Source organism: Streptococcus devriesei DSM 19639 (assembly GCF_000423725.1).
GTDB classification, from domain to species: Bacteria; Bacillota; Bacilli; order Lactobacillales; family Streptococcaceae; genus Streptococcus; species Streptococcus devriesei.
The window spans coordinates 503,600-734,285 of record NZ_KE384084.1; the positions used below are offsets into that span (position 1 = coordinate 503,600).

At 42.0% G+C, this 230,686-nt stretch carries 227 protein-coding genes, 1 tRNA gene, 6 pseudogenes and 1 riboswitch (1 of these 235 only partly in view); of the genes and pseudogenes, 48 read left to right on the forward strand and 186 right to left on the reverse strand.

What is annotated here, in order from left to right; translation table 11 throughout:
* The 4 genes from G573_RS0108555 to G573_RS0108570 all read right to left on the reverse strand — a co-directional run.
* Positions 1–1,567, reverse strand: partial view of a GBS Bsp-like repeat-containing protein gene (locus tag G573_RS0108555; protein WP_027976340.1) — the 5' portion only. Its footprint begins 1,328 nt before the window's first position; 1,567 of the gene's 2,895 nt are visible here — the first part of the coding sequence; it begins with the start codon at positions 1,565–1,567; the stop codon falls past the left edge of the window.
* Between the two features lie 182 nt (positions 1,568–1,749).
* Positions 1,750–3,048: a surface-displayed alpha-enolase gene (gene eno / locus G573_RS0108560; protein WP_027976341.1), complete on the reverse strand. Its 1,299-nt coding sequence runs from the start codon at positions 3,046–3,048 to the stop codon at positions 1,750–1,752.
* A gap of 229 nt (positions 3,049–3,277) precedes the next feature.
* On the reverse strand, positions 3,278–3,928 hold the full coding sequence (locus G573_RS0108565; protein ID WP_027976342.1) for a DUF4352 domain-containing protein: 651 nt from the start codon (positions 3,926–3,928) through the stop codon (positions 3,278–3,280).
* 23 nt (positions 3,929–3,951) lie between these two features.
* On the reverse strand, positions 3,952–4,227 hold the full coding sequence (locus G573_RS0108570) for a hypothetical protein (protein WP_027976343.1): 276 nt from the start codon (positions 4,225–4,227) through the stop codon (positions 3,952–3,954).
* 137 nt (positions 4,228–4,364) lie between these two features.
* Here G573_RS0108570 and G573_RS0108575 point away from each other — a divergent pair, with 137 nt between their 5' ends.
* Both G573_RS0108575 and G573_RS0108580 read left to right on the forward strand, forming a co-directional pair.
* Positions 4,365–4,820 carry a YueI family protein gene (locus G573_RS0108575; RefSeq protein ID WP_027976344.1) on the forward strand — a complete coding sequence of 152 codons (456 nt, stop codon included), beginning with the start codon at positions 4,365–4,367 and terminating at the stop codon, positions 4,818–4,820.
* A gap of 9 nt (positions 4,821–4,829) precedes the next feature.
* On the forward strand, positions 4,830–5,492 hold the full coding sequence (locus G573_RS0108580; RefSeq protein ID WP_027976345.1) for an HAD family hydrolase: 663 nt from the start codon (positions 4,830–4,832) through the stop codon (positions 5,490–5,492).
* A gap of 166 nt (positions 5,493–5,658) precedes the next feature.
* Here G573_RS0108580 and G573_RS0108585 read toward each other — a convergent pair whose 3' ends face one another.
* Positions 5,659–6,333, reverse strand: a complete 675-nt coding sequence (locus G573_RS0108585) for a response regulator (RefSeq protein WP_027976346.1) — start codon at positions 6,331–6,333, stop codon at positions 5,659–5,661.
* Positions 6,330–7,868 (reverse strand): Spo0B domain-containing protein, encoded by a 1,539-nt coding sequence (locus tag G573_RS0108590; protein WP_027976347.1) that lies wholly within the window; start codon positions 7,866–7,868, stop codon positions 6,330–6,332. The genes G573_RS0108585 and G573_RS0108590 overlap by 4 nt, the downstream gene beginning before the upstream one ends.
* 185 nt (positions 7,869–8,053) lie before the next feature.
* Between G573_RS0108590 and G573_RS0108595 the strand changes: the two genes are divergently transcribed.
* Together G573_RS0108595 and G573_RS0108600 are read left to right on the forward strand one after the other, a co-directional pair.
* Positions 8,054–9,373, forward strand: coding sequence for a 2-hydroxycarboxylate transporter family protein (locus G573_RS0108595; protein WP_027976348.1), 1,320 nt, complete (start codon positions 8,054–8,056; stop codon positions 9,371–9,373).
* Between the two features lie 35 nt (positions 9,374–9,408).
* Positions 9,409–10,572, forward strand: coding sequence for an NAD(P)-dependent malic enzyme (locus tag G573_RS0108600; protein WP_027976349.1), 1,164 nt, complete (start codon positions 9,409–9,411; stop codon positions 10,570–10,572).
* Positions 10,573–10,701: 129 nt separating this feature from the next.
* On the opposite strand, the gene G573_RS11445 is transcribed toward G573_RS0108600, so the two are convergent.
* Positions 10,702–11,685, reverse strand: coding sequence for a hypothetical protein (locus tag G573_RS11445; protein ID WP_156888803.1), 984 nt, complete (start codon positions 11,683–11,685; stop codon positions 10,702–10,704).
* A 245-nt stretch (positions 11,686–11,930) separates the two neighbouring features.
* Between G573_RS11445 and mazE the strand changes: the two genes are divergently transcribed.
* On the forward strand, positions 11,931–12,146 hold the full coding sequence (gene mazE / locus G573_RS0108610; protein WP_027976350.1) for a type II toxin-antitoxin system PemI/MazE family antitoxin: 216 nt from the start codon (positions 11,931–11,933) through the stop codon (positions 12,144–12,146).
* Positions 12,136–12,492 carry a type II toxin-antitoxin system PemK/MazF family toxin gene (locus G573_RS0108615; protein ID WP_027976351.1) on the forward strand — a complete coding sequence of 119 codons (357 nt, stop codon included), beginning with the start codon at positions 12,136–12,138 and terminating at the stop codon, positions 12,490–12,492. The genes mazE and G573_RS0108615 overlap by 11 nt, the downstream gene beginning before the upstream one ends.
* 277 nt (positions 12,493–12,769) lie before the next feature.
* Here G573_RS0108615 and G573_RS0108620 read toward each other — a convergent pair whose 3' ends face one another.
* The 17 genes from G573_RS0108620 to G573_RS11540 all read right to left on the reverse strand — a co-directional run bounded on the left by G573_RS0108620 (position 12,770) and on the right by G573_RS11540 (position 29,987).
* Entirely contained in the window at positions 12,770–12,952 is a 183-nt protein-coding gene (locus tag G573_RS0108620) for a DivIVA domain-containing protein (RefSeq protein ID WP_027976352.1), read from the reverse strand.
* A gap of 11 nt (positions 12,953–12,963) precedes the next feature.
* A complete protein-coding gene (gene hisE, locus G573_RS0108625) occupies positions 12,964–13,278 on the reverse strand; it encodes a phosphoribosyl-ATP diphosphatase (protein WP_027976353.1) in 315 nt (104 codons plus the stop codon).
* 144 nt (positions 13,279–13,422) lie between these two features.
* Positions 13,423–13,764: a phosphoribosyl-AMP cyclohydrolase gene (gene hisI / locus G573_RS0108630; protein ID WP_027976354.1), complete on the reverse strand. Its 342-nt coding sequence runs from the start codon at positions 13,762–13,764 to the stop codon at positions 13,423–13,425.
* Positions 13,761–14,519, reverse strand: coding sequence for an imidazole glycerol phosphate synthase subunit HisF (gene hisF / locus G573_RS0108635; RefSeq protein ID WP_027976355.1), 759 nt, complete (start codon positions 14,517–14,519; stop codon positions 13,761–13,763). Before hisF ends, hisI begins: the two co-directional genes overlap by 4 nt.
* Position 14,520: 1 nt before the next feature.
* Positions 14,521–15,240, reverse strand: a complete 720-nt coding sequence (gene hisA / locus G573_RS0108640; protein ID WP_027976356.1) for a 1-(5-phosphoribosyl)-5-[(5-phosphoribosylamino)methylideneamino]imidazole-4-carboxamide isomerase — start codon at positions 15,238–15,240, stop codon at positions 14,521–14,523.
* Positions 15,241–15,624: 384 nt separating this feature from the next.
* Positions 15,625–16,233 (reverse strand): imidazole glycerol phosphate synthase subunit HisH, encoded by a 609-nt coding sequence (gene hisH, locus G573_RS0108645; RefSeq protein ID WP_027976357.1) that lies wholly within the window; start codon positions 16,231–16,233, stop codon positions 15,625–15,627.
* A gap of 1 nt (position 16,234) precedes the next feature.
* Positions 16,235–16,819 carry an imidazoleglycerol-phosphate dehydratase HisB gene (gene hisB / locus G573_RS0108650; RefSeq protein ID WP_027976358.1) on the reverse strand — a complete coding sequence of 195 codons (585 nt, stop codon included), beginning with the start codon at positions 16,817–16,819 and terminating at the stop codon, positions 16,235–16,237.
* The gene (gene serB / locus G573_RS0108655; protein ID WP_027976359.1) at positions 16,816–17,463 is read right to left on the reverse strand and encodes a phosphoserine phosphatase SerB; all 648 of its coding nucleotides are present in this window, start codon (positions 17,461–17,463) and stop codon (positions 16,816–16,818) included. The genes hisB and serB overlap by 4 nt, the downstream gene beginning before the upstream one ends.
* Positions 17,450–18,733, reverse strand: coding sequence for a histidinol dehydrogenase (gene hisD / locus G573_RS0108660; protein ID WP_027976360.1), 1,284 nt, complete (start codon positions 18,731–18,733; stop codon positions 17,450–17,452). The genes serB and hisD overlap by 14 nt, the downstream gene beginning before the upstream one ends.
* Positions 18,730–19,377: an ATP phosphoribosyltransferase gene (gene hisG, locus G573_RS0108665; RefSeq protein WP_027976361.1), complete on the reverse strand. Its 648-nt coding sequence runs from the start codon at positions 19,375–19,377 to the stop codon at positions 18,730–18,732. The genes hisD and hisG overlap by 4 nt, the downstream gene beginning before the upstream one ends.
* A gap of 8 nt (positions 19,378–19,385) precedes the next feature.
* Complete coding sequence (locus tag G573_RS0108670; RefSeq protein ID WP_027976362.1) at positions 19,386–20,348, reverse strand: ATP phosphoribosyltransferase regulatory subunit; 963 nt, start codon at positions 20,346–20,348, stop codon at positions 19,386–19,388.
* The gene (gene hisC, locus G573_RS0108675) at positions 20,345–21,394 is read right to left on the reverse strand and encodes a histidinol-phosphate transaminase (RefSeq protein ID WP_027976363.1); all 1,050 of its coding nucleotides are present in this window, start codon (positions 21,392–21,394) and stop codon (positions 20,345–20,347) included. Before hisC ends, G573_RS0108670 begins: the two co-directional genes overlap by 4 nt.
* A gap of 1,543 nt (positions 21,395–22,937) precedes the next feature.
* Positions 22,938–24,662: a septation ring formation regulator EzrA gene (gene ezrA / locus G573_RS0108690; RefSeq protein WP_027976365.1), complete on the reverse strand. Its 1,725-nt coding sequence runs from the start codon at positions 24,660–24,662 to the stop codon at positions 22,938–22,940.
* Positions 24,663–24,755: 93 nt separating this feature from the next.
* Complete coding sequence (gene gyrB / locus G573_RS0108695; protein WP_027976366.1) at positions 24,756–26,708, reverse strand: DNA topoisomerase (ATP-hydrolyzing) subunit B; 1,953 nt, start codon at positions 26,706–26,708, stop codon at positions 24,756–24,758.
* An 11-nt stretch (positions 26,709–26,719) separates the two neighbouring features.
* A complete protein-coding gene (locus G573_RS0108700) occupies positions 26,720–27,280 on the reverse strand; it encodes an HAD-IA family hydrolase (RefSeq protein ID WP_281168707.1) in 561 nt (186 codons plus the stop codon).
* 145 nt (positions 27,281–27,425) lie between these two features.
* On the reverse strand, positions 27,426–28,673 hold the full coding sequence (locus G573_RS0108705) for an FtsW/RodA/SpoVE family cell cycle protein (RefSeq protein ID WP_027976368.1): 1,248 nt from the start codon (positions 28,671–28,673) through the stop codon (positions 27,426–27,428).
* 189 nt (positions 28,674–28,862) lie between these two features.
* Positions 28,863–29,987, reverse strand: coding sequence for an alpha/beta fold hydrolase (locus G573_RS11540; RefSeq protein ID WP_027976369.1), 1,125 nt, complete (start codon positions 29,985–29,987; stop codon positions 28,863–28,865).
* 139 nt (positions 29,988–30,126) lie between these two features.
* Between G573_RS11540 and G573_RS0108715 the strand changes: the two genes are divergently transcribed.
* Positions 30,127–30,693, forward strand: a complete 567-nt coding sequence (locus G573_RS0108715; protein WP_027976370.1) for a TetR/AcrR family transcriptional regulator — start codon at positions 30,127–30,129, stop codon at positions 30,691–30,693.
* Positions 30,694–30,897: 204 nt separating this feature from the next.
* On the opposite strand, the gene G573_RS0108720 is transcribed toward G573_RS0108715, so the two are convergent.
* The 10 genes from G573_RS0108720 to add form a co-directional block, all read right to left on the reverse strand.
* Positions 30,898–30,969: transfer RNA gene (locus G573_RS0108720), tRNA-Arg, on the reverse strand.
* Between the two features lie 207 nt (positions 30,970–31,176).
* Positions 31,177–31,521: a 50S ribosomal protein L19 gene (gene rplS, locus G573_RS0108725; RefSeq protein WP_027976371.1), complete on the reverse strand. Its 345-nt coding sequence runs from the start codon at positions 31,519–31,521 to the stop codon at positions 31,177–31,179.
* 203 nt (positions 31,522–31,724) lie between these two features.
* Complete coding sequence (locus G573_RS0108730; RefSeq protein WP_027976372.1) at positions 31,725–32,966, reverse strand: voltage-gated chloride channel family protein; 1,242 nt, start codon at positions 32,964–32,966, stop codon at positions 31,725–31,727.
* A gap of 49 nt (positions 32,967–33,015) precedes the next feature.
* Complete coding sequence (locus tag G573_RS0108735; protein ID WP_027976373.1) at positions 33,016–34,227, reverse strand: chloride channel protein; 1,212 nt, start codon at positions 34,225–34,227, stop codon at positions 33,016–33,018.
* Positions 34,211–34,501 (reverse strand): chorismate mutase, encoded by a 291-nt coding sequence (locus tag G573_RS0108740; RefSeq protein ID WP_027976374.1) that lies wholly within the window; start codon positions 34,499–34,501, stop codon positions 34,211–34,213. The genes G573_RS0108735 and G573_RS0108740 overlap by 17 nt, the downstream gene beginning before the upstream one ends.
* A gap of 44 nt (positions 34,502–34,545) precedes the next feature.
* Positions 34,546–35,223 (reverse strand): TVP38/TMEM64 family protein, encoded by a 678-nt coding sequence (locus G573_RS0108745; protein ID WP_027976375.1) that lies wholly within the window; start codon positions 35,221–35,223, stop codon positions 34,546–34,548.
* A gap of 162 nt (positions 35,224–35,385) precedes the next feature.
* The gene (gene sufB, locus G573_RS0108750) at positions 35,386–36,768 is read right to left on the reverse strand and encodes a Fe-S cluster assembly protein SufB (RefSeq protein WP_027976376.1); all 1,383 of its coding nucleotides are present in this window, start codon (positions 36,766–36,768) and stop codon (positions 35,386–35,388) included.
* Between the two features lie 39 nt (positions 36,769–36,807).
* A complete protein-coding gene (locus G573_RS11720; RefSeq protein WP_281168701.1) occupies positions 36,808–36,933 on the reverse strand; it encodes a hypothetical protein in 126 nt (41 codons plus the stop codon).
* A gap of 37 nt (positions 36,934–36,970) precedes the next feature.
* The gene (locus G573_RS0108760) at positions 36,971–37,414 is read right to left on the reverse strand and encodes a flavodoxin (protein ID WP_027976377.1); all 444 of its coding nucleotides are present in this window, start codon (positions 37,412–37,414) and stop codon (positions 36,971–36,973) included.
* A gap of 34 nt (positions 37,415–37,448) precedes the next feature.
* Positions 37,449–38,495 (reverse strand): adenosine deaminase, encoded by a 1,047-nt coding sequence (gene add / locus G573_RS0108765; protein ID WP_027976378.1) that lies wholly within the window; start codon positions 38,493–38,495, stop codon positions 37,449–37,451.
* A gap of 101 nt (positions 38,496–38,596) precedes the next feature.
* Here add and yghU point away from each other — a divergent pair, with 101 nt between their 5' ends.
* The 3 genes from yghU to G573_RS0108780 all read left to right on the forward strand — a co-directional run bounded on the left by yghU (position 38,597) and on the right by G573_RS0108780 (position 40,838).
* A complete protein-coding gene (gene yghU / locus G573_RS0108770; protein ID WP_027976379.1) occupies positions 38,597–39,388 on the forward strand; it encodes a glutathione-dependent disulfide-bond oxidoreductase in 792 nt (263 codons plus the stop codon).
* 71 nt (positions 39,389–39,459) lie between these two features.
* Positions 39,460–40,401 (forward strand): DHH family phosphoesterase, encoded by a 942-nt coding sequence (locus G573_RS0108775; protein WP_027976380.1) that lies wholly within the window; start codon positions 39,460–39,462, stop codon positions 40,399–40,401.
* Between the two features lie 194 nt (positions 40,402–40,595).
* The gene (locus G573_RS0108780; protein WP_003087628.1) at positions 40,596–40,838 is read left to right on the forward strand and encodes a type B 50S ribosomal protein L31; all 243 of its coding nucleotides are present in this window, start codon (positions 40,596–40,598) and stop codon (positions 40,836–40,838) included.
* Between the two features lie 125 nt (positions 40,839–40,963).
* Here the strand turns inward: G573_RS0108780 and G573_RS0108785 are convergent, their stop codons facing one another.
* The 10 genes from G573_RS0108785 to G573_RS0108830 form a co-directional block, all read right to left on the reverse strand.
* Positions 40,964–41,266, reverse strand: a complete 303-nt coding sequence (locus G573_RS0108785; protein ID WP_027976381.1) for a cupin domain-containing protein — start codon at positions 41,264–41,266, stop codon at positions 40,964–40,966.
* Complete coding sequence (locus tag G573_RS0108790; protein ID WP_027976382.1) at positions 41,259–41,606, reverse strand: cupin domain-containing protein; 348 nt, start codon at positions 41,604–41,606, stop codon at positions 41,259–41,261. The genes G573_RS0108785 and G573_RS0108790 overlap by 8 nt, the downstream gene beginning before the upstream one ends.
* Positions 41,607–41,685: 79 nt before the next feature.
* The gene (locus G573_RS0108795) at positions 41,686–42,636 is read right to left on the reverse strand and encodes a zinc-binding dehydrogenase (protein ID WP_027976383.1); all 951 of its coding nucleotides are present in this window, start codon (positions 42,634–42,636) and stop codon (positions 41,686–41,688) included.
* A 179-nt stretch (positions 42,637–42,815) separates the two neighbouring features.
* Positions 42,816–44,339: a zinc ABC transporter substrate-binding protein AdcA gene (locus G573_RS0108800; protein WP_027976384.1), complete on the reverse strand. Its 1,524-nt coding sequence runs from the start codon at positions 44,337–44,339 to the stop codon at positions 42,816–42,818.
* A 184-nt stretch (positions 44,340–44,523) separates the two neighbouring features.
* Positions 44,524–45,921, reverse strand: coding sequence for a C69 family dipeptidase (locus tag G573_RS0108805; protein WP_027976385.1), 1,398 nt, complete (start codon positions 45,919–45,921; stop codon positions 44,524–44,526).
* Between the two features lie 14 nt (positions 45,922–45,935).
* Positions 45,936–46,847 (reverse strand): DNA-binding protein WhiA, encoded by a 912-nt coding sequence (whiA, locus tag G573_RS0108810; protein ID WP_027976386.1) that lies wholly within the window; start codon positions 46,845–46,847, stop codon positions 45,936–45,938.
* The gene (locus G573_RS0108815) at positions 46,844–47,821 is read right to left on the reverse strand and encodes a YvcK family protein (RefSeq protein WP_027976387.1); all 978 of its coding nucleotides are present in this window, start codon (positions 47,819–47,821) and stop codon (positions 46,844–46,846) included. Before G573_RS0108815 ends, whiA begins: the two co-directional genes overlap by 4 nt.
* Positions 47,818–48,708, reverse strand: a complete 891-nt coding sequence (gene rapZ / locus G573_RS0108820) for an RNase adapter RapZ (RefSeq protein ID WP_027976388.1) — start codon at positions 48,706–48,708, stop codon at positions 47,818–47,820. The genes G573_RS0108815 and rapZ overlap by 4 nt, the downstream gene beginning before the upstream one ends.
* On the reverse strand, positions 48,701–49,474 hold the full coding sequence (locus G573_RS0108825; RefSeq protein WP_027976389.1) for a DUF1003 domain-containing protein: 774 nt from the start codon (positions 49,472–49,474) through the stop codon (positions 48,701–48,703). The genes rapZ and G573_RS0108825 overlap by 8 nt, the downstream gene beginning before the upstream one ends.
* Before the next feature lie 104 nt (positions 49,475–49,578).
* Complete coding sequence (locus G573_RS0108830) at positions 49,579–50,187, reverse strand: TetR/AcrR family transcriptional regulator (RefSeq protein ID WP_027976390.1); 609 nt, start codon at positions 50,185–50,187, stop codon at positions 49,579–49,581.
* A gap of 372 nt (positions 50,188–50,559) precedes the next feature.
* Here G573_RS0108830 and G573_RS11545 point away from each other — a divergent pair, with 372 nt between their 5' ends.
* Both G573_RS11545 and G573_RS11550 read left to right on the forward strand, forming a co-directional pair.
* Positions 50,560–52,362, forward strand: coding sequence for an acyl-CoA dehydratase activase (locus G573_RS11545; RefSeq protein WP_169364449.1), 1,803 nt, complete (start codon positions 50,560–50,562; stop codon positions 52,360–52,362).
* Between the two features lie 11 nt (positions 52,363–52,373).
* The gene (locus tag G573_RS11550) at positions 52,374–54,959 is read left to right on the forward strand and encodes an acyl-CoA dehydratase activase-related protein (RefSeq protein WP_169364451.1); all 2,586 of its coding nucleotides are present in this window, start codon (positions 52,374–52,376) and stop codon (positions 54,957–54,959) included.
* Between the two features lie 69 nt (positions 54,960–55,028).
* Here G573_RS11550 and G573_RS0108840 read toward each other — a convergent pair whose 3' ends face one another.
* From G573_RS0108840 to G573_RS0108865, 6 genes are all read right to left on the reverse strand, one after another.
* On the reverse strand, positions 55,029–55,406 hold the full coding sequence (locus G573_RS0108840) for a RidA family protein (RefSeq protein ID WP_027976391.1): 378 nt from the start codon (positions 55,404–55,406) through the stop codon (positions 55,029–55,031).
* A 27-nt stretch (positions 55,407–55,433) separates the two neighbouring features.
* A complete protein-coding gene (locus G573_RS0108845) occupies positions 55,434–56,525 on the reverse strand; it encodes an iron-containing alcohol dehydrogenase family protein (RefSeq protein ID WP_027976392.1) in 1,092 nt (363 codons plus the stop codon).
* A gap of 262 nt (positions 56,526–56,787) precedes the next feature.
* A complete protein-coding gene (asnS, locus tag G573_RS0108850) occupies positions 56,788–58,134 on the reverse strand; it encodes an asparagine--tRNA ligase (protein ID WP_027976393.1) in 1,347 nt (448 codons plus the stop codon).
* A 26-nt stretch (positions 58,135–58,160) separates the two neighbouring features.
* The gene (locus G573_RS11155; RefSeq protein ID WP_051175739.1) at positions 58,161–58,676 is read right to left on the reverse strand and encodes a protease inhibitor I42 family protein; all 516 of its coding nucleotides are present in this window, start codon (positions 58,674–58,676) and stop codon (positions 58,161–58,163) included.
* A 3-nt stretch (positions 58,677–58,679) separates the two neighbouring features.
* Positions 58,680–59,861 (reverse strand): pyridoxal phosphate-dependent aminotransferase, encoded by a 1,182-nt coding sequence (locus G573_RS0108860; protein WP_027976394.1) that lies wholly within the window; start codon positions 59,859–59,861, stop codon positions 58,680–58,682.
* A 360-nt stretch (positions 59,862–60,221) separates the two neighbouring features.
* Complete coding sequence (locus tag G573_RS0108865) at positions 60,222–62,687, reverse strand: bifunctional DnaQ family exonuclease/ATP-dependent helicase (protein ID WP_027976395.1); 2,466 nt, start codon at positions 62,685–62,687, stop codon at positions 60,222–60,224.
* 161 nt (positions 62,688–62,848) lie between these two features.
* Here G573_RS0108865 and G573_RS0108870 point away from each other — a divergent pair, with 161 nt between their 5' ends.
* Positions 62,849–63,682, forward strand: a complete 834-nt coding sequence (locus G573_RS0108870) for an alpha/beta hydrolase (RefSeq protein ID WP_027976396.1) — start codon at positions 62,849–62,851, stop codon at positions 63,680–63,682.
* Positions 63,683–63,760: 78 nt separating this feature from the next.
* On the opposite strand, the gene G573_RS0108875 is transcribed toward G573_RS0108870, so the two are convergent.
* Positions 63,761–64,513, reverse strand: a complete 753-nt coding sequence (locus G573_RS0108875) for an esterase family protein (protein ID WP_027976397.1) — start codon at positions 64,511–64,513, stop codon at positions 63,761–63,763.
* Between the two features lie 232 nt (positions 64,514–64,745).
* Positions 64,746–65,924, reverse strand: a complete 1,179-nt coding sequence (locus G573_RS0108880) for an ATP-grasp domain-containing protein (protein WP_027976398.1) — start codon at positions 65,922–65,924, stop codon at positions 64,746–64,748.
* 297 nt (positions 65,925–66,221) lie between these two features.
* On the opposite strand from G573_RS0108880, the gene G573_RS0108890 reads away from it, so the two are divergent.
* Positions 66,222–66,857, forward strand: coding sequence for an MBL fold metallo-hydrolase (locus G573_RS0108890; protein WP_027976399.1), 636 nt, complete (start codon positions 66,222–66,224; stop codon positions 66,855–66,857).
* Between the two features lie 35 nt (positions 66,858–66,892).
* Positions 66,893–67,591 carry an alpha/beta hydrolase gene (locus G573_RS0108895; RefSeq protein WP_245543146.1) on the forward strand — a complete coding sequence of 233 codons (699 nt, stop codon included), beginning with the start codon at positions 66,893–66,895 and terminating at the stop codon, positions 67,589–67,591.
* Positions 67,592–68,069: 478 nt separating this feature from the next.
* On the opposite strand, the gene ftsX is transcribed toward G573_RS0108895, so the two are convergent.
* The 12 genes from ftsX to G573_RS0108955 all read right to left on the reverse strand — a co-directional run bounded on the left by ftsX (position 68,070) and on the right by G573_RS0108955 (position 82,348).
* Positions 68,070–69,005: a permease-like cell division protein FtsX gene (gene ftsX, locus G573_RS0108900; protein ID WP_027976401.1), complete on the reverse strand. Its 936-nt coding sequence runs from the start codon at positions 69,003–69,005 to the stop codon at positions 68,070–68,072.
* Positions 68,998–69,690: a cell division ATP-binding protein FtsE gene (gene ftsE, locus G573_RS0108905; protein WP_027976402.1), complete on the reverse strand. Its 693-nt coding sequence runs from the start codon at positions 69,688–69,690 to the stop codon at positions 68,998–69,000. Before ftsE ends, ftsX begins: the two co-directional genes overlap by 8 nt.
* A gap of 66 nt (positions 69,691–69,756) precedes the next feature.
* Positions 69,757–70,852 (reverse strand): peptide chain release factor 2 gene (gene prfB / locus G573_RS0108910; protein ID WP_156888804.1). Its coding sequence is split into 2 segments (ribosomal slippage): positions 69,757–70,779 and positions 70,781–70,852, totalling 1,095 coding nucleotides; the frame shifts between segments, so codons are not numbered across the junction.
* Positions 70,853–70,900: 48 nt separating this feature from the next.
* Entirely contained in the window at positions 70,901–72,019 is a 1,119-nt protein-coding gene (queG, locus tag G573_RS0108915) for a tRNA epoxyqueuosine(34) reductase QueG (RefSeq protein WP_027976404.1), read from the reverse strand.
* Between the two features lie 738 nt (positions 72,020–72,757).
* Positions 72,758–74,680 carry a fructose-bisphosphatase class III gene (locus G573_RS0108920; RefSeq protein WP_027976405.1) on the reverse strand — a complete coding sequence of 641 codons (1,923 nt, stop codon included), beginning with the start codon at positions 74,678–74,680 and terminating at the stop codon, positions 72,758–72,760.
* Between the two features lie 175 nt (positions 74,681–74,855).
* Positions 74,856–75,791, reverse strand: coding sequence for a 1-phosphofructokinase (gene pfkB / locus G573_RS0108925; RefSeq protein WP_027976406.1), 936 nt, complete (start codon positions 75,789–75,791; stop codon positions 74,856–74,858).
* 60 nt (positions 75,792–75,851) lie between these two features.
* Positions 75,852–76,781: a tagatose-bisphosphate aldolase gene (gene lacD / locus G573_RS0108930; RefSeq protein WP_027976407.1), complete on the reverse strand. Its 930-nt coding sequence runs from the start codon at positions 76,779–76,781 to the stop codon at positions 75,852–75,854.
* On the reverse strand, positions 76,781–77,818 hold the full coding sequence (locus G573_RS0108935) for a galactitol-1-phosphate 5-dehydrogenase (protein WP_027976408.1): 1,038 nt from the start codon (positions 77,816–77,818) through the stop codon (positions 76,781–76,783). Before G573_RS0108935 ends, lacD begins: the two co-directional genes overlap by 1 nt.
* 34 nt (positions 77,819–77,852) lie before the next feature.
* Positions 77,853–79,196, reverse strand: a complete 1,344-nt coding sequence (locus G573_RS0108940; RefSeq protein WP_027976409.1) for a PTS galactitol transporter subunit IIC — start codon at positions 79,194–79,196, stop codon at positions 77,853–77,855.
* Between the two features lie 34 nt (positions 79,197–79,230).
* The gene (gene gatB / locus G573_RS0108945; protein WP_245543147.1) at positions 79,231–79,509 is read right to left on the reverse strand and encodes a PTS galactitol transporter subunit IIB; all 279 of its coding nucleotides are present in this window, start codon (positions 79,507–79,509) and stop codon (positions 79,231–79,233) included.
* Positions 79,510–79,816: 307 nt separating this feature from the next.
* Entirely contained in the window at positions 79,817–80,275 is a 459-nt protein-coding gene (locus G573_RS0108950) for a PTS sugar transporter subunit IIA (protein WP_027976411.1), read from the reverse strand.
* A gap of 6 nt (positions 80,276–80,281) precedes the next feature.
* On the reverse strand, positions 80,282–82,348 hold the full coding sequence (locus tag G573_RS0108955) for a BglG family transcription antiterminator (protein WP_027976412.1): 2,067 nt from the start codon (positions 82,346–82,348) through the stop codon (positions 80,282–80,284).
* A 235-nt stretch (positions 82,349–82,583) separates the two neighbouring features.
* On the opposite strand from G573_RS0108955, the gene G573_RS0108965 reads away from it, so the two are divergent.
* The gene (locus G573_RS0108965; protein WP_027976414.1) at positions 82,584–83,441 is read left to right on the forward strand and encodes a metallophosphoesterase; all 858 of its coding nucleotides are present in this window, start codon (positions 82,584–82,586) and stop codon (positions 83,439–83,441) included.
* 112 nt (positions 83,442–83,553) lie between these two features.
* Here the strand turns inward: G573_RS0108965 and G573_RS0108970 are convergent, their stop codons facing one another.
* The 4 genes from G573_RS0108970 to G573_RS0108985 form a co-directional block, all read right to left on the reverse strand.
* Positions 83,554–84,285 (reverse strand): glycerophosphodiester phosphodiesterase, encoded by a 732-nt coding sequence (locus G573_RS0108970; RefSeq protein WP_027976415.1) that lies wholly within the window; start codon positions 84,283–84,285, stop codon positions 83,554–83,556.
* Positions 84,286–84,452: 167 nt separating this feature from the next.
* Positions 84,453–87,134: a cation-translocating P-type ATPase gene (locus G573_RS0108975; RefSeq protein WP_027976416.1), complete on the reverse strand. Its 2,682-nt coding sequence runs from the start codon at positions 87,132–87,134 to the stop codon at positions 84,453–84,455.
* 319 nt (positions 87,135–87,453) lie between these two features.
* Complete coding sequence (locus tag G573_RS0108980; RefSeq protein WP_027976417.1) at positions 87,454–87,846, reverse strand: YwiB family protein; 393 nt, start codon at positions 87,844–87,846, stop codon at positions 87,454–87,456.
* A 45-nt stretch (positions 87,847–87,891) separates the two neighbouring features.
* A complete protein-coding gene (locus tag G573_RS0108985; protein ID WP_027976418.1) occupies positions 87,892–88,770 on the reverse strand; it encodes a TSUP family transporter in 879 nt (292 codons plus the stop codon).
* 109 nt (positions 88,771–88,879) lie between these two features.
* Here G573_RS0108985 and G573_RS0108990 point away from each other — a divergent pair, with 109 nt between their 5' ends.
* The 4 genes from G573_RS0108990 (at position 88,880) to G573_RS0109005 (ending at position 93,617) form a co-directional block, all read left to right on the forward strand.
* Positions 88,880–90,190, forward strand: a complete 1,311-nt coding sequence (locus G573_RS0108990; protein WP_027976419.1) for an HD domain-containing protein — start codon at positions 88,880–88,882, stop codon at positions 90,188–90,190.
* Between the two features lie 171 nt (positions 90,191–90,361).
* Positions 90,362–91,171, forward strand: a complete 810-nt coding sequence (gene yidA, locus G573_RS0108995) for a sugar-phosphatase (RefSeq protein WP_027976420.1) — start codon at positions 90,362–90,364, stop codon at positions 91,169–91,171.
* The gene (locus G573_RS0109000; protein WP_027976421.1) at positions 91,171–92,385 is read left to right on the forward strand and encodes an aminoacyltransferase; all 1,215 of its coding nucleotides are present in this window, start codon (positions 91,171–91,173) and stop codon (positions 92,383–92,385) included. Before yidA ends, G573_RS0109000 begins: the two co-directional genes overlap by 1 nt.
* Positions 92,385–93,617, forward strand: a complete 1,233-nt coding sequence (locus tag G573_RS0109005; protein ID WP_027976422.1) for an aminoacyltransferase — start codon at positions 92,385–92,387, stop codon at positions 93,615–93,617. Before G573_RS0109000 ends, G573_RS0109005 begins: the two co-directional genes overlap by 1 nt.
* Positions 93,618–93,766: 149 nt before the next feature.
* On the opposite strand, the gene tpiA is transcribed toward G573_RS0109005, so the two are convergent.
* From tpiA to G573_RS0109045, 7 genes are all read right to left on the reverse strand, one after another.
* Positions 93,767–94,525, reverse strand: a complete 759-nt coding sequence (tpiA, locus tag G573_RS0109010) for a triose-phosphate isomerase (protein ID WP_027976423.1) — start codon at positions 94,523–94,525, stop codon at positions 93,767–93,769.
* Between the two features lie 203 nt (positions 94,526–94,728).
* Positions 94,729–95,925: an elongation factor Tu gene (tuf, locus tag G573_RS0109015; protein ID WP_027976424.1), complete on the reverse strand. Its 1,197-nt coding sequence runs from the start codon at positions 95,923–95,925 to the stop codon at positions 94,729–94,731.
* 298 nt (positions 95,926–96,223) lie between these two features.
* Positions 96,224–97,507, reverse strand: coding sequence for a cell division peptidoglycan polymerase FtsW (gene ftsW / locus G573_RS0109025; protein ID WP_027976425.1), 1,284 nt, complete (start codon positions 97,505–97,507; stop codon positions 96,224–96,226).
* A gap of 228 nt (positions 97,508–97,735) precedes the next feature.
* Positions 97,736–100,471 (reverse strand): phosphoenolpyruvate carboxylase, encoded by a 2,736-nt coding sequence (gene ppc, locus G573_RS0109030; RefSeq protein WP_027976426.1) that lies wholly within the window; start codon positions 100,469–100,471, stop codon positions 97,736–97,738.
* Positions 100,472–100,582: 111 nt separating this feature from the next.
* Positions 100,583–100,969: a DUF4430 domain-containing protein gene (locus G573_RS0109035; protein ID WP_027976427.1), complete on the reverse strand. Its 387-nt coding sequence runs from the start codon at positions 100,967–100,969 to the stop codon at positions 100,583–100,585.
* A complete protein-coding gene (locus G573_RS0109040) occupies positions 100,953–101,468 on the reverse strand; it encodes an ECF transporter S component (RefSeq protein WP_027976428.1) in 516 nt (171 codons plus the stop codon). Before G573_RS0109040 ends, G573_RS0109035 begins: the two co-directional genes overlap by 17 nt.
* 1 nt (position 101,469) lies before the next feature.
* Positions 101,470–102,600 carry a 5-methyltetrahydropteroyltriglutamate--homocysteine S-methyltransferase gene (locus G573_RS0109045; RefSeq protein ID WP_027976429.1) on the reverse strand — a complete coding sequence of 377 codons (1,131 nt, stop codon included), beginning with the start codon at positions 102,598–102,600 and terminating at the stop codon, positions 101,470–101,472.
* Positions 102,601–102,769: 169 nt separating this feature from the next.
* Here G573_RS0109045 and G573_RS0109050 point away from each other — a divergent pair, with 169 nt between their 5' ends.
* The 7 genes from G573_RS0109050 to G573_RS0109080 all read left to right on the forward strand — a co-directional run bounded on the left by G573_RS0109050 (position 102,770) and on the right by G573_RS0109080 (position 107,947).
* On the forward strand, positions 102,770–103,615 hold the full coding sequence (locus G573_RS0109050; RefSeq protein ID WP_027976430.1) for a glycoside hydrolase family 25 protein: 846 nt from the start codon (positions 102,770–102,772) through the stop codon (positions 103,613–103,615).
* A 41-nt stretch (positions 103,616–103,656) separates the two neighbouring features.
* Positions 103,657–103,756, forward strand: a riboswitch (TPP riboswitch).
* A gap of 40 nt (positions 103,757–103,796) precedes the next feature.
* Positions 103,797–104,366 carry an energy-coupled thiamine transporter ThiT gene (thiT, locus tag G573_RS0109055; protein WP_027976431.1) on the forward strand — a complete coding sequence of 190 codons (570 nt, stop codon included), beginning with the start codon at positions 103,797–103,799 and terminating at the stop codon, positions 104,364–104,366.
* Positions 104,367–104,581: 215 nt separating this feature from the next.
* On the forward strand, positions 104,582–105,565 hold the full coding sequence (locus G573_RS0109060; protein WP_027976432.1) for a peptidoglycan recognition protein family protein: 984 nt from the start codon (positions 104,582–104,584) through the stop codon (positions 105,563–105,565).
* Between the two features lie 43 nt (positions 105,566–105,608).
* Entirely contained in the window at positions 105,609–106,451 is an 843-nt protein-coding gene (locus tag G573_RS0109065; protein WP_027976433.1) for a DUF368 domain-containing protein, read from the forward strand.
* Positions 106,448–106,921: a YbaK/EbsC family protein gene (locus tag G573_RS0109070; protein ID WP_027976434.1), complete on the forward strand. Its 474-nt coding sequence runs from the start codon at positions 106,448–106,450 to the stop codon at positions 106,919–106,921. Before G573_RS0109065 ends, G573_RS0109070 begins: the two co-directional genes overlap by 4 nt.
* 2 nt (positions 106,922–106,923) lie before the next feature.
* Complete coding sequence (locus G573_RS0109075; protein WP_027976435.1) at positions 106,924–107,286, forward strand: YccF domain-containing protein; 363 nt, start codon at positions 106,924–106,926, stop codon at positions 107,284–107,286.
* Between the two features lie 19 nt (positions 107,287–107,305).
* Entirely contained in the window at positions 107,306–107,947 is a 642-nt protein-coding gene (locus G573_RS0109080; RefSeq protein ID WP_027976436.1) for a histidine phosphatase family protein, read from the forward strand.
* Between the two features lie 235 nt (positions 107,948–108,182).
* Here the strand turns inward: G573_RS0109080 and G573_RS0109085 are convergent, their stop codons facing one another.
* The 3 genes from G573_RS0109085 to G573_RS11070 form a co-directional block, all read right to left on the reverse strand.
* Positions 108,183–109,085 carry an HAD family hydrolase gene (locus G573_RS0109085; RefSeq protein WP_027976437.1) on the reverse strand — a complete coding sequence of 301 codons (903 nt, stop codon included), beginning with the start codon at positions 109,083–109,085 and terminating at the stop codon, positions 108,183–108,185.
* A 270-nt stretch (positions 109,086–109,355) separates the two neighbouring features.
* The gene (locus G573_RS0109090) at positions 109,356–109,838 is read right to left on the reverse strand and encodes a flagellar basal body-associated FliL family protein (RefSeq protein WP_027976438.1); all 483 of its coding nucleotides are present in this window, start codon (positions 109,836–109,838) and stop codon (positions 109,356–109,358) included.
* 11 nt (positions 109,839–109,849) lie between these two features.
* Positions 109,850–111,085, reverse strand: coding sequence for a LysM peptidoglycan-binding domain-containing protein (locus G573_RS11070; protein ID WP_084522386.1), 1,236 nt, complete (start codon positions 111,083–111,085; stop codon positions 109,850–109,852).
* A 262-nt stretch (positions 111,086–111,347) separates the two neighbouring features.
* On the opposite strand from G573_RS11070, the gene lysS reads away from it, so the two are divergent.
* On the forward strand, positions 111,348–112,838 hold the full coding sequence (lysS, locus tag G573_RS0109100; protein WP_027976439.1) for a lysine--tRNA ligase: 1,491 nt from the start codon (positions 111,348–111,350) through the stop codon (positions 112,836–112,838).
* Between the two features lie 404 nt (positions 112,839–113,242).
* Here the strand turns inward: lysS and G573_RS0109105 are convergent, their stop codons facing one another.
* The 6 genes and pseudogenes from G573_RS0109105 to G573_RS11555 all read right to left on the reverse strand — a co-directional run.
* On the reverse strand, positions 113,243–114,151 hold the full coding sequence (locus G573_RS0109105) for a hypothetical protein (protein WP_027976440.1): 909 nt from the start codon (positions 114,149–114,151) through the stop codon (positions 113,243–113,245).
* A 278-nt stretch (positions 114,152–114,429) separates the two neighbouring features.
* Positions 114,430–116,058 carry an ATP-binding protein gene (locus G573_RS0109115; protein WP_037586877.1) on the reverse strand — a complete coding sequence of 543 codons (1,629 nt, stop codon included), beginning with the start codon at positions 116,056–116,058 and terminating at the stop codon, positions 114,430–114,432.
* Positions 116,045–117,412, reverse strand: coding sequence for an SIR2 family protein (locus G573_RS0109120; RefSeq protein ID WP_027976442.1), 1,368 nt, complete (start codon positions 117,410–117,412; stop codon positions 116,045–116,047). Before G573_RS0109120 ends, G573_RS0109115 begins: the two co-directional genes overlap by 14 nt.
* A gap of 11 nt (positions 117,413–117,423) precedes the next feature.
* Positions 117,424–122,100: a DEAD/DEAH box helicase gene (locus tag G573_RS0109125; RefSeq protein WP_027976443.1), complete on the reverse strand. Its 4,677-nt coding sequence runs from the start codon at positions 122,098–122,100 to the stop codon at positions 117,424–117,426.
* A 105-nt stretch (positions 122,101–122,205) separates the two neighbouring features.
* A complete protein-coding gene (locus G573_RS11665; protein WP_084522387.1) occupies positions 122,206–122,472 on the reverse strand; it encodes a DUF5960 family protein in 267 nt (88 codons plus the stop codon).
* Positions 122,473–122,670: pseudogene (locus tag G573_RS11555) on the reverse strand (Y-family DNA polymerase); the annotation flags it as partial. It lies immediately after the preceding gene.
* Positions 122,671–122,768: 98 nt separating this feature from the next.
* Between G573_RS11555 and G573_RS0109135 the strand changes: the two are divergent.
* The 5 genes from G573_RS0109135 to G573_RS11680 all read left to right on the forward strand — a co-directional run bounded on the left by G573_RS0109135 (position 122,769) and on the right by G573_RS11680 (position 125,206).
* Positions 122,769–123,239, forward strand: coding sequence for a helix-turn-helix domain-containing protein (locus G573_RS0109135; RefSeq protein ID WP_027976444.1), 471 nt, complete (start codon positions 122,769–122,771; stop codon positions 123,237–123,239).
* A gap of 1 nt (position 123,240) precedes the next feature.
* Positions 123,241–124,071: a zeta toxin family protein gene (locus G573_RS11080; RefSeq protein ID WP_084522388.1), complete on the forward strand. Its 831-nt coding sequence runs from the start codon at positions 123,241–123,243 to the stop codon at positions 124,069–124,071.
* A gap of 432 nt (positions 124,072–124,503) precedes the next feature.
* Positions 124,504–124,560, forward strand: a complete 57-nt coding sequence (locus G573_RS11785; RefSeq protein WP_425423402.1) for a hypothetical protein — start codon at positions 124,504–124,506, stop codon at positions 124,558–124,560.
* Between the two features lie 304 nt (positions 124,561–124,864).
* The gene (locus G573_RS11675; protein ID WP_245543148.1) at positions 124,865–125,083 is read left to right on the forward strand and encodes a hypothetical protein; all 219 of its coding nucleotides are present in this window, start codon (positions 124,865–124,867) and stop codon (positions 125,081–125,083) included.
* Positions 125,084–125,101: 18 nt separating this feature from the next.
* The gene (locus G573_RS11680; protein WP_245543149.1) at positions 125,102–125,206 is read left to right on the forward strand and encodes a site-specific integrase; all 105 of its coding nucleotides are present in this window, start codon (positions 125,102–125,104) and stop codon (positions 125,204–125,206) included.
* 611 nt (positions 125,207–125,817) lie between these two features.
* Here the strand turns inward: G573_RS11680 and msrA (G573_RS0109155) are convergent.
* From msrA (G573_RS0109155) to G573_RS0109180, 6 genes and pseudogenes are all read right to left on the reverse strand, one after another.
* A pseudogene (gene msrA, locus G573_RS0109155) lies at positions 125,818–126,312 on the reverse strand (peptide-methionine (S)-S-oxide reductase MsrA); the annotation flags it as partial.
* Between the two features lie 30 nt (positions 126,313–126,342).
* Complete coding sequence (gene msrB / locus G573_RS0109160) at positions 126,343–126,780, reverse strand: peptide-methionine (R)-S-oxide reductase MsrB (protein WP_027976447.1); 438 nt, start codon at positions 126,778–126,780, stop codon at positions 126,343–126,345.
* 42 nt (positions 126,781–126,822) lie between these two features.
* On the reverse strand, positions 126,823–128,193 hold the full coding sequence (locus G573_RS0109165) for a dihydrolipoyl dehydrogenase family protein (RefSeq protein ID WP_027976448.1): 1,371 nt from the start codon (positions 128,191–128,193) through the stop codon (positions 126,823–126,825).
* Between the two features lie 27 nt (positions 128,194–128,220).
* On the reverse strand, positions 128,221–128,529 hold the full coding sequence (locus G573_RS0109170) for an antibiotic biosynthesis monooxygenase family protein (RefSeq protein WP_027976449.1): 309 nt from the start codon (positions 128,527–128,529) through the stop codon (positions 128,221–128,223).
* A 38-nt stretch (positions 128,530–128,567) separates the two neighbouring features.
* Positions 128,568–128,927: a class Ib ribonucleoside-diphosphate reductase assembly flavoprotein NrdI gene (locus G573_RS0109175; protein WP_027976450.1), complete on the reverse strand. Its 360-nt coding sequence runs from the start codon at positions 128,925–128,927 to the stop codon at positions 128,568–128,570.
* Between the two features lie 6 nt (positions 128,928–128,933).
* Positions 128,934–129,413 carry a MarR family winged helix-turn-helix transcriptional regulator gene (locus tag G573_RS0109180; RefSeq protein ID WP_037586932.1) on the reverse strand — a complete coding sequence of 160 codons (480 nt, stop codon included), beginning with the start codon at positions 129,411–129,413 and terminating at the stop codon, positions 128,934–128,936.
* A 555-nt stretch (positions 129,414–129,968) separates the two neighbouring features.
* Between G573_RS0109180 and G573_RS11560 the strand changes: the two genes are divergently transcribed.
* Together G573_RS11560 and G573_RS0109200 are read left to right on the forward strand one after the other, a co-directional pair.
* Entirely contained in the window at positions 129,969–130,112 is a 144-nt protein-coding gene (locus tag G573_RS11560) for a hypothetical protein (protein ID WP_027976453.1), read from the forward strand.
* A 209-nt stretch (positions 130,113–130,321) separates the two neighbouring features.
* Positions 130,322–131,680, forward strand: coding sequence for an Nramp family divalent metal transporter (locus tag G573_RS0109200; RefSeq protein WP_027976454.1), 1,359 nt, complete (start codon positions 130,322–130,324; stop codon positions 131,678–131,680).
* A 61-nt stretch (positions 131,681–131,741) separates the two neighbouring features.
* On the opposite strand, the gene G573_RS0109205 is transcribed toward G573_RS0109200, so the two are convergent.
* Positions 131,742–131,954: a YdbC family protein gene (locus tag G573_RS0109205; RefSeq protein ID WP_027976455.1), complete on the reverse strand. Its 213-nt coding sequence runs from the start codon at positions 131,952–131,954 to the stop codon at positions 131,742–131,744.
* A gap of 149 nt (positions 131,955–132,103) precedes the next feature.
* On the opposite strand from G573_RS0109205, the gene G573_RS0109210 reads away from it, so the two are divergent.
* A complete protein-coding gene (locus tag G573_RS0109210; protein WP_027976456.1) occupies positions 132,104–132,418 on the forward strand; it encodes a hypothetical protein in 315 nt (104 codons plus the stop codon).
* Positions 132,419–132,520: 102 nt separating this feature from the next.
* On the opposite strand, the gene G573_RS0109215 is transcribed toward G573_RS0109210, so the two are convergent.
* Together G573_RS0109215 and G573_RS0109220 are read right to left on the reverse strand one after the other, a co-directional pair.
* Entirely contained in the window at positions 132,521–133,810 is a 1,290-nt protein-coding gene (locus tag G573_RS0109215; protein ID WP_027976457.1) for a peptidase U32 family protein, read from the reverse strand.
* Positions 133,811–133,826: 16 nt separating this feature from the next.
* Positions 133,827–134,753 (reverse strand): peptidase U32 family protein, encoded by a 927-nt coding sequence (locus G573_RS0109220; RefSeq protein ID WP_027976458.1) that lies wholly within the window; start codon positions 134,751–134,753, stop codon positions 133,827–133,829.
* Positions 134,754–134,915: 162 nt separating this feature from the next.
* Between G573_RS0109220 and G573_RS0109225 the strand changes: the two genes are divergently transcribed.
* Entirely contained in the window at positions 134,916–135,203 is a 288-nt protein-coding gene (locus G573_RS0109225) for a DUF3270 domain-containing protein (protein WP_027976459.1), read from the forward strand.
* A gap of 90 nt (positions 135,204–135,293) precedes the next feature.
* Here G573_RS0109225 and G573_RS0109230 read toward each other — a convergent pair whose 3' ends face one another.
* The 8 genes from G573_RS0109230 to G573_RS0109265 form a co-directional block, all read right to left on the reverse strand.
* Positions 135,294–135,731, reverse strand: coding sequence for a YtxH domain-containing protein (locus G573_RS0109230; protein ID WP_027976460.1), 438 nt, complete (start codon positions 135,729–135,731; stop codon positions 135,294–135,296).
* 2 nt (positions 135,732–135,733) lie between these two features.
* Positions 135,734–136,126, reverse strand: a complete 393-nt coding sequence (locus G573_RS0109235) for a DUF948 domain-containing protein (RefSeq protein WP_027976461.1) — start codon at positions 136,124–136,126, stop codon at positions 135,734–135,736.
* A 27-nt stretch (positions 136,127–136,153) separates the two neighbouring features.
* Positions 136,154–136,939: a prolipoprotein diacylglyceryl transferase gene (lgt, locus tag G573_RS0109240; RefSeq protein WP_027976462.1), complete on the reverse strand. Its 786-nt coding sequence runs from the start codon at positions 136,937–136,939 to the stop codon at positions 136,154–136,156.
* The gene (gene hprK / locus G573_RS0109245; RefSeq protein ID WP_027976463.1) at positions 136,936–137,868 is read right to left on the reverse strand and encodes an HPr(Ser) kinase/phosphatase; all 933 of its coding nucleotides are present in this window, start codon (positions 137,866–137,868) and stop codon (positions 136,936–136,938) included. Before hprK ends, lgt begins: the two co-directional genes overlap by 4 nt.
* Positions 137,869–138,129: 261 nt before the next feature.
* Entirely contained in the window at positions 138,130–138,423 is a 294-nt protein-coding gene (locus tag G573_RS0109250; RefSeq protein ID WP_027976464.1) for a PspC domain-containing protein, read from the reverse strand.
* A gap of 99 nt (positions 138,424–138,522) precedes the next feature.
* The gene (locus G573_RS0109255) at positions 138,523–138,960 is read right to left on the reverse strand and encodes a SprT family protein (RefSeq protein WP_027976465.1); all 438 of its coding nucleotides are present in this window, start codon (positions 138,958–138,960) and stop codon (positions 138,523–138,525) included.
* Positions 138,947–141,073: a Tex family protein gene (locus G573_RS0109260; RefSeq protein WP_027976466.1), complete on the reverse strand. Its 2,127-nt coding sequence runs from the start codon at positions 141,071–141,073 to the stop codon at positions 138,947–138,949. Before G573_RS0109260 ends, G573_RS0109255 begins: the two co-directional genes overlap by 14 nt.
* A gap of 339 nt (positions 141,074–141,412) precedes the next feature.
* A complete protein-coding gene (locus G573_RS0109265; RefSeq protein ID WP_027976467.1) occupies positions 141,413–142,081 on the reverse strand; it encodes a fructose-6-phosphate aldolase in 669 nt (222 codons plus the stop codon).
* 344 nt (positions 142,082–142,425) lie between these two features.
* Between G573_RS0109265 and G573_RS11565 the strand changes: the two genes are divergently transcribed.
* The 4 genes from G573_RS11565 (at position 142,426) to G573_RS0109285 (ending at position 145,815) form a co-directional block, all read left to right on the forward strand.
* The gene (locus G573_RS11565; RefSeq protein ID WP_169364453.1) at positions 142,426–142,563 is read left to right on the forward strand and encodes an SPJ_0845 family protein; all 138 of its coding nucleotides are present in this window, start codon (positions 142,426–142,428) and stop codon (positions 142,561–142,563) included.
* 5 nt (positions 142,564–142,568) lie between these two features.
* The gene (locus G573_RS0109275) at positions 142,569–143,471 is read left to right on the forward strand and encodes a permease (protein WP_027976468.1); all 903 of its coding nucleotides are present in this window, start codon (positions 142,569–142,571) and stop codon (positions 143,469–143,471) included.
* A complete protein-coding gene (locus tag G573_RS0109280) occupies positions 143,471–144,286 on the forward strand; it encodes a TIGR03943 family putative permease subunit (protein WP_027976469.1) in 816 nt (271 codons plus the stop codon). Before G573_RS0109275 ends, G573_RS0109280 begins: the two co-directional genes overlap by 1 nt.
* A gap of 164 nt (positions 144,287–144,450) precedes the next feature.
* Positions 144,451–145,815, forward strand: a complete 1,365-nt coding sequence (locus G573_RS0109285) for a DHA2 family efflux MFS transporter permease subunit (protein ID WP_027976470.1) — start codon at positions 144,451–144,453, stop codon at positions 145,813–145,815.
* 95 nt (positions 145,816–145,910) lie between these two features.
* Here G573_RS0109285 and ftsY read toward each other — a convergent pair whose 3' ends face one another.
* From ftsY to ccpA, 13 genes are all read right to left on the reverse strand, one after another.
* On the reverse strand, positions 145,911–147,449 hold the full coding sequence (gene ftsY / locus G573_RS0109290; RefSeq protein ID WP_027976471.1) for a signal recognition particle-docking protein FtsY: 1,539 nt from the start codon (positions 147,447–147,449) through the stop codon (positions 145,911–145,913).
* A gap of 1 nt (position 147,450) precedes the next feature.
* Complete coding sequence (locus tag G573_RS0109295) at positions 147,451–148,269, reverse strand: Cof-type HAD-IIB family hydrolase (protein ID WP_027976472.1); 819 nt, start codon at positions 148,267–148,269, stop codon at positions 147,451–147,453.
* On the reverse strand, positions 148,262–149,071 hold the full coding sequence (locus tag G573_RS0109300; RefSeq protein ID WP_037586881.1) for a Cof-type HAD-IIB family hydrolase: 810 nt from the start codon (positions 149,069–149,071) through the stop codon (positions 148,262–148,264). The genes G573_RS0109295 and G573_RS0109300 overlap by 8 nt, the downstream gene beginning before the upstream one ends.
* A gap of 85 nt (positions 149,072–149,156) precedes the next feature.
* Positions 149,157–150,215 (reverse strand): DUF3114 domain-containing protein, encoded by a 1,059-nt coding sequence (locus tag G573_RS0109305; RefSeq protein ID WP_027976474.1) that lies wholly within the window; start codon positions 150,213–150,215, stop codon positions 149,157–149,159.
* A gap of 325 nt (positions 150,216–150,540) precedes the next feature.
* A complete protein-coding gene (locus G573_RS0109310; protein WP_027976475.1) occupies positions 150,541–151,290 on the reverse strand; it encodes an ABC transporter permease in 750 nt (249 codons plus the stop codon).
* The gene (locus tag G573_RS0109315) at positions 151,287–152,012 is read right to left on the reverse strand and encodes an ABC transporter ATP-binding protein (protein ID WP_027976476.1); all 726 of its coding nucleotides are present in this window, start codon (positions 152,010–152,012) and stop codon (positions 151,287–151,289) included. The genes G573_RS0109310 and G573_RS0109315 overlap by 4 nt, the downstream gene beginning before the upstream one ends.
* 170 nt (positions 152,013–152,182) lie before the next feature.
* A complete protein-coding gene (locus G573_RS0109320) occupies positions 152,183–152,605 on the reverse strand; it encodes a helix-turn-helix domain-containing protein (RefSeq protein ID WP_027976477.1) in 423 nt (140 codons plus the stop codon).
* A 233-nt stretch (positions 152,606–152,838) separates the two neighbouring features.
* Positions 152,839–154,791: a threonine--tRNA ligase gene (gene thrS / locus G573_RS0109325; RefSeq protein ID WP_027976478.1), complete on the reverse strand. Its 1,953-nt coding sequence runs from the start codon at positions 154,789–154,791 to the stop codon at positions 152,839–152,841.
* A 251-nt stretch (positions 154,792–155,042) separates the two neighbouring features.
* On the reverse strand, positions 155,043–155,171 hold the full coding sequence (locus G573_RS11725; RefSeq protein WP_281168702.1) for a hypothetical protein: 129 nt from the start codon (positions 155,169–155,171) through the stop codon (positions 155,043–155,045).
* A 290-nt stretch (positions 155,172–155,461) separates the two neighbouring features.
* On the reverse strand, positions 155,462–156,796 hold the full coding sequence (locus G573_RS0109335; protein WP_027976479.1) for a glycosyltransferase family 4 protein: 1,335 nt from the start codon (positions 156,794–156,796) through the stop codon (positions 155,462–155,464).
* 1 nt (position 156,797) lies between these two features.
* Entirely contained in the window at positions 156,798–157,796 is a 999-nt protein-coding gene (locus G573_RS0109340) for an LTA glycolipid anchor biosynthesis glycosyltransferase, IagA/BgsA family (protein WP_027976480.1), read from the reverse strand.
* 244 nt (positions 157,797–158,040) lie between these two features.
* Positions 158,041–159,504 carry an alpha-amylase gene (locus tag G573_RS0109345; RefSeq protein ID WP_027976481.1) on the reverse strand — a complete coding sequence of 488 codons (1,464 nt, stop codon included), beginning with the start codon at positions 159,502–159,504 and terminating at the stop codon, positions 158,041–158,043.
* A 225-nt stretch (positions 159,505–159,729) separates the two neighbouring features.
* Positions 159,730–160,731 (reverse strand): catabolite control protein A, encoded by a 1,002-nt coding sequence (gene ccpA, locus G573_RS0109350; protein WP_027976482.1) that lies wholly within the window; start codon positions 160,729–160,731, stop codon positions 159,730–159,732.
* A gap of 164 nt (positions 160,732–160,895) precedes the next feature.
* On the opposite strand from ccpA, the gene G573_RS0109355 reads away from it, so the two are divergent.
* Entirely contained in the window at positions 160,896–161,975 is a 1,080-nt protein-coding gene (locus tag G573_RS0109355; RefSeq protein ID WP_027976483.1) for a M24 family metallopeptidase, read from the forward strand.
* 45 nt (positions 161,976–162,020) lie between these two features.
* Here the strand turns inward: G573_RS0109355 and G573_RS0109360 are convergent, their stop codons facing one another.
* The 16 genes and pseudogenes from G573_RS0109360 to G573_RS0109435 form a co-directional block, all read right to left on the reverse strand.
* Positions 162,021–162,740, reverse strand: coding sequence for a transaldolase (locus G573_RS0109360; RefSeq protein WP_027976484.1), 720 nt, complete (start codon positions 162,738–162,740; stop codon positions 162,021–162,023).
* Between the two features lie 12 nt (positions 162,741–162,752).
* Positions 162,753–164,141, reverse strand: coding sequence for a PTS ascorbate transporter subunit IIC (locus G573_RS0109365; protein ID WP_027976485.1), 1,389 nt, complete (start codon positions 164,139–164,141; stop codon positions 162,753–162,755).
* A 20-nt stretch (positions 164,142–164,161) separates the two neighbouring features.
* Positions 164,162–164,443 (reverse strand): PTS sugar transporter subunit IIB, encoded by a 282-nt coding sequence (locus tag G573_RS0109370; RefSeq protein ID WP_027976486.1) that lies wholly within the window; start codon positions 164,441–164,443, stop codon positions 164,162–164,164.
* Positions 164,436–166,493: a BglG family transcription antiterminator gene (locus G573_RS0109375; protein WP_027976487.1), complete on the reverse strand. Its 2,058-nt coding sequence runs from the start codon at positions 166,491–166,493 to the stop codon at positions 164,436–164,438. The genes G573_RS0109370 and G573_RS0109375 overlap by 8 nt, the downstream gene beginning before the upstream one ends.
* 346 nt (positions 166,494–166,839) lie before the next feature.
* A pseudogene (locus G573_RS11460) lies at positions 166,840–166,974 on the reverse strand (transposase); the annotation flags it as partial.
* A 1,151-nt stretch (positions 166,975–168,125) separates the two neighbouring features.
* Complete coding sequence (locus G573_RS0109385) at positions 168,126–168,716, reverse strand: CDP-archaeol synthase (protein WP_027976489.1); 591 nt, start codon at positions 168,714–168,716, stop codon at positions 168,126–168,128.
* A gap of 177 nt (positions 168,717–168,893) precedes the next feature.
* A pseudogene (locus G573_RS11090) lies at positions 168,894–169,349 on the reverse strand (carbonic anhydrase); the annotation flags it as partial.
* A 148-nt stretch (positions 169,350–169,497) separates the two neighbouring features.
* Positions 169,498–170,760 (reverse strand): glycosyltransferase, encoded by a 1,263-nt coding sequence (locus tag G573_RS0109395; protein ID WP_027976490.1) that lies wholly within the window; start codon positions 170,758–170,760, stop codon positions 169,498–169,500.
* Positions 170,761–170,863: 103 nt separating this feature from the next.
* Positions 170,864–171,007, reverse strand: a complete 144-nt coding sequence (locus G573_RS11465; protein WP_156888808.1) for a hypothetical protein — start codon at positions 171,005–171,007, stop codon at positions 170,864–170,866.
* Between the two features lie 22 nt (positions 171,008–171,029).
* Positions 171,030–171,176 carry a hypothetical protein gene (locus G573_RS11470; protein ID WP_156888809.1) on the reverse strand — a complete coding sequence of 49 codons (147 nt, stop codon included), beginning with the start codon at positions 171,174–171,176 and terminating at the stop codon, positions 171,030–171,032.
* 295 nt (positions 171,177–171,471) lie between these two features.
* On the reverse strand, positions 171,472–172,824 hold the full coding sequence (celB, locus tag G573_RS0109410; RefSeq protein ID WP_027976491.1) for a PTS cellobiose transporter subunit IIC: 1,353 nt from the start codon (positions 172,822–172,824) through the stop codon (positions 171,472–171,474).
* 14 nt (positions 172,825–172,838) lie between these two features.
* The gene (locus tag G573_RS0109415) at positions 172,839–173,357 is read right to left on the reverse strand and encodes a hypothetical protein (RefSeq protein ID WP_027976492.1); all 519 of its coding nucleotides are present in this window, start codon (positions 173,355–173,357) and stop codon (positions 172,839–172,841) included.
* A gap of 12 nt (positions 173,358–173,369) precedes the next feature.
* Complete coding sequence (locus G573_RS0109420) at positions 173,370–173,684, reverse strand: PTS cellobiose transporter subunit IIA (protein WP_027976493.1); 315 nt, start codon at positions 173,682–173,684, stop codon at positions 173,370–173,372.
* Positions 173,685–173,691: 7 nt separating this feature from the next.
* Positions 173,692–175,671 carry a BglG family transcription antiterminator gene (locus G573_RS0109425; RefSeq protein WP_027976494.1) on the reverse strand — a complete coding sequence of 660 codons (1,980 nt, stop codon included), beginning with the start codon at positions 175,669–175,671 and terminating at the stop codon, positions 173,692–173,694.
* Positions 175,672–175,718: 47 nt separating this feature from the next.
* On the reverse strand, positions 175,719–176,036 hold the full coding sequence (locus G573_RS0109430; RefSeq protein WP_027976495.1) for a PTS cellobiose transporter subunit IIB: 318 nt from the start codon (positions 176,034–176,036) through the stop codon (positions 175,719–175,721).
* Positions 176,037–176,616: 580 nt separating this feature from the next.
* Positions 176,617–178,050, reverse strand: coding sequence for a 6-phospho-beta-glucosidase (locus tag G573_RS0109435; protein ID WP_027976496.1), 1,434 nt, complete (start codon positions 178,048–178,050; stop codon positions 176,617–176,619).
* Positions 178,051–178,380: 330 nt separating this feature from the next.
* Here G573_RS0109435 and G573_RS0109445 point away from each other — a divergent pair, with 330 nt between their 5' ends.
* Positions 178,381–179,046 (forward strand): NAD(P)H-dependent oxidoreductase, encoded by a 666-nt coding sequence (locus tag G573_RS0109445; RefSeq protein ID WP_027976498.1) that lies wholly within the window; start codon positions 178,381–178,383, stop codon positions 179,044–179,046.
* A gap of 70 nt (positions 179,047–179,116) precedes the next feature.
* The gene (gene gloA, locus G573_RS0109450) at positions 179,117–179,506 is read left to right on the forward strand and encodes a lactoylglutathione lyase (RefSeq protein WP_027976499.1); all 390 of its coding nucleotides are present in this window, start codon (positions 179,117–179,119) and stop codon (positions 179,504–179,506) included.
* Between the two features lie 91 nt (positions 179,507–179,597).
* Here the strand turns inward: gloA and smpB are convergent, their stop codons facing one another.
* From smpB to rplK, 26 genes and pseudogenes are all read right to left on the reverse strand, one after another.
* Entirely contained in the window at positions 179,598–180,068 is a 471-nt protein-coding gene (gene smpB, locus G573_RS0109455; protein ID WP_027976500.1) for an SsrA-binding protein SmpB, read from the reverse strand.
* Positions 180,031–182,370 carry a ribonuclease R gene (rnr, locus tag G573_RS0109460; protein ID WP_027976501.1) on the reverse strand — a complete coding sequence of 780 codons (2,340 nt, stop codon included), beginning with the start codon at positions 182,368–182,370 and terminating at the stop codon, positions 180,031–180,033. The genes smpB and rnr overlap by 38 nt, the downstream gene beginning before the upstream one ends.
* A gap of 55 nt (positions 182,371–182,425) precedes the next feature.
* On the reverse strand, positions 182,426–182,662 hold the full coding sequence (gene secG, locus G573_RS0109465; protein WP_027976502.1) for a preprotein translocase subunit SecG: 237 nt from the start codon (positions 182,660–182,662) through the stop codon (positions 182,426–182,428).
* A 48-nt stretch (positions 182,663–182,710) separates the two neighbouring features.
* Positions 182,711–182,857 (reverse strand): 50S ribosomal protein L33, encoded by a 147-nt coding sequence (gene rpmG, locus G573_RS0109470; protein ID WP_003087331.1) that lies wholly within the window; start codon positions 182,855–182,857, stop codon positions 182,711–182,713.
* Positions 182,857–184,047: a multidrug efflux MFS transporter gene (locus G573_RS0109475; protein ID WP_027976503.1), complete on the reverse strand. Its 1,191-nt coding sequence runs from the start codon at positions 184,045–184,047 to the stop codon at positions 182,857–182,859. The genes rpmG and G573_RS0109475 overlap by 1 nt, the downstream gene beginning before the upstream one ends.
* Positions 184,048–184,185: 138 nt before the next feature.
* A pseudogene (locus tag G573_RS11790) lies at positions 184,186–184,278 on the reverse strand (methyltransferase); the annotation flags it as partial.
* A gap of 10 nt (positions 184,279–184,288) precedes the next feature.
* Positions 184,289–184,894 (reverse strand): dephospho-CoA kinase, encoded by a 606-nt coding sequence (gene coaE, locus G573_RS0109485; protein WP_037586885.1) that lies wholly within the window; start codon positions 184,892–184,894, stop codon positions 184,289–184,291.
* Complete coding sequence (gene mutM / locus G573_RS0109490; protein ID WP_027976505.1) at positions 184,891–185,712, reverse strand: DNA-formamidopyrimidine glycosylase; 822 nt, start codon at positions 185,710–185,712, stop codon at positions 184,891–184,893. Before mutM ends, coaE begins: the two co-directional genes overlap by 4 nt.
* Positions 185,713–185,746: 34 nt before the next feature.
* On the reverse strand, positions 185,747–186,271 hold the full coding sequence (locus G573_RS0109495) for a mycothiol transferase (protein ID WP_027976506.1): 525 nt from the start codon (positions 186,269–186,271) through the stop codon (positions 185,747–185,749).
* A gap of 49 nt (positions 186,272–186,320) precedes the next feature.
* Positions 186,321–186,797, reverse strand: a complete 477-nt coding sequence (locus G573_RS0109500) for an NUDIX hydrolase (protein WP_027976507.1) — start codon at positions 186,795–186,797, stop codon at positions 186,321–186,323.
* Positions 186,798–186,901: 104 nt separating this feature from the next.
* Positions 186,902–187,288: a bleomycin resistance protein gene (locus G573_RS0109505; protein ID WP_027976508.1), complete on the reverse strand. Its 387-nt coding sequence runs from the start codon at positions 187,286–187,288 to the stop codon at positions 186,902–186,904.
* A gap of 15 nt (positions 187,289–187,303) precedes the next feature.
* Positions 187,304–188,092, reverse strand: coding sequence for an alpha/beta fold hydrolase (locus G573_RS0109510; protein WP_027976509.1), 789 nt, complete (start codon positions 188,090–188,092; stop codon positions 187,304–187,306).
* 386 nt (positions 188,093–188,478) lie between these two features.
* Positions 188,479–189,375, reverse strand: coding sequence for a GTPase Era (era, locus tag G573_RS0109515; protein ID WP_027976510.1), 897 nt, complete (start codon positions 189,373–189,375; stop codon positions 188,479–188,481).
* A gap of 230 nt (positions 189,376–189,605) precedes the next feature.
* Positions 189,606–190,013 (reverse strand): diacylglycerol kinase, encoded by a 408-nt coding sequence (gene dagK, locus G573_RS0109520; RefSeq protein ID WP_027976511.1) that lies wholly within the window; start codon positions 190,011–190,013, stop codon positions 189,606–189,608.
* Positions 189,997–190,491 carry an rRNA maturation RNase YbeY gene (gene ybeY, locus G573_RS0109525; RefSeq protein WP_027976512.1) on the reverse strand — a complete coding sequence of 165 codons (495 nt, stop codon included), beginning with the start codon at positions 190,489–190,491 and terminating at the stop codon, positions 189,997–189,999. The genes dagK and ybeY overlap by 17 nt, the downstream gene beginning before the upstream one ends.
* Positions 190,492–190,798: 307 nt before the next feature.
* Complete coding sequence (locus tag G573_RS0109530) at positions 190,799–191,500, reverse strand: HAD family hydrolase (RefSeq protein ID WP_027976513.1); 702 nt, start codon at positions 191,498–191,500, stop codon at positions 190,799–190,801.
* A gap of 56 nt (positions 191,501–191,556) precedes the next feature.
* Entirely contained in the window at positions 191,557–192,054 is a 498-nt protein-coding gene (locus G573_RS0109535) for a GNAT family N-acetyltransferase (RefSeq protein ID WP_027976514.1), read from the reverse strand.
* Positions 192,047–193,099, reverse strand: a complete 1,053-nt coding sequence (locus G573_RS0109540; protein ID WP_027976515.1) for a PhoH family protein — start codon at positions 193,097–193,099, stop codon at positions 192,047–192,049. The genes G573_RS0109535 and G573_RS0109540 overlap by 8 nt, the downstream gene beginning before the upstream one ends.
* 154 nt (positions 193,100–193,253) lie before the next feature.
* Positions 193,254–193,469 carry a YozE family protein gene (locus G573_RS0109545; RefSeq protein ID WP_027976516.1) on the reverse strand — a complete coding sequence of 72 codons (216 nt, stop codon included), beginning with the start codon at positions 193,467–193,469 and terminating at the stop codon, positions 193,254–193,256.
* The gene (gene msrA, locus G573_RS0109550) at positions 193,466–193,975 is read right to left on the reverse strand and encodes a peptide-methionine (S)-S-oxide reductase MsrA (protein ID WP_027976517.1); all 510 of its coding nucleotides are present in this window, start codon (positions 193,973–193,975) and stop codon (positions 193,466–193,468) included. The genes G573_RS0109545 and msrA (G573_RS0109550) overlap by 4 nt, the downstream gene beginning before the upstream one ends.
* An 89-nt stretch (positions 193,976–194,064) precedes the next feature.
* Positions 194,065–194,559 carry a hypothetical protein gene (locus tag G573_RS0109555; protein WP_027976518.1) on the reverse strand — a complete coding sequence of 165 codons (495 nt, stop codon included), beginning with the start codon at positions 194,557–194,559 and terminating at the stop codon, positions 194,065–194,067.
* A gap of 22 nt (positions 194,560–194,581) precedes the next feature.
* A complete protein-coding gene (locus G573_RS0109560) occupies positions 194,582–195,439 on the reverse strand; it encodes a CvfB family protein (RefSeq protein WP_027976519.1) in 858 nt (285 codons plus the stop codon).
* A 141-nt stretch (positions 195,440–195,580) separates the two neighbouring features.
* Positions 195,581–196,138, reverse strand: coding sequence for a ribosome recycling factor (gene frr, locus G573_RS0109565; protein WP_027976520.1), 558 nt, complete (start codon positions 196,136–196,138; stop codon positions 195,581–195,583).
* Between the two features lie 485 nt (positions 196,139–196,623).
* Positions 196,624–197,361 (reverse strand): UMP kinase, encoded by a 738-nt coding sequence (gene pyrH / locus G573_RS0109570; RefSeq protein ID WP_027976521.1) that lies wholly within the window; start codon positions 197,359–197,361, stop codon positions 196,624–196,626.
* A 226-nt stretch (positions 197,362–197,587) separates the two neighbouring features.
* The gene (gene rplA, locus G573_RS0109575) at positions 197,588–198,277 is read right to left on the reverse strand and encodes a 50S ribosomal protein L1 (RefSeq protein WP_027976522.1); all 690 of its coding nucleotides are present in this window, start codon (positions 198,275–198,277) and stop codon (positions 197,588–197,590) included.
* A gap of 96 nt (positions 198,278–198,373) precedes the next feature.
* Positions 198,374–198,799 (reverse strand): 50S ribosomal protein L11, encoded by a 426-nt coding sequence (rplK, locus tag G573_RS0109580; RefSeq protein ID WP_027976523.1) that lies wholly within the window; start codon positions 198,797–198,799, stop codon positions 198,374–198,376.
* A 202-nt stretch (positions 198,800–199,001) separates the two neighbouring features.
* Here rplK and G573_RS0109585 point away from each other — a divergent pair, with 202 nt between their 5' ends.
* On the forward strand, positions 199,002–199,355 hold the full coding sequence (locus tag G573_RS0109585; protein WP_027976524.1) for a DUF3397 family protein: 354 nt from the start codon (positions 199,002–199,004) through the stop codon (positions 199,353–199,355).
* Between the two features lie 62 nt (positions 199,356–199,417).
* Here G573_RS0109585 and G573_RS0109590 read toward each other — a convergent pair whose 3' ends face one another.
* Positions 199,418–201,787 carry a DNA translocase FtsK gene (locus tag G573_RS0109590; protein ID WP_027976525.1) on the reverse strand — a complete coding sequence of 790 codons (2,370 nt, stop codon included), beginning with the start codon at positions 201,785–201,787 and terminating at the stop codon, positions 199,418–199,420.
* Between the two features lie 217 nt (positions 201,788–202,004).
* On the opposite strand from G573_RS0109590, the gene G573_RS0109595 reads away from it, so the two are divergent.
* Complete coding sequence (locus G573_RS0109595) at positions 202,005–202,775, forward strand: peptidylprolyl isomerase (RefSeq protein WP_027976526.1); 771 nt, start codon at positions 202,005–202,007, stop codon at positions 202,773–202,775.
* A gap of 983 nt (positions 202,776–203,758) precedes the next feature.
* Here the strand turns inward: G573_RS0109595 and G573_RS0109605 are convergent.
* The 8 genes and pseudogenes from G573_RS0109605 to G573_RS0109640 all read right to left on the reverse strand — a co-directional run bounded on the left by G573_RS0109605 (position 203,759) and on the right by G573_RS0109640 (position 211,793).
* Positions 203,759–204,448 carry a 5'-methylthioadenosine/adenosylhomocysteine nucleosidase gene (locus tag G573_RS0109605; protein ID WP_027976527.1) on the reverse strand — a complete coding sequence of 230 codons (690 nt, stop codon included), beginning with the start codon at positions 204,446–204,448 and terminating at the stop codon, positions 203,759–203,761.
* Positions 204,449–204,459: 11 nt separating this feature from the next.
* A complete protein-coding gene (gene macP, locus G573_RS0109610; RefSeq protein WP_027976528.1) occupies positions 204,460–204,780 on the reverse strand; it encodes a cell wall synthase accessory phosphoprotein MacP in 321 nt (106 codons plus the stop codon).
* A gap of 10 nt (positions 204,781–204,790) precedes the next feature.
* The gene (locus tag G573_RS0109615) at positions 204,791–205,342 is read right to left on the reverse strand and encodes an NUDIX hydrolase (protein WP_027976529.1); all 552 of its coding nucleotides are present in this window, start codon (positions 205,340–205,342) and stop codon (positions 204,791–204,793) included.
* A 9-nt stretch (positions 205,343–205,351) separates the two neighbouring features.
* A complete protein-coding gene (gene glmU / locus G573_RS0109620; RefSeq protein ID WP_027976530.1) occupies positions 205,352–206,731 on the reverse strand; it encodes a bifunctional UDP-N-acetylglucosamine diphosphorylase/glucosamine-1-phosphate N-acetyltransferase GlmU in 1,380 nt (459 codons plus the stop codon).
* Positions 206,732–206,768: 37 nt separating this feature from the next.
* Positions 206,769–207,246, reverse strand: a pseudogene (locus G573_RS0109625) (ASCH domain-containing protein).
* A gap of 274 nt (positions 207,247–207,520) precedes the next feature.
* A complete protein-coding gene (locus G573_RS0109630; protein WP_027976532.1) occupies positions 207,521–208,012 on the reverse strand; it encodes a VIT1/CCC1 transporter family protein in 492 nt (163 codons plus the stop codon).
* Positions 208,013–208,657: 645 nt separating this feature from the next.
* Positions 208,658–210,664: a methionine--tRNA ligase gene (metG, locus tag G573_RS0109635; protein ID WP_027976533.1), complete on the reverse strand. Its 2,007-nt coding sequence runs from the start codon at positions 210,662–210,664 to the stop codon at positions 208,658–208,660.
* 292 nt (positions 210,665–210,956) lie between these two features.
* A complete protein-coding gene (locus G573_RS0109640) occupies positions 210,957–211,793 on the reverse strand; it encodes a hypothetical protein (RefSeq protein ID WP_027976534.1) in 837 nt (278 codons plus the stop codon).
* A 306-nt stretch (positions 211,794–212,099) separates the two neighbouring features.
* On the opposite strand from G573_RS0109640, the gene G573_RS0109645 reads away from it, so the two are divergent.
* Entirely contained in the window at positions 212,100–212,753 is a 654-nt protein-coding gene (locus G573_RS0109645; RefSeq protein ID WP_027976535.1) for a deoxynucleoside kinase, read from the forward strand.
* 228 nt (positions 212,754–212,981) lie between these two features.
* Positions 212,982–213,809: an exodeoxyribonuclease III gene (locus tag G573_RS0109650; RefSeq protein WP_027976536.1), complete on the forward strand. Its 828-nt coding sequence runs from the start codon at positions 212,982–212,984 to the stop codon at positions 213,807–213,809.
* Between the two features lie 104 nt (positions 213,810–213,913).
* Here the strand turns inward: G573_RS0109650 and nth are convergent, their stop codons facing one another.
* From nth to upp, 21 genes are all read right to left on the reverse strand, one after another.
* Positions 213,914–214,543 carry an endonuclease III gene (gene nth / locus G573_RS0109655; protein WP_027976537.1) on the reverse strand — a complete coding sequence of 210 codons (630 nt, stop codon included), beginning with the start codon at positions 214,541–214,543 and terminating at the stop codon, positions 213,914–213,916.
* 65 nt (positions 214,544–214,608) lie between these two features.
* Positions 214,609–214,962 (reverse strand): arsenate reductase family protein, encoded by a 354-nt coding sequence (locus G573_RS0109660; RefSeq protein WP_027976538.1) that lies wholly within the window; start codon positions 214,960–214,962, stop codon positions 214,609–214,611.
* Positions 214,963–214,984: 22 nt separating this feature from the next.
* The gene (locus tag G573_RS0109665) at positions 214,985–215,497 is read right to left on the reverse strand and encodes a methylated-DNA--[protein]-cysteine S-methyltransferase (RefSeq protein WP_027976539.1); all 513 of its coding nucleotides are present in this window, start codon (positions 215,495–215,497) and stop codon (positions 214,985–214,987) included.
* 151 nt (positions 215,498–215,648) lie between these two features.
* Positions 215,649–216,842 carry a 3-phosphoglycerate dehydrogenase family protein gene (locus tag G573_RS0109670; protein ID WP_027976540.1) on the reverse strand — a complete coding sequence of 398 codons (1,194 nt, stop codon included), beginning with the start codon at positions 216,840–216,842 and terminating at the stop codon, positions 215,649–215,651.
* A gap of 94 nt (positions 216,843–216,936) precedes the next feature.
* Entirely contained in the window at positions 216,937–217,467 is a 531-nt protein-coding gene (locus tag G573_RS0109675) for a GNAT family N-acetyltransferase (protein WP_027976541.1), read from the reverse strand.
* 127 nt (positions 217,468–217,594) lie between these two features.
* Entirely contained in the window at positions 217,595–218,686 is a 1,092-nt protein-coding gene (gene serC / locus G573_RS0109680) for a 3-phosphoserine/phosphohydroxythreonine transaminase (RefSeq protein WP_027976542.1), read from the reverse strand.
* A 264-nt stretch (positions 218,687–218,950) separates the two neighbouring features.
* Entirely contained in the window at positions 218,951–219,820 is an 870-nt protein-coding gene (gene rsmI / locus G573_RS0109690) for a 16S rRNA (cytidine(1402)-2'-O)-methyltransferase (protein WP_027976544.1), read from the reverse strand.
* Positions 219,821–219,825: 5 nt separating this feature from the next.
* The gene (gene yabA, locus G573_RS0109695; protein WP_027976545.1) at positions 219,826–220,158 is read right to left on the reverse strand and encodes a DNA replication initiation control protein YabA; all 333 of its coding nucleotides are present in this window, start codon (positions 220,156–220,158) and stop codon (positions 219,826–219,828) included.
* Positions 220,151–220,957: a regulatory iron-sulfur-containing complex subunit RicT gene (gene ricT / locus G573_RS0109700; RefSeq protein WP_027976546.1), complete on the reverse strand. Its 807-nt coding sequence runs from the start codon at positions 220,955–220,957 to the stop codon at positions 220,151–220,153. Before ricT ends, yabA begins: the two co-directional genes overlap by 8 nt.
* Positions 220,954–221,829, reverse strand: coding sequence for a DNA polymerase III subunit delta' (locus G573_RS0109705; RefSeq protein ID WP_027976547.1), 876 nt, complete (start codon positions 221,827–221,829; stop codon positions 220,954–220,956). Before G573_RS0109705 ends, ricT begins: the two co-directional genes overlap by 4 nt.
* 13 nt (positions 221,830–221,842) lie before the next feature.
* A complete protein-coding gene (tmk, locus tag G573_RS0109710) occupies positions 221,843–222,481 on the reverse strand; it encodes a dTMP kinase (RefSeq protein ID WP_027976548.1) in 639 nt (212 codons plus the stop codon).
* An 82-nt stretch (positions 222,482–222,563) separates the two neighbouring features.
* Positions 222,564–223,223, reverse strand: coding sequence for a CBS domain-containing protein (locus G573_RS0109715; RefSeq protein WP_027976549.1), 660 nt, complete (start codon positions 223,221–223,223; stop codon positions 222,564–222,566).
* Between the two features lie 116 nt (positions 223,224–223,339).
* Positions 223,340–224,050 (reverse strand): ABC transporter ATP-binding protein, encoded by a 711-nt coding sequence (locus G573_RS0109720; RefSeq protein ID WP_027976550.1) that lies wholly within the window; start codon positions 224,048–224,050, stop codon positions 223,340–223,342.
* On the reverse strand, positions 224,050–224,814 hold the full coding sequence (locus G573_RS0109725; RefSeq protein WP_027976551.1) for an ABC transporter ATP-binding protein: 765 nt from the start codon (positions 224,812–224,814) through the stop codon (positions 224,050–224,052). Before G573_RS0109725 ends, G573_RS0109720 begins: the two co-directional genes overlap by 1 nt.
* Positions 224,814–225,770 (reverse strand): branched-chain amino acid ABC transporter permease, encoded by a 957-nt coding sequence (locus tag G573_RS0109730; RefSeq protein WP_027976552.1) that lies wholly within the window; start codon positions 225,768–225,770, stop codon positions 224,814–224,816. The genes G573_RS0109725 and G573_RS0109730 overlap by 1 nt, the downstream gene beginning before the upstream one ends.
* 3 nt (positions 225,771–225,773) lie before the next feature.
* On the reverse strand, positions 225,774–226,643 hold the full coding sequence (locus G573_RS0109735) for a branched-chain amino acid ABC transporter permease (RefSeq protein ID WP_027976553.1): 870 nt from the start codon (positions 226,641–226,643) through the stop codon (positions 225,774–225,776).
* An 83-nt stretch (positions 226,644–226,726) separates the two neighbouring features.
* A complete protein-coding gene (locus tag G573_RS0109740; protein WP_027976554.1) occupies positions 226,727–227,899 on the reverse strand; it encodes an ABC transporter substrate-binding protein in 1,173 nt (390 codons plus the stop codon).
* A 101-nt stretch (positions 227,900–228,000) separates the two neighbouring features.
* Positions 228,001–228,249, reverse strand: a complete 249-nt coding sequence (locus G573_RS0109745) for a YlbG family protein (RefSeq protein ID WP_027976555.1) — start codon at positions 228,247–228,249, stop codon at positions 228,001–228,003.
* Between the two features lie 5 nt (positions 228,250–228,254).
* Positions 228,255–228,695, reverse strand: coding sequence for a YlbF/YmcA family competence regulator (locus G573_RS0109750; RefSeq protein ID WP_027976556.1), 441 nt, complete (start codon positions 228,693–228,695; stop codon positions 228,255–228,257).
* A gap of 140 nt (positions 228,696–228,835) precedes the next feature.
* Positions 228,836–229,426 (reverse strand): ATP-dependent Clp protease proteolytic subunit ClpP, encoded by a 591-nt coding sequence (gene clpP / locus G573_RS0109760; RefSeq protein ID WP_027976557.1) that lies wholly within the window; start codon positions 229,424–229,426, stop codon positions 228,836–228,838.
* Positions 229,427–229,613: 187 nt separating this feature from the next.
* Positions 229,614–230,243 (reverse strand): uracil phosphoribosyltransferase, encoded by a 630-nt coding sequence (gene upp, locus G573_RS0109765; RefSeq protein ID WP_027976558.1) that lies wholly within the window; start codon positions 230,241–230,243, stop codon positions 229,614–229,616.
* Between the last annotated feature and the right edge of the window lie 443 nt (positions 230,244–230,686).

The following is a 230,686-nucleotide window of genomic DNA, read 5'->3' on the forward strand; positions in this document are numbered from 1 at the left end:
TATAAAGGCCGTAACCCTTGTGATTATCATAGCTGGCAACTGCTTCGCCTTGTTTATCTGCCTGATACCATTTCAGGTCATCCTGACCTTTTTCATTTGACCAAACAGCAAAGGAAACTTTGCTCTTATCCTTAATGTTAGCGGCGATGAGTTTTAATGAAATACCTTTGGAAGTTAACTTAGCTTCAGCGGCTGGTTTGGTAATCTTGTAAGCTCCCAAAATTTTTCCTGACTTCGTTCCGTCAGTATAGTCTGTGTAAACATGAACATGATACATCCCAGAGACATTTGCGTGGTTTGCGATATTTATTTTAGCCGTCGCTTGATTATTGGTAACTGCTGGTGTATACCATTTGAGGTCATCCTGGCCTTTCTCTTCGGACCAGACAGCAACGCTGACAGATTTTATCACTTTTGTCTTTGGGCCGCCCTTGACAACAACATCAAAAGTACCAGAGGTTTCCTTGTAACCGACAACTGAGGCAACCGCATCGGAACGGCTGTCAGCATTATCAAAACCTGAGCTTGTGCCTAAGCCAATTTGAGACTGAGTAACGGTACTGTAACCGTAGATGTGAGCTTGGTAGTGACCCAGAGTCTTTTTATGATTTTGCAGATTGACTGACGCTTTATAGCTGCCATTAGCTGTTTTTGCGGCCTTATACCACTTCAGGTCATCCTGGCCATTTTTATCTGACCAAACAGGAATTTGAATCTGCGTGATGGTATTTGGAACATTGGAAACAGTAATCTCAAAATTGTTAGCTGAGGTTTTTTGAATCCTTGTTTTAATCTGCGGCTTAGCAATCGTAACAGTCATTGCATTGAGCCCTGTCATCTTACCCTTTTGATTAGCATAGGTATGGACATGATAGACTCCATATTCGCGATGATTTTTGAACTCGGCATAGGCAGCTCCCATATTATTAGCAGTGTACCACCTAAGATCATCCTGTCCTTTTTGTGCTGTCCAAACTGCAAACTGAATCTTACTGCCCTTGGCAATAGGCTGTTTGTATTGCAATTTTATCCCTTTTGCCTCAACTGTGGCAGCTGTTACTTTTTTAGGTGCCTTTTGCACAGCTGCAGCACTTGACCGAGAAGTATTTGTGACAGCTATTTTTTTCAACGGTGCTACAGCCTTCTTAAAAGACTGATAAGACGAGATTTGTTGGCTTTGAGTGCCAGCTGCGGCTCTTGTCGTTGGCTGACTTTGAGCTTGAACATCTGCCTGACTGGATACAGGCTGGCTCGTGGTTACAGCAGCAGCCTTATTATCGTCTTGAGAGGACTTTGCTGCTTGTGACTCAGTAACAGTTGTCTGAGCAGGCGCCTGCCCCGATGTCTCTTGACTGACAGGCTGGCTGACGCTGCTTGTGCTTGGAGCCGTACTTGCCGTTGATGCCGATGTTTCGGCGCTGCTTACTGCTGCTACTTCAGAAGACGATACCTTCTCTGAAACAGGGGCCGTTTGAGCTGTTTCATCTGCGGATACCTTACCGGCAGTTATAAAAAGAGTTAAGGCCAGAGGAATCATCAGATAGGTTTTAACATTATTTTTTGCCATATTACTTTCCTTCAAAATATAGTTGTTTTCATTATAACATATTCGCAATTGCCTCTCAAAATCAAGAATTTTTTCTGCAGTATTTTATGTCGTATTTTTTACAATTATTAATTAATAAATCCGAGCAGCCAAAAAGACCCCAGCATCTGGCTAGGGTCTTTAAAAGGTTATTCAATCACCGATTATTTTTTCAAATTGTAGAATGATTTCAAACCGCGGTATTCAGCAACTTCACCAAGTTGATCTTCGATACGAAGCAATTGGTTGTATTTAGCAATACGGTCAGTACGTGAAAGTGAACCAGTCTTGATTTGGCCGGCATTAGTTGCAACTGAGATGTCAGCGATTGTTGAATCTTCAGTTTCACCTGAACGGTGTGATACAACAGCAGTGTAGCCTGCTTCTTTAGCCATTTCAATAGCTTCAAATGTTTCAGTCAAAGTACCGATTTGGTTAACTTTGATAAGGATTGAGTTAGCTGCACCTTCTTTGATACCGCGAGCAAGATAGTCAGTGTTTGTAACGAAGAAATCGTCACCAACTAATTGAACACGTCCGCCAAGGCGTTCTGTGAGAGCTTTCCAGCCTTCCCAGTCATTTTCGTCCATACCATCTTCGATAGTGATGATTGGGTATTTGTTAACCAATTCTTCAAGGTAATCGATTTGTTCTGCAGCAGTACGTTTTGCACCTGTTTCACCTTCGAATTTAGTGTAATCGTAAACGCCGTCTGCATAGAATTCTGATGATGCACAGTCAAATCCGATGAATACTTCTTCGCCTGGTTTGTAGCCAGCTGTTTCAATAGCCTTGATAATTGTTTCTACAGCATCTTCAGTTCCGTCAAATTTAGGAGCGAATCCGCCTTCGTCACCAACAGCTGTTTCAAGTCCGCGTTCTTTAAGGATTTTCTTAAGAGCATGGAAAATTTCAGCACCCCAGCGAAGAGCTTCTTTAAATGTAGGTGCACCGGCAGGTACAATCATAAATTCTTGGAAAGCAATAGGAGCATCTGAGTGAGAACCACCGTTGATGATGTTCATCATTGGCGTTGGAAGAACTTTAGTATTGAAACCGCCAAGGTAGCTGTAAAGCGGAATTTCAAGGAAGTCTGCAGCAGCACGAGCTACGGCAATAGAAACACCAAGAATAGCATTAGCACCAAGTTTACCTTTGTTTGGAGTACCATCAAGAGCGATCATAGCACGGTCAATAGATTGTTGGTCACGAACATCGTAGCCGATAAGTGCTTCTGCAATAACATTATTTACGTTATCAACAGCTTTTTGAGTACCAAGACCACCATAGCGTGATTTGTCTCCATCGCGAAGTTCAACTGCTTCGTGTTCACCGGTAGAAGCTCCTGAAGGAACCATACCACGTCCGAAAGCACCTGATTCAGTATAAACTTCTACTTCAAGTGTTGGGTTACCGCGTGAGTCAAGGACTTCGCGAGCGTAAACATCAGTAATAATTGACATTATGTTACTCTCCTTATGAGTTTTAATTTTTACATGTTAATAATACCACAAAGTTGGAACTTAGGCAAACTAAAAAAGGTGTGTTTGCCGCACTTCCCTAAAATAAAAAAGGAAAGGCGTTCTTTTCTGCCATGTTTTTATCGGAGAAACAGTTCCCTAATAGAATAAAACCTGAGAACAGAGCAGCTGTTCCCAGGCTTGCTGTATTTTTTGTGCAGGTGTTCAGCTGTCAAACTGAACGCGATTTTTTTTGATAGGCAGACTGAGGTACCCAGTAAGCATTTCCGAAATTGACGATATAAGGGGATGTTTTAGAGATGGTAAAATAAATTTTGACATCAATGGTCTTCCCCGGTTCAATGGTCTCCGGAATTTTTTCATTGGCGGCATAGTCGCTTAAGTCTGCAATATCAAATGTTCTGTCGTAGATATAGAAATCTTGGGGACTGAACTGAATCATGTTCCTCGTCGTATTTTTCACGCTGACAGTCAGAGCAATTTTTTGATCGCCATCAGAAGTTTCTTTCATCTTAGTGTTTGATACTGTTTTGACACCTGTTACAGTGACTTCTTCACCGCTAGCCAGCTCAGCGCTCTCGCCAAAAATATACTGCTTAATTTTATTATTTGGATCACTGTACCAATCATCATAGCTGCCGCTGCCGTTTCTTATCCTATCATAGAGCTTTAGCCGTTTAATTTCTTTTTTCTTGTTGGCAATGGTTCTGTCCTGCATAGCGTTTGTCGCCGTCCATTGATTAAAATTTTGTCTGGATACTATATAAAGAGCACTCATAACAAGAGTAATGAGAAAGAAAAAAACTGCTAAGCTCATAAAGACAATACTGATAATTTTCCAGACATTCGTTCTTTTTTCCATTTTCGTCTCCTTGCTGTCCGCTTCTAATCATCATAGCTTCCATCTAAACCGCGGTTCCAGCTGTAGCGATAATAAGTATTTCTAATATCTTTAGCTTCTTTTTCCTTATACTTTCTCGCTGTTTTTCGATAGTCAGAAATTTTATCTTCCTTATCTTCTGAGCTTTCAGTTAACTGATGAACGTCCTGCTGGGATAAAATGTAAACGGTTGTCATAGTCACCGTTGAAATGACAAAAACACTGGTTAAAACAATGAAGACTATGCCGAGAACCTTCCAGACATCTGTTTTTTCTTCCATTTTTCCTGCCCTCCCTCAACTTTTCTTGGGTTGATTATATCACTAAATTTCCCTAAAAAGCAAATTCTGCCTTATCCGCACAGCTTTTCTCTCTAAAATAGTGTATAATTTTTATAAATGACAAAACGAGGTGAACAATGACTGATCTAGAGAAAAAAGTTTTGGAAAGTGCTCAGGGGGAACGCCGGTTAAACCCTGATGAACAGCGCAAGTATTTGGGGACTTTTGCTGAACGCTTGGTGCTGAGCATCCTTTTGGCAGACGCTGAAAAGCGCGCTGTTTTTGAGGATTTCGATGCTATTTTAGCAGACCTCAAAGCAAACTATGATGAGTGTTTCCTAAAGATTTCACCCAAGCTCTCATTAAACAGCCAGATGCTTTACATGAAAAAAGCGCAGGAAGCTGACCTTCCTGCTACAATCGTTGATGAAGACAGCTGTCAGTCTCCTTTTGGCTTGCTGGCTCATACAAATAAGGCTGAACACCTTGAAAATACGGATATCAAATATCTGTATCCACAGCTGTTTGCAAAAGAAAAACAAGAAAATCCCCAAAAGAGAAGTCTGTGGCAAAAATGGTTTTCAAAAGATTGAGGAGAAAGCATGTATCAGACGATTTTATTTGATTTAGACGGCACTCTGACCGACTCCGGACAGGGAATTCTTAATTCTATCCGCTATGCCCTGACCAAACTGGGCCACCCTATTCCAAATGATGAGCTGCTGAAAACCTTTATCGGTCCTCCTTTGAAAATCAGTTTTGAACAAACTTTAGGTATGTCTTTGGCTGAAAGTCAGGCAGGCATCAATTTTTACCGGGAGTATTTCAGAGAAAAAGGAATCTTTGAAAATCAGATTTACCCAGGCGTTCCGGAACTTCTGAGATCCTTGAAAGAGCAGAACAAACAGCTCTTGGTAGCTACATCAAAACCTGAAATGTTTGCACGGCAAATTTTAGAACACTTTAAACTCAGTGATTTTTTTGACTACATCGCCGGCGCCAGCATGGACAGTTCCCGCAGTAAAAAAAGTGATATTATCGCCTATGCCTTAGACAATATCAGCAGCACAAGCCTTTCTGCAGCCATGATGGTTGGCGATCGGAAATATGATATTTTAGGAGCTAAGGAAAATCACATTGCTTCAGCCGGCGTGCTTTATGGCTATGGCAGCTTTGAAGAGTTACAGGCTGCAGGAGCTGACTACCTTGCCAAAAACACGCAGGATTTAAAACGGATTGTGCTGGAAACCAGCAAAAACAATTAGCATTTAAGGTATAAAAAAGTGAGGAAAATCATGATTTTCCTCACTTTTTAGGAGATTTATGAAAAAGAAAGTTTTAGGATGCTTATAATATAACAAGGAAGGCTTAAACGAAACTTAAGATTGTTTGCTGTTTATAATTTTTATTTAACCTTGCAGAATAGCCTTTTTACTTTTTTCTTTCAAATATTTTATAAGGACGCCCGACTTTGGTATAGATGACACGGCTGTTGAGATATGTATGCTCTTCTAAATAAGCAACATATTTGCGGATGGTAACGTGTGAAATCTGACAGCTGTCGGCCAATTCCTGAATAGTAAAGGGAGCAGCCATACCCCTAATAGTCCTCTTGATTTTTTGCAAGGTTTCTACAGACAAGCCTTTATCCAATTCTGCGGCAGCTTGAGACTGCTCTGCTTTGCTGCTGTTCATGAGCCGGTCAATTTGAGCCTGCTCTACAGTTTCTTTGTTTAGATTGGTTATTTGTCGGATAAAGAGATTAATGCTCTGCTGAAAACGCTGATTGGTAAAAGGCTTGATCAAATAATCAATAACACCTAAACGAAGCCCCTCTTTAACGGTCTGAGCTTCATTGGCAGCTGTTATCAGGATAACATCACTATTGCTGTGACATTTGCGAAGTTCACTAAGCAAATCAAGGCCGCTGCCATCTTTCAGCTGGACATCCAGCAATATTAAAGCCACCTCACACTTTTCCAGAAGCTCCTTAGCGTCTTTTAAAGAATTGGCTGAATAAATATTGTCAAACTGCCCGCCTTTTTCCAAGTAATTGCGGTGAATAAATTCAACCATGGGGTCATCTTCTATAATAAGTACATTCATGAGCTTCCCTCCCTGTATGGTGAAATCAAGATGAGCTGAATAAGATTACGCTCTGCTTTCATTTCAAATACTGCCTGATTTCCTTTAAGCATCTGTCTGAAAAAATGATTGTCAAAATGGTTTTGCAGCTGCTCTTGCTGCTCCTGTGACAAGGTCAGAAAATACCTGCTGGTCAGCTGATTATTTTCATAGTGAATTCCTAATGAAAGTTCTCCCGGCAAGACGAGCTGCAGCAACACATGGTGAATATAACGGTAAAAGTTGATTAAGGCCTTGGTGTCTTCTTCATGCCGGTTGGCCGGTATTTCAGGTGAAATATCAATCAACAGCGGCACTTTGCGTTCACTAAATTTCTGCCGTTCACCGTTCAAAAAGCCGGCAATCTGAGGATTTTGTACTAAAAATGACAGCTGGTAAGCAAATTCCTTATCAGGCGTCAGGATATCTTCTAAATAGATTTTCAATTCTTCATAGGCATTGAGATCAGCCAAGCCATAAATGACATGGAGCCGGTTGACAAATTCATGAGTCTGTGCCTGCAGCGACGACGCATAGGCAGTTGTATTGGCCAGCTGATCCATTATTAAGAAAGATTCGGTAGCATTTCTTAGAAAGATAATCCAGCCGATCAGCTTACCGTTGACCTCAATCGGGGCAGAAGAAAAAATGTAATCCTGTCCCTTTTGACGATAGACCTGCTCTTTTTTGTCCTTGAGCATCTCTTTCGAAAAAGCTGTTATCAGCTGTTCAATCGGCTGATGCACTAAGCTGTCTTTTGCTCCGCTTTGTTTGCGATAAAGTTCCTCAGCCGCAATATTAGCCAGATTTATCCTGTACTTAAGGTCAATCACGACCATGGCATCCTTTGTCTGATCCAGCATGGCATTGCGTTCTTCAAACAGACGAGAAAGCTCCCGCGGCTCCAAATTCAGGAGCTGCTTTTTTAGGTAAAAAGCGAGGCCGGTTGCAGCTGCAAAACCTATTGTCATGCTAAGAAGCAGCGCTAAAGAGTAGCCCTGCCGAGAATTCTTAATAAGCGTACTTAAAGACTGCACCTTAATGCCCAGTACCGCAACGCCGATTTGCTTTTTCTTAGCCTTATCAGCATAGATGGGAACAAAGCCTCTCAACGATTTGCCGAGGCTCCCCTGACTGACCGAGATTTTGGTCTTTCCTTTGAGGGCAGGCAGCTCATCGCCCCCTTCAAAGTGCTTGCCAATCTTGCTTCTATCGGGATGGGTCAAACGAATGCCCTGCATATCCATAACCACTACAAAATCCAAATGATGGATTTTAGCAATTTTTTTAGTATATGCTTCAAGCTTATCATTTCTCTTTTTAGTTAAAAGTGCATGTCTAATCTGCGGATCGAGAGCCAGCTGGCGGCCGACAGAAATTAAAAGCTTCTCTTGCTGACTGCGCATGAGCTGTGAATGCTGGTAAAGAGTCAGTCCATAAAACAAAGAAGCCATGACTAACAGCGTCAGAACAAAAACCATTGTCAATAGATTTCTCAGATGCAGCCCTTTCTTCATAGCACTCCCCCGTTTTCAGTCTAACAACGAATCTGCAAGCGTTTTTATTTGTCAATTATAACATATTCATGAGCCTGCATTTAGCCTTAAAAAAGTTGACTTACTTAAATTACTTAAATAATCTTAATTTAAAAAATCTTTTTTCCTATAATGAGGTTACTCAATTTTAACAGGAGGAAAATTTTATGGCCAAAGAGAAACTAACAGCTGAAAACTCAGCAGGCTGGGAAAAATGGATGAATTGCTATGTCGGATCTGTCCCTTTGCCTGTTTATGTCACCTTATCAGTCATCATACTGATTACGGCCTTATTGCAGCAGCTACCTGTCAACATGCTGGGCGGCTTTGCAGTCATTTTGACTTTGGGCTGGCTCTTAGGAACGATTGGTGCCAACATTCCAATTTTAAAAAACTTTGGCGGACCGGCAATCTTTTCATTACTAATGCCTTCCATTTTAGTCTTTTTTAATCTCATTAATAAGAATGTTTTGGATTCTGCCGATATCCTGATGAAACAAGCTAATTTCTTATACTTCTACATTGCCTGTTTAGTCTGCGGCAGTATCCTGGGAATGAACCGTAAAATTTTGGTACAGGGACTGATGCGAATGATTATCCCTATGATGCTGGGCATGGTTTGCGCTATGGCTGTCGGAACCCTCGTCGGAGTGCTTTTGGGACAGGATTGGAAACATACACTCTTTTTCATCGTAACCCCAGTTCTTGCAGGAGGCATCGGTGAAGGTATTCTTCCGCTGTCGCTCGGCTACAGCGCCATTACTGGCATGGGAAGTGAACAGCTGGTGGCTCAGCTTATTCCTGCCACGATTGTCGGTAATTTCTTTGCCATTATGTGCACGGCTATCCTATCACGCTGGGGCGAACGGCGGACGGATCTTTCCGGACAGGGGCAGCTGGTAAAAATGAAATCAGAAGACGATATGGCCGATGCCCTTAAAGATAACTCAGGACCGCTTGACATCAAAAAGATGGGAGCCGGGGTGCTTACGGCTTGTACTCTTTTCATCGTCGGCCAGCTGCTGCAGCATTTGACTGGTTTTCCGGGACCTGTGCTGATGATTGTTGCTGCTGCTGCTCTCAAATATCTCAACGTTATTCCAGCAGAAACACAGCATGGTGCTAAACAGCTCTACAAATTTATCTCAGGCAACTTTACTTACCCATTAATGGCGGGGCTGGGGCTCCTCTACATTCCTTTAAAAGATGTTGTCGGTGTTTTAACGCTGCCTTACTTTATTATTGTTGTCAGTGTTGTCTTTACGGTTATTTCAGTGGGATTCTTCGTTGCCCGTTTCATGAATATGTACCCGATTGAAGCTGCTATTATTTCTGCCTGCCAAAGCGGTATGGGCGGCACAGGCGATGTTGCTATTCTAAGTACGGCAGACCGCATGAATCTCATGCCCTTTGCACAAGTTGCGACACGTCTCGGCGGGGCGATTACCGTGATTACAATGACAGCTATCCTGCGGATTATCTTTTAATATTTAAGTAAAAAATAGAAATAGGAGAAACTATTATGGCAAATGAAGATGTTAGAGAATTGGCCTTGCAGCAGGCAAGGGAAAACGGCGGCAAATTAGAAGTTGTTTCCAAAGTTACTGTCGAAAACAAAAGGGATTTAAGCATTGCTTATACGCCCGGTGTAGCTGCGGTTTCATCAGCTATCGCAGAAAATAAAGACCTGGCCTACGAACTGACAACCAAGAAAAACACTGTCGCTGTCGTCAGTGACGGCTCTGCCGTTCTTGGTCTGGGAAATATTGGAGCTGAGGCAGCTATGCCTGTTATGGAAGGCAAGGCAGCACTCTTTAAACGCTTTGCAAATGTTGATGCTGTTCCGATTGTTCTTGCTACACAGGATACTGAGGAAATTATCGCAACGGTTAAGGCCATTGCCCCAACCTTTGGCGGTATTAACTTAGAAGACATCAGTGCCCCGCGCTGTTTTGAGATTGAGCAGCGGCTCATTGAAGAATGCCCTATCCCAGTCTTTCACGATGACCAGCACGGAACAGCTATTATCGTTCTGGCGGCTGCCTTTAACAGTCTGAAATTAATTGGCAAGACCCTTGATGAGGTCAAAATCGTTGTTAACGGCGGAGGCTCCGCCGGCTTATCCATCACGCGTAAGTTCTTAGCCGCCGGCGCCAAACATATTACTGTTGTAGATCGTACAGGCATTATCAACGAAGAAGACAGCAGCCTTCCTGCTCACCATGCCGATATTGCTAAGGTTACCAACCGTGAACACCTCTCCGGCGATTTAAAAACAGCCCTCAAAGACGCCGATATTTTCATTGGGGTCTCTGCACCAGGTGTCCTCAAAAAAGAATGGATTAAAGAAATGGCAGACAAGCCTGTTATCTTTGCCATGGCCAATCCGACACCTGAAATTTTCCCGGATGAGGCTATTGACGGCGGAGCTTACATCGTCGGCACAGGCCGCAGCGATTTCCCTAATCAAATCAACAACGTGTTAGCTTTCCCTGGCATCTTCCGCGGAGCCTTGGACGCTCGTGCCAGAAAGATTACCATTGACATGCAGATTGCTGCAGCACACGGCATCGCTGATCTTATCCCGGATGCCGAACTCAGCCCGACCAATATTATTCCGGATGCCTTCCAAGAAGGCGTGGCCAAAACAGTGGCGGCGGCTGTCAGAGAAAGTGCCGCACACTAGAGTCACAATTCAAAGGCCTATAAACGACTCCGCATAAAGCAAAAAAGACTGAATCTGTACTGTTTTTCCCAATCGGACATCAAAATCCAATTTAGGGACAGCCAGATTCAGTCTTTTTGTGCAGCCATTTTAAGGATCAGTCTGCTTTTTTGCTTTGGTGTACTTGATCTGCAAATGCTTAGACAATTTGCGGTAAGTAAATTTAGAAAAGTTAAAGTCTTCAAGCGATTTCGTGATTTCTGGATTTTCCATAGTCCAAAAATAATCAATTCGCTTGCCAGACCTGACAGGAATAATCTCATCCGGGCGCTTGCCTAAAATTGTTAAGCTTTTGACTTCTTTTTTATTGTGCCACATGCCAAAGTATAAATCCTGCTCTGCCATGGCTGAGACACCTGCTCCCGGCGTATATTTAAAGATGTACTCTTCGGAAATACTGTCACAGGCAGCATCATCACAGTCATATAAGTAATAATCATCTAAGTAATCTTTCATAAAATATTCTTCCACAGCAGGTTTAAAATATTTGCCGTCTTTCACCTCCAGCGTATATACTGTAAAGGTCTTTGATTTGCTGGAAGTGTAAAAATAATGGATAGTGTCCCCTAAGCCTTTAATGTAAAAGAAATCTTCATTCGTTTTTCCCTTTATTTTTTTAAAATGATTCAAGGCTTCGCTTTCAGTTGAGTACAAGCGACCATTTTCTGATGGTTTTTTCTGTTCTTTATGCTTATTTACTGACTGATTGAATGAATGAGTCGATCGGACACCAAAGGACTGAACACCATCAGAAACATCTGATTTTATAGTAAAAACAGTAACAAGAAACATAATGATCACTGTCATAACAGAAGCCAGGCAGGTCAGCAGAATCTTTTTTAAAATCTTTTGATACTTGAGCATAAAGGCAGCGCTAATCAGCATATTGAAAGGCAGAAAAGCCATTATAGCAATGACCAACACTTTCATCTGCACAGGCGAAGCATCTTTAGGCAAAAAATCCGTAACAGCATAAATCATCAAACTGACTAACAAGAAACTGCTCACAATAATCATACTTGCAGCCAGCCATTTTCTTAGCTTAGACCGTTTTCCCTTTTGCTTAACAGACATAGTTTTTCCTCTTTTCTGTCAATAAATTTTTATTCAATATTGTTGACATTTGTCTTTTTTGCCATTATTTTCCTCTTTTTAACAATTTTATTACACCTATTATTATAGCACTATAAAATGCTATTTATATCAAGACTTAACTATTTTTGTTTAGTTTTCCCGAATAATCTCTATGAAAACCATTTGACTTTGTAAGTTCTTTTGTATATACTTGATGTATACAAAAGAGTTTAGAGGTGATTTTCATGGTAACAGTAAAAGCGAGAAAGGTTGGGAATTCTATGACGGTGACGATTCCAAAGGATTTAAAGGTAAAAGAAGGCACTGAGTTCTCTGTTTACAGAGGGGTAGATGGTGTGATTGTTCTGGCACCAAAGCTGGCTAATCCTTTTGATGGCAAGACTGATTTAGCCATGTCCGACGATTTTAAAGGAGTGACTCTGCTAGATAATGAAGCCTAATTACATTCCTCAAAAACAGGATTTGGTCTGGATAGATTTTGATCCTTCTCTTGGCAGAGAAATTCAAAAACGCCGACCAGCCTTAGTTATCTCCAGTCAAAACTACGCCAAACAGACTGGGTTTGTGGCTGTTTGTCCCATCACCCATGGACAAAGGAAACTGAAAGCACAAAATCTTCTTGTTAAGGTCCATCATCCAGAGATAGATGGCGCTGTTAATCCTTTTCAACTTCACACCTTTGACTATCGTGCCCGCAACATTCAAAAAGTCGGACAGCTGGACACTTGGGCTTTTCAAAAGGTGGCACAGCTTTATCCCTACATTTTTGAAGATTTAAAGGGCTAATTCTGCATCAAAAAAGAGAGTGGGACAAAAATCGGTAAATCGTCATGAAATGGCGATTTCGATTTTGTTGTCCCACCTCCGCACAGTTTATTAGGGATTGACATGAACTAACGTTCATATAATTGGATATCCTCCAACAGTTCCCCAAACTGTTGGAGCTATCACTTGCGTAGCAAGGGATAAGGACTTCCAATAAACCACTGCGTTAATATGTGATACTTCATAAATTGAAAGAGTTTGAGACTTTTGTCCCAAACTCTTTTGTTTTGCTGTATTCTTATAACAAATAGTCATCTCCCGACTTAAGCCGTTTGATCTGTCTTTTGAGTGATTGATTTTCCTGCTCTAAGGCGTCCAAGGTTGCTATCATCTCATCAAGAAAATCATCGACTTCCTCCTGATTATATCCTCGAAATTTGACAGAGAACAGTTTGTTGCGGATGTCCTGCCGGCTTAGCATTTTGATGCTCCTTAATAATTTGTGATTTCTTTTCGGTCGTGGACATTGCTTTTTTTCCCCTGACGGGCTGCCAGCACTCTATTGACATCGTCCGGTGTCACGCCGGTTTCAACCAGCATGACGGCCAAATGATAGAGGACGTCTGCTGTTTCGTTGGCAATTTCGTCCTTATCTGCATTTTTGGCAGCAATAACGACTTCTGTGGCTTCCTCGCCGACTTTCTTTAAAATCTTATCCAAGCCCTTGTCAAAAAGGTAGTTGGTGTAAGACCCTTCTTTGGGGTTCTGTTTGCGGTCAAGGGCTTCTTTATATAGTGTTTCTAACATAATTAAGATGTGAGAGCGTCTAAAAAACGACTGAATTTTAGGAAATTATCGGAAAATCCTGATTTTCCAAATAATTTATCTAAATTCCGATCTTTTAGCTCAAACTCAATTCCTTTCTTTCGATTTTTTGAAAAATAGCAGAGCTTATTGCTGTGAGTTTTCTTCGCTGTATATCTCATTAAAAAAACAGCTGTAAGCACCCGTATGGCAGGCTGCGCCGACTTGCTCTACAGCAATGAGCAGGGTGTCGCAGTCGCAATCGGCTGTGATCGATTTGACATATTGGTAGTGGCCGCTGGTTGCGCCCTTGTGCCAGAGTTCCTGCCGCGAGCGGCTCCAGTAGTGCATTTGCTTGGTTTCAAGGGTCAGTTGGTAGGATTCTTCATTCATATAAGCCAGCATGAGGACTTGCCCTGTCTGATAATCTGTGACAATGACAGGGATCAGCCCATCTTGCTTAGCAAAATCAAGTTGAATATCTGTCATAGTCTCACCTCAATTCCCGCGTCAGCCATGGCTTTTTTGGTGTCAGCGATAGCAACTTCTCCATAATGAAAAATCGAAGCCGCCAGGGCACCAGTCGCCGGGGTCTTCTCAAAAACCTCTACTATGTGATCGCTGTTACCCGCACCGCCTGAAGCGATAATGGGCACGTCCGCCACTGCTGCTACAGCATTGAGCATGTCCACATCAAAACCAGATTTTGTGCCATCCTTATCCATAGAGGTGAGGAGAATTTCACCCGCACCCAAACTAACGGCTTCTTTGACCCAGTCAATCAGATCTCTGCCGGTATCCTTGCGGCCGCCGGCCACATAAACATGCCAGCTTCCATCAGCTTCTTTGCGGGCGTCAACAGCTGCCACGACACACTGACTGCCAAATTTTTCAGCGCATTCCCTGATGAGCTGGGGATTAGCAAGTGCAGAAGAGTTGACAGCGACCTTATCGGCACCGGCCTTGAGCATCTTATTCATGTCATCGCTGGTGCGGATACCGCCGCCAACTGTAAAAGGAATAAAGACCTGATCGGCGACGCGGCGCACCATGTCTACCGTAGTATCGCGCTTTTCATGGGTTGCGGTGATGTCCAAGAAGACCAGTTCATCACAGCCGGCCTCATAGTATGCACGCGCCGAGTCAACAGGGTCACCGACATCCGTCAGATTAACAAAATTAATTCCCTTGACAACACGCCCGTCCTTGACATCCAGACAGGGAATGATCCGTTTTTTCAGCATTTCACTCCTCCAGTTCTTTGAGCTCCTCTAAGCTGATATTGCCGCTATAATAGGCCTTGCCAACGATAGTGCCTGCTACTCCCAACTCTTTTAGTCTAGTCAGATCAGACAGCTCAGCAATGCCGCCGGAAGCAATAACCTGAGCGGTTGTCAGCTCAGCCACCAAACGCTCATAATGGTCAAAATTAGGACCCGTCAGCGTGCCATCGCGGTCAACGTCTGTATAGACAAAGAGCGTCACACCCATTTTCTCCATTTCCTTAGCCAAGCTGATGTAGTCCACGGTGCTGGTCGTAAGCCACCCTTCGGTCGCCACATAGCCATTTTTGGCATCAATGCCAACCACAATCCTATCCGCCCCAAACTGCTCCAGCGCAGCCTTGACGAAATCAGGATTTTTGACCGCCATAGAGCCAATGATAACACGGTCGATACCGACATTGAGGTAGTCTTCAATCTGCTCCAGCGTGCGAATGCCGCCGCCGACTTCAACGCCAAGACCAGTCGCTGCTTTCAGTGCTGCAATCAAATCGCGGTTGGTCGCGCGGCCATCCAGAGCGCCGTCCAAATCTACAACATGGATAAACCGAATGCCCGCATCCGCAAAAATCCGTGCCTGACCCAACACATCAGGGTTGACCACTGTTTTCTGGTCAAAGTCCCCCTTAAATAGGCGGACCGCCTGTCCATCTTTAATATCAATCGCAGGAAGAATTTGCATAATTAAGATACCAAGAGCGTTAAGAAAGCGAGATGAAAATAGGAAACTGACGACGTGTGCCCGCACACAAGGAATTTATCTTTTTCACGACGCTTTTAGCTCGGGTTCAGTTCAAAAAACTTACTTGATCTTATCCCTGAACCTTCCTTTCTTTTTTTATTATCTAGTTCAAAATAACGCGGAGAGTACATTGGTTTGGAACCTCTGACAAAAAGTGTCTTAGGTTCTTATTTTCTTAGAGGAATACCCTCTGATACAGTGGCGCCGTCAGAGCGAACAAGCTATTTTTTAACTAACTTTCGAGCCAAACTCTCTCGAACGATTGCGTCCTATTCCACTAGGGCGAGGTAGCTGTTTCTACTCACTTCGTTCGCAATAGCTGAGCTACTTGCACAAATCAACAAATTTTTTGAGAATTCCCAAACCAACCTGCCCTGACTTTTCCGGATGAAATTGGGCGCCGTAGACATTGTCCTTATGAATCATAGCCGGCACTTCGATACCATAATCAGCAGTGACATCGATGTATGCTTTAGGGACATCTGTAAAATAGCTGTGCACGAAATAGACATCCTGCTGATCCAACTCCACTGTCAGTGCAGTTGCTTGCTTGACCTGCAAATCATTCCAGCCCATGTGGGGTACTGGAAAACCATCCTTGGCTGGGATTTCACGTGTCGCACCCGGAATAAAGCCCAGACCAGCCGTTTCCTGGTGTTCCAGCCCTGTTTCGGTCAGTAATTGCATACCCAGACAAATGCCCAGCAAAGGCGTTCCGGCAGCTACAGCTTCTTTGACAGCAGTGACCAAACCTCGCTTTTCCAGCTCTGCCATGGCCGTCGGATAGGCACCGACACCCGGTAAAATCAAGCCGTCTGCTGCTAAAATTGCGGTCGGATCGGCCGATAACTCAGCTTCAACACCAATTTTATCCAAGGCTCGCAGGACATTGGCCGTATTGCCGGCATCGTAATCAATGACAATCATTTTCATATCACAGCATCCCTTTTGTAGAGTTGACACCCTTAATTTCAGGATTGAGCGTAATGGCCTCACGCAACGCCCGACCTGTTGCCTTAAAAAGACTTTCAGCCTTGTGATGGCTGTTTTTGCCATGCAGTATTTTCAAATGCAGATTCATCTGCACATTAAAGGCCAGAGCTTGGAAGAACTCTTCTACCAGTTCGGTATCAAAATTACCCAGTTTTGGATTATCAAACGTGCAGTCAAAGACTAGATAGCTGCGCCCCGACAGGTCCAGACTGGCCATTCCAAGTGTCTCATCCATAGGCACAAAACTCGTGCCGTAGCGGTTGATGCCGGCTTTGTCACCGAGAGCTTGGCGCAGCGCTTGACCCAGAACGATCCCTACATCTTCGACCGTGTGGTGGCTGTCTACATGAAGATCGCCATCTGCCTTAACCACCAGCGATAAGCGGCTGTGGCGGGCAAAGAGCGTCAGCATGTGGTCAAAGAATCCTACACCCGTATCAATGTCAACGGGCTCCTGCGCATCCAAATTCAAACTGAGTTTGATTTTTGTTTCAAAGGTATTGCGTTCGATACTTGCTTGTCTCATTTTTTCACCTCGTCTAATATCTCAATCACCTTGTACAAATCAGCTTCATTGATTTGGTAAGGTGCCTGCTGGCGCACAATGGGTTTGGCACAAAAGGCAATGCCGATGCCAGCTTCGTGAATCATGGGCAGATCATTTGCTCCATCACCCATGGCAACAGTCTCTGCCAGCATCAGCCCATTTTCCGCTGCCCAATCGCGGAGTTTTTGCACCTTAATCTCTTTAGTAACTACCTCACCGTAAGTTTGACCTGTCAGAACACCGTCTGCTACCTCCAAATGGTTCGCCATGACATAGTCAACGCCTGCTTCCTCGGCTAAGCGGTCAACCGTTTCATGAAAACCTCCTGATACCAAACCAACCTTATAACCGCGCGCATGAAGTTCAGCTACCAGCTCCTTGGCACCTTTATTAAAGTGAATGCGCTGATAGACCTGATCAAAAATGGATTCCGGCAGTCCTTTGAGGGTTCCCACCCGCTCTTTCAGCGCCTGTTTGAAATCCAATTCTCCCCGCATGGCACGCTCGGTGATCTCCGCAACTTGGGCACCGACACCGGCCTCATCCCCCAGTAAATCAATGACTTCTTCCTGAACAAGGGTGGAATCCACGTCCATGACCAAGAGTCCTCTAACTTTTCTCATTTCTCACCTCAATCGCTTTCGCATGTGCTTGCAGACCCTCGGCATAGGCCAAAGTTGTAATATCTTTTTCTGCGCTGTTGACCGCTGCCTTACTGTACTGGGTATACTGGATGCGTTTGACAAAGTCATGCACCCCCAGAGCAGATGAAAAGCGGCTGGTTGCTGTGGTCGGTAGGATATGATTGGCACCGGCATAATAATCACCAATCGGTTCGCTCGTATAGTGTCCTAAAAAGACAGAGCCGGCATTTTGGACCTTGTCTAAATAGTCATAAGCATTTTCCATAGCAATTTCTAGGTGTTCTGGCGCAACCTTATTCATAAGGTCAAACATATCATCCGCATTTTCTGCAATAATGATGCGGCCGTTATTTTCAATAGACGGACGGGCAATGGCCTCACGCGGCAGCTGCTTTAACTGCTTTTCAATTTCTGCTTCAACCGCATCAGCCAGTTCTTTAGAGTCTGTCACCAAAATCGCCCGCGCCCGAACATCGTGTTCGGCCTGTGACAGCAAGTCTGCTGCTACATAGACGGGATTGGCTGTGCTATCCGCAATCACACCGATTTCTGAAGGACCGGCAATCATATCAATACCAACAATACCATAGACCTGCTTCTTAGCCGTTGCCACAAAGATATTACCAGGGCCTGTGATTTTATCTACTTTTGGAATGGTTTGAGTGCCATAAGCCAGAGCAGCGACTCCTTGAGCCCCGCCGACTTGGAAAATCTTATCAACTCCCGCCAATTTAGCAGCCACCAAAATAGCCGGCACAAAGTGCTCCTGCGGCGGTGTGATCATAATGATTTCCTTGACACCAGCGATTTTAGCCGGAATAACATTCATGAGAACTGAGGACGGGTAGGCTGCTGTTCCTCCCGGCACATAAACGCCCACGCGTTCAATCGGACGGATAAGCTGGCCGCGAAGCACACCTTCCGACGGCTGATCCTCAAAGCCCGTCTCCAGCTGCTGGCGGTGGTAAGATTCAATATTAGCTTTAGCATTTTCCAGCGCCGTCAGAACATCCTTGTCGACCTCAGCAAAAGCCTGATCAATCAAGTCCTGTCCAACTTCAAAGTCTGTGAGCTCGACCTTGTCAAATTTTGCGGAATACTCACGCAGCGCTTCATCGCCGCGTTTTTTCACCTGATCAATAATGGTGCGGACGGTTTCCTCTACATTTGTATTCTCCCGGCTCAGCTCCAGCTGTTCCTGATAGAGAATCTTCGATATTTCTTCATTAGTTCCTGTTAGACGTTTCATTTAAAAGCTACCTCCCGATCTCCGACCAGTCCTTCAATTTTTTTAATAAAAGGCAGCAGCTCAGGCTTGTTTTTTAAGCTGGCCTTGTTGACAATCATCCGTGCCGAAATGCGGCAAATATCTTCAAATACCTCTAAGCCGTTGGCTCTTAGGGTGTTGCCGGTCTCCACAATATCGACAATGGCATCTGCCAGACCGATAACAGGGGCAATTTCGACACTGCCTTGGATGGAAATAATTTCCACATCTTCTCCCTTTTGGTTGAAGAAGTTTTTAGCGAGAGTTGGGTATTTTGTGGCAATGCGCTTGCGCTTATGGTCAGTCGGATTATAATCTTTGGTCGATGCCACGGAAAATTTACAGAGGCCGAAATTCAAATCCAGCATTTCCAAATAGCCTGTCGGGTGCTCAATCAGAACGTCCTTGCCAACCACACCGATATCAGCCACCCCGTGGCGGACATAGGTCGTCACATCCGGTGCCTTGACTAACAAAAAGCGAAACCGTCTGTCAGGACTTTCAAAAATCAAATTGCGGCCCTTATCGGCCATAAAAGACATATCAAATCCTGCTTTTTCCAGCAGTTCCACTGTGCCTTTTTCGATCCGCCCTTTGGTCAGGGCAATGGTTAGTTGCTTAGTCATAATGCCTCCTAAAAACGAATCTGATCATGAATGGCCTGATAAACACTGTCAATATCGAGCGCCCAGCCAAAAGCCGTCAGTTCCTTGGCACCAAAGCGCTCAAACAGCTTGTCATAGCGGCCGCCGGAAACAAAGGCATCCGGAATTTTATCGCCAAACACCTTAAACATAATCCCCGTATAATAGGGCATGGCAGCAATTTGTGCCAAATCCAAGGTAATATCTGAAAGCATATCATCCAGACCTTTAAGCATGTTTTCCAGATCAGCCAGAGCCTGTAAAATACCGGGATTTTGACTTAAACGCCGAGCCTTCTCCAACACCTGGGTACTCTCACCAAACAAGAAAGGCAGTTCTCTGATAAGGCTATCGAACTCACTGGGATAACGAAAAGTAAATTCATTGAGCCCTGTAATATTTTTATCCTGAATGAGCACAGCCAGCTCCTCTTTTGCATGAGCCGGAATCTGCAGAGACGCAAAGATAGTCTGCAAAATATGCGCATGGGAAAACTCAAATTTGTAATCTTTCAGACCGCTGACTCTCAGGGCACTGTTTGCGGACAGCAGGGCATCTTTGAGGGCAGCCTCAGCCTCGTAGCCGACGATTTCAATTCCTGCCTGAGTATGTTCGTTCAGCAACCCGCGCAGCTCTTCATTGTCCTTAAAAACCTTGCCGGAATAAGAAAATTTAATAGGCGTTTCAACACGGGTTGAAGCAATAACCCGTCCGATCTGGCTGGTGATGTCAGGCCGCAGACTTAAAAGATTGCCTTTCTTATCGAACAGATGGTAGTGTTCCGGCAGCACCTCATCTGCAAAGACTTCAAAATGCTCCAAAGTCGGTGTTTCAATCCGATTAAATCCTTCTTTTATCAAAAGATCGCTGATATCGCGTTCAATCTCATACATGGCACGCGCCCTTTTAAAGAGCTTATCATGCATGCCGACCGGTAAACTTGTTTTTTTCATCCCTTTAATTCCTTAATTGTTTCAATAACTTTTTCCATCTCTTCTGCTTTTCCGATGGAAATCCGCAGATAATCTTTGATTCTCTTAACTTTCGGAAAATAGCGCACGTAAATTTTTCTGGACTGCAGCACCTCAAATAAATCCTTAGCAGAAATACCTGCCGGTTTTGTCAGCACAAAATTCGTCTTGCTGGGCAGAACTTCAAAATCTAAGGCTCGCAGCTGCTGGGAAAACCAATTCCGTGTCTGCTGGATCCTTTGCGCATTGTTCTGATAATAGTCCCAATCCTCAACAGCTGCCGTTGCCAAGGCTTCTGCCAGCAAGTCCACCGAATAGGGATTGATAGAATGTTTGACCGCAGTCATCACCGCAATCAGCTCAGGATTTGCAATCGCATAGCCCACACGCAGGCCGGCCAAGGCTGCATCTTTGGAAAAAGTCCTGATAATAACGAGATTATCATAATCCTTCAGCAAGGAAAGTGCAGACTGACCGCCAAAATTGATATAAGCTTCATCCACCACAACAACCGTCTCCGGATTAGCTTTGAGAATAGTCTCGATTTCTGCCAAGGGCTTGTAAATGCCTGTCGGTGCATTGGGATTGGTAAGGATGATCCCCCCGTTATCCCTTAAATAGTCTTCTGTCTTGATGGTGAAATCATCAGCCAGAGGAATTTCCTCGTAAGGAACCTGATACAAGTCTGCCCAGACCTTGTAAAAACCATAGGTTAGATCGGGGAAAAGAACAGGCTCCGGATTATTAAAAAAGGCCAAAAAAGCTATAGACAAAACATCATCAGACCCATTAGCTATGATTAATTGTTCAGGCCTAACACCTAAATTTTCAGCCAAAGCCGTCCTCAGTTTAGCCTGATCCAGCGTTGAATATCGGCGCAAGTCATCAGCCTTAAACGCTGACAGAGCCTTGCGAACTCTGGGACTGGCACCATAGGCATTTTCATTGGTATTTAACTTAATGATATCTTTTTCAGCAGGCTGAGTGCCCGCCACATAAGGTTCAATTTGCCGCAATCCTCTAATCATCTCATCACCTTCCGCTAACGATTCAAAAAGCGCCCCCGCAAAATTGCAAGGACGCTTGAAACGTGGTTCCACCTTTACTTCAGCAGCCTGTCGCCAGACTGCCCTCAGGGAGTTAAAACTCCAATTCGTAACGTGAATAACCCGTCAGGCACTACTTTCATACGATTTGGCACCTGCACTCAAGAATGTGTCGTCTAAATGCCCTGTATGTTCTCAGCTACCATACTCTCTGTTTGTGTCAGACGGATATATCAGCTTGTCTGTGCCTATAACCCACCCGGTGACTTAGACTTTTTCTCTCATCGCTTTTCTATTTTTCTCTATTCTACAAGAAAATTCTGAATATTGCAAGCCCTAAATTGTTATCGGACTTCTAAATAAAGCCTTGGTATGCTTCCTACTAAAAACTTTATTCTTTCTGAAATTTGAGCAATACTGTCTCGAATATTTAAAAAGCAACGGTATCAAAACCGTTACTTTTTTGTTTGAGCTGGGTCACTAGTGTTCCAGTTCTTGGTCATTAATTTATCTATCTACTGTTTTTCAGATGAAAATTGAGCACCCAGAAATCTCCAACCAACTGAATTTGAAGCCCCCGCGATTGCTGCAAGCTGACAAACTTGGCACAATCGCTAGTTTTCTATCTATTTTTCATAAAATCGACAATGCCTTTGAAAATTTTTGTAAAATCTTTCCAGCAAAATACAGTGACTAAGATAGATTCAGCTATAAAAAGTCCAAAAATAATAATCTTTACCGTTGTATTTTCTGAAAAAACTGAGACTAATAAGATAATTGGCAGGCTAAATAAATATCCATAACTCAGATAAAGTGATCTTTTTGAAGGTATCATAATGACTTGCCTTTCCATAGATGATAGATAAACGACTTATTAAAATGGTAAGTTATATCCGGCAATGCCTCCAGTAATAGCACCGCCGATACCGCTGATTGCGGCTGAGGCTCTTTCAGCCACAGATAAATAGTAATTGCTGGTGCAGAGAAATTCAAATCATTAGCGATTAAAATAATTATTTTTCAAATAACTATAAATAATTGCCAGTGCATTAACCATGAGTAGGGCATAGATGAACAGGCTCATTTTATTATTTGGAAATATAACCAATAAAAGTAACAGTATTGGTATAGCTCCCATGATAATGCTAATAAATTTAGGAAAATGCATTTTCATACCTTCTTTAAATCCATGATTCTCATGTATCAACAGCCAAACCAGTAATACCAAGCATCAAACCGCCCCTTCTGATTCTCAGAAAGGGCCACTCTGTCCGCTTGCCTTAAAGCTGTCAAACGTTCTTGACTAAACGATAGTTAGCTTACCAATTTCCCTTTCATTTGGCAATATCATTAAGCTTGTTTTAATCAAATCTCAAAGTTAGTGTTGCAAGAAACATAATTTTCTGTATTTTTTAATTTCCATCTATTTATCTGTTGATAGAAGAGAGAATCACTCGTCAGCTGCTATAGCTTAAAATGAGCCAAAAACACTGATTAGCCTTGCTAATCAGTGTTGTCAGTATTATTAAAAGCGAATGGTTTCACGTGTCTTTTCATATGAAGAAACAAAGCGGTCTGTAACACCGGGTTCTACGGTTTCCAAAGCATAAGAAATTTCATCAAATGAGCCTTGGTAGTCGTATTCTTCTTCAAAGAGCTTAAGAGCAATATCAAAGCTTTCCTGAACACTTGGCTCAAAACTGCGGTAACGGTTTGAGTACTGCAGGAGCTGCTCAGTCAGGGTTGCATTTTGAACCACACGATAAGCTGTTTCTTCCACATTATCAACAGCAGCCGTTGCAGCTTCTGTCAGACGGTTCACTGTTTCAATATGGATACGGGCACGGTTGAGCTCATCCATCAAAGCCTCCAGCTGAGCGCTGGTTGTGAAGAAAACACTCAGAAATTCTTGAGGGATTCCCGGAAGATTGCGTTTCTCCATGAAACGTTTGATGGCGTGCAGCTGATTGATGTAGCCGTCCAATTTTTGACGCGAGGTCTTTTCAATATTTTCAATATCTTTCAGACTGTTGAAAACGTCCAGCTGACCTTCTTCAACGAGATCCAGTTTCTTGATGGCACGGTCAAATTTATCCTCTAAAAGGGAGAATGGTTTTTCCTGTACATCAAAATTCTCAATAATCGGCAGAACATCTTTTTCAATGGCTGTCAAATCTTCATTGAAATCACGGACATTGATTTCTTCTTTTTCATTCAAGACATAGCGATGCGTCAGGCGCTCAATTTCTGCTTCCAGCTGTTCGTTGTTTTTCTTAGCATGTTCCAAATAAGCCGGAATAATCTTCTTGCTCTTAACAATTTTCTTATGAGCTCTGATTTCCCGTTCAAAAATATCATAGAGGGCATCAATTTTTTCTTGGATGGAGTCATTTTCCGACTCAGCCTTATCAAGATCCAAAGAAACCAGCTCGCTGGAATTACTGCTGATTGCTTCACGGATTTCTTGGAAACGTTCTTCGATATTTTTCTCAGGGAAGTGATAATTTTCTTCTAAGAGACGGCGGTAGCCAGACTCCAAATCGTCCAGCTGATCAGGGAAATCATCCTCTAATTTAGCAACAATGGCCGGAATCTTTTCAGTCATTTGGCCCAATGCAATAGTGTGCTCTTCGGCACGGTCGAGAATCTCAGAAGCTTCTACAGGATCGCCTGATGAATTCAGGGTGACAAACTGTGAAAACTCAGCTTCAATATTTTTCAGCTGCTTTTCAATTTCAGGCATGGTCGTCCCAAAATTGCTGTCTCCTTCTTCTACTGAAGCCTGCAGTTTTTCATACATTTCAAGCGCATGCAGAACACGGGCGCTGTTCTTTTCTTCCTGCTCTTTTAAGACAGCAAGGGCTTCTCTGATTGATTTGATATCTTCTTCCGCAAGGTTCAGCTGGCTTTCAATACTGTTGATTTGGTTGTGAGCACGGATAAAATTGAAAGTATCGTTGAGATTTTCTGCTTCAAAGATATGATTTTCAATATCGCTGAATGAGTTGAGGGATAAATCAACCCACTTTTGATTCCACTCACGGAAGGCCGTCTGACTCTGACCGATTAAATGCAGTTTCTTAACTTCTTCAATCTCATCATTGACAGGCAAATCAAAAAGATTTTGTTTGCGTTCTTCTAATTTTGTGATTAACGAATCATTTCGTTTTCTGATGATAATAGCAATCAGGTAGGCTGTAATAACTACCAGCACTATTGCCACTATCAGCAATACAATTCCGCTAGACATCTTAATCTCCTTAAATTGTCTTATTATTGTCAAAATAGGCTATAACGTTACGATTATAACATACTTCCGGCTGCTTTTCAAAAAAATCTCCGATTAAATGTCAAGCGTACTATAAACCGCATTTTCTTCAATAAATTCACGACGAGGTTCTACACGATCCCCCATAAGCATGTCAAATATCTTATCAGCCTCAGCAGCATCATCTACAGAGACACGGGCCATCAGGCGATTGTCAGGATTCATGGTCGTTTCCCACAGCTGGTGGTCATCCATTTCTCCCAGACCTTTATAGCGCTGAACGGTCGGCTTAGAGCGGCCCTGACTGTATTTTTCCAAAGCTTCCTGCAGTTTTTCTTCCTGATCATTGCCCGGCTGAATATATTCTTTGATGTCACTGCCGACCTTGACACCGTAAATCGGCGGCTGAGCAATATAAACGTAGCCGGCCTCAAGAACAGGACGCATAAAGCGGTAAATGAGCGTCAGGAGGAGGGTTCTGATATGGGCACCGTCAACATCGGCATCGGTCATGATAACCAATTTTTGATAGCGTGCCTTGGAAACATCAAATTCTGCTCCAAAGCCTGTTCCCATAGCTGTAAAGAGACTTCTAATCTCATCGTTGGCTAAAATCTTGTCCATGGTAGCTTTTTCAACATTCAAGATTTTACCACGAATGGGCAAAATTGCCTGAAATTCTCGGTTGCGTCCGGACTTAGCAGAACCACCGGCGGAGTCTCCTTCCACGATAAAGAGCTCATTTTGCATAGGATCGTTTGAGGAGCAGTCTGCCAGTTTACCCGGCAGATTAGAAATTTCCAAGCCCGACTTCTTGCGGGTCACTTCACGCGCCCGTTTAGCCGCAATCCGCGCCTTAGAAGCCAGTATGCCTTTTTCAACAATCTTTTTGGCAATCTGTGGATTTTCCAATAAGAAACGGCTGAGAGCATCGCTGAACAAACGGTTGGTAATCTTAACCACTTCTGAATTACCAAGCTTAGTTTTAGTCTGTCCTTCAAATTGAGGATTGGGGTGTTTGACTGAGATGATGGCTGTCAGACCTTCGCGAACATCTTCACCGGTCAGATTGTCCTCATTTTCTTTAAGAATCTTATTTTTCTTAGCGTAGTCATTGATAACCCGGGTAAGAGCTGTCCGAAAACCTTGCTCGTGCGTTCCGCCTTCATGGGTATGAATGTTATTGGCAAAACTCATGATGTTTTCATGAAAGCCGGTCGTGTACTGCATGGCTACTTCAACAGCAATGCCATCCAGTTCACCGTCCGTATAGATAGGCTTATCAAAGATGACTTCCTTATTTTCATTGATAAATTCCACATAGCTGACAATACCGCCTTCATAGTGAAATTCTTCGTTTTTTTCCTGACCGGGACGCTTATCCGTAATGGAAATTCTCAATCCTTTATTCAAAAAAGCAAGTTCTTGGATACGTTTGGCCAGTTTGTCAAAATCGAATTCTGTCGTTTCGGTAAAAATTTCAGGATCAGGTGTAAAATGAACGACAGTTCCTGTAATATCAGTATCTCCGATAACCTTTAAATCATCAGCAACAGCACCGCGATGGTATTCTTGGAAATGAATCTTGCCGTTTTTGTGAACACGGACATCTAATTGTGTTGACAGGGCATTAACAACCGATGAACCAACGCCGTGGAGGCCGCCCGATACCTTGTAACCGCCGCCGCCAAATTTACCGCCGGCATGAAGAACCGTAAAAACAGTTTCAACTGCCGGACGTCCGGTTTTTTCCTGAATATCAACCGGAATCCCGCGGCCGTCATCAATAACCGTAATTGAATTGTCCTCTTCGATGAAAACCTGAATATGGCTGGCAAAGCCTGCCAAAGCTTCATCAATAGAGTTATCAACAATTTCCCAGACAAGATGGTGGAGGCCTTCTTTAGAAGTCGAGCCGATATACATACCCGGACGCATACGTACCGCTTCCAGACCTTCCAGAACCTGAATCTGACTGGCATCATATTCTTGAGCTAATTGATCTAAACTTTTATTTTCTTCTGTCATTATCCTAACCTTTATTTTATGATTTCTATCAGAGATTTAGAGCCATCTGCCAATACCGTGTCAAAACCTGCTGCCTGACCAGCTTCCATATCAATCTTGCGGTCACCGATAACCAGTGCCTTTTTGATAGCATATTTTTTCTTGAGATAAAGCATACTGGCAGGGTCCGGCTTTCTGGCAAAGCCATTGCTGCTGGTGACAACCTCCGTAAAAAGAGGCGCAATTTTCGTTTTTTCCAAAATGTCCAAAACCTGATTATCTCGGTGGGACACTAAAAAATTGCGTCCTCCGCTTGCTATAACCTTCTCAAGAACGTCTTTAGCCCCCTCAAAAAGAATGGGATGCTCTAAAAATTGAGCCTCCTTTTTCTTGTAGGCCCTTAAAAAATCCGGCTGATTAGGCACGAAATAAGCAAGCGCAGCATCTGTTGACTCTCGCAGCTTCTCATAGACTTCCCGATGAGAAGCCGCAATGCCAAAATCTGCCAGCGTAGCAACAAAGGCTCTGGTTGACATGCCGTAATTATCAAGCAGCGTTCCGCCTAAATCCCAGATATAATCCTGATAATTCATATCTTTCATTGTAACATATTTTTAAGTTTTTTGACAGTTAGAGCCACAAGAAAAAGACCCACTGTCTAAAGAATGAGTCTTTGTTATCTTGATTAGTCAGAGAAGCTGCAAACACTCTCTAAAGCTTTAACACCAGCTTTCCGCTTCAAGCCTTAGAAGCTGTTTTAGCTCCTGATTTTTTCTTAGGGTACTTAAAGTGTTTTTCCATTGCTTTTTCTTGACTGAGACTGTTTTGATAAGACATGGAAAGAACCAGACCGACACCGATCAAATTTGAAATCAGGGAACTTCCCCCCTGAGAAATAAAGGGAAGCGGAATCCCGGTCAGCGGTAAAATGCCAACGGCTGCCCCAATATTTTCAAAAATATGAAAGAGAATCATCATAATGAAACCTGTTGAGATATAAGTATAAAACAGATTATTGGACGCAAAGGTCACGCGCAGCATGCGGTAAATTAAAATCAAATACAAGGCCAAGACAATACTGCCGCCGATAAAACCAAAATTCTCAGCAATGACTGTAAAAATCATGTCGCTTTCCCGCACAGGTACGGGCAAATCAATGACATTAACTCCCTTACCTAAGAGCCCGCCGCTGCCAATCGAAATCATCCCTTGGGTCTGCTGATAAGCAATGCTGCCGGCATAGTCAAAGGGATTTAACCAGGCCGAAAGACGGTTGATCTGATAAGTGTCCATGCCCATGTGATGATAAAGAAATTCCTTGCCGCCCGGCACCAAAAAGACAACCATGAAAAGTGCAGCTATAAGAACTGCTGCTCCTACAACCGGCAAAATAATCTGCCAGGAAATACCGGCAATCAAAACCAGACCGGCTAAAATGGCCATAAAGACCATGGCCGTTCCTAAGTCTTTCTGCAAAGCCAGCAAAATCATAATGGGCATGGTCAGCAGGGCAAACCACAGCAAAAGTTTGCCGTCCTCCTGTAAATCCTTCTCCCCATCCTTATATTTCTGCTTAAAGCTGACGGTTAAGCGCGCCAGAATTAAAATATACGAAATTTTCATGAATTCAGAGGGCTGAAATAACGTAACCGATCCGATAGAAACCCAGTTTTTAGCACCGGTTGAAGCCACCAGCTCCGGACTGTAGAAAATCAAGGGCAAAACCATCAAGACCAGACCAAAACCATATAAATACGGTGTGATTTTCCAGAGAAATTCTGTACTAAAAAGCATGACAACAAAGCTAATGATGCCTCCCATAATCAGCCAGATCATCTGCTGTCCCATGACAAGGAGAATCTTATTTGGATAGTCATGAATAGTTGCCGTATAGACCGAGTAAAGCCCAATCAGCACTAAAAAGAAGACCGGTAAAATAAGAGAATAATCCACTCGACTGTCAATAGGTTTTTTTTTCGCTGCCATGTTTGCTCCTAAGAATTTTATAGAAAATATTATATCATTTTTATGACCTCATAGTATCTTAAAAGCTAAAATACTGTAACAAAAAACAAGACCGAGCTCCAGAAAAAAGCGGTGAGATGTCAGCAGCAAAACCAATCTACAGACTAAAAATCTTTAACAAATCAAAAGCAGACTAAATTCGAACATCTTTCAAATTTTACCATCCAAAAAGTCTTTCACAGCTTCGAGAGCTAAGGAAGTTCCTGCTTGGCAGTGCTGCTCTCCGCCGGTTTTTTCTGTGAAAAGGCAGGAGCTTACTCTCCCTGCGTTTACTAGCTCTTTCTTTAGCTGCCTCAAACGCCTGACAGGAACATATTGATCCTTTTCCCCTGCCAATAACAGCACTTCTTGATTAATAAGCGGCCCTAAATTTTTCATACTGTGGCGCTCCAAATCTTTCAATAATTTATAGGGTGTCCTAATTCCTGTCAATTCATAGCCACGGTTAATTTTCCAGCTCAAATCCAAACTTTTCTTCATTTCGCGGCTGATAAGAGTGTCAATCAATTTTTCCTGCCTGCAGACGATTAAGGTCTTTAAAAGTGTTGCCGAAATAGGATTTAGGCCAGTCATCAAAGCGTCCAAACTTTGATAAAAAATATCTAAGGCAATCACCTTTTCAATCCGCTTTTCAAAGGCTGCCGCCCGCATCACAAAATAACCGCCCCAAGAAAGTCCCAAAGCAGTTACTTTGTCTAAAGCGAAGTAATCTAAAACCGCAGCTGTCGGTCTTTCAAAATTCATAATAAAATGGCTCTTTTTATCTTTAAACAGCATGTTACCCTGCCCCGGTCCTTCAAAAATAACCAGATTGTAACCGCTGTTTTTCAAAGGTGCAAACCACAAGATAAGCTCCTCCAGATTGCTGTCATAACCTCCAAAAATCAAGAGATTTTTGTCAGCTTTCGGATGACTGAATTTGGCTGCTGATAATTTGGTGTTTTCGTAAGGAATTTCATATTTTTCAAACCCTAAATCTGCATAAGCCTGATAAAAATTCTTTAGACGATGCCGCTGAATAAACTCCCTGTCCTTATCTCCTTCCAGCAAGTAAAAGCCTGCCCCAAAGAAATAGGTAGCTGCAATATCATAATCTCCCTTTGCCTCCCGCATAAGGGCATACTCTTTCCAAACCTTATTCCAAGAGGGAATATCTTTTAATTTAGGAACGATCTCCTTTAAATCGGCCTCCACCTTTTTGTTACCTTCAAAAGAAAAACAGAGGCGGTTAATTTGTAAATCAAATTGCCTGTTGCCTGTATAGTGATGAAACATTTTCTCCTCCTTCAATATGAGTAACCTCAGTATAAACGGAAAAGCCCTTGACAAACAAGCAATAACTTCTTATAATTTGTAAGAAATCAAACAAAATGTTCGGGAATTATCCGTTAAACAACAAAAAGGAAGTCATTGTATGCCAGAAGATGTTCGGGTTTTTAAAAGCAAGCGCGATATTGAAACAGCTCTTATCCAATTAACTTTGGAAAAAGATTTTCACCGCATTACGATCCAGCAGATTTGCCAAAAGGCTCTGGTCAGCCGCTCCACTTTTTACAGTCATTATTTAGATAAATACGATGTCATTGAACAGTTGGCTGCAAAAACTAGAGCTCAGCTGGAAGAAAAATTTTCCCAAAAATATCAGGCACAGATCTCCGCAGATAATTTGCAGGATTTTCTGGCAGACATTTATAATTTTTACCAAGAAAATCGATTGACTTTAAAGGCTCTCCTGAAAACACCTCTGACAGGAAAAGGAAACTTTGAAGAAAGTTTTCGTCAGCTTTGCCAAAAATACACTAACCAGCTCTTTCAACAAGAAAATGCTAGAACTGATTTACCGCCTCAGCTGCTGACTGAGCTTTTTACCGTTAATATCCTGACCCTTATGAAATGGATGCTGGATCATCAGCCCTCAGCAGAAATTACGGCTTTTGCCAATCAGATGCATCGCTTTTTCCTGCGGTTAATCCAGAACTAGGAATACCAGCAAAAAAGTGTTAATTAGGCAGCATGTTTCATTTCTAATGATTACTATTGCAATGATCTGCCGCTGCTTTTACGCAAAGCCAATTAAAAAGCATTTTGGAGCAGTCACATTTTTTGCTGACTGCTCCAAAACGCTTTTTTATGTTTAAACGAAACGAGAAAATCTTTTCTTTGTTCGATTTGTCAGTAACACAAATATCCCCTGCCGGAATCGAACCAGCAACTGCTTCTTAGGAGGAAGATGTTATATCCATTTAACTAAGGGGACCGATTAACTCTTTCTATTGTACCTTAGACTAAAACGGAATGCAACTTTTATTTACCTGATTAAATGCCTCAATCACCATTAACCAGCGGCTAAAAGCTCAGCAATAAGGCAGGCAGTTCCAATAACAGATAACTTCAGCTATTCTAAAACAGTTCCATGAGATTTATGGAAATTTAAAAGGGCCTTCCTATGGAAGCCCTTTTAGGTTTATTGACGTTCTTTGATACGTGCAGCTTTACCTTGCAATGCGCGCAGGTAGTAAAGTTTAGCACGACGCACTTTACCATAACGAACAACTTCGATTTTTTCAACACGCGGTGTGTGAATAGGGAAAGTACGTTCAACTCCGACACCGCTTGAAATCTTACGAACAGTGTACATTTCTGAAATTCCTTGACCTTTGCGGGAAATAACTACGCCTTCAAAGATCTGAATACGTTCGCGGTTTCCTTCAACAACCTTGGCATGAACACGGACAGTGTCACCAGGACGGAAACTTGGAATATCAGTACGAAGCTGACCTTCAGTCAAACTTTGGATTAATGGATTCATTTTTTCTTCTCCTTATCTTACTAATCATAAGAGCTCGGTCCCAGCGGATTAGCCGTTTTTATGCGTCCATTACACACAAAGAATATTGTAACAAAATCTGCAGCAGCTGTAAAGTAAAATATCACAAAAGTATGTGTCTTATTTTTTGAGAAAATCTAAAATCACTGTCAAGGAAAAGAGCTGCTCATAAATGAAACAAAAGACTATTGCTCATTGTCTGCTGTATTTTCTCTGATTTTCTGAAGGGTATAGATGGAGTGTCTGCGGTTGACAACATAGGCAAAAGTGGCTGCAATAAAGTAGGCCGGCAAATTTTGGTAGCCAAAAACCTCTGCCCCAATAAAAATAGGTGCTAAATAAGTATTAGTAGCACTGCCAAAAACACTGATATACCCCAAGGCTGCAGCCAGCTCAGCCGGCAAGTGAAAGAAGCCGGCTAAGAGAACTCCCAAGGAAGAACCAATTGCAAATAAGGGCGTTACCTCGCCGCCTTGAAAGCCGGCAGACAGGGTCAGGACTGTCAGAATTAATTTTAAGAACCAATCGTAGGCATAAATCTGCTGCCCGGAAAAACTGGCTGCAATCAAATTGGTTCCCAGCCCTGAATAGCGTCCTTGATGAAGGCTGAGAAAAAGGATGCTTAAGACGAATCCGGTCACTAAAATTCTCAAGTAGGAATTAGGAAACAGCCCTGCCTGTACTTGTTTGATCCTTGCTAAGAGATAGGCAAAAAGATTCCCGGCTAATCCAAAGAAAAGGCCAAGAATAAGCAATTCTATAAAGAGTTTAGGACTTAGCGGCAGAGCCTCAGAAATCACATGAGAAAATTTTTCCAGTCCAAGACTGTGTGATGTCAGACTGGCAGTAAAAGAAGCAACCGTCATCGGAACCAAAGCACCAAGACCGAGACTGCCGACAATTAACACTTCTAAGGCAAATAGTATCGCAGCCATGGGCGTTTGAAATAAACCCGCAAAACCAGCTGCCATACCAGTAAGTAGAAAAATACGCGATTTATTGGGAAAGTAAAAAAAGCGGCTGAACCAATGAGAAACGGCTCCCCCAAGCTGCACCGCAACACCTTCACGGCCGGCACTGCCGCCAAAAAGATGCGTCAGCCAGGTTGTTACAATAACCATCGGCACCAAACGTTTGGGAATCGTTTTTTCTACGTCAAAACCAACCTCAAACAACAAGCCCATACCTTTGCTGCTCTTGCCGCCGATGCTGCGGTAAGCATAGACAATCAACAGACCAATAAATCCTAAAAAGGGCAGCAAATACCAAGGATGCGCCGTCCTGACAGCAGTCAGGTACAAAAGCACACGACCGAAAACAGCATCAATCACTCCTGCAATACCGCCTATAAGGATTCCCATTAGTGCCAGCAAAAGCAAGGTAGCATACGGAAGCTCCTTTGCTTCCTGAATTTTCTTTTCAGTCATGCAATCTCCTTTTATAAAGCTGCTAAGTCCTTTGTACGTTTTTTAAAGCTTAAGGACTTGCCTTTTGGGCGCCGTAAACGCTGATGCGTTTTTTAACAATGCTGGCAAAACAAACAACAATAAAAAAATAAGGAATGTTGTCAAATCCAAAAATTTCACCGCCGATAAAAATAGGCGCCAAAAAAGTTCCCGTTCCGCTGCCAAAGACACTGGCATAGCCAAGCGCTGCAACAAAGGCTGCCGGCAAGTGAAACAAGGGAGCAAGCACCGCCCCAAGCGTGGCTCCGATTGTAAACATGGGCATTACCTCACCGCCCTGATAGCCGGCAGACAAGGTTAAAACCGTTAAAATCATCTTGAAAAACCAATCAAAAGGATAAACCCCGCCCTTCTGTGAAAAGCTGGCTGCAATCAGATCTGTACTCAAACCAGAATAGCGTCCCATCCCCAGCACCAGCAACAGTACGCTGAGCAGCAGACCCACAATCACAATGCGTTGGTAAGGTCTTCTAAAGCGCAGTACCAAAGCCAGTTTCGTTCTTCTCAATAAGTAGGCAAACAGCGTTCCTGCCAGACCAAAGATTATGCCCAAAAGAGCAAACTGTATAAACAGCAGAGGATTAAGTTCTAAGTTTATCTTTACCAAGTGGGTAAATTTTTTCAACCCCAACAAATGTGACGTGTAGCTGGCGGTGTAAGCGGCCAGACAGGTTGGTAAAAGTGTCGCCAGCTCCAGCCGACCGATAACAAGCACCTCAAGGGCAAACAGTATCGCTGCTATGGGCGTTTGAAACAGGCCTGCAAAACCGGCTGCAATTCCGATAATCAAAAAACTTCTCGAGGATTCTTTAAATGAAAAAATGGGAGAGAAGGCATGAGACAAGGCTGCCCCTATCTGGACAGCCACTCCTTCACGGCCGGCACTGCCGCCAAAAAGATGGGTCAGCCAGGTTGAAAAAATCGCTAAGGGCACTAATCTTTTAGGAATAGCCGCCTCCCTTTCATCAGCGACATCAAAAACCAAGCCCATGCCCTTGATACTTTTACCGCCGAAATGATCATAAAGAAAGACGATTAAAAGGCCTGATAAGGGCAAAAAAGGAATGAGGACTAAAAAATGGCTGGCTCGAAATGCGGTTAAAGCATTCAAAACAACACCAAACACCATGTCCACAACACCGACCAGCAAACCGACAAGAACAGCTGCTGCTGACACCAGCAGCAGACGGCTGTTTTTTTCCCAATCAAGAAAGGCTTTCATTTAAATCCTCTCCCAATGTTTTAAGCTGATAGTTTCTTGAATGTTTGAGAATATCAGTAAAAGTCGCTAAAACAGCCGGACGGTAAGCATCATCGGTCACCAATTCGGCTATTCTTTGCAGCAAGAGCTGCTCACGCTCAGGATCCAGCACTGCCTTGCCGGTTGCTTTTTTATAGGCAGCAACTTGACTGACTAAAGCCATACGCTTTTCTAAACAAGAGACTAATTCCCTATCAACAGCATCAATCTGCTCTCTAATATCTTGTAAATCCATCATCTACTCCTTTGCTTCATTATAGCAAAAAAAAGGCCCTGCTTCTAGCCCTTCTTTTGTTCAAAACCTTTATAAATAATCAAGCAGACAAGAATAACAGCAACAATGAAAAGGAGCTGTTTCACATCTCCCAGCATCAGGGCGTGGCCGCCGAAAGCATAGAGAACACTGGTCGGAGTTACCCCCAATATCAGGCAAAGCAGCCAGCGCTGCCATGGTACCTTTGTATCAAGAACTGTATAATCCACCAAAAAAGACGGTATAAAAGGAATCATATAGCCCAATGTTAAAGCCAGATAAGGATTTTTAATCTGTGCAAGTTTATCCAGCCGCTCATTTAATCTGCTGTCTTTTTCTGTCAAATCTATGCGAGCCATGACTTGAATCAGGAAAAAATGCCCCAGCACATTGCCACTGATATTCATCAAAATACCCAGCCAAGGTCCAAAAACCAGTCCGTTAAAAACAGACAGGACAGAGCTGGACAAAAACGGGATGGCAGACGTCAGGCCGGTTAAAAGGGTTAAAATGACAAAATTCAGTATATTTTCTGAACGCAGCTGCTGTTCAAAATCTTTAATAGTTCTTTGAGGATTAAAAAGTAACAGCCACCGATCCCAATATTGATAAAGAATAAAAGCAAGATAGGCAGCCATTATGACCAATCCCAGCCAAAGAAAGAAGCGGCTGACTTGCCTGTATTTGACAGATCTTTTTTTCATAGTTCATTTTTTCTAACAGGACACTTAAAAGAAAGAGAGTGGGAGAAAAATCGGCTAAACCAACAAGTCTTATTCCCAACCACTGCGTTAAATATGTGATACTTCATAAATTGAAAGAGTTTGGGACTTTTGGCCCAAACTCTTCCAGGCTGCTGCACGCTGTCAGCCGACTGAGCCTTCCATGCTCATGTTGATTAAAGCGTTTAACTCTACCGCATATTCCATGGGCAGCTCTTTTGTGATCGGATCCATGAATCCATTGATAATCATGGCCGTAGCCTCTTCTTCACTGATTCCCCGGCTCATAATATAATAGAGCTGTTCTTCAGATACCTTGGAAACCTTAGCTTCATGCTCCAGAGACACATCTGAATTATGAATCTCATTAAAAGGAATGGTATCTGAACTGGACTCACCGTCCATCAAAATGGTATCACATTCAATATGCGACTTAGAGCCTGCACTGTTCTTGCCAAACTTAACGGTCCCGCGATAGTCGGTTTTGCCGCCGTCTTTGGCAACTGATTTTGAAATCAGCGTGCTGGAAGTCTTGGGAGCATTATGATAAACCTTGCAGCCGGCATCCAAATGCTGACCGTAATTGGCAAAGGACATGGACAAAACAGAGGTTCTGGCATGCGGACCATTTAAAATCGAACAAGGATACTTCATATTGACCTTGCTTCCCAGATTGCCGTCAATCCATTCTAGAGTGCCGTTTTCTTCAACCGTACCTCTTTCCGTGACCAGATTGTAAACATTGTCAGACCAATTCTGAATGGTCGTGTAGCGGAATGACGCATCGCGCTTGACAATAATTTCCACTGTCGCTGCATGCAGACTATTGGTCGAATAAGTCGGCGCCGTACAGCCTTCAATATACTGAATGGATGCACCTTCTTCAACGATTATGAGAGAACGCTCAAACTGCCCGGCATTCTCACCGTTAATCCGAAAATAAGTTTGAACAGGAATCTGGCATTCAACCCCTTTGGGCACATAAATGAACGTCCCGCCTGACCAGACAGCTCCATTTAAAGCCGCAAATTTATGCTCAGCCGGCGATACCACTGTCGCAAAATATTTTTTAACAAGGTCAGGATATTTCTGCAGGGCAGTATCCGTATCCGTGAAAATAATTCCTTGCTTTTCAAATTCTTCTTTCATATTGTGGTAAACCACTTCAGACTCATACTGAGCCACTGCCCCAGATAGGAACTGGCGTTCAGCATCAGGAATTCCCAAGCGCTCAAAGGTCTTTTTAATGTCATCAGGAACATCTTCCCAGCTTCTGGACGGCTGGCCGCTTAACTTTTGATAATAGATAATATCTTCAAAATTAATGCCTGATAGATCCGGTCCCCAGCTAGGCATAGGCAGCTGATGAAAGAGCTTTAAGCAGCGTAGGCGATAGTTCAGCATCCACTCAGGCTCATTTTTTATCTCAGAAATATCTCTGACAATTTCCTCAGTTAAGCCTTTGCCAGTTGAATAAAGAGGCTTTATATCATCGTGAAAACCAAAGGCATAATCTCTATTTTTCAATTTCCTTCACCTCACAGTAAGATTTAAAAATTAGTAATATTAGTGAAAGCGCTCGCTTTCGTTTTCATTATACTCCTTTTCCTGTGAAAATTCAGGCATGCAGCTCTCAAATGCTGTATGCGCAATAATTAAAAAAGGCTGCAAGCCGGCTGCTAACAAGTACATGTTAATTCTCCCGGCTCACTGCCTCAGTCTATCTTATTTAGCTGACTTTACTGGAAATTTCTTCTGCAAAGCGCTCCAGATTGTCAATGTCTTCATCCTCTGCTGCCAAATCAACTTTGACAGAGTCAGCTCCTTTTGTAGCACCCGTTCCTTCAAAGGCCAGTTCAAAATCATCAACTGATTTGCAAAAATCATCGTAAAACGTATCGCCGGAACCAACAACACCGTAAATTTTGCCTGAAAGATCAAGGTCTTGCAGATCTTCATAGAAATCTACAATCTCATCAGGAAGATCGCCGTCACCATACGTATAGCTGGCTACAATGGCAATATCCGCATCCTGAAACTCATCAGCGTCTACTGTCGTACACTCATCCACATCAACTGTGTGTCCTAATTCTTCTAACTTTTGAGCGACAATGTCAGCAATCTCCTCTGTATTTCCCGTCATACTAGCAAAAACAATTTTAGCGAAAGCCATAATTCCCTCCAAAATAATACTGCTGTTTATTATATCACAGTTTCGGGACTTTTAAAATACTTTCGCTGAGATAGGGTGCATAGGCAGCTCTTAACCTTTCAAAAAGTTCCTCTTTTTCAGAATCAGAAGCAAAGGAAGCTTTAAGGGCGTTTTGATTGAAGCGGTAAAAATCTGCCAAGCTGGTGCCAAAATAATCTGCAAATAATTGGTATTCCCTTGTTAGATTTGTCTGTGAGACCGTCCGGTTATCCGTGTTAATCGTTATCTGAGCACCGGCATGATAGAGTTCATAGTAAGGAAATTCTGCCAGCGACCGGGCAGCCTTGGTTTGCAAATTGCTGGTCAGACAGAGTTCTGCTGTTGCTCCTTGTTTAACAAATTCTGCTAAGATGTGGGGATGGTTGTGAATAGCTGTTACATGTCCCAAACGCTTAAGACCAAAGGCAAGAGCTTGGGCGATATGACTGGGACAGCCGCATTCACCGGCATGAAAGGTCATAGGACGCTCCAAATTCTGTGTATAGCGAATGAGTTCTTCCATATCTTCCGGCGGAAAATCGTGTTCGTTGCCGGCAAAATCAAAACCGCCATAATCCAGACCCTCTGCGCTGTTAATCTGCTTAAAAATAGCCTTTGTCAGCTGCTGAGAAGACTGCCGCATACCGCAGATTAAGGCCTTGGCAACAATACCAAAGTCAGCCTGAGCCTGTCTCAATCCCTCTTCCACTGCTTCTACTGTCTGGACAGCAGTTAAGCCCTTATCCATAGACAGCTCTGGCGCAAACCGAATTTCAATGTAAACAACATGTTCATCAGCTGCCTGCCTAGCCACGTCATAGGCGGCTAAGGCCAGAGCCTCCTTGGTCTGCAGCAGCGGGCGGATGATATCAAAGGCTTTTAGATAATCAACAAGGCTCTCCGATTTTGCAGGAGCCGTCACTAATTTTGAAAGTTCACTATCAGATTCGGGCAAAGTAACATCTGCCAGTGCAGCTAATTTTCTTATTGTTTCAAAAGACAAAGAGCCATCTAAATGACAGTGCAGCTCTGCCTTTGCTAAATGATATAAGCTATTTCCCATTGTATCACTCCACTTTCGTATTGCTATCTATGATAACATATTTTAGTTGATTTTATCTTTTTTCTATGATATATTTTGAAAACATCTGGAAAGGAGAAATTATGTCTCATTATATACCACCAAAAGTCTGGTCAGCTAAGGACAGTGACCAAGGAAAATTTTCCGGTATCAACCGTCCCACTGCCGGAAGCCGTTTTGAACAAGAGCTTCCTCAAGGTAAGAAGCCACTGCAAATCTATTCTCTAGGCACACCTAACGGTATCAAGGTAACTATCATGCTGGAGGAGCTGCGTGAGCTTGGTATTGAAGCAGCTGATTATGACCTTTTCAAAATTTCTATCATGGATGGGGATCAGTTCGGTTCTGATTTTGTCGCTATTAACCCCAATTCAAAAATTCCCGCTCTGCTGGATCGTTCGCAAGAGCCAAACATCCGTGTTTTCGAGTCAGCCAGCATCCTGCTCTATCTGGCAGAAAAATTCGACAAACTCATGCCCAGCGATCCTGCGGGCCGCACAGAAGTCCTCAATTGGCTCTTTTGGCAGACAGGAGCAGCGCCTTTTGTCGGCGGCGGTTTTGGCCACTTTTTCAACTATGCTCCTGAAAAATTGGAATATCCTATCAATCGTTTCACCATGGAAACCAAGCGGCAGCTGGATTTACTGGATAAAGAATTCGCTCGGAAACCTTATATTGCCGGTGATGATTACACCATTGCCGATATTGCTATCTGGTCTTGGTACGGCCGTCTGGCTCAGGATGCCCTTTATGATGGTGCTTATGAATTTCTTGACCTTGACAGCTACAGCCACTTAAAAGAATGGACTGACCATATTGCTCAGCGTCCAGCTGTGCAGCGAGGTTTAGCAGCTGATTATAAAGACATTAAATAAAAAGAAAAGTCAATCATTTTTTAGATTGGCTTTTACTGTGTTATAATAGGAAAAAAAGAATAGGAACCTTTATGACTACTTTTAAAGATATTTTAGACAGTATTAAAGCTTACGATACTATTATCATTCACCGGCACATGAAACCAGATCCGGATGCACTGGGCAGTCAGGTTGGGTTAAAAGAAATTATTCAGGCGAATTTTCCTCAAAAAACCGTTAAAGTGACCGGCTATGATGAACCAACCTTAGATTGGCTGGCTCAAATGGATGTGGTCGCTGATGACGATTATAAAGGTGCACTTGTTATTGTTGTTGACACTGCTAACCGACCGCGAATTGATGACAGCCGCTATTCAACAGGTGATTTTTTAATCAAAATTGACCATCATCCGGATGAAGACTTTTACGGCGATTTGTCTTATGTTGATACAACAGCCTCCAGCGCCAGTGAGATTATCACTGATTTCGCCCTGCAAAATCAGCTGGAGCTGACGTCTCAGGCAGCACGGCTGCTTTATGCCGGTATTATCGGCGACACAGGCCGTTTTCTCTATCCTGCAACCACATCAAAAACTTTAATAATTGCCAGCAAACTGCTTAAATATGACTTTGATTTTGCAGCTTTAGCACGTCAGATGGATTCTTTTCCTTACAAGATTGCTAAGCTGTTGGCCTATGTTTTTGAACATCTCGACATTGATGATCAAGGAGCAGCCCGCGTTGTCCTAAGTCAGGAAGTACTGAAAACTTTTGAGCTGACAGATGCGGAAACATCAGCTATTGTCTCTGCTCCGGGAAAAATCGAAACTGTCCGAGTCTGGGCCATTTTTGTTGAGCAGCCGGATGGCCATTACCGCGTCAGACTTCGCAGCAAAACCGCTGTTATCAATGAAGTAGCCAAGAGACATGCCGGAGGCGGACATCCCTTAGCAAGCGGTGCTAATTCTTACAGCTTGGCAGAAAACGATCAAATCTATCAGGAACTGCAGGATCTGCTTAAGGCTTCAAAGTAAGAGCTTTGATTTTGGGCACGCCATCAGTCCAATATGAACTTGCACTATAGGGGATAAACGCTCCGCTATTACACCTTATTTTAATAGAAAAAAATGTATAAAAGTCTTGTCAAATAACACTTTATCTGATAAACTAGAGAAGTTAGATTAACTATGGCTCAAAGTGGGCTATGGCAGAAAGGAAATTTTTTAAAATGAGAAAAGATATTCATCCAGAATACCGTCCAGTTGTCTTTATGGATACTTCAACTGGTTATCAGTTCCTTAGTGGTTCAACTAAGACTTCAAACGAAACTGTTGAGTTTGAAGGTGAAACCTATCCGCTTATTCGTGTGGAAATTTCATCTGACTCACACCCCTTCTACACTGGCCGTCAAAAATTCACTCAAGCAGACGGACGTGTCGATCGTTTCAACAAAAAATACGGTCTCAAATAAGCAAAGCTATTTGCATTATTACATCGGTAATCAAAAATCCTTTTCGAGCAATCGAAAGGGATTTTTTGTTAGCATCTTTGCTGTTAGAAGCGGCTGTTTAGCAGCAATCTTTTATAAGGCTTCTGTTATAACTCAATCTGCAGAATTTTACTGTCTTCAAGAGCATAGAGATTATGAACCTGATCAGCAGCAATACTCAGCATGCCTTGAGCCTCAAGCAGGTATCTTTCATCTGCTGTCTCAACTTGAAGACTGCCCTCTAAAACCTGAATCAGCTTTGTCAGTTTGCCGGATTCATTGCTGATGGACTCACCCTTTGCCATGGCATAGAGTGTTACGGGGGTATCAACAGTTAATTTTCTGCTTAAGGAACGGCTGGCAATTTGACCGTCATGGTATTTGATAAGATCACAAATATTATCAATCATGATTCACCTCAGGTTTGACAACTGCCAAAAGCATTTGAAAGGCTTCTTTGGCGTAAAGACTGTGAGGAATGCCTGCCGGCATGATGATGGTCTGTCCGGCAGCTACTTCAAAGACATCACTGCCAATCGTAATCTCTGCCATGCCGCTTAAAACGTTAACCATGGCATCGCCTGGTGATGAATGGCGGCTGATTTCCTGATCCTTATCCAGCGAGAACAGTGTCATCCCCAGATCATCCCGCTGTACCAGTGTTTTACTAAGCATCTGCTCTTCTTCAATCGGAACTTCTCTCTTTAAATCTAATACCTTACCAAGCGGAAGTTTTTCAATATAAGCCATCTTTTCCCCCTTCTTTTAAAACCAGACTTTATCGCCTGCCGCAGGGCAGACTGAACCGTCGTTATTTTACCTGAAAATCTTAATTTAAAACAATAACCTTACCAAATCCTGCCGTGCTTTCGATATAAGCGTGGGCTTTACTGATTTCCTCCAGTTTAAAAATCCTTTCAACACGTATGGGAACATGAAATCTAGCCACGTAATCCAGCATCTCCTGCAGCCTTTCTTGGTCAACATTACCAGAATAAAACGTTGTCAGGTAACTATTGTGCTTTAATTCCATAATGGGATCAAAGTCTTCCAAATACCAGCGGCCGCCCAGCTGGCCATTAGAGCAGACGATTCCCTGCTCTTTAATATGATCAAAGGAATCTTTGATAGAAGCCGGACCGATTAATTCTAAAATCTTATCAAAGCTCAAATCAGTCTGCAGCACGTTGTCTTTATCCAGAATAATCCCATCATAGCCTAAGCTTAGCAAAGTCTTTTCTTTTTCTAAATGACGGCTGCTGCCAAAGACCTTATTTTGAGGGAACTGTGCCTTAATCAGGCCAAGCATGGCCAGACCAACACCAGACGCTGCTCCCCGTATCAGGGTCACATCTCCTGCTTTAATCTGCAGGTTTTTAAAGGCACCGTAGGCAGTGTAGTAGGTTTCCGGCAGAGCAGCTAATTTTTCTATGGGCAAATCTGTCTTAATAGGATAAATCTGCTCATCAGGCAAAAGGGTATACTCTGCATAGGAACCGTCAAAATCACGGCCCATCTCTCCCATGATAGAGATAATCTGCTGACCGACCTTTAGATGAGGCGACTGTGTTTTGACAACCTCTCCGATACATTCAATTCCCAAAACTCTGGGAAAGACAACACTGGGAGACAGCCCCTGTCTTGTAAAAATTTCCGAATGGTTGATGCCAAAACCTAAAACCTTGATAAGACTCCATCCTGCTTTGGGTTTAGGGAGCGGTCTCTCCTCAATGACAAAAGCGTCCGGACCGCCAGCTTTATAAACAACTGCTGCTTTCATAAGGACTCCTTTCTAATTACTGTTATTATAAGAAATAGCAGGATTAATTGCAAACGTTTACTCATCTACTACCAATGAGCAGACTTCCTTATTTCTTCGATGATACAAAAAAAGCAGGGCAGCGCTTGATCTTAAGAAGAGCTGCTGCCTTGCTTTTTTATGATTGTGAGAAGCTGTCTTTAGTGAGCTACAATTTCCTGAGCAATTTCCCGGCCGCTTAGCTTACTTGGATAGTAGGTTGGCCAGTTTTCCAGTTCTTCCAGAAGTTTTTCCTGACTGTCACTTCCCCAGAAAAGATGGAAATGCTCCGCCTTTTGAGGCTTGATACCGTGGTCGCTGAATTGAATATATTTAAAAGATCCGGCATTCTTTGCTGTCGTTTCAAAAAGATAGCGAACACCCCGATTGCCTTTTGCATAGTTAAGAATCTTGTAACCAGCGTATTTATAGGTATATTTGTATTTCTTGCCTTTTTCTGTAAAGGTAACCGTATTTGTCTTGCCGTCAATGACAATCTTTTCAACATCTGTCTTATAACCCTTATTATAGTAATCTTTGTACTCCTGAGCTGTCATATCTTTCTTAGATTTGGCCTTGTACTCCCAGACACTGTCTAAACTTCCGTCTTTTAAATAAGGATAAACAGACTGCCACTTGCCTGCCCAGTCAGAGAGTTTGCGATCTTTCACATCCTTATCCTTAAAGTAACCGTTAGCGACAGTCTTGCTGTCATCTGTTTCAGGCTTAATCGCTTTGCCGGCTGCATCTGTCGTCTTTTGGAGTGCTTTTAAATTGCGGCGCATGACAGAAAAATAATCTTCGCCAGTATCCATCTGCTTTTGTGTCAGACTTTCAAGAGGGCTAAGGACGGCTGTCTTAACTCCGGCTTCATCGGCTAAGGTTTTGGAAACGGCTGAAGAAGCATTTTCTTCGAAATAAATATAGTCAATCCCATATTCCTTTACATATTTGGACAGATCAGCCAAGCGTTTGGCTGACGGCTCAGACTCTGCTGTCAGGCCGGTAATAGGGATTTGTGTCAAGCCATAATCAAGGGCTAAGTAGCCGAATGCAGCGTGCTGTGTCACAAAGGATTTTTGCTGCGCCTTGATAAGCGTATCGCTGTAGTCTTTATCCAGAGCCTGCAATTTTTTGATGTAGGCAGCTGCATTTGTCTTAAAAGTCTTAGCCTTGTCAGGGAATTTCCGTGACAGTCCGTCACGAATGTTCTCCACCAGTATAACAGCTCGTTTTGGTGACAGCCAGACGTGAGGATCATAGGCATGATGATGGCCTTCATGCCCGTGCTCATGACCGCCCTCTTCTGTCCCCGGCGCTAAAATCATATTGGCAGTTGCTTCGACAAAGGGGACTTTTTCAGTATCAACAGATTTTTTAACAGACTTAACCCAGGATTCCATGCTGTCAGAATCGTAGACAAAGGCATCGGCATCTTGAATTTTGGTAATGTCTCTGGTTGAAGGTTCAAAGTCATGGACCTCTGTTCCTGCTTTGATCAAGAGAGAGACCTGCCCTTGATTGCCGACGATATTTTTTGTAAATTCGTACATCGGATAAAAGGTCGTGACAACATCTATCTTGCCATCAGTTTTCTTGGTCCTTTCCTGTCCCATTAAAAACGCGATGGCTCCTACTAATATGGCAATGAGAAGTGAAATGATGATAACAGGTTTTTTCTTCATGTGAATCTCCTTTTGTTAACCAGTTAATTATTTACTGGTTAAGTATACCATATTTTTATTTTTTTGCAAGCCCTAAAATTATTATTTTTTACCAACGCTAAAAATCTTAAAAAGAAAACTGTTGACAGGTATTGAAAAGAAAAAAGCAGGGCACTTGTTTGGAGTTTTCCCTGCTCATTTATCATCAGTCGCTGATACCGTAATGGTTGGTCATCAGGTTGCTGGCATCAAAAAGAATTTTGTGAAGGAGGGCCTGCGTCTCAGCCTCAATAAAATCGCTCATCACTTGGTTTTCTTCTTCAAAGTCCACTGTTTCTCCTTTTGCCAAAGCTCTGTCAACACGCTTAATCATCGCATGACCCTTTGCCATGGTCTTCTCAGCATAGGCCTCCAGATCAGACTCGTGCTTGCCATAATGAGGATCAGCGATCGCGGCAATCAAGCGGTTGGTCCAATAAAAATTATCGGTAGAAACGTTATCGCTGGTATTGGCAAAATAATCCGGTGTCTTTGAAACCTGTGTAAAGAAAGGAACCATGGTATTAAAAGGCATGGAGCCGTAAGAAAGCCATTGGATTCCTTGAGTCGGCTGAGGCTTATCGGGCCTTATCTGCAGCAAAGCAGTCTGGCTGGTACGATTAATGCCAATGGTTCGAAAAGCTGTCCGGCTGACGCGGTCGCCTTCAGGTCCATAAGGGTCAAAGGCTGTATCTTGATAGTGATTGCTCAGGACATATTTAATATCTTCAACTGTAATCTTGCGATAGGGCTTTTGCGACCAGGGAATAAAGAAACTGCGCGGATCCTGCTTAATTTCAGGATTCAAAAATCGCTGCATGGCCCAGGCACGGGGCGTATTGTAATGCCTGTCCTTATCTTTTTGGCTGCCAAAGGCATAGCGGGGATTAAAATGCTCATTGGAATAGGTCAAATCAAGATGATTGTCGTCGATAAAGTCTCTCAGATCACTAGAAAAAAGATAGTCCTCCGGATTATTAAATTCAAAATGGTCAATTCCCAGCTGATTAGGATTGGTCACATAGGAATCATCCGGAACACGGCGCGCAATCCAGTGGTGGCCGCCAATGGTTTCCAGCCACCAAATTTCATCTGCATCTGAAAAAGCAATGCCGTTTGATTCATAGGTACCGTATTCTTCTAACAATTTTCCCAACCGCTCCACACCTTCACGGGCTGAGCGAATATAGGGCAGTACCAAGGTCAGCATGTCTTCTTCCCCAATACCTGCTGCAACTAAGGGATCTGCTCCCAAGACACGGCTGTTTGTCGTGATGGTTTCAGTTGCACTCATGGCGACATTCACCTCATTGATGCCTGCTTCTCCCCAGATACCCTCCTTAGCCAGAGCATCGGGAACAGAGGTATAAGACAAGGGATTATCCGGCAGATCTAGGGTAAAAGAGGATAAAACGGACTGGTAATGTCTGGGCTGCTTTTGCGGACTAATCACTTCAAACTTTTTAGGGCAAAAATCACCGCTTTGTGAATCTTCGGTTCTGGCAATCATGGTAGAGCCGTCATAACTGGCTTTTTTCCCGACGAGGATCGTTGTACAAGTCATTGCTTTCTCCTTTACTATAATTCTTCTGCTAATTTATTAATCTTTCTGAGCCTGTGATTGACGCCGCTCTTGGTCAGCGGTACATCCAAACTGTCAGCAATCTGCTGGATGGAAAAATCAGGATTGGCAACTCGTATTTGAGCAATCTGCTGCAGTTCTAGCGGCAGACTTTCCAAACCAACACTGTCTCTGATTTTAATGATATTATTGATGGTTTTCATGCTGGCACTGATGGTTCTGGCAATATTCGCAGTTTCGGCATTGCTGGCCCGATTGACATCATTTCTGGTTTCCCGCATGATTTTAATTTTTTCAAAGGCCAGCATGGCATCCATACTGCCGATAATAATCAAAAAATCCATGATATCTTCAGCTTTTTGCAGGTAAGTAACCGCACCGTGCTTGTGCTCAATCACTTTGGCATCCAGCATGAATTTTTGCATCAGCCTGGCCAAATCCTCCGCATGGTCCAGATAAACGGAGAAAATTTCCAGCTGGTATTTGCCGGATTCCGGATCCCGAATGGAACCGCTGGACAAAAAAGCCCCCCGTAGATAAGAGCGTCCGGCATCATCTTCCGACAGAATTTTCTGCTGGATCCCTGTTTCAATGCCAAAAAAAGCATCCGACAGCCGCAGATCAGACAAGATACTGTCTACATGATGATCAAGAAAAACGGTGTAAACCCGATTTTTTCTCAGATTGGTCTTTTGATGGTACTTGGTCTCGGGGACAATTTGGTAAAACTGCTCCAGCAAGGCATAGATATGACGGGCAATTTTGGCATTTTCGGTAATAATGGACAGGGTCAGGCCCTGATGAGTCAGGCCCAGATTGCCAGACATTTTAATAATAGCTGACAATTCATTTTTGTCAGCTGAATCCAAATTTAAAATTTCTTCTTTGACGGATGTCGTAAAACTCATAATTCCTTCATTCTAATCAGGCTTAGCAATTCGGCGACAACGCTGTCACCATTGTGAAAGGCACCGCCATTTTCCAGACAGAGGAAATTCGATGAAACCACTCTTGGCACCTGCTCTTTAAGGCCGGCAAAATCGTGTTCGACCTGAACCAGATACTCATCGAATTTATTGGAATTCATATATTCCTTAGGTACCTTTTCAACATTGACCAAGACGGTATCAATAAATTTTTGTCCTAAATGACGGTTGAGCACGCGCACATGGTCGGCATCAGTAAAGTGCTCGGTTTCTCCATACTGTGTCATGATGTTACAGACATAAGCCACCTCGGCCTTTGTCTCACAAAGCGCCCGGCCAATTTCATCAATAACTAAGTTTGGCAAAATAGAAGTAAAGAGTGAGCCGGGACCCAAAACAATCATGTCACTGTCCATGATGGCATCGACAACCTTGCGGCTGGCAGCCGGTTTAGCATCATCATAGCTGTTGGTGACATAAACATAGTCTATCATGCCCTTATGTTTAGCAATCTGACTTTCACCGACAACTTCCTGTCCGTCTTGAAAGACGGCGTGAAGTGTCAGGGCTTTTTCACTGGAAGGATAGATTTTACCGGTAACATGAAAAAATTTTGACAGAATCTGCATGGCATTGTAGGTAGACCCTTGCATTTCTGAAATACCGGCAATGATTAAATTGCCAAGCGGGTGCCCGGCAAGTGCGCCGTCTTCAGCATTAAAGCGGTATTGAAAAATTTTCTCATAAAATCTGGGCATATCGCTCATCGCTACTAAAACATTGCGAAGATCGCCGGGAGGTGTCAGCTGCATGACATGGCGAATGGCCCCGGAGCTGCCGCCATCATCTGCTACCGTGACAATCGCCGTGATATCCACATCTTCATGACGCAGACTGCTTAGAAGAACAGGCAGGCCTGTCCCGCCGCCGATAAGAGTTATTCTTGGTTTTCTCATGAGCGATTCACTGTCTCCTTACGTCGATTTTTATCACGATGGCTTTCATGAACAGTCCAATTTTGCTTCAGATCTTCAGCCAAGCGATGGGCAAAGGCCACGCTGCGATGCTGACCGCCTGTGCAGCCGATGGCGATCGTTAAAACGGATTTCCCTTCCTTTTGATAACCAGGCAGGATAGGCTTTAACAGAGCTAAGAGATTCTGGTAAAATGCCTCTGATTCCTTATGATTCATGACATAGTCTGAGACATCTTTATCAAGCCCGGTCTTATTGCGCAGTTCAGGCTTGTAATAAGGGTTGGGCAGAAAACGCACATCAAATACCAAGTCAGCGTCCAAAGGCAGGCCATATTTAAAACCAAAGCTGACAACTTCCAGATGAAAACTGTCCTGATCTTTTTCTCCAGAGAACTGATCTGAGATCGTTTTGCGCAGCTGCCGCGGTGTTAATTCTGTCGTATCAACAACATTCTGACTGAGATTTTTTAAAGGAGCCAGAAGTTTTCGCTCAAGGGCAATACCGTCCAAAACACGCCCGGTTGTTGCCAAAGGATGGCTGCGGCGGGTCTCTTTGTAGCGTGACACCAGCTCACTGTCAGTAGCATCTAAAAAGAGAATGCGAAAATTAATAGAATCATTCAGTTCTATCTTGTCCAAAATTGAGCTGACTTCCTTGAAAAAAAGCCGGCTGCGCATATCAACGACCAGGGCAACCTTATCATTTTCACCGCTGCTCTCAACCAATTCTAAGAACTTAGGCACCAAAGCCGGCGGCATATTATCAATCGTAAAGTAACCTAAGTCTTCAAAAGACTGGATGGCAACGGTTTTTCCGGCACCGCTCATGCCTGTGACAATGACAAGATCAATTTTTTTGTCAGACATTTTCACTGCTCCTTTTTTCTAACTCTCCCACTTTTTCAATCAAGGCCTGATTTTGCTCCTGCATATCTGCTAACTGTTTGGTGATAGAAACCAGCATTTCTGCCTGCAATTTCTGAATTTCCAAAAGATCTGACTGGTCCTGATGCACCAAATGGTCAATCTTAGCATGCAAAAGCCTGATGCCTTCTTCAGATTTTTTGTTAACGTTATAATCATTTTTAGCCTGCAGACGGTCATAGTCCGAGGCACGGTTTTGGCTCATCATAATCAAAGGAGCCTGAATAGCCGCCAAGGTAGACAGAGCCAAATTCAAAAGAATGAAAGGATAGGCATCAAAGACCAAGCCAAAAGGTTTAATAACATTGAAAGCCATCCACAGAACCATCAAGGCTACAAAGCAGATGATGAAGGTCCATGAACCGCCAAAGCGTGCGACATCATCAGCTATTCGCTGACCAAATGTAATTTTGCTGTCCCACTCTTCCTGCAGATCTAAGGGCATATAGTCCTGATTTTTGCTTACTTCATAGACCGTTTCACGGACGTAATCGTTCTTTTTATTAGCCTTTTTAACAATCTCCTGTAAAAACATCAAGCGATACTGCGCCAGGTTCTTATGGCTGATAAAACTTTGCTCAGTCAGCTGAGGATGATGCTGCAAGAGGAGCTTTTGCAGACGCTTATCCAAATCAGATAAAAAAATCCCTTCCTCTAACAGATAGCTTTTATGGTCAATAGCATCCACTAACCGTTCATCCTTGGTCATATCCTGCCTTCTTTCTATTGCTTCTATTATAGCAAAAAAACCGCTTTAGCGGACTTTTTTAAGGAGCGGATCGCTAAAAAACGGACTTGAAACAGCGCCCGCTTTTAATCACGATTAATCGTCACTCCCAGAACAGTTAAATGCCCATTGCTGACCAGAGTAATAACCAGGCGTGCCAGTTCTTTAGCGGGCATGTCAAAATCAGATTTGATCCACCACATGAGCGTCCCTGTAAAAATACTGGTCAGATAAGCAACGATAAAATCCGTAGGCACTGACTCGCCAGATTCTGTAACGTTTAATTTTTCCAGCAAATCAGCATACTTTTCTCTTAAGAGCTTGCCGAAATTTTCCTGCATGATTTCCTGCGAAATACTCTTTAAGGCGATTTTGGCAATGGAGCGATTTTTTTCCAGACTGTGATAGAAATTGGCCAACAGATTTTCGGCTTTTCTAACCTGCACAATATCGCCGTTTGTCACCTGAGCCGCATCAATCATATCAGATAACTGCTGCAGCAGCTGCCTGTGAATTCCCTGCTGCAGCTCATCCTTGTCCGCATAATGAGCATAAAATGTCGCACGGTTAATCATGGCTTCATCGGCAATATCCTGCACTGTAATTTTTTCATAAGGCTTTTCACTCAGAAGCTTGGTGAAGGCATCAAAAATAAGTTTTTCCGTCCGCAGGTAGCGAATATCTGTAAATTTCATGAGCATTCTTTCTATTAAGACTAAACATATTCCCTAATCAATTCACTGAAACAGTCACCCGAATCAGCCATCATAAGCAACACTTTGTTTCAGGGTGTTGTTTAAGCAACAGTTTTCAAAAAATCAACGATTGAATTTGTCTTGCTGAGTTCTATAATAATATTATAACAGACAGACTGTTGACTAAGCAACAGATTGTTGCAGGACCGACAGCCTGTCGCCTAAAATAAAAGAAAGGACCAAGACGGGCGACATTTCAGCAGCTCATGCGATCTTGTTCAGATTTTCAGAGCTATCAAACTTGTCATAAGCTCAGTATGCGGAGAGATTTCTCCACTTTCTGCCGCTTTTGCCCGTATGTACTGTCTTACTATGTATAGAGCAGGAATTGATGTTGGGTCAACAACCGTTAAGCTGGTTGTCTTTGATGAAGACTATCATTTAATTTTTTCACGCTACGAACGTCATTTTTCAGACGTCAAAACAGCGACTGTTAAAGTATTAAGAGAAGCTATTGCTGACATCGGCGATCAAAAGGTCAGTATTGCTATCACCGGTTCAGGGGGAATCGGCCTGTCTGATGCTGCTGATATTCCCTTTGTCCAAGAGGTTATTGCGGCTACTACAACAGTTGAAAAACTGATTCCTGAAACCGATGTGGTGATTGAGCTGGGCGGTGAAGATGCCAAGATGACCTTCTTTGGCGATACTCTGGAACAGCGGATGAACGGGACCTGTGCGGGCGGTACCGGAGCTTTTATTGACCAAATGGCAGAGCTTTTAAAGACTGATGCCAACGGGGTTAATGAACTTGCCAAAGATTATGAAACCATCTATCCCATTGCCAGCCGCTGCGGGGTCTTTGCTAAAACCGATGTGCAGCCTCTCATCAACGAAGGCGCCCGCAAAGAAGACATTGCCGCTTCTATTTTTCAAGCTGTGGTTAATCAAACGATTGCAGGTCTTGCTTCAGGCCGTAAGATTACAGGGAACATAGCTTTTTTAGGCGGTCCGCTTTTCTTTATGAGTGAGCTGCGTCAGCGTTTCATCGAGACTTTAAATATTGCCCCTGAACATGTGATTTTCCCAGAAAATCCACAGCTCTTTGTTGCCATGGGAGCAGCTCTTGAAGAAGAGCAGGCCCAGCTGAGCCTGACACAAATTATTGACAACCTTGAAAAAAATACCTCGCAATCCTTGGTTCCTCAAAATACCTTGGACTGTCTTTTTAAAAATCAAGCAGAGCTGGAAGACTGGCGTGAGCGCCATGATGAAGCCAGCGCTAAGTACAGGGAGATCGGCAGCGTTTCTGGTCCCGTTTTCTTAGGGATAGATGCCGGCTCGACAACTTCAAAAGTCATCTTGACAGACCCGGACGGCAATATCCTCTTCCAGCACTATAGCAACAACCAAGGCCAGCCCTTGGAAAATGTTATTGCTGTTTTGAAAAAATTGTATCACCAATTGCCTGATGGGGCCTTCATTGCTCGTTCCTGCGTGACCGGCTACGGTGAAAACCTAATCAAGGCTGCGCTGCGGGTGGATTACGGCGAGGTTGAAACCGTTGCTCACTTCAAGGCCGCCAATTATTTCAACCCCGGCGTTGACTTTATTTTGGATATCGGCGGACAGGACATGAAAGCCATGTCTGTCCAAGACGGAGCGCTGTCAAGCATTCAGCTTAATGAAGCCTGTTCGTCCGGCTGCGGTTCATTCATTGAAACCTTTGCCAAATCACTCAAATATGATGTCAGAGATTTCGCTCAGGTTGCCCTCTTGGCTGAGCACCCTGTTGATCTGGGGTCAAAATGTACCGTTTTTATGAATTCCAAAGTTAAACAAGTCCAAAAAGAAGGAGCCACTGTGGCTGATATTTCTGCGGGACTGTCTTACTCAGTCATCAAAAATGCCCTCTACAAGGTCATCAAGCTCAAACGCCCCGAAGATCTAGGCCAAAAAATTGTCTGCCAAGGCGGCACTTTCTACAATGAGGCAGTGCTTCGTGCCTTTGAACTGGTCTCGGGCCGTCAGGTGGTTCGGCCCAATATTGCCGGCCTCATGGGCGCTTATGGCTGCGCTCTTATTGCCCAAGAAAAATACGAAGACGAACTGGCCTTGGACCCTCATGAACAAACTGACCAAACTGCTGCCCGGCCAGAAATGACTCTGGCCTAAAGGAGAATGCTATGTCTGAACAACTGATACATCCCAACCGTTCAAGCATCATGAATCTGGATGAATTAGATAGCTTTACCGCTGAAAAAGAATTTACACGCTGCGGCCTGTGCGAAAACAACTGTGCCCTGACTGTCACCATTTTCAGCGACGGTTCAAAATTTGTTACCGGCAATCGCTGCGAACGCGGAGCCGAAAAGGTCACCAAGATTAAATTTGACCGCAGCCAGCAAAAAGAAAATCTGGTTGATTATAAATACAAAAAACTCTTTAAATTTAAAGCATTGTCAAAACGCGATGCCGTTCACGGTGTGATAGGAATTCCGCGCGTCCTCAACATGTATGAAAACTATCCTCTCTGGCATACGGTGCTGACCGATCTTGGTTTTCGCGTGCAGATTTCACCCAAATCTGACAAGAAACTCTTTGAGAAGGGAATCGAAACCATCCCAAGTGATACGGTCTGCTACCCAGCTAAGATGGTGCATGGTCATATTCAAGCCTTGATTGACAAGAAGGTTGATGCTATTTTTTACCCGAGCGTTATTTATGAACGCATGGAAAACAGCAAGGCACCCAACCATTACAACTGTCCTATCGTCCAAGGCTATCCGGAAGTAATTGAAAAAAATATGGACCCCATTCGCGACGGCGAGGTCCGATTTTTCCATCCCTTCGTCAATCTAGCTGATCCTGAAACCCTCGTTCATTCTCTGTCACAGGCCTTTGCTGACTACGATGATATAACAGCCGAAAAAATTCGTAAGGCTGTTGAACATGGCTATCAAGCTTTGGCTGATTTCAAGGCTGATTTGCAGGCCAAGGCAGATGAGCTGCTGACCGCCATCAGCATGAAGGGAGAAAAAGCAATCGTTCTCTCTGGACGCCCTTATCATCTTGACCCGGAAATTAATCACGGCATTGCCAATATCATCGTTCAGGAAGGTTTTCATGTTTTGACAGAAGATATGGTGTCAGGCTTAGAAGAAGTCTCCGGTTTGCGTGTTGTCAATCAATGGGTCTACCATTCCCGCCTCTATGCGGCAGCTAAAGTCGTCGCTAAAAATCCCAATCTGGAACTGGTTCAATTAAACAGTTTCGGCTGCGGGCTTGACGCTGTAACAACCGATCAAGTGGAAGAAATCATGCGCGGCCACAACAAACTCTATACCGTCCTTAAAATTGATGAAGGCAGCAATATGGGAGCTATCCGCATCCGGCTGCGTTCGCTCAAGGCCGCTGTCAAAGAGCGCGATAATAAACTTAAAAAAGCAAATCTGGACCACATTTTCAATCAAGCTCCGCAATTTACCAGTGACAGTCAAGGCAGTGAAGAGGAAGATATGCCGGCCGATAAACCTGTCTTCACTAAAGCAATGAAAAAAACGCATACGCTGCTTATGCCTATGCTGTCTCCCATTCACCAAAACGGGCTGATCGAAGAAGCCTTCAAGCAAGCCGGTTACAATGTTGTTATTCTGCCTGCCATGGACCGAAAAGCTGTTGATGTCGGTCTCAAATTTGTCCACAATGATGCCTGCTATCCTGCTATCATCACTATCGGCCAGCTGGTTGAAGCCTTAGAAAGCGGCAAATACGACCTCAACAATACCAGTGTCATGATGACTCAAACAGGCGGCGGCTGCCGGGCAACTAACTATATCCCGCTCCTGCGCAAGGCTTTAAAAGATGCGGGCTTCCCGCAAATTCCGGTTGTTTCGATTTCCATGGGCAATCAAGGAACCGAAGAAACCCCGGGCTGGAACATCACCCTGCCCTTTGTCAAGCGGCTGCTCATTGCCGTGCTCTACGGCGACCTTTTTGAACGTGTCCTCTACCGCGTCCGCCCTTATGAGAAAGTTCCCGGCTCTGCCAATGCCCTTTATGATAAATGGCTGAGTACCGCCAAGAAAAATATCAAATCGGGTTCTTACTTTGAATTCAACCGCAATATGAAACGGATCATCAAAGACTTTGATAACCTTGAAACGGTTGATTTTGATAAGAAACCCCGTGTCGGTGTGGTTGGTGAAATTCTGGTCAAATATGCACCCACTGCTAATAATGATATTGTCGGTATTATCGAAAGGGAGGGCGGTGAGGCTGTCGTTCCTGATCTGATTGGCTTTATGAACTACTCCCTTTTCAACCAAATCTGGAAGGCCGATGAACTCAACATGAGCCAAAAGAGCAAACGTCTGGCTAAATTGGGTATTGATGCCATCAATCTCCTTGAAAAACCAATGAACAAGGCTCTTGAAAAATCACAGCGCTTTGAAGGTATCGAATCCATTTATGACATTGCTGACGGTGCGTCTAAGATTATTTCCATCGGTAACCATACCGGTGAAGGCTGGTTTTTGACAGGTGAGATGATCGAACTCCTCAACAACGATGTCAAAAACATTGTCTGCCTGCAGCCGTTCGGCTGTCTGCCAAATCACATTGTTGGTAAAGGCATGATCAAGGAGCTGCGCCGCCAATATAAGGGAGCAAACATTGCTCCGATTGACTATGATCCGGGCTCATCAGAAGTCAATCAGCTCAACCGTATCCGTCTTATGATGACGACCGCCAAAAAAATGCAAAAAGCCTAGAAACTCGCTGATGATCATGGCAAAAAGCCCGAGCGTTACTGTCGCTCGGGCTTTTTTCTGCTTTTTGACTTAGTCAATATAAGCAATCACTTCAATTTCAATCTTAGCGTCTTTGGGCAGATGGGCAACCTCAACAGCGGAACGCGCCGGGAATTCCTGACCGAAAGCTGTCGCATAGACTTCGTTGAAAGGTACGAAATCCTTGATGTCGGCTAAAAAGCAAGTCGTTTTGACAACATGGTCAAAGTCCGTGCCCGCTTCTGATAAGATAGCTGAGATATTCTTTAATACTTGCTGGGTTTGTTCCTGAATGGTCTCGCCAACAATTTCGCCTGTTTGAGGCGATAGGGCGATCTGGCCGGAGGCAAACAAAAGGTTACCGGCAATTTTTCCCTGAACATAAGGCCCGATAGCTGCAGGCGCTTTATCTGTCTGAATTTTTTTCATAGCTCTTCCTTCTTTCTTTTATCTGGTTTACAATTGCTGACCAAGTTGATCGACTGTACGGATGGCCTGCGCAAATTTTTCAGGATCAAAAGGCGTGTTGCGGTATTCATTGGTTGTCAGAGCAACCTCAACAATCTTAGGAATATCTTCCTGAGTCAAGCCCAGTTCCTGCAGGCTTACCGGCAGCCCTAATTCCTTGTTGAACTTGGCTACACGTTCCAGCTCTTCCTGCTCATCAAAATAAGCATGCAAGACCAGCACACCGTAGGAAACAACCATACCGTGGAGATATTCCCCTTCACGCTTAATGGCAGTTGTTCCATTGTAAAAAGCATGCGCATGACAAGAATTATAGTAAAAATCAGGCTGATTGACTAAATTAGAAGCATAGCCGGTTGATACCACAATATCAAGGGCGATTTCTTCAACTGCCTGAGATGCCTTGTTATTGCGAACATCTTCCAGCCCTTGCGGACCATAGCGGTAAAAGGCATCCTTTGAAGACAGAGCCACAGCCTCACCCAATGTTGCGGTATGAGGAAAGGCTGCTGCTCCTTTTTTCTTTGCTTCCGAGATAGCATGCTCTACCTCAGGAGCTTTCGAAATACCATCACCAATACCGGCCCAGAAGTATTTTTCAGGTGCTTTGGCAATGACTCGTGTATTGATGAAAATATGGAGCGGTGAGTCAGGATAACCATATTTTAAAAGGGAATGGTCATCATTATAAACGACCGCTATTGCTGTTCCGGCTGAACAATTAGAACAAATTGTCGGGAAAGTAAAGGTCGGTTTATCCAGTTCTTTAGCAACCATTTTAGCGGTATCCAGTGCTTTTCCGCCGCCAAAACCAAAAATAGCATCCGCCCGCTGCACATCAGGATTAGCTGCCAGTTTATCAATGTTTGTTTGTGTCGAATCAACGCCGTAAACAAAGCTGCCCGTCACGTCAATACCTGCCTGTACCAAGATAGCACGAACCTCATCTTCGCTGCTGGCCAAGGCTCTTTTCCCTCCAATTAAGACCACACTTTTAATATGGTAGGGTTTTAGGACCTCAGGAATTTCTTGGTAACAGTCTTCGCCATAGCTATAGTTTGCCATTACAGTAGTTGTCATTACAGTTCCTCCTATGAAACAAGCGGCCATCGTCTTTTTCTAGGCGGTGACAATCTATTAATGAGACAGAGACAAAAGATTACTTTCAAGCTGCTTGAAAATCACCTCCTGTAAGTGCCTGATGCCTCCTATTATAGCAAAATATTCAGAAAATTAAAATAAGGACTTTATCAATAAAAAAGAGCGGGACAAAAATCAGCAGACTAAGTCTTGATTTCTGTCTCACGCTCTTTTTCAGATTCTCTGCTGCAGCTAAGAAATATTATGGTTCAATGCGATGCAGCATCCGTGGGAAAGGAATGGCTTCACGGATGTGTTTCGTTCCTGCCACAAAGGTCACCATGCGCTCTAAACCAAGACCAAATCCGCAGTGGGGAACAGAACCGTATTTGCGCAGGTCAAGATAAAAGGCGTAGTCATCCGGATTAAGGCCGTTCTCTTTAATTTTCTCAAGCAAGGTGTTATAATCCGTTTCACGCTCAGAACCGCCGATGATTTCACCATAGCCTTCCGGAGCAAGCAAGTCGGCACAAAGCACACGATCCGGATTGCCCGGCACCGGTTTCATGTAAAAGGCTTTTAAGCTGGCCGGATAATTGACGACAAAAGTCGGCAGGCCAAAGTAGTTGGAAATCCATGTTTCGTGGGGTGAGCCAAAATCATCGCCATGCTCAACATGTTCATAATCAGCATCTTCATCTGCTTCATGCTCCTGAAGAAGTGTGATGGCATCATCATAAGAGACACGCTTAAACGGTTCAGCAATGTATTTCCTGAGTAAATCAGCATCACGCTCTAAAATGTCAAGAGCCTGCGGTGCCCGATCAAGAACACCCTGAATAAGAGCCTTGACATAGGCTTCCTGCAAATCAAGGGACTGTTCATGTGACATGAACGGGTATTCCGCATCCATCATCCAAAATTCTGTCAGATGGCGGCGCGTTTTTGATTTTTCAGCACGGAATACCGGTCCGAAGTCAAAGACCCGTCCAAGCGCCATGGCACCTGCTTCCAGATAGAGCTGACCGGACTGACTGAGAAAGGCGGGTTCGCCAAAATAATCTGTCTCAAAAAGATCAGTCGTGTTTTCAGCCGCATTGCCTGATAAGATTGGACTGTCAAATTTGATGAAGCCGTTTTGATCAAAAAATTCATAAGAAGCATAGATAACTGCGTTACGAATCTGCATGATGGCCATCTGCTTGCGCGAACGCAGCCAGAGATGGCGGTGATCCATCAAAAAGTCTGTTCCGTGTTCTTTAGGCGTGATAGGATAATTTTCTGATTCTCCAACGACTTCAACACCTGTTACATCAAGTTCATAGCCAAATTTTGACCGTTCATCTTCCTTGACAACACCTGTTACCAAAACAGCTGTTTCTTGGTTGAGGTGCTTGATGGTATTGAATTTTTCGGTTCCTTCTTCTTCACCGAATTTTTCGATAAAGTTTGGTTTAAAGGCCACCCCTTGGAAAAAGGCGGAGCCGTCACGCAGCTGAAGAAAGGCAATTTTACCCTTGCCCGACTTATTGGCAACCCAGGCACCTATGGTTACCTCTTCACCAACGTGTTTTGGAACATCAATAATAGATACTAAATCTTTAGACATGTTTAGTGGTTCTCTTTTCTACTTTCTTATTTCGTTATGATTTCTTTGATGGAGATGAAGCTGATGGCAGGTTCTGAAGACGTTTTACCATAGTGTTTTGTCTGACTTTCGACAGTCACAAGATAGTCTTTATCCAGACTTGTTTTCTCCCAGGGACGTTTATAAGACAGTTTAAACTGGTACCGGCCATCTGCCAGCACTTTCCCTTTAAGATAGGCAAGGTCTGAGCGTCCTGCCCGCAATTGATAATCAGCTCCGGAAAACGGTGACAGATCTTCAGTGGTTATGTCATCTAAATCCAGCTTTTCTGAAACATCACTGACTTTCCAGCCATAGCCAGTCGAGCCATTGGACACAAAAGTCAGCTTAAAGGTATCACCAGACTTTTGAATTTGAATGTCTCCTCGGTCAAAGGCAAGATGCATAGCCTTTTCTTTAACAGTTTTGAGCTCTCTTTTGGTTTGAAAAAGAGCCCAGCTGAGACCTATGATGATTATAAGCAGAATGGCCGGGATGGCATAACGACGAAGTATTTTAGCCATGGCTTAGTTCTCCATAAAGACCTTGAGACGGCGGACTGCTTCTTTTAAGGTATCCAGGTCAGTCGCATAACTCATGCGGACATTTTCAGGAGCTCCAAAGCCTGCTCCCGTCACCAAAGCAACGCCGGCTTCTTCCAAAATTGCAGTTGTAAAGGCGGTCACATCTGTATAACCCTTCATTTCCATTGCTTTTTTAACATTTGGGAAGAAGTAAAATGCTCCCTGCGGCTTCACAACGTCAAAGCCGGGAACTTCTGCTAACAGCGGATAAACCGTATTGAGGCGCTCCTCAAAGGCCTGACGCATTTCTTCAACGCTGTCTTGAGCGCCGGTCAATGCTTCAATAGCCGCATACTGAGCCGCCGTTGTCAAATTAGATGTTGTCTGACTGACGATTTTAGAAATTGCTGCAACAATTTCAGGATCTGCAACCACATAGCCGACACGCCAGCCGGTCATTGAGTAGGTCTTGGAAACGCCATTAACAACAATCGTCTGCTTACGAATCGTTTCTGACAGGCTTGAAATAGGAACAAATTCAGCACCGTTGTAGACCAAACGGCCGTAAATATCATCAGCCAAAATTAAAATATCATGTTCTACAGCCCAGTTGCCGATAGCTTCTAACTCTTCTTTGCTGTAGATCATCCCTGTCGGATTTGAAGGGCTGTTGAGCAAAAGCATTTTGCTTTTATCCGTCCTTGCTGCCTCCAGCTGATCCAGGCTGACTTTAAAATGATTGTCTTCACTGGTTGTGACAAAAACCGGAACACCCTCATTCATCTTAATCTGGTCAGCATAGGACACCCAAAAAGGCGTCGGAATAATGACCTCATCTCCTGAGTCAATAAGGGCTGCAAAGAGCGCATAAAGCATAAACTTAGCACCGGTTCCGGCAACGACCTGATTGCGTTCTACAGAATAGCCATAGAAGTTTTCAAAGTACTGGCTGACGGCGTCTTTTAGCTCTGGCAGGCCTGAGGCAACTGTATAAAAGGAAGCACTGCCGTCTTGGATAGACTTAATAGCTGCATCTTGAATGTGCTTAGGGGTTATAAAGTCCGGCTGCCCCACAGAGAGCTCCAAAATATCCCGCCCTTGCGATTTTAATTCTTTGGCACGCGCACTGGCAGCCAAAGTAACTGATTCTTCCATCTCTAAAACACGCCTTGATAATTTAACCATCCTATCTCCTTTGTCCTCTTCTCAAACACTGATTTATAGCATTACACACTAATACTTTTTATTATATCAAACATAGCCTAAATTTCCAATTGCCATTTTGAATATTCTTAAGGGTCCGCACAGAGCCTCAGAGCAATATCTTAGAAAAGTTTGTTTCCCTATTTGCTGCTGTGCTCTTTTAAACTGAATAAAAACAAAAACTAACAGATAGCAGTTTGATTTTGCCGCTTCATCTTTTCACAGTTTATCAAGATAAGCGCTATCGCTTATAAGAACGTTCAGATAACTGCTGTAGCAAGCTTTTATGATTATATCAAAAGAAAGCTGATTGTTTTTCTTCAGCTTCCTTTTGGCTGCTATTTAAGAGCTTAAAAAATGAGCAATGTCATCAAGAATCTTTTGAAAATTGTGATTGACCAGAGGGAATTGTGCAGATAAGGCATCATGAATGGCCTTACCATACCGCTTACGCATAATGCGGCTGTCTAAAATAACAATAGCTGAAAGCTGGCGGCTGTTGCGCTTGGTTCGGCCGATAGCCTGTCTCAAACGCAGAATCGCACTGGGCAGAGCATAATCATAAAAAGGATTTTTGCTTTCCTGCCTGAGCCTGCGGTTTAACTTTTTAATAAAGACATTTTCAGGATTATCAAAGGGCAGACGCGTGATGACCTCAATCAGCCGGTCCTGCTCAACAAAGTCAACCCCTTCCCAAAAACTGCCGGTGCCTAAAAGAAGACCAGTCTCTCCTCGGTCAAAACGCCGCTTGACATTAAAAGCTGTGCCGTTTTTATCCTGAGTTAAATGAGTCAGCTGAGCTTCATCAAGCCGTTCAGATACAGCAAACATGGTTTTTTTAGAATTAAAGAGCGCAAGTATGGGTTCTTGGAGCTGCGCCAATTGCAAGAGACGGTCTGCCAGCAGGCTCTCATAATCTGCATCTGGCAGCTCACTGATATCGGGCATACTGTCATCAATCCAGATGGCCTGCTGCTTAGATTGCTCGCCCGGCACACTGTCAAAACTAAAGGTGTCAAAACCAAGCAGATTGGCCAAACTGACCTGAGGACTAATGCGAAGGGTGGCTGAAACCAAATACGTCTTTTTAGTCGGCGGCAAAAAACTGGTGAAATCTGTAAAATCCAGACGGGCAGACTTGAGCAGCACAATCCGGTGCTCCGGAGAGAATTCTTCTTCAAACCAAAAATCTGAAAAAGAATCCGCAAACAGCTGCTGCAAATCTGCCAGCTCCGGAAGAGCGAGCTCTGCCAGATTCTGCCGCAAACGGCTGATGTCTTCTTCCTTAAGCTGCTTTCTTCTTTGCTTATAAAAAAGAGTCAGCAGGTGGTTCAGTTCAAATTGGATGCTCTCCAGCAGCCGTTTTCCTAAAATATCCTGAGAATTTTCCAAAAGCTGATTCAGTGTCTGCAGCGTCTTAGTCATGTTAAGCTGCTTTTGCGAGAATTGTTCCAAGGCTAAAAATAATCTCTGAGCTTCATCAATGACTAAAATCTGATTTTCTACAAAGGCTCGATCATCTTCGATTCGCGTCAGCAGATAGGCATGATTGGTAATAAGTAACCGGCTGTTCTGAGCCCTCTGATAACTTCTTTGCCAGAAGTCACAGCCGTAAAAAAGCGAATGCCTGCTGAGACGGCCGTCATGCCTGATTTCGTCAAAATAGGCTGCATACCGCTGTTTCTGTCTGATTTCATCCAGATCCCCGGTTCTTGTTTCCAGCAGCCAGACCAAAAGCTGCATTTTATAGCGGTTTAACAGACGATTGTCATCATTTCTTGCCAAAGTTTCATAAAAGCTGTCCAGCTTAAGGTAGTTGTTAGGACTTTTCAAACTATGACAGTTGAGATGAAAGACGTCTCTCAGCGTTTGGGCTTCATTGGCCATAATCTGATCCTGCAGCACCTTAGTCGGCACACTGACAATAATTTGCTCTGTCTGGGCAGCATTAAGCAAGGGCAGCAGATAACCGTAGGTTTTGCCAATGCCTGACTGAGCTTCGATGAAACTTGCTCTGGGATCGTCAAATCTTTTTGCAATCAGATCTGCAAATTCGAGCTGTTTGGGTCTGTTTTCAAGATTCAAAAGAGCAATATTGGTTGCAAAATCCTGAGATAAACGGCGCTCCTGCAGCACAGGCTCCTCTTTTCTTAAGACAAGTCCTGCTACTTCCTGATAGTCTTTTGTCAGGTGAACAGGAGCCAGCTCCAAGGCTTCTTCAATCGGAATCCTCGACTCATAAAGCAGACTGTCAGAAAAAGATAAAATTTTCTCCAGCGTTATCCTGGGCAAAGCAGCCATTTTCTTTTTCAGCTTTAAAAACAGCTCAGCGGTTGCTCTAGCGTCAGCGATTGCTGTATGGGCATCCGACAGTTCAATTTCCAAAAGTTCCGTCAGATTGCTTAGTGAATATTTTTCAAAAGTCGGGTAAAAAACCTGCGCCAGCTCAACTGTATCCACACGAGGGTTCAAAAGTTCATAGCCTTCTAAAAAAAGATGTTCAGCCAAAAGATTGGCATCAAATTTAACATTGTGAGCAACAAAAATACAATCAGCAATCAGCTCGTAAATATCAGCAGCCACCTCGGAAAAATCAGGAGCTTTTTTTAAGCGGGCATCGGTAATCCCCGTCAAGCTGACGATGGCTGGAGAAAGCTTCTCGTGAGGATTGACATCCGTTGCATAGGTCTCTGCAATGCGATCATTTTCTATAATGACAATGCCCACCTGAATAATAGAAGCCGAGCTGCTGGCACTTGTTGCTTCCAAATCTACCACAGCATACTTTCTTGAATTACGTTCCGTCATAACACTAAAATTATATCATATTTAAGGGGAAAATGATGGCTTATCCTCATTCCCAAATACCCAGACACAGGCTTCTCCCGCATGTGAAAATAGTTCTAGCTATTTTTTCAAAATGTTCTATGTTATAATAGGCTTAATTCTATTTTACAAGGGAGACTGCTGTGAAAAAGAAAACCAAGCTGAACAACTACTATCTTGAGATGAAAGAGCATTATTTAGAAGTCCCATACTATAAGGAAAAAAGACGGATTCGGGTGCTTCTGCCTAAGGACTACGACAAGGAAGACTGGGCTTCTTACCCCGTTCTCTACATGCATGACGGTCAAAATATCTTTTACAGCAAGGAATCTTATTCTGGTTATTCTTGGAAAATTATCCCTACCATTAAGCAGCACAAAGAGCTTCCCAAACTGATTATCGTGGGGATTGACAATGCCGGTACAAATCGGCTTAATGAGTATGCTCCTTGGATGACAGATGTGGGAACAACACCCGAAACCGCCAGCAGCGGCGGCGATGGCATGGCCTATGGTGACTGGGTAGTCCATACGGTTAAGCCCTTTATTGACGAACATTACAGAACCAAATCTGACCGCCAAAACACTTTACTGGCCGGCTCATCTATGGGCGGTATCATTACTGCTTACATGGGGGCAGCTTATCCTGATATCTTTGGCAATCTGGGCGTCTTTTCCTTAGCTTCCTGGTTTAGCGAACGTGATTTCCTGCGCTTTTGCGACCACCATCCTTTGAATAAAACCAGCAAGGTCTTCATTCAGGTCGGCACCAAGGAAGGCGACGAAGTGGACGAAGCCTTTGCTCCCAATATGAATCAGGCCTACATTGACTGCACTCTCCACTACTACCAATCTCTCCTGCGCACAAAGCATCCCATGGAAAACATTGATTTGCATATCATGGCCAACGAAATCCACCATGAAAAATACTGGGCCGATCATTTTATTGACTTTTTAAAATTCACCTTAAACGAATAAAGCAAAAAACATGACAGGCTGCTGTGATAAGCAGCAGTCTGTCATGTTTTTATATGATTTAAAAATGATTCAGAAAAACTAAATCCGTCCTTCTTCTTCCAGTTTTCCTAAGAAATAGGGCATCTGCACGCGCCACCATTCCCAATCATGGGCAACATCATGCCCCCAAAAATCAAACCAGGCCGGAATTGATTTAGCTTCAAATCCTTCCCGAAGACGGATGGTATCAATCACATGCGGCTCTTCCCAAGCTCCCTGACCAACTGCCACAATAAAACGGTTGCGGCGGTATTGGTCTAAAAACCACGGATCATTCTGATTCCACAAATAATCAATAGGCGAATTGTAATAAACCGCTAAATCGCCGGCAAAATCACCAGTAAAAAAACGCGCATCGTAGACACCGGATAAGGCAACAGAAACATCAAATAGGTCTGGATGGCGCAGGGCAAAATTCACCGTATGGAAAGCTCCCATGGAACAGCCGGTAGCAATCATACCGCCATCCCAGTTAGATTCATAGCGAATAAGCGGCACCAGCTCGTTGATGATATAACGGTCATAAGCTTCATGCGCCAAGGCCATGTCATGGCCATTTTTCCAAGTGCTGAGCCAGGATTCGTTATCGTAAGAATCAGGCGTGTAAAACTTAACCAAACCGCGATTGATAAAATCCTGACAGGCTTCAATCATGCCAAAATCGCCGTATTCATTCTGGCTGCCGCCTGAAGACGGAAATACAATGATGGGTTTGCCGGCATGACCGTAAACATTAAAATACATTTCCCGGCCGAGCTCCCCCGACCAGTGACTTCTTCTTTCAAAGTGCATATAAGATGTTAAGAGCAGGCAAAAGCATTTAAAATAGAGACCTGCCAACCTCACGATTTTAAGCAGGACGCCTATTTAAAGCTTTCAGCGCGCACTTCTTTCCTTTCTAAAATACCAAAATTATAAAACAGCACAATTCAGCAGAAAGCAGCTACCTCTGCAAACGCGAAACACTGTCACGTTTTTCTGTTTTACAGGACAGAGCAGCCTCCTTATCATTGCAGCAGCAGACTTACTGTTTGGCCTGAGCGAAGCTGACAATCTCACGCAGTTCATCCATGGTAGCTGTACGGGCTAGAATACCGACTTCTCCCATGATCTTCGCAAAAATGCCCGGCACAGATTCAATATCAATGATATGGTGCCCGTATTTGGCTTTAATTTCTTCCAGCGTATGAGCGTAATGTTTATTAGCTTTGCGCGAAATGTAAACGACATTATAGCGGTGCTGCACATCTGCTGTAAATTGGTTATTTTTAACCACCTTGGCGTATTGGTCAAAAATATCAAAATCATCCGCATAATTCCACATATCAATCGTCAAGCCTCCCGGCGGACGGCAGTTAACTTCCAGCGCCATCAGCTCTTTGGTCTCTTTAATGCGGAAAAATTCAAAATGGAAGAAACGCTCTTTAACCTTAAAGGCTTCAACACATTTTTCACCCAGCTTGATGAGTTCAGGTGCGATGTCTCGCGGCACATAATAAAACATATCGCCATCTTTTTCTACCGTATCAAGAACCGCTTCGGAATACTCTAAGCTGGAATAAAAGACAATATTTCCTTCATGGTCAGTCAGACCGTCAAAGGTTACAATATCCCCATCGATAAACTCTTCCATGATGTACTCTACTGCAGCATTGCGATAGCCGAAAAAGTCTTCCAATTCTTGCTCAGATTTAATCTTATAGGTATCAGAAGCTCCTACACCCGAATTCGGCTTGATAATAACCGGAAAACCAAGTTCCTTGGTCAGAGCTCTGGCATCATCATCACTGGTAAAGACACGGCCGCGGGCAACCTTCAAACCGGTCTGACGGAAGATTTCCTTCATCTGTGCCTTGGTCTTGATGGACAGCATGTCCTCATTTTTATAACCAAAAACGTTGAAATCCGTCCGCAGATGAGCATCCAGCTCCAGCCAGTATTCATTATGGGACTCAATCCGGTCAATTCTTCCATACTTGTGGGCAAAATAAGCCACAGCCCGGTAAACCTGATCATAATCCTCCATATTGTCAACGCGGTAATATTCTGTCAGATGGTCGCGCAGTCCTTGGCTTAATTCTTCATAGGGACTGTCTGCAATCCCCAAAGTATTGATTCCATTTTCATACAAGCGATGAGCAAAGGTCTCAAAATTAGCCGGAAAATGGGGGGAAATCATTATAAAATTCATATTTCTGTCCATAACTAATCCTCTTTTTATTTTTACTCTTCTAGTTTAGCATAATTTTAGGGATAATTCTATGGAAATGACAAAATTTTCTGATTATTCATGAATCTTTCTAATGCCCGTCAGACAGCCAAAAACTCTTACTATTGCCTTCAAAAGTTTGCCTATAATCTATCGACAAAAAAGTTTGAAATGCTTGCTTATCAAGACAAATCGCCCACTTGACAGGCTTGAGTGTGGGGGTGATAAAACTTATTAAAAATTCTCTTCTTTTTAATTTCAAAAGCAGGCTAATTTTGCTACACTAAAAGTATGGAAATTTTAAAAACACTAAATGATGCTGCGTTTGAAAATACTTATTACCTCGTCAATGATCAGGCTGTTCTCTTGATCGATCCGGGAAGCAACAGTGATGACATTATGGCGCAGTTAAAAAAGATCAATAAACCGATTGCTGCTATTTTGCTGACACATGCACATTATGATCACATTATGAGCCTTGATGCAGTGCGTCAGAACTTTGATCACCCGCCCGTTTATATTTCTGAAAAAGAGGCTTCTTGGCTGGGAAGCCCGGTGGATAACCTGTCCGGACTGCCCCGTCACGATGATATGGCAGATGTCATCGCCGCTCCTGCTGATTTCTGCTTTGAAAATGAGAAAGTTTATCAGCTATCTGGTTTTACCTTTAAAGTAGTTCCGACACCCGGCCATTCTTGGGGAAGTGTTTCCTTTATCTTTGATGATGAAGAAGCTGTTTTTTCCGGTGATGCCCTCTTTAGAGAAACAATCGGCCGTACTGATTTGCCGACCGGTGATTTTGATGAACTCATTAACAGCATTAAAGAAAAGCTCTTTACCCTGCCCAATCACTTTCATGTCTTTCCCGGACATGGATCTGAAACTCATATCGGCCATGAAAAGAATTTTAATCCCTTCTTTCACTGATGAAACCAGTTAAAAAGATTTTTCTCAGATGCTTGATGTTTTGCTGTTTTCTGGCAGCCTTGGCCTTTTTTTCTATCCGCCATCTGACCTACCAGCCCAGCAGACAGGCCCAAAAGATTCTTCAAAGCAGCCGTCATCATGAGACAGCTGACTATGAGTTTTTTGCCTCACAGGGAAAGAAAAAGGCCACACTTCTCTTCTACAATGGTGCCTTAGTTGATGAAAAGAGCTACGCCTTATTAGCTGAAGGGCTATCAGACAGAGGTTATGACGTTTATCTTATAAAAGCACCGCTCAATCTTCCGATTTTAGCTCAGAAAAAAGCGGCAGCTATCATCAAAAGCCAAAAACTGAAGGCTTATTACCTTGCAGGGCATTCTCTCGGCGGTGTTACTGCAGCTATGAATGCTCAGACACGGCTCTCTGATAGTCATTTCAAGGGGCTTATTTTTCTGGCCAGCTACCCCGGACAAAAGACTAATTTCAGGCAGACAGAATTAGCCGTTTTATCGATTACTGCCAGCAAAGACCGTATCCTCAACTGGAAAAATTACCAAAAAGCAAAAAAGCAGCTTCCGCAAAAGACACACTATGTAACCATTAAAGGCGGCAACCACAGCGGTTTTGGCCTATATGGTCAGCAAAGAAAAGACGGCACCGCAACGATAAGTGCCAAAAAACAGCAGCTGCGCATCATTCAGCTGATTGATCAATTTATAAGCAAAACGAATTAAAGCTGCTATTATTTTCTTTATCAGCTGTTTTTTAATACGTATTGCCATAACAAAAAAGCCTTGCAGGCTTTTTTTGTTCAGGTTGTAGACAAACTCCCAAAACTAAATTCTCTCTCAAATTTTATCATAGAATAATATTACTTTTCATTTTTATAAAATGATATAGAAACGATCAAAGCCTAACCTGATACTTTCCAATGTAGCAAAAGAGGCAGAAACTCACTGTTTCTGCCTCTCGGAGATTTTGAGACCTAGGCTCAAAATCTAGATATGGAATTCCGAAGGAAGTCGCTGCGACGATTGCCATTAGAAATCGATACTATTTCTAATGGCAATCTAATGCAAAACCTAGTCAAAAGCTATAGCGTTGGCGTTTGGTTTTGCCGTCCGCGCTACCTAAGGAAAGTATCATAACAAAATATTACTTTTTGAGAAAATAGACTTTTTCTTCAGTCTGAAGCCTTGCAGGCTTTTTTTGTTATATCTTTAAGAAACGTCTCATTGACAGAACCGAACCGATAGATCCAATGATAATACCGATGACAAACATTGCGCCAATCAGGTAAAAGGCAAATGGATTAGGCTCATAAAGAGACAGGTTTTGGGTGGCTAAGTTAGGGTTAAACTGGTCAAAAGCAAATTGATACAGGTAATAGACAATCAACGACGGAACAATAGCTCCGAGCAGTCCGACCCAAGCTCCTTCAAAGAAGAAAGGCATTCTGATATAACCGTTTTTAGCACCAACCAGACGCATGATTTGAATTTCATTGCGGCGGGAAAGGATAGTGATTCGAATGGTATTAGAAATCAGGAAGATAGCAACTAGGACCAAAAGAGCTGTTCCGACAAGCCCCCAAGTCCGAATGAAGCTGGCAAGCCCAAAGATACGGTCTGTATCAGTACCGCCGTAAGCTACTGAATCAACACCTGAAATTTTATTGATGGCCTTGGCTACTGTTTTAACCTTGCGAGGTGAGGTTGTCTGCACAATGTAAACATCGTACAAGGGATTGGAATCCCCGTCAAACAAGGTCCAGTCATCACCCATTGTTTTCTTTAATTTTTCTAATTGCTCATCCTTGCTCGAAAAGGTAATCGTTTTAACATTTTTGAGCTTTTTGATCTGATCATAAACCTTGTGGTAATCAGGGTTATTAATTTTTTTGTTTGAATTGTTCGGGTCAACATAAGACTGCACATTATCTTTAGAATCGACCTGCAAATAAGTGTTAATCTGAACATTTTTTTCAATACCGGATGCTAATTTTTCGGTATTCAAGAGAAAAGCTGCAAAGATGCCGACCAAAGTCAGGGTAATCGCTACAGAAGTGATGGCTGCAATAGACATCCAGCCATTGCGCTTGATATTTTTAATGGACTGCCATAAGTGACGGAAAAATCTTCTAATCATTATATCCGTAATCTCCTTCCTCTTCGTCGCGGACAATGCGGCCGTCTTCAATGGCAACCACACGGTGGCGAAGTGTATCTACAATCTGGCGGTTATGGGTTGCCATCAAAACAGTCGTTCCTTGAAGATTGATGCGTTCCAGCAACTGCATGATTTCCCATGAAATTTCAGGGTCCAGATTTCCTGTCGGTTCGTCAGCAATCAGAACCTGAGGATTATTGACAATAGCTCTGGCAATTGCAACCCGCTGCTGTTCCCCGCCTGAGAGCTGATCAGGAAAAGAACGCATTTTATGCTTGAGTCCTACCAAATCAAGGACTTCCGTTACACGTTTTTTAATCACACGCGGCTTTTCACCGATAACTTCCATCGCAAAAGCAATGTTTTCAAACACTGTTTTATTGGGCAAAAGTTTATAGTCCTGAAAGACGACGCCGATGCTGCGGCGCAAAATAGGAACTTCCCGCTTTTTCATTTTGGCCAGATTAAATTTACCGACCTTAAGAGAGCCCTTGGTTGTTCTTTCTTCCCGGTAGAGCAGTCTGATGAGAGTTGATTTCCCCGCGCCTGACGGGCCTACCAGATAGACAAATTCACCTCGATTGACAGAAAGTGAAATATTCCTCAAGGCAGTTGTACTGCGGTGATACTTTTTTGTAACACCCTTCATTTGAATTAATGCCATGTCTTGCGTTTCCTTTTCTTTAATAATATCTTTGGAGAATAGCTCTCCTTTGTAAAAACCAGTTTTCTACTCCATACGCCATTTCAAAAAGGCATCAATAAAGCCATCCAAGTCACCGTCCATAACCTTGTCAACCTGCGCAACTTCATAGCCTGTGCGGTGGTCTTTCACCATGGTATAGGGGGTGAAAACATAAGAGCGGATCTGACTGCCCCAAGTAATTTCTTTTTTATCACCTTTAAGGGCATCTACTTCCTGAGCCTTCTTTTCCTGCTCCAGCTGATAAAGTTTAGCCTGCAGCATTTTCATGGCCCGGTCACGGTTGCCGTATTGCGTACGGTCAACTGTCGAAGCCACCACGATACCAGTCGGTATATGAGTCAGACGGACACCTGTTGACACCTTATTGACATTTTGCCCGCCGGCGCCGCCGGAACGAAAGGTATCCATTTTGATATCTTCATCCCGAATATCTACTTCAATCGTATCATCCAGTTCAGGCATGACTTCAACAGAGGCAAAGGAGGTGTGACGGCGTTTAGCCGAGTCAAACGGTGAGATTCTTACCAAACGGTGAACCCCCATTTCTGACTTCAAAAGACCATAAGCATTAGGCCCTTCAAAGGACAGGGTTACAGATTTAATGCCGGCTTCATCGCCCGCTTGATAATCTAAGACTTCGACTTTGAAATTTTTGCTGTTGCCAAAACGGGTATACATCCGCAGCAGCATGTCTCCCCAGTCCTGAGCTTCTGTGCCGCCGGAACCCGGGTGAATTTCCAAGATAGCATTATTTGCATCATAGGGTTCTGATAAAAGAAGCGTCATTTCATAGCTGGTCATCATCTTGTCCAGCTTTTCCAAACTTTCTTCCAAGTCAGCCTGCATTGAGGGCTCTTCTTCTGCTAATTCATATAAAATCTCAGCTTCGTCGGATAAATTCTCCATGTTATGAAAAGTGTCATACTTGAGTTTTAAGTCGCTTAGCTCTTGTGAAGTCTTTTGAGCAGCATTATTGTCATCCCAAAAGTCAGGTTCGGTCATCCGATTTTCTAAGAGAGCAATCTCTTCTTCCAAGCGATCTAAGTCAAAGAGACCTCCGAAAGCCAGTCAGCTTCTCTTTATTTTCTGCTAATTTTTGGCGCATTTCTGCCATATCCATATTTCATACCTCATTTTCCAGTATCTGTTTTATTCTAACATAGTTCATTTAAAATTGCCATCTATTAATCAGGGCATTTCTTTCTTTTATGATATCGTCATTTTCTGAATCAATGCTTAAAATAAAGTCCCGCAATTCTTCTGTCGGTTTTTTGACAATCTCTCCCAAAGCCCAGATGGCTGTTGCCCGATGAATAGGATTTTGGCTGCTGTCAATGATTTCCAGAAGCTTCACGACGGCACTTTTATCATAGGCATTAGCCAGAGCAATGATGGCGTTGCGCTGCAAAATATTCTTTCCCCGCCAGGAACCGGCAATCCTGCCGAATTTTTTCGTAAACTGACTGTTAGATAAATTTAAAAAAGGAATTAATTCTGGTTCTGCCAAATCAGGATCGATAGGACTGGCCAAGGAGTTATTGAGCCCTTTATTATAGGGGCAGCAAATCTGGCAAATATCACAGCCATAAATGACTGTCTTAATTTTCTTTCTGAATTCCAGATCCATCATGCCCTTATCCTGTGTCTGAAAGGAAAGACAGCGCTTAGCGTTCATGCTGCCATCCCCCAGCAAACAGGACGTCGGACAGGCATCCAGACAGCGGCGGCAGTCACCGCAGGCATAATCTACAGGACTGTCCGGCTCGATCTCCAGATTGGTGATCAATTCTCCCAGATACATGTAGGAACCGAATTCTTTAGAAATGACCAAGCCGTTTTTGCCGATAAAACCAATGCCGGCCCGCTGAGCCACGGCCGTATCAACAAGCGCTCCGGTGTCCACCATTCCTTTATACTCAAAATTTTCAGTCAGCTTTTCGATGCCTTCTGCCAAACGTTTGAGCTTATCCTGCAAAACATAGTGATAGTCCAGACCCCAGCTGTTAGGAGTAATCTTGCCGCGCCGGTACTGTGTTTTAGGCGGTTTCACAGGCAGCCTGTGCGGATAGGCCACAGCAATGGAAATGATTGTTTTGGCACTTGCCAAAGAGAGTTTAGGTTTAATCCGCTCCTCAATATTTTTATGTTCAAAACCTGAAGAACGCCCTTCCTCAACAGAAGCGCGCAGCGATTTTTCCAAGTAAGCAAAATCATCGGCAGTTGTAAAACCGATTTTTGAAATTCCGATTTCCTGGGCCAGCTTTTGGATTTCTTCTTTAATGTTCATAAGTCTATCTTAATGGATTTTTAAACAGAGAGCAAGTCACAAATAAAAAATGACTGTAGCTAAACCAGCAGACTGCAATACGATCAGCAGCTAAAAAACCTGCAATGAGAAAACACTGCTCAATCAAAAACGGCCCGATACCAGAACACATGAAATAAGAGAGCAGACAGGCACTCATGAGTCCCTGTCTGCTCAGACTGAAGAAAAAGTCTATTTTCTCAAAAAGTAATATTTTATTATGATACTTTCCTTAGGTAGCACGGACGGCAAAACCAAACGCCAAGGCTATAGCTCTTGACTAGGTTTTGCATTAGATTGCCGTTAGAAATAATATCGATTTCTAACGGCAATCGTCGCAGCGACTTCCTTCGGAATTCCATACCTAAGTTCAAGATACAAAGGGCGTCTGCGGATAAAGGCAAAATAGGGAGTTCGACGCGGAATCGTTAAGATTCTAGGCGGACTTATCTTTTTGCCACAATCCGCAGCCCGTGTTCAATTAAGATTTTGAGCCTAGGTCTCAAAATCTCCGAGAGGCAGAAACTCAATGTTTCTGCCTCTTTTGCTACATCGGAAAGTATCGGGTTAGGTTTTGATCGTTTCTATATCATTTTACAAAAATGGGAAGTGATACTATTCTATGATGAAATTTTAGAGAGAATTTAGTTTTGGGAGTTTGTCTGCTCTCTCTGCCTGCGCTGATTACGGCAGTCTTTAAGATTTCTTAGAATCAGCATTTTAATACTTATCAAAATGCTGATAAAGGTACTCTAAATGCTTGATTTCATCGCAAATACGATGGCCGATATTGGTATCTTTGACTAAAATACGGCGGCTGGACTCTTCAACTAAACGTCTGGTCGAAAGGATATCGTACTTGCCCATTAAAACGTCCTGACTGTTGGTAAAAGGCTGATGAGCCACCAGCAGCATGCCGTAGCTGTTAAAAACTAGGGTATAGCCTGCAAGGCCTGTTTTCTTTTGGTAGGCTTTGGCAAAACCGCCGTCAATGACAAGCATTTTACCGCCTGCCTTAACAGGGTTTTCACCGTCTTTTTCCTTCACAGGCGTGTGACCGTTGATAATATGCCCCTCCTCATTCAGGCCGAATTCTTTCAAGATATCCCGGCAGACACTCTCTTTATTTCGCAGGCGATAATAAGGATTTTTGATTTCTTCATGTGTGGCCTTATCCTCGATAAAATACCGCTCAAACGTTGTCATGGCTTTTTTGCCGAAAAGAGAGGAGTTTTCACCTATCCAGAGATACCAAAACAGATCCGTCGAAAAATCCTCATGTTTATTGGGATGCCGATAAGACTGGCGAATTTCTTTCTCATAAAAATCCAAAAGTGCCTTGCCGGAATAGCTGCTGTCCTTGATTTTCAGTGATTTAAAATCACCGTTTTCATGCAGAGGAATGCAGCCGTGAAAAAGCAGATTGCCATTGTACTGCAAATACATGGAACCTTTTTCAAATAAAAAATCAACATGGCGCTTCAAGCCTTCTGATGTCTGAAAAGCATGCATCAGCTGCTGCAGAAGTTTCTCTTCTTCTGCATCTAGTGCATAGGGCTTGTCAGGCACAATCCGGCTGCTGTTAAAATCCGACAGGGCATAGGTTTTGCCATTTAGGCAAATTGTCTTATTCGCATAGTCTATCATGTCCAAAACCTGACGGTGTTCCAGCTGAAAATCCGGCCGGCGGTGAATTAAGCGGCTTTCCAATTTAAATTGCAGGATAGCCGCAGCCTGCCGAACAAGATTTAGTAAGTCACTATCTTCCTGAGACAGCCGTCCTTCATCTAAAATAGGATCAAAGGCTGCTACAGGCTGGTAATACTTGCGGCTGTAGTCAACCAGTTTTCTCAGATTGATGCCGTAGCGGTCTTCAATCAAAGTTAAATTATTATACCTGGCAGCAATGCGAATGACATTGATCATACAGACATAAGAGCCCGAAACAGCGCCCATCCAGGTAATGTCATGGTTGCCCCATTGAATATCAACATTGGGCAGTTTTTCAAGACGGTCCAAAATAATATCAGGGTATTTGCCGCGGTCATAAATATCACCGACAACATGCAAGACATCCACAGCCAAACGCTGAATGACATAGGACAGAGCAATGACGAGCTCCTCCAACTGGTTAAGTTCGGTAATCTTGTCAATGATTGCATCAAAGTAGCTTTCCTTATCAGGGTTTCTTTCAATTTCTGCCAAGAGTTCTTCAATAATATAAGCAAAATTAGCCGGCAGGCTTTTGCGAACCTTGGAGCGCGTGTACTTGTTGCCAAGGTATTTAAGCACCTGGATCTGAATAGGCAGCAAGGCAATCAGTTTTTCCTGCAGAGCATCGTGGGAAAGATCCTCTTTATCAAACGCTATTTTTTGTTCGGGATAGTAAACAAAGAGGCAGAACTCTTGAGCGTTTATGGCAGACAGCTGATAGAGGTCAAAACATTCCTGAATTTTAGATTTAATAGAACCCGAGCAGGTTCTTAAAATATAGTCAAAAGCAGGATATTCCCCGTGTAAGTCGCTGACAAAATGTTCAGTTCCTTTAGGCAGATGGCAGATCGCTTCCAGATTGATAATTTCAGTCAGAATATCTGCTCTGGTGGGAAATTTTTCCTTAAGTAATTGATAAAAGGCCTTCATGTAATCTCCTTTAACGCTACAGCAGGAATGGATGACAATACTAAAAAGCTTCTGCAGTAAACAGCAGCTGCATAAAGATTATAAAGCTTTTTGGCAGCGCTGTCAATTAGTGACAAATGGTTCTGGCATTCCTCATAAACCTTGTCAAAAATTCAAAAAATCCCTGTCGAATCTGCTAAACATCCAAAATTTCTACTTGAACTTCCTGATAAATCCAGTCCAAATCTTCCTGCTTGAAATCACCTGTACTTGGCGACAAAGCATTGGCTGTTCCTGCTGCCACAGCATAACGCAGACAGTCTTTAGGAGTCTTATTTTTTTCAAGGCCGACAGCAAAAGCACCAACCATCGCATCACCGCAGCCGACTGTATTTACAGGATCAATCTGAGGCGCAGCCGCCCGATAAACAATGCCTTGATGAATAAGAAGAGCACCATCACTTCCTAAGGATACAGCCACATAATCAATGCCGATTGCCGCTAATTTTTTAGCATATTTGACTATCTCTTCAAAACTGCTAAGTTTGACATTGAAAAAGGCTTCAAGCTCATCTTTATTTGGTTTTACCAAAGTTGGTTTAGCCATTAGCCCTTTTTTAAAGGAAGAACCGCTGCTATCCAAAATCACTTTCTTATGTGACTTTTTAGCAAGTTCAATTAATACTGCATAAATCGCATCATCAGCCCCTTTGGGAATACTTCCCGAAATGACAACAACATCTGATTTACTTAGAAGTCTTCGATAAGTCATCATAAAATCAACCATTTCAGACTCTAATACCTCACAGCCTTCTTCCAAAAATTCTGTTGAACCGTAAGCTGATTCAAGAATATTGATACAGCTCCTCGTTTCGCCGGCAATTTCAGTAAATTCAAAAGGAATATGAGCCTTTTGCAATAGATCTTCCAGATAATGACCGTTGAAACCTCCTATCAGGCCTGTTGCCGTCACGGAGTTCCCGCATAGTTTAATAATCTTAGCAACATTCAGACCCTTACCGCCAGCAGTATTGATGGTCTTTTTAACCCGCATGACACTGCCGGGAATCAGCGGCTTATCCAGATAATAAGCTTTATCAATTGAAGCGTTCAAGGTAACCGTTGTAATCATATCATATCTCCTTCTTTATTAATAAAGAGAGCCCAGCTCATAAAAAGCCAGGCTGCTTGTCTATTTTATGGGTGTCGCTAGATTCTCAACTAAATGTGCCAACTCAGTAATATTTGACTTGCCTCTTGTTTGAAGCCAATCGGCAGCCTTATCACTTCCGGCTTCTTTATAGACTGCTGCTGCACCTGCCCAGGTTGCACGCCCGCAGAGAACACCATTAAAAGTTGAACCGCTCTCTTTAGCAAAACGAAGAGTGTCACGAAACATCTGAGCACTAACGCCGGCGCTTAGGAAGATAAAAGGAAGATCAGTCGCCTCAGCCTGTTCTTTATAAAATGCTGCCGCTTCTTTTTTAGTATAGACCGCATCAGCTCCAAAGCCTTCAACAAAATTCATATCTACCGGAACTTCAACCTTTAGAACAGATATATTATAGCGCGGATCTGCATAGACTTTCATGGCTTCAATCACCTTATGAGGCTTGATTTTAGCGTATTCTTTTTTATCAGAAATGTCGTCATCATAGGTGACAATTTCAAGAAAAAGCGGCAGATCTTCTGCGGCACACTCAGATCCTACACGTTCGACAAAGGCCTTTTTCTGATCATTAATAACTTCATTTTCATCAACATCCACATAAACTAAAAGCTTCACGGCATCAGCTCCTTGTTCTTTGAGGCGTTTAACACTTTCATTGTCAATCAGATCCGGCAGGCGGCCCGGTGCTGCTGCATCATAGCCTGTTTTTTCATAGGCCATAAGAAGACCGCACATCTTATCTTTTTTGGCAGCAGCAGGCAGACCAAACTCCGGATCAAGTAAAATGGAACTGGCATAAGGCGTCAGATTTTCTGATACCAAAATTTTAAAAGTCTCTAATGCTTCTTGAGAAGCATCTTCACCGAGCATCCGGCGAAGAGCACCTCGCTGATCAATAGCCAGAGCCGAAATGACACCGCTTGAAGTTGTTAGCTTTTTCAAGTCGCTCATTAATTTCCCCCCTTTACTGTAATAAAAATTTTTCCATCAATTTTGTGTTCACGGTAATCTGCAAAGATCTCAGGGAAAGTTTCAAGACTGACTTCTGCTGCAATCAAAGGATTAATCTTGATAGCCTCCTTTTGAAAGAGCTCTACGGCTTCAGTCCATTCCTCACCGGGCCATGGAGCTGAATAGTTCATCCACGAACCACGCGCAGTCAATTCTTTACGGTTAATCAATTCAAAAGTCTGAAAATCAATCGTCAGATCCTTGTGCGGTGTTCCAATATATAAAATATTGCCTTTCTTGGCAGCTAACTTATTGACAATATAATAGCTTTGATTAGCCCCAGACGTTTCAATAACAAAGTCAAATTGATTATAGGCAGCTTCTAATTCTTCCTTATTGCGGGTATTGACAATAGCCTTAGCACCTAGCTGCCGCGATAAAGCAAGTTTATCATCACTAATGTCAAAGGCTGTTACATCATAGCCGTAACTCACCAAGACCTGAAGAGCTAAAAGTCCGATACTGCCCATACCAATGAGAGCTGCTTTTTTGACCATTAAATCTTTAAGGCCGGCAACTTTAAAGCCATGGAGACTGACAGTCAATGGTTCAATAAAAGCCGCTGTGCGAAGGTCAATATTTTCTGGAATAGGCACGAGGTTTTCTTCCGGAATAACAGTATACTCCTGTAAGCCGCCGTTTTCGCGAGAACCAATAAAACCATAGTTTTCACTCAGAGAATAATTGCCTTTTTTGCTTTGTTCATCTTCAAAATCCGGTTTCAAAGGAATAATTGCTACTTTGTCGCCTGCACGGTAATTAGCAGAATTGCTCGCTTCCACAATACCTGAAAATTCATGAGTCAAAATAATCGGATAAAATTTAGCTTGATTTTCAAAGAAACGAACATAGTCTGATCCGCAAATACCCGTATAGGCAACTCTTACTAAGACGTCTCCTTTGTTTTTAAGGATTGGTTTATCAATGTCTTGTATCTCAATCTTATTGTTCTCCACCAAAACTGCTGCCTTCATCATCAATCATCTTCTTTCCATTAATCTTTTGTACGTTTTACTTACTTTCTCTAGCTTTTTGTAATTTTTTAAAGCGAGCCCAGGTCATATACAGTCCGATTGCATAAATCACAGCAATGATGGCAAATCCCAAAGCATTTGTCATGTGGAACAGCTGCGTAAAGATGTAAGTAATCGGTGAGCCTCCTTGGTCAAGCGCTGCAACTTTACCGCCTGAATCAGATAGGGTCCCTGTCGTTTGTGCCAGCTTAGTTGTCAGACCAACAGACTGATTCGCAATCCAAACGGTAATATACATAATAACCGAGCCAGAAATTAAGGTTCTAAACAAATTCCCATGATGCACCGCAACCCCCATGGCAATAAAGAAACCAATGGTTGCCAAGTCCCCAAATGGCAAAACTTGGTTGCCCGGTACAAGAAGCGCGATAACGATGCTGAGCGGAATAAAAATCAAACCTGCAGAAACCACGGTAGGATCACCAAGCAAAATCGCCGGATCCAAGCCGATAAGAAATTCACTGCCCTTAAACCGTTTGGAAAGTCTTTCCTTGACAACTTCTGAAATGGGCATCAAGCCTTCCATAATTGGTTTGATAACCTTAGGCATCAATGAAATGACAGCAGCAACTTTGATCGCCAACTGAAGGATGGCCTTAACATCATAGCCGGCTAAAATCCCAATAATGATACCTAGGAAAAAGGCTACAATAACGGGCTGTCCAAAGATTCCCAAACGTTTTTCAATTTTGTCACTGTCAATAGTAATCTTATTAAGTCCCGGAATTTTACTGATTAAGGCATCCACCATCACTGCAAATGGTGCCATATAAGCCGATGTTCCGTGCGGTACCGCAATACCTTCCAGTCCAAAATACTCTTCAGTATCATAGCGGAACCAGTCACCAAATTTATAAGCAAGGGCAGCGTGAACAATAACACCAAGAATCCCAATCCAATAGTTACCCGTCGCTACATAGGCAATAGCTCCGGTAAAAGTCATGTGCCATACATTCCAGATATCAACATTGACCACACGAGTCATCTTTAAAAGCAGCATGACAATATTGACTAAAATGGCAATTGGAATAGCAATTAAAGCAATCTTACTTGCCCAGGTAATTGGTGACATACCCGGCCAGCCGACGTCTACAACCTTGAGACTTAATCCGAAATTTTCAGCCATTGCTTTAGCTGCAGGACCAATGCTGGCTTGCATAAAGTCAACGATAATACCTATACCGACAAAACCTATCCCAATTGAAATGGCAGAATAAAAAGCTTTGCCGACTTTAATTCCAAAACAAACGGCGATGATAAAAATAACCAGCGGCAGCATGACAGATGCCCCTAAGTCAATAATGTATTGTAAAAATGCCATGAGTTAACCCTCTTTCTTTTAAAACGCTTACATTTTACTGTAAATAGTTCAAGATATCCTCTTCCAGCTTTTCCTCGTTGATACCCGAAATAAAGCCCATAACGGTTAAAACCGGAATGTCTCCATAGGTCTTCTTAACACGCATGGTGGTGCAAATCAGGTCTGTTCCCGACAAATGCGATTCAATTTCACTGATGCGGCACTGCACCAAGTCAAGATCAATGCCGTTCTTATCGCAAAGTTCTTTAATTCTGTTTGCTGCCACTGTTGAGGTTGCGACAGCTCCGCCGCAGGCTACAATAACTTTTTTCATGATGCTTCTCCTTTATTTAAGATATTAAGGGCGTTAAGAAAGCGAGAAGAAAATAGGAGCCTAACGCTGTGCGCTGGCGCACAAGGCAGGCTGTCTTTTTCTCGACGCTTTTAGCCCGTGTTCAGTTACATAAGATACAAAGAGCTTAGGCGAGCAAAGGCAAAATAGCAGGTTCGACGAAGTGTCACAGGACTCTAGGAGAAGCTGTCTTTTTGGCACAGCTCGCAGCTCGTGTTCAGTTACATAAGATACTAAGGGCGTTTCAAGTCCCTATAAAAATAGGAAACTGACGCCGTATCATCCATTATTATTGTTTGTTGATAAATTGCTGTAGTGTTTTTACGATATCCGTTTTATCTGTCGCAGTCAGCAGATAATTAAGCAGCTCCTCACTCTGGAACAATTTCATCAGCTTAGTCAAAAAAATGACCTGATTTTTAGGATTTTTAACAACAATATTGAAAATCAGCCGTGTTTTGACCTCTTCATCAGGGTCAACCATGTGCCGAAAGGTTACCTCGTTTTTTAAGCGTATAAAGACCACCCCTTCTTTTTCAGCATATTTTGTTTCTGTATGCGGCATGGCAATATGAATACCCGCATGCGTCATCAATCCTGTCGCAAATTCTTTTTCTCTTTTCAAAATGGACGCAAGATAGCCTTCCTGTACATAGCCCAGGCGTCTTAATTGATTGAAACTAAAGGTCAGCACTTCTGTACTTGTTGCCAATGACTCATCAAGAAAGATAAGATCTTCTGTAAACATATACTATTACCTCCTTAACTCCAGCAGTCTTTCCCTTTCATAAATGAGATTATGGATTTCTTGTGCTGTATGGCAAGAATCCATTTTTTCTCTAAAGTCTTTATCCTTTAAAAGATTAAAAAGGTTGAAAATTGCCCTGAGATGCTTACGTCTGTCAGTAATAGACAGCATACAGACATATTTGACCGGCATAGTAGCAATATCTCTGGGATTATCATGCTCCTCGTCATCAAAATAAATAGTATTTTTAAGCCTTATCAAACTCATTGAAGTCTTCTTGTTATAATCTCCAAACGGTGCATGGGGAAAGGCAAAGCCCGGTGAAATAACCACATAAGGGCCGTTCTCCTTGATATTGCTGATAACTACTTTTAAATAGTCCTCAGTAATATCCCCTCTGGCGATCAACTGCTCACCTACCTTGTAGATAGAATCCTGCCAGTCAACCACTTCGACATCCAGCTCAATGCGATCAGGTGTTAAAAATTCATAAAGTGCTGTGTCAGACTTCATTGCTGTATGGCTGATATGTGTGAAAATCTTAGCTTTAATCCGTCTTTTCAACTCTTGTTTATCTTTAAAGGGACTGTCAACCTCTTCTGCCACCATTTGATAGATCTGTGAAGCAGTTTCTTTGTCAAAAGTCAGCTGACTGAATTCCTTGTCTTTCACAATACGGTTAATATGATTGGCAATCAAAAGATAATCTTCATCAGAAATATAAGGGGAAATTTGAATATAGGCCTTGTTGGGAACTGGCGTTGTCGTTAAGATCAGGTCATATTTGCCTTGAATCGTATCATCAATAGAATAAATGTCTAAGCTAAATGAAAACTGATTTAACAGCTTGCTTTCAATAAAGAAGGCTTCTGTTGCCTTTTGCTCAGTAAGAACAGCGACCCTTAAATTGCTGCCAAGCCGTTTTTTACGCTCAATAGCTGCATAAACATAGATGATAATATAATCAATTTCAACCGGGGACGCCTTACGCCCAACATTTTTTTCAATGATATAAAGATTATCTAAAATAACCTGTTTGATTCTTGGGTTGCTTTTAATAACATCACTGATATCTAAAGGATCACCCTCTATTATTTCCTTGCGCATCATTCTCAGCAAATGTGCTGAGAAATTTTCATAAAAAATATAATCGTCCTTAAAATCAATCTGCAAATCCTTAGATATTTTTTCAATAAAAGCCATGGCAATCACTTGAATGCTGAGGGTTTCCTTATTGATCTCTGCATCGAGTATCTGATGAGGTGTCCCTTCTAAAATCTGATTGAAAATAAAGGCAATATCTTTTGCATCCAAATAAGGATAGCGGTACTCCGATAAAAGCTTTTGAAATACCTCAAGCAGACGGGCCGGACAAGAAAAGTCCGCTGTCAGAGTAAATCCCTTATAATGCCGGTAGCTGCAAATAATAGAATAGGTTAAGAGACTGTTGAGATTTTTCTCGGACAGCTTCAGCTGCTCACGGCTGACCGTTACAATTTTTTGCAAAAGAGGAAGATTGATCTCCTGATAATAGCCTTCTTCAAAAATGACAGGTTCTAAAGTTGTAAAATTATCCTGACTGATAACACTGTAAATAAACGAGCGGCTGTCTTCCTCCTTGGCGTCAACTTTATATCCCTTGTTGGCCTTGGAAATAATTTCTAAATGATGTTTAGAGGCTAACTTTCGCATAGACTTGACATCATTGACTATGGTTGATCGGCTGGCAAGCAGCTTTTCAGATAATTGGCTTAGCGTCACATAACCATGACTTCCTAACAAAATAAGTAAGCAAATCAAACTTCTTTCATTGCTGCTGAATTTATACTCATAAACATCAAACTTATTGATATCATCGCAAATACGTTTTTTACTAACATCCAGATGCAACGTTATTTGCTTATTTTTAACGGTGACATTTCCAAATGATAAATTTCGCAGATAGTCATTCAAACTGGCAATATCATTTCTGATTGTCCGCTCTGAAACATCATGCATTTCAGATAATTCTTGCAGTGAACTATGATTCTTATCAATGAGAAAATGTAAAATTTCCTTGCTTCTTTGATTCATCCTGTAAGCGCCTCCTTTCTCTATAGTCTATTGTAGAACGCCTCTTGCAAAAACAAAATAACAAAGTCTTTCATCTCTTGGGAAATTTTTTGTATCAAACAATTTCTTGCAAGAATTTCTGCAATCGTGACTATTTTTGTTGGAATCATAGTATCTTCGTTATCATTCTTGCAAAAAGCTGCCATCTCAATCTTTCTGTCCCTCTCTTTCTGGAAAATCATGGTACAATACTCTTATGACAAAACTTGCTATTATGAGCGATCTCCATATTGATCTCAATCATTTTGGAGCTTTTGAGATAGAAACTCTGAAACAATTGCTGCAGGCACAGCATATTGACCATCTTCATCTGGCAGGAGATATTTCCAATCATTTTTACAGCCACACCCTTCCTTTTATTGACGAATTGCAGAAGGATCTGACAGTCACCTACAATCTGGGCAATCATGACATGCTGGATTTAGATGAGCGCCGCATTCAAGCCTTTGATTTCCAGACGCATCAGGTAGGTGAGGCGTCTTTGCTGGCTCTTCACGCTTGGTATGATTATTCCTTTTCTGCCCAAGATCCTGCTAAAATCGAACGTCTGAAAAAAATCTTTTGGTTCGACCGGCGCTTGCAGCGTTTAAAAAACGACCCCGCTATTGCTCAGGAATCATTGACAAAGCTGAATCAAACCTTGACTTCTTTACAAGATCAAAAGCTGATTGTTGCCATGCATTTTGTTCCTCATCAGCATTTTATTATGACGCATCCGCGCTTTGCACCGTTTAATGCTTTTTTGGGCAGCCAGAAATTCCATGACCTTTTTGTTCAGCACCAGATCAAGGACGTTACTTTTGGTCATGCTCACAGGAGCTTCGGCGATGTCTCTCTCGATGGTGTCACTTACCATTCAAGGCCTCTCGGCTATATCCGGGAATGGGATTTGACCATTGATTTTGTCAATCAGCACCCTGAATACAATCCCAGCGGCAGCTGGAATCTCAGCAAACGCTACAACGCAGTCAAGCATCTGCCAGCTTTTCAAGAGTATAAAAACAAACACTTGGCTGAAGAATTTCTTCATTCCATGACTATATTTGAACTTTAAAACCGATAGCAGCCAAATTGTCTGATTAAGGCACCTGCAGTTACCAAAAAGAAGCTGAGGCATTAAGATGTCTCAGCTTCTTTTTTTAATTTGTCTTAGCTGTTATCTTTTTTCACATTGACAGGGATTTTCTGACTTTAACTGCTTCTTCCGGCTTATCAGTGATGATGCCCCTGACATTAGCCAAATAAGCCTTTTTCATATCACTGCTTTTATTGACAGTCCAGAGCCTGAGCGGTTTTTGTGTTCCCTTTTGGGGCTTACTGCCCAAAAAGAAGGATCGGTGGCAGTGCACAGTCTCAATAAACTTTAAATGCCTGCCCAGCCAGTAATAAAAAGGTTTCAGTTTTACCAAAAAAGCTCGTTCAGCCTTGGGATCGTGCTTTTTCATTAAAAACAGGCTAAAAAAGTTGAAACTGGAATACATGTGGGAAAAAGAACGTTTTTTAGCAAGCATCAACTCCGCAATCTGCTTTTCAATTTTAGGATAAGGATACCTGTTAGTTTTCAGCTCGATATTTAAAACACCTGTAAAATGCTGCTCCTCTAAAAATTGTAAAACCTCTTCCAGAGTTGCTATCTTCTCACGAAAATAAGACGGATGAAACCAAGATCCGGCATCAAACATTTTAATTTGCTGCAACGTTAAATGCCGCACAAGGCCAAAGCCGTTTGTGGTACGGTTAACCGTTTCATCATGAATAACAACCAGCTGATTATCTTTGGTTCGGTGAACATCGAGTTCAATACCGTCGCTGCCGACATGCACCGCCTCAGCAAAAGCAGCCAGAGTGTTTTCCGGACGGTTGGATTTACTTCCTCTATGAGCAAAAATTTGAGTCATTGCTTTCTTTCTAAATTACATAAAAGTATCCCTATTTTACCATAAATTTTTGCCGAGAACACTTATTCAGCCTAAAAGTGATAGTCTGATTAGAATTCTTTAAACTACGGCCAGATAAAAAGGAAAGCACTGCAGCTTTCCTTAAATGGACTTTAGACGCCCAACGTTTAAATAGCTTTTTGATCTTGTCCCAATGCCCGCTGAACAGCTTTGACTATTTCAACAATAACCAGCATGAGCAGGCTTCCGGTAATAACAGCCAGCCACTGAGTAACACTTAAATGTGCTACGTGGAAGAACTTATTGAAGCCCGGAACAACGATGGTAACCATGAGGATAATGAAGGCCAAAGGAATGGACCAGTTGAAGAGCTTATTGCGGAAAAGTCCGACCTTAAAGACAGACTGGTAAACAGACTTGACATTATAAGCATGAACAAGCTGGATTAAGCCCAAAGTAGCAAAGGCCATCGTTAAGGCATCTTCATGGATATCCCGCATGGCTGAATGTTCCGGATAAAGCAGAGACCATCCGTAGACACCAAGTACCAGCAAGGTTTGCAGGAGACCTTGATAAATAATGGCTCCCATAACGCCGCCTGAGAAGAAACTTGATTTGCGCCCGCGCGGCTTATGTTTCATGACACCGGGCTCAGCAGGTTCAACCCCAAGCGCAATAGCTGGCAGTGTATCAGTTACCAGATTAATCCACAGCAAGTGAACAGGTTCAAGTACATCCCAGCCAAACAGCGTAGCAAAGAAGATGGTGAAGACTTCGGCCATATTAGCTGACAGCAAGTATTGGATAGATTTTTGGATGTTGGAGAAGACCTTGCGACCTTCTTCCACAGCAACGATAATCGTTGCGAAGTTATCATCGGCAAGAACCATGTCAGAAGCACCTTTAGACACTTCCGTACCGGTAATTCCCATACCAATACCAATATCAGCTGTCTTCAGAGACGGCGCATCATTAACCCCGTCACCCGTCATGGCAACAACCTTGCCTTCATTTTGCCAAGCCTTGACAATACGAACCTTGTGTTCCGGCGAAACACGCGCATAAACAGAGTATTGCTTGAAGACCTTTTGGAAGTCCTCGTCAGAAATCTCATTGAGTTCTGCACCTGTAAATACATGGTCAACGCCGTCATCATCAATGATACCCAGACGTTTAGCAATTGCTTCTGCTGTATCTTGGTGATCTCCGGTAATCATAATCGGGCGAATGCCGGCTTCCTTGGCTACACGAACAGCGTCTGCAGCTTCCGGACGTTCCGGGTCAATCATTCCCACCAAACCTGCAAAAATCAGATTGTTTTCAACAATTTCTGTTTCCAAAGTCGGAATCTGATCATCGTACTTATAGGCCATCATGAGAACGCGGAGAGCTTGTTTAGCAAGCGATTTGTTGGTTGCAAGAATGGTCTTTTTGTCGTCTTCAGTAATTGGACGAACTGTTCCGTTTTCCTCAATCTGTGTGATGCGTTTAAGAAGCTGATCAGGCGCTCCTTTTACCGCAATGAGGTACTTGCTTTGATCTATTTTATGAATAGTTGACATCAGTTTGCGGTCAGAATCAAAGGGCAGTTCTGCCACACGCGGCTCAGCTTTGAGAACATCGCGAATATCAAAATTATGATCCAAACCGTACTGCACAAGAGCGGTTTCGGTAGGGTCGCCCAGTAATTTCCCATTGACATCGAGTTTGCTGTCATTGGCAAAATTCATGACCCGCAGTGCCATATTGTCAGTATCAATATCATCATTGGCATCGACCAGCTGACCGCTGTAGTAAAGCTTTTCAACAGTCATTTGGTTCATGGTCAGCGTACCGGTCTTATCTGAAGCAATGATTTCAGTTGATCCGAGAGTCTCAACGGCTGGGAGTTTACGCACAATAGACTTGCGTTTAGCCAGCGTCTGAGTGCCCAGAGAAAGCACAACAGTAACAATCGCCGGAAGGCCTTCAGGAATAGCCGCCACGGCCAAAGCAACCGCAGTCATCAAGCCCTTAAGAGGCGGTTCATGACGGACAAAGACACCGACAACAAAGGTAATAACTGCAATCGCCACAACCAAATAAGTCAAAACTTTGGAAAGCTGATTGAGGTTTTGTTTCAGCGGTGTGTCTGTTTCATCTGCATTTGCCAGCATACCTGCAATGTGACCAACTTCGGTATACATCCCAGTATTGGTAACTACACCCATACCACGGCCATAAGTCACATTGGAATTTTGATAGGCCATGTTTAAACGGTCACCAATTCCAGCATCTTCAGCAATTTCAACTGCCAAATCTTTTTCAACAGGAACAGATTCACCCGTTAGAGCTGCTTCTTCGATCTTCAGCGAAGCTGCTTCCAGCAGCCGCATATCAGCCGGTACAACATCTCCTGCTTCCAGCAGGACGACATCTCCGGGAACCAATTCTTTAGAATCAACCTCAGTCACATGCCCGTCACGGCGGACACGTGCCAAAGGACTGGACATTGATTTGAGAGCTTCAATAGCTGCCTCTGCCTGCCCTTCTTGATACACCCCAAAGGCTGCATTGAGGACAACAACGACAAGAATAATAACAGCATCTGTCAGACCCTCCATCCCTTCAGTGATTACTGAAAGCACAGCAGCCACAAGCAAAATGATAATCATTAAGTCTTTGAATTGGTCAAGGAACTTAGCGAATATTGAACGCTTTTCATCCTCATCCAATTCATTGTGGCCGTAGTCAGCCAGACGCTGTTTAGCCTCGGCAGTTGTCAGACCTTTTTTAGAGGTCTCCAAACTGGATAAGACAGCTTTTTCGTCTTGGACATAGAAAGCTTCTTTTCTTTGTTCTTTCGGCAAAATATTTCTCCTTCTCGGTCTTTAAAAGAAAAAGACCTGTTTATTTGATAAACAAGTCTCGCTATTTAATATGTTGCCGGAAAACAGTTTCGGATTGACGACAACATCACGGCAAAACCGCTAGCTACTCCCTTGATAACTTTCATTATACCATAAATAAAAGCCTTTTCAATATTTAAAAAAATAAAAACGTTTTATTTCAGCAGATTTAAGAAAGTCAAATCTTTTCATTTTTTAACACCTTCACCTGAAGTTGGGTTGTAAACAGCGTCTGCTTCTCTTTTTTCTCTCTAATAAATGAACTCAGAGCAGCGTTTTTCTAATACCATTTCAATTCCAGCTGATACTCAGCAAAAACGGCTTGCGACTCTGGGTCTTGATCTTTCAATACATAATCAATCCGGATAGACTGCTGGGTTTGATCCATTCTAAATAGACTGGTTTCTGTGACAAAGTGCTGAACTCCCATAGGAGTAGGCAGGCTGACCAGTGCCCTCTTGTCTTTATGAAAACGCATGACGGACTTAGGACTTGAAAAACGGGTCATGACAAGTTCTTCGTCACTGCACTTGATGATGACTTTTTCATCTTCTTCATTAACAAATACCAAGTAATGAAAGCCATTTTTTTCTGTCACATCAACAGGATAAGACTCTTCAATGACTTCAATGTCACCGTCCAAATCAATTTCATTTCGTAAATGAAGCTGCATACTGTCTCCTATCTTTTGACTTTCTTTCATTGCTTTTTTGCCAGCTTATCTTTTGATAATGGAAGAGCGCAGCAGGGTTCCCCCGGTAAACAGAGCAATGAAAATAACCAGAACCTTAAGATTATTAATATCTAAGCTGCTGAGGAAAAAGGCTGCGGTCAAAACGCCGAGAATTCCGCCTATAATAATTCCCAGTGTTCCCGGCCAATGCACGCGGTCAGACTTGATGAACTCTAAGGAACTGGCAGTCAGAATCATCGCCGCATCCAGCATCATCACCGGCAGAGCAATGGAAGGGTTGATTCCCATTAACGAAAAGAAAATCAGCTCGGGCGCATAGTTGCCAAGACCCATAGTCATCAGCATACCGATGACAAAGTCAAAGATAATCCCCACCAGAAGCCAGATACCTGTTAAACCGCGGACATCAGATGAGATGCCGGCTCCCGGATTAGTCAGCATCCGGTAGACCATCACCAAAGCCGCAATAATCAGCAGAATCCCCAGCACACGCTGTACCTGCCGGGTATTCCAGTTTTTGGTAATACGGCTGCCAACAAAGGCGCCGGTAAAGGAAGCTGCAGCCATACAGACCAACGTTGTAATATCGACCTTGACAATCGTTACAAAACAAAGTGCCTCTACCAAAACAGGGATCACATGAGCCGTTGACATGGTGGCTGGTATTTGTCGGTCGTCTTCGACTAATTTTGTTGCTTTAAACAGAGTTGTTGTCGTAGCAAAGGTACCGATTCCCAAAGTATCAAGAAGATCAGTCAGATAGCCAATCCAAAAGCCTGTTAAAAATTTCTCTTTTAAATTAATTCGATGTTTTTTGGCATGTAATAAAATAGTTCCCATAATTCCGATAATCAGGGTAAACAGGAGCAGCTGAATGACATGCAGTATTAAATTGTTTGTCATTCATTCATTATAATGCAAATTGAGAAATCCGTAAATACAAAAAGAAATTTTTTCTATTGCTGATACCCAGAAAACAGGCATTCTAAACAATTTTTGTTATAATGGAAGTATGAATGAAAAAGTATTTCGCGATCCTGTTCATAATTATATTCCTGTCGAAGACGAGGTCATTTATGATCTCATCAACAGCAAAGAATTTCAACGGCTGCGCCGCATCAAACAGCTCGGTTCTTCCAGCTTTACTTTCCACGGTGCCGAACACAGCCGTTTTTCGCATTGTCTGGGAGTTTATTATCTGGCCAGACGCGTCACGAATATTTTTGACAAGAAATATCCTGAGACCTGGGATAAGGGTGAATCGCTCTTGACCATGACGGCGGCCCTTCTTCATGATATTGGCCACGGGGCTTATTCGCATACCTTTGAAAGACTTTTTGACACCGATCACGAAGCCATTACCCAGCAGATTATATTGAGTCCGGAAACAGAAATCAACCATATTTTACGTGGTGTTTCCCTTGATTTTCCTGATAAGGTGGCCAGTGTTATCAACCACACCTACCCGAATAAACAGGTAGAGCAGCTGATTTCCAGTCAAATTGATGTTGACCGTATGGATTATTTACTGCGGGATTCCTACTTTACCGGTGCCAGTTACGGTGCCTTTGATTTGACCCGAATCCTGCGGGTTATCCGGCCGATGGAAAATGGTATTGCCTTTTCAAGAGACGGCATGCACGCTGTTGAAGATTACATCATCAGCCGTTACCAGATGTATATGCAGGTTTACTTTCATCCGGCCAGCCGAGCTATGGAAGTGCTGCTGCAAAATCTCCTCAAGCGCGCTAAATATCTCTATCCGAGAGAAAAAGAATTCTTTACTATCACATCGCCCCATCTCGTTCCTTTTTTTGAAAATACCGTTACTCTGGAGGACTACCTCAGCTTGGATGACGGCGTTATGAACACTTATTTTCAGACCTGGATGAACAGCGGTGATAAGATCTTGGCCGATCTGGCCGGCCGCTTTGTTAATCGCAAGGTCTTCAAATCCATTACTTTTGATGAGGACAAGCTGTCTGAACTGGATAAACTGAGAAACATTGTCCGCTCACTTGGTTTTGATCCCGATTACTACACTGCCGTCCACCTTAATTTTGATCTGCCTTATGATGTTTACAAGCCGGATGTCAAAAATCCACGGACCCAAATTGAAATGCTGCAGGAAGACGGATCCATTGCCGAGCTGTCAACGCTGTCTCCGCTTGTTCGTACCCTGTCGGGGACAATACACGGTGATCGGCGCTTCTATTTCCCAAAAGAGATGCTGATCAAAGATGATTTGTTTGCCGAAGCCAAAGAAACCTTTGCCAGCTACATCAAAAACAAGCACCTGACCATACCTGACAGACCAAACTAGCCGAAAGCTTTCGCTTCCCTTACACTTTGCTGCCAGTTTAAACAGATAAAGCCAGCGGTGTCTGTTTTTTCTTGTCCATCCTGAAGATTAATTCTTCTCATCAGCATGACAAAAAGCGTGATTTTTAGTAAGATAGTCTGTAGAAATTGTATTTAGAAATTAGGAAAACTTATGTCAATTAAATTAGTTGCTGTTGATATTGACGGCACCCTGCTTAATAACAAACAAGAAGTGACACCGGAGGTCTTTTCAGCCATTCAGGACGCTAAGAAAAAAGGGGTCAAAATTGTTATCGCTACCGGCCGTCCTATCGCCGGTGTCACAGGACTTTTAGAAGAACTCAATCTCAGAAACCAAGGCGATTACGTTATTACCTTTAACGGCGGTTTGGTACAGGATACGACTACAGGTGAGGTTTTGGTCAAAGAACCTCTGGCTTATGAGGACTATCTTGATATTGAGCTGCTCAGCCGTAAATTAGGCGTACACATGCATGCTATCACCAAAGAAGGCATCTATACAGCCAACCGCAATATCGGCAAATATACTGTCCGTGAGGCCAGCTTGGTCAATATGCCGGTCTATTACCGTACGCCTGAAGAGATGACTGACAAAGAAATTGTCAAAATCATGATGATTGATGAGCCTGATGTTTTAGCCGCAGCCATTGCCAAGATTCCGGCCAGCTTTTACCAGCATTATACCATCGTTAAATCACGTCCTTTTTACTTAGAATTTATGAATAAAAAGGTCAGCAAGGGAACTGCTGTCAATCAATTAGCACAAAAACTGGGGCTCAGCAAAGATGAAACCATGGCAATCGGTGATGAAGAAAATGACCGCCCCATGCTTGAAGCTGTTGGTAACCCTGTTGTTATGGAAAATGGTATCCCTGAACTTAAAAAAATAGCTAAGTATATCACTAAATCAAATAACGAAAGCGGCGTTGCCTACGCCCTTAGAGAGTGGGTTTTAAACTAATGTACACTTATAAAATCGGTATCCCGGCTGAAGAACATGACCGTTTTGTTCAGGAGAGCCCGCAGACTAACTTGCTGCAAAGTGCCAGCTGGGCCCATGTTAAAGATAACTGGAAAAGCGAGCGCATCGGTTTTTACGAAGACGGTAAACTTCTATCTGCTGCTGCTATCCTCATCAAGCCTTTGCCCATGGGCATGTCCATGCTTTACATCCCCCGCGGACCGATTATGGACTATGAGGACACGGCATTGCTGAGCTTTGTATTAAGCTCCCTGAAAAAATACGCTAAAACTAAGCGGGCTCTTTTTATCAAGTTTGATCCTTTTATTTTGCTGAATCATCATCCTGTTGATGAAGAGCCTGTCAGCAATCCTCAGGCTCAGGGTATTATCAAAAATCTTGAAAAACTGGGCTGTGAGTGGCTGGGACAGACAGCTGATATGGGAGAGACCATTCAGCCGCGCTTTCAGGCCAATATCTATGCCAAAGATTTTGCTGAGAGCAATCTGTCCAAAAAAATCCGCCAGTCTATTCGCACGGCCAAAAATAAAGGGGTTGCCATCCAGTTCGGCGATTATGACCTTTTGGAAGACTTTGCCTTTCTTATGAAAAAAACGGAAGACCGCAAAAGTATCCACCTCAGAGGAATTGACTACTATAAAAAGCTTCTGGACACCTACCCCAACCAGTCTTACATTACCTTAGCAACACTGGATCTAAAAGAGCGTCTAAACGAGCTGGAAGACCAAAAGAACAAGGCTGAGCAGACCCTAGCCAATTATGGTGACAAGGTTAAGCCCGGCAAGGTTGAAAATACCAAAAAAGAAATCGAGCGTTTAGCAGATGAGACAGCTTTCTTGAAAGAGCAATTAAAGGATGGTAAGGACAGGGTTCCGCTGTCCGGCACCCTGTCTCTTGAATTCGGCGGTACTTCTGAAAATGTCTATGCCGGCATGGATGAAACCTTCCGCCGCTATCAGGCAGCTATCTACACTTGGTTTTCAACTGCCCAGCATGCCTTTGAAAGAGGCAATGACTGGCAGAACATGGGCGGTATCGAAAACGACCTCTCCGGCGGACTGTACAGTTTCAAGTCAAAATTCAAACCTGAAATTGAGGAGTTTATCGGTGAGTTTAATTTACCGGTCAGTCCTCTCTATAAATTAGCTAATGCTGCCTATACACTGCGCAAAAAACGAAGGAGCAAGCACTGATGTCCTTACAAAGCATTTCAAAAGATGAATTTGCAGACCATATTCAACAAGCCCAGCAAAAATCGTTCATGCAGACCTTGGAAATGGCTGAGCTTCTTGCTAAAAGAGGCTATGATATTGACTATATCGCCTGGAAAGAGCAGGAAAACATTGAAATCTCTGCTATTTTATACAGCATGCCCATGACCGGCGGCCGTTATTTTGAAATTAACTGCGGTCCTGTCATCACTGCTCATGACCATCTGAGTGATTTTTACCGAGATTTAAAAGATTATGTCAAAAAAAGAGGTGCTTTAGAGTTCCTCATCAAACCCTATGATACCTATCAAAGTTTCGACAGCAACGGCCAGGCAACAGAAGCTGAGAAAAAAGAACTCATCACGCAACTAACTGACCTTGGCTATGATTTTGACGGACTTCAGACAGGCTATCCCGGCGGTGAAGGCAACTGGCACTATGTCAAAGATTTATCAGGTCTAAGTGAACAGACCCTCCTCAAATCCTTCAGCAAAAAGGGACGCCCCTTAGTCAAAAAAGCTAAGACTTTCGGTACCAAACTTCGAAAATTAAAGCGTGAGGAGCTCCACCTCTTTAAGGACATCACTTCTGCCACCTCTGATCGCCGCGACTACACAGATAAGGAGCTGAGCTACTATCAGGACTTCTATGACAGTTTTGGCGATCAGGCTGAATTCATGGTGGCCAGTCTTAATTTTCAAGACTACTTTGACCATCTCCAGCAAAGTCAAGATAAATTAGGAACCAAAATAGCTAAGCTCAAGGCTGACCTTGAAAAAAATCCTCACTCCGAGAAAAAGCACAATCAGCTGCGTGAATTCTCCAGTCAATTTGACACCTTCACAACCCGCAAAAAAGAAGCTCAGGAACTTCTTGATAAGTATGGCGATGAAGATGTTATTCTAGCCGGCAGCCTCTTTGTCTACACTCCTCAGGAAGCGGTCTACCTCTTTTCAGGATCTTATCCGGAATTTAATAAATTTTATGCTCCTGCACTTCTGCAGGAACACGTCATGCTGGAAGCTCTTAAACGCGGTATCACCTTCTATAACCTTTTAGGTATTATGGGAATTTTTGACGGTTCTGACGGTGTCCTGCGATTTAAACAGAATTTCAACGGCTACATCGTCCGTAAGATGGGAACTTTTCGCTACTATCCAAAACCGCTGAAATATAAGATCTTAAACACAATCAAAAAAATCTTAAGACGATAAAAAATGGAGCCAAGTACGCTCTTGAGAGGTGTACTTGACCCCATTTTTTTAAGTTTGATGAGAAAAAGCATCAGTGCAAAGTCCGCTTTTCTATATTAAAAAAACAGCTCCTTGAAGCTGTTTTTTAGATTAACGAATTTAATCAAAGCTTATTTTACAAAGTCAAGAAGAGCAAGGAAACTGTCAGCCTGCAGAGATGCACCGCCGACAAGAGCTCCGTCAACGTTTTCTTTTGCCATGTATTCTGCAACGTTTTCAGGTTTTACAGAACCGCCGTATTGGATACGAACAGCCTCAGCTACTTCTTTGCCGTAAAGTTTTTCGACAGTTGCACGAACAACACCGCAGATTTCATCAGCAATGTTAGCGTCAGCTGATTTACCAGTACCGATAGCCCAGATTGGTTCGTAAGCGATAACCAAGTTAGACACTTGCTCAGCAGTCAAATCTTTAAGGTCAGCTGTAATTTGACCTTCAATCCATTCAGCTGTCTTACCAGCTTCATAGGTTTCGAGAGACTCACCGCAGCAAAGGATTGGAGTCATGTTATGGTTGAAGATAGCATGAGCTTTTTTGTTGATTTCTTCATCTGTTTCATGGAAGTACTCACGGCGTTCTGAGTGACCGATGATAACATATTCTACACCGAGAGCTTCAAGAGCTGCCGGACTTGTTTCACCGGTGAAAGCACCGAAATCTTCCCAGTAGCAGTTTTGAGCAGCTACTTGCAATTCAGTGTCTCTGACACCTTTTTTCATCCCTTCAAGGAACAATGCAGGTGCACCGACAACGGTATCAACAAGCTCATTTGAAGGAATATTGTTTTTAACAGCATCAACAAATTCACGAGCTTCAGCAGCTGTCTTGTTCATTTTCCAGTTTCCGGCAATAATTGGTTTACGTGACATTTCACATACCTCTTCCATTTTTTATTTACATTGTCTATTTTACCATAAATTCAGGGTGATTGAAAGATTAAGAAAGTATTTTACAAAACTCTTGACTGCTGCTGTCTATTAAGAACACCAAAAAAAGAGTCTCCTACGAGACTCTTTTACAAGATAAGTTGTCTGACTTAAATTGTTATCTGGGAAAACTTAATTGCTTTTGATTAAGCTTCGATTTCTGAAACGATACCTGAACCAACAGTACGTCCACCTTCACGGATAGAGAAAGTAGTACCTTGTTCAACGGCGATTGGGTGGATCAATTCAACGTCGATAGTAACGTTATCACCAGGCATAACCATTTCAGTACCTGCTGGCAATTCGATTGAACCAGTTACGTCAGTTGTACGGAAGTAGAACTGTGGACGGTAGTTGTTGAAGAATGGAGTATGACGTCCGCCTTCTTCTTTAGTAAGGATGTAAACTTCACCCTTGAATTTAGTATGTGGATGAATTGAACCTGGTTTAGCAAGAACTTGACCACGTTCGATTTCATCACGTTGGATACCACGAAGAAGTACACCGACGTTATCACCGGCAAGACCTTCATCAAGCTGTTTACGGAACATTTCAACACCAGTAACAACAGCTTTTTGAATTTCGTCACGGATACCAACGATTTCAACTTCATCATTGACTTTAACAGTACCACGGTCGATACGTCCTGAAGCAACAGTACCGCGTCCGGTAATTGAGAACACGTCTTCGACTGGAAGAAGCAATGGTTTATCAGTATCACGTTCTGGATCTGGAATGTATTCATCAACAGTATCCATAAGTTTCATGATAACATCTTCTTGTTCAGTATCACCTTCAAGAGCTTTAAGAGCTGAACCTTGGATAACTGGAATGTCATCACCTGGGAAATCGTATTCTGAAAGAAGGTCACGGATTTCCATTTCAACCAATTCAAGCAATTCTTCATCATCAACCAAGTCAACTTTGTTCATGAAGACGATAAGGTATTTAACACCAACTTGACGTGAAAGCAAGATGTGTTCACGAGTTTGCGGCATTGGTCCGTCAGTAGATGCTACTACAAGGATAGCTCCGTCCATTTGAGCGGCACCAGTGATCATGTTTTTAACATAGTCCGCGTGTCCTGGAGCGTCGATGTGAGCATAGTGGCGTTTAGCTGTTTCATACTCAACGTGTGCAGTATTGATTGTGATACCGCGTTCGCGTTCTTCTGGAGCAGCATCGATTGATGAGTAATCTTTAGGTTGATTTACTGCGCTGGGAAGACGACGTGCAAGAACTGTTGTGATTGCAGCTGTCAAAGTAGTTTTACCATGGTCAACGTGTCCGATAGTACCAATGTTAACGTGTGGTTTACTACGATCGTATTTTTCTTTTGCCATTTTGGGAAAAGCCTCCAATAAAATATATTTTATAGATAGACGGTAGGCAATACAGTCTAACTTTACCTTATTATTTTAACAAATTACACTGAAAATGCAAGCATTTTATATGTATGTCTCTATCTTTTTTTCTGAAGAATGCTAAAATCAGCCTTAAGCAGGTAAAAAACAGGCAACTCCTTCTTTTCCTGGCTTGACATTTTTGCCGCTGCTCAATGGTGCACAAAAAATAAAGAGGATTGGCCTGTTTTTGCACATTGCAAATCCAATCCTCTGTTTAAATTGTTCATCCGGCAGCTCACTCATTATAGAGCTCTTCGTAGATTTCTTCCTGAGACGCGACAAAAACATCATCAGTATTTCGCTCTGCCTCTGCTACTTCCCGATAAATTTCTTCTCGCTTCTCGTTGGCATCAATATTTAAAACAAAGCCGATAGCCACTGAGAGAACCAAGAGGCTGTTCCCGCCCTGCGACAGGAAAGGAAAGGTAACTCCCGTTGAAGGAATGAGACCGGATATACCGCCGATATTGACAAAGACCTGCATGAGCATCATGCCGCCAACACCCAGAGCAATCATTGAATTGAAGGGACTTTTAGCTTTGATACCGACCAAAAGAATTCTCAAAATCAAAAAGAAAATCAAGGCCAGAATCAAGCTGGCACCAATCAGTCCTAATTCTTCAATAACAATAGAAAACACAAAGTCTGTCTGCGCTTCCGGCAGGTAGCCGCGTTTTTCAATGGAATTTCCCAAGCCGCGGCCCAGCCAGCCGCCATTGCTCATCGCATAATAAGAATTAGCCAGCTGGTGCCCTGAGTCGGTAACATCCTGAAAGGGATTGAAAAAGGCACTGAAGCGTTTAGCCACATAGCCAAAAACAGGGACCCTGCTCATGGTTTTGACACCAACCATATTGATGATGCCCAAAAAAACGGCCGATAAGGCAATAATTCCGGTCAGCAGAGCCGAAAACCAACGGTAGCCGACACCGCTGACTGAATACATCACAACAGCTGTCAAAACAATAATCGTTGCATTTCCCAAGTCCGGCTGCGCTGCCACTAAAAAGATTAAGACCAAAGAATAAAAGCGCCAATCTTTCAAATCACTCAGCTGTTTGGGCAGCCATTTACGCTTAGTCAAGGCCTGATAATCATAGACTTCAATGGTTTGCTGGCGTCTGGCAAAGGTAAAGGCCAGGAACCAAACCATAATGATTTTTAAATACTCCGCCGGCTGGAAACTGATTGGTCCCAGAACGATCCAGCCGTGCGCTCCGTTGACCTCCTGAGTCCAGAAACGGGCGATAATCAGCAGTAGGGCTTCTATCAGCATCACAATGGTCAAAACACCGCTGTTTTTTAAGAAATTTAATTTCAGCCGGTAAATAAAAAGAATGGCGAGCAGGCTAATAATCCAAAAAACACCTTGGTTTATAACCGAGCGAAAGGGATTCAAGCCATTCTGAATTAAGTTGGCACTAGTCGTTGAATAGACAATAATCAGTCCCAAAACTGATAAAATCAAATAGGGTAGCAGTATCGAATAATTCAGCAGGTGCCGCTTATCAATTTTCATACGTTTTCCTCAAAATATCTTACAAATCTAACATTAGCATTATACCATCTTTTGGATTTAAAACAAAGAAGAGAGCCAAACAAAAATTAACAGACAGCAAAGCAATTTTACCCCGGCACTTACCTGCATAGAAAAAACACCCCAATCGTTAGATTTTAGGCCTAACGTTTGAGGTGCGGTTCATTTTCAGTAAAATTTTAATTTTGACTGTCTGCTACAGGGCGCTGATTAACCGGAATTGCGCAGACCGGTCGCAACACCGTTGATGGTGATATGAATCAGATTTTCTAAATTTTCACCCAGCTCACCGCGGCGCTGACGCTTAATCAATTCAATTTGAATATAGTTTAAGACATTGAAATAAGGCAGGCGGGAATCAAGACTGGCTTGCAGATAGCTGTTGTCCTCCAAAAGATGTTCGTGATTTTCGATAGCTAAAATAATATTCTTTGTCAGCTGCCATTCATCCAAAATCGTGTTAAAGACTTCTTTTGTTTCTTCATCCTGACAAAGTTTGGCATACTCAAAGGCGATGTTCATATTTGATTTTGACAGAACCATGTCAACATTAGACAAAAGAGAATGGAAGAACGGCCAGGATCGATACATTTCCTGCAGCGTAGCCAGATTTTTTTCATCTTTATCAATGAAATGTTTGAAAGCCGAGCCTACACCGTACCATCCGGGAAACATAATCCGATTTTGCGACCATGAGAAGACCCAAGGAATGGCACGTAAACCGCTGATTTCTGTAATTGTTTTACGGGCTGCAGGACGTGAGCCGATATTTAAACTGGAAACTTCCCGAATCGGACTGGCTGCAAAGAAATAATCATAGAAATGCTCATTGCCAAAAACAAGGTCGCGGTAAATCGCATTGCTGTCTGCCACAACTTCGTCCATAATCTGACGGTAGCCGACCAGATTTTCAGCATCAACAATTCTCCTTGTCACGATGCGATCCAGAGTTGCTGACACCAGCATCTCCAAGTTATAATAGGCGACATCTTTGTTGCCGTACTTGTTGCCGATGACTTCACCTTGTTCTGTCAGGCGGATACGATCTTTAATAGAGCCAAAAGGCTGTGACGTAATCGCTTCGTAAGAAGGTCCGCCCCCGCGGCCGACTGTTCCGCCGCGGCCATGGAAGAAAGTGATTTTCACACCCTTATCCAGACCGATTTCTGTCAGTTCATTTTGGGCCTTGTACAAGGTCCAGCCGGAAGACAGGTAGCCGCCGTCCTTGTTAGAATCAGAATAGCCCAGCATAATTTCTTGGTAGCCATTATTGGCAGCAATCCATTTTTTGACAATAGCATAATCCAGATACTGCTTCATAATATCCCGCGAATTATCCAAATCCTCAATCGTTTCAAACAGAGGAACAATCTGAACACGCGCTTTTTCCGTGTCAACCAGACCGACTTCCTTAAGCATGACTGCCAGTTCAAACATATCGGAAATACTTTCGGTATGCGAAATGATGTGCTGCTTAATGACGTCTTCACCGAGAGCATCTTTCAGCTGTCTGGCTGTTTTAAAGATAGCCAACTCTTTTTGCAGAAGCTCCGATTTTTCAACATGAGTAGCCGAAAGAATCCGAGGATCTTCTAAGAGCTGATGAAGCAAAACCTGACATTTTTCGTCTTCAGACAGACTGCTGTAGTCCTTCACAATGTTAGCCGAAGCCAGCAGCTCTGCCACACAGGCTTCGTGGACACTCGAATCCTGACGCATATCAATGGAGGCCAAAAAGAAACCAAACACATCAACGGCCTGAATCACTTCGGTCAGATCACCGGTAACCAAAGCAGAGTCATTATTTTCCAAGAGAGATTTCTTGATGAGCTCTAAGTCATCCCGAAATTCCTGAGCTGTTTGATAAGGACGAATCTGTTGATTTTCAGCAACTTCTAAATCAGGCTCCTCTTTAGAAAAGTCCCCTTTTTTCAAGTAAGCCAAGGTTTCCTGCAATCTTGACTGGATGTAGTGAAAAGCTTTACGGTAAGGCTCTTTTTCACGGTAAATGGAAACATCTGTCGAACGAGCCGCCATCTCTTTGACAGCCTCGCTGATCGTAGAAAGACTGGTAGACAGAGAAAACGTCCGATAGAGGTCTGACAGTTTGCTGATATAGTAATTCAAAATGACTTCACTTTGAACCAGAGCGGATATTTTTAAGGTTTCAGCCGTTACGTAAGGATTGCCATCACGGTCACCGCCGATCCACATTCCCATGGTAATCGGTTTTGCGCCATCCAGATCAATCCCTTTTTGCTGAGCCAGCTGTTTGTATTGAGTGCTGAATTTAGTAACAGCCTTGATCAAAGAGGAATTGTAGTATTCCATGACATTAGTGATTTCATTGGTAACTTTGAGTTTTTTCTCGCGGATAATATCTGTCTGCATAATCAGCTCAACATAGCGGCGCAGGTCATCATACCATTTTGCCTTGTTGATCGAACCAAGCTTAACGTCGCGATACTTGCGCAAAAGCTCATGAATTTGATTGGTCAAATCCAGCATGGTCTTGCGCTGCACCTGAGTCGGATGGGCTGTTAAAACCGGTACGACATTGACATTTTCTAAAATTTCCTGAGCATTGTCCTGTTCAGAAACCAGATCAATCGTTGCAGATATCTTGCCAAGATAGTCAATATCATTGTTGTTTTGATAATTGACCTCATAAGCCAAATTAACATCTTCAGAGATATTAATCAAAAGCGGCAAAATTGCAAAATAACGTGAAACCACAACCATCTCGTCATTATTGAGCTGCTTGATGGCTTGCTCTAAATCCTGATGCTTTCCTTCAGCGGATAATGTTTTTAAGAGAGTAATCTTATCAAAACTATCCTTTCCTATCATTTTCTTGGTAACATCATCCAATAATTCAGTAAGAATGCTGATTTCTTCGGCGATGGCCTCTTTATCATTTCTGCTCTCTAATTTACTGACTGTCACGAAATGCAATTCCCTTCTTTAAATTGTTATTTTCTATCATATCACTTTTATCAAAAAAGTAAATGAATTCTCTGGTATTGGTGCGCTTTCATAGTCAAAAGCACAGCTGCTTCACTTTTTGTCTTTGTAAACTTTCTGGTAAAATTCAATTTTATCGCCGTCTTTGACCTTAATCTTATCAGCAGATTTAGAGGCTAATTTATTGTTTACATCAAACATCCAGTAACGTCCGGTTTTCTTATCCTGGGACAGGCCGTCAATGGCTGTGATGAAGCCGCCCTTTTCTTTCACTTTGTAGTTAGCTTTCAGCACGTCCATCACTGTGTCTCCCTTTTTAAAGGAAACTTTTTCGTCAGTTTTATCCGAACCGGTCTTAACAATCAGCCTGACCTGAAAGTCTTCAGACGTCTTGGCTCTGCTGTTACTTTCGCTGTCGCTGCAAGCTGCTAGAAAGAGAACGATTCCGGTTAAGACTAAAAATTCATATAGTTTTTTCATTGGATAATAATCTCCTAAAAATGGATAAAATAATGGGATAAAAGAGTACCGTTGACACAGCATGCATCAGATTGAACGTCATGCCAGCCAAAATATAAGCAAGGAGTGGAGCTGCAAACAGTAAGGCTGAGTAAGCATCAATAACGATACCGTAGATAACGCTCAGCAGACCTGCCAAAACAGCCTGCAGAATTATCTGATTTATGCTGCCAAGCCGCAAAGACTTTGTCAGGGGATAACAAATGAATTTCCATAAGAATAAGATGCTGCCAAAACCAATAATCTGTCCTAAAACCCAAGGGCCGAAGCCCAGCAGAAAACTGGTAACCAGCATTGTTACAGACATAATCAAAAAGCTTTCCCAAAATCCGTAAAAAACTGCGCATACTAAAAAGATGGCAGTTATCGGCTGAATATTGGGCAGACCGGCAAAAGCGATTCGCAAAACAATCGCTAATGCTGACAAAATCGCAACGCGGCTAATTTTTTGAAGCGGCATATTATCCCCAAACGTCATCAATAATTTCTTTTACAAGTTCTAATTTAGCCCATTGATCTTCCTCTGTCAAGATATTTCCTTCTTCTGTTGAGGCAAACCCGCACTGTGTGGACAGCCAAAGCTGATCCAGCGGCAAATACTGGCTGGCCTCTTTAAGACGGGCAATGACAGCCTCTTTATCTTCAAGTTTAGCATCCTTTGACGTAATCAAGCCAAGGACAGCCACCTTATCCGGATCCCTGAAATCTGCTAACGGTTCAAAACCGCCTGCACGCTCGCTGTCAAATTCTAAAAAGTAAGTTTTTGCTGCTTCTTCGCCAAACAGTTCATGCGCAACCGGACCGTATCCGCCTGATGAAGCCCATGTTGAATGATAGTTGCCTCGGCAGACATGAGTATTGACCTGCAAACCGTCCGGAACATTTTGATAGACATCATTATTTAAGGTCAGAAAAATATCTGCCAATTCATCTCTGACTTGTTTAGAGCTTTTATCCTGCGGAGCACCCCAAGCTGTCAAAAAGGCTTCGTCAACCAAGGTTCCCCAGGTGCAGTCATCTACCTGAAGCGTCCTCAGACCAGCCTTATATAGATCTTCTATGACTGTCAGGTAAGCTTTTTTGATATCCTGCCTCAATGCAGCAAAATCAGGATAAACTTCCTTTAATTTTGCGACATGCTCAGCATCGCGGATCAATTCAAAATAGAACTGTGCCGGTGCCGGAATTGTGTATTTGGCTTCGACACCTTCCTTATCAGCAAGGAGATCATATAAGAACTTATAATCGGCAACAAAAGGATGGTTTTCTCCGCTTATCTTTCCGGCAATCAGGGCCGAATCAGCCTTGGTTGTCTCATCATGAAAGTGGTAGCCTTCTGCCGCCTGAACATGGTCAATTCCTTGAAAGCCCCAGAAAAAATCTAAGTGCCAGTAAGCACGGCGGAATTCACCATCAGTTACCTTCTCAAGTCCCGCTGCTATCTCCTTATCAACCAATTCTTTGATCAGCCGATCTTCAACGGCCCGCAGTTCTTCTTTGGAAATTTTTCCAGCTTCAAATTCTTCCCGTGCTTTTTTCAGAGCTTCTGGGCGTAAAAAGCTGCCAACGTGTTCAAAATATTTTTTTGTCATTTTTTGCTCCTTATCAAATAGATAGAAATGATTATCTCTCATTTTATCATCTGTTCCTATAGCTGTAAAATATAAATATATTATGATTTTCTATAACTAATAACTATACCTCGTGCTCTAAAGCAGACATATTTTGCTTTTTTCCAAACTTTACGTTAAAATAAGGGAGATGAGAAGAAGAATTAAGCCTGTCTTTGTTCTAGCTTTCTTCAGTTTGTTCGGTTTATTGTTAATTTTGGGCAATATTCGTTCGGAAAATGCGCGGCAAAAAGAATTAGCCGCTGCTAAAAAATCAATCCCTGAAATTGAACAAACTGCAAAGAAGCCAAAAACAAATGCAGATGGAGACACTTTTACTCTTAATCCGATTATTGATATCTCCGGCTGGCAGCTGCCCAGCGAAATTGATTATGACACCCTGTCTAATAACATATCGGGTGCCATTATCCGTGTTCAGGGAGGCTCAGGTATTGCTAAAAAGAACAATGCTGCTCACAGTTCCGGAGTTGATAAATCGTTTAAGACACATATTGAAGAATTCCAAAAACGAGGCATTCCTGTAGCTGTCTACGCCTATGTCCGCGGGTCTAATGTCAAGAAGATGAAAGCTGAAGCTAAAACTTTCTATAAAAATGCTTCGCCTTACAATCCGACTTTCTACTGGCTTGATGTTGAAGAAAAAACCATGTCCGACATGAATAAAGGTGTTAAAGCTTTCCGTGATGAATTGAAACGCCTCGGTGCCGAAAATGTAGGCATCTATATCGGTACTTATTTCATGGAAGAGCACAGCATTTCCACCAAAGGCTTTGATGCTATCTGGATACCGACTTACGGCACAGACTCAGGCTACTTTGAGGCTGTTCCAAAGACCAAATTAAACTATGACTTGCATCAATACACTTCTCAGGGACAGCTGCAAGGGTTTAAACACACGCTGGATCTCAATCAAATTGCCGTCAACAAAGACACAAAAGCAACTTATGAAAAATTATTCGGGCCGCTTAATGAATAAGCTTGACAGCTGCTAGGTTCCGTCATATAATGTAGTTAATAGAATATCACAAGGAGTGCTTCTTAGCTGAGATTGCCTTTTGCAAAATCCTATGGACCTGATCTAGTTAATACTAGCGTGGGGATGTGACTAATTGATGAAATTAACACATGCAGACTCCTTGAATGAAGGGGGTCTTTTTATGTCCAAAAATTCAGTCATTCTGGTTGAAGCGGCTCTGGCTGCTGCTTTAGCTATGGTCCTGTCACTCCTGCCTGATTTTGCCAGTTGGTTTACACCATCTTTTGGAGCCATTCCGCTCATCATCTTCGCCTTAAGAAGAGGAGCTAAGTACGGGATTTTATCCGGCCTGCTCTGGGGACTGCTGCATTTTCTTTTGGCAAAGGTCTACTATCTAAGTTTTTCTCAGGTCATTCTGGAATATCTCCTTGCTTTTCTGTGCATGGGTTTTGCCGGATTTATGCAAGCTCCTTTTCAACAGGCTCTTAACAAAGGAAAGAAGACAAAAGCGCTGTCTTATGCCATTATCGGTGCTTTTATCGCTACCCTCAGTCGGTATATCTGCCATTACATCGCCGGGTTCATCTTTTGGGGAAGTTACGCACCCAAAGGAATGTCTCCTTTTTGGTACTCTTTTACTGTCAATGGCAGTGCGGGACTGTTTACCTTCCTAGTGGTTATTTTGGTTTTGCTTGTCCTCGTGCCAAGTCAGCCGCAGTTCTTTTTGCCTAAGACTAAGAACAAGAGCTGAAAAACATCAGATAACAAATGGCTAAAATGTAAAAATACAAAGTCTGGAACAAATAATCTACTCCCCTCACAGCGGACGGTGACAAACAAAATTTCACCGGAAACGAGTAAGGGGAGTTTTTCTATGCCAAAAAGAAGCACTGCTCTTTGACTATAAATAGTCATGCCTCACTTTTTTATAGCTATTTTTTAAGGCAATCGTGCTATTATAATGATATGGCTAAAAAACGAAAAAGCAAAAAACATCCTGCAGTGAAACGCCGGCGCAGTCGGCAGCAAAAAAAGAAAAAGCAGATTAAATACCTTATCCTTGCAAGCACTTTACTTGTTTTTCTGGGACTTGGTCTTTTTCTTTACCAGCATCGCTTTCATGTCTCTGCCTCTTATGAAGTCAAGCAGACAGCCATTGTTGCAGCCGACTCTTCGCCGGCTCTCTATCCTTATTTATTCGATCTGGGTGCTGACAAATTGGAGCAAAGTGCTACCGTACAGGTGGAAGGCTATTTTCTGACAAACTTCAAAGGCAGGCAGGTCACTCTGGCTAAGATAAAATTAAAGGGACGCAGCTACTACCTTGATGCTAAAAACCTTTACATTCAGCAGACCAATGCTATCAATCAATACATCACCAGTTTAAATTACCCTCATGCCGAAGTCACCAAAGATATCTACTCACAGTTTGCTAAGAAGACTTATTTTGGCGCATCCGGCCGGCCAAAGGGCATTATTATCCACGATACCGGCAATGACAGCTCATCTATTCAGAGTGAGGTTTCTTACATGGAAGAAAATTACAAATCAGCCGGTGTTTTTGTTCACAGTTTTATTGACAAAGACAGTATTTTTCAGATTGCCGATGATCGCTATATGGCTCAGGGTGCCGGTCCTAAAGGCAACCCTTATTACCTGCAGTTTGAAATGATTCGCGAGCACAGCCAAGATGATTTCGCCAGACAGCTGGCTAATGCGGCTTATTATACAGCCCTTATGTTGAAGAAATATCACTTGCCGGTGACGCTGGGACAAAAGGATGCATCAGGAAGTGTCTGGACACACCAGATGATATCCAGCTATCTAGGCGGGACAGACCACCAAGATCCAGATGTCTATTGGAATACGGCAGCGGCAGAATTTTTTGACAGCGATTACTCCGTAAAAAACTTTTTAGATTTGATTCAAGCCTACTATAATCAGCTTTAAAATGATATAATGGGAAAGTATATTATTTATTTTGGAGGAAATCATGATTTCTTGGATAGCAAGATTAATCAAAGGGGTTATCATTGCCTTAGGCTTTATTCTGCCCGGTGTATCCGGCGGAGTATTGGCATCTATTTTAGGACTGTATGAACGTATTATTTCATTTCTGGCACACTTATCAAAAGATTTTGTCAAAAATGTTCTCTTCTTCATTCCTGTAGGAATCGGCGGTATTCTGGGAATAGCTCTTTTTTCTGCACCTTTAGAATACCTGCTGGAAAATTACCAAGTCCCTGTTCTTTGGGCCTTTACGGGGACCATTGTCGGTACTCTGCCAACTCTGTTCGCTGAATCCACGCAAAAGTCTAAACGTGACAGAACAGATTGGGCATGGCTTCTGGGAACGTTTTTGATTTCCGGTCTCCTGCTCTACTTCTTAAATGACTTAGTCGGTACCATTCCAGCCAATTTTGCAAGCTTTATCCTTGCCGGTGTTCTTATCGCCCTTGGGGTTCTGGTGCCGGGACTCAGCCCGTCCAATCTTCTTTTAATCATGGGACTGTACTCACCCATGCTGACCGGCTTTAAAAATCTTGATTTGCCGGGCGTTTTCCTACCGATTGCTATCGGCGGTATGGCAGCTGTCCTGCTCTTTTCAAAAGCTATGGATTACGCCTTAAATCACTACCATTCCCGCGTTTATCACTTTATCCTAGGACTTGTCATTTCAAGCACACTTTTGATTATCATCCCAAATCCAAGAAATACTGAGAGTATCTCTTATGCAGGCAGCAGCTGGCTGACCTTCTTAGGAGCTGCTTTGTGCTTTGCTGCCGGTATTGCTTTGGGTCTTTGGATGAGCAAACTTGAGGAAAAATACAAATGAGCAAGAAGCACAAGCTGAAAAAAACACTGGTTGATCAGATTTTGGATAAGGCTCAGATAGAGCATGACAGTTTAGCACTCAATGCCTTGAAAGGCAATTTGCCGGAGGACATCAAAAAAGAAGATATTTTTAAAACGCTGGCTCTGACAGGTGACAAGACAGGAACTATTATTGGAATCATCCCTATCACAGAACACCTGTCCGAAAAAAAGCTGGCTAAAATATCTGGCAATAAAAAAGTCAGCATGATTCCGCAAAAAGAATTGCAAAAAACAACCGGCTACGTTCACGGTGCTAATAACCCTGTCGGCATCAGGCAAAAGCATCACTTTCCTATCTATATTGACCGCATCGCCCTTGAAAAAGGAAAAATGATTGTATCAGCCGGTGAAATCGGCCGGTCTATTCGTATTGACAGTCAGGTTCTGGCTAAATTTGTCAATGCTGAATTTGCTGATATTAAGGAGTAAGCATGCGTATACTTGGAAACATTATTTGGTTCTTTTGTTCCGGACTTTGGGCTGCTGTTGCCTGGTATGCTGTGGGGTTATTGCTCTGTGTCACTATTATTGGTATTCCTTTTGGATTGCAGTGCTTTAAAATCGGTTCTTTCGGCCTTTTTCCCTTTGGCAAGACGATCATTTTTTCAGATCGTTTTTCCAGTCTCTTAGGGAATGTCATCTGGATTTTACTGGTCGGCTGGGAACTTGCTCTGCTGCATCTGGCCAGTGCTGCTGTGCTTTGCCTGACCATTATCGGAATTCCCTTTGCCCTGCAATCGGTCAAGATGGCCGGTATCAGTCTCTTTCCTTTTGGTGTTGAAATTATTGATTAGATTTAGGAGTATAAGAATTGTGAAACTGTATTTTGTCAGACATGGAAAAACTGAGTGGAACTTAGAAGGACGCTTTCAGGGTGCCGGCGGAGACTCACCGCTTTTAACAAGTTCTATTAAGGAATTAGAGCTCCTGGGCCGCCATTTGAAAGATATCAAATTTGACAGAGTCTACTCCAGCGATCTCAAACGGGCTAAGCTGACCAGCCAGATTATCACCAAGGAAAACCTTTATCCGACAGAAATCAACTATACTAAAACCCTGCGGGAATGGAATCTGGGCCGGCTGGAAGGCCAAAAGATCAGCTTGGTCAGCTCTATCTATCCTAAACAAATGAAGGCTTTCCGCCACAATCTGGCACAGTTCAACCATTCCATTTTTGACGCCGAGTCTGTTTATCGTGTGACCCACCGCGTCTCCAACTTTGTTAAATCGCTTAAAGATCTGCAGGCGCAAAATATTTTACTAGTGGGCCACGGCGCTACACTGACAGCGGCCATTCAGTCACTCTTGGGCAGTGAGCCTGCTCAGTTTCGCCGCGACGGCGGCCTGGATAATGCCAGTGTCACCGTTTTAGAAACAGCAGACTTCAAACATTTTGAGCTGATTACTTGGAACGATACGTCTTATAAAAAAGCAGTTTTAAAACAAAGCATTTGATACCTTTTCAAAAAGAGGGAGTGGAAGTAACCCAAAAATTGAAAATTTTGGTTCTCATCAGGTCCTGATTTTAAGGCGGTGACCTGAAACAGTCCAGTGGTTTATTTCAGACCGAACAGCTTAAAATAAGAGAGTGGGCAGAAATCAATCATTCAAAAATTGATTTCTGCCCACTCTCTTTTTAGTTTTATCAAACTGTATTTCATACTAAGCAGACTGCATGCTTCAGCAGCCTCTACTTAGCATATTTCAGACGCAGCACCTTTTCTTGGTTCTTATCCAGTCTAAGCAGAATAACAACCTTGTCAATACTGATATTGCTTTCTAATAGTCGTTCGGCAGCCATCATAAGACCGTTATTAATTCCCAGCTGTAAGACAGGATTACTGCGGTCATTTGTATCAAAAATAAATTTGTGGCTGGGCAGGTCAAACAAAACTTTTACCGCTCCATAGAGCTGCTCAAAGGAATCGATCTGCAAATCAAAAACAGGCTTTGTCCCGGCCTTTAAGCGGCGGCCCCGGTGATTAAACCACATAGAATGCCAGCCGCTGTTATGAGCACCAATGATATCATTATCATAAGAGTCGCCCACATACAGAGTCGTATCAGGATTCATATCAAACTGCTCAGCAGCCAAATTAAAGATTTCTTTCTGCGGTTTTTGAAAGCCTGTGGCCTGACTGACCAACACCCGTTTAGGGGCGACATAATCATATAATCCTAACTTTTTCACTTTTTTCAGCTGATGTTCCGTCGGACCGTTGGTGATAACACCCATGGGAATATTTTTTTCTTTCAGAAAATCCAGTGTCAGACGCATTTCATCCAGCATGGTAATCTGATCCAGTTCCTGTTCATAAACTTCCTGAAAATGATTTCCCTCATCTTCGCTGATCTGCCGGTAGCCAAACTCTAAGAGGGTCTGCTCACAGCGCCAGAAACGGAAATATTCCGTGGTCCATTCCCCGGCCATTACCCGCGGAAAACCGGTGTCGGAATAATGGCGAAAACGAATATAAGCCTGATTGATCTGAGTCATATCAAAATCAGGAAAACATTTTTCCACAGCAATTCGGTAGGGGGCCTGCTGATCATAAATAGTGTCATCAACATCAAAAACAATAGCACTAATCATAAGTCATTCTTTCTAAATCTTAATTCTAAAAAATTATACTATTTTTCCAGTGTTTTTTCAAAATCTTTGTCAGCTATTCCTTCATTTTGCACTCAGCCATCCTCTGGCAGAGCTTCAGCTGAAATAAGGAGAAAAACCGGCAGGCTTTCTTCTGTCTAAAAATTCCGGACACTTAAAAAGGCCTAGTTCAGCTGTTTGCAGAACTAGGCCCCTTTAATGATTTATTTCACAGTCAGAATAATGCAAAATAAATCTCTCTTTTCATGATTGCTAATCAATTTGTTCAAAGCGCATCTTTTGCTTTACTTGCCCTTGGCCGGCTTCGGAAATCTGATAAGTAAAACTGCCTGAAGTGAAGTGCTTGCCAAAAGCTAATACGCTGTTATACTGCCACTGAGACAGCTTGTTATCTTCGACTTTTCCTAAAGTCACTCTATTGCCGTTTGCCTTATATTTCCAAGATGCACTTGTACTTTGATCCTTATAAACTTTTTCAAACTGCCTGTCGCTCTGGGCAGCTTTTAAAGCAGCTGCCTTATTTCGGGTAACAATGGCTTTATCACTAGTGCCGGAAAAAGCAACATACATTACACGGTCATTTTTCTCTCCTTTAAGGACACTTGAATATTTATAGGCATGCCCCGGAATCATTTTCGCTACATGATGGCTGGCATAGTAATAAAATCCGCCGCCGATAACGATAAGACCAAGAAGAGCTGCAGCAATAATAGTTATGAGCTTGCGTTTAGTCATTATTTCCCTCACTATTCTAGATTATCATAGGACTCGTCAGCCGCTTCTGTTACAGCCTCTGTTGTGTCTTCTTCCTCATAAGGCTCTGCTGCTGTTGTATAGTCATCCGTATCATTATTATACGGAGTATCCGCAGCATCGCTGTTATCGTTGCTATTACTATCCGCCGTGCCACTGCTTCTATCAGTATCTGCATTCGGAACATCACTTTCATCATCGCTGGAAGTGTCGCTTGGCTCTGTTTCCTCAGGCTTATTATAAAGACTTAGATTGAAGCTGAGCTCCGTTTTACTTTCCGCCGAAACATCCAGCTGGACCGCCTGAGCATCCGTCAAGTCTTGCAGATGGCCGTCAGTCTTTAATTGTTCGTAAATAGCTTTGGCAGCTTCTTTAGCCGCTTTTTGCGTTTGAGCAGTGCTGTTTACCTCAATGATTTGAGCCTGTTGGTATAAGCTTTCTTTTTCCAAATCTTCGACTTGAGCATCAGCTGATTTTTCCTCATCATGGGAGATAAAGCTGATTTTTTCGGACGATTCTTCCATCATAAGTTTATTCATTTCGTCTTGAACAGTATCCTGATAAACTTCAGTCTCTAATGTTTTTTCTTTAGCTTTTGGCTTGGTCTTCTTTTTAGTATCAGTACTTGATTGATCGGTGTCATCTTCATTTGAAGAACGATCTGTACTCTCTTTAGTCATTTTATCAGAAGATGATGAACTGTCGTCTTGATCATCAATAGCAGGATAATTGTGCTCAATATGATTATCTTCATAATAAGAGGTGTTGTTAACAATAATCACAGTATCATTATCGCTGTAGAAATTAATATTGATTGAGGTATGGGCACAATAGCGTCCGCTTCCTTTATAGGTATAAGATGCAGGCACCTTGCCATCGCGGTTCAGAATAAGTACGTCCCCTGCATAAATCAAGTCTACATTGGCAATGTTATTGTCATAGGCGAGCTTTTGGATAGAGATACCAGTTGCCTGCGAAATCCCCCAAAGGGTATCACCCCACTGAATAATGTAACGTTCACCGTTTAAATGATTCAAATTAATATTTTGAGATGATATGTTGCTGCTGATCTGGTCCGGAGTGCTGGCAACCCAATTGGTAATATCAGCACGCTGAGCATTGGTTTGATCAGCATAAAAATCATTTGCTGCTACTTTTGCTTGCACAAGCATCGGCAAGACAAGAGCACCCAGCATCATAGCACTGCTAAAAAGCTGTTTCTTTTTCATTGGTCATCCTCCCAGAAATCCGCCATTAACCATTGATGATGGTTAAATCAAAAAATTAACATTAGTTTGCAAAAATATTACTATTTCTTTACATCTATTATATTCTTTCTGCTGCCTTGCTGTCAACTGATTTTAAAATTTTTCACAAGCAAATCGATTCTTTAACCCTCTTTCTCTCCAGCAAAGCATTTTCGCAGATTTTCCTATATCACATGTCCTTATTTTATGGTAAAATAAATAGGAAAACTTTTTGGAGGAAAACATGTCAAATCAACACACAGAAGAATTAAATGACCAACAGATTGTCCGCCGTGAAAAAATGGCTGCCCTTTCTGAACAGGGAATTGATCCCTTTGGCAAACGTTTCGAGCGTACTGCTACTTCCGGTCAATTAAAAGAAAAATATGCTGACAAATCAAAAGAAGAACTGCACGACATTAATGAAAGAGCCACTATCGCCGGCCGTCTCATGACCAAACGCGGCAAAGGCAAGGTTGGCTTTGCCCACCTTCAGGACCGCCAAGGCCAAATTCAGATTTATGTGCGTAAAGATACTGTCGGTGATGACAATTATCAGATTTTCAAAAAGGCCGATATTGGGGATTTCTTAGGTGTTGAAGGAGAAATCATGCGCACCGATATGGGGGAGCTCTCTATCAAGGCGACGCATATCACTCACCTGTCTAAGGCTCTTCGTCCCCTTCCTGAAAAATTCCACGGATTGACAGACGTTGAAACCATCTACCGCAAACGCTACCTTGATTTGATTTCCAATCGCGACAGTTTTGATCGCTTTGTCACTCGGTCAAAAATCATCTCAGAAATCCGCCGCTACCTTGATGATCTTGGTTTCTTAGAAGTGGAAACACCTGTTCTCCATAATGAGGCCGGCGGCGCTGCTGCAAAACCATTTACCACTCACCACAATGCTCAGGATATGGACATGGTGCTTCGGATTGCTACCGAACTGCACCTTAAGCGGCTGATTGTTGGCGGCATGGAGCGGGTCTATGAAATCGGCCGTATCTTCCGCAACGAAGGCATGGATGCTACTCATAATCCTGAATTCACATCCATTGAGGTCTATCAGGCCTATGCTGACTTTGAAGATATTATGGACTTGACTGAGGGCATTGTTCAGCATGTTGCCAAGGCCGTCAAAGGAGATGGTCCGATCGAATATCAAGGCACCGAAATCAAAATCAACGAACCCTTTAAACGCGCTCATATTGTTGACTTAATCAAGGAAGTAACGGGTGTTGATTTCTGGCAGCCTATGACCTTAAAAGAGGCAGAGGCCTTGGCTGAGGAAAAAAATGTACCGCTTGAAAAACATTACACTTCTGTCGGTCACATTATCAATGCCTTCTTTGAAGAATTGGTCGAAGAAACGCTCATTCAGCCTACCTTTGTTTACGGCCATCCTGTTGAAGTATCGCCTTTGGCTAAGAAAAACGCCGATGATGCTCGCTTCACCGATCGCTTCGAGCTCTTTATCATGTGCCATGAATACGGCAACGCCTTTACCGAATTAAACGATCCAATTGATCAATTGGAACGCTTCAAGGCTCAGGCTGCTGCCAAAGAACTGGGAGATGATGAAGCAACAGGCATCGACTATGACTACATTGAAGCCCTCGAATACGGTATGCCGCCAACCGGCGGACTGGGCATCGGCATTGACCGCTTAGTCATGCTTCTCACTGATACCACCACTATCCGCGATGTCTTGTTATTCCCTACGATGAAGTAATTGGCTCTAAAAGCGTTGTTTTTGCGGGATTTCTGAATAGAAAACTTACCAACTTACCAAAAATTTACCAGAAATTCTTTACAGGGTTGCAAAACTGTATAAAGACTTACACTTCTCTTGGACTTTTCCAAGGGAAGTTTTTTGCTTTTGAGACAAGAAAACTGACAGCAGATTTTCTACTGTCAGTTTGTGATTTAGTTAGACATTTCTTTAAATGCGTCCAGGTGTCGTGACAAAACAAAACCTGCAATTTCATCAATACTATCTTGATTAGCACTAACAACCTCTTCTTGTCTTTTTGAGACTACTAAATTCTTTTTTGATTTTACATCTATTTTCTTCCTCTTTAATAACCAACTTTCCGAAAAAGAGACATTCCTGACAAATATGCAAACTTATCACCTTTATTGTGTTGCTATTCTACCAATGAAACAGAAATACAATAACTCTTTAAACTCTATTTGCTCAATAGTGTTAGACAAATATGTATCTAGATTTTTTGATTGATAATATTTCGAGGCATCTTCAAATGTTCTATATATACCACCCGAAGCCAATTTTACACGAGGATTTCGTATTTTTGTACTAAGTAATCCGAATGCATTGTTGAATTTTCTTAATTCAAATGGTAGTTCGCCCTCACGAAAATCTTCATTATATTCTATTATTTCTTCCTCTGTAGGATAATGCATTGCAGAAATTTCATCTTTATTGCTAATTAACCAACAATATGCTGATTCCCAACTCCTACTTTTTACTAAGGATAACAAATATTTATCTATCAACATAACATTGTCAAAGCCTTTTATATCCAATAATTTTTGTAAAGTACGAAATCTTATCTCAGGTGGCAGTTGAGAGAACAGTGATAATACGTTCTTATCTGACTTTAAACTCAAATTATATTTCAAAAAATATTGAATAAATAGGAAAGAAAATAAATCCCAAATTAAATTTTCAGTTTCCAGAAATTCTTCCATACTAGCCGTCATGTGATTTTGTGTATGAGAATACTTATTACCAATTTCTCTAAGATTATTTACTGTAGCTTCAAAGTCTTCACGTAATATGTCATCTACAGAATTAAGTCTTTCAGTCGTTTTATATCTTGGATTTTTAACTGAAGTAGTAATATCTCCTAATTCCATTTTTTCACTTTTACCCAAATTTAAAAATCTGCGAGTAATTAATTCAGTCAATTTACGCAGTAAGACAATCTTACTACTTATACTGATATTAGAATAATATATATCTGCAATTAAGTCTGAAATCAATACTTCATAATCACTATTATCAAAGGGGGTTATTGCCATATTTTTACTCCTAAAAAAGCATACGAAACTACAGTTCCATATGCTTGACAGTTACTCACTAGAAACCTAATCATTTGCAAGTTGTGCAAGAGCGATTTCTTTATATGAAGTAACAACTTCCGATGCTAGTCCAATAAGGGCTAGAATAATTTTTGTCAAATCGACTTCCATTATTTCTTCCTCCTTCTAGACACTTCCTGTGCCAAAAACCGAGGACTAACATCAATATAATTTTATATTTGAAAAAGTACTTTGTCAACTCATTTTTATGTCAAACTTTATAGTAGACTAGGGGTATCATTATGGTGCGGTCGACTACATTTATCTACTTTTATGTAAAGGTCTTTAAGAAGATTGATACTTGTTAAAACTGCTTCACCAGTATTTAATTTCTTAAGTTGATTTAACTGATTTTCAGATAGATGATTTTGAACCGCTTTTAATTCATCAGATGCTGTTAATCTATGTAACACCATTGTTCCGATTTGACCAAGTAATATTTTATCTACGTCATTTGGATTCTGAGTGGTTAAAAACAGAAAAATCCCCTTCTTTCGTCCCTCCCTAGCGATACTATTTAAACCTGTATAGAAAGAAACACCATCATTAGTCAATGATTTCGTATATCGGTGAATTTCATCTACAAAAATTATGAATGGATTTATTCTATCCTTTGCAATATTGATGAGAAAGTTCGTTATCAAGTCGACAATCATTCCACCGATTTCATCAGTAGTTCCTATTTTTGAGGCATCTATGTACAGTGATTTTTTTGTATCACTCATCGTCCACTCTTCAATAATATTTAGCAATCCTTGATGACTGGAGTCAAAAAAATTTAGAAAGCTTGTGTTTGATAATTTGTAATCTATCTTTTGGACTAAATATTGATTAGAATTAAAGTTAAAATCATCATAAATAAAATATGACAGTTTCCCTCTTCTTTCTCGTTTTATAGCTTCATTTGACACTTGTTCAGACAGTAACTGAATTTCAAAATCCTTATCACTTGGAGATAGGGAAGCTATGTTACTAATTACTTCATCCACCCTTTTTTCAATTTTAATGTATACGCTTGATTGATTAATCTTTTTCTGGTATCTCAATGAATTTATAGCAGCAGCTAAAACTGCTGGCTGAGTTCCGTCATTAGTTTCAAATAATATAGACCATTGTTGCATAGAAAGTGCTGAGACTGAAATAAAGGCATCTTCGCCTAAGACATACTTATCCACCTCATCATCAGTAAATGAATCAGAATATTCCCCTGTTGGATCTATTATCAATGTTCTTATGCCATCATTAACTAACTTATCTAAAATACTCAAAGCTGAGGTGGATTTCCCACTATTTGTGGTACCGACAGTCATCAAATGTCGATTAAATAGGGTTTTAGGCTGTAATTTTATAGGGTATTCTTGGGAACTAAATGCAAGATTAGCGAAAGAGGATAGTTTTTTCTCACTATCAGGATTCACCTCTATTGATTTGATAAACAGTTCCACAGCTTTCTCATTCGCAATATACACCTTGTCAGTAATACCAACAGTATTGGTTCCGTTTAATTTAAAATATTTTTCACCCAACGGTATATATCCAAGTATATCTATGTTTATTTCTGGAAATATTTTTTCTTGCTGTCCTTTTGTTAACATTTCATGAACACTATCGGAATTTGGCACTTTAGATTGAAATATCTCCCCAAAGAATAAGCCATTGCTTGAATCGACCAAGACATAGAAATTTATAGTATTAGGTGCAAGAATATCTGTCCTTAACTTTCTATATGAAAAGAGCGATAAATTTTCTATCTGAATTGTCGAATAGGAACGGTTGACTTGGGAAATCATTCCAAGATAATAGTTACTCTTATCAGCCACTTTATAAAAACTATCAATAATCGTCATTTAAATACCTTCCACTCAAGTAATCAACTAAATCGCTATTCATAGTTGCCTTTAAAAATGATATAGGATATCCTTCTTCCATCATTCGCACAAGTTCAGCCCAATTTTGATTATATTTAGCATCAGTTTCTCCAATCTCAATATATTCATTATTATCACTACTCCATTCTCTATTCGGATCAATATTATAGTCAGTGACCAATAGCTTTAGGCTTGAGTTGTTCTTTAAAGCTTGGGTAATCATTTTAGAAATATGGTCATCCGCAAAACTAAATCCAGACGAAATTAACAGAGTATTTGGCCGCTTAATAAGTTCTTGGAATTTGGTAAACAGTTCAAAATACGGTTCTTGATAACTTTGAGCAAATTTATCAGAACTAGGAAAGACCATTACCATCTTATCTGTATCTGTAATACTATCCTTATTTTTTCTCAAAATATCGCCATTGTCTTGCTTTTCCCAAGTCAACGAACCATGGATTTTGACAAGATTAAAAGTCTTATCTTTAAATTCAACTTCTCTAGTATTGACGTTCTGAACCTCTTTTATAAGATTCCATTCAAACATATTACTGTCAAATTTAGGGCGTGGGGTAAAATTAAATCCATCAAAAATAACAAAATTATTTTCCGCCGCAGCCTCCTCTATCAATGCATCATAATTGGTTGTGATAATAGAAAATTTATTTCCATCTTTTCCTGATAAGCCTGATAAAAGATTTAATAATGCCCCGTGTTTCAACACTTTATTATTATAAGAATAATTAGTATTTTCCTTGATTAGTTGTAGGATTTTTTCAACTGTTCGATTGAATTGTTCTTTGTCTTCTATTGGAACATATGGACGATAATGAAACAATGTAGATAGAAAGTCTTCTAAATTAAAACCATCATCTAATTTGGGAGTATTGGGTTGCTCAGAATCGGTAGAATCTAATATTACACCATCTCTATATCTACATTTATCAGCCAATTCTTCTAATGTGTATAAGTCATCTGACTCATGTAATTTCTCAAACACATCATCAGCAATCATTTTGACTGTTTTTCCATATTCGGGGTTTAAATCAGGGGTTACTGAAGCCCCAGCTCCTGCTAGAAAAACAATATTTGAGTATTTCTCGCCATAAATGGTTTTACGAATTTTTTCGCTAATTAAGTGCCTGAAATCCTTCTCTTGGAATAGATTTTGGTCTTCACCTTTCGGATTTTGTTTTTCAAGTAATCCGTTCGAATCGTAAAATTCATTACCATTATTTTTATCAATCCCATATGAAATTGAATTTGATAAATAGTGTAATTCTATTTGATTATCTTTTGGTTTATTCTCATCGTCAAAAAAGAAGAAAAACATAAAACTCACTCCTACTCCTCCACTTCAAATTTCGGCAAACTATTGACCAAATCAACAGTCTGCATTGACACATTGATGATTCTCAGCAAGAGATTAAAGATATACTTTTCATCTGTACTGTAGTCATTTGGGTCATCAGTGATGCCAGATTTTTTATCCGTTTTAACCTGATATTGGTCCATAATCCACTCAATAGCTGAACGACCATTGACCATGTACTCATAAGCTTTCTCAGGAATACTCTTGATAGTGATATCGTTATTATAGACAATCGCAGAGCGATCCCCTTTTTTGATGAATTTCATCTTCGTAACCTTGTAAGAAGGCCAAGCTGATAACTGAATTTCTACATCATCATAGACAGGGACTTCCTCATAGTTGAGGTGCAAGTCCATCAAGGCTTTACCGACTTCGACATACTTTTCCTTATGCTTAGCTATCGGAATCCGAGCCAAATCCTTCTTCAAATCATTGGCATACCTTTCTTGATAATCACGAGAATTAAGCAAACCATAGACATAGGCAAACGTGTCATCCAAACTCAATCCAAGTTTATCCGCAAAAGCCTGATTCATATTATCATGAGATTGGAAAAGCGCTGTTTCATCCACTTCGTTATCGTAACGCATGAAACTTTGAGCTTTTTCCAGACTATCCATGTTAGGTATTAAATTTGTTATCAATGGAGAAAAATCACGAGATACACCTCTACCTGTTGTTAAGATAACAAGATTTCCTTCACCAAATTTCTTATACCATTGACCAGGACGTTCTACGACATCATTACCGTAATAGAGATTTTTCTTTGTAAATGGACGATATAATGATTTAATAATCTTATCCTTATTAAATTGGATTTTTTTAGATTTCAAAATTGAATCTTCCAGTTTTACAGACCACTTTATAAAATTATCATCTCGATTCAATAGCGATTTCCGTTCATCAATTTGTACCGAATTTAATCTCTCTAATTCAGAATTATAATTAGAGATTAGCTTATGGCTATTTTGCTCTACATTTTGTTTTGAAAAATTATATACCCAGCTATCACGATTAGTTGAAACACCTATAATATTTTGAGTAAACACCGAATCCTGCTCTCCAGCCATGACAGCATACTTCTGGTAATTCGGGTCTCGTTGGTTGAGCCAGTCATTATTATCATCAGGTGTAATATCTTGCCATTCAATTGCTGAAATGTCACCGAAGTCAGAAATGATATTTAGCTTTTCTTTTTGCGATAGATAATCACCAATATCATGGTAATGAATTTCATGACTATCTGAGCCATCCTTGACTAAGATCGAAATAGCAACTGTTGTTCGTGTCCCTCCGCCAAAGACATTTCCTCCTTCCTTTTTACGGAGTTCTCCAAGTCCAAGGGCATTCCCACGCATATTAAAAATATAAAGGTGATTAAAATCTTCATAAAGTCCCGCTCGCAAACCGTCTGTTGAATTTGAATTTAGGAAACCACCATTAGTCACAAACCCAATCACACCTTTGTCTTTGAGACGGTCAGATGCCCAGCGAAAAGCTTTTACATAAGAATCGTAAAGCCCTTTTGTCAATCCTGCATTTGATTTTTCAACATAAGTTTCTGCCAAGCGTTTATCTAATTTCGGATAAGAAATATTTTGGTTATTGTCGTTTTGACTACCTTGTCCGATAGAGTACGGCGGATTGCCAATAATAGCGGTAATTGGCTTTTCTTGCTGGCGCTTGAGACGCTTATCATTTGTACCAAAGAAGGAGTCATCTAGCGTATCTTCATTCTCCGTGGATTCAAAGGTATCAGTCAGGACAATGCCTTCAAATGGAAGATAAGCTTCTTCTCCGTTAATGTCATCAAAGACTGCTTCAATGTTGATAGCAGCAATATAATAGCTGAGCAGGACGATTTCATTGGCATGGAGTTCTTGCGTGTATTTTCTGAGCAAGTCTGCATAGGTAATTTCTCCCTTATCCATGAGAGATTTGAGGTAGTGGAGGGTTCTGGTGATAAAGGTACCCGTACCTGTAAATGGATCAAGAATATGGACATTTTCACTGGCTAAAGTCTTGCCAAAATGCTTCCTCAAGACAACATCAACTGACTTGACGATAAAGTCCACAACCTCAACAGGCGTAAAGACGATACCTAGACGCTCTGTGGTTGTTTTGAAACCAGTTGAGAAAAACTTATCATACAACGTGATGATGATTTTCTGCTTGGCTTGGGCATTATCAATCCCTTCTGCACGTAGTCTTACAGAGTCATAGAAAGGCTGCAATTCTTGCTGTTCTTTTTCAAAGCCATATTGAGACAGTTCGGCTACGATTTGCTCCATGGCAGAGCTGACAGGGTTGTTTTTGATAAAGCCATACTCACCAAATAGAGCGTCAAAGATGGGCAAGGTAATCAGATGCTGAGCCAACATTTCAATAGCTTGATTTTGGTCAATAGATTCATTGATATTATGCTGTAAGCTATGCAAGAAGCGTTCAAAAGCTTTTCGACTATCAGGATTTTGGTCAAGAATGATATTGATGCCTTGGACATGACGTCGTGCAATATCTGCCACATCTTTTGACCAATCTTCCAGATAGCGTCTATCTCCCACTTTTTGAACGATTTTACCGTAGATAGCGCCCTCAACAGCTTCCCATTCTAATTCAAGTTCAGTCTGATAGCCTACTGTTGGTTCATCTACAAATCCACCACCAAAATTCGGATCATCAGGAGCACCACCTACACCAATCACTTGAATATTCTTTGGTTTTTTCTTATTCAATTCAAGTTTGTTGATCGTTGCTTCAAACCGTTCATCGACAGAACGAAGGGCATTTAAAACTTGCCAAACCACATCGTAAGACTTGTTATTATCTAAAATTGTTTCAGGTGTTTCACCTGCTGGTACAACGATAGGCAAAATGATATAGCCGTAATCTTTTCCTTCAAATTTACGAATAATCCGACCAACCGCTTGGACAATATCCACCTGTGATTTACGAGGAGATAGGAAAATAATAGCATCTAAGTTTGGAACATCAATGCCTTCTGTCAAAAATCGTACATTTGACAGGATACGAGCAGAATCCTCTGGAATATCATCACTTCCCAACCAATCTAAAGCTTCATTTTTCTCAAGTGCATTCATCCCACCGTCAACATGACGGACATTAACGGAATAACCTTCTTCGCTATTAAGATAATCATTAACAACATTTTCAAACTGTTCTGAAAGCCGCTTACTATCTTTGATTGTCCTTGAGAATGCGATGGCGCGTTTCATTGGCTCCCCTGAAACCTTATCTGAGAAACTCTCACGCTTAATCATACCATTCCAAACACCGATAATACGTCCGACATCATCAATATTTAGACCATTTTCAGGGTCAGACAGCGATTTTTGCATATCTTTTTGTACAACTTTTTCATCAACTGCCAAGACCATTAGTTTATAGTCAGTCAGAATATCATGACTAATGGCATCTCCAAAGCCAAGACGATAAAAGACTTTACCGTATAGACTTTCATCGTCCATACTAGATATGAGGATAGAGTTGCTTTCAGCTTTCTTTTTGGCCTCTGTTCCGTACAATTTAGGCGTTGCCGTTTGATAAAGACGTTTGTGACCTTTAACATTTGAGTTCCTATGGACTTTGGTAAAGGATGAATCATCATCACCTAAAGCTTTTGCACCAGTCGTTCGGTGAGCTTCATCAGCAATAATCAAGTCAAAGTCTGGAAAACCATTTTGTTGTGCTTTCCCCAGAACATCAATAGATTGATAGGTACCAAAGACAACTAACAACTCTTTTTTAGGATGCTCCATCAACTCTTGGTAGTTTTCAACGACTTTTTTAGACGATGTAGTCGCAGGGTAACCAATATCACTAGCTTTTATAGTAATATTTGACTCATCTTGTTTAACACTTCCACGGCTGGCATTTCTATCACTAGTAACTGCCATTGAAGACATGCTCATATCTGTATCATTATTCCAGCCACGCAAGGTCTGAGTGAGGAGCTGAATACTTGGAACAAGATAAAGCACCGTAAATTGTTCTTTACCAGCTTCTTTTGCCATAGCTTCTGCAACTTTCAAACTCGTAAATGTTTTTCCCGTTCCAGGAGCCATAATGAGCTGACCACGATCATTTCCTTTGAAATACTCTAAGGCTGACTTGATAACATCTCTTTGGTAATACCTAGGTTGCTTCTTCGCTTTTACTTGGACTTCATCTGGTCGTTCGAAAGAAAATTTCGTCCAATCAATTCTAGAATTTCTTAAGTCCGATAACCCCACACGGACAATATCACTTCTATCCGCCAATGCTTTTTCAGCATTTTTTCCCCACTTATCAGTAGAAGCTACAATAATACCAGATTCATAGTAGCTCTTCCCTAACTCACTCAAAAAGGAATCAATATTAGACTTTTGTATAGCATGATTGTAGAACTTAGCTTGAATCGCTACCAGTTCACCAGTGTGCTTTTCAGCAACTAAATCCACACCAATATCAGCTTTAGGAATCCTGAACTCCTCTGGAACTTCTGATAGCATCCAGACGTTTTTAAATTCATTTTGATAGGTTGGTTCATTTTGAAAATAAGCACGAACGAGATATTCAAAATAGGTTCCTCTATCTCGCTGTGATTCCGCTATCTTATTAATTTGTGCAACTAAGTTATCAAAAGACATAATTCCTCCTTTATCTACTAACTAGGTCGTATTGAATTACTGAATATGTCAAAACTATTATAAACTTTTTTGTGTTAAAAAAATAGCATCCATCGCATAATGGCGCTATTTTAATCCTGTATACAAATAATTTCTAACAATGCGATTTTCTTGTGTGGTTCCTACCTGAAAATAAAAGCAATACTCCCTCCTATCCTCACTATTCTCCTTATTGAGCTTAAAATAGTCTTTATGGCTCATGGCCATTTCTCGAAGAATAACATCTGTTAGCGAAGTAGTGTGTTCAGATAAGAAAAAAACCATCCATTTCATCATGCCTCGGTCTTGATGCCCCCTTGCGGATTGAAAAGGGAGGTAATTAATTTCTATCAATCATCTCAATCCATCTAATCCACCAGCTGGATGTCCACCAATCAATTTGCTGCGTTCTAAACTACATGAGACTTCTAGTAATGAGGAGCCTTTCTGTATCAGTGTAATTCCAAATTGATTTCTGATAGTATCAATCGCTGATTGAAGCCTTTCTTCTTTTTCTATTTTATCTACGTCATCAAAAAGGGAAATCAGACCTATGCCGTGGCACCTTAAATCACAGTTTTTTGCACCATAAATGGTGCATATTGATTTTTTATGTTATAATAGTGGCAAATAGGCAGGAGGGTGAGTCAATGATTTCAGAAAATATCCGTCTTCTCCGCAAGACACATGATTTAACGCAAACTGAATTTGCTAAAATTATCGGCATTTCAAGAAATAGCCTTGTTCGCTACGAGAATGGAACAAGCCCTATTACAACCCAGTTAATTGATACCATTTGCCAAAAATTCAATGTCGCTTATACCGATATTGTAGGGGAGGAAAAAATGCTGACACCTATTGAAGAATATGACTTAACAGTTAAAATTGAAGTGATTAAGGAAATTGGTGCCAATGTCCTTGGCTCACTCTTTCATGTCGTTGAGAAACAAGAAATTGACATTACGGATAAGACGAATCCTTGGATGATTACCATCAATGAAATTTCAGCGATTATCAATACCAAGCTCTATCAAGTAACTAATCCTGATGAAGCGGAACGCTATCTTGGATATATTCAAGGAACGGAGCGGATGATCCAAGCTGTGGAATTGGTGGCCTAAAATGACTCTCGATACATTTACCGAAGAGGCACTCCAGTTCCGTCTACAGTTAAATATCATGACCTTAACGGCTGGGAAAACACCTGCTGCTGTCCCAACTGCTATTCTTCTTGGTGGTCAAAGTGGAGCTGGGAAAACAGTGATTCATCGTCTGAAATCTAGTGAGTTTAAGGGAAACATCATTGTCATTGATGGTGATAGCTTTCGTAGTCAACACCCAAACTACAAGGAACTTCATGCTCAATTTGGAAAAGATGACGTGGAATACACCAAAGAGTTTGCTGGGAAAATGGTTGAAGCTCTCATCAATGAACTCAGTCAAAAAGGCTTCAACCTTTTGATTGAAGGGACACTTAGAACTTCCCAAGTTCCTCTAAAGACTGCTCAATTACTAAAAAGTAGAAACTACCTAGTTCATCTAGCTATCATGGCGACAAAACCTGAACTATCCTACCTCAGTACCTTGGTCAGATATGAGGAAATGTTCCTACAATCACCTGACTCTGCACGAAGTACTCCAAAAGACCATCATGATGCCATTGTTCATCACTTACCATCAAACGTTCAAGAACTCCAAGACAGTATGATTTTTGACAGCATTCAAATCTATAATCGTCAAAAAGAATTGTTATTTGATAATGATAACACTGCTATTCGTGCTCGTCTAGAAAGCTTATTGTTTGGTTACTGGACGAGATTTGAAATCACAAATTTCGAAACGTCTCTTGAAAAACTAAATGAGTTAAGTCAACAAAACCACCATGATGATGAGTATGAAGACTATCTCATCACTGCACAAAATAAACTAAAGGAATTGAAAAAAGAAAAATGATATTAAGGGTCGATTAAGCTTACCAGGCTATACTATAGTCAATCCTAAATAACTTTTCGTTTTCATAATCTCCTAGAAACAAGCTCAGAAAATGGGCTTGTTTTCTTTTATCAAGAAATAACGGAAGAACACACATGAAAAAATAAATTCCATTCTGGGAAAAATCAAACCTCACTGTCGAGGAAGCAGCCTCATACTTTAGTATTGGCGTCAATAAGTTATGAGAAATCAGCAATGATGATGATTGTGACTTTGTTCTCTGGTGCGGAAGCAAACGTTTGATTAACGTGCTAAGTTTGAAAAATTTCTCGAAAACCAATATTCAATTTAATAGATAAACCATAGGGCATAGGCTGTAAAAGCTTATGTCCTCTTTTTTTGCTATAAGGAGGAAAAGATGGCTACAAGAAACGTAAAGATAACAAAAACCGAGTGCTAAAAGATGGTGAATACCAGCGCCCGAACAGTACCTATGAATATCGTTGGTAAGATAATCGACGAAAGACACATAGCATTTATGCTAAATCACTAGTTCAGTTACGGGAAAAAGAAAAACAAATTTTGAAAGACACTTTAAATGCTCTCAATGTCAGCAAAAATATTACGGTCAATGATTTATATAAAAAATGGAAAATACTCAAAAAGGGATTAAAAGATAATACCTTTAAAAATTATTAATATCTTTTTGAACACTTTACATTGTATCTGACCAAATTGGAAAATGAATATCCAGAGATTGCAAAAAAAAACGGATGGTCGATCCTTCTATAACTTTCTAGCAGAAGAAAGACACATGCAAGTTAATACTATTGACAGTATTCACACTGTACTTCATCAAGTTCTTCAAGTTGTTGTCGATGATGAGTATATTGCCTACAATCCTTCTGACAATGCTCTTAAAGAATTGAAACAATCACGAACAACTGATAAAAAAAGACAGAAAGCATTAACACTACAGGAACAGCAACTTTTTGAAACATTTCTTTCTAAGAGTAATCACTACAAGGGATAGTCACCTGTATTTACTACAATGCTTTGGACTGGTCTTCGGGTTGGCGAGGTCACTGGTCTAAGATGGCGAGATATCGATTTTGAAAGTAACACCGTCAGCGTCAACCATACTAGTTTATTATGATACTAGAACTAAAAAAGGTGTCGTCTATGCCATCAATACACCTAAAACAAAAGCAGGTGAACGTACTGTCCCACTCCTTTCCAAAGTCAAAGAGGCTCTAATTCAATAAAAAATCACCAAGAAGAACTAGAAATCACTTGTCGAAGCAAAATGGACAGATACACCGATTTTATCTTTCTTAATCGATTTGGAGAAGTATTTCACCAAGGAACATTGAATAAAGCATTGAAGCGAATCATTCGTGATTGCAATTTTGTTGTGCTTGATGGTAAAATAAAAAAATCAAAACCTTAATTTAACAGGCTTTATGAGCATTCATGAACTTATAAAATCCACGGTTCCTTTTCCCTACGATGAAATAGGTTAGACTTATTGGCAAGTAACTACTCCACAACAAGTACCTCCCATTTTAAGACTTGAAAAAGCGTAAAACTGGTGCTAAAGCAATAGAAAAACCGAACATCTAACCTGGAAAATTGGTTCTAGGATAAGATGTTCGGTTTTTTGAATCGTCCAAATCTAATGACTTTGATATTTTTAAAAATCCTTACACTAATGAGAGTCTCAAAGATAATCTGTTTTATTAGTAACTAACAAAGCAGTTTTCAATCAATCTCTTTTATTGGTACCTTAGCCAAGGCTAAATCAATATGGCAGTAGCCGTTGGGATTTTTCTTGAGGTAGTCTTGGTGATAGTCTTCAGCGTCTATAAAGTGACGTAAAGGTTCCAGCTCAACAGCCAGAGGATGGCCATCGTGTTTTTGACTGACGGCTCGCATCATTTCTTGCGCAATTGCCTTGTCACTCTCATCCGTGTAATAAATACCTGTGCGGTATTGACGGCCCATATCGTTGCCTTGATGATTGATAGAGAAAGGGTTGATAATGCGGAAATAGTGCTGGAGCAGCTCACGCAGGGTGATGCGTTCCGGGTCGTAAGTGACAGCGACAGTTTCTGCATGATCGGTCGCATCAATCAAGGCATAAGACGTGACTTCAGATTGACCATTGGCATAGCCCACACGGGTTCCCACAACACCGTCAATCAAGTCAAAATAGCCTTCAACACCCCAAAAGCAACCTCCCGCCAGATAAATTGTTTTCATATACTTGCCTCCGTGTTCTAAAATAGGCTCTTACTCAACGATAGACATATAATCTGCGTAGCCTTCTTTTTCCATTTCTTCGTAAGGAATAAACTTGAGCGCAGCAGAGTTGATGCAGTAGCGCAGACCGCCGCGGTCAATAGGACCATCGTTAAAGACATGTCCTAAGTGTGAGTTAGCTTCCTGACTGCGAACTTCGATACGGCGCATACCGAAAGAACGATCTTCGTGGTCGGTCACCCGATGATTGTCAATAGGTTTGGTAAAGGCTGGCCAACCGCAGCCTGAGTCATACTTATCTGTTGATGAAAACAAGGGCTCGCCACTTACGATATCAACGTAAATGCCCTTTTCAAAAAACTCGTCGTATTCCCCTGTGAAAGCCCGCTCAGTTGCGGCGTTCTGTGTAACCTTGTAAGCTAAATCGCCGATACGTTTGCGCAACTCTTCTTTTGTTTCTTCTGTCATATGTGGTCCTCCTTGTGCTTGGTTACGGATATGTTTTATCAGTTATTGTGCTCTTAAAAGTGGTGTTAATGTTGACCAGAGCATATAGGTCTGAGTTGGAAAGGACATAATCATGCTGTTAAGATCCTGTGCAGTCATCTTTTTCTCGATGATCGGTGTCAGCCAATCCAACCAAGTTCCGGCTTGGCTGGAAATCGCAGCCGCTCCTACCAAGTAGTCTTCCTTATCAAAAATCAGCGCCAATTCAGCATCCAGCTCATGGTTGTTGACCCAGTCGCGTCGTTCTCCCCATGGGATTTCGACCAATTTGTATTGGTCAGGATGGGCTTTTGCTTCGTCAATGGTGACACCGACTTGACCAATCCGAGGAAGAGTAAAGACAAGGTTCGGGATAACAGGATAAGTGATGGCCGCACCGTCAGAATTTAAGATATCACGAGCGATATAATTAGACTCAAACTCAGCAGTTGGTGTTAATTTGGGAATAGTTTTATCAACAACGTCACCTGAGGCGTAGATATTTGGCACAGCGGTACGCATGTGGTTATCTACCTTGATACCACGGGAGCTTGCTTCGATACCACGGGAGCTTGCTTCGATACCAAGATTTTCGAACCCTAAGTTTTCAATGTTGGCAATACGTCCTGTCGCATCCAGAACAAAATCACCAGTTGCTGAAAGACCGTCAGCTGTTGCAACACGGAAACCATTGTCCGTCTTTTCGACTTGGGAAACGGCTTGGCCAAAGTGGAAGACAGCGCCTTGAGCTTCAAATTTAGCGACGATTTTTTGGACATATTTTTCTGGATAAGCCAGCAAAGGACGCTCAGCATACTCAAAGAAGGTCACTTTCTTGCCTGCCAGTAAGGCCATTGAGGCAAATTCCATTCCAATAATTCCTGCACCAATTACAATCATGTGTTCAGGCAAAGCGTCCAAATCTAAAAATTCTGTGCTGCCTTGTGTGAATTCTTTGCCTGGAATATTGAGCTTGGCATTGCGGGCGCCAGTTCCGATAACGATATAGTCAGCCGTATAGTGTTGGCCGCCAACAGAGACCGTGTGGGTATCAACGATAGTTCCCCGTCCGTTGATAATGTCAATCCCTAAGTTTTTGAACCTGGGAGGAAATACCTCTTGAAAGCCAGCCAGAGTTTTGCGCTTATGAGCCATCATGGCTGCCCAATCAATCTGCACATCCGCTTTCAAGCCCAAATCTTGGTAGTTGTTCAACCCATCTAAATACTCAAAAGGGCCATCTAAGAGAATTTTGGCATCGCAGCCATAGTTGGTACAGACACCGCCAAATTTGTCTGCCTCAATCATAGCAACTTTTTTCCCTGCTGCAGCCAGCAGACCTGCACCGTGGTTGTTGGCATGGCCGCTTCCGATAAAAATAACATCATAGTTCATTAGGTTTTCCCCAGCTTTCTTTACGTGTTAGTCAGTTAATACTTTGTAAGTGTTCACTTTGCGTGAGACGTGCTTGCGAACCTCCTGTACTTTGGGGTCTGCATGCCCTTCTTTGTGACCCGGACGGTTCAGCCACGCCTCAAAATCTGTTTTATAGTTCCATTTTGAGAGCAAGATAAATTCGATACTATCTCCCTTATCTTCGCCTTGCCAGCCTTCAGCTGCCAGATTTCCCGGCCAAGCTTTGAGGGAAGCAACATCGCGTTTAATTTTTTCAAGAAATTCTTCTTGGTAATTTTTGTCTACAGTAAATACGGCTGTTTGTACAATGGTCATAATGTTTTCTCCTTTTATCTGATTAATTTCTTAGTTGGTTACAAATTTTCTAAACTTTTAGCCAAGTCCTCGATCTCTTGAGGCGTTCCTAGGCCGTCTAACTTGGCTAAGATAGGGACCTTGTAAGTCTGGGCAATGTTTTCGGCTCCAAAATTGAAGGTTTCAGCATGTTTTGCCATGGAACCACTCCCAACAACGGCCTTGACGCCTGGATTATGCGCTAAAAACTGCTCGACAGCTTTAGGTGTTTTGCCTCTTCCTGTAGAATACGTGAAAATCACATAGTCCCCGTCAATTGATTCGTCGCCTGTTTCGATTTTTAAGGGATCTGTCACACCCAATTGGTTTACGATTTTCTCAACATGGCCTGTACGGCTTGCATAAACGATTTTTGTCATCACTGTTTACCTTCCCTTTCGTTCTTGTCGGAAGGTCTCCATTAATTCTTGGAGTAATTGTAAAAGCGTATCATTGTCCGTACTGCCCTTAAAGTTTTTGGCAACCTCAGCTTGGACAGCCAAAGCAGCCTGCTTTAGATCTGCGCCTTCCTGAGTGAGGGTGACAATCAAGTCACGGGCATCCGCTTGTGAGCGCTCCTTACTAACAAACCCTTTTTCCTCTAATTTCTTTAGGACAGGTGTCAGAGTGCCGCTATCTAAGAACACCCTGTCTCGCAGTACACGGGTGACAAGGCTGCGCTCTTCCCAGAGAACCATCATAATCACATACTGTGTGTAGGTCAGCCCGATATCAGCCAATAAAGGCGTGTAGCGGTTGATAAATTCTCTCGAAGCTGCATACAAAGAAAAGCAGAGGTTATGCTCCAAAAGTAGAGATGATGGTTGCTCTTGGAGCTTATTACCTATTTTTTGTGTCTGTGTCACTTCAACCTCCTTAAAATCAATTTCATTCAATCGATTGATTAAAATCAGTTTAACAAAATCAAATGAACCTTGCAAAAATTTTGCTCACACCCTTGATTTTTATTCCCTTGGGTGATCTAACCGAAATCCGCCTTATTTAAGCATCGTTGCCAGAAATTTCGATAAGCTTAAAAAAGCTTTGTCATTTTAGACAGACTAAAAGGGCCAAGCTGGCCCTTTTGGCTGTTTTGTTTCTTCACACTGAAGTTTACCTGATTAATCCATTTTAACAACAAACTTTCCGGCAGTCTGTTCTTTGATGGCATCAGCAATATCTTCTCTATCATAGTCAACTGCTGCATCAAATCCTTACAGGCATTCTTTTCTGTTGCTGGGCACATTAAAAATCCAGTTTAATTAACAAGCTGGATTTTTTGATAACATTGCAGGACATTGTCTTATCTCCAATTACTGGTTTCCAGCTGCTTTTCATGGTACAATAAAATCAACGTTTTGTATGATACTGACCCCTAAAGAAAGGACGTTTGGCCTTCCATTTGCCAATTAATCATTAACATGAAAAAATATTATATTTCTTTTTTATCCGCTGCTATTTTTATCGCTTACGGACTCTTGCAAAAGCATTACATCTTTGTGGTTCTCGGGATTGTTTTTATCCTGATTGGCATTAAGGATATTTTGGATCACAAGAAAGATTAGCCAGTAAATAAATTATAATGAGTTTGGAAACGCTGAACAGAAGACACAGCTTAGGTTTTGTACCCACTTGTGAAACTGGTTCATCGTTGTCCAAGCTTTTTATTTTTCTATTAAATAAGGCGTGCCTAATTTTTTACTTTGTTATACTTAACTTTTTAAAATTTTTGTGCTATACTTGAGATAAACGTATTTAGAAAAGAGATTTTCAAATGGAAACTCACCACTTTTCAGCAACTCCTCCTCAAAAACAGTCTCTCAGTGAGGTCAATCAAAGTGTTAAAGTTCCTAAAAACGCTTCTTTCTGGACAACTCTGAGAGCTTTTTTAGGTCCGGGAGCTCTTGTTGCCGTCGGTTATATGGATCCCGGCAACTGGATTACCAGCGTTGTCGGCGGAGCCAGTTATAAATACCTGCTTTTGTCGGTTGTCCTCATTTCCTCCCTTATTGCCATGCAGCTGCAGCAAATGGCCGGAAAATTGGGCATCGTCACTCGGCAGGACTTGGCTCAGGCTACAGCAGCACATCTCCCTAAGGGCTTGCGCTACCTCTTGTTTGTTATTATTGAGCTGGCTCTTATGGCTACTGATTTGGCAGAAGTTATCGGCTCAGGAATTGCCCTGCACCTCTTATTTGGCTGGCCGCTGCTGTTTTCAATTTTCATTACCATCTTAGATGTTTTCTTGCTCCTGTCTATTATGAAATTAGGCTTTAGAAAAATTGAGGCCATTGTTTCAACCTTGATTTTGACTATTCTCCTTATCTTTGCCTATCTCGTTCTTATTTCTAATCCAAGTGTGGCCGGTATTTTCAAGGGCTATCTTCCCAGCACTTCAATCTTTGATCTGTCACGGACTGCTGACAACAGCAGGCTGACCTTAGCTCTCGGTATTATCGGTGCGACTGTCATGCCTCATAACCTCTATCTCCATTCGTCCATCTCACAGACACGCCGGGTTGATTACAAGCATAAGTCTTCTATTCGGCAGGCCGTAAGATTCATGACCTGGGACTCCAACATTCAGCTGAGCTTGGCTTTTATTGTCAATTCTCTTTTGCTGATTCTCGGAGCATCACTGTTTTATGGCCATGCCAGTGAAATCAGTGCCTTTTCACAAATGTACAATGCTCTTTCTGATCACACGATTGCCGGAGCAGTTGCCAGCTCTTTTCTGTCAACCTTGTTTGCCATTGCTCTTTTAGCCAGCGGCCAAAATTCAACCATTACCGGAACACTGACCGGTCAGATCGTGATGGAAGGATTCTTGCACTTGAAAATGCCCCAATGGCTTATTCGTCTGGTGACACGTCTGTTAGCACTGCTTCCTGTTTTAATTGCTGCCATCATTTACGGCAGTCAGGAAAAAGTTTTAGACCAGCTTATCGTTTACTCACAAGTTTTCCTGTCTATTGCTTTGCCTTTTTCTATTTTTCCGCTGGTTTATTTTACCTCCCAGAAAAAAATCATGGGCGACTTTGTCAATGCTAAATGGAATACCTATCTGGCTTATGGAGTTGCTGTTTTATTGACCATCCTCAATTTACAGTTAATCTTAGACACACTCTTTTAAGCAGGGCAGATTTTCCATTTTAAGGCAAAATAAAAAGTCGAAGCTTAATACTGCTTCGGCTTCATTTTTTAAATTCATTGACTAAAACATCAAATTCTTCATTGGTAAGGGTAATCCCCTTGCCCATCTTTGTATGATCAGGACTCCAAGATCTGATATCAAACTTGGCCGGTGCGCCGTTAAAGCTGACACGGTTGAGTTCCTTAGTCCAGCCCTTGTCATTTTCAGACAGGACTAATAGTTTTTCTTCGATATTAAATGTAAATTCTGCCATATATGCCTCCTATCAAGATATTCGTAAGAAAAAGTGCTAAAATGACCCATTTTTTTAATTTATCGTTTTTCTTACAATTTTTAATTAAGTATTTCATTTTAACCTAAAATGAGGTATAATCATTCTAACAATTTTTTAGAGAAAATGCCATGAAAAGATTTTTACAAACGATTTTAGAGCATGTGAGGGAATTCATTGAACCGACCAAAAAATCTCCTGACATTGTTTTAAAAACCAATCAGCTGCTGCACACTATTTTACAAGCCCAAAAAAAGCATGAGGCCGTCCATGTGATCTATCTCGACAAAAGTTTTACAGGAGATATTGTCAGATATGATAAGGAAAACAATAAGCTCATCTTAAAAAATTTTCAAAAGAATATGTCAGCTATCATTAGTATCTCAGACATCAAACGCCTGACCCTGGTACCAAAAACAGTCAGAGATTCACAAAAACTAAAATAAGCCATGCACTATTATGTACTGACCTCAAAAATTAGATGTCATATCTAACTTTTGAGGTGCTGTTCATAGTGTGCTGGCTTTTTTATTAATCACATAGAGCAATCAAGCTCTGAGCGTTACACTGCTGCCGTCTTCTTTATATAAATTGACTAAGCCTTCCTTGCAGGCCCGAATCATATCGCCTGCTTTGACTTCCTGAGGTACTGTAATCGTCAAGAGCTCCATCGGCTTAGGGGCACGTTCGATCTTGATGCCGTCAGCATCGTGCAAATCCTGAATAAAGGTTTCAAAGTGGCGGAAGCCCGGTCCGTAAAATTCGACCCGGTCTCCTTCGTTGATAACATTTCGCTGACGGATTGTAGCAGTCATGCTTGTTTCGTCAAAGTCAACAACTTCGCCAATAAACTTGTATTGCGGAATTTTGCGGCGCGCTCCGAAGAGCTGCTCGTTTTCTGTCGGCGTACTGTAGTAAAATCCAGTCGCCAATTCACGCTGGGCGACCTTCCATAATTCATCAATCAGATCCTGCTTGATAGCTTCAAACTTTTCCGGACTTTCAAGATAGGCATCAACCGCAGCCTTATAACAGTTAGTTACTGTGGAGACATAGTGAATGGATTTCATGCGGCCTTCAATTTTAAGGCTGTCAACACCGTTTTCAATCATATCCGGAATATGTTCAATCATACACATATCAACGGCTGACATTGAATATTCCTCAGGAATTTCACCCTTGAGCGATCGGCGCTCCTGCCCAAAAGGCATGTCAAAGAGATCATATTTCCAGCGGCAGGACTGTGAGCAGCCGCCGCGGTTGGCATCACGATGGCTCATATGATTGGATAAGACACAGCGCCCTGAGTAAGAAATGCACATGGCACCATGTACAAAAGCTTCGATTTCAACACTGGTACGCTTACGAATTTCAGCCAGCTCTTCCATAGTGACTTCGCGCGCCAAAACGACACGCGTCAGCCCCAGCTCCTTCCAAAATTCAAAAGTTTCATAATTTGTTGAAGAAGCTTGAGTTGACAGGTGGATTTCCAGACCTGGTGCCTCCGTTGCACAGATGGCAATCAAAGCAGGGTCTGATACGATAACAGCATCAAGACCTAAATCACGCAGCTCTCTAAACCATTTCCCTGCTCCAATTTCATTGCCTTCATGAGTAACCATATTGGCAGCTACATAGACCTTCACACCGTGTTCATGAGCATAATTAATGCCTTCGGCCATTTCTTCCATGGAGAAATTACCGGCACGGCTGCGAAGACCATAGGCCTGCCCGCCGACAAAAACAGCATCTGCGCCGTAATCTACAGCAACTTTAAGTTTTTCTAAGGTTCCGGCCGGTGACAAAACCTCCGGACGTTTTTTTCTTATTTGTGTCATTTTACATTCTTTTCCTTTATTTTACTAAATCAGGGTCAAAGTCATAAAAGCCAGTGTCTAACCCTCGGCCTTTGGGGTGAAGTTTTCGGAGTTCTTCATCAAAGAGGAAAGCCTGATCCTGCGTAAAAGTTCCTGCTTCTATCAAGGTACGCGCCTTAACAAATAATTTAGCAATCTCTACAAAATTGTGCCCCGGACAGTAAATACCATCCAGTTTCCAATGATTATAATGGTGATCGGTTAATTCTGGAAGTTTTGTCATTAAATCAATATCATTATTGATAAAAATATGAGTCCCATGCTTATCTTCGTAAATGGAATAATGCGATTCCGGATCACCAGGTTCAGCCAGAAAAAGCCCGCGTTCTCTTGATTTCTCATCATCAATGTGTGTAAAATGATAATAATTTTGAATTAAAGGCCTCTTTGAATGGTGAATGACAGAAGCTCCGTAAACCAAGATTTCAGCCGGAATCTCTAAATTCTCAGACATGGCAAAAAGCTCTTGTGAAGGAATTTCACGCGCTAAAACAGCCTCTGCTGCTCCATGCTGACCCCAAAAGTTAACCTGACGGCTGGAAGTGACAAAAACAGATGTATCATAAATCAGCTTAAAATGATAGCCGTCGCGCTTATTGACATAAAAAACACCGGCATCGCCGACAACCAAATAATCAACTTGAATTTCTTTCATCAGCTCTAAAAAAGGTCTGATATTGTCCATCATCTCCTGATGCATGAGAGCATTGGCAGCAACAGTCAGCTCTTTTCCCGCCCCATGAACCAAGGAAGCAATCTCCCGCAATTCATCATAGCTAAAGGTATGCGGCAGCCGCAGAGCATAATCTTTTTCACCGACATAAATGCGATCTACACCGGCTTCTAACAATTCTTTGACTTGTTCAATAGATTCTGCGGTTGCAGTAATAACAATTTTTTCCATACCTATTATTGTATCAAATTTAGGATAAAAATCTACTTTTTTAAAAAATTTGAGGTCTTATCAAGGCAAAAACTAAAGCTTCTGACAAAAAATTTTCAGAAAACAGATGACAAACCTCATAATTTGTGATAAGATGTTAAGGAATATTTAAAGGAGGAACTCATGTCAGCAAATCTTAACAGGCAGCCAGACAATTATGAAGAACTTGAGTATCAAGAAGATCTGACGCCTAAATATCAAGAGTTTCAAGATTTTGATGATAGCAGAACAAAGTTAGACGAACTGATTTTTTTCGCCAAACTGGCTTTTTTCTGTGTTGTGACTATTTTGACATGCTTTATTCTTCTGGTTGCTAAGTTCTCTCCTGTCTTTGCTTTCCCGCTGTCCTTGCTAATCAGCTGGGGAGTTACTGCAGCCGCTCAGGCAGGTTTAAAACGACTGAAATCATAATAATAAACAAAAAGGCTCTCTGTAAAAAGAGAGCTTTTACTATACGCTGAAATAAACGATTTACTTTGGAACAAGCTAAAGTCTTAATCTCTAAGCTTCCTTATCGTCTGCAGCTTCTTCTTGATAATCAATCACAATATCATCAACTTCAGCTTTGACGGCTTCAGCGGTTTCTTCTGATTTTTCAGCAGTTTGGGACAGGCGGTCCTTAACTTCAGACAAGGTTTGATTAGCAAAGTCTCCCACCTGAGAGGCTTTTTCTTTAACAACAGATACCACATCATCTTTTGTCAGCTCGCCAGTCTCAATTTTTTCTTTATATTCCTTGACGGTATTGACCGCCGCAGACTTGTATTCATTAGCTTTTTGAGCAGCATAGTGATGATATTCTTCAGGATTTTCTTTATAGGCAGTAAAGGTTTCGCTGACTTTCTGCTTAATTTGTTTTCCCTTATCTGTAGAGAGAAGATAGGCTGCTGCAGCACCTGAGACAGCACCGATAATAACCGTATTTAAAAATTTACCCATAATTATTTTCCTTTCTTCTTAAATAATTTAGAAGCTACTTTGCCAACTGTATAAGCAGCGCCTGCCTTGCCAACATTAGAGGTAGCATTGCTTGCCTTTTGGCCAAAATAGCGGGCTTGCTGATTAAGATCAGACACACTTTCTGATAAATCAGCTATGGCTGTAAAGAGCGGATCAATAGTCTCAACCTTGCCGTTAACGTCTTCTACCAATACATTGGCCTTAGCTAAAAGTTCGTTGGTCTGATAAAGTGTCACATTGACATCGCTGGTCAAAACTTTCAAACTTTGCCTGGATTCATCAACAGTATCTGAAATTTTTCTAAGCAAAAGAATGACAAAAACAGTTAAAACAGCAAAGGCAATAGCAATAATCAATAAAGCAATTTCCCACATAATTTTCTCCTAATCTAAATAACTTTCTCAAGCTGTCTGATAGTAAGGCACTGTTTTCCGGCGGCGCCTAAAGACAACAAGAACAACTCCAACAATAACCAGCAGAGCAGAAAGCCACTGTGATACTCGTAAATTCATGAACATAAGACTGTCTGTCCGCATTCCTTCAATAACAAAGCGGCCGCAGCCATACCAAATCAAGTAAAAGAAAGTCACTTCGCCTTCTTTTAAAAATTTGGGTTTATGGCGCAAACTCATGATAATAGCAAATCCCAGTAAATTCCACAGGGATTCATAAAGAAAGGTTGGTGTGCGGTAGCGGCCGTCAATATACATCTGATTTTTTATAAAATCAGGAAGATAATTCAAGTGAGCTACTGCTTTTCCGTAAGCTTCTTGGTTGACAAAATTTCCCCAGCGGCCAATGGCCTGCGCAAGCATTACTCCCGGCGCAGCAATGTCCAGAAAAGCAAGCGGCTTAATCATCCGGTAGTAAGAAAAGACAAAGAGTACGATAGCTCCTGTAATCAAACCACCATAGATGGCAATTCCGCCGTGCCAAACAGCAATCATTTCACTGAAAGGCTGAGTGGAATAGTAATTCCAATCAAAGAGGACATAATAGATGCGTGCACCGATAATGGACAAGGGAAAGGCGATTAAAATAAAGTCTAGGATATCATCAGGATTGATATTCTTACGAGGCGCTTCCTTTGTTGCCAGATAAACCGCCAAAATGAGGCCGGTTACGATACAGACAGCATACCAGCGAATGGCTACAGGACCAATCTGAACAGCAATAGGATTAATCATTTAGCTACCTCATTTTGATCAATCAGGTTTGTCAGACGATCTTCAAAGGTTTTTGTCGCATCGTAGCCCATCTGCTTAGCACGGTAATTCATGGCAGCAGCTTCAATAACTACTGAAACATTGCGCCCTGTCTTAACCGGTATACGCACACGTGGGATCATAACACCGGACATCTCGATCTCTTCATTGCCGTTTCCTAAACGGTCAAAAATCTTATCTTTTTCAAAATTTTCAAGATAAATGGACAGCTGAACCTGTGATGAATCTTTGACAGCGCTGGCTCCATAGAGGCTCATGATATCAATGATACCAACTCCTCTGATTTCCAGCAAATGCCGCAGAATCTCAGCCGGTTCCCCCCAAAGAGTCTCCTCATCTTTGGCATAAACATCTACTCGGTCATCAGCAACCAGACGGTGGCCGCGTTTCACAAGTTCCAGTCCTGTCTCACTCTTACCAATACCTGAGTCCCCCTGAATGAGAACACCCATGCCATAAATGTCCATAAGAACACCATGCACACTGGTTCTCTCAGCCAGACAGGAATCCAGATACCAAGACATTTCACCCGAAAGCCGGCTGGTAGGAATGTGACTTTGCAAAACGGCAATGCCTCCTTCCTTAGCTGCTTTCAGCATTTCCTCCGGAATCGTGAGAGATCTGGCCACAATAACAGCCGGTGTTTCTGTCTTAAACATTTCCTTCAAAACAGAGTAGCGGTTATGCGAGGTCATCTGTGTTAGGTAGGACCACTCCTTCATTCCCAGTAACTGGATACGTTCAGGTGCATAATAATCAAAGTAACCGGTCATCTCAAGGCCCGGACGGGAAATATCAGCTGTTGTAATATCCTTTTGCAAAAGCTCAGGCGTCCCATAAACAACATCTAATTTCACCTTGTCAACCAACATCTGTACTGTAACTGACATACTACCTCCTTAGCACCCTATTATACCATAAATACGTATAAAATGGGATTTCCACTGTAAACGAAAAAGAACCCTGTCAGCCTTCAGCAAGAATGAAAACTGACAGAATTCTCTATTGATTATAAAATATCTATTTTACTATTAAAATTTAGCCGCATCTAATGGAAAAGCAGCCGGCTGCATTTCTGACCGGCAGATTATTCATTATTCTTTCCTGTTCTAAGAATCTCTGAAAAACCGTTTCCTAGACTGTCAGCCCTATCACCAAAACCATTTCTCATTATCTTTTTCATCAACGACCTCAGCGTCTTTTCGCTTGCGGGGGCCGTGCTGATAACTGCCTGACTGCTGGTTCTTGCCTAAGTCCTCCTTGTAAGGCAGACAAATCGCTAAAATAATATAGAGGATAATTCCAAAGCCTCCTGAAAAATAGACAAACAGAGCTGTCAGAACTCTGGCAACCGGCAAATCCCATCCGTATTTATCAGCTAAGCCTGCTACCACTCCAGAAATCATACGATTTTTTCTTTGCTTATAAAAGATGGCCTTAGACATAAAAAACCATTCCCCTTCTTCTATTCATTTTTAAAAGATCTGTCACAAATCTCATTGATAGTATCAGTGTAACAATTTAAAGAAAGATTGACATCAGCCTTACGACTGATTTTGCGGACTTAATTTGCCACGGCAGCTGCCGCAGGCAAACTTTTCAGTATTAATGCGCCTTTTTCTCTGATACACCTGTCCGCAGTTTTGACATTGATAGTAATAGTAAAAGGTTCTGCTTTTTAAACTGGGCGCATAGCGAGTGCCGTTAACCTTGAGCAATAATTCTTTAAAATCCTTGTCCCGATGCCTGTAGCCCTTGCCTGCGTAATACAGATGATAATGGCAGAGCTCATGGCGGACAATTTTTCTAAAGGTCTCTAAGTCATCTTTTTTATAAAATTTCGGATTGAAATCCAAATGCCCGTCCTGTGGGAAAAAACGTCCGCCGGTCGTCTGCAGACGCGAATTCCAAAGGGCCTGATGCTTAAATTCCAGACCGAAGTCTTGGCGGGAAACATCTTTTACATACTCAGTTAAGTTCATTTAAAGCCACCAGAGAAAGATTAACTTTCTCACGTTCCTCATCTATTTTTGATACCCAGACCCTGACAACATCACCAACTGCTACGATCTGGCTGGGATGCTTAACGAACTGACTGCTCATTTGTGAAATATGAATAAGCCCGTCTTCATGGAGACCGATATCAACAAAGGCTCCAAAATCAACAACATTGCGAACGGTTCCTTCCAGCTGCTGCCCAATTTCCAAATCAGACAATTCCAGCACATCCTGCCGCAGCTGAGGTGCCGCAAAATCATCACGCAGATCACGGCCGGGTTTCAGCAAATCAGCAATAATATCCTTGAGCGTTTCCTGACCGAGACCGATCTCTGCAGCTCTTTTTTCAATATCTAAAGACTGGAGCTTAGCCTGGGCAGCATCATCCAATTCTGTAATTTCAAGCAAGGAAAAGAGTTTTTCTACAGCGCCGTATGATTCCGGGTGAACACCTGTGCTGTCTAAAATATTGTCAGCGTTTGGAATCCGCAGAAATCCTGCTGCCTGCTCAAAAGCTTTGGCTCCCAAACGAGGCACATTTTGGATATCTTTGCGGGATTTCAGACGGCCGTTTTCTTCACGGTATTTAACGATGTTTTCTGAGATTGTCTTATTGAGGCCGGAAACATGTGACAATAGGGCAGGACTGGCCGTATTGACATTGACACCGACCTGATTGACCACCGTTTCCACAACAAAATCAAGGTTTTCAGCTAATTTCTTCTGGCTGACATCATGCTGATACTGACCGACACCGATAGACTTGGGATCTATTTTTACCAATTCTGCCAATGGATCCTGCAAGCGTCTGGCAATGGAAATGGCTGAGCGCTTTTCAACTGTCAGCTCCGGAAATTCATGCCGGGCTAATTCAGAAGCGGAATAGACTGACGCTCCGCTTTCATTGACAATGACATAAGAAACCTCAGGGAAATCTTTGAGCACCTCAGCGACAAAGGCCTCGCTTTCCCGGCTGGCTGTCCCATTGCCGATGGCAATAACCTCAATCGCATAGTCTGCGATTAAATCTGCCAAATCAGTTTTTGCCTGTTCAATCTTGGCTCGGCTGGCCGGAGGAACAGGATAAATAACCTGCGTTGCTATTAATTTCCCTGTTTGATCAACAACGGCCAGCTTGGCACCCGTCCGAAAAGCGGGGTCAAAGCCCAGCACCATTTTGCCTTTTAAAGGAGGAATCAAAAGCAAATTCCTCAAGTTATCAGAAAAGAGCTGAATGGCTCCGTCTTCGGCTTTTTCGGTCAGTTCAGAGCGAATCCTGCGTTCCATGGCCGGCAGGATTTTCTTTTTGAGGGCTGCCTGCACAACCTGCTTGATATACTCATTTTTGTCCCTGAAACGAGCTTCAAAAAAGCGAAGCATCTTATCAAGATTGTGCTCAAAATGCACTTTTAAAATACCAAGCTTTTCCCCTCTATTCAAAGCTAAAACGCGATAGCCCTGTATTTTTGACACGCGTTCGGAAAAGTCATAATAAATTTGAAAGACCTTTTTCTCATCTGCTTCTGCATCTTTGACTTCTGATAAAATGAGGCTGTTTGCCCAAATTTCATTGTAGGTCCACGAACGCAGCTTGGTATCGTCTGCCAGTGCCTCAATCAGGATATCCATGGCACCCCCAAGAGCCTCTTCGGCTGTCGTAAAGGTTTCATTGACAAAGTTTTCAGCCTGTTTTCTTAAGTCCGGTACATTTTGCAAAATGAGGCGGGCCAGTGCAAAGAGCCCGTTTTCACGCGCAATCGTTGCCTTAGTTCGTCTTTTTTCTTTGTAAGGCAGATATAGTTCTTCAACATCCGCCAGCTTATCTGCTGTTTCGATAGCCTTTTGCAGCTCCGGCGTCAGTTTGCCCTGACTTTCAATCTTGGCTAAAACACTGGCCTTGCGCTCTGCCAAGGCCGTCAGGCTTTTATTAAGATCAATAATAGCCTTGATGTCAACTTCATCAAGATTCCCGGTCATTTCCTTACGGTAGCGGGCTATAAAGGGAATAGTATTCCCTTCTGCTGTTAATTCTAAAACTTTATGAATCTGATTTTCTTTCAAAGTCAGATCGTGAGCAATTTTTTCAATAATTTCCATAAGAAACATTATAGCATAATTACACTTGTTAGAGGCAAAGAAAAAGTAGTTAGGAATTATTCTAATTAGCAGCTCTGGACAGGCAAAAGCAAAAATTTTTTATTGATAATAAAAAGGGACAAATCCCTTGAATTTCCTTCGGAATTTATCCCTTTTTTAAAATTGACTTTTAAAGCTAGATACTAAGCGAGCATTTTGCATATTGCTCTGCTGCCACGAGAGCATCAGCCACATCTTCTGCTTTTATTTCAAATGGCAACTGATGGGTGATTTCACCGGCAATTGTTGCCTGACTGGCGGCCTTTAGTAATTCTTTATAGCTGGCAACTTCTTCTTATCTTAAATACAATCACGCCCTTGCGTTTCTTTCCAGTCAGCTGCGAAATCATCAACAGCTTTTTGGATGGATGGATTGGCAAAGCCAGCCTCAAAGACATCTGGCCCTACTGTCACAGATTGGGCGCCTGCGGCCAATGCTTTAGTCACCTGACCGACATTCTTGAAACTTGCTGCCAAAATTTTCGTCGAACTTCCTTTCTTTTGAATCGCTTGCGCAAGCTGGGCAATCACCTCCTTGGAATCCGTATTAAGATTTTCCATTCGATTATAGTAGGGTGCCAGGTAATCGGCGCCGGCTTCAATGGCTAAAAGCCCTTGAAAAACCGTGTAAATAGCTGTAGCAGTGATACGGAACCCTTCTTTCTTAAGCTCTTTTATAGCGGTCAGGCCGGCTTTAGATACCGGAATTTTAACATAAAGATTGCCCCCCAATTCATCCCTCAGCTTGTGAGCATCCTTAATGATTTCATCAACATCAGCCGCCACAACCTGAGCGTGAAAACTTGGTTCTTTCCCGATAATGTCACGAATTTTTTTGGCCTGTTCAAAGAAATCGATAGGCCCTTCTTTTTTCACAATTGAAGGGTTGGACGTTACACCGGCCAAGGGCAAAATAGCTGCCCATTTTTTTATTTCTTTGAAATTTAAGGTATCAAGCATGAATTCCATTGATTTTCTCCTTTATATAGTTTGTTCGGTAGGCACAGTAATATCGTCTTGGCTTGCCTTGGACAAGACATGAAGACCCAGTTTCTCCCCTTTCTGATTTCAGTTGGTATTATGTTTGTTTTTTCGAGATTATAATAACATGCTCATCAGATGAAAACAAGACAAAAGCAGAACTTTTCCGAGATCTGATATAAAAGCACAGATGCCTGCTTGTCAAGCGTGCTCTTATTAACCGTTTGGCAGCAATCATAACCATCTGCTTCTCTGGCAGGCACAGTTTAAGCTGTTATATTTTGTTATTTGGTAGTATAATAATACTATTGATTTAGAAATGAGGTGTTTTTATGGCTATTACATTTAAGAAAAAAGATGAATTGGAAAAGATGATGGAAAACTTTGCCAAGCTTCCTGATTTGGAAGACGTCACCTTTCCTGACTCCAAAGACAGCGACCGCACAAACAAACAGAAAGATAAGAAATAATGCCTATGGCTGTTTTTAACCATCTGCCTGCAAGCGTCCTGCAGTGTCTGGCTATCTTTCTCTCCATTATTATTGAGGCGCTGCCCTTTATTTTGCTGGGGGCTATTTTGTCAGGTTTTATCGAAGTTTATCTCACACCTGCTCTGGTTCAAAGATTTCTTCCTAAACACAGATTTCCGCGGATTCTTTTTGGAACTTTTATCGGTTTTGTCTTTCCCTCTTGCGAATGCGGGATTGTTCCCATTGTCAATCGTTTTTTGGAGAAAAAAGTTCCCAGTTACACAGCTATTCCTTTTTTAGCAACGGCGCCTATTATTAATCCCATTGTCCTCTTTGCGACTTTTTCGGCTTTCGGCAATTCCTGGCGCTTTGTTTTTCTGAGACTCTTCGGTGCGATTATCGTCGCTGTATCTTTAGGTATTCTGCTGGGTTTTTTGGTTGATGAAAATATCACCAAAGAAAATGCCAAGCCTCAGCATTATCACGATTATTCTGATAAAAAGCTCTATCAAAAAATCTTTTATGCCTTGGCACATGCTGTTGATGAACTTTTTGACACAGGGCGCTATTTAATCTTTGGCAGCTTAGTCGCTGCTGCTATGCAAATTTACGTGCCTACTCGGATTTTGACTACCATTGGCCACAGTCCTTTGACAGCTATCCTGATCATGATGCTCCTGGCTTTTATTCTGTCCTTGTGCAGCGAAGCCGACGCTTTTATCGGGACATCACTCCTTGCAACCTTTGGTGTTGCTCCCGTGGTCGCTTTCTTGCTGATTGGTCCGATGGTTGATATAAAAAATTTGATGATGATGAAAAATGTTTTTAAAAGCAAGTTCATTGTACAGTTTGTCGGTACATCCAGCCTCGTCATCATCATTTACTGCCTGATTGTGGGGGTGATTTAATGATTCGTTTTTTAATTCTTGCGGGTTACTTTGAATTGGGCATGTACCTGCAGCTCTCGGGTAAGCTGGATCGTTACATCAATACTCACTATTCCTATTTGGCTTATATTTCTATGGTACTGTCCTTTATTTTAGCAGTCGTCCAGCTGATTATCTGGATGAAAAATTTAAAAATGCCCTCTCATTTATCAGGAAAATTAGCCAGATTTTCCAGCCCCCTTATCTTAGCCGTGCCTATCTTTGTCGGCCTGCTGGTGCCAACTGTGTCACTGGACTCAACAACAGTATCAGCCAAGGGCTATCATTTCCCGGTAGCTGCCGGATCAGCGGGTTCAGGAATCAGCCCGGACGGCACTCGCGTTCAATACCTTAAGCCGGATACCAGTCTGTATTTCACCAAATCCGCTTATCAGAAAGAAATGCGGACTACCTTAAAAAAATACAAGGGCAGCGGAAAACTGCAAATTACAACGCAGAACTATATGGAATTAATGGAAATCATCTATCTTTTCCCCGATGAATTCAAAAACCGTCAAATTGAGTATGTCGGCTTTGTTTACAACGACCCCATGGATAAAAACAGTCAGTTTCTCTTTCGCTTCGGCATTATCCACTGTATCGCCGATTCAGGGGTCTACGGCCTGCTGACAACAGGCGGACACACCCATTATGATAACAACACCTGGGTCAGGGTTTCGGGAAAGATTTCTGTTGAATACAATCAAAATCTCAAACAAACTCTGCCGGTGCTGCATATTTCGCAAAGCTCAAGAACAGTGCAGCCTAAAAACCCTTATGTTTACCGTGTTTTTTAATACTTAAATTTACCATTATCCCCTTTGGTAGTGGGGCCGCTTTACTAAATTTTCAGGGAATAAGACAGCACAAATCACTCTTTGTGATTCGAGGCTGTCTTGCTCCTTTTGTTTTGCTTCTTTTTTTGTGTTACAATGATAAAAAAACGAGAACAGGAGACCTAATGACCCTCAAACATCATACAGAAACTGTTTCACCTAAAACTCAGCTGTCCATTGTTGCAACGGCTCTTCTGGGCTTTTCGGGTATCTTATCCGAAACCAGCATGAACGTGACCTTTACCAAGCTAATGTCTGTTTTTCATCTGCCCTTAAGCAGCCTTCAGTGGATCACGACCGTTTATCTGCTGGCGGTTGCTATTTCTATGACGTTAAGCGCTACCTTACAGCAAAATGTCAAGGAGCACCAGCAGTTCAATATAGCTGTTGTGCTTTTTATTTTGGGAACACTGACCTGTATTGTCAGCAAAAATTTTCCCCTCATGATTGCCGGCCGTGCCCTCCAAGGAGCCGGTACCGGTATTGCCATGCCTTTGATGTTTAATCTCATTATTGAGCGTGTCCCCATCAATAAAATTGGAACTTATATGGGAATTGGCGGCCTTATCATGGGCTTGGCACCTGCTTTTGGACCGACTTACGGCGGCTTTATGATTGCCCATTTTTCTTGGCAGTGGATTTTTCTCTTAACACTTCCGGTTCCTGTTATTGCTTTTTTCATTAGTCATTTTGCCCTTGAAAATTCCGTTAAAGACCACAAGCGCCCCTTTGACCTTGTCAGCTTTCTCCTGCTGGCCGTCACTTTAAGCTTCTTTTTAATCCTTATTTCCGGCTTGGAATCAGGTTCTGTCAATTGGGCTGCTCTGCTGATTTTTATACTGGCCTGTGCTCTTTTTACTTTCAGAACCTTAAAATCAGAGACCCCTTTTTTGGATATCCGGATTTTAAAACAGCTGCCTGTTATTTTAGGATTGATTCCATTTTTCATTTATCAATTTTCAAATCTGGCTTCCAACTTTCTGATTCCTAATTTTCTGGTCCAAGTCGAACATGTTCCTACTACGGCAGCCGGCTTCGTCCTTTTGCCGGGAACCCTTTTAGGCGGACTTTTAGCACCGTTTTTTGGAAAACTTTATGATACTAAAGGGCCAAAACTTTCCCTCTACACCGGCAATATCCTCTTTGCCGTCAGCTTGTTCATCTTTGCTTCATGGGCTGATTCGCTGACCGTTATGCTGATGTCTCTTGTCTATATCATCTTCACATTTGGGCGCAATATGTCTTTCAACAATACTATGGCCGTTGCTATTTCACAATTGCCGAGAAACAAGACGGCTGATGCCACTGCCATTTTTCAGATGTTGCAGCAGTTCGCTGGAGCACTGGGAACGGCACTGTCTTCTGTTGTCCTTCAGCTGGCGCCAAACATGACTGCTGGTGTTAAAACCATTTTCTGCTCCCTCTTTATCTTAGTCTTGCTGATTTTTATCTGTTTTAAAATGCTGTTTGCCTCCTTGGTTCATAAATAATGCAAGAAAAATCTCAGAAATAACTTCCAATTAAAATGGCGTATTCTGAGATTTTTTTAATGCTTTATATTAGTAGCAGCCTTAGTAAGACTAATTTACAAGAGGCCCTCCAGAAGACCTTTCATGAAGTCTTCCGAATTGAATTCACCGATATCATCAATTTTTTCACCAAAACCAATGAATTTTACAGGAACATCAAGTTCCTGACGAATAGCCAGAACCACACCGCCCTTGGCTGTCCCGTCAATTTTTGTCAGCACTAAGCCTGTCAGAGGTGTTATTTTTGAAAATTCCTTAGCCTGAACAAGGGCATTTTGTCCTGTTGAGGCATCGAGAGCCAGCAGGGTCTCATGAGGCGCATCCGGGATAACGCGTTTGATGATACGGCCGATTTTTTCCAGCTCTGCCATCAGATTGTCCTTATTTTGCAGACGGCCTGCCGTATCAATCATAAGGATATCAACCCCTTCTGCGACTGCCCTTTCAACACCATCATAGACAACACTGGCCGGATCAGCTTTTTCAGGTCCTGTAACAACAGGTACATCCACACGGCGTCCCCATTCGACCAGCTGGGCAACAGCCCCGGCTCGGAAAGTGTCTGCTGCAACCAGCATGACTTTCTTTCCTTGATTTTTATATTTGTAAGCTAATTTTCCGATGGAGGTTGTTTTGCCGACACCATTGACACCGACAAACAGCATGACCGTAACACCATCCTGCAGATTAATTTTTTCGTTGAACTGTCCGTCTTTTTCATAAATGTCAACTAATTTTTCAATAATCAGACGGCGCAGAGCTTCTGGTTTTCGGGCTTTTTCCAGCTTGGCTTCGTAGCGCAGATCCTCAGCCAGAGTCGATGCAACTTGAACACCAACATCCGAAAGAATCAGCACTTCTTCCAGCTCTTCGAAAAATTCTTCGTCAACACTGCGGAAGTTTGCCAAAAAGGCATTGAGACGAGCTCCAAAACCAGTCCGAGTTTTCTTCAGACTTCGGTTATATTTTTCTTCCTCAGACTCCTTTTGGCTGGCCGTATCTGCCGGAGAAAGAGGGACGTCTGTTTTTTGCTCTGTAGCATCTGCTTCCGTCCGAACTTCTTCTGTCTCTGTTTCTTGCTGAATAGCCTCTGATTCCTGGCTGATTTGCTGAGTAAGCGCTGCTTTGCGGGCATAATAATCTGCCATGAAATCGTCAGACTTGCTTTTAGCTTCATCTGTTTGTGATTCTGATTCAGCCTGATCAGCAGTTTCTTTGCTGCCAGTCACATCTTCAGCAATTTCAAGCGAATCGTCTGAAGTTTCTGCCGGCTGACCGGCTTCTGCTGCAGCTGTCTCTTGAACCTCAGTTGTCTCTGCTTGAGCTTCGAAATGAGTGTTCGGCAAAGGCTGAGCTGTTTCAGATAAGTCTTCAGCTTTAGTATCAGATTCAGGGGCTTGAGCCGTGTCTGAAACATTTTCAGCTGTCAAATCAGGTGCTTGACTTAGGTCTGAAAGGCTTTCTGCCGCCTCAGGCAAATCTTCCTGTGAAAAATCCTCATCAGCTTTTAGCTGGTCTGCTGCCTGCGATATGTCCTTGCTGTCTAAATTTTCTTCTTGTTTTTTCTTTCCAAATAAACGGTCAAATAGTCCCATGTCACTCCTCGTTTAAAATATATTGTTCGATTGCCTCGGCAACGCCGGATTCGTCGTTGGTCCGCTGTGTAACAGCATCAGCCTTTTGCTTAGCAACTGCAACACCGTTTGCCATAGCTACTCCAAAACCGGCCCACTCCAGCATGGTCAGATCATTTTCTTCATCTCCCATAGCCATGACTTCACTTCTGTCAATACCCAGATGCTTGGTTAAAAGATTGAGCCCGACTGCCTTATGGACACCCTTGGGCATAAATTCCAGAATGATGTCCCGTGATTTAAAGACCTCAAATTCTTCATACATGTATTGAGGAATTTTGGTGATTTGCTGATCCAAAAAATCAGCATTATAAACAACGACTGCTTTGTTATAGATCACATCAGGCAGGTGCTTAAGGCCGTCAATTTCACGAAAGGTCAGCATAGGATTTGCTACCTGATAGAGTGAATGATTGTCTTGGTTGCTGATACTGTAGACAGTACCGTCACTCAACACATCAACCGGCAGGGCTAACTTTTCCATCTCGGTCTGAATGGTCTCAATGTGTTTTCTGGTCATGGCACTCTTATCCAGAATTTCTCCGGTCGTTCTTTGAACCAAGCCGCCATTAAAGGTGATGAGATAATTATCCTCTGATATTAAATCAAGTTCTTCCAGCAGGTGTTCGATGGCCTTCAGGGGGCGGCCTGTTGTAATAATAACCTTAACTCCCTTTTCTTGAGCCGCTTTGAGAGCAGCTTTATTTGCAGGACTTACTTCCTTTTTTGTATTAAAAAGTGTCCCGTCTAAGTCCAAAGCCAGTAATTTAAATTCAGCCATTTTTTACCATACCTTCCATATAAGCAATCACCGATTCTTCCTGATGATGGGCAATAATATCATCTGCGATTTCACGAATCTCAGGCCGCGCATTCTCAGGCGCAACCGCCCTCCCTGCAAAAGTCAGCATTTCAAAATCATTTAAATCATCGCCAAAAGCTAAAACCTGATCAGAAGAAATGTCCAAAGTCTGGCAGAGGCGATTAAGACCAAAACCTTTGTTGGCACCTCGTAAAATAACATCAATCGATTCAAAGCCTGTTGTCACAGCCTGCATGTGGGGCAGCTTTTGATTCAGCCAGGCAGTGCCTTGACTGATGTCCTTAACAGGAAAATTAGTTGTGATTTTAAAAATATCATCATCCAAATGCTCAAAGTCCTCAACCAAGCAGATGTTTTCATAATAATAGCGCATTTTTTCCACATAACTTTGAGGACTGTCCGCTAAAATATAAGCTGCTTTTTTTCCGGACAAAAGCAGCTCTGTCCCTTGATTATAGGGATTTTCTAAAATTTTAGCGATCAAGGAGAGATACTGTTCCTTAGACATAAAGCGCTCAAACAAAACTTTATTTTTATACTGGATAGAGCTGCCGTTTTCAGCAATCACAGCAATCCGATTCATAAAGTCGGCAAAAAGCTTGTCTAATGCTAGAAGACCGCGGCCGCTGGCAACAGTAAAAATAAGACCTCGCTTTTCAAACTCCTGCAGCAGCTTATCCAAGCGCTCATGGTCAAAGCTGCCGGCAGGATTTAAAAAAGTGCCGTCCATATCTGTAGCAATTAGGCGTATGTCTTCCATCAGAATCTCCTTTCGCGCGTCATACTACCTTTATTTTATCAAAATTTAGGCTACTTTTGGGAATATTTCCTAAAATACCTGACTTTCACTTTCTTTTCCATTTCAGTTTAAACATTTTCCACTTAAAACGCCGCACCTGCTTCTTAACAGCCTTGAAGTTACTCTTGCGCCTGTCGGCATAAAGACCTTTTTTATTAAAATAACTCCTTTGCCAGTCCTCGATAGAATCGGCCTCAGTCCTTTTAGAAACAGCCATAGGAGCCCGAAAGCCAAGACCTTCATTAGCGATAAGCTTTTTTCTGAAAGCAGGATCATGTCTTTTGGCAGGATTGACATCCAGCTCCCAATGGCGCTTGTCTGTCTTATTGGCATAGTTAAAACTGGCACCGTTGATGATCGCATTTTGGCTGCTATACTCAGCATCAATTTCATTTAAAAATCGACCCTCATCATCAAGAATAAATTCGGTATGATAATTCAGCAGCACCTTGAAATTAACCCGCATACAATTATCCGGATAAATAACGGTACCATCTTTAAAGGCCCGCTTATTGTGAAGTCTGGCAGACTCTGTCAAACTGTAATCAGCACTTTTCCGCCAAAAATACTGACCTTTTTTATGCTTTAAAAATTCAGCCAAGGCTTCTTTATCGGTCATTTTGTCTTTTCTGAAATGTCGGCGAATATACTGAGCCTGCTGGCTGGAAATGACATAGCGAAACTGGTGAATACGTTTAGCAAAAGTGGTTTCAGCACTAAGTTCGTCCCTTGGAAAAACCTCTTGAACCAGCAGTGAAAAATCATGCCAGAAAGCGTGGTCTGGCGCCAAGTTATTTGAAAAATGACCAACTAATTTTTGATTTTCCTGCAAATCACCAGATAATTCTTCCGGCATAGCAGCCATGTCTAAGACAATCATCAGCAGGTCTTGAGCTTTTCTCCTGCCGTAAGCATGCTGCCATAATGACTGAAAAATCTGAGAGCCTATGCAAAAATCAGATGGCTGCAAATTTCTTTTAGCTAGTTGCTTTACATCTTCCCTAGTCCACCCTGCACTTTCCCATAAAAGCAGCTGCTTAGCCTGCTGATAGCGCTTATTCAGCCCTGCTTGGGAAAAGGTATAATTTTCTAAAATTGACCACATAGGCTCCCTCCTTTCAACACCATATTATATCAAAAAAGGCAGTGAGGCAGAAGCAGCTGCTTTGATAAAAGCTGCTTCTCTTACCATGACTCATCAGTCAGATCATATATATTATAAGAAAAACACCTAGGAACATTAAATCTCCCAGATGTTTTTTCTGCTATGCCAAAGGTAACTTTTCTTTCGCACAAATACTTATAATAGACATTAAATAATCCTAAGATGGGCAAATCAAAAACGAACTGCTAACCAAAAGTCGGAATGTGATTTCTAAAGAAACTGATCAATATCAGCAATAGGATATCTTCCCAGTTTTTAATTTATTTCACTTTTTCCTGCCACTCATGTTAGACTGAAAGACAATAATCGCAAACGCAAAAATGGCTACTGTATAAATCATTACATTAGATAAATGAGGAAGAACATGATTAAAATCACCATCTAAGGCTGCCCTTATCATCTTTACGCTATGATAGAACGGTAGAATACTTGTTATTTTTTTGAAAGAACCACCTATTAAATCAATGGGAATAAATACGCCAGACAGCCACCCAGCAACATTCGTCAACAAAGCCCCACAAATACCGCCAACCGCCTTATCATTCATAAGGCCGCCGAAAAATAATCCTATTCCGACAAATAACAAAGAAGTCATCGCTGTTATAACAATCGCAAACAAAATAGTGAACCTTATTTCAAGCCCAAAGGCTCCTGCTACCAATAAGGTTATTGTTGCCTGTACGATTGTCATACCAAGCATGGGCAGAGTATATCCCAAAATAAAATCTAATGCCGTCATAGGAGAAGTAAACAGCCGCACTAAAAAAGATGATGTACGGTCTTTTGATAGCAGCATCCCCGCAAATAGTGCCATAAATACGCTCCCAAACATTGCTAAACCTGGTGCGAGATTTTCTATTTTAAACATCGTGTTCTCTGCTTCAGATGGAATAGCATTATTGATAATAGACAGCAAAACTAACAGTATAATAGGAAATCCCAAACCGAAAAAGAAATTGATTGGATCACGCAAAATTTCTTTTGCATTCCGTTTTGCAAACAAAAACATTCTCATCGTACACCTCCTGAAAGCATAACAAAGGCATCCTCCAGCTTTGTGGTCCCGGTTTTTGCTGTTAATTCCGGTATTGTCCCAACTGCTGTTAATTTCCCTTTTGCCATTATACCCACACGATCAGAGAGCATTTCTACTTCATCCATATAATGAGTTGTAAGGATAATGGTTACCTTCCCTTTTAAGGCTTTAATCGATGTCCATAATTCACGGCGAGCCAGTACATCAAGCCCTAAAGTTGGTTCATCAAGAAATAAAATTTGTGGTTTGGAAATCAAAGCCAGAGCAATAGAAAGTCTTCTTTGCATTCCTCCTGATAAGTGTTTGGCTCTTTTGTTCAGTTCATTTACCAAACCAAATTTTTTGGCTATCTCATAGGCATTCTTCTTTGCCGTTTTACTGTTTTGACCATATAGTCCCGCAATAAGCTCCAAATTTTCAAGAACCGATAAATTAGCAGCTACTGCTGTTTCTTGTGGAGAAATATTGATTTTTTCCTTGATTTCATGAGAGTTTGAAACAATACTGTTACCAAGCAGGAAAGCATCGCCGCTAGTAGGCTTTGCCAAACAAGACAGCATTTTGATCGTTGTCGTCTTGCCCGCACCATTTACACCAAGCAAGGCAAATAATTCACCCTGTTCAACCGTTAAATCGAGATGATCTACAGCAGTTATATTAGAATATATTTTCGTAAGCTGTCTAGTGACAATAGCCTTCATTTTTATCCTCCTTTGGTACAGTATTAGCAACAATATCTATAATATTTAAACTATCACAAGCTTCTTTGAACATGGCCAATTGTCAATAGGCCGCCTAAACAAAATCATAACAGCCAATCACTGCAAAAAGAACATTAGAGCTAGAGCTGCAAAACTAAGGTCCAAATTGGCTAATTTTTTTCATTCATTAATCCCATTTCTTCAAAGGCCTGAACAAAGAAATCGCTGTTTAACAAGGCCAAGCCCTGATTAATATCACCTAAAACCATAAGGCTATCGCCTTTTTTAATGTTAAACACTTTTCTAGCTCGTACAGGAATGACAATTTGTCCTTTTTCACCAACCGTTACCGTTCCAAAGATATGCTTTCCCTCCTTAGGTTTACTGGCGAAAAAAGAATCATCACCATTAACCAGCTCATCTAAGCTAATGTCAAAAATTTCTGCCAAACGGCTTGAAGAGATAATATCTGGTAAACTCTCTCCCAGTTCCCATTTACTAAGGGTTTGGCGGGATACTCCTACCTTTTCAGCTAATGTTTCCTGAGAATAGCCTAACTTTTTTCTCAATAGAAGAATCGTTTCACTAATCATACTTTTCTCACCTCTTTATACGCCCATTATAGAGGGAATTTAATCGACTTTCAAGCAAGATTGGCTGGCAAAATAAGAAGTTTTTGTTAAAAATCATAGCAAAAAAGAAGCCCATAAAGGCTTCCTCTTACTTATTCAGCAGATTCTTCTGGATGTTATTTTCTTTCAACATCTTTTAGAAAAAGCAGGGAAAATTATCGTTTCCTTGCTTTTTCATCACACTATCTGCTACTTTATTCAACTGATTCTTCTGGACGTGATTTTCTTGCGATATCAGCTAAGATATTTTCTGTAAATTCGGCAATGCTTTCGGTGTGTGTCTGTTTGCTGCCATAGCGGCGAACGTTGACAGACTTATCAGCCATTTCCTTATCCCCAACAATCAGCTGGTAAGGCACTTTTTGGGTTTGTGAGGCACGGATTTTGTACTGCATTTTTTCGTTGCGCTCATCCACTTCCACACGGATACCGCGGTCACGAAGCGTTTTAGCAACTTCCCAAGCGTAGTCAATGTGGGCTTCGTTTGAAATTGGGATGACGGTTACTTGTTGCGGTGCCAGCCAGGTTGGGAAGGCACCCTTGTAGTTTTCAATCAGGATAGCGGTGAAGCGTTCCATGGTTGAGATAACACCGCGGTGAATCATGACTGGACGGTGTTCTTCGCCATCTGCACCAACGTATTTAAGGTCAAAACGTTCTGGCAAAAGGAAGTCCAGCTGAATGGTTGAGAGCGTTTCTTCGTTCCCCAGAGCTGTTTTCACCTGAATGTCAAGTTTTGGACCGTAGAAGGCTGCTTCTCCTTCTGCTTCAAAGTAATCCAATTCCATATCGTCCATGGCTGCTTTGAGCATGGCTTGCGCATTTTCCCACATTTCGTCGTTATCATAGTATTTGTGAGTGTCTTTAGGGTCACGGTAGGACAGGCGGAAACGGTAGTCTGTCAGATTGAAATCTTCGTAAACGTCAATAATCAATTGCAGTGTCTGTTTAAATTCGTCTTGAATTTGCTCTGGTGTGACGAATGTGTGACCGTCGTTCAATGACATTTCACGCACACGCTGCAAACCAGTCAGGGCACCCGATTTTTCATAACGGTGCATCATGCCGATTTCAGCGATACGGATTGGCAGCTCACGGTAAGAATGAACATGGTGTTTGTAGACCTCAATGTGGTGAGGGCAGTTCATTGGACGCAGAACAAATTCTTCACCATCACCCATGTCCATGGTTGGGAACATGTCTTCACGGTAATGATCCCAGTGACCGGATGTCTTATAGAGATCAACAGAGGCAATTGGTGGCGTATAAACGTGTTGGTAGCCTGCAGCGATTTCCTTATCAACAATATAACGTTCCAGAGTACGGCGAATGGTTGCCCCATTTGGCAGCCAGAATGGCAGACCTTGACCGACTTCTTGAGAAATCATGAAGAGATCAAGCTCTTTACCGAGTTTACGGTGATCACGTTCCTTGGCTTCTTCCAAACGTTTGAGGTAAGCTTTAAGATCTTTCTTGTCAAACCAAGCAGTCCCATAGATACGCTGCATCATAGCATTATCAGAATTACCACGCCAGTAGGCACCAGCCACATTGAGCAGATGGAAGACTTGGATACGGCCAGTTGACGGTACGTGTGGCCCACGGCAAAGATCAACATACTCACCCTGACGATAGATGGTCAAACCGCCCTCGTCTTCGGAGTGTTCTTCAATCAACTCCAGCTTGTAAGGATCGTTTTTAAAGATTTCACGCGCCTCATCTTTGGTCACTTCTTCACGGATTGACGGGAAGTTTTCCTTAACAATTTTCTTCATTTCCTCTTCAATGCGAGGCAGGTCTTCGTTGGAAATTTGGCCGGCTTTGTTATCCGTATCGTAGTAAAAGCCATCTTCAATAGCAGGACCGACACCCAGATGAATGTCCGGGAAAAGACGGCGAGCTGCCTGAGCAAAAAGATGAGCCGCTGAGTGACGAAGAACAGGCAGGGCATCCTCGTGATCAGGCGTAACAATCTCAAGTGAGCCGTCTTCTGTAATCGCACGCGTTGTATCAATTAATCGGCCGTTTAATTTACCGGCCAAGGCTTTTTTGGCAAGTGATTTACTGATCGATTCAGCAATTTCAAAAGTTGTTACGCCGCTTTCGTATTCACGCACAGCGCCATCTGGAAAAGTGATTTTTACCATTGGAGTTTCTCCTTTTTAATCTTAATTTTTGACAGTTTCCTTAGGTGGCGGGGTCGGCAGCGACTTCCTTGCGGAATTCCATGCCTAAGTTTTGAGCCAAAATCTCAAAACTTCCCTATCGAATAATCACGACTGATTATTCGATTCTCGTCACTGCGGAAACCCTCGTTAGGGCTCGCTTCGTTCGCATTAGTTATTGTAGGTAGAGTAGGTAACGGTTAAAACGATTATCAACCTCTAAGACAGGAAAATCACCAACCAGTTTTTCTTTTCCCATTTCGGAAAAGCCTAACCATCAAGCCCAAATTTAATTGCTGAATTGATAAAATCAAACCAACAGCAGTTTCTTGATAGCTATCTTCAAAAGCAATAATCTTCAATCGTCATCTTCCCTCTACCCTATTTTTCTAAGGTAAAGAAAAATACGACATCCTCGAAAGGACGTCGTAACGTGGTTCCACCTTCATTTATCAACAGCAAAACAAGCTCTGCTGCAGACCTCTATCGGTGATAAGGGCACCACCCTTTTATGTTTGCATAAAAACTTGGGGAGTAGTATCAAATGATCGATTTACGCTTTTTCAGCTGCCAAGCGCTCTCTTAAAAACCAAACACACCTGACGTGTCTCCGAAGTTTATTATAGCAGGATTTTTCAAATTTTCAAGCCTCTTAATCAAGAAAATCCCGAATAGCATTGACCAAACGAACCGGCGCCTTTATAACCTTGACAGATGTCTTGGCCGTCTTTTTAAGGGCAGTAGCTGGAAGTTTGACGGTCGATTTGACAATTTTAATCGATGTATCTGTCTTGTTGCCTTCAACAGCCAAGGACCATTTTTCCTTTTTCTTGGCCTTTTTCGAGATGATCATATCCAGATAAAAGGCGAAGACAGATTTTCCAAAGTGCTCAGCAGAAATTTCATACAGCTTCTTCTGCCAGAGTTTTTCATCTTTAGCAGGTGTCGAAATAATAGCATCTAAAACAGCATCTGCCAAATCAGACTCTGTTTGATAGAGGGTACCGAACATTTTATCGGTAATTAAATCATCAAGATAAGGATTGGCCTGAGCGATAATGGGCTTGCCGCTCGCTAAACTTTCAGTATAGGTCAGCCCTTGTGTTTCACTGGTTGAGGCACTGATAAAGAAATCAGAAGCTTTGTAATAAAGGGCCGTTTCATCATAACCGACCATTCCTGTAAAAATAACATGATCAGTCACACCCAGGTCTTTTGCCTGCTCTTTTAACTCATCAAGATAAGGGCCGTCTCCGACGATAAGCAGCTTGACCTTAGGATTGCCGGCTAAAATCTCCGGCATCTGTTGAATGACTGCCTGAATATTTTTTTCATAAGAAACTCTGGACAGACTTAAGAGAACTGTCTCGTCATCAGCAAGGCCTAGCTCCTTTCGCAAATCGTCCACGTCTTCTTGGCTGATATCCGGACGTTCATATTTTTTTAAGTCAATACCTGTCGGAATGATCCGTTTGGGAATTTTCACTGAATAGCCCTCAAGCAGATTGACAACAATGCGGCTGGGGCAGATAACACCGTCAAGATCACTCAGATAGCCTCGAATGATATATTTAACCATACTTGGACGGATAATTTTACCGTTGGCGATATAGCGGACATAGTCTTCGTACTGAGTATGGTAGGTATGAATGACCGGAATCCGCAGCGCTTTTCCAACCATTTTTCCTAAAATCCCCACACTGAACTCTGTCTGAGTATGGATGATATCTAATTTATAGGCCTTGGCAATTTTATAAGATGCAAAAAGTCCCCGATACACAACTCGGCGATCAGTAAAGGAAATAAACGGAACGCTTGGCAGACGAATAATAGTCGGATCCTCATAGCGTTTCACATGCTTATCAGTCGTTGTAAAAATATAGACCTCATGCCCCTGCTTTTCCAACTCTTCTTTCAGGATTTTGATACTCGTTGCAACGCCTGAAATCTGCGGCAGATAGGTATCGGTAAAAAGACCTACACGCATCTTACTCCTCCATTACTTTTTGGTAAACATTGACCAGCTCATGCGCCACCTTGTCAATATTACGGCTGCGAGCTACTCTGTAGCCGGCTTCTTTTTTATCACTGCGGCCGTCAAGAACCCTTTGAATAGCTTCTTCAAACCCTTCAACTGTTGTTGCAAATTCGGCATCTTTGTCTGTGATCCAGCCGTCATAAACCGGTATGTCTCTTAGGATAACATGCTGGCGGCTGGCGAAAGCTTCCAAAACGACAATTCCTTCTGTTTCTTCCAGACTGGGAAAAAAGAAGGCGTCCGCACCGCTCATGGCTCCTTCAAAGACATCACCCTTTATATAGCCGGCAAAGGTAACATTGTCAGGGTGGTTTTTAGCCACAATTGCCCTGACATCATGGGGTATAACCCATTTATTGGTTTCTCCGAACCAGATAAAACGAACATGGGGCATTTTTTCAGCAACCTTGATAAAGTCCTCAATCCCCTTACGCTTAAAATACAGCCCTGCGCAGATAACCACCTGTTCATTTCCCGTCAGCTGAAAATAGCGGCGAAAGGCCTCTTCCTTGGCTTTGCTGGGCACATAGCGATCCAAATCAATTCCGTTAGAAACAGCATAGATAGGCTTTGTAATCCCATAGCCAGCGATTAAGCGCTTTGAATATGGAGTCGGGGTAATAATGGCATCAGCTTTTTTATAAAAATGACAAAGATATCTTCTAAAAAGCGGCGCCACTAAATTAGAACCGATAAAGGAATTTCTAAAGTCTTCCTCTGTCGAGTGTCCGTGCATAATAATCTTTTTGCCTGATTTTCTAGCACAGTTCATGAGACGCCAGCTTTTAAAACCATAAGTATTTATATGAACCAGATCGTAATCATCCTCTGGATTTGTCGTGTATTCAATCCCTGCTAGGGTTAGGGCACGCTCTTGATGTTTGATGGCACGGCCGATACCTGATTTTCTCAGATAGTGCTCTGCCTCCAAATACAGTAAAACTTTCATGTTTCTAATTATAACACTAAATTTGCTGAGATGCCACTGACTGCTGTCGCACCAATTGTTGGACCATACCGCTATAAAGCCAGCAATTCCGGCAAAAATTCTTTGAAAAAAAACGGCTAAAAACCACTTATTTCCTGCCTTTAAAGAGCTTTAGCAAAATGAAAAAATTTCAAAAAAAGAGGTGCAAAAAAGCGAGGCCCAGACTTCGGCAGTATCGCCGCAGACTGTCAGCCTCGCTTTTTAATTATAAGTGAGCATCTTTGCTGACCCAAGCAGATACAGAGCCTGCCTGAACAGGGAAATCGCCCCAGCCTTGATCATCCAAAACAACTTCTTCAGAACAGTTGTTGAGGTAGTCTACAAAGACCTTGTTTTTATTATACTCTCCCATATTCATGTGTTTCCAGCCGGCATCACCATTAGTCATGACAACAGCAACACCATCAGGGTGGTCTTCATCGCCCAGACAGGTCCAGCCGATACAGTTGGGATGGTCAAAATAATCCTCAGTCGGACCATAGACATGATATTTCCTAATATAGAGAAGCTTATCTAAAACGGTTTGGAAGGATTCTTGCGCAAAGTCACCTGAAATACCGTAGTAATCGCCATAGAAAACACAGGGAGTTCCTTCCTGACGCAGCAGGATTAAACTGTAAGCCAAAGGTTTAAACCATTCAGCAATCGTTGATTCCAAGGCCTGACCTCTTTGTGAATCATGATTGTCCACAAAGGTAACAGCAAAATCAGGATTGCTTTTCATGAGACTGTCATCTAAAATAGTCGCTAAATTAAAATCCGCTCCCTTTTGTCCAGCTTCAAAAAAATTCATGTGCAGCATGACATCAATTAAATCCATTTGAAGACCGGTGTCATTCAGATAGTCGGTAATATCAAAATTGCTGTCCTTCCAATATTCCCCAAAGACATAGAGATCCTCTTTAAAATGCTCACGGATGTAGCGAATGAAATCCGCCATAAAGTTCTTATCGATATGCTTAACAGCATCCAAGCGAAAACCGCCGACACCGGTTGTGTCCAAAAACCAACCGGCCCATGATTTGAGATGCTCAGCGACATCAGGATGTTTGAAGTCGATATCATCATACATGAGATAGTCGTAATTGCCGTTTTCCTGATCAATATTTTCCTGATTGGCCCAGCCTTTATTGTCCCCCAGAATCATATAAATTCCTGTTTCATTATGCAGGGCGTCATAGTCGACACCGGTAAAATGGTACCAGTGCCACTTGAAATCGCTGTAGGCATTCTGCCGTCCCGGAAAATTAAACTGGGTCCAAGCTTCAATTTCATAAGGATCTGAAATCTTTTCCTGACGGTTGTTGGGATTGACCTTGATTACTTCAAATTTTTCCTTAGCATCTCCATTGGCTTTATGGTTAAGGACAATATCGGAAATAGGCATAATCCCTTGATCCTTGAGAGACTGAATTGCTCTCAGATAGTCTTCTTTGCTGCCGTATTTGGTGCGGGTCGTTCCGTTTTGATCAAATTCTCCCAAATCATAGATATCATAAACGCCGTAGCCGACATCATTTGAGCCTGTTCCTTTAAATGCCGGCGGCATCCATACCTTGCTGATGCCGATTTCTTTTAAATGCTGGGCATCCTGGGCTAAATGCTGCCAGTGCTGCCCGTCATCCGGCAGATACCATTCAAAATATTGCATCATTGTTTCATTTGTCATGCGTGCTCCTTTTATGAAAAGAGTCCAGAAGATAACTCCCAGACTGCTTACAGAGATAAAATAGCCCTTAACTTAGATGGATAATTTCAAGTGCTTTTTAGCAGTCTAAAACCTTGCCATCCATTATTTTTAATTTTATTAAGGCGCTAGTAAAGTTACGATTTCGGTAAGATAAAGAGCTTTGCTCCTGCCAAGATAATAGCATTGTTGCTCTTGTATCATCTCTTATTTGGTTGTTCCGCGTTCGTTGATACCGTGATTAAGAACAATTTCCTTTTCTTCCAGATCTTCTTTGTTCATGATTTTGGTTAACATGCGCATGGCAACAGCACCCAAATCATAAACCGGCTGACTGATAGAAGTCAAATTTGGACGGGTATAAGAAGTAATGGCAGAATCATCGCTGGTAACAATTTCAAAGTCATCCGGTACTTTTTTACCGGCAGCAAAGAGACCGTTTAAAAGACCGGCAGCCAGCTCATCTTCAGCAACATAAGCAGCCGTCGCACCCGAATTAATAACCCGCTGAGCCAGATTGTAGCCTTCTTGATATTTATACTGTGCTTCAAAAACAAGCCCTTCTTTGAAACTGAGCTTATTATTCTTAAGCCCTTCCTTATAGCCGGAAAGGCGCACCTTGCCATTAATATCATCAATAAGAGGTCCCGATACAAAGGCAATCTTTTCGTGATTTTTAGCCAGTAAGTCAACAGCATTTTGAGCAGCCAACTTATAATCAATATTAACACTTGGCAATTGGTGCTCAAGGTCAACCGTTCCTGCCAGCACAATCGGCGTGCGTGAACGTGAAAATTCCGCACGAATTTTTTCTGTCAGATGGTGTCCCATAAAGATAATACCATCAACCTGCTTTGCAAATAAGGTATTGATGACATTAACTTCCTTGTCATCGTCCTCATCACTTGAGGCAAGAACAATATTATATTTATACATGGTTGCAATATCGTCAATCCCCTTAGCCAAGATGGAAAAATAAGCATTGGCAATATTAGGAATCACCACACCGACGGTAGTTGTCTTTTTACTTGCCAGACCACGCGCCACAGCATTGGGCCGATAGTCCAGACGGTCAATAACTTCTAGAACTTTTTTCCGAGTATTTTCTTTTACATTTTTATTGCCATTCACAACGCGGCTGACCGTTGCCATAGATACGCCGGCCTCCCGGGCAACATCGTAAATCGTGATAGTGTCATCTGTGTTCATCCTTGCATCATCCCTTCTACTCTGAAAATTACGCTTCCAATGCTATTCTAGCACGATTTGAAAACACTTTCAAGTATAAGAGTGCAAGTTTTATGAAAAACTTAAAAGAAACTTGCTTTTTTCTCCCTTTTTTGAAAAAATAGAAGGCGAAAGAAGGTTTTTATATGTCAAAACAAGCACAACTAATTCAAGCACTCAAACAAGAGGGAACCGGGGCGGCTGTCCTGTCTGATCCTGTTTCTATTAACTATCTCACAGGCTTTTACAGCGATCCGCATGAACGCCTCATGCTGCTCTTTTTGTTTGCAGACACAGAACCCTTGCTTTTTTTGCCTGAACTCGATGCCTTGAGAGCTAAGAGCATTGTAGATTTTCCGGTTGTTGGCTATATTGATTCTGAAAATCCCTGGGCAAAGATTAAAAGCTTGCTTGCCAAAACGGATTATTCTAAGGTCGCGCTTGAGTTTGATCATCTCAATGTCAGCAAATTTAAAGGACTTGAGCATATTTTTTCAGGTCAGTTTACAGATTTGACCCCGCTTATAAATCAGATGCGCCTCATTAAATCGCCTGATGAAATTCGCAAGCTCCTCATTGCAGGCGGCCTTGCTGACAAGGCTGTTCAGATTGGCTTTGACCATATTTCCCTCGATGCTTGCGAAACAGACATCATCGCCCAAATTGAGTTTGGCATGAAAAAGCAGGGCGTTGACAAGATGAGCTTTGAAACCATGGTTCTGACAGGAAGCAACGCTGCCAATCCTCACGGCATTCCTGCAAATAACAAAATTGAAAATAACAGCCTGCTTCTGTTTGATCTCGGAGTTGAAAGCAAGGGCTACGTCAGTGACATGACCCGTACAGTCGCTGTCGGACAGCCTGATCCGTTCAAAAAAGATATTTACAATATCTGTCTGGAGGCTCAGCTGACGGCTCTTGATTTTATTAAGCCCGGCGTAACTGCCGCTCAGGTTGATCAGGCGGCTCGAGCAGTCATCGAAAAAGCCGGCTACGGGGAGTACTTTAATCACAGACTCGGTCACGGTATCGGCATGAGCGTCCATGAATTTCCATCCATCATGGCCGGCAATGACTTGGTTCTCGAAGAAGGCATGTGCTTTTCTGTCGAGCCCGGTATCTACATTCCTGAAAAAGTCGGTGTCCGCATTGAGGACTGCGGATATGTCACCAAAAACGGCTTTGAAGTCTTTACCAAAACGCCTAAAGAATTGTTGTATTTCTAATATTTTGACCCCCAAAAACAGACGGCTGTGAAAACCGTCTGTTTTCTAGTCTTCCAGAATTTTAAATCCTAAGCTGGTGCTGTCTTTCAGAAACGTTTGTACCGTTTCAAGTGAGTATTCCGTTAAGTCTTTATCCTTTAAAGAAAGTTTCTTGATCAAATCAGATGTGCAGGTAATGATGTCTACGCCAAGGCGGTCAGCTTGGTAGATGTTCAAAGTTTCCCGCGAGCTGGCCCACAGTAATTCAACACCGGATTTCCTATGGCAGATTTCTAAAGCTTCCTCCATGATAGGCAGAGGATCGCAGCCTGTATCTGCAATACGTCCTGCAAATACAGATACTATCGCCGGCACACCCGACTGCAGAGCATCAACGACAGACCGAACTTGCTCTATGGTGAAGATAGCAGTGACATTGAGCTTTATTCCTTTTTCTGATAATTTTTTGATTAAAGGAAGAGTAGGTTCTCCTTTGGAATTAGTTACCGGAATTTTAACATAAACATTTTGACCCAGAGCGGCAATTTTCTCTGCTTCTTTTTCCATGGTGCTTAAATCATCGGCAAACACTTCAAAGGAAACCGGATATTCTGTTATTTCTTTTAAAACGTCCTTAGCAAAACCAATATAGCTGGTAATGCCTGCCTTTTTCATAAGACTGGGGTTTGTTGTAAATCCCTTTACCAAACCTGAACGTAAGTCTGTTAGCATGGTGTCTAAAACGGCACCGTCAGAATAAACTTTTATTGATAATTCTTTTGACATAATTGTTTCTCCTTATGATTCTTCTGCTTCATCATAAACATTGTTTAAAGCTTCCTGAGATTTTGTCAAAACAGAAGGAAGGACTAAAATAACTGCTAAGACTGCAGCGATAATATAGATACCTGCCTGACCAACAGAGCCGCCGACTCTGCCCAGCAAAATACCAAAAACACCGAAATCAAAATCTCCAAAGGTCGTATTGGCAAAACCAAGTTTACCTAAAACCGGCAGAACAGCAGCTGGCAGGAAAGCCAGAAAAAGCCCGTTAACAAAGGAACCTAAGACAGCTCCGCGCCGGCCGCCGGTTGCATTGCCAAAAATACCTGCAGTAGCCCCGCAGAAGAAATGCGGTACCATACCGGGAATAATCAGTACACCGCCAATAGCTCCTAAAATAAACATACCAAGCAAGCCGCCTAAGAAGCTGCAGGCAAAACCAAGAATGACAGCTGTTGGTGCATACGGGAAGAAAACCGCACAGTCTACGGCCGGCACAGCATTTGGAATGAGTTTTGTCGCAATTCCTTGGAAAGCCGGAATCAAATCTGCCAGAATCATGCGCACACCGGCATAAACAATCGCAACGCCTACTGCAAAGGTCAAACCGCTGACAATGGCAAAAATGAAAGGATTTTTACCTGCTGCCAAGTCATCAACAACTTTAGGATGACGTATCAAACAGGCAATAACACCAATTAGATAGAAGGCAACCATAACAATCCCTGTTGAAATGGTCGTATTACGCAAAAAACTCCATTTTTCGGAAATTTCCAGTTCTTCCGTGCTGTGGCTGCCCTTGCCTACTTTGGACCCAATCCAAGCGGACAGGTAATAACCCAAACTGCCAAAATGGCCCATTGCAATCTCATCACCATCTGTTACTTTCAGCGTGTAGCGCTGACCGATTGCCGGAGAAATAGCGGACCAAGCCCCTAGAATAAAGCCACCGACAAGAATTAAGGCAGCACCTTTAAAATCAAGTGCCCCTAAAACAGCGGATAATAAACAAGCCATGAAAAAGCTGTGATGCCCTGTCAAAAAGATATATTTAAAGCGTGTAAAACGGGCAAAGGCAAGATTCAGCAGCAAGCCTATAATCAGAATGGACATGGTCTCTACGCCCAAAATTTTTTGAGCAACAGAGGTGACTGCTTCGTTGTTAGGGACTACCCCGGTGATATTAAAGCCTTTTTCAATCAGAGTTGCTAAAGGACCTAAATTATCCTGAATAACACCGGCACCAGCCGATAGCATGAGGTATCCTAAAATAGGACCTAAAGTACCTGTCAACACCTTGTGGCTGGGAGTTCTTAAAGCTACTAAACCCACAAAAGCAATCAAGCCCATTAAGAAAGCCGGTTCACTTAAAATATTTTGTAAAAATGTTAATATTGCTTCCATATTCTTTCTACCTCAACTTATTACGATTGATTCATTTCTTGTAAAACTGGAACCAAGTCTTCTTCAATCTTCTTGCGATTAGTGTAACTTTTAACAATGCAGACCTTAGCACCTTCAGGAAAAATATCCTTAAATTCTTTTACAGTGACATATAAATCAGCACCCTTGCCAACAGCAGCGTTAGAGTCACAAGATTCGGCGTCTACTTCAATCCCCAAATCTTTTGCAATGGTTTCAACTTTCATACGCAGCAGCAAACTGCTGCCAATGCCATTTCCGCAAACGGTTACAATTTTAATCATCTTTTTCTCCTTTTTCTATTGTCCGGCCAATGATAGTTAAAATATCTTCTTTTTTCTCTGCCGCAATCATAGCTTCTATAGCAGTCTCATCCTCCAAAACCATGGCCAACTGCTGCAGTGCCTTCAAATGCGCCGTTGTATCAACAGCCGCCAAAACAAACACTAACTGCACCTGTCTATCCGGATCGCCTTCTTTTTCCAAATCAAAATCAACCGGTTCTTTCAGCTGCAGCAGGCTGAGTCCTAGCTTATTAACGCCATAATCAGGAGACGCATGAGGAACAGCGACTTTGGGTGCCAGCACAATATAGGCTCCCAGTTTGTTGACAGAGTCAATCATACCGTCTATGTAAGCTGCTTCAATATACTGTTTTTCCAACAGAGGCTTAGCTGCCACTCGGATGGCCTCCTGCCAATTCCCGACAGCATCTGCCTGCTGAATAAAATCAATTGCTAATAAATCCAATAATCCTAATCCTCCAATCTCTTCTATTTGTTTGGCTCCAATAATATAATTTGATAAATCGTTAATCAAGGAAGAACGATCATCTATCGTCGCATGTTTACTGATAATTGCCAGCAATTCTTCTATCGAAATATCATCATCAATGGACAGCTGAAAATCTGCACAGACTTTTTTCTTCAAAATCATTTTTTCGATCGGATTCATCAATGGCTGAGTCACATAAACAGGTTTTTTATTTTCAAAATAAACCGTTGAAAATATGAGATCGTAACTAGACAAATCACTGTTTTGAATTTTATCCAGCTGATGAACTTCCTTGAAATGCATCTGCGGAAAGAGCTGCTTCAGTTCTGACTGCATGATCAAAGAGGAACTGATTCCATTTGGACAAACTGATAAAGCGGTCAATTTATCACCTGATGACTGACGTTTGCTGGTCAGGTAACCGCCAAAATGAATGGTAAAATAAGCCACCTCATCATCACTAATCGTCTTTCCGACAGCCTTTTCCAAAGGAGACAGACTCTTTTTAATGAGATAAAATAAGGAGCTGTACTCTGACATGATCTGTGATTTCAAAGGATTGACCAACACGATATCAAACAGCAGACGATAGTAAGCCGGCAGTAAATGCATATACAAATTTTTACGAAAGGCAATAGAATCTTGAAATTCCAGACCCGTATTAGCCCTTACCAATTCAATAATATCGGACATGATGGCAGTGACCGTTTTATCCGGAGCCTCAAAATAATCTCCCTGAATACAGCCCACAATCCGGGAGGCTGCAAAATCTCTTTCCTTTGACAAATTAGGAAAATCAGCAAGCAGCTCATTGATAACCTCTCCCGCTCTTGTTTTAAAGACGCGCTCCAGCTGATAAAACTCATCAGAAAATTCAGGTTCTAAGGACAGATGGTTTAAAACAGCCAATAAATAACAGACCTCGTTCATTTTTTCGGAAATGAAATAGACACCATACTTCTTTCCCAAATTGATAAAAGCTGAAGAGATATCCTTAACTTCCAAAGAGATCTGACAATGATAGGCAAGGTACTGTATCAGCCATTTGCCGCCGCTGAAAGAAAGCAGCTGGACAATTGTATTTTCCAACAGCCGCCTCAGATCCAGTCCTCTTCCTTTAAGATAATACCCCCTTTGTCTAGTATAGTTTAACTGCACATTAAATAAGAGAAGCTGCTTTTTAACAATCTTTAAATCAGTTAAAACTGAATTTTTGCTGATTCTCAAAAGCTGCTGTAAGTGATAGTTCGAAATGAATTGCCGGTTCAGAAGAACATATAAAATGATCATATCCTTACGCTCTTCCTGAAAAAGATAATCGTCAAAATCAGGGAACAGCTGTTCAAATAGATCCATGATTGAAACATTGGGAACAAAAAGACAGCCGTTCTCTATTCGAATCGGTTCATAATGATATCTTTGCAAGCTGTCATTGATTTTTACGATATCTGAACATAACGATTTTTTATTTGTTTTTAAAATATACTCCAGTTCATTAAAAGAACGGTTAGGATACTTAGAAAAGATTTGAAATTTTTTAATGAGCTCATTAGATAACATTTCAATTCCTCCTATGTCTATAGTATATAAGTAAGCGCTGTCACTTTCAAATTGTTTTGAGCACAATTTTAGTCGGGATTATGTCGTCTCCATTGGACCCATTTATCATAAAATCATATAAATAATTGGAACTGGTTTTATTAAAAATACTGTATCTATTAATACTTTATCATTTCCAAGTTCTTGTATTTATTCTTGGAAAGAGGGGGATTATTATTGTTCTGTTAATTATCAAAATCCAGAAAATATAGAAAAAAATATCTACCAGTTTTATCTCTAAAAAAATCATTCAAAGCTTATGGATATAATGTTAGCATTTCTAATATTGCTCCTTCTGAAGAAAACAAATATCAACCTGCATTTCCAACTCTTTATTGCGTTTTCTAAGCGCGATGAGCTCACGCTGCTCATCCGTTAGGTTATCTGCAGTTTTAAAAGAAGCAATTGTTTTAGCCTGTCTGACCCACTTACCAAAAAGAGAAGCACAACGGCCTTGCCCCTCTTGAAATGAGGAACAAGGCCGTTGCTTGATCGTTTATTATTTCACTGCCCACTTGACAGGGAGCTGTTCAGTTTCTCAGTCTTTTTGAATGACCAGATTTATTAACTCACTTAATTAAAAATCGGAATAGTTAGAGGGATATTTTTCTCATATTCCACATAAATTGTCAGAATCTTTTTTGTTTTTGAATTTTCGCATCAGACTTGTTAAATAATATTAATTTAGACCAAAACCCCTTGATTAAGAAAATCCTAAGCGTTAAAATAAAAGCGTAAATTTTCATAAAGTTTTCAAGACATACCTCGCTGTGAAAATAGTATGAAGATTTATTAAGAAACGATCACAGACCAATGTGGATATTTAGTAGGAGGGACAAAGAAGGGGGATATGTGTATACTCTAAATAAACGCTAATTATTTGAAGAATAGTTTTACTAGGAGAATATCCTCAGTCTAAGACTGTTTAGCTAAAAATATTTTTATGGAGGAAATATGAAACTGAATTTAAAACTAACTAAACATACAACCATGTCTAAAAGTACTTTCATTTTTATAGTAATCTATATCCTCAGCCTCGTTATACTAAGCCGTCTTCGCAAGTATGAATTAATTGATGGAAAATTATTCCTCGTTTTTGGGATTATGGAAATTTTAGCAACCATCTATGCTTGGATTGTTTTTATAAAAATAGTAATAGGACTATTATCCCATAAAGATTTTGTCTGATATACTTATGGTGCTGCTGGTGGAGCTTTGCTTTTTGGAACTGCTGGTTTTATTACTGGAGCTATTGATAACTATTAATGCTGGATCTTATTTATTCCATTTCTGCTCATAAAAATACAGACGTTTAGAGTAGACACGGTTACATTTTTGATTTAAATATAGAAAATACCTCTCCCCTGCTTCTACTCTTATAGGAAGTCAGGGGCTTTTTCTGAAAAAATTACCCATTGAGCCTATATCACTTTTTACAATAACCACCGGTATCAAAAGAAGCACAACGGCCTCGCTCCTCTTGAAATGAGGAACAAGGCCGTTGCCTAATCGTTTATGATTTCACTATCCCTTTGACAGGGAGCAGTTCACTTTTGTCCCAAACTCTTAATTCTTTTATAAAACAGAAAATCTTTATGGCAAAGCCTTTCTTTTAGCTTGAATAACCTGCAAAAGCAAATCAAGCAGAAAAGCTGTAAGCCCGCCTAAAAAGACATAGCCTACATAATAAGTGAATGTCATGGGATGAAAAAGAGCAATGGCAGCAATGGAGCCAATAAAAGAGTCCGCATGATCCAAGACAAGGAAAAACCATCTGGCATTGCCTTGACCCTCCTGCCCCGCAGGGATATTGAAGCGGCGCTTAATGAAGCTGGTGGGCAGATCACAAAGAGCATAAGCACTCCCTAAGAGAAATCCGAAAAAAAGATTGAAGAAAATATCATTGTGGTAATCAGCAACCAAGGACAGGGAGAGAAAATGCGGAATAATCCCCAAAATCAGTCCCCAAATGACCTGAAAAAAAGTGGTCAGAGCAATCATCCCCCAGAAGCCCTTCCACGTTTTATTGGGACCTAAAAAGCGCCTGCCGTCAGACGTTTTGAGACCGCCGTCAATCGGCTCATAGGTCCAAGCCAGAAAGTCAGATTCACAAAAAAACTTATTGGCAACCCCGGCCAAAAAGACGGGCAAAAGGGTCACATACATCATCGCAATTGTCTTCAAAAGGTCTCTCCTCTTTTCATATATGCTTATTATAGCACATTCTTAGAAAAGTGGAATAAAGACGTTCTGGGAAAATGAGGAAAATATCTTCATGTATCATTTGCTAAAGATTAAACACTTAATTAGATAAGATAAACTCTCAGCAATGCTGCTCAGACTTGGTTCTTTAAGAAAAAGCTACTCCTTGATTTCACGCCCGTTTAATTTTTGGATAGGTCGATTATTACTGAAACCAAGAGTTTTAGAGAATTTTTTAACTTGAGTCTGGCTAATGTTTTTTTGTTTTTTAAAAACAATCCAATTTACACCTTCCGTACATGGTGGCGTGGTTAAAGACCCTTCAAAATTGTAATAACTCAAATCTTTAGGAAACATCTGATTGATATTAATAGTCTTTGCCAGCTTAATTTTCCTTTCAGCCTTCTTAGGCATATTTCTCCAAACCGACTTCAAAGCCTTATTGTTAGCACCATATTGGTAAAGCACCGATACAACTGTAATTTTATTGTCTTTAGTTTTATAAACAAAGTGCTCTTCTAGCGGATATGTTTTACCATCAATTTGATTTTCACTTGGTGCGTGAAAATGGAACTGCTCCAGAGTATAGGTATTGTTGCCAAACTTCAGTGTATTATCCGAAGAAATTATAATACTTTATGAGAAGAAGACGAAGCCCTTTTTATACGCAATCTTATGGATTACATTATTTTTTTGAGTGCTGACGAAGTATCATGTGTGCCTGTCCAACTTTCATTTTACTTATTTATTTAATAGTATGGATTTAATAACTCCCTTCTGTATTTCTAGTTAACTTAATTTCCTTTTCTAATAGGGAGTGTTTTAACGTTTCCTTATTCTCAATAAGAAGTTTTGCCAAGTCGTATTCCTCACATTTAAATAACAATTTAGCCATTATATCCTCTAGTATATTTGTAGATTGATATTGCACCCATTTCATACTCTCCTTATTTTCTTGTAAATAACTAACATCTTTTTTTAAAGCAGCTATCTGCTCACGGGCATTCTCCATAATCTCAATATTTTTTAAAAGATAATAAAGGTATATTATAGAGGTGTTATTGCGGTAATTTTCCTTTTGCAAAGATAAGACTTGCAGGGCTTTTTCAACTTCATAGTTATGAATCAAACATCTAACATAGTTAATGACCAAAGATTCTTCAAAAAAAGTATCTTTACTGTCACTGCTTAATTTGTTAAGTTTAAAATAAATGTTTTCAATTGTTGAAAAATAATTTTTATCATGATTTATCCCATAGTTAAACGGTAATAAAGCGTACCATTTAATATAATCTGGCTCTATAGCAATATTTTTTTGTAATAATTTATAATATTTTTCTTCTTTATTAAACTTAGCTAACTGTTCTTCAGACCTACCAGAATTGTAAAGAGAAAACTGAGTTTTTATTTTTATTAAATTGAGTGATCTAGGCTCTTCATGAACATATCCATAAAAATTTATTGTTTCTGTATTTTTATACAATCTCTCAGCCCAATTTACTACTACAGAATCTTCTGCTGTCTGCTTAAAGCACAAACAAATGTCATCCTCTGGTAAAAGATAATCCAGTACAGATAAAGTTAATTTTAAAGCTTTGCTGTCAACATTACCTAAAAATTGCTCATCTGAATCAATAAAAAAATTCCAAGAAGAGAGTGATGAACTGGATAGATTCGCTGCTTTATTTCTCATTAATGCAAAATTATTTTCCCATACCAGTTCTCTTAAAACTATTTTCGTATTTTCTTGCTGCAATTGCTTTACTACTTCAATGGTTTTATCCTTTGACCCTGTATCATATACATATATGCAATCAGAAATCTTATCTGCACTAGCAATTGCATTTTGTATCAATTGTTCTTGATCTTTTACCAAAATAATAGCATTTATGCTAAGATCATTTGCATTATTAATAAGCTGATTTCTAATTTTTAAATTATTCCAAATAGAATAGACTTTCTTTTTAGGTATACCTGTATCTTCAATATCGATATTGTTAAAAAATGTATTAAGAAAATTATCCATAAACCTACCATAAATTATAAAAATTTTAACGAAATACCCCCTAAGTTGAAGATTGTCTTGACTTAGGGGGACATCAGTATATTATCTTGCTAACATTTAAAAATTAAAGACCTACATTCAGACTTACTTCATTGAAATATTTTCCAAATGCATCGAAGTCAATCCAAGATCTGCCACCAACAATTTCAGACATGTCTTGCTCATCTAATTTTTCAAAAATTTCTTCCATTTTTTTTAGCTCAGTCATAATTTTTCTCCATAATAAAAAATTAAAGACCTATATTTAGGCTTACCTGATTGAAATATCTCCCAAATGCACCGATGTCATAAACCCAAGATCTGCCACCAACAATTTCAGACATGTCTTGCTCATCTAATTTTTCAAAAATTTCTTCCATTTTTTTTAGCTCAGTCATAATTTTTTCCTCCATAATAAAGAATTAATATTTCTAAGGCCTTTGAAGATATTAAGAACGAAAACATTTGACAAGTATTTTCAACTATTATTATAGCTCGTAGATATTTCTAGTAAATTACTTTTCGGTCACAAAAGCATAAAGAAAAATTTGAAAATTCAAAACTTTTAAACAGCAAGAAAGTCGCTATAAAATAAGGTCTAAACAAAGTAAAAGCCAGCGTCTTTATAGGCGCTGGCTGGTGATGCGGGCGTATAACACTTGTTCGAATCTCCCGTTTAACGGGTAGTTAGGATTAGATCCCTTGTTCTTCTTTAAGCAGTTTTCTGTCGTAATTTCTAATAAATGGATAGTAGACAAGAAAAGCAGCTACAGCGCAAACTAGGGCTAAAATGATAGCTTTCCAGTCTCCCGTTCCTGTAAAGGCACCGATTCCTACCGGAGTTGGCCAAGCAACTTGAGCAAATACCGCCTTAATCAAATCTAATTTCATGGCAAAGTAATAAAGAGTAGCAGAGGTCATAGGGGCTAAAATAAACGGAATAATCAAAGATGGATTATAGATAATTGGAATCCCGAAAATAAGCGGCTCATTGATATTGAAAATAGCTGGGACAACTGAAGCTTTACCAATAGCACTTAATTGTTCTGATTTGGCACGGGTTGCCAGCCAAATACATAATCCTAGAGTCGCACCGGATCCGCCGGCGATAACAAACATATTAGACCACTCACCGGCAACAATATAGTGAGCTCCTTTAGCATTAGCTGCCATATTGGCAAGAGCAATCGGGTTAACAAATGGCGCAAAGATAGTATTGGCGCCGTGAATACCAACACTCCACAAGGCTTGTGTTAAGAGATAAATAATCATAATGCCTAACCAAGTATCGGTTAAGTTTCTGACAAAGCCAAATGGTGCCGCAATAACTTGGAAAATGTCTGTTCCTAATACAATAAAAATACCGTTTATGAATAAGACAACAAATGCAATCACAAATCCAGGTATCAAGGCGGTAAAACCGCGGGCTACTCCTTCTGGCACAGCTTCCGGCATTTTAATAACCCAATTATGTTTCACACACATTCTGTAAAGCATAACAGACAAAATGGCCATAATGATAGCTGTAAAAATCCCTGACGTTCCAAAGCGTGTAATAGCGCCATCAGCAATTGCCCAGCCATCTGATACTACCTTACCTTCTTTTAGGTTAAGAATCGCTGACATGGAGCCGCCTTTAAAAATAATTTGCGGAACAGTCATCAGAAAGGCAAAGAGTGAAAGCATTGCACCATTTAAAGGGTTAAGATTTAAATCTTCTTCATCAGCATATATTTTAGTTAACTCATAACCCATAGTTAAAACAAAATAAAGTGATAAAGACCCCATAGTAACATAATAAGCAAGCATATAAAGACTTGAAAACTTATAAAATGATGCTTCATAAATATCTCTTATAACCGGCCAAAAACTAAATGAATCTGGTAAAACATTAAACACCAAAAACATTGATCCAACGATTGTAAAAGGTACGGAAGCAACACCCGCTGCCGTAATGGCTCGGACAACTTTATACTGCGCAATGACACTCATTGGCCCCATAAGATACTTGTCCAAAAAACCAAACAGTCCTTTTTGTTCATCCATAAATTTTTCCTCCATTAAATATACTTTTCAATATGGTTATGAAAACGATGATAAAATTTGTCTTCATTGTTCTTGATTTGTCTGATACGTTTGAGATTATACCAGCAGATAACTAAACCAAGAAATTGCAGCAGGGCAAAAAATATATGAGCCGGCATCGTATCTGAAAAGAAAGGAACAGCTATTGGCAGCTGCCGAGGAATCATAGTGGCAGCCAACAGCAACAGCTCTACGATGACCTGCATTTTTAATGCTCGCTCAGTATGTTTAAGATAAACCTCCTTAGCTCCATAAAGTTTAAACTGCTCGGCACAGGCTGCAATAATTAAAAACAGCAGAATCACTGGTAAAATGAGATAAACGCTTGGCCTGTAAACCAAAGAAAGTATCCAATAAAGATTCACAAAGAAAAATAAGGCCAAACTGTATCTAAACAGCAAATAGCGTGAAAACAGATTATTTTTTAACGTCATCGTTTTTTTCAGCTGCTGATTTTCCGCCTTTTTTGAATCTCTGTTTAATTGATGAGACATCCCTGCTCCTTTCTAATTTACTTTTTTATACAACTCCATCATTTCAAGGGCGACTTCTCTTAAGGTCATGGTTGTCATGAGATGATCCTGTGCGTGAACCATGATAATTTCAATTTTAATCTCAACGCCGCTGGCATATTTCTGTAAAAGTTCGGTCTGCGCCTGATGAGCTTTAAGCATTTCACCATTTGCGTCTTCAAGCTTTTGCTCAGCTAGTTCGTAACTGCCTGTACGCATGGCATCAAAAGCCTCATGAACAAGTGTTCTGGCATTTCCGCTGTTTAAAATAATTTCAAAGGCCGCAACCTGTAATTCTTCTGTATCCATAAAATTCCTACCCTTCCTTATTGTCAGATAAAAAAACCTGCCTAAACGCTGTGAACGAGTCACTTGCACTCAGCTTCTCCTGCAGCTTGGGCTGATCTGTTAAATCAACAATCCTATTTGTAATAGCAGCCAGTCCCTCATTTTCATAGATAGACGGCGACACCAAAAAAACTAATTGAACCTTGCTAAAATGCCTATCCCAGTCAATTCCATGCTTGATAACAGCCACTGCAATTTTATGCCGCTTATCAATCGCCTTGATAGGATGGGGCACCGCAATGACATCGTTGAAAGCTACAGTGCTCATTTCTTCACGGCGATGCACTAAATCAAGCATTGATTTGGCGTAGCAGGCATCTTGCTTATCGTTGAGAGAGTTCACCATCGATATCAAGAGTTCTTCCTTGTCAGCACTGTCAAAAATCTGAAAATAGCGCTCTGAAAAATAGTCATCGAAAACCTGCTCTAAGATAAGGTCATCTTTAGGTTTTTCTATTTTTTTAGAAGACGGCTGAAGTGTCAGTATTTTTTCCTTAATCTGAGCAACTTCGTCCTCTTTTAAGAAGACACTGACGGTCAGGACAGGAACACTAAAAACTAAATGCGACAAATCAATGGAAGAAATGATGAGATCAATTCCCTGCAGCCTATCATCGCTGATATCGTAATAGCCGATAACATCTGCAATGTTAATAAAAGGGCTCAGTTCATTCTTAAGGCGGTTGTTCAGCATTTGAGCACTGCCGTAGCCAGTTGCACAGATGACCAAAACATTTAATTTATTTTCTTCGCGCTGCCGCTCCAAAGATGCCATCAAATGGAGGGTAATATAGGCGATTTCATCATCAGATAAACGGTAATCTGCAAAAGTCGCTAAATCGTCCAGCAGTTTTTGAGTCAAGTGAAAGGCATCACTGTACTGCCCCTTGATTTCTGCCAGCAGCGGATTGTCCAAATGAACATCAATGGCCAAACGCTCTGCCAATACTTCCAAGTGAACCAGTAAGCCCTCGATCAAAGTAAAATCATCTGCAAAATGATAACCGTAGAGCCCGTCAATTTTTTTAAGAGCCTCAGTCAGATCATGACGTAAAAGCATATTGCTGTCCTTAGATTCTAAGGACTGCCCGTCATTTTTTTGCGTAATCAGATGCAGCGCGATGTAGTTTACCTCTTCCCTTGGAAAATTCAGCTCCATGCGGTTTTGAATTCTCTTTAGGATGCGCCCGGCAACCCTAATTTCCTTATGAAATTTCTCATCATCAATGGCAATGGGCGAAAGATCAAAGCCGTCCTTAACCCGCTTAATGGCAAGGGCAATGTGAACAACCAGATTTTGAATCATAAAATCTGACAGCTTTAAATTGTCACTGCGGCATTCATCGAGCACGATGATGGTCAGCTCTTCAAAGCTGATGGGAAGATTAAAGAATTCATCTCCTACATACTGGTGCAGATTTTTAAGGAAGTGACCGCTGAAAAAGTAATCCATAATGAACCGCCTTTTATCGTGCTCACTTCCTTTGACAAAAACGCCTTTATTAGCTCTGCTTTCAATAGTTAAATCATATTTCAGCAGTTCTTTTCTGATTTTTTTGAAATCTGAAGACAAGGTGGATCGGCTGACATAGAGCTGATCCATCAGGTCATCAAAGAAAATCTTATCTTGTTCAAAAATAAGTTTATTTAAAATGTAGTTATGCCTATCAGTGATGTCAATCGTTTCTCTCGTCTGATCCAAATGATTTTCCGAGAGAAAAGACAGATGCTTTTGCTCGTCAATGACCTGCATCTGATAGCCATAGCCCTGCTTAGCAATGATCTTAATACCGGTATCCTGCGGCGAATAAGTCATAAGAGACTTAATATAGGTTCGGGCTGTTCGATCTGAACAGGATAAATGCTCTGCCAATTCTTTACTCGTCACAAATCGGTCTCGGTGCTGAGATAAGTAATTGACAATCGCCTTTTCCTTTTGACCTAGCATAATTACCCTCCTTATTCTGCTCTAGGAATAACTATACGGCCGCCTTTTCAGAGATTGTCTTTAACCAGCTGTGCCATTTTTTCAATTCCCATTGGGATTGGAATATAAGCTTGCGGCGGAATTTGCACAATCGGTTTATTTTTCTTAGCAGCCGCGTCTGCCAGCTGTTTGAAGTTCATTTTGGTTTGAGGACTGACAAGATAAAGATCGTATTTATCTGCCTCAATACGTTTTTGTCCTTCCGGAACTCCTACTGCATCCATTTCAATATCTTCACCCTGTTCTTGAAGAAGGGTCATTGTTTTTTTAGCAATCATCGAAGATGACATGCCTCCTGCACAGATAATTAAAGCTTGTTTTGCCATAATGGTTTCCTCCAAATATTTTTTAGCTAACTCTATTATATTTGTATTCGCTTACATTATCCATAGATAATATTTCCGTATCATTACGGAAACGACTGCACCAAGTCATAATATTTTTCCGTAATGGCCTGAAAATAGGCAAAAAGACCGGCTCAGGTTGTAGACAAACTTCCAAAACTAAATTCTCTCTAAAATTTTATCATAGAATAGTATCACTTTTCATTTTTATAAGGTGATACAAACATGAGCGAAGCCTAACCCGATACTTTCCGACGTAGCAAAAGAGGCAGAAATATTGAATTTCTGCCTCTCGGAGATTTTGAGACCTAGGCTCAAAATCTAGATATGGAATTCCGAAGGAAGTCGCTATGACGATTGCCATTAGAAATCGAAACTATTTCTAATGGTAATCTAATGCAAAACCTAGTCAAGAGCTATAGCCTTGGCGTTTGGTTTTGCCGTCCGCATCACCTAAGGAAAGTATCATAACAAAATATTATTTTTTGAGAAAATAGACTTTTTCTTCAGTCTAGCCGGGCATTTAAGCCCGGCTTTCTGACTTCTTAAGATAATTCAGATATCATAAATTTTCCCCATTTGACGCAATGACTTTCTTGTACCAGTCAAAGGATAATTTTGGCGAACGTGCGTAAGTTCCTGAACCATCATCGTGCTTATCAACATAGATGAAGCCGTAGCGCTTGCGCATTTCGCCGGTCCCTGCTGAAACCAAATCAATACAGCCCCAAGGCGTATAGCCCATAAGATCAACACCGTCTTCATCAACTGCCTTAATCATCTGTTCAATATGAGCTTTGAGGTAATCAATCCGGTAATCATCATGCACCATGCCATCTTCTGCTACCTGATCAATAGCGCCAAAGCCATTTTCCACGATAAAGAGCGGCAGATGGTACATATCGGTAAACCAGTTGAGGGCATAGCGCAGGCCTTCTGGATCAATCTGCCAATCCCATTCAGATGCTTTAACATAGGTGTTTTTGACTAAATCTTCGGTTTCCAGATAGTCATAATGTGGATTATTTGGACGGTGGCTGTCAATAGCAAAAGACATGTAATAGCTAAAGCCGATATAATCAACGGTTCCAGCTAATAAGTCTTTCTTATCTTCGTCAGTCACATCAACATCAATGCCTTTACGTTTCCAGTATTTAAGGATGTGTTCCGGATAATAGCCATGGACATGCACATCTGCAAAATAATAGCGTTTCTGCATAGCCTTTTGAGCCATAAGTACATCAGATGGCTTACAGGTTGCCGGATAGATCGGACACATGGCAATCATGCAGCCAATCTGCAAATCAGGATTAATTTCATGACCGATTTTTACCGCACGCGCAGAAGCCACCAGCTCATAATGGGCAGCCTTATACATAATGGCTTCACGGTCATCGCCTTCTTTATAGACAATGCCCGAATTTGTAAAGGGTGCAAAATCTTCTTGATAGTTAGCCTGATTATTGATTTCATTGAAGGTCATCCAGTATTTAACCTTGTCTTTATAACGACGGAAGCAAACTTCTGCGAAACGGACAAAGAAATCAATAACCTTGCGGTTGGTAAAACCGCCGTATTCAGTTACTAAATGGTAGGGCAGTTCAAAATGCGACAGGGTTACAACCGGCTCAATACCGTATTTGAGACATTCATCAAAAAGGTCATCATAAAATTGCAAACCTGCTTCATTAGGCTCAGCATCATCTCCATTTGGAAAGATGCGAGTCCAGGCAATAGAGGTACGGAAGCACTTAAAGCCCATCTCTGCAAAGAGTTTGACATCTTCCTTGTAATGATGGTAAAAGTCAATCGCTTCATGGTTAGGGTAATATTTGCCTTCCAAAACTCCTGCTGTAATTTCCCGCGGAACACCGTGCCGTCCTGCGGTCATGACATCAGCAACAGAAATTCCCTTACCGCCTTCCTGCCAGCCGCCTTCTAATTGGTGAGCAGCAACGGCACCGCCCCAGAGAAAATTATCCGGTAATTTAGACATAACTCTGCCTCCTTTGATTGTTTATTTTATTTCTATTTTAGCAAAGGCTTTCAACATTCACCATAGAAAAAATTTCCTTAAAGACTAAGGAAATTGTCATCTTAGAGCAAGGAGCGGTCTTCTTAATTGAAGTATATCGTTTACTGCTGATGGCTGCAAAAACTGCTATCTTTGAAAAACCTGCTTTTTCTGTACAATCTGCTTTGCTTCGATTTGCAGCTGCACCCAAGGATATTTGAAATCGGCACCTATAAAAATTGTTATGGTCTCTTTCCCCCTATTTTCATAAATTATGGTATGATAAATTTATCAAACGAAGGAGAATTGACTATGACTAAAGAAGACATTAAAAAACAAGTCCGTCAAGCTTTTGATCACCGTGTTGCCGTGCGTGTTTACAATGACCAAAAGATCCCCAAAGAAGATATGGAATTTATCCTTGACACTGCCTGGCTCAGTCCGTCTTCCATCGGCCTTGAACCTTGGCGTTTTATCGTTTTAGAAGACCCAGCCATCAAGGAGCAGCTCAAAGAGATTGCTTGGGGAGCCAAGTATCAGCTGGAAACGGCCAGCCATTTTGTACTGTCCATAGCCAGCAAAGATGTCCGCTATGATTCGGAAAATATCCGTCAAAGTCTGATTCGCCGCGGGATAAAGGAAGGTGAAGGCCTGGATGCCCGTCTCAAACTTTACCAATCTTTTCAGGAAAACGATTTAAAATTAGACAGTGAGCGTGCCTTGTTTGACTGGGCTGCCAAACAAACTTACATTGCCATGGGCAATATGATGACAGCTGCCAGCATGATTGGTATTGACTCTTGTCCGATTGAAGGCTTTGATTACGACAAGGCCAATCACATCTTAAGTCAAGCCGGGCTGATTGACCCTCAAACCGAAGGCATCGCCAATATGATTTCCTTTGGCTACCGCCTGCGGGATCCTAAACATCCGCGCAGCCGTAAACCGCGTGAAGAAGTCATTACCTGGCCTAAATAACTGCCGGTTTAAGAGCGTGTCAGCCTAGATGTGCTGATGTTATCTTTACTCACAAAGAAAGGAACTATCTATGAAATTTTTACATACTTGCGTCCGCGTTAAAGACCTGGACGCTTCTCTGGCATTCTATCAAGAAGCTTTAGGGTTTAAGGAAGTGCGCCGCCGTGATTTTCCTGACCATAAATTTACCATTGTCTACCTGCAATTAGCAGACGATCCCGATTATGAACTGGAATTGACCTACAATTACGATCACGAGGCTTATGACCTCGGTAACGGCTACGGTCACATTGCCGTTGGTGTTGATGACCTGGAAGGCAGCCATAAAGCTCACCAAGATGCCGGTTATACAATCACCGACCTCTCAGGCCTTCCCGGAAGACCAAAGATGTACTATTTTATCACAGACCCAGATGGTTACAAGATTGAAATTATCGATTTAAAAAAATTTAACGCTTAAGGGCGAATAAAAAAAGCGGGAGACGTCTTTTCCTTTCAGAAATTGACTCTCTCGCTTTTTAATATAGAAACGGTGTTGATAACAAGATTTACTAAGCTCGCATGTTGACATTCTTCATGATACGCTTAATATTTCTTTCCTGCTCGCGGCGCTTGATGGACTCACGTTTGTCGTAATCATGTTTTCCTTTTGCCAAACCGAGCAAGACCTTAGCAAACCCATTTTTCAGATAAACTTTAAGAGGCACCAGCGTCATGCCGCTTCCTTTCAGTTCATTTTCCAGTTTTGCAATCTCTTTCTTTTTAAGGAGGAGCTTGCGTGTCCGGTCAGGATCCTGATTCCAGATATTGCCCTGCTCATAAGGCGTAATATGCACATTGTTTAGCCAGGCTTCACCGTTTTTTATCTGAGCAAAACCGTCCTTGAGCGTTATTCTGGCCGCACGAACACTTTTGATTTCCGTTCCCGTCAGTACAAGTCCGGCCTCGTAGGTTTCTAAAATATCATAGTCGTGTCTTGCCTTCTTATTTTGCGCGACGACGTTTCCCTGCTCCTTTGCCATGCTTGCCTCCTTTCTTCACTGCCTCCTTGTAAAAAGGCTTTTTCTTTGATTTCTTTTGTGAAACAGCTGATTTTCTGCTGCGCTTGCCTGTTTTAGAACTGCTGTCGCCACTCGTATATGAAGAACGCTTTTTAGCTTTTTTAGAGCCGGACAGCTTCTCAATAGTATCCTGGCTGCTTGGCAGATATTCAAAGTCTATATCTCCCGTTGCCTTGTCCGCCTTAGTCAATTTGACCTTTATTTTCTGGCCGACACGGAAAACCGTACCGGATTTTTCCCCTTGAAGGCTGAGGCTGCGTTCATTAAAATGATAGAATTCCGGCAGAGTTGTCACATGAATCAGGCCTTCGATGGTATTTGGCAGCTCAACAAAAAGCCCAAATTTGACAACACTGGATATGACACCTTCAAATTCTTCACCGACATGGGCTTCCATGTATTCGGCTTTCTTCATAGCCTCAACAAGACGTTCGGCATCAACAGCCCGACGTTCCAAACTGCTGCTTTGTGCCGCAATTTCAGGAATTCGTTCAGCAAAATGGTCTATTTTTTCAGCAGTTGGCTGACCATATTCACGCACCAAGCGATGAACCAAAAGGTCGGGATAACGGCGAATCGGACTGGTAAAATGGGTGTAAAACTCAGCGGCCAAGCCGTAATGACCGTGATTATGCTCTGAATACCGCGCCTGCTGCATAGATCTCAGCAGCATCATTGAGAGGACTTCACTGCCGGGCTGACCTTCCATTTTTTTCATAAAGGCCTGCAGAGCTGCTTGGCTGATATTATTGGCAGTGCCGCCGATGCTGATGCCAAAAATGCTGGCATGATCTATAAATTGCTGCATTTTTTCGGCCTTTGGTTCCTCATGAATCCGGTAAATAAAAGGCAGTTCTTTTTTAGCAAAATGCTCAGCCACACATTCATTGGCAGCCAGCATGAAAGATTCAATCATGCGCTCAGCAATCCCGCGCCGGCGCAAGACGACTTCAAGAGGCACTCCCTTGTCATTGACCAAAATCTTAGCTTCTGAGGTATCAAAATTAAGCGCTCCGCGGTCTTCACGCATTTTCTCTAAAATCTTATGAAGAGCAACCATCTGGCGGATAGACGGGACAATCTTGTCATATTTCTTAATCAGAGCTTCGTCACCGGCAATAATCTGATTGACATCACTGTAAGTCATACGAAATGCCGTTTTGATAACCGTCTGAGTGATTTGATAACGGACAACACGACCTTGTTTATTAATTTCCATAATGGCCGACTGGGTCAGGCGGTCAAGATTAGGATTGAGCGAGCAGATTCCGTTTGACAGACGCTCAGGCAGCATAGGGACTACTCGGTCTGTTACATAGACACTGGTTTCTCTGGCCAAGGCTTCCCTATCGAGAGCGGAGCCTTCCTTAACATAATAAGAAACATCCGCAATATGCACGCCAAGCTCAAAATTGCCGTTGTCCAGCAGTTTGATATGAACCGCATCATCCAAGTCTTTAGCATCAGCCCCGTCAATGGTAAACGTAATTTCATCGCGCAGATCAAGACGGCCAACGAAATCCTTGCTGCTGGGTGTTTCCGCGATGGCCTTGGCTTCTGCTAAAACAGCATCAGGAAATGCTGACACGATGTCCATAGACTCCAGAACTTCCAAGACATCTATGCCGACATCATCTTGATGCCCGACAATATCGCGGACACTGGCGACAAAATAATCATGACCCCGTGTTGGGTACTTATCAATAGCTACCTTGATAATTTCAGTCCCGTCTAAAACAATGGGCTCTTTTTTGATGTAAATTTTTTGGCTGATTTTTTGATTTTTGCTTTTGATATAACCAGCATAAAGAGGCTTTTCATCATCTAAAATAAAACGGCCGACAACCGTTTTCAAACTGTGCTCAACAATATTAACCACACGCGCTTCCGCTGCTGTGCCCTTGAGACGGTTAGCTACCTTTTTAATGACTACCTCAACGGTATCACCATCAATCGCATAGCCTGTATCACTTCGGCCGACAAAGAGGTCTTCTTCTGCTTCATCAACACTGACAAAGCCAAAGCCTGCCTTGTTAGCCCGAAAAGTTCCCCTAACGGTAATCTGGTCTTTCTTTTCCGGTTTTTTTCGCAGTGAAATGGTTCCGTCTTTCTCAAAGCGCAGTTTGCCCTTGCTTTCAAGTCTGGAAATCTCTTTAATCAGCGAAGGGAAGTGTTTAGCACCAGCCATATTTAGGCTGCCAGCCAGATCATCAACACTTGATTTGCCCTTCTCCTGCAAATAATTAATAATTTTTTCTTTCATTTTCTTTCCTTGATAGTTTCAAAAAAAATAAGCCAGACTAGGTCAAGCTCACTTTTTATTTACTTGATAAAATAGCAAGCGCCAAGGCAATTGCTAGCCAAAAGAAGACTAAAATCGCTGTAAAACGCTGCATAAAGGCTTCAAAGCCCCGAGCTTTCGTACGTTCAAACAAAGCTTCCGATCCGCTGTTATCAAAAACATTGCTGCTAGGGTTTTTTTGCGGCTGCATAAAAATCGCAATCACTAAAATAAGGGATAAAACCAGCAGTGCTGTTAATAAAAAGTTGTACATGTACTTACTTCCTCCACTGTCATCTTAGCCATTCTAACATATTTCCTTCTAAGATTCAACATGCAGGGTTACTTTTCTTTCCTTAGGACAGTATTTGAGTACTTGAATTTTTTCGGGGTGATTTTGCTTATTTTTGCTGGTCAGATAATTCTTACTGCCGCAGCTTGAACATTGTAAATGAATCTTAATACGCACTAAATTTCCTTAACTTTCAAATAATGTCTAAAATTGGTTAAACTCCAAGAGAAATTCACAAAGACAATGGCACTGGTCACATAGAAAACCCAATGATAGCCCAATCCTGCAGCTACGCTCGATCCGATAAAAGGTCCGATGACCTGACCCATATTGGTAAACATCTGATTGTAGCTAAAAATACGCGAAATCCCTTCTTTGGGAGTAATCTTGGTTAAAAGAGAATTCACACTGGGCATGAGAGCTCCTGTGCCAAAGCCGTACATGAACCGAAGCAGCCCCAGCTGCAGGGGTGTTTTCGCATGGGCAAAAGAAATATACATGCAAAAACTGTAGAAAAGAGCTGCCAGCAAAAGACGGTGATTGCCGATACGGTCGCCTATTCTTCCCAAGAAAGAGCTGGACAGCATGCTGGAAAATCCCATGCTGGACACTATCAGACCCGATACAAACATGAGGTTTTCAGTCTGCCCCAGATGACGGATATAAAGCGTCAGAATAGGCGCAATGGACTGAGCAGAAACCTGAATAATCATACTGGTCACAAAAAGTCCTAGCATGACCTGACGGTTTTTGACCTGTTTTAGCAGCTCTCTGGTTGGCAGCTCGTCACTTCTTTTAACCGGTGTAAAATCTTCTCTAATCAAAAAAATAGTCATAAAATTAAGCAGCAAAAGCAAACTGCCGACAAAAAGAAAGAGATTGCGAATCCCTAAAAGATCGGCAAAATAACCACCCAAAAGAGGACCGATCAGAGTGCCAGCTGTAACACCCGTTGCCAGAGTGCCCAGTGCATAACCTAGTTTTTCCTGCGGTGCCTGACCCGCAATTAAAGCGGTGGAATTAGGCACATAACCGGCAAAGGCGCCATTGATAAGCCTTAAGGTCAGGAGCCAAAAAACATTGGGAACAAAAGCCAAACCTCCCATGGTAAAGGCCATAACCAGACTGGCCCGAATCATCATCGGTTTGCGGCCGTAACGGTCAGCCAGCTTTCCCCAAACAGGAGCAACCAAAGCCGATGCAAGGGCCGACAGCGACACCGACAGTCCGGCATAGAGTTCAACTTTACTCGGATCTGCTCCTAATTCTTCCACAAAAAGCGCCATAAAAGGCATCACAAGCGAAAAACTTGCTCCGGTAAGAAAATTACCGAACCAAGCTACCCTTAAATTTTGCCGCCAATTAATAGTAGTGACACTTTGATTAATTATAAGTCATCATCTTCCTTCTCTAAACTGCTTCATTATTATAGCACAAAATAAGCCGATTTGATTAGCAATCAGCTTTAGCTGAAATTATTTTTTAAACTTTTAAATGTGCAGCCTCTAAGCCTCAGGCTTATGAGCTGCAATGAGAAACTGCAAGGGCAGCGCATCCTGTGCCTCTTTAAGAACATGGCCGCCGGAACCTTTCTCCATATTTTCCCCTTTAAAAAGGTTGTCCCTTCTCTAAACGCTTTAACTGTACTTCAAGCTGCTTGCGGGTCTCTTCCGGGCTGCCGTTGTTGTCAATAATAATCTGAGCTGCTTTCTTTTTATTCTTTAAAGGCATCTGGGCAGTAATCCGCTTGAGCGCCTCATCAGAGCTGTAGTTGTTACGTTTCATCAACCGCTCTAACTGCTTGTCTTCATCAGTATAAATCAGCCAGATTTCATCAAACCAGTCCTGATAGTCCAACTCATAAAGAAGCGGGATATCCATGAAAAAAAGAGGCTCTTTAGCAGCCAAAGCGTCACGCCTGCGAGCTAATTCCTCTCGGATAATCCGATTTTGCAGTTTGGCAGACTTTTCCCGATTTTCCTCATTCGAAAAAATCAGCTGAGCTAATTTGGCCCTGTCCAGCTGACCGTCCGCTGCTACAATATCTGTTCCAAAGGCAAGAATAAGAGCCTGATAGAGCCTGCCGCCTTTTTTTTGCAGATCATGCACTACCTGATCAGCATCAATCACCTGATAACCGGCTCGGCGGATTTGCTCAACGACTGTTGACTTACCGGAAGCAATACCGCCTGTAATTCCAATAATTTTGCTCATCTTTTTTGACACTTGGGACAAAAATGACTGCCCCGTCCTCCCACTTTTATCTTTTGAATCTCTGTTCCGCAGCGCGGGCAGGGCTCGCCTGCCCGTCCATAGACCTGCAGATACCGCTGCATGGTTCCATCTTCACCAAGTGCGTTGCGGTAGGTGCGAATAGTCGAGCCCCCTTTTTCAATTCCCAGCTGTAAAATGCGGATGGTCTCATCATGCAGCCGTTTGATTTCAGCTTTTTTAAGACTGCTGGCAGGCCGCTCCGGATGGACTTTGGCTGCCCAGAGCACTTCATCCGCATAAATATTGCCCAGACCGGCAATGAATTTTTGCTCCAAAAGAAGCGGTTTAACGAGTTTTTGGGAAGATAGCAGAGCCCGCTCAAAGGGCGCTAGCTTAAAGTCTGTTTTGGTCGGCTCGGGCCCGATTTTCTTTTGTTTAAAATAGGACTTCTCAGCTGATTTTGCTAACAACTCAAAAGTCCCAAACTTGCGAACATCCTGATAAACCAAAGTGGAGGCGTCATCTAAATGGAAAAATACATGAAAATGCTTGTTATCAGGCACATCATTAGGAAAGAGAAGATACTTGCCTTCCATACGCAGATGCGAAATCATAATCTGCTGTCCAAAATCAAAGATCAAATATTTCCCGCGGCGGCGCATCGCTTCAATAGTCTGACCGGGCAGCTCCCAAATAAAACGATCAAAGTCAGTCTTTACCATCTTGGGCACGCGCACATCCACCGCTTTTATGGTTTTGCCAATAACTAAGCGTTCTAAACCACGCCTGACGGTTTCAACTTCTGGTAATTCAGGCACTATTGCCTCCTTTGCTCTGCTATTTCCAAAAAAACTAATCCTTCAGCCCCAGCAAGCGTCTGGCATAGATAACCTGACCGGAGTGCATGGCTGCATCATCAATGATGGAGACCAAGCGGGCACCGCGTGTAACGGCAGGTGTCCAAGAGTCATCCACAATATCATCAAGACTGTCTTCATCCAACGACTTGAGATAGTCTTTAGTGAGTTTGGCAGCTGCATCCAAATAGCCCAGCACAAGACTTAGGTCATCCACCTGAACCTTTTGGGCTTCCTCCAAAGAATGCCGCCAGTCTGGCGTGTCATCAGGCAAGTCCAAATGAAACTTTTCTTTCCAGCCCTGACTAAACCAGATTGGCTCTGTATCCGCTAAATCAGAAATCTGCAAATCCATTTCCCGCGCCGTGTGCCAAGCCAGCCAGGTCATGGATTTAATTTGACCTGAAACCTCTGCAGCCGGAAAACGATTGGCCTCTTCAACTGTTACTCCTTCAAATAACCGTTCAAACCGTTCCTGTGCACGGTCAACGCTTTCTACCAACATATCTAAATAAGTCATAACAAGTCCTCCTTCTGTCAAAGAAAATAAGCCACAATAGCCCAGCTCTTCAATGCCCCATAGCAAAGCTATTTTCAAAATACTCAGTCAACATCAGACGGTGCTTATCACTTACAGACTCCAGCTTCTCAATTTCTTCCTGAGAAAAGAAACGCAAGCGCAAAGTTTCTTCATTATGGAAATCAGAGATATCAAAGTCCTCCAATGCCTTGAACTCATAAATCATAACGATGGTCTGCACCTTATCACCATTGGGATAGATTTCCTCAAAATTGCTGTAGACATTCAAAAACCGTGTCGCCTCTACCTTGATACCCGTTTCCTCAAAAAATTCACGCTTGGCCGTGTCAAGTGTAGATTCACCGACCTCCATTGCACCACCTGGAATTGCCCAGGTTTTCTTATCACCTCGTAGTTGTAAGAGCACACGCCCATTCTTATCTGCCAAAATTCCACCTGCAAAAGTCAAAATCACCTTGTCATGTCCAACTTTTGAGCGTATATAGGAAATGTAGTCTGGAAACATATAGACTCCTTTTACTTTTAACAAAATTTTAAATAGGACATGAAACCTGTCTTATCGTTTTCAGACAAGAAACTTTACAGTCTAACCTCAGATATCACTCCGCCTCAATCACTAATCCGCCAGTAGTAACCATCAGGGTCTAGAATCGCAAATTCTTGAGGGCGAACCACTTCATTGCCCACACGAAATTCTCTGACTTTTAATTCCTGATGAATGGGATAACCAACTTCCTGAAAAGCTTGATATATGGCTGACACATCGTCCACACCTAAAGAAAAATTAAGTCCCTGCCCAAAGGGATAGGCCATCTGGTTAAGTTCTTCCTCACCTGCTTCTTCAATCATCAACTGGACATCTCCATAGGTAAGGAAATAAAACTTATCCTCAGGGCGGTCGTACGCTACTTTAAATCCTAGAAGATCAACGTAGAAAGCATAGGCCTTTTCAATGTCTGAGACAATCAGTTCTGGGATAAGTGTGTTGTATTCCATAGGCTTCTCCTCAATCTAGCAGCCTTTAAAGCACTGCAATTTCTCTGGAAATGCAGCTCCCTGTAAAAAGTACCTTACCAGCTGAATATGCGTATCAACATCACTAAACAGCCAAGCATGACCCTTATTGGGATAATAGGCACATTCACTGTTGGTATGTTGTCCTGCTAGTAGCTGATGCGATTGATGAATTGTCGCAGATTCCTTACCGCCTGAAACAAAGAAAGCAGGGTTATCAAAGTTTGCATTGACCTTTAGCAGATTAGCCTGTGACATAGCACGACGAAATGAACGCTTCGTTGATCTTTGTAAATCTTCAATAAACAGCTGACAGTCTTCTTGAGGAACCCCACTTTTAATCATCATGCTAGTCATGAGTTTTGCGATTAACTTAGTATTTTTTAAATATGACATAAAATAGACACCTGCAATGACTTTGCCATGTCCTTTTATGGGTTGATGACCGGCACCATCAACAATCACCCGGTCAATCAAGTCAGCATGCTTTTTCAGCAGACTAAAAATGAGGCAGGCACCTAGCGACAGTCCAACAAGGTGCGGTTTACCATGCGACCTGCTTTTAATCATTTCAGCAATGAGATCAGCGACTTCATCAAACCTTGTCCATTCAATATCTCGACTACTGCCATGTCCGGGCAAGTCAATGACAATACAATGAAAATCAGTTTGAAGTGCAGCCAAATGATGCCGCCACATCCTGCTGCTGGAACCAGAGGCATGCAAGAAGATTATTGTTTGTTTCTGTTCTTGTCCTGTCTCTTCGATAAATAAGTTAGCTGTCATTGGTCTGTTCCTTTCACTAAGCCACTTGGACTGCGAATCTATCCGTGCCTCACTTCCCCATTTCTGGACTCGGGTTAAAAAGGTCCCCCGGACCTCATCGCTTTCTTATTTTCAGGCGATGGCCTAAAACAGTCCACTTGGCCGTACCTCGCTCACCAGTTTTTCCGGCTCATGCTCCTGCCACTTTTCTATTGCAAGATGGCAGTCATGAACCTAGGATAAACGTTCCAAACTATTTCAATTTATACAGTACTAAACAATTGACGCAGTGGTTGATTGGAAGTCCTCATCCCTTGCTTCGCAAGTGATAGCGGTCATCCTAATCAACTGTGCGGAGGTGGGACGACGAAATCAATTTCTCCGAAATAATGATTTCTGTCCCACTCTCAGTACTCTTTCTTATTATAGCCGAAGTCTACCAAGTCCAGTTTCTTATCCCGCCAGTTTTTCTTGACCTTGACCCAGGTTTCTAGGTAGACCTTATCGCCCAGCATGAGTTCGATGTCTCGGCGAGCCATCTTGCCGATTTTCTTGAGCATGGCTCCTTGTTTACCGATGATGATTCCTTTTTGGCTATCACGTTCTACCATGATGGTTGCGCGGATATGGACCTTGTCCGTCTCCTCATCTCGCTTCATAGACTCAATCACAACAGCGACAGAGTGCGGTACTTCCTGCTCGGTCAATTTGAGGATTTTTTCCCGAATCATTTCAGACACCAAGAAGCGTTCCGGATGATCGGTAATCTGTTCCTCAGGGAAATACTGGAAGCCTTCTTCCAGATTGTCCTTGAGAATGGTCATGAGGGTTTCCACATTATTGCCCTGAAGCGCTGAAATAGGGACGATTTCCTTGAAATCCATCTGCGAACGAAAATCATCAATCTGCTCTAAAAGCTGGTCAGGGTGAACCTTGTCAATTTTATTGATGACCAGAATGACAGGAATCTTGGCTGCCTTGAGGCGCTCCATAATCATGTCATCGCCCTTGCCGCGCTTTTCATCGGCCGGCACCATAAAGAGCACCGTTTCTACTTCGCGCAGGGTTGAATAGGCTGACTCCACCATAAAATCGCCTAGAGCCGTCTTGGGTTTATGGATTCCTGGTGTGTCAATGAAGACAATCTGCTCCTCATCTGTCGTATAGATGCCCATGATTTTATTGCGCGTCGTTTGCGCCTTGTCACTCATGATGGCAATTTTCTGCCCCATGACATGATTGAGAAATGTTGACTTGCCGACATTAGGACGGCCTAAAATGGCTACAAAGCCAGATTTAAACATAAGATACAAAGGACGTTAAAAGCAAAGTAAAGATAATCAGCTGACAGAAAATCCTGATTCCCCGCAGTTGGTCTTTTTTACATGGCCTCTCGTCCGTGTTCAGGTCAGAACACAAACTCGTCCGTTCCTTTCATTTTTATTATTTCCAGTTTGAACTGCATTAGCAGTTGCTTTAAAGTAACTAATAGATCATTAGCGTCTCCTGCTGCTGACAAAATCCAGCTCAGCTATTAGCCAAAAATCAAATCAATAATCTTTGGCACAAAAATAATCAAGCCTGTCAGAGCGGCAAAGCCCGAAATCATCAAAACAGCACCGGCTGCCATATCTTTAGCATTTTTAGCCAGCATGGAAAAGTGATAGTCACTGGCTAAATCGACGACATTTTCAATGGCTGAATTAACAATTTCAAAGGTAATGACCAAAAAAATACTCAGTAAAAGAAAAAGCCATTCGATGACGGACACCTTAAAAACAAAGCCTGCAATAACAGCTAACACAGCCGACACTGCATGCTTTTTCATATTGCGCTCTTCTTTGACAGCTGTAAGAATACCTGTCAGAGCGAATTCAAGGCTGGAAGTCAGAGTTCTGTTTTTCCATTTTTTTTGGCTTTGTTTATTATCTCTTAAGTCCATAGGCATTCAATATCTCTTCCTGTAGGCTGAACATTTCTTCTTCTTCTTGGGGAGTGTAATGGTCATAACCATTGATATGCAAAAAACCATGCACTGCTAAAAAGCCCATTTCACGTTCGAAACTGTGGCCGTATTCTTCAGCTTGTTCTCTGGCCTTATCGACCGAAATAAATAATTCACCGATATAAGAGTCAAATTCTGCCAGCATCTGCGCTAGATCAGGATTTTCTTTTAAATCATCTTCATCAAAGCTAAGGTTAGATTCAGGTTTATATTCAAGACTGATAACATCAGTAGGCCGATCTGTCTCACGGTAGAGGAGATTGAGCTCATGGCTGCGCTTGTTGCTGACAAAAGTGACTGCCATTTCCTTATCCTCTTTGCCTGTCTTTTCAGCAGCGAAATCCAAAATATCCAATGTTTGCTTTTTGATACTTTCTGGAACCTTACCGGTCTCATCAATCATTTCAATATACATATCTAATATAAAAGGCTGATGCGGCAAAAATTTAGATAGTTAAAACAAAATATTGAAACCATCCAGCTGTGGCTCAATCACTTGAAGCAAGCTAAGTACTTTCAAATCTTAAAATAAAAGAGCAAAGCAACAGATTTCTTTAAAACCGCGATTAAAACTTTCTCTTCACTTACCTAAATTTCAAACCTTCATTTATGCCTGCTCCTAGGCACAAACCAGCCTTATCCTTCCTGCTCAAATCTTATCATCTTATTATACCATAAAGCCCCTACTTTCTAAAGAAAGGGGCTGGAGGCAAATAGCAAGGTTACTGTCTAATTGTCTTTAGCAGCGGTAAAAGCTCAGAGCGATGCTGCAGAGTATAATCAGCATGGATTTCTTTTTGTGATGGCAGGTGGTTTCTGTGGTTGAGCCAGATAGACTTCCAGCCGGCATTATGGCAGCCGACAACATCATTTTCAAAAGAATCCCCCACATAGTAAATATCAGCTGATGACAGCTGCAGTTTCTCAGCTAATAAATCAAAGATTTCCCGCGATGGTTTGGCAAGTCCGACTTCTCCTGAAATCAGCACATTTTCCCGAGGAATCCAGCGAAAAAGATCCAAACTGTTAATCTTCTTGAGCTGGTGCTGATGGGGACCGTTGGTAATAACTCCCATCACAATACCTGCTTGCCGGCAGTAGGCAAATACTTCCTTGAATTCTGAAGAAAGCGCCAGCTGACCCTGATAACGGCTGTAGTCTTCTTGAACAATCAAGGCTTCATCGCCTGATATTTCCAGTCCAAAATCAGCCAGTGCTCTTTGCAAACGATAGATATGACTGGCTTTCAGCGTCATCTCTCCGGAAAGAACTGCATCAAAGGCCTCATCTGAATACTTCCTGCTGGCAATATAAATAGGCTCCAGCAAATTTTCAGCTACCTTTAAATGATTTTCCAATGCCCTTTTAAAAGGCTGAATTTGATCATACAAAGTATCATCAACATCAAAAATCAATGCTTTCATTAGTTTCTATCACCCTCAGATTTCTGCTTAATACCGTTTACCCGTATCCTTACTGATTAGTTTAACCATTTCTCCATTGGAACAACCGTATACTGTTCCTGCTTAACCTCAGCTCCTGCAGCTGTAAAACCCAGTTTTTCCCAAAAACCTTGTGACTGAGGATTCCCTTTAACATAGGCCAAGCGTGCCTTTTGAAAATTTTTTGAAAAATGGTCTAATACTTCTGTCATAAGTTGGCTGCCGATTCCCTTTCCCTGATAAGCCTGATTAATCATAAACAGACCAATAAACACCGTTTGTTCATCAGGATAGGCTAGAACAAAATCCATAACGGCCACCAAGTCTTGTTTATTCCAAAAACCAAGGAAAAACTTGTCCGCACGAGACTTTCCCTCGGGCAATTGCTGCATGTCTTCTCTGACACTTTCCAGACTCGGATTGGGCGGACAGTAGTGAAAATACAGAGGATTGCTTTTGTATAAGGCTAAGATAGCCGGCATATCCGCTTCTGTCAGCATTCGACAGCTGAAATCCCCAGACAAATCCTCAATCATCATCTTCCGTCTCCTTGACCGGCTCACCAATGGTCTCGTAAGCAGTCCAGCCTGATTTTTCTTCTTTTGGAAAATGGCTGCGCTCCTTATCTGACGCACTTTCATAAGCATTAATAATATCAGCTACCACAGGGTGTCTGACCACATCTTTAGCTGACAGATAAACAAAATCAATCTGTTTGATATTTTTTAGTTTTTCAGCAGCATCAACCAAGCCTGATTTGACATTTTTAGGCAAGTCAATCTGGCTGATATCCCCATTGACAATCATCTTAGAATTAAAGCCCAGGCGAGTCAGGAACATTTTCATCTGCATGATGGTGGTATTTTGCGCTTCATCAAGAATAACAAAGGCATCATCAAGCGTGCGGCCGCGCATATAAGCTAAAGGTGCGATTTCAATAATCTCACGCTCCATCAGACGGGCAGTCTGCTCCTTGCCCAAAATACGGTAAAGGGCATCATAAACCGGACGCAGATAGGGGTCGACTTTTTCCCTTAAATCCCCAGGCAAAAAGCCAAGGCTTTCACCGGCTTCAACAGCCGGCCGTGTTAAAATAATCCGTTTGACCTGCCCTCTTTTCAGAGCTGTTATGGCCAGTGTCACAGCTAAGAATGTTTTCCCCGTTCCGGCAGGACCGATGCCAAAAACAATATCATGATTCTTGACGCTGTCCACATAGACTTTCTGTCCCAATGTTTTAACACGAATGGGCTTGCCATAAGAGTCCTTGATAATTTCCTCTTCGTAGAGAGCTACAAATTTATCAATGCTGCCATTTTGAGCCATGGAAAGGGCTGTGACAACATCCGACGTATTGATAATCATACCCCGGCCAACCAAAACAAGCAGCGCTTCAATGGTCAAGCGGGCTAAATTAACAGCTTCCTCACTGTCTCCCAGAATCTGCACCCGCTCTGTTCTGGCATGAATAATGACGCCGAGCTGTTCCTCAATAAGCTTCAAATGGCGCTCATTGGAACCAAAAAGGCTCATCAGGTCGTCGGGATGGTTTAAGGTAATATCAACAGAATAATCTTGCAAAAGCGGCTCCTTTATTATATGTTTAAGGGAACATGTCAAATCGCTCTTTTGCGGCCAAAGCCGATAAATAAAAAACTTTTTTGACAGGCAGCCCTGTTTCATCTTCTTGCATTTGGTATTATTATATCAAAAAATCACGCTGACCGCGTGACTTTTAATGTGACAGATAATCTTCCCAAATCTTATCAAATTCACTCAGATTAAAAGAAAAGTTTGCCTCATCTTCTAAATAGCGGCTGACTTTTTCAAAATTATCCGTATGTTTGGGAAAGGTTGTATCCTCAAAGACCAAGTCTGCTAAAACAGCTGCAGATTTATTACTTTTTGAATGGCGCTGCGTCATCAGCCAGCTATAAAAAGATTTTCTCATGACCATTTCCTCTCTAAAAAGGCATGCCTAGTCTGGCTGCTAAGCGCATAGCGCTGGGGATTTTTCCGGTAAAAGGCCTGATGGTATTCTTCGGCTTCATAAAAAGGCTGTGCAGGTTCAATCCTTGTCACGATAGGACGGTCAAATCGACCGGAAGCTTCAAGTCTAGCCTTGGACTGCTCAGCAATAGCTTTTTGGCGGTCGTCCTCATAGAAAATAACAGGCCGATAGTTATCTCCTCTGTCCTCAAACTGTCCAAAAGCATCTGTCGGATCCGTCTGCGCCCAATAAAGCTCCACAAGATCAGCATAGGAAATCTTCGTCTCATCAAAAATAATCTCTACGGCTTCCGTGAGTCCCGTTCTGCCGCCGCAGACGTCTTCATAGGTCGGATTTTCTGTATGCCCGCCAGTATAGCCTGATCTGACTGATAAGATGCCATCCTGCTCTTCAAAAGGCTGTACCATACACCAAAAACAGCCACCTGCAAAAATCGCACGTTCCATGATTGCCTCCTTTATCAAAATCGTTCTTTTATTGTAGCAAAAAAATCCCAGTTTAGCTGAGATTTTGATGTTAGGGCGTGTTTAAAAAGTTATAGCAGGTTTATCCCTTGATAAATCAAACCTGCTGCTGGACAGACCAGCAAAGGCCATAAGAAGAGATGTTCTGGCAGTCCGAGATGCAGCATCCAGTTTCTGGTCTGCCAGTCTGGGCAGTCTTCTGTCCCCGGAATCATCAGGTGATCTATCATTTTTTGACGAAAAAGCCAGTCTAGGCCTATCAGATCCCCCACATTAACCAAAAAGAGTTGCCAATAACCGGTCATAAATAACGGCAAAAAGCCCCTGACAGGAAGATAGGCTGTCGTCACTAAGCCCAAACCCAAGGTCAACAGGTAAATCCAGAATAGCCGTTTTCTCATCTTCTGGCGCTGAAACCCATCAGGTTTGGGAGCGATTTGCTGTATTTGCCTAGGCAGCATCGAAACCACAGCCCTTGGATAAGTCAGCCAAAGTCGGGCAACTGCCCCATTAAACAGCAAACTCATCAAAAGACCAACTAGGGTCACATACAGCCATAAAGCCATTGTTAGCCTCCCATCCCAAATCTTATTTGATTAATTCTGTTCCCAGTTCATCTTGCTTGATTTTTTTAGCTTTCATAAGCCCCCCCAGAGCCTTTTTGAACTGCCCCTTAGAAATGCCGAAGGTCGCCTTGATGTCCGCAGGCGAGGACTTATCGTTGAGCGTCATAAAGCCGCCGTTACTCTGCAGATAAGCTAAAATCATTTGACTGTCATTTTCCAACATTTCAAAAGAACGCGGCTTCAAAGAGAGGTTGAGAGTGCGGTCGGCCTTGCGGTAGCCAATCACACGCGCTGTCACTTCTTCTCCCAGACGGGGTTCCGCATAGCGCTCACTGGGATGAATAAAGCCCAGCATATTGTTATCCGGCAGGTAAACAAAGGTTCCCGACAGTTTGAGACGGTAGACAATAGCCCGCAAATCTTGATTTTGCATATTATCATAAGCTGGACCGGCTAATTGCTGAAAGACCGTTTGTTCAGCCGGGATACCCCAGATACGGTCTTTTGTATCCACATCAAGCTTAATATACAGTTTATCCCCTTTTTTAGGCCACAATTCCTTTAACTGAGGCAAAAGGTCCAAAGAAACCACAATTTCCTTGTCTGGAATTCCTATGTCTACAAACACACCGAGATCACGGCGTACATCAGTCACTACACCCCAGCCATAAGCTGTTCGGCTTACCGCTGGAATGACTGTTGTTAGGCGGGCTTTTTGGTGCAGGTCTGTATAGGCAAAACCTGTGACCATCTCACCGAGCTGGTGAGAGCCCTCTTCTTTATTAAGTGCAAATGTGGCGCCACCTTTCTGGATAAAGTAAAAGGCGGCATTTTCATCCGTTATCATACCTGTGATAACAGTTGCCAATAATTCATTCATATCGTTCCTATTTCTTTTTAAGAAAAGATAGGAGCAGGAACACAACCAAACGTTTTGATATCGTACCCACCCCATCTATTGTTGCTGTTTAGGAGACTTAAAACAAGGCAGGACTTCTGTCTCAGCCTCATTTATTAGAAATTAAACTTCAAGCAGTTCTTTTTCCTTATTTGCTGTCATGTCATCAATGTGTTTGACAGCATCATCTGTCGCTTTTTGAATATCTTTTTCTAAAGATTTTAACTCATCTTCACTGATTTCTTTGCTTTTTTCTGCCTTCTTAGCTTCATCCATGGCATCGCGGCGGATATTGCGGACAGCAATTTTTGCATTTTCACCAACTTTTTTCACTTCTTTGGCAAGTTCACGGCGAGTTTCTTCAGTCAAGGCCGGAATAACCAAACGAATTACGGAGCCGTCATTTGCCGGATTAATACCAAGATCTGAAGCATTGATGGCATGTTCAATGTCTTTCAGCGATGATTTATCATATGGCGATACCAAAAGGACACGCGCTTCCGGAACAGTGATTGACGCCAGCTGGTTTAGAGGTGTCGGAGCACCGTAGTATTCTACCTCAATGCGGTCTAAAAGGCTGGCATTGGCACGGCCGGCACGGATACTGCCAAATTCACGCCCTAGGGACTGGTATGAGTGTTCAAATCTTTCTTTTGCTTTTTCTACAATAGCATTTGCCATTTATATTCTCCTTATATTAAGATACTAAGAGCGTTTCAAATCCGTATAAAAATAGGAAACGGGCGCGGTGTCGCTAAGACACAAGTACGTTTATCTTTTTTACTAGGATTTTAGCTCGTGTTCAATTACCAAGATACAAAGGCGTGAGCGACACAAAGCAAAATAAGCGGTAAGTCAGAAATCTGAGATTTCGTTGACGCACCCTCGTCAGGACGACTAGAACTCTCAATGCCTGCAAGGCGCAGAGAGTTCAGACGTCTACGACGAATTTAAAACCAAGCGTCACAGGACGCTAGGAGAAGCTGTCTTTTTGCACAGTGTCGTAGCCGTGTTCAGTTACATAAGATACGGCAGAGGATTGTTATCTAAGTGCTTTGCACTTGATAACAAACGCCAATCACTATAGTGATTTGGCTGCCTCTCCCGCTAACTTCGTTTGGTTAGTAAGGTCGACTAACCAAACGACGTGTCGCAGTCGTGTTCAGTTATTCTGAGTCAGAAATTTTACTTGTAACTGTTGTTCCAATTTGTTCGCCGAAGATGACACGTTTAATATTGCCTGCTTCGTTAAGATTGAAAACGACCAAATCAATATCGTTATCCATTGACAGTGAGCTGGCTGTCGAGTCCATGATCTTCAAACCACGCTTAAGGACTTCCATATGCGTTAACTCATTGAATTTGATAGCATCGGCATTCTTACGAGGATCATCATTATAAACCCCGTCAACACCGTTTTTAGCCATCAAAATGGCATCTGCATCAATTTCAGCAGCTCTCAGGGCAGATGTTGTATCTGTTGAGAAGTAAGGGGAGCCGACACCTGCCGCAAAAATAACAATACGTCCTTTTTCCAGATGACGAAGAGCCCGCCCTCTGATATAAGGCTCTGCGACTTGCTGCATGGCAATAGCTGTCTGAACACGCGTATCAACACCTGCCTGCTGAAGCGCATCTGCCATGACAAGGGCATTCATAACGGTTCCCAGCATACCCGTATAATCAGCCTGAACACGATCCATACCAGCCTTAGAAGCAGGTTCTCCTCTCCAGAGATTTCCGCCGCCGATAACCAGAGCAATTTCAACTCCTGAATCATGAACTTCTTTGATTTCCTGAGCAATAGCCTGCACCGTCGGAATATGGATGCCGACGCCTTTTTCTCCAGCTAAGGCTTCTCCGGAAAGTTTAATCAACACACGATTATATTTAGGTTTTACCATCATCTATACTCCTTACATTATCCCTAATATTTTACCATACTTCCTTCAAAATTTATAGTGTCTTTTCTGTTAAGTTCAAAAAGGCAGACAGACTTTACTAGTCCCCTATGTTAGCAAAGCAGAACATCTTTTTGAACACTTAACTTGGGGATTGCTCTTTTAATCCTAGACTCAGACGGCCCAATAAAAAAGACTGGAAAACATTGTTTCCAATCTTTTTATTTTCTTAGAATGAATTAGCATCAACTTTGATACCAGGACCTTGAGTTGTTGTCACAGCAAGGTTTGTAATGTAAGTACCTTTTGCTGCAGAAGGTTTTGCCTTAACAATCACATCGTTAAAGGCTTTAAAGTTTTCAACCAACTTGTCCGTATCAAATGATACTTTGCCGATGATAGCTTGTACGTTACCAGCTTTGTCAGCACGGTAAGTAATTTTACCGCCTTTAGACTCTTCAACTGCCTTAGCAACATCCATGGTTACTGTACCAGTCTTAGGGTTTGGCATAAGGTTACGAGGGCCAAGGATACGTCCGAGACGTCCAACAACAGCCATCATATCCGGTGTTGCAATAACAACGTCAAAATCTAACCAGCCGCCGTTAATTTTTTGAACAAGATCATCTTCACCAACGAAGTCTGCACCAGCTTCTTTAGCTTCTTCAGCTTTAGCGCCGCGGGCAAAAACAAGCACGCGCTGTGTTTTACCGGTACCGTTTGGCAATACCATGGCACCGCGGATTTGCTGGTCAGCTTTTTTAACGTCGATGTTAAGGTTGTAAGCAACTTCGACAGTTGCATCAAATTTTGCGAAATTAGTTTCTTTTGCGAGTGCTACAGCTTCTTCTACGCTGTAAGCTTTTGTGCTGTCGATTTTTTCAAGAGCAGCACGTAATTGTTTGCTTTTTTTAGCCATTTTATCTTCTCCTTGTAATGTGGTCATATCGATTTTCATCTCCCACGTCACTCGTCAACATATGATCAAGCATGCGGGCAATAGGATCGGTTACAATTAGTCAGTAACAGTGAATCCCATAGAACGAGCAGTACCTTCGATCATACGCATTGCAGACTCAATGTTTGCAGCGTTCAAATCTGGCATTTTTGTTTCAGCGATTTCTTGTACTTGCGCACGCGTTACTGAAGCAACTTTAGTTTTGTTAGGTTCACCGGAACCTTTATCAACACCTGCAGCTTTTTTCAAAAGAACAGCAGCCGGCGGTGTTTTAGTGACGAAATCAAATGATTTGTCTTCATAAACTGAGATAACAACCGGGATAATCATACCAGCTTGATCAGCTGTACGAGCGTTAAATTCTTTCGTGAATCCCATGATGTTGATTCCTGCTTGACCAAGTGCTGGTCCAACTGGCGGAGCTGGTGTTGCTTTACCGGCAGGAATTTGAAGTTTTACGACATTTTCGACTTTTTTAGCCATTATAAAATCCTCCTGTTGTGGTTCTCTCGGTAATTAAAAGATTTTTACCTCCCACAAATATGCCATTACAGCATACTTACTCATTATACACTATTTTAGACAAAAATCAAGATATTTAAACAGAGAATTTCTTTTCTGCTTCATAACCGGTCCTTTATAAATAGGCGTTTACTTTCTTCTAAAATCGTTATAAAATAAGATTATGAATATGTATAAATTTATGGCAGTGGCCTTCGTTTTTCTCACTCTTATCTTTTCTTATATCATTGTCTCGACTTTTCGTTTGAGACGCTTTGGTCTAAATCTTGCCGACCTTGCCCTGCCGCTTTTTGCAGCAGAAATTGTTTTGGTATCGGCTAAGTTTTATACCCACAGTTTTCTGCCGCATTATCTGCTGGCTATGTCCATTCTTGCCCTCACCTTGGCTATTCGGCAGCTCAGAAGAAGAAAGGCTTTTTCTTTCAGACGCTTTTTCAAATTTTTTTGGCGGGCCGGTTTTATTTTGACTTTCTTCTTTTACTTAGCAACCGTTATTGCTGCTTTTGTAGCTAAATGACAGTGCATCATATATGAAACGAGTCTGGAACATTATTTGCTCCAGACTCGTTTTGTATTAATTTAATTACTTTGCAAGACCTTGCGCGGCTTGGTGCCTTCAGCCGGGCCGATGACACCTGCCTCTTCTAATTCTTCCATGAGACGGGTCGCTCGGTTAAATCCGACAGAGAGCCTGCGCTGCAGCATCGATGCACTGGCTTTTTGCGTTTCTAAAACCAAAGCCTTAGCTTCTTCAAAGAGCGGATCTCCTTCAGAAGCACCGCCATTGCTGTCAGAGCCTTCATTTTCAGAAACTTCTCCCGGATCAAAGCTGTCATCATAATCAGCGCCAGCCTGTTCCTTGATAAAGGAGACAATACGTTCAACATCGTCATCTGAAATAAAGGAGCCTTGCAGGCGAACCGGATGATTTTCATCAATCGGCTTAAAGAGCATATCGCCGCGGCCAAGGAGCTTCTCAGCACCATTTTCATCCAAAATAGTCCGGCTGTCTGTCCCGCTTGAGACTGCAAAAGCAATCCGGCTTGGGACGTTGGCCTTAATAAGGCCTGAAATAACATCAACAGACGGCCTTTGCGTAGCCAAAATCATATGAATACCGGCCGCACGCGCCTTTTGTCCTAAGCGGATGATGGCATCCTCAACTTCTTTACTAGCTACCATCATAAGGTCAGCCAGCTCATCCACGATAACCACCAAAAGCGGCAGAGGAACATGCTTGGTTTCTGACTGGCGGTTGAATTCTTCTACCTTGGCATTGTAGCCTGCGATATTGCGCACTCCAAAATGACTGAACAGCTCATAGCGGTTTTCCATTTCATCGACAACCTTTTGCAGAGCCTTGCTGGCCTTGCGCGGATTGGTCACAACAGGAATAAGCAGATGAGGAATATCATTGTAGACAGACAGCTCAACCATCTTAGGGTCAATCATCATAAATTTGACTTGATCGGGGCGGGCCTTCATCAAAATGCTGGCAATAATACCATTGACTGCCACTGATTTCCCGGAACCTGTTGAACCCGCTACCAAAATATGGGGCATCCTTGCCAGATCAAAAGAGCGGACAGAGCCGTTGACTGCCTTACCTAAAGGTACTTCAAGCAATTTATCCGGTGACGTTTTAGCCTGCTCCCAGAGTTCACGGAAGGTGACAGTCGCAACCTCAGAGTTAGGCACTTCGATACCGACCAATGATTTGCCCGGAATCGGTGCTTCAATACGAACATCCTGAGCGGCCAAGGCCAGAGCCAGGTCATCTGCAAGATTGGAAATGCGATTGACACGGACACCAACGGCCGGCTTGACTTCATATTTGGTTACAGAAGGACCAATTTCAGCACGTTCAACACTGGCCTTGATTCCAAAACTGGCAAACGTTTCTTCCAATATCTTGATATTATCACGAACAAGCTTTTTCTCCTTGCTTTGATTTTTAGGCTTGTCCTTGGCAAAAAGTTCAATACCAGGCAATTTGTAGTGAAGATTTTCTTTCGGTGTAAAATCAACTTCTAAAGGCTCGTCAGGATAATCCTCTTCAGGTGCAGGACCGGCATTTTCAGCCAGCTGATTAGAAGGTATTTCTTCAAAAGTTTCATCTTCATCATTTGGCTGATAACCGATAATTTCAGGCTCTCTATGAACTTGACCGTCAAAATCATCCAAGTCAATCGTCTGCGCTTGATCTAAAACTTCTCCTGTTTCTAAATCAATAGCCGCATTAATTCCATGGTCAGCTTCAGCCATTTCCTGAGCTTTTTGAGCGGCCTCTAACTCAGCCTGAAGGCGCTCTTCTTCTTTTTGGGCAAAGCGCCTTTCCCTATGCTCCTCACGCTTAGTTTGAAATTTAACATAGGCTCCTTTGAAAAAGTCCATAACGTCATAAACATCCCAAGAACTCATGAGAAAGAGACCTAAAAGAATAAAAAGACCGCCTATCAGGAAAGATCCGATATTAGAGAAAAGAAAGGCAACCGGCATATAAAAGAGAGCCCCTAAAAGACCGCCGCCGGCAAAATTAGCCACACGAAAATTGGTCAAATCGCTAAAGACAATACCGAGAGTCGCCTTAATGACGTTTTGTCCTGCCATACCGGCCATAGAAAAAAGGTAAGCCTGCCATTCCAAAAGTAAACCCAGCATGGTGACAACAAAGCCTCCAACCAGACCATCATACTTGCGCAGCCACTTCGCTGCGAAAAGATCAATCAAAACAGCAAAAATAAGCGGGTAAGCCAGGCTCCCCACCAGCAAACGTATCATATTATAGGCGGTAATCCCGACCCGTCCTAATTTAAAAACAGCAAAAAAGAGGACAAGGGCTATAATAAAGACAGCCACCATCCGTTTTATTGCTCTTTGTTTTTCTAATTCTGCTTTTGTCGGACGGCGTGTCTTCCGTCCTTTTCGTTTGTTCTTTGCTTTAGCCATGATGTTATTATACCATTTTTATAGTGTTTGGGGAAAGAACTGCCATTCCCTTTTTCTAAATTTGCCAGAGAATCCTCACCGGGGCTCAAAGACAGTGGCAAAAGCAGGAGTTCTCATTTTTAAATCGTTAACACTGGTAAAAATTTACCAGGCTAAGGCAAAGATAAGGCCGTTTTTATGGTAAAATAGACTTATCTTTTAATAACAAGGAGCAATTATGAAAAAAATTTTGAGTCTCATTTTGATAGCGGCCGTTTTTTTGGCAGGCTGTGAAAGCATGGACCGTGCTATTAAGGGAGATAAGTATGTTGATAACAGCATTGCCAGGCAAAAAGCTGAAAATAAGCTGAAAAAACTAAACAAAGCCAGTTTTCCGCAATTGTCCCCAAAAGTTGCTAAAAATGAAGCCAAAGTCCAAATCAGGACATCTAAAGGTGATATCACCCTTAAGCTTTTTCCTAAATACGCTCCTTTGGCTGTTGAAAATTTCCTGACGCATGCCAAAAACGGTTACTATAATAACCTGACCTTCCACCGAATTATCGCTGATTTTGTTGTTCAAGGCGGTGATCCTAAAGGTGACGGCAGCGGCGGCGAATCTATCTGGAAAGGCAAGGACAAATCAAAAGATGCAGGCCAAGGTTTTGCCAATGAAAGTTCAAAATATCTCTATCATCTAAGAGGCGCCTTAGCTATGGCCAATGCCGGTTCCCACACCAATGCCAGTCAATTTTATATTGTCCAAAACAAGGCCAACCAAGCTAAGCAGCTCTCCTCCGAGCTCTATCCGCAAAAAATAATCAACGCCTATAAGCATGGAGGAACACCAAAGCTTGACGGCAACTACACGGTCTTTGGACAAGTTATTAAAGGCATGAAAACAGTTGATGCTATCGCAGCAGTCAAAACTGATCAAAACGGTAAACCTGAGGAAAAAGTAGTTATCAAGACGATTACCGTTCTTAAAGATTATCAATTCTCTAAATAAAAATAAAGCAGCTCGATGGCTGCTTTATTTATGATAACGACTCAAGATGGTCTCTGCAATGGATGAAATTGCAACTATAATGCCACCGCCAATACCGCCTAAAATTATGTTACCTACAAAACCAAGTATCATCCCTAGAGCTGTGATGACTAACTGAACTACTTGTTATGTAAATAATAATATATCGCCATTGCAATCAAATAGAGCATCAAAGAACCTGAAACATAAAATCTAATCTTTTTTGATTTAAGACGTTTAAGTCCATGATCAGCTAAAAAAAACATGGCAATAATAACTACTGCATTAATGATATCTATTGTTATTTCCATTTTAGTCCTTACTTTTTAATAAACTATATAGCCATTTTTCAACTCCTGATAACTAAAATGCTATTAACATTTCACAGCAAGCTTGTACATTTAAATTCTTCATCAGGTTATCCATAAAATCTGTAGTGATTCTAAAAATTTCCGTGAAAAATTTATGTTATATTTTATCGCTTAACTTTTTCTTGCACAAGACCAATGCTGCTCATTTAATGAAATTGATAATGAGCCCTAAAAAAAGAGCAAATTTTCTGACTATTTTTCTTATCTTATTTAAACTTTTCAAATCAAGAGGTTGGGCAAAACTAATTTCGACAGCCAAATAAAGATCCTGAGAACAACTGCCCTCAGGATCTTTGAATTATATCCCAGATTCTCAGAAAAATACCTCGACGCCTAAACGGAGACGTAGGAAATTGACATACCTTAGCTTTTATTTTTTTAATTTAATAAAGCCACATATAACAAAACTATCGCCAAAATTATAAATGAGATGACACCTATCAAAAAATATTTCATAACTGATTCCTTACCAACATGATACTAAATATTCACCAGCTCCGCTAATTGCTCCTGTGACTAACCCTCCTGCTCCAAGTGCCAAGCCACAGCCAAGCCAAGCAGTTGCTGTTTTCAGTCCTTTGATTGGGATCACACTCATAAAACATCCAAAAAATCCAGAAGAACCTGGGCAGAACGCTTGCCGGCTTCCAGGATAAATTCGTCAAAAGTAAGATTGGCATCGTGCGCTGCGGTATCGCTCATGGCACGAATAACTACAAAAGGCAGCTGAGCTGCGGAGGCTGCCTGTGCCACTGCGGCTCCTTCCATTTCTACGGCTTCCACTTGCGGAAAATGCTCTTTTACAAAATCAGTTTTATCTTTACCAGCCATAAAGGAGTCACTGCTGGTAATTAATCCCACCTTACTCTTGATGTGATGCTGCGCCAGAACTTTTTCAAAAACAGCCACAAAATGTTTGTCAGATTCAAAATAAAGAGGCTGTTCTGACATCTGCCCAAAAGCATAGCCAAAAGCCGTCAAGTCAACATCATGGTAGGCAAGCCTATCTGCCACCACAACGTCACCAATCTCTAAATCCGGCGCCAAAGCTCCGGCAGAACCAGTATTAATAAGCGCCTCAACAGCGAAACGATCGGCTAAAACAGCGACGCTCATAGCGCTCATCACTTTGCCGACACCGCTTCTCACAAGGACAACATCATGTTTGCCCAGTCGGCCGCTGTAATAGGTCCGCCCCAAGCAAACCTCTTCTGTCTTTTGACTCAGCTTTTCCAGGAGAAGTTTTAGTTCTTCATCCATAGCCGCGATAATTCCGATTTTCATTTTCTTTTCCTTTAGAGTTTAAAAACTGCGTAAATAAGAACAGCCAAAAGCAAGGCAATACCGATTAAAATCCAATTGAGTTTAGACTGAAATTCGCCGCGCTTAGCATTCTCAATGCGACGGCTTTTGATGATAGGATCTTCATCATAATCCTCAAAATCAAAATCGTCATCATAGTCACTGTCAATGTCACTCTTGCTATAATCAGAAACAGCTGCTTTGTCTGTATGAATGACAATGGTTTTTTCCGGATCAAAATCCTCTTTATCATCAAATTTTTCGCCGTGATTAGCACGCGCAATCATTTCATCTGTTAAAAGCGGTTTTCCCATAACATTTCCTCTATTTATTATTAAAATGCAAGGCAAAATACTGCAGAGCAATCAGGGTTTTAGCATCTTCAATATCTCCTGATGCCACCAGTTCCATGCATTCGTCATAAGTTAATTCCAGCAGTTCAATCACCTCATCCTCATCCTGCGGACGAGGATTTGCAACCTTTTTAAGGTTTGTAGCCAGATAAAGCTTTATTTTTTCATTGCAAAATCCGATAGCCGTATAGAACTCATAAATCAACTCCAAATCCCCTGTATAAGCAGTTTCCTCTTCTAATTCACGCAGGGCTGCTGCTTTTTCACCACCGTTTTCACCAATTTCAAGCTTTCCTGCCGGAATTTCATAAGAGATTTTTTCAATTGCCTTACGGTACTGCTTGACAATAACCAATTTATTGTCCGGCGTAACAGCCAGAACAGAAACGGCTCCCCGATGAAAAATCAGTTCACGTTTTGCTGTTCCCAACTGATTGGGCAGCTCAACATCATCAACCGCAACTTTAAAAATCTGGCCATCAAAAATCTCCTGACGCTTGATGGTCTTTTCTTCGAATTCCATGAACATCTCCTAATTATTATCTGGATGGTGAGGCTTTTTCTTGGCATAGCCTTCCTTATTGACCTGACGGCTGCGCCCAATCGCAACGCTGTCTGCCGGAACATCCTTGTGAATAGCCGACCCGGCCGCTGTCAGAGCATTGTCTCCTACTTGGAGCGGTGCAATAATCGTTGAATTGCTGCCAATAAAGACATGGTTGCCAATCTTTGTCTTGTACTTCTTTTGACCGTCATAATTGACCGTGATTGTTCCTGCACCGAAGTTGACATCGTGGCCAACTTCGGCATTGCCAATATAGGTCAGATGCCCTGCTTTTGTGTCCTTGCCCAGAGTTGAGGCCTTGACCTCAACAAAGTTTCCTACGTGAACATTTTCTTCCAAGACAGCATCCGGCCGCAGATGAGCATAAGGCCCCACAGTAACATTGCGCTCAACCTGCGAAGACTCAATCATGGAATTGGTAATCACAGCATTCTCACCAATAGCCGAATCTACAATATAAGTACCATTGGTCAGAACTGCTCCTGAGGCAATTTTTGTCTGTCCTTTGAGGGTGACATTCGCCTCAATCACAACATCCGGTGCAATAGCAACATCAGCATCAATATAGGTGCTGTCCGGATTGATAAAGGTAACACCATTAACCATGTGAGCACGGTTAATGCGCCGGCGCATAATTTCTTCAGCTTTAGCAAGGGCAACACGGTCATTGACTCCCAAACTTTCATTGAAATCACGAAGCTTATAGGCACCGACTTTTTCATCAGCGGCTTTAAAGATGCTGATGACATCTGTTAGGTAATACTCCCCCTGAGCATTATCCGTATTGATCTCTTTCAAGGCTTCAAAAAGGCGTTTATTGTCAAAGACGTAAGTACCTGTATTAATTTCTTTAACCTGCTGCTCAAACTCAGACGCATCCTTTTGCTCAACAATCTTAGTGACTTCCGCATTTTGATTGCGGATAATCCGGCCATAGCCAAACGGATCAGCGGCTTCTGCCGTTAAAATCGTAGCTACATTTTTATGATTTCTGTGGTAATCCACCAAATTTTTCAGGCTGTCTCCCGTAATCAGCGGAGTGTCTCCGGCAATCACGAGGGTTTGCCCATCCAAACCAGCCAATTCTTCCTCAGCCATCATAACAGCATGGCCTGTTCCCAGCTGTTCTGTCTGCATAACAACATCAGACTGATCTGCTAAAACATCTTTAACAAGATCCGCCTTATGTCCGATAACTGTTACACTTTTTGCAGGATTCAAAGCAGAAACACTGCGAAAAACATGCTCTAACATTGTAATTCCCGCAACCTTATGCAAGACTTTGGGAAGATCTGATTTCATTCGAGTACCCTTGCCCGCAGCAAGAATAATAGCATAGTTATTCATAAAATGTCCTTTGTAAAAAATAATACAACAAAAATGTTCATTTCATTATAGCACTTTTCCAATCATTTGTTAAATTAGGGAGCGTAGACTAGGCGAAACTCTTCGAGAACAACCAGACTGTCTTGAGTAAACGTCAGCCCTGCCTCTTTAAACCACTGCGTGAAAAGCTGCTGATGAATATCCCGCCACCAAGCCAGAGTACGATTCCCTTCACCCTCTTTAAAGGCGTGTTCAGCTGACACCTCTTCAAAAGGAAGAATGGTGACCTTAGTGATTTCAATGATGCAGACAGCCTCATCATGACTGTCCAAAATAACATCATAACTGCCTTCCTGAGGCAGGGGTTCATGGTCTGCTTCATACAAATCATAGGCTGAAGCCGTTGCCGTTTTCCTTCCTTTCAGCACCAGCTGTGCCAGCAAATCGGGTTCTGCTCCAAAAGCCCAGGCATCAATAGCATTGCCGATAGCCGGGTTGAGCGTTTTATACTGATTCCATAGTTGTTTTGCGTTCATGTCTACCTCCGATTTATAGTTCATAGCTTGCTCAGCAACTCATAGAAAATAAGCTATTTTATGATCCCCGTAAGAAACATTCTTATACTGAAACTTTTCTCCCTAACTGAATCTGCTACTATTATACATTATTTCAGATATACACAAAAACAATCATTAAAAATACTGCTGTCCCCAATGATTATAGCCTCAAGCCGAAAATCTGTATCTTTACAAGAAAAGAGTGAGATTCAGACATTTCTAAGAAATGATTGAATCTCACTCTGTGAACCTGTCAGGCCAACAGCCCCAATAAATAACCAACATAGTAGGCCACAAAAGTTGCAATGAGCCCGACCGTCACTGTGCGTACAACTTCTTTGCGTTTTGACTGGTGAGTAATGGCAGCCTTCACTATTCCCAGCAAGACCAGAGCCAAAGCAACTAGGAGACAGGCCAGAAGGAAGGTATAATCCCGAAACAGCCCAATCCGCTCGATGAGCAGATAGGACAGCAAAGGAAGGAGGCCAAAACCATTAAAAGCAAGAAAGGTAGCCAAGGCATTTTTAACAGCCTGCCTATTATCCGTGTGTTTTTCCGTTGTTGAACTCAAGTAATCCCCGATAGCCATGGAAAAACCATCTGCCAGTAGATTCGAGAATCCCAGAATAATAATGGTCATCGTCCCAAGTTTCCCTCCTACTGCACCGGCAACTACAGCAAAGGTCGTAATAATCCCATCCAAACCGCCGTAAACAATTGATTTAGCATAATCTTTCAAATTCATTATAGGTTGCTCCTGACTGTTAAACAATAATTTATTTAGAATCATTCTAAATATCTTCTATCTCTATTATACGCTTATTTAGAAGAATTACAATTAAATAATCCTTCGACAATAAAACTAGGCCTACAACAAAAAATCAGCAGAAAATTTCTGCTGATGTCAGATTATAGACAAACTCTCAAAACTAAATTCTCTCTAAAATTTCATCATAGAATAGTATCACTTTTCGTTTTTGTAAGATGATATAGAAATGAGCGAAGCCTAATCTGATACTTCCTGATGTAGCAAAAGAGGCAGAAACAGTGAATTTCTGCCTCTCGGAGATTTTGAGACCTAGGCTCAAATTTTAATTGAACACGGGCTGCGGATTGTGGCAAAAAGATGAGTCCGCCTAGAATCTTAACGATTCCGCATCGCACTCCCTATTTTGCCTTTATCCGCAGACGCCCATTGTATCTTGAACTTAGGTATGGAATTCCGAAGGAAATCGCTATGACGATTGCCGTTAGAAATCGATATTATTTCTAACGGCAATCTAATGCAAAACCTAGTCAGGAGCCATAGCCTTGGCGTTTGGTTTTGCCGTCCGTGCTACCTAAGGAAAGTATCATAACAAAATGTTACTTTTTGATAAATGAAATCATTCTAGCCAATTTGACTGCCGTTAGGCACACTTGAATCAACGGTCAGAACACTCAAGCTGCCATTGTGTTCGGCAGAAAGAATCATGCCTTGACTGAGCAGCCCCATCATCTTGCGAGGTTTGAGGTTGGCAACAATCTGGACTTTCTTTCCGATCAGCTCTTGTTCATTTGGATAAAATTTAGCGATACCGGAGAGAATCTGGCGATCCTCCCCATCACCGGCATCTAAGCGAAACTTAAGCAGTTTGTCTGAACCATCAACCTTTGAAACTTCCTTGACTTCTGCGACACGGATTTCAACTTTATCAAAGTCTTCAAATTTAACGGTCTTCTTTTCGTTTTTGAGCTCGACTTGGCTTGGATCCCATTCCTCTTCTTCCTCTTGGGCAATAGCAGAGCCGGTACCCATTTGTTCTTTGATGTAGTCAATTTCAGCTTCCATATCCAAACGCGGAAAGATGGGTGTCCCCTTAGCGACTACCTTGATTCCCTCTGGGAAATTGGCCAAAGTCAGATTTTCAAGGTCAAATTGCCCGGATAAGCCGAGCTGTTCCATAATAGCATTTGAGGTTTCCATCATAAATGGCTGAATGAGATGAGCCACCACGCGCAGACTGGCTGCCAGATGCGCCATAACACTTGCCAATTCATCACGCTTGTCATTATCTTTAGCAAGCACCCAAGGCGTCGTTTCATCAATATACTTGTTGGTACGAGAGATGATGTTCCAAACGGCTTCAAGCGCACGCGGATAGTCCACAGCATTCATTTGCTTGTGGTATTCAGCCAGATTCTCCGCTGCGACTGCTGCTAAATCGGCATCAAATTCAGTGACATTTTCAGCATAAGCTGGAATTTCACCGTCGAAGTACTTATTAATCATAGCCACGGTACGATTGAGAAGATTTCCCAGATCATTTGCCAATTCATAATTGATACGGCCGACATAATCTTCAGGCGTAAAAGTTCCGTCTGAGCCGACCGGCAAGGAACGCATGAGATAATAGCGAAGAGCATCTAGTCCGTAGCGCTCTACCAGCATTTCCGGATAGACAACATTGCCTTTTGATTTAGACATTTTGCCGTCTTTCATGACAAACCAGCCGTGGGCAATAAGGCGTTCAGGCAATTTCATATCCAGCATCATGAGCATGATAGGCCAGTAAATACTATGGAAACGCAGAATATCTTTACCAACCATGTGAAAGACCGTACCGTTCCAGAATTTATCAAAATTAGCATGATCTTCCTGACCGTAACCAAGCGCTGTCGCATAGTTGAGAAGAGCGTCAATCCAAACGTAAACAACATGCTTAGGATTTGAAGGCACCTTAACTCCCCAGGTAAAGGAGGTACGTGACACCGCCAAATCTTCCAGACCAGGCTCGATGAAATTTTTAATGATCTCATTCATACGGCCGTCAGGCTGGATAAAGTCAGGATGCGCATGGAAAAAGTCTACCAAGCGATCAGCATACTTGCCCAGACGCAAGAAATAAGACTCTTCTGATACCCATTCTACCTCGTGACCAGACGGTGCAATCCCGCCTGTTACATTGCCGGCTTCATCGCGAAAGACTTCTGCTAGTTGACTTTCGGTGAAAAATTCTTCATCAGAAACAGAATACCAGCCTGAGTATTCGCCTAAGTAAATATCGTCCTGTGCCAGCAATTTTTCAAAGACATCAGCCACTACTTTTTCATGATAATCGTCAGTCGTACGGATAAACTTGTCATAAGAAATATCAAGGAGCTGCCAAAGCTTCTTAACACCTACTGCCATACCGTCCACATAAGCCTGAGGCGTGACGCCGGCTTCTTCAGCCTTTTGCTGAATCTTTTGACCGTGCTCATCAAGCCCGGTCAGATAAAAGACATCGTAGTTCATCATGCGCTTGTAGCGTGCCAAAACATCGCAGGCAATAGTCGTATAGGCCGAACCGATATGAAGTTTACCGGACGGATAATAAATCGGTGTCGTGATATAGAATGGCTTTTTATCACTCATGTTTAAGATACCAAGAACGTAAAAACAAGCCAAAGGCAGCTTTAATCAAAAAGCAGAAAAAGACGGAACTTTTAGCTGCTAAACCAGTTGCTTTTACATTCGTTTCCTTTCTCCTTGAGGCAGATGAAACCTCTTTTTGATAACACTTTATTATAGCATAAATTGCCCATTATGAAAGCTCAAAATTAAAAACAGCCTGACGGCTCCAGCCTTATCAGAAAATAAAAAGAGCAGGACACGGGCTCAATCAATAAAATCAATTGTGCTTTTCCTGCTCTTTTCAGACCGCTCTTTAATAATTATTGTATTTTTTTATAAGCTGACGTTCCTTATCTTCAATCTTTTTATAAGTGTTGTGTAATTTATTGGCTGCCTTGCCTGTCCGCTTGACATAGGTTGTTTTGTCTGTCAGTTTTCCTTTTTTATTATAAGCCTTGAGGGTTAAGCGATCACCTTTTTTCTGGTAGGTTATCTTTCTTGCTTTTTGATTCTTAAAATCTTTTTCATAGCCTTTCTTCGTCTCCTGCAGATCACTGTCGGAGAGATATTTCGTTTTAATGTAATCGTCAATATAGCGGTTCAAGTCACTGACAAAGTCTTTTTGAGAAATAGACATCCGAATTTCTCTTTTCCAAATATCAGCCTTATGTGTCGGTCTTATATGCCCAGTATAAGTGGTTCTGGCACTGCTAAAAAGTTCCTCATACTCAGAGTCCGTATCAGGCAGTTCCATATTATACTCAAGCTTATAGTAAGAATAAGTCTTTAGGGAGCCTTTTTCAACTTCTAAAAATTGATGATAATTGATTTTAGCTTTTTCGTTTTCTTCATCAGCATCAATCCACTTATGCTTTTTAGAGCTATAAGACGAGGAAGACACCCGTTCCCAAGTACCGTCTATATTGCCGGAATAGTAATAATAAGCTGCAGCACCGCCGGCAATCAAGAGCAGTACAGCAAAGACTGACACTAAACTGATGATAACAATGGTTGAGGTCTTCATTTTTTTCTTCGGCTGCTGACGGGACGCTGTAAATTCTCCTCTCTGAAAAGCTGCCTGAAATTCTTCTTGGCTGGGCTCGCGGCCGTTTGCCGCCCGAAACTGTTGTTGCCATTCATTTTGTTTCATCTTGGACTCCTTAATAATTTATTACTCTTTTATTTTACCATACTTACAGCCTAATTTATCAGAATTTTTTAATTGTTTTTTCGCTTTTAAGTGTCTTTAGCTAAGCTTGTCATGAAAGACTGCAGCCTTATTTAGCAGGTCCTAAAATTAATGTGATTTAATACTTGATTAAATACAATATGTAGTGTTATTATATTAATTGCTGTACAATATATTGTGGCGATATTTTTTAATAATCTTTTTAGATGTCATAGCTGTCTGTTTAAACAGCAAAAGACTTGACTTATTTGGAGGTGCTTTACAATCGTGATTATATTAGCTGGGATGATTGGTGTCGGAAAAACAACTTACACATCCCGTATTGCCGAAAGTTTGGGAACGCAGGCCTTTTTTGAACCTGTCGATAACAATCCTATTTTAGACAAATACTATGAAGACCCTGAAAAATACGGCTTTGCTCTGCAGATTTATTTTCTAAATAAACGCTTTAAATCCATCAAAAGCGCCTATCATGAGGACAATAATGTTTTGGATCGCTCTATCTATGAAGATGCGCTCTTTACCTATATCAATACCTTACAGGGAAGTATCAGCCAGCAGGAATATCAGATTTATTTGGAACTTCTGGACAATATGATGGAAGAGATCAAGGGGCTGCCTAAGAAAGCACCGGATTTGTTAATCTATTTAGACGGCAGTTTTGATCACATCATAAATAACATCAAAAAACGCGGCCGTTCCTTTGAGCAGCCGACAAAAGATAACGGTCTTCTGGATTACTACCAGCTCCTGCATCGCAACTACAAGGACTGGTACGACAGCTATGATTACAGCCCTAAAATGAGGATTCAGACGGATGACTTTGACATCAATAAATCCAAGGATTGGGAGGCTGTCTACCGTATGATTCAGCAAGAAATGAGTGCTCTTGGAATAGGCGGCCGCTCACAGGACAGCTAAGAGCCTCTCACAAAGCATTTAATACCGGCTAAAACGCCAGCTCAGACTGTTTCAGTCGCTCTGAGACCTATTTTTTGATACAATTATAGAAAATGAATTAGAAAGATTGAACATATAAACCACTGTGTCAACCGTTTAAGACCGGATAAATTAAGAGGTCAGGGCTTTCGTCCCAAACTCTTATTCCCACAGTTTATCAGACGGGGATATGTTCTTGGTATCATACTTATGAAACTCATTTCATGGAATATTGACTCGCTTAACGCTGCTCTGACCAGCGATTCAGATCGGGCGCTGCTTTCACGTGCGGTGATTGATACTTTAGCTGAGAAAAAGCCTGATATCATTGCTATCCAGGAAACAAAATTACCTGCTAAGGGGCCGACCAAGAAGCACTTGGAAATCCTTAAGAACTATTTTGCTGACTATGATATTGCCTGGCGCTCTTCTGTAGAGCCTGCACGCAAAGGTTATGCCGGTACGATGTTCATTTATAAATCAGAGCTTAATCCCACAGTTACTTATCCTGATATTGGCGCTCCGGCAACTATGGACGCCGAAGGCCGGATCATCACGCTTGAATTTGATAACTTTTTTGTGACTCAAGTGTACACGCCTAATGCCGGTGATGGTCTGAAACGGCTGGAAGAAAGACAAATTTGGGATGAAAAATATGCTGATTACCTGGCAGAATTGGATAGGCAAAAACCTGTTTTAGCCGCAGGCGACTACAATGTTGCCCATCAGGAAATTGACCTGGCTCATCCCTCAAGCAATCGCCGCTCTCCAGGTTTTACAGACGAAGAACGTGCCGGATTCACCAATTTATTAGCCAAAGGCTTTACGGATACTTTCCGCTACATACACGGCAACATTCCTGATGTTTACTCATGGTGGGCTCAGCGCAGCAAGACCAGCAAAATCAACAATTCAGGCTGGAGAATTGATTATTGGCTGACCAGCAATCGCATCGCCGATAAAGTCCTTAAATCTGAAATGATCGATTCCGGAACGCGGCAGGATCACACGCCGATTATGATAAAGATTGACTTGTAACAAGTTTCCCCATATCACATAGACTTATTTAAAGACAAAAAGATTGAGATAAAACTGCATCATGCGGTCTGTCTCAATCTTTTTTATATGAATACACGCTAAAATTAACAATCCGAAAAATCATAGAGCTGAGGATAATTGTGACACTCAGGATTTTTGGGATGGCAAATCTCCCGGCCAAAATAAATCATCGCCTGATGGGCAGACAGCCAGAGTTCGGGCGGTAAAACTTCTGTAACGCGCATTTCCACTTCCAAAGGCGTCGCCGATTTTTTAACGATATCGTGATGCTTGCAAATGCGGCTGACGTGAGTATCAACAGCAAAAGCCGGAAATCCAAAGCCGACACTCATAACAACATTAGCCGTTTTTCTGCCGACACCCGATAAACTCTCCAGCTCTTTTCTCGTATGGGGCACTTCTCCCCCATATCTGTCCATCAGCTGCTGCGAACAGTCTTTCAAAAATTTTGCCTTGTTGCGGTAAAGGCCAATTTTAGAAATGTAGGACTCAATATCTTTCAGCTGAGCCTTTGCCAGATCACCGGGCTTTGGATAGGCTGCAAACAAATCTGGTGTTACCTTATTGACAGCGGCATCCGTCGTTTGAGCTGATAAAATAACAGCAATCAGCAGTTCAAAATGATTTTTAAAATTTAAGCTGGGCTTGGCATCCGGATAAAGAGCAATAATTTCTTCCAAAACCTTGCGAGCCCGTTTTTTCGATAAGACCATAACAACTCCAATTCTCCTTGTTTCCATTATAGCATGAAACCCAAGGGAAAGAAAAATCTCGGCTTTTAAAAGCTGAGATTTGCATAATGCGTTCGATAGCCGACCTGTAAAACTTTGCCATCTTTGATCAAAAGCGGACGCTTAATCAGCATACCGTCACCAGCCAATAAATCAGCAGCTTCCTCAAGACTGAGCTGATCTATTCTGTCTTTTAAGCCCAGTGCACGGTAGGATTGACCGGACGTGTTAAAGAATTTTTTCAGTTCCAGCCCGCTGCTTGCAATCAAATCTTTGATCAGATCTGCCTGCGGTGGGTTCTTTTTAATATCAACGGCCTGATAAGCAAGACCCAGCTGATCCAGCTCTGCCTTAGCTTTGCGGCAAGTACTGCACTTAGGGTATTCATAAAATACAAGCATTATTTCTCCTTTCTTTTCTATCTTAACGAGAAGAACGGCTGCTTGTCAAGAGTTTAACACCCTCATGCTGCAAGAGCCATATTTTTTTGTCTGTACCGCTGGCATAGCCTGTTATCTGACCATAGGAGCCCAGCACCCGGTGGCAGGGAACGATGATGCTTAATGGATTGCGGCCAACAGCTCCGCCGACCGCCCGAGCAGAATGGCAGTGTATTCTCTCAGCAATGTCGCCGTAGGTCATTGTTTGACCAAAAGGAATTTCCCGCAGCACCTGCCAGACCTGTTTTTGAAAAGGTGTTCCCTGAGGAGACAGCAAAAGCTCCCCTTGTTTGGGATTTTCGCCGGCAAAATAGGCATCCAGCCACTGCCTTGTTTGACTTAAAACAGTGTTATCAGCTTCTAAAATTGCGTCGTTATTTATACCCTGTTCAAAATATTTTTGACCGACAAACCAGACACCGATAAGTCCTTGACTATCGGCAACCAATGACAAGTCTCCCAAAGGAGAGTGATAGATTTGCTTGTATAGGGTCATTAGCAGCCTCCTTTTGCTTTGAACACAAACGTTCAGTCAAACATCAAATAATATTAACCTTTTTGCTGCTCCTGTCTGAGGTCAAACAATTATAGAAAAAGAGTGATGTTAGGTCACAATCGAACTAACCATCACCCTTATTTTCAGCTGTTTATTTAGCGGCCTTGCTCTTTCCCTTAATCAAGCGGACACGGACAATATTGTCACTGGCTTCAAAATTAGCAACCAGCTCATCAATTTTGGCCTTGTCAGTTTCATCAAGGTCAAGAATTGTATAAGCGTAGTTTCCTCTTGAACGATTGAGGATATTATCAATATTAATATCCAGATTAGAAACGGCAGTTGACAGACGCGCTACAATATTAGGAACATTTTTATTAATTAATGTGATCCGGTAAGGTGCTGTCAGCGCTTGGTGCATATTAGGGAAATTAACAGAATTTGTAATTTCGCCGGTTTCCATGAAACGGCGGATAGTTCGTCCGGCCATAATAGCACAGTTGAGCTCCGCTTCTGCAGTAGAGCCGCCGACATGCGGAAAGACAGTGATGCCTTCTTTATTGAGCAGTTCTTCGCTTCCAAAATCGGTAAAGTAGTGTCTGACAACACCTGTTTCAAGAGCATCAAACAGGTCTGTATTATTTACCAGTTCACCGCGGGCAAAATTAATGATAACCGTTCCCTTTTTCATCAGACCAAAACTGTCTGCATTAAAAGTATCCTTGGTATCTTCTGTCAAAGGAACGTGGATGGTGATGTAATCTGAGTTTTCAAAAATGTCGTTCAAATCGTTGACACGTTTGACATGACTGGAGATGTTCCAAGCAGTTTCAATAGAAACGTAAGGGTCATAGCCCAGCACATTCATACCCAGACGGCGGGCATCATTGGCAATACGGGCACCGATGGCACCAAGACCGATAACTCCCAGTGTTTTTCCGGAAATTTCGCTGCCTGCAAATTGTTTTTTCCCAGCTTCAACCTGCTTAGGCACATCATCACCTGTCAGAGTATTAACCCAACGGTTAGCAGAGATGTAGTCACGCGCAGATAAGAGGAGTGATGCAATGACAGCCTCTTTGACCGCATTGGCATTGGCACCGGGCGTATTAAAAACGACAATTCCCTTGGCAGTAGCCTCATCAATGGGAATGTTATTAGTTCCTGCACCCGCACGGGCAATAGCTTTCAGGTTATCCGGAAAATCAGCATTATGAAGATTTTCACTCCGAATAATATAGGCATCCGGATTGTCTTTCAAATCTCCGTCAATTTGAAAACCATTGCCTAACTCTTTTAACCCGATTTGATTAATATTGTTAAATGTTCTTACACTAAATACCATACTTGTTCATGCCTTGGAAAATCCTTGGCGTCTCCCTTTCTACTAGAATCTGACCCTGACCGACGGCCAAGCAGGTCAGAAAGTCCGATCTCAATTATTCGTCAATTTCTTGATAGAGACTGTTTTCACTTTTCGTTTTTATTTTTTGATAGGCCAGTCTGACACCGTCTACAGGAACTTTTCCGCAATAGACAAAGCCGAGCTTTTCCAGAATATGCTGCATAGCCTTATTTTTTTCATGGGTATCGCAACGAAAATCATGCCCTGCATAGCCTTCAATCAAGCCTTGAAGAAAGGTCTGAGCAACCTGCTGCCCGCGGTAAGAACTAGCTACAGCAATCCTATGAAAGGTTATATAACGGCGGTTCTTATGCTTCCACTGACCCTCATAAATCTGATCATAAGCGTCCTCGTGTCCGTCAATAGCTGCCGCATAGGCCACAATTTGTCCCTCATCAAGGGCAACATAGCCGCGCCCTTCTAAAATATCTTCAAAAATGATGTCTTGATTAGGATAATCTCCCTGCCACTGGTCGCTCCCATAAGAAGCCATTTCTTCTCTAGCTTCCTCAATGATAGCCATGATACGATCCACTTCATTTGGAAAAGCTAATCTAATTTCCATTTTTTCTACCTACTTTTTTGAATCAGCTGATGCTGTTCAGTAATCATGTGTTCAAAACGTGTTGTTCTGCTTTTAAATCAGCCTGTATGAGCGTTCTGAGGCCGATGTTTAAAGCTTATTAAAACTTTTACTTGTTTTCTTTTTCAAAGGTCTTCATAAAGTCAATCAAATCCAGCACTCCCTGGCGCGGAAAAGCATTGTAAAGGCTGGCACGCATGCCTCCGACACTGCGGTGGCCCTTGATATTTTTGAAGCCTAAAGCATCGGCCTGAGCAACAAATTCAGCATCCAAATCCTTACTTGGAGTGACAAACGGAATGTTGGCTACCGAGCGATCTTTAGGATTTTTGACGGGGCTGCTGTAAAAGTCAGATTGTTCAATAAAGTCATAGAGCAAACCAGACTTTTCACGGTTAATCTTTTCCATAGCGTCAACGCCGCCCAGCTCCTTAACCCATTCAAAGACTAATTTAGCAATATAAATGCCGTAGGTTGGCGGGGTATTGTAAAGGGAACCAGCATCTGCCTGAATACGGTAGTCCAGCATGCTGGACAGCACAGGCTCATCATTTAATAAATCATCACGGACAATCACGATGGTTACCCCGGCAGGTCCGATATTTTTTTGAGCTCCCGCATAGATGAGGCCAAAATCAGCGACATTGTAGCGAACAGCCAAAATGTTAGAAGACATATCGGCTACGATTGGCACACCGTTGGTTTCAGGAAGGTCATAAATAGCTGTTCCTTCGATCGTATTGTTGGTTGTGATATGGACATAGGCTGCATCTTTATCAATTTGCTGGCTGTCAATTTCCGGGATATGGTCGTAGACCGTATCTTCTGATGAAGCCAATAGAACCGGTTCAAAAGGAATCGTTTCGGACAATTTCACAGCTTCCGCGTAGGCTTTTTTCCCCCAGGAACCTGCTACCACATAATAAGCCTTGCGGCCGCGGGCGAGATTGAGCGGCAGCATTGAAAACTGAGTTGACGCTCCGCCTTGTAAAAAAAGCACCTTATAATTATCAGGAATAGCCATCAAATCGCGGAGCAGGCGCTCAGCGTTCTTGATAATGTCATCAAATTCTTTGGAGCGATGAGATAATTCCATAACACTCATCCCTGAGTGATTATAATCCAAGAACTCAGCCTGTGCTTTTTCAAGAACAGGTTTTGGCAATACTGCAGGACCTGCAGAGAAATTGTAAATTGTCATCTGATACCTCCTTAAAGTAAGTAAATTATATCACAAATTTTCAGAATGTTGTAAACTAATTTCATTTTTCTAAAGCTTTTATGCCTAAGAGGATTTAAAAAAGCCATCTCATTAAAAGACAGCACTTTTAAGCCAATTAAAACAAGATTTAGCCGGATATTTTCCTGATTAGACAGCACTGCCGCCTTCTCTGGTCCAAATCCGAGCAATTTCTTCAATCGAACTGAGAAAATTTTCCTTTCACAGGTTTCTCCGGATCTAGCCTCAACTGTCTAATCCATGGTAAATCTGGTAAAGTTCCTGACGATTGAAGTTATTGTCTTTAGCTACTTTTTTAATAGCCTGATTAGGCCTCATTCCTTTCCCAATCAATTCTTCAACTAAATCTTTAAGATTAGCCTCACTGAGCTGCTGCTCATTCTCCTGCTTTTCATAGCCAGAGATAATAAGAAGGCATTCACCTTTTGGAGGAGTTTCAGCAATATAATCTAAGAGCTCAGAAACTGTTCCCCTTTGATATTCCTCGTAGAGTTTGGTTAGTTCCCTGACCAAGGCTGCCTGCCTATCACCATAGACAGCCAGTATGTTGCCCAAGGTCTCCTTAACGCGGTAGGGCGATTCATAAAAAATCTGGGTTTCCGGATAGCGCTTTTTAGCCTCCAAAAAAGATTTTTGCTGACCGGATTTACGGGGCAAAAAACCGTAAAAAACATGAGGCTGGGGAGCTAAGCCGCTTGCAATCAGAGCCGTAATCCCGGCTGAAGCCCCAGGCAGGGCAACCACAGGAATGCCTTCTGCTACAGCGGCCTTGACCAGATCATGTCCCGGATCAGAAATAGAGGGCATCCCTGCATCAGAGACCTGAGCCAGAGATTTTCCCTCTTTTAAACAGCTAATCAACTCAGGAATTTTTTCAAAGGCGTTGTGCTCATGAAAACTCATCTGACGGGTAGCAATATCAAAATGCTTGAGCAAAAGCCCCGTATTTCGCGTATCCTCTGCCGCAATCATATCAACAGTCTTCAGCACCTCAATGCTCCGAAAAGTCATATCATCAAGATTGCCGATAGGGGTCGGAACCAGATAGAGCGTCCCGCAGCTTAATTCTTCTTTAAAACTTTTTTGTACTTGCATCACTTCTACTCTCGGTACAATAATTCCATGCAAAAGGCACAGTCTTCATTATTTTCACGGCGCTGCCCATAAAAGAAGGTGCAGATATGAAAACCATCTTCGTAAATATTTTCAAGATTTTCTTTTCTGGAACTAATGCCTTTATTGCCGGACTCGCTTTCTTCAAGCTGACTGAACTGGCTCAGGCGGTCACGGAGCTTGCTGTTTTCCAAACGCAGCGCCGCATTTTGTTCCACCAGATCCTGAACTTGTTTTTTCAAGGCTTCGGCTTCAGCCAAGGTCTCCATCAGATTTTGCGAGAAACCATCAAATGCAGCAAATAAATCTTTTTTATCCATTGACCCTAACCTCCTCTAAAGCATAGGTCAAAAGGCCTGGATTTTCCTCAAAACGCACCTTGACCGTTTCTGAAATCACATCAATCCCTGCAACAATGCCCTGACCGTTTTGGGTTTCTACGCTGGCTCCCAAATCCGGAAATTTTTCCTTGGATTCTCTGTAAAAATCATCCTCAAAACTCAGGCAGCACATCAGCCGGCCGCAGATTCCGGTTGTTTTGCCGGAATTCAAAGACAGATTTTGATTTTTGGCCATTTTGATAGAGACCGGCGGAAATTCACCTAGAAAGCTTGAACAGCAAAGGGCTCGGCCGCACGGGCCCAAGCCGCCGTAAATCTTACTTTCTTCACGGCTGTTAATCTGGCGCAGCTCAATCCTGGCCTTAAAAAGATTGGCCAGATCTTTCAAAAGCTGCCTGAAGTCGACACGGTGCTCTGCAACAAAGGTAATGAGAACCTGCTCACGCTCTAAGGGAAAGACAATGTCAATCAGCTTCATCTCAAGCTGATTTTTTTGAATCAGGTCTCTCACCTTAGAAAAACTGTTTTCTGCTAATTTCAGATTATTATGATAGGTTTCAATATCAGCAGCTTCTGCTCTCCTTACAGCTCTGTCCATCTGCTCAGTGTCAGGCAGCTTATCGGTAGACATTTCAAAATTAGTCTGAACGACTTGAGCCAGATGGCTGCCCTTATGCTTTTTGACAATGAGATAGTCCTCTTTTTGATAGGTTTGATCAGGCAGCACATAATTGATACGGCCTGTTTTTTCGTATTTAATACCAATTACTTCTATCATGTGATCACCATATATTCTAGTGCATTTTGAAAATTGACATTGCTGAGCCACATTTGCTTAGCTTGATACACAGCTTCTAAGCAGTCCAGAGCAGCTCTTTTTTCATAATGTTTCGACAAGAGCAGAGTCAGCAATTCAAAAGCCCACTCCTGCTCAGATTTATCACTGGCTGCCTGAGCCAAACGTGCTGCTTCTAAGAAAGCAAGATCCTTGCTCTTAAATAAAAGGGCTGCAAAACGCTCACAAGCCTTGAGCAAATCTAAAACCTTGCTGTTTTGTGCAAATTCTTCTGCTTGGGGCCAATCTTTAGCCAAATCAGCTAGAATTTCCGCCTGATTTTTAAGCAGACCTGCTTGCTCCAGCTTCTTGGCCAAATAAACCGTATTTTTAGGGAAATGAAAAATTTGTGTACGGCTTTTGATGGTTGGCAGGATTTTACTGTCATCTCTGGTTAGTAAAATAATATAGGAATCGCTCTGCGGCTCTTCTATAAATTTCAGCAGACTATTGGCAGCATTGACATGCATCTTATCAGCATCGCGGATAATAAAGACCTGTGACTGCCCTTCAAAACCTGAACTGGAAAATTCCCGCAAGAGGCCGCGAACGGTTTCCGTTTTGATCAGCTGTCCGCTGGGTTCCACCACCCTGACATCGGAAAAATCATTGGCGGCAATCAGGCGGCAGGAACGGCATTTACCGCAGGGAAGACCATCTGCCGGGGCTTCACAGAAGCGGCTCTGTGCCAAAAGAAGCGCCATCTCAAAGCTGGCAAAATCTCCCGAAAAAAGATAGGCATGGCTTAACCTATCGGATTTTAAAATGTGCTTAAATTCTTGAAAAATTTTAGGCTGCAGCTTTTCTAATTCCATATCAATCGTCACTTTAATGTTCTAAACACCTCTGCTGAATAAGAAGCAAGGCTTCTTCAGCCACCTCATTCAGCGGACGGCCGGCATCAATCGTTACTATGCGCTCAGGATTTTCAGCAGCCAATTTTAAATAGCCCGAACGAACACGCTGGTGCATATCTAACTTTTCCAAATCAAGCCGATTGACTTCCCGCTCCTTGTTTTGCTCAATGCGGGCCAGCCCGATTTTTGAATCAACGTCAAAATAAAGTGTTAAGTCAGGTTTTAGGCCGTCTGTTGCAAAGTCATTCAGCCAGGTGATGGCTGCCGTATCCAATCCTCGGCCGTAACCCTGATAGGCTACTGAGCTGTCGATAAAACGATCCGCCATAACAAGGCTTCCCTTTTCGAGTGCAGGCAGGATTTTTTCAACCAGATGCTGGCGGCGGGCAGCTATATAAAGCAGGAGTTCGGTTTTATCATCCATATTTGTATGGTTAACATCAAGGATAACATCCCGAATACTCTCAGCAATACTGACTCCGCCCGGCTCACGTGTTACCAGCACATCGTTTTCAGTCATTTTTTTCAGGCTGGGCAAAATTTCCTTCAAAACCGTCGTTTTCCCAGCACCATCCGGGCCTTCAAACGAAATAAAGATTCCTTTTTTCATTAGATTTCCTTTTATTATGATTACTTCTATTTTACCAAAAATCTCATAAAAAGAACACTGCCAGATTGCCGGCAGTGTCTCCTTAAAAGTCTGTTTTTCCTTCCGTTTGCTCAATGGACTCGATTTCAAAGCCTTGTCCATGCAGCTTTTGGCTAAGAGCATCTGTGTCAAATTTACCGTCGATTTGAATTTCAACAGTGACTTTGCCAACCTGACGGTCAGCGACAACGATGCGGCGAATATTGAGATGTTCATCAGAGATAACCTTGACAACCTGCTCTAAAACACCGGCTTTATCCTCAGCTAAAAGTCTTAACCGGACACCCTCTTTGCCGTAACCTGAAACTTCCAGAAAAGCACGAAAAATATCCTTATCTGTAATAATACCTGACATCTGACTGCCGTCAACAACCGGTAAAACGCCAATTTTATGCACCATCATGAGATAGATGGCATCTTCCAGCCGGGCGTCTTTTGAAACGGTGATGACATCTTTGATCATGACATCACGAACCTTGGTCTTGTTGAGGAGGTAGTTCATTTCATAGATAGACAGGCTGGTCGCCTTTGACGGGCTGGTTTCAGCAATCGTTCCTTCGGTCAAAAGGCCTACCAAAACATCATTTTCAATGACCGGCAGACGGCGCAGATTTTTATCACGCATAATATCTGTTGCCTTAGCTACTGTTGTATCAGGAGAGACATAAACGACTCTCTTGGTCATGAAATCTTTTACGGGCATAGTAAAACCTCACTCTCTTTTGTTTTTATTATACCATAATTATCATACACCGCGCTTGCAGGACAATAAATAGAAACAGGGGCTGAAAACGCAGTTGACTCAGCCCCTGTACTTCTTTAGCCGCCCAGATAGGCCTTACGAACTTCATCAGAAGCCAGCAATTCCTCTCCGGTTCCTGAAAGAACAATCTTTCCTGTTTCAAGAACATAACCGCGATCTGCAATTGACAAGGCCTTATTGGCATTTTGTTCAATCAGCAGAACCGTTGTTCCTTGCTTTTGAATATCTTGAATAATATCAAAAATTTCCTGAATAAAAATTGGCGCCAAGCCCATGGAAGGCTCATCAAGCAGAAGCAGTTTAGGCTGACTCATCAGAGCGCGCCCCATCGCCAGCATCTGCTGCTCACCTCCGGATAAGGTCGCAGCATCCTGATTTTTACGTTCTTCCAAACGCGGGAAGCGCTCAAAAACCCTCTTGAGACGTGCTTGGTTGTCATCACGGTTGCTGCTGAGAAAGGCTCCCATTTCTAGATTTTCCAAAACTGTCAGCCCCGGAAAAACATGGCGCCCTTCCGGAACCTGAGAAAGGCCGGAGGCAACAATCTTGCGGGTAGCTGTCTTTTGAATTTCATTTCCCAGAAACTCAATTTTCCCTGAACTTGGGCGGACAAGGCCGGAAATCGTCCGCAGAATGGACGTTTTTCCCGCACCGTTAGCGCCGATCAGAGAAACAACTTCACCTTCGTTGACCTCAAAACTAACGTCTTTTACTGCTTGGATGACGCCGTAATGAACAGATAGATTTTCAACTTTTAACATGGTCATTAGGCTTCACCTCCCAGATAAGCTTCAATAACACGCTTATTATTTTTAATTTCCTGCGGTGTTCCGTGCGCAATCAAACGCCCGTATTCTAAAACATAGATACGTTCGGTAACGTCCATAACCAAGCTCATATCATGTTCAATCAGCATGATCGTGATTTTAAAGTCCTCTTTAATCTGACGGATCAGCTCGGTTAATTCAGCGGTTTCCTGAGGATTCATGCCGGCAGCAGGTTCATCAAGAAAGAGAATTTTAGGTCTGGTTGCAAGGGCACGCACAATCTCTAAGCGGCGCTGCTGGCCGTAAGGCAGATTTTTCGCCAATGTATGAGCATCTTTATCCAGATCGAAAATCTTCAGCAATTCAATTGCTCTTTCCTGTAATTTTTCTTCATTGGAATAAAACTTCGGCAGGCGCAGAAAGCTGGACAGTAAATAGGGATTATGATTGTTTCCCATACCTACCAGCACATTTTCAAGCACTGTCATGTCCTTAAAGAGACGAATATTTTGGAAAGTTCGTGATAATCCTAAGGAAGCAATCTTATAGGGTGCCTTGCCGTTTAACAGTGTTCCGTCAAGGGTCACACTGCCTTCACTGGGTTCGTAAACACCGGTTAAAAGATTAAAGAGGGTTGTTTTTCCCGCTCCGTTAGGACCGATCAAGCCGACGAGTTCACCTTCGTTGAGCTCCATCGTAACATCGCCGACAGCAGTTAAACCGCCGAAATTCTTGGTTAAATTTTTTACATCAAGAAGTGCCATTATTTGCTGCCCTCCTTAGCTTTTTTAGCAAAAAGTTTTGAAAAACTGAATTCCCATGTGCCTAACAGGCCGCCCGGTCTAAAGACCATTACCAGAATAAGCGCCAAGGAATAGATAATCATGCGGATATCTGATACGTTTTGCAGGAACATGTTTAACACGCCGAGCACAATGGCAGCAACAATAGTACCTGTGACAGAGCCCAAGCCGCCAAGAACGGCGACAATCAGAAAATCAATGGACTTCATGATTGTAAAGTCTTTTGGCGCAACCGTTCCGATATAACCGACATAAAGTGAGCCGGCGATACTTGAAATAACAGCAGCAAACATAAAGGTCAAAACTTTAATTTTAGTCGTATTGACACCCATAGACTCTGCAGCAATTTCGTCTTCACGAACTGCCAGAACTTCACGCCCGATCGGACTTCTCAGATAATTAAGCACCAGAATCGTAATCAAAACAACAAAGATAAAGACAACCGGCCAAGTGGTATATTTCAGGATTCCCATAATACCTCTGGAGCCATTAGTCAGACTGCCGCCGTTTTCAATCAGCTTGCGGATAATCTCAGCCACACCAAGGGTTGCGATTGCTAAATAGTCCCCTGTCAAGCGCAGCGTGGGAATACCGACAACTAAGGCAACAACAGCCGTCACCACCATCCCCACAAAAATGGATAGATAAAAACCGGCATAGGTTGGCATTTGCGTTGTCAAGATAGCTGTGGCATAGGCTCCGATAGCCATAAATCCAGCCTGTCCCAGAGAAAGCTGACCGGAAAATCCCAGAACCAAGTTGGTTCCCAAGGCCATAATGATGCTGATGCCAATTCCCATCAGAATTTGGGTATAGTAAACATCAACAATACCGGCACTGATTAGGCCAAATAAAAGGAGAAAGATGACAAGAACCAGCGCAAGCCAGCTTAAATTTGCTTTTAGATTTTTTTTCATTGCTTACACCTTCTCTTTCACATTTTTTCCTAAAATACCAGCCGGTCTTACCAAAAGAATGATGATAAGGACAGCATAAACTACGGCATCTCTGTAACTTGCAAGTCCGATGGAAACAGAGAAAGTTTCCAAAAGGCCGATCAAGAAACCACCGACAGCAGCACCCGGAATAATACCGATACCCCCCAGAACAGCAGCAACGAAAGCCTTAATACCAGGAACCATACCCATCAAAGGATCAACAGAATTATAATAAAGACCGATCAAAACACCGCCGGCACCTGCAAGAGCAGAGCCCAGAGCAAATGTAAAGCTGATTGTGCTGTTAACATTAATTCCCATCAGCTGAGCAGCGTCACTGTCGACAGACACTGCCCGCATAGCTTTTCCCATCTTAGTCTTTTGGACAACAAACTGCAGAGCCAGCATCAGAAAAAGAGAGACTCCCAGAATAATCAGCTGCACATTGGTAACACTGATTGGTCCAAAATTATACTTCACCGTGGCAAGGGTCTGAGGAAAGGCGTGCTTGTTGGCACCGACCAGACGAACCATACTGTATTCAAGAAAGAAAGAGACACCTATAGCTGTAATCAAGGCCGCAATCCGTGTTGAATTTCTCAAAGGTCTGTAAGCAAGAAACTCGATAACAACCCCTAAAACAGCTGTCAAAACCATAGTCAATACGAGAGCCACAAAGTAATTAAGATGATATTGTGTGATAAGGAAATAACCGATAAAGGCTCCCATCATGTAAATATCTCCGTGAGCAAAGTTAATCAACTTGATAATTCCATAAACCATGGTATAACCAAGGGCTAACAGCGCATAAACACTCCCAAGGATAAGACCATTTATAAGTTGTTGGAGCATATAATTTTACCAAACTTTCTATAAATAAATAATATCTGGGAAGATGGCTCCCCAGATTTTCATTGTTTAGGCTTAAGCCAGCCTTATTTGGCTTCAACAGCTGTCGCTGTAGCTTCCTTACCATCTTTAAGGCCGACCATAACAGCAGATTTAACAGGATTGTGTTTCTTATCAATAGTCATTTTACCTGTTACACCTTCAAAGTTTTTCAGTTTAGCAAGTTTTGTTGCAATATCTTTTGATGTCTTAGCATCTTTGGCAGAATCAGCAATCATGTAAACTGAATCGTAAGCAAGAGCGGCAAACATATTTGGTTCTTCACCGTATTTTGCTTTGTAAGCTTTCAAGAATTTTTCAGCCTTGCTTGTCAAATCAACTTTTGTTGAGTAACCAGATACATAATAAACATTATTAGTATTAGCTGCACCGGCACCTTCAATGTACTTAGCGTCATTGAATCCGTCAGGTCCTACGATTGGCTGATTAAGTCCCATATCGCGTGCCTGCTTGGTAATCAAACCAGTTTCAGTGTAGTATCCGGGGATAACAATCGCATCAAAATCTTTGCTCTTAAATTTTGTAAGGGCTGCTTGGAAATCTTGGTCTTTCGCTTGGAAAGTATCTTCAACAGTAATCTTTCCTTTGTAAGCCTTTTTGAATGAATCGGCAATACCTTGAGCATAGTCGCTTGATTTATCGTAGTAAAGGGCAACTTTTTTAGCTTTCAAAGTATCTGTAGCATATTTAGAGATGATTTTCCCTTGGAAGCTGTCTTGGAAAGTTGTACGGAAAACAAAATCCTGAACTTTGCCTTTAGAGTAAGTCAAGTTGTCTTGTGTTCCTGATGGTGTTACAAGCGGTACTGCTGCATCATTGGCATTTGGGCTGGCTGCAGCTGTCGCACCGGATGTTGCCGGACCTAAAATAGCATTGACCTTGCTTTGAGTCGCAAGATTGGTTGAAATTGTTGCGGCTTCACCATTATCAGATTTATTATCCTTAGAAACAACTTTAATCTTTTTACCATCAACGCCGCCTGCTTTGTTGATTTCCTCAACAGCAAGATCAGCACCTTGTTTTTCAGCCTGTCCGTAAGCTGCTACATCCCCTGAAAGCTCAAGGTTGTAACCAATTTTTACGGTATCTCCGATTTTATTGCCGGCAGCATCTGATGAGCTGCCCGGTGCAGAACCACAAGCTGCAAGAACAGCTGCACTGACAAAAGAAAGAGCTGCAAGAGCCATTTTTTTCTTCATTGTTTTCTCCTTAAAAATATCTTAAATTATAGTCATCAATAAGAATACTGAATTATCTGAAAATTGTCAAGCATATTTTCTTATTTTTTGCAGACCGGCATCTAGCGCTGCAAACTGCCGACAAAATCCTGATCAATATCATCTAAGTAGGATGGAACTGCTTTTTTGACAAATTTAAGATTCTGAAGTTCTTCAACGACTGTCTCAGCCTCTGTTTGATCCACGTAAATCACTAAATAGCGCATCCGGTGTGAATGGTAGAGAACTCTCCCGTATTTGTTCAGTTTTCGGGCATCACGATTGTAATAAAGATAAACAATAATACCTAGTCGCTTGGTTTTTTCAAACATTTTTCTTATCCTTCTTTAATATTTTTCCCGCGCCCCATTTCATGCGGAGGCTTACGAGGTGCCAAGGGCAGTCCTGTATCTACAAAAATATCCGGTGAAATAGCTGCCGCTATCTTTTGCGACATTTCAGCCAAAACGGCCTGCAGATCCACCTCAGCCCTTCTCATAGCAATCATTTTTTCATTTAAATCCAGCTGGCGCTTTTGCCTTAGGATGCCTTTTCTTAACTGACCGACTTCCGGGCGGTATTTGCTAAAAGACTGCTGCCTGTCATAATCTTCTTTTAACTGCTGAAAAATCTTGATTTCTTTTTGCAGGTCTTCATCTGCAGAGACTGCTTTTGCAGCTGCTTTGTAAGTCTTAACGGTTTCTAACTCTAAAAAAGCTGAAATCACATCATCAAGAGCATCATCTATCGCCAACAGCTGATCATCAATTTTTAACATAATGCCATTATATCAAAAAATAGCCGCTTCGTCTTTTCTCTTGAACCCGTCAGGCCTTTTCACCGAAAAAAACGGATAAGAGCCGCTATGTTCGCTCTCACCCGTTTTATTTTCTAGGAGAAGTCCTGCTGCAATCAGCATTACTTCAGTTCATTATTTTCCATGATTTCATCAATGAAGCCATATTTAAGGGTTTCTTTGGCATCCATCCAGTAATCGCGTTCGGCGTCTTTATGAATCTGCTTAATGGTCTTGCCGGAGTTATCTGACAGAATTTTTTCCAGTTTCTTACGCGTTTTCAAAAGCTGTTCAGCTGCAATAGCCATATCTGTCTGCTGCGTACCGCCGCCGGTACCGCCCATTGGCTGATGAATAAGGTACTCAGCATTTGGCAGCATGAAACGTTTGCCCTTAGTACCGCTGGATGCAATGATTGTTCCCATTGACGCTGCTATTCCCATAACAATGGTCTGAACGTCTGATTTAATGAAATTCATGGTATCAACGATTGCCAAACCGGCTGAAACCGAACCGCCCGGTGTATTGATATAAAGATAGATATCTTTTGTATTGTCCTGAGCATCCAGAAAAAGCATCTGAGCAATAATGGAATTAGCCATATTGTCTTCAACCGGACCAGTCAGCATAATAATACGATCTTTTAAAAGGCGTGAATAAATGTCATAAGAACGTTCTCCACGGCTTGTTTGTTCAATAACTACAGGAATCATAATTGTTTTTCTCCTTTAATTCAATCTTGGAGTTATTATATCTCATTGGTCAAAAAAGGTCAAATATTTACTTCACATTTTTGGAACTTTTCTCCGTTCAGCAGTTTCAGTACAAAATAAAGGCAAGACTGGCCGAAAAGATTAGCAACCAGTCTGCTTTTTCCTATTTTTATCAGAAGATTACTGCTTATTTGGTTCCAAAGAGACGGTCGCCCGCATCGCCGAGACCCGGAACAATATAACCTTTTGCATTGAGATGTTCATCCAGAGCAGCCGTATAGATGTCAATGTCCGGATGGGCTTCCTGCAGTTTTTTGACGCCTTCGGGAGCTGAAACAAGGCAGACAAACTTAATGTTTGCTGCTCCGCGTTTTTTCAGAGAATCAATAGCCAAAACGGCGGAGCCTCCGGTTGCAAGCATCGGATCCACCACAAAAATCTGCCGCTGATCAATGTCCTCAGGAAGTTTTACCAGATACTCTACCGGCTCCAAGGTTTCTTCATCACGGTACATACCGATATGACCGACTTTAGCGGCCGGAACCAAACTTAAAAGACCGTCAACCATGCCGATACCGGCACGCAAAATGGGAACAATGGCCAGTTTTTTACCTGTCAGCTGTTTTTGAACCGTCTTTGTAATCGGTGTTTCTATTTCCACTTCTTCCAGTGGCAATTCGCGGGAAACTTCGTAACCCATAAGCATAGCAATCTCATTTACCAGTTCGCGAAAATGCTTGGTTGATGTATCTTCCCGCCGTAAAATAGAGAGTTTATGCTGAATCAGTGGATGCGAAATAACTTGAAATTTACCCATAGGAAAAACCGCCTTCTATTTATTTCTTTTTATTATAGCATAAAACCCACTAACTTTTGTGAAAAGTCAGCGGGCTTTTTTAGGATTGCCTCCATGGATACAGGGTTAATGTTTGAAAATACCTCTGCTTTTACTAATGCAAGAGATAATAACCAAACAGACCAAGCAAAATGATGACACAGATAAATGAAATCACTCAGACTGAAGAAAAAGTCTATTTTCTCAAAAAGTAATATTTTGTTATGATACTTTCCTTAGGTAGCACGGACGGCAAAACCAAACGCCAAGGCTATAGCTCTTGACTAGGTTTTGCATTAGATTGCCGTTAGAAATAGTATCGATTTCTAACGGCAATCGTCATAGCGACTTCCTTCGGAATTCCATATCTAAGTTCAAGATACAAAGGGCGTCTGCGGATAAAGGCAAAATAGGGAGTTCGACGC

Bases quoted from the DNA above. Each gene is read 5' to 3' on its own strand.
- eno (WP_027976341.1), bottom strand. From the start codon at position 3,048: ATGTCAATTATTACTGATGTTTACGCTCGCGAAGTCCTTGACTCACGC.
- G573_RS0108565 (WP_027976342.1), bottom strand. From the start codon at position 3,928: ATGGAAAAAAGAACGAATGTCTGGAAAATTATCAGTATTGTCTTTATG.
- G573_RS0108570 (WP_027976343.1), bottom strand. From the start codon at position 4,227: ATGGAAGAAAAAACAGATGTCTGGAAGGTTCTCGGCATAGTCTTCATT.
- G573_RS0108575 (WP_027976344.1), top strand. From the start codon at position 4,365: ATGACTGATCTAGAGAAAAAAGTTTTGGAAAGTGCTCAGGGGGAACGC.
- G573_RS0108580 (WP_027976345.1), top strand. From the start codon at position 4,830: ATGTATCAGACGATTTTATTTGATTTAGACGGCACTCTGACCGACTCC.
- G573_RS0108585 (WP_027976346.1), bottom strand. From the start codon at position 6,333: ATGAATGTACTTATTATAGAAGATGACCCCATGGTTGAATTTATTCAC.
- G573_RS0108590 (WP_027976347.1), bottom strand. From the start codon at position 7,868: ATGAAGAAAGGGCTGCATCTGAGAAATCTATTGACAATGGTTTTTGTT.
- G573_RS0108595 (WP_027976348.1), top strand. From the start codon at position 8,054: ATGGCCAAAGAGAAACTAACAGCTGAAAACTCAGCAGGCTGGGAAAAA.
- G573_RS0108600 (WP_027976349.1), top strand. From the start codon at position 9,409: ATGGCAAATGAAGATGTTAGAGAATTGGCCTTGCAGCAGGCAAGGGAA.
- G573_RS11445 (WP_156888803.1), bottom strand. From the start codon at position 11,685: ATGTCTGTTAAGCAAAAGGGAAAACGGTCTAAGCTAAGAAAATGGCTG.
- mazE (WP_027976350.1), top strand. From the start codon at position 11,931: ATGGTAACAGTAAAAGCGAGAAAGGTTGGGAATTCTATGACGGTGACG.
- G573_RS0108615 (WP_027976351.1), top strand. From the start codon at position 12,136: ATGAAGCCTAATTACATTCCTCAAAAACAGGATTTGGTCTGGATAGAT.
- G573_RS0108620 (WP_027976352.1), bottom strand. From the start codon at position 12,952: ATGCTAAGCCGGCAGGACATCCGCAACAAACTGTTCTCTGTCAAATTT.
- hisE (WP_027976353.1), bottom strand. From the start codon at position 13,278: ATGTTAGAAACACTATATAAAGAAGCCCTTGACCGCAAACAGAACCCC.
- hisI (WP_027976354.1), bottom strand. From the start codon at position 13,764: ATGACAGATATTCAACTTGATTTTGCTAAGCAAGATGGGCTGATCCCT.
- hisF (WP_027976355.1), bottom strand. From the start codon at position 14,519: ATGCTGAAAAAACGGATCATTCCCTGTCTGGATGTCAAGGACGGGCGT.
- hisA (WP_027976356.1), bottom strand. From the start codon at position 15,240: ATGCAAATTCTTCCTGCGATTGATATTAAAGATGGACAGGCGGTCCGC.
- hisH (WP_027976357.1), bottom strand. From the start codon at position 16,233: ATGAAAATGATTGTCATTGATTACGATGCCGGCAATACGGCCAATGTC.
- hisB (WP_027976358.1), bottom strand. From the start codon at position 16,819: ATGAGACAAGCAAGTATCGAACGCAATACCTTTGAAACAAAAATCAAA.
- serB (WP_027976359.1), bottom strand. From the start codon at position 17,463: ATGAGAAAAGTTAGAGGACTCTTGGTCATGGACGTGGATTCCACCCTT.
- hisD (WP_027976360.1), bottom strand. From the start codon at position 18,733: ATGAAACGTCTAACAGGAACTAATGAAGAAATATCGAAGATTCTCTAT.
- hisG (WP_027976361.1), bottom strand. From the start codon at position 19,377: ATGACTAAGCAACTAACCATTGCCCTGACCAAAGGGCGGATCGAAAAA.
- G573_RS0108670 (WP_027976362.1), bottom strand. From the start codon at position 20,348: ATGAAAAAAACAAGTTTACCGGTCGGCATGCATGATAAGCTCTTTAAA.
- hisC (WP_027976363.1), bottom strand. From the start codon at position 21,394: ATGATTAGAGGATTGCGGCAAATTGAACCTTATGTGGCGGGCACTCAG.
- ezrA (WP_027976365.1), bottom strand. From the start codon at position 24,662: ATGTCTAGCGGAATTGTATTGCTGATAGTGGCAATAGTGCTGGTAGTT.
- gyrB (WP_027976366.1), bottom strand. From the start codon at position 26,708: ATGACAGAAGAAAATAAAAGTTTAGATCAATTAGCTCAAGAATATGAT.
- G573_RS0108700 (WP_281168707.1), bottom strand. From the start codon at position 27,280: ATGAATTATCAGGATTATATCTGGGATTTAGGCGGAACGCTGCTTGAT.
- G573_RS0108705 (WP_027976368.1), bottom strand. From the start codon at position 28,673: ATGGCAGCGAAAAAAAAACCTATTGACAGTCGAGTGGATTATTCTCTT.
- G573_RS11540 (WP_027976369.1), bottom strand. From the start codon at position 29,987: ATGTTTCATCACTATACAGGCAACAGGCAATTTGATTTACAAATTAAC.
- G573_RS0108715 (WP_027976370.1), top strand. From the start codon at position 30,127: ATGCCAGAAGATGTTCGGGTTTTTAAAAGCAAGCGCGATATTGAAACA.
- rplS (WP_027976371.1), bottom strand. From the start codon at position 31,521: ATGAATCCATTAATCCAAAGTTTGACTGAAGGTCAGCTTCGTACTGAT.
- G573_RS0108730 (WP_027976372.1), bottom strand. From the start codon at position 32,966: ATGACTGAAAAGAAAATTCAGGAAGCAAAGGAGCTTCCGTATGCTACC.
- G573_RS0108735 (WP_027976373.1), bottom strand. From the start codon at position 34,227: ATGAAAGCCTTTCTTGATTGGGAAAAAAACAGCCGTCTGCTGCTGGTG.
- G573_RS0108740 (WP_027976374.1), bottom strand. From the start codon at position 34,501: ATGGATTTACAAGATATTAGAGAGCAGATTGATGCTGTTGATAGGGAA.
- G573_RS0108745 (WP_027976375.1), bottom strand. From the start codon at position 35,223: ATGAAAAAAAGATCTGTCAAATACAGGCAAGTCAGCCGCTTCTTTCTT.
- G573_RS11720 (WP_281168701.1), bottom strand. From the start codon at position 36,933: ATGTACTTGTTAGCAGCCGGCTTGCAGCCTTTTTTAATTATTGCGCAT.
- G573_RS0108760 (WP_027976377.1), bottom strand. From the start codon at position 37,414: ATGGCTTTCGCTAAAATTGTTTTTGCTAGTATGACGGGAAATACAGAG.
- add (WP_027976378.1), bottom strand. From the start codon at position 38,495: ATGGGAAATAGCTTATATCATTTAGCAAAGGCAGAGCTGCACTGTCAT.
- yghU (WP_027976379.1), top strand. From the start codon at position 38,597: ATGTCTCATTATATACCACCAAAAGTCTGGTCAGCTAAGGACAGTGAC.
- G573_RS0108775 (WP_027976380.1), top strand. From the start codon at position 39,460: ATGACTACTTTTAAAGATATTTTAGACAGTATTAAAGCTTACGATACT.
- G573_RS0108780 (WP_003087628.1), top strand. From the start codon at position 40,596: ATGAGAAAAGATATTCATCCAGAATACCGTCCAGTTGTCTTTATGGAT.
- G573_RS0108785 (WP_027976381.1), bottom strand. From the start codon at position 41,266: ATGATTGATAATATTTGTGATCTTATCAAATACCATGACGGTCAAATT.
- G573_RS0108790 (WP_027976382.1), bottom strand. From the start codon at position 41,606: ATGGCTTATATTGAAAAACTTCCGCTTGGTAAGGTATTAGATTTAAAG.
- G573_RS0108795 (WP_027976383.1), bottom strand. From the start codon at position 42,636: ATGAAAGCAGCAGTTGTTTATAAAGCTGGCGGTCCGGACGCTTTTGTC.
- G573_RS0108800 (WP_027976384.1), bottom strand. From the start codon at position 44,339: ATGAAGAAAAAACCTGTTATCATCATTTCACTTCTCATTGCCATATTA.
- G573_RS0108805 (WP_027976385.1), bottom strand. From the start codon at position 45,921: ATGACTTGTACAACGATCCTCGTCGGGAAAAAAGCCAGTTATGACGGC.
- whiA (WP_027976386.1), bottom strand. From the start codon at position 46,847: ATGAGTTTTACGACATCCGTCAAAGAAGAAATTTTAAATTTGGATTCA.
- G573_RS0108815 (WP_027976387.1), bottom strand. From the start codon at position 47,821: ATGAGAAAACCAAGAATAACTCTTATCGGCGGCGGGACAGGCCTGCCT.
- rapZ (WP_027976388.1), bottom strand. From the start codon at position 48,708: ATGTCTGACAAAAAAATTGATCTTGTCATTGTCACAGGCATGAGCGGT.
- G573_RS0108825 (WP_027976389.1), bottom strand. From the start codon at position 49,474: ATGACCAAGGATGAACGGTTAGTGGATGCTATTGACCATAAAAGCTAT.
- G573_RS0108830 (WP_027976390.1), bottom strand. From the start codon at position 50,187: ATGAAATTTACAGATATTCGCTACCTGCGGACGGAAAAACTTATTTTT.
- G573_RS11545 (WP_169364449.1), top strand. From the start codon at position 50,560: ATGTATAGAGCAGGAATTGATGTTGGGTCAACAACCGTTAAGCTGGTT.
- G573_RS11550 (WP_169364451.1), top strand. From the start codon at position 52,374: ATGTCTGAACAACTGATACATCCCAACCGTTCAAGCATCATGAATCTG.
- G573_RS0108840 (WP_027976391.1), bottom strand. From the start codon at position 55,406: ATGAAAAAAATTCAGACAGATAAAGCGCCTGCAGCTATCGGGCCTTAT.
- G573_RS0108845 (WP_027976392.1), bottom strand. From the start codon at position 56,525: ATGACAACTACTGTAATGGCAAACTATAGCTATGGCGAAGACTGTTAC.
- asnS (WP_027976393.1), bottom strand. From the start codon at position 58,134: ATGTCTAAAGATTTAGTATCTATTATTGATGTTCCAAAACACGTTGGT.
- G573_RS11155 (WP_051175739.1), bottom strand. From the start codon at position 58,676: ATGGCTAAAATACTTCGTCGTTATGCCATCCCGGCCATTCTGCTTATA.
- G573_RS0108860 (WP_027976394.1), bottom strand. From the start codon at position 59,861: ATGGTTAAATTATCAAGGCGTGTTTTAGAGATGGAAGAATCAGTTACT.
- G573_RS0108865 (WP_027976395.1), bottom strand. From the start codon at position 62,687: ATGACGGAACGTAATTCAAGAAAGTATGCTGTGGTAGATTTGGAAGCA.
- G573_RS0108875 (WP_027976397.1), bottom strand. From the start codon at position 64,513: ATGCACTTTGAAAGAAGAAGTCACTGGTCGGGGGAGCTCGGCCGGGAA.
- G573_RS0108880 (WP_027976398.1), bottom strand. From the start codon at position 65,924: ATGGACAGAAATATGAATTTTATAATGATTTCCCCCCATTTTCCGGCT.
- G573_RS0108890 (WP_027976399.1), top strand. From the start codon at position 66,222: ATGGAAATTTTAAAAACACTAAATGATGCTGCGTTTGAAAATACTTAT.
- G573_RS0108895 (WP_245543146.1), top strand. From the start codon at position 66,893: ATGTTTTGCTGTTTTCTGGCAGCCTTGGCCTTTTTTTCTATCCGCCAT.
- ftsX (WP_027976401.1), bottom strand. From the start codon at position 69,005: ATGATTAGAAGATTTTTCCGTCACTTATGGCAGTCCATTAAAAATATC.
- ftsE (WP_027976402.1), bottom strand. From the start codon at position 69,690: ATGGCATTAATTCAAATGAAGGGTGTTACAAAAAAGTATCACCGCAGT.
- queG (WP_027976404.1), bottom strand. From the start codon at position 72,019: ATGAACATTAAAGAAGAAATCCAAAAGCTGGCCCAGGAAATCGGAATT.
- G573_RS0108920 (WP_027976405.1), bottom strand. From the start codon at position 74,680: ATGAAGGCCTTTTATCAATTACTTAAGGAAAAATTTCCCACCAGAGCA.
- pfkB (WP_027976406.1), bottom strand. From the start codon at position 75,791: ATGATTACAACGGTTACCTTGAACGCTTCAATTGATAAAGCTTATTAT.
- lacD (WP_027976407.1), bottom strand. From the start codon at position 76,781: ATGAGCGACTTGAAAAAGCTAACAACTTCAAGCGGTGTCATTTCGGCT.
- G573_RS0108935 (WP_027976408.1), bottom strand. From the start codon at position 77,818: ATGATGAAGGCAGCAGTTTTGGTGGAGAACAATAAGATTGAGATACAA.
- G573_RS0108940 (WP_027976409.1), bottom strand. From the start codon at position 79,196: ATGGCATTTTTACAATACATTATTGACTTAGGGGCATCTGTCATGCTG.
- gatB (WP_245543147.1), bottom strand. From the start codon at position 79,509: ATGAAAAAAGTTATTGTAGCCTGCGGCGGAGCTGTCGCAACCTCAACA.
- G573_RS0108950 (WP_027976411.1), bottom strand. From the start codon at position 80,275: ATGTTTACAGAAGATCTTATCTTTCTTGATGAGTCATTGGCAACAAGT.
- G573_RS0108955 (WP_027976412.1), bottom strand. From the start codon at position 82,348: ATGAATCAAAGAAGCAAGGAAATTTTACATTTTCTCATTGATAAGAAT.
- G573_RS0108965 (WP_027976414.1), top strand. From the start codon at position 82,584: ATGACAAAACTTGCTATTATGAGCGATCTCCATATTGATCTCAATCAT.
- G573_RS0108970 (WP_027976415.1), bottom strand. From the start codon at position 84,285: ATGACTCAAATTTTTGCTCATAGAGGAAGTAAATCCAACCGTCCGGAA.
- G573_RS0108980 (WP_027976417.1), bottom strand. From the start codon at position 87,846: ATGCAGCTTCATTTACGAAATGAAATTGATTTGGACGGTGACATTGAA.
- G573_RS0108985 (WP_027976418.1), bottom strand. From the start codon at position 88,770: ATGACAAACAATTTAATACTGCATGTCATTCAGCTGCTCCTGTTTACC.
- G573_RS0108990 (WP_027976419.1), top strand. From the start codon at position 88,880: ATGAATGAAAAAGTATTTCGCGATCCTGTTCATAATTATATTCCTGTC.
- yidA (WP_027976420.1), top strand. From the start codon at position 90,362: ATGTCAATTAAATTAGTTGCTGTTGATATTGACGGCACCCTGCTTAAT.
- G573_RS0109000 (WP_027976421.1), top strand. From the start codon at position 91,171: ATGTACACTTATAAAATCGGTATCCCGGCTGAAGAACATGACCGTTTT.
- G573_RS0109005 (WP_027976422.1), top strand. From the start codon at position 92,385: ATGTCCTTACAAAGCATTTCAAAAGATGAATTTGCAGACCATATTCAA.
- tpiA (WP_027976423.1), bottom strand. From the start codon at position 94,525: ATGTCACGTAAACCAATTATTGCCGGAAACTGGAAAATGAACAAGACA.
- tuf (WP_027976424.1), bottom strand. From the start codon at position 95,925: ATGGCAAAAGAAAAATACGATCGTAGTAAACCACACGTTAACATTGGT.
- ftsW (WP_027976425.1), bottom strand. From the start codon at position 97,507: ATGAAAATTGATAAGCGGCACCTGCTGAATTATTCGATACTGCTACCC.
- G573_RS0109035 (WP_027976427.1), bottom strand. From the start codon at position 100,969: ATGAAAAAACTATATGAATTTTTAGTCTTAACCGGAATCGTTCTCTTT.
- G573_RS0109040 (WP_027976428.1), bottom strand. From the start codon at position 101,468: ATGCCGCTTCAAAAAATTAGCCGCGTTGCGATTTTGTCAGCATTAGCG.
- G573_RS0109045 (WP_027976429.1), bottom strand. From the start codon at position 102,600: ATGACAAAAAAATATTTTGAACACGTTGGCAGCTTTTTACGCCCAGAA.
- G573_RS0109050 (WP_027976430.1), top strand. From the start codon at position 102,770: ATGAGAAGAAGAATTAAGCCTGTCTTTGTTCTAGCTTTCTTCAGTTTG.
- thiT (WP_027976431.1), top strand. From the start codon at position 103,797: ATGTCCAAAAATTCAGTCATTCTGGTTGAAGCGGCTCTGGCTGCTGCT.
- G573_RS0109060 (WP_027976432.1), top strand. From the start codon at position 104,582: ATGGCTAAAAAACGAAAAAGCAAAAAACATCCTGCAGTGAAACGCCGG.
- G573_RS0109065 (WP_027976433.1), top strand. From the start codon at position 105,609: ATGATTTCTTGGATAGCAAGATTAATCAAAGGGGTTATCATTGCCTTA.
- G573_RS0109070 (WP_027976434.1), top strand. From the start codon at position 106,448: ATGAGCAAGAAGCACAAGCTGAAAAAAACACTGGTTGATCAGATTTTG.
- G573_RS0109075 (WP_027976435.1), top strand. From the start codon at position 106,924: ATGCGTATACTTGGAAACATTATTTGGTTCTTTTGTTCCGGACTTTGG.
- G573_RS0109085 (WP_027976437.1), bottom strand. From the start codon at position 109,085: ATGATTAGTGCTATTGTTTTTGATGTTGATGACACTATTTATGATCAG.
- G573_RS0109090 (WP_027976438.1), bottom strand. From the start codon at position 109,838: ATGACTAAACGCAAGCTCATAACTATTATTGCTGCAGCTCTTCTTGGT.
- G573_RS11070 (WP_084522386.1), bottom strand. From the start codon at position 111,085: ATGAAAAAGAAACAGCTTTTTAGCAGTGCTATGATGCTGGGTGCTCTT.
- lysS (WP_027976439.1), top strand. From the start codon at position 111,348: ATGTCAAATCAACACACAGAAGAATTAAATGACCAACAGATTGTCCGC.
- G573_RS0109105 (WP_027976440.1), bottom strand. From the start codon at position 114,151: ATGGCAATAACCCCCTTTGATAATAGTGATTATGAAGTATTGATTTCA.
- G573_RS0109115 (WP_037586877.1), bottom strand. From the start codon at position 116,058: ATGACGATTATTGATAGTTTTTATAAAGTGGCTGATAAGAGTAACTAT.
- G573_RS0109120 (WP_027976442.1), bottom strand. From the start codon at position 117,412: ATGTTTTTCTTCTTTTTTGACGATGAGAATAAACCAAAAGATAATCAA.
- G573_RS0109125 (WP_027976443.1), bottom strand. From the start codon at position 122,100: ATGTCTTTTGATAACTTAGTTGCACAAATTAATAAGATAGCGGAATCA.
- G573_RS0109135 (WP_027976444.1), top strand. From the start codon at position 122,769: ATGATTTCAGAAAATATCCGTCTTCTCCGCAAGACACATGATTTAACG.
- G573_RS11080 (WP_084522388.1), top strand. From the start codon at position 123,241: ATGACTCTCGATACATTTACCGAAGAGGCACTCCAGTTCCGTCTACAG.
- G573_RS11675 (WP_245543148.1), top strand. From the start codon at position 124,865: ATGCAAGTTAATACTATTGACAGTATTCACACTGTACTTCATCAAGTT.
- G573_RS11680 (WP_245543149.1), top strand. From the start codon at position 125,102: ATGCTTTGGACTGGTCTTCGGGTTGGCGAGGTCACTGGTCTAAGATGG.
- msrB (WP_027976447.1), bottom strand. From the start codon at position 126,780: ATGACAGAAGAAACAAAAGAAGAGTTGCGCAAACGTATCGGCGATTTA.
- G573_RS0109165 (WP_027976448.1), bottom strand. From the start codon at position 128,193: ATGAACTATGATGTTATTTTTATCGGAAGCGGCCATGCCAACAACCAC.
- G573_RS0109170 (WP_027976449.1), bottom strand. From the start codon at position 128,529: ATGACCATTGTACAAACAGCCGTATTTACTGTAGACAAAAATTACCAA.
- G573_RS0109175 (WP_027976450.1), bottom strand. From the start codon at position 128,927: ATGACAAAAATCGTTTATGCAAGCCGTACAGGCCATGTTGAGAAAATC.
- G573_RS11560 (WP_027976453.1), top strand. From the start codon at position 129,969: ATGAAAAAATATTATATTTCTTTTTTATCCGCTGCTATTTTTATCGCT.
- G573_RS0109200 (WP_027976454.1), top strand. From the start codon at position 130,322: ATGGAAACTCACCACTTTTCAGCAACTCCTCCTCAAAAACAGTCTCTC.
- G573_RS0109205 (WP_027976455.1), bottom strand. From the start codon at position 131,954: ATGGCAGAATTTACATTTAATATCGAAGAAAAACTATTAGTCCTGTCT.
- G573_RS0109210 (WP_027976456.1), top strand. From the start codon at position 132,104: ATGAAAAGATTTTTACAAACGATTTTAGAGCATGTGAGGGAATTCATT.
- G573_RS0109215 (WP_027976457.1), bottom strand. From the start codon at position 133,810: ATGACACAAATAAGAAAAAAACGTCCGGAGGTTTTGTCACCGGCCGGA.
- G573_RS0109220 (WP_027976458.1), bottom strand. From the start codon at position 134,753: ATGGAAAAAATTGTTATTACTGCAACCGCAGAATCTATTGAACAAGTC.
- G573_RS0109225 (WP_027976459.1), top strand. From the start codon at position 134,916: ATGTCAGCAAATCTTAACAGGCAGCCAGACAATTATGAAGAACTTGAG.
- G573_RS0109230 (WP_027976460.1), bottom strand. From the start codon at position 135,731: ATGGGTAAATTTTTAAATACGGTTATTATCGGTGCTGTCTCAGGTGCT.
- G573_RS0109235 (WP_027976461.1), bottom strand. From the start codon at position 136,126: ATGTGGGAAATTGCTTTATTGATTATTGCTATTGCCTTTGCTGTTTTA.
- lgt (WP_027976462.1), bottom strand. From the start codon at position 136,939: ATGATTAATCCTATTGCTGTTCAGATTGGTCCTGTAGCCATTCGCTGG.
- hprK (WP_027976463.1), bottom strand. From the start codon at position 137,868: ATGTCAGTTACAGTACAGATGTTGGTTGACAAGGTGAAATTAGATGTT.
- G573_RS0109250 (WP_027976464.1), bottom strand. From the start codon at position 138,423: ATGTCTAAGGCCATCTTTTATAAGCAAAGAAAAAATCGTATGATTTCT.
- G573_RS0109255 (WP_027976465.1), bottom strand. From the start codon at position 138,960: ATGAACTTAACTGAGTATGTAAAAGATGTTTCCCGCCAAGACTTCGGT.
- G573_RS0109260 (WP_027976466.1), bottom strand. From the start codon at position 141,073: ATGGAAATTATTGAAAAAATTGCTCACGATCTGACTTTGAAAGAAAAT.
- G573_RS0109265 (WP_027976467.1), bottom strand. From the start codon at position 142,081: ATGGAATTCATGCTTGATACCTTAAATTTCAAAGAAATAAAAAAATGG.
- G573_RS11565 (WP_169364453.1), top strand. From the start codon at position 142,426: ATGGCTATTACATTTAAGAAAAAAGATGAATTGGAAAAGATGATGGAA.
- G573_RS0109275 (WP_027976468.1), top strand. From the start codon at position 142,569: ATGGCTGTTTTTAACCATCTGCCTGCAAGCGTCCTGCAGTGTCTGGCT.
- G573_RS0109280 (WP_027976469.1), top strand. From the start codon at position 143,471: ATGATTCGTTTTTTAATTCTTGCGGGTTACTTTGAATTGGGCATGTAC.
- G573_RS0109285 (WP_027976470.1), top strand. From the start codon at position 144,451: ATGACCCTCAAACATCATACAGAAACTGTTTCACCTAAAACTCAGCTG.
- ftsY (WP_027976471.1), bottom strand. From the start codon at position 147,449: ATGGGACTATTTGACCGTTTATTTGGAAAGAAAAAACAAGAAGAAAAT.
- G573_RS0109295 (WP_027976472.1), bottom strand. From the start codon at position 148,269: ATGGCTGAATTTAAATTACTGGCTTTGGACTTAGACGGGACACTTTTT.
- G573_RS0109300 (WP_037586881.1), bottom strand. From the start codon at position 149,071: ATGGAAGACATACGCCTAATTGCTACAGATATGGACGGCACTTTTTTA.
- G573_RS0109305 (WP_027976474.1), bottom strand. From the start codon at position 150,215: ATGTGGTCAATTTTAGAAAATTATACCTTTTCCCAAGCAGGGCTGAAT.
- G573_RS0109310 (WP_027976475.1), bottom strand. From the start codon at position 151,290: ATGAGAATGTTTTTGTTTGCAAAACGGAATGCAAAAGAAATTTTGCGT.
- G573_RS0109315 (WP_027976476.1), bottom strand. From the start codon at position 152,012: ATGAAGGCTATTGTCACTAGACAGCTTACGAAAATATATTCTAATATA.
- G573_RS0109320 (WP_027976477.1), bottom strand. From the start codon at position 152,605: ATGATTAGTGAAACGATTCTTCTATTGAGAAAAAAGTTAGGCTATTCT.
- thrS (WP_027976478.1), bottom strand. From the start codon at position 154,791: ATGGTAAAAATCACTTTTCCAGATGGCGCTGTGCGTGAATACGAAAGC.
- G573_RS0109335 (WP_027976479.1), bottom strand. From the start codon at position 156,796: ATGCGTGTAGGTCTTTTTACCGATACCTATCTGCCGCAGATTTCAGGC.
- G573_RS0109340 (WP_027976480.1), bottom strand. From the start codon at position 157,796: ATGAAAGTTTTACTGTATTTGGAGGCAGAGCACTATCTGAGAAAATCA.
- G573_RS0109345 (WP_027976481.1), bottom strand. From the start codon at position 159,504: ATGACAAATGAAACAATGATGCAATATTTTGAATGGTATCTGCCGGAT.
- ccpA (WP_027976482.1), bottom strand. From the start codon at position 160,731: ATGAACACAGATGACACTATCACGATTTACGATGTTGCCCGGGAGGCC.
- G573_RS0109355 (WP_027976483.1), top strand. From the start codon at position 160,896: ATGTCAAAACAAGCACAACTAATTCAAGCACTCAAACAAGAGGGAACC.
- G573_RS0109360 (WP_027976484.1), bottom strand. From the start codon at position 162,740: ATGTCAAAAGAATTATCAATAAAAGTTTATTCTGACGGTGCCGTTTTA.
- G573_RS0109365 (WP_027976485.1), bottom strand. From the start codon at position 164,141: ATGGAAGCAATATTAACATTTTTACAAAATATTTTAAGTGAACCGGCT.
- G573_RS0109370 (WP_027976486.1), bottom strand. From the start codon at position 164,443: ATGATTAAAATTGTAACCGTTTGCGGAAATGGCATTGGCAGCAGTTTG.
- G573_RS0109375 (WP_027976487.1), bottom strand. From the start codon at position 166,493: ATGTTATCTAATGAGCTCATTAAAAAATTTCAAATCTTTTCTAAGTAT.
- G573_RS0109395 (WP_027976490.1), bottom strand. From the start codon at position 170,760: ATGGATAATTTTCTTAATACATTTTTTAACAATATCGATATTGAAGAT.
- G573_RS11465 (WP_156888808.1), bottom strand. From the start codon at position 171,007: ATGACTGAGCTAAAAAAAATGGAAGAAATTTTTGAAAAATTAGATGAG.
- G573_RS11470 (WP_156888809.1), bottom strand. From the start codon at position 171,176: ATGACTGAGCTAAAAAAAATGGAAGAAATTTTTGAAAAATTAGATGAG.
- celB (WP_027976491.1), bottom strand. From the start codon at position 172,824: ATGGATGAACAAAAAGGACTGTTTGGTTTTTTGGACAAGTATCTTATG.
- G573_RS0109415 (WP_027976492.1), bottom strand. From the start codon at position 173,357: ATGTCTCATCAATTAAACAGAGATTCAAAAAAGGCGGAAAATCAGCAG.
- G573_RS0109420 (WP_027976493.1), bottom strand. From the start codon at position 173,684: ATGGATACAGAAGAATTACAGGTTGCGGCCTTTGAAATTATTTTAAAC.
- G573_RS0109425 (WP_027976494.1), bottom strand. From the start codon at position 175,671: ATGCTAGGTCAAAAGGAAAAGGCGATTGTCAATTACTTATCTCAGCAC.
- G573_RS0109430 (WP_027976495.1), bottom strand. From the start codon at position 176,036: ATGGCAAAACAAGCTTTAATTATCTGTGCAGGAGGCATGTCATCTTCG.
- G573_RS0109435 (WP_027976496.1), bottom strand. From the start codon at position 178,050: ATGTCTAAATTACCGGATAATTTTCTCTGGGGCGGTGCCGTTGCTGCT.
- G573_RS0109445 (WP_027976498.1), top strand. From the start codon at position 178,381: ATGACTAAAGAAGACATTAAAAAACAAGTCCGTCAAGCTTTTGATCAC.
- gloA (WP_027976499.1), top strand. From the start codon at position 179,117: ATGAAATTTTTACATACTTGCGTCCGCGTTAAAGACCTGGACGCTTCT.
- smpB (WP_027976500.1), bottom strand. From the start codon at position 180,068: ATGGCAAAGGAGCAGGGAAACGTCGTCGCGCAAAATAAGAAGGCAAGA.
- rnr (WP_027976501.1), bottom strand. From the start codon at position 182,370: ATGAAAGAAAAAATTATTAATTATTTGCAGGAGAAGGGCAAATCAAGT.
- secG (WP_027976502.1), bottom strand. From the start codon at position 182,662: ATGTACAACTTTTTATTAACAGCACTGCTGGTTTTATCCCTTATTTTA.
- coaE (WP_037586885.1), bottom strand. From the start codon at position 184,894: ATGAGCAAAATTATTGGAATTACAGGCGGTATTGCTTCCGGTAAGTCA.
- G573_RS0109495 (WP_027976506.1), bottom strand. From the start codon at position 186,271: ATGACTTATTTAGATATGTTGGTAGAAAGCGTTGACCGTGCACAGGAA.
- G573_RS0109500 (WP_027976507.1), bottom strand. From the start codon at position 186,797: ATGTTTCCAGACTACATTTCCTATATACGCTCAAAAGTTGGACATGAC.
- G573_RS0109505 (WP_027976508.1), bottom strand. From the start codon at position 187,288: ATGGAATACAACACACTTATCCCAGAACTGATTGTCTCAGACATTGAA.
- G573_RS0109510 (WP_027976509.1), bottom strand. From the start codon at position 188,092: ATGACAGCTAACTTATTTATCGAAGAGACAGGACAAGAACAGAAACAA.
- era (WP_027976510.1), bottom strand. From the start codon at position 189,375: ATGTTTAAATCTGGCTTTGTAGCCATTTTAGGCCGTCCTAATGTCGGC.
- dagK (WP_027976511.1), bottom strand. From the start codon at position 190,013: ATGGACTTAAGAGATAATAAACAAAGCCAAAAAAAATGGAAAAACAGA.
- ybeY (WP_027976512.1), bottom strand. From the start codon at position 190,491: ATGTATATTGAAATGATTGATGAGACCGGTAAGGTTCCAGAAAGTATC.
- G573_RS0109530 (WP_027976513.1), bottom strand. From the start codon at position 191,500: ATGAAAGCATTGATTTTTGATGTTGATGATACTTTGTATGATCAAATT.
- G573_RS0109535 (WP_027976514.1), bottom strand. From the start codon at position 192,054: ATGATTGAGGATTTGTCTGGGGATTTCAGCTGTCGAATGCTGACAGAA.
- G573_RS0109545 (WP_027976516.1), bottom strand. From the start codon at position 193,469: ATGAGAAAATCTTTTTATAGCTGGCTGATGACGCAGCGCCATTCAAAA.
- msrA (WP_027976517.1), bottom strand. From the start codon at position 193,975: ATGGAACGTGCGATTTTTGCAGGTGGCTGTTTTTGGTGTATGGTACAG.
- G573_RS0109555 (WP_027976518.1), bottom strand. From the start codon at position 194,559: ATGGCTTTATGGCTGTATGTGACCCTAGTTGGTCTTTTGATGAGTTTG.
- G573_RS0109560 (WP_027976519.1), bottom strand. From the start codon at position 195,439: ATGAATGAATTATTGGCAACTGTTATCACAGGTATGATAACGGATGAA.
- frr (WP_027976520.1), bottom strand. From the start codon at position 196,138: ATGGCAAATGCTATTGTAGAAAAAGCAAAAGAAAGATTTGAACACTCA.
- pyrH (WP_027976521.1), bottom strand. From the start codon at position 197,361: ATGGTAAAACCTAAATATAATCGTGTGTTGATTAAACTTTCCGGAGAA.
- rplA (WP_027976522.1), bottom strand. From the start codon at position 198,277: ATGGCTAAAAAAAGCAAACAATTACGTGCTGCTCTTGAAAAAATCGAC.
- rplK (WP_027976523.1), bottom strand. From the start codon at position 198,799: ATGGCTAAAAAAGTCGAAAATGTCGTAAAACTTCAAATTCCTGCCGGT.
- G573_RS0109585 (WP_027976524.1), top strand. From the start codon at position 199,002: ATGAATATGTATAAATTTATGGCAGTGGCCTTCGTTTTTCTCACTCTT.
- G573_RS0109590 (WP_027976525.1), bottom strand. From the start codon at position 201,787: ATGGCTAAAGCAAAGAACAAACGAAAAGGACGGAAGACACGCCGTCCG.
- G573_RS0109595 (WP_027976526.1), top strand. From the start codon at position 202,005: ATGAAAAAAATTTTGAGTCTCATTTTGATAGCGGCCGTTTTTTTGGCA.
- G573_RS0109605 (WP_027976527.1), bottom strand. From the start codon at position 204,448: ATGAAAATCGGAATTATCGCGGCTATGGATGAAGAACTAAAACTTCTC.
- macP (WP_027976528.1), bottom strand. From the start codon at position 204,780: ATGGGAAAACCGCTTTTAACAGATGAAATGATTGCGCGTGCTAATCAC.
- G573_RS0109615 (WP_027976529.1), bottom strand. From the start codon at position 205,342: ATGGAATTCGAAGAAAAGACCATCAAGCGTCAGGAGATTTTTGATGGC.
- glmU (WP_027976530.1), bottom strand. From the start codon at position 206,731: ATGAATAACTATGCTATTATTCTTGCTGCGGGCAAGGGTACTCGAATG.
- G573_RS0109630 (WP_027976532.1), bottom strand. From the start codon at position 208,012: ATGAATTTGAAAGATTATGCTAAATCAATTGTTTACGGCGGTTTGGAT.
- metG (WP_027976533.1), bottom strand. From the start codon at position 210,664: ATGAGTGATAAAAAGCCATTCTATATCACGACACCGATTTATTATCCG.
- G573_RS0109640 (WP_027976534.1), bottom strand. From the start codon at position 211,793: ATGAAACAAAATGAATGGCAACAACAGTTTCGGGCGGCAAACGGCCGC.
- G573_RS0109650 (WP_027976536.1), top strand. From the start codon at position 212,982: ATGAAACTCATTTCATGGAATATTGACTCGCTTAACGCTGCTCTGACC.
- nth (WP_027976537.1), bottom strand. From the start codon at position 214,543: ATGGTCTTATCGAAAAAACGGGCTCGCAAGGTTTTGGAAGAAATTATT.
- G573_RS0109660 (WP_027976538.1), bottom strand. From the start codon at position 214,962: ATGCTTGTATTTTATGAATACCCTAAGTGCAGTACTTGCCGCAAAGCT.
- G573_RS0109665 (WP_027976539.1), bottom strand. From the start codon at position 215,497: ATGACCCTATACAAGCAAATCTATCACTCTCCTTTGGGAGACTTGTCA.
- G573_RS0109670 (WP_027976540.1), bottom strand. From the start codon at position 216,842: ATGGTATTTAGTGTAAGAACATTTAACAATATTAATCAAATCGGGTTA.
- G573_RS0109675 (WP_027976541.1), bottom strand. From the start codon at position 217,467: ATGGAAATTAGATTAGCTTTTCCAAATGAAGTGGATCGTATCATGGCT.
- serC (WP_027976542.1), bottom strand. From the start codon at position 218,686: ATGACAATTTACAATTTCTCTGCAGGTCCTGCAGTATTGCCAAAACCT.
- rsmI (WP_027976544.1), bottom strand. From the start codon at position 219,820: ATGCAAGTACAAAAAAGTTTTAAAGAAGAATTAAGCTGCGGGACGCTC.
- yabA (WP_027976545.1), bottom strand. From the start codon at position 220,158: ATGGATAAAAAAGATTTATTTGCTGCATTTGATGGTTTCTCGCAAAAT.
- ricT (WP_027976546.1), bottom strand. From the start codon at position 220,957: ATGATAGAAGTAATTGGTATTAAATACGAAAAAACAGGCCGTATCAAT.
- G573_RS0109705 (WP_027976547.1), bottom strand. From the start codon at position 221,829: ATGGAATTAGAAAAGCTGCAGCCTAAAATTTTTCAAGAATTTAAGCAC.
- tmk (WP_027976548.1), bottom strand. From the start codon at position 222,481: ATGAAAAAAGGAATCTTTATTTCGTTTGAAGGCCCGGATGGTGCTGGG.
- G573_RS0109715 (WP_027976549.1), bottom strand. From the start codon at position 223,223: ATGCCCGTAAAAGATTTCATGACCAAGAGAGTCGTTTATGTCTCTCCT.
- G573_RS0109720 (WP_027976550.1), bottom strand. From the start codon at position 224,050: ATGACCATGTTAAAAGTTGAAAATCTATCTGTTCATTACGGCGTCATC.
- G573_RS0109725 (WP_027976551.1), bottom strand. From the start codon at position 224,814: ATGGCACTTCTTGATGTAAAAAATTTAACCAAGAATTTCGGCGGTTTA.
- G573_RS0109730 (WP_027976552.1), bottom strand. From the start codon at position 225,770: ATGAAAAAAAATCTAAAAGCAAATTTAAGCTGGCTTGCGCTGGTTCTT.
- G573_RS0109735 (WP_027976553.1), bottom strand. From the start codon at position 226,643: ATGCTCCAACAACTTATAAATGGTCTTATCCTTGGGAGTGTTTATGCG.
- G573_RS0109740 (WP_027976554.1), bottom strand. From the start codon at position 227,899: ATGAAGAAAAAAATGGCTCTTGCAGCTCTTTCTTTTGTCAGTGCAGCT.
- G573_RS0109745 (WP_027976555.1), bottom strand. From the start codon at position 228,249: ATGTTTGAAAAAACCAAGCGACTAGGTATTATTGTTTATCTTTATTAC.
- G573_RS0109750 (WP_027976556.1), bottom strand. From the start codon at position 228,695: ATGTTAAAAATTGATGATCAGCTGTTGGCGATAGATGATGCTCTTGAT.
- clpP (WP_027976557.1), bottom strand. From the start codon at position 229,426: ATGATTCCTGTAGTTATTGAACAAACAAGCCGTGGAGAACGTTCTTAT.
- upp (WP_027976558.1), bottom strand. From the start codon at position 230,243: ATGGGTAAATTTCAAGTTATTTCGCATCCACTGATTCAGCATAAACTC.